Genomic DNA, 223292 nt, shown 5'->3' on the forward strand with positions numbered 1-223292 from the left:
GCGTGACGGATACGGCAGCGTGGACGACGCGAGCGGGCGGACGCGAAGGGTGTGGCCGCTCCCCGCGATGCGGACGAGCGCCGCATCGACTCCGTCGGCCGACGTGCCGGACATCAGGCCGACGACGATCTTGGCCGGCATGCGCCTGCGGGGTCGGTGTAGGGTCGGCATACGGGGCGTTACGCTAGCCGAACTCCGTACGGCGGTCAAGGACGGATCAGGCCGGCGTCCGGTCCAAAGTTGCAGCGGCGTGCGTGCCCGTGCTCACGCCCTCGCGTTGACTTTCCTGCAACCAGTTTGTTACGGTCCCGCCCCATGCCCGGTCGCCCCTCGATGACGGCTGCAGCCGCTCTGTGCCTGTTCCTGCTCCTGGTGGCGGCGATCGGGAGCCGTGAGCGCGCCGAGGCGGCGGTCGAGGTGGTCGCGACCATTCCCGTGCTCAAGGATTTCGCCCAGCAGGTGGGCGGGGCGCACGTTCACGTCACCTCCTTGCTCACCGGGCTCGAAAGTGAGCACACCTATTCGCCCAAGCCGAGCGATGTCGTGGCCGTCCGGCACGCGCATCTCCTGCTCCAAGTCGGGCTGGGGCTCGAAGTGTGGGTCGATGCCCTGGTCAAGAATGCCGGGAACCGCACCCTCACGGTGGTGACGACGTCCAAGGGCATCGCGCTCATCCGGGATCACGAGCGCGAGGAGACGGCCGGTGTCCACGGCGATGAGGACCATCGGGCGGGGAATCCGCATGTCTGGCTGGATCCGGAAAACGCCAAGACGATGCTCCGCCATATCACCGAGGCGTTGAGCAAGGTCGATCCGGGCCATGCCGCCGAGTATCGAGACAACCAGGCCGCCTACCTGCGCGAGCTCGATCAGGTGCAGACCGACTTGATCGAGCGGGTGAAGCGGTTGCCCGATCGGCGGCTGATCGCCTACCATCCCGCCTGGCCGTATTTCGCACGGCGATTCGGCTTCACGATCGTCGAGCACATCGTCACCCAGGCCGGAGCGGAGCCGTCCGCGCACCATTTGCAACGGCTGGTCAAACGCATCCGCGCCGGCCGGCTCAAGGCCATCGTCTCGGAGCCGCAAATGAATCAGAAGGTGCCGGAGATGCTGGCGCGTGAAACGGGGATTCGGATCGTGGTGCTGAGCGCGCTCCCGGGCGGCCTTCCGGGAACCGAACGCTATCTCGATTTCCTTCGCTATAATGTGACGCAACTGATCGCCGCGCTCGACAGGCCCTAGCCGTGCCCGGACGGCCTCCGGCCCCGGCCGTCGAGGACACGATGGTTGCCTCAGACGCGATGTCTCATCCGATCATCAGATTTCAGCATGCGACGTTTGGCTTTTCCGGCGTGATCGCCCTCGAAGACATCACGTTGGATATCGCGGAAGGCGAATTCATCGGCGTGATCGGCCCGAACGGCTCCGGCAAGACCACCCTTTGCAAGGCCGTCCTCGGGCTCCTGCCCCCGCAGGAAGGCAGCCTCCGGATTTTCGACTGCGCATGCGAGAAGCTCCAGTGCCATCATCGGGCTCGGATCGGGTATCTCCCCCAGAAGGGCGTGCTCGACAAGAACTTCCCCATCACCGTGCTCGAGACCGTGATGATGGGGCGCTACGGTGTCCTGGGTCTATTCAAACGGCCGACCAAGGCGGACGAGGAGATCGCACGGGAAGCGCTGGCGCACGTCGGGATGAGCGAGCATCAGCACACGGCCCTCGGCCGTTTGTCGGGCGGACAGCAGCAACGGGTCTTCATCGCACGGGCCTTGGCCCAGCAGCCGCAAGTCCTCCTCCTGGACGAGCCGACGACCGGGATCGACATCGTCACGCAGCACAGCGTGCTCGACCTCATCCGGCGCCTGCATCATGATCTGGGTCTGACCGTCGTCCTCATCACGCACGACATCAACATGATCCGCGCCCATGTCGACCGCCTCGTGCTGTTGAAGACGAGATTGTGGGCCGCCGGTCCCCCCGAAGAGGTCCTGAAGCCGGAGATCTTGCGCCAGGTCTACGGGAAAGACCTCGTCATCACCGAGAAGGACCTGGTCATCGTCGAGGATTATCACCACCATCAGCATTAGTAGAGATAAGGGGTAGAGGGGTAAAGGGGTAGAGAGTGGGAAGTAAGAGACCCGGATGGTCATCGCCCCACTTATCCCTATACCCCTTCTATCCCTTATCGCTATTTGCCATGCTCGAGCTGCTCTCCTATGACTTCATGCAGCGCTCGCTGGTCGCGGCGGCGCTGGTCGGGGCGCTGTGCTCGGTCATCGGCGTATTCGTGGTGCTTCGCGGGCTCGCGTTTGCCGGTGCGGGTACGGCTCATGCGGCGTTTGCCGGGGTGTCGCTCGCCTATCTCGTGGGCTTGGCACCCTTGCCGTTGGCGATCCTGTTCGCCCTGGTCACGATCTGGGTGACCGGGATCATGGAGGAGCAGGGACGCATGAAGCTCGACGTCTCCATCGGGATTCTGTACACGGCCACGATGGCGTTGGCGATCCTGTTCATCGGGCTGATGAAAACCTACAACGCCGAAGTGTACGGCTATCTGTTCGGGAGCGTCCTGTCGGTCACGCCCGAGGAGTTGAACGGGATCCTCGGGCTGAGCTTGGCGGTGCTGGCCGTGATCTTCGTCTTCTCGAAGGAGCTGTATTTCATCGCCTTCGATCAGGAGATGGCCGAAGCGAGCGGCGTGCCGGCCCGCAAGGTCTACTACCTGCTCCTGACCTTGGTCGCGCTCACCATGGTGGTCTCGCTCAAAACCGTCGGCGCCATCCTCGTCTTTGCGATGGTCCTCATCCCCGCCTCCACGGCCTACCAATTGACCCACAGCCTCAAGCACATGACCCTGTACGCCGTCGTCATCGGCACGAGCTGCGCGGTCCTCGGCGTCTTGATCAGCTACGCCTGGGATGTGCCCACGGGCCCGGCGATCGTCCTGCTGGCGACCGTGGTGTTCTTCGTCTCCGTGCTCGTCTCGCCGAAGCGGATGGGGCGGGTCTCAGTCTAAGTTAGAAACTGCTTGGAAAGGAATTGCCTTTGTCCTGAAGTCTCGCACATCCAACGCCGCATTCTTCATAAACGCTAGGTCGAGGACTTGGACGAGACGAGAACGCAGCTCGGGAAGGGGTGCGTCTTGGCGCGCCGGGGCGGGCGGGTGAAAGGGGAGCATTTCAGCAGCCGCTACCGCTACTCTAGTCGAGCCTGCTGGGTGCGCGCCCACACCATCCCCGTCTGCTCCTTGGCGCTGAATCCCAGCTTTTCGTAAAAGGCCGGTGAGCGGGTGCAGAGCCAGAACAGCTCGACCCTTTGCAGGTCGGGGTGGGCCAGGATGCGTTGCATGATGTGGGTGCCGATATCCTGTCCCTGATACTCCTTGTCCACGATCACGTCCCAGATCGACGCACGATAGACGTAGTCGGTGAGCACCCGGCCGAAGCCGACGAGTTTCTGGCCGTCCCAGGCCGTGATCACGATGTCGGTGTGCTGGAGCATGTCACGCGCGCCCTGGATCGTCCGGCTTTGCGCCCAGGGCGCTTGTGCGTAGAGGCGCATCAGCGCGGCGGGATCGAGGTCTTTCCCGTCCGAAAAGGTAATCATGGTCTTGAGCGCGCCGCCTCCCTTGTATTATGTATAGCGAGCTTCGTCTCAGCCTGTGGGGAATGAAAAGGAATGCAGATGACCAAGGTGAAGAGCTGTCCCCGGTGTTTCAAGTTGATGTGGTTGAAAGACGACGACCTCGAATACGTGGATGAGAATACCGTCCGCACCAAGTGTCCGCACTGCCACGCGCTGGTTCGGCTCAAGCTCGTGATCCAAGGAGACCGAGCGACCGGCCCCAAGATGGGGCACTGAGAGCCGTCAGCATTCCGCGATCAGCGTCCGCCGCCCTTTGCACGGCCGAGAGCTGAGCTTCCCTTCACAGGCCCTTTCCCGCCCCTTCGAGCTCCGGCTGATTGCCGGGCATGATCTTGTGCAGCGTGGCCCGGTACTCGACCAACCGTTTCGATTCCGCGGGTGTGACCGTGATCGTCTTGTCCCGCTGCATCGCTTCCAGCAAGTCGAGGATCGCCAGGAGCGGCTGCACCGCCGCCAGCAGCTTGCCGGCTTCGAAGGCTTCGAGGGACTCGACGAAATGGTCCGTCAGCCGGCGGTAGGCCGACTTGGCGCTCTGCTCGCGAAACCGTGACACGGCTTTTTCATACCCCTCCACGGCTTCCACCGTCGGCTTGAAGCCGCTGGGGACCGTCGCAAGATGGACGACGGCGGGCAGCTTCGCCCCGTAGACCTTCAGAGCGGAGATGAGGCTCCCCAGGATGTCCAAGACCTCGCTGATCATCATGGTAGGCGAGTGAGATACCGCGTGTACACCCATCTGTCAAGCGGGAGCGGTCGCCGCCCGGAGCGCCTCGATGATCGCCTGGAAGTCCGACGGCGGTGCTACGGTGAACTCGAGAGGCCGGCCCGTACCGGGATGCTGAAACCCAAGCGTCCGCGCATGGAGCATGACGCGCGGGATCGCGAGGCCGTCGAGCTCTTTGACCTTTCGGCCCCCGTAGGTGGAATCGCCCAGAAGCGGGTGCCCGAGTGCGGTGAGGTGCACGCGAATTTGATGGGTGCGGCCGGTCAGCGGCAGGAGAAGGAGATGGGCGGCGAGCTTCCCGAACCGCTCCTTGACGAGATAGGCCGTGGCTGAGGCCTTCGGCTTCGCGGTGCGTGCGGAAAACTTTTTTCGTTCCTTGGTGTCCCGTCCGATCGCTAGGTCGATGCGCCCTTCGGGTTTCTTTGGTACCCCCCAGGTCAAGGCTTCATAGGCCCGGCCGATCGTGTGCTGCTTGAATTGAGCGGCCAGCGCACGGTGGGCCTGGTCGGTCTTGGCGATGACCATGACGCCGGAGGTCTCCTTGTCGAGGCGGTGGACCAATCCCGGCCGTTCTTTGCCGCCGATCGAAGACAGGGCGCCGGTGTCGCGAAAATGATGGAGCAGGGCGTTGACGAGGGTGCCGCTCCAGTGGCCGGGGGCCGGATGGACCACGAGGCCGGCCGGTTTGTTGAGCACGAGCACGGCGGCGTCCTCGTACAGCACCTCGAGCGGGATCGGCTCCGGACGTAAGTCGAGCGGCTCGGGCCGCGGAACGTCCATCGCAATCTGGTCCCCGGGGCGGATCTTATAACTGGGTTTGACGGGCGCCCCGTTGATCGTGATGCGTCCTTGCTCGATCAACCGCTGGAGAGCGGATCGGGACAGCGTTGGGTCCCGATTGGCGAGAAAGAGATCCAACCGCTTGGGCGCTTCACCGGGGGTGACGATCAGCTCGGTCGGCATGGTCGTCGTCAAAAAAGATACTCGTCGCTTGGTGCATCTGAGCCTGGGCCTGGTGCATCCGCACCACCACCTCGCGGGTCTCGATGCACCCGGCTTTCACGCTACCGCATAAGTAGGCACCCGTTCAATGGATTTTCCGTGAGTGGTCCGGTGGTCCTCGCCTTGCAGACGTACCTGCGCTGAGGGCAACGAACGCCAACGAAGGAGGGGACTATGGCTTGGCTGGTCAGTGAACGGGCGGTGGAGGGGCGTGTGTTGATCGTCGACGATGAGGAGCAAATCCGAAAGGTCGTCGGGACGACGCTGCGCAAAGCCGGCTACGACGTCGAGGAGGCGGAAGATGGCGCCCGTGCGATCGAGGTGCTCAACAGCGGGGCCAACCCGATGATGGTCGATTGCATCATCTGCGACATCCGCATGCCGCGAATCAACGGCACGGAAGCGATCAAGTATTTCCGAACGCAGTACCCGTCCGTTCCGATCCTCGTCTTGACCGCCTACCCGGATTTTCAGTTGGCGACGTCGCTGCTGAAAGAAGGGATTCTGGACTATCTCGTCAAGCCGGTCGAGCGCGACCGATTGCTTGCCGCCGTGAAGAACGCCATGGACAAACGCACCCTGTTCACGACATGACGCCGGGCGTTGGGGACGGCGGCTGTGCACGGCCGCCGTCCGGTCTCGCCATGGACACCAGTGGACCGATCAAGGTGTTGATTCTCGGCGGGGGCCGCGGAGGCCGGGCCCTGATCGATCTCTTCACCCGAAGCTCGGGCGTCGAGGTCGTCGGCGTGGCCGACGCCAACCCCAATGCCGTGGGCGTGCAGTTGGCGCGGCGCCTCAATATTCCGACGGCGAGCAGCGTGGCCGAATTGATCGCGCGGGACGGGGCGAACCTGATCGTCGATGTGACGGGCGACCCCGCCGTCGGCGAGCACGTGGCGGCCCGAGCACGTCCCGACGTCGAGTTGTTGGGTGGGACCGCGGCCCGTTTGCTGTGGACGCTCCTGCAGGATGAGCAGGAGCTGCGAGCCCAGCTTCAGCAGGCGGACAAGCTCGCCACGCTCGGGACCTTCGCCGCTCAGGTCGCGCACGATCTGAAGAATCCGCTGTACTGCATCCGCGAGTTCGCCCGGTTCATCGAAGAAGAAAAGGATCTGGCCCGCATCAAAGAATACTCGGCCGAGATTCTCAAAGCGGACGCGTACCTGACCTCGATCGTCGACCACTTGGCCGGGTACGCGCGCATGAACGAGACCGGCGAGGTGGAGCCGGTCGGGGTGTCGGACGCACTGGATCAAGCCGTGAAGATGTGCCGCTACGCGTCGGTCGGCGACGACGTCGAGGTGGTCCGACACTATGAGCCGGTGCCGCCCCTGACCGCGGACCCCAACGAGCTCTTGCAGATCTTCGTCAACCTCGTCACCAACGCCATGCAAGCGATGAACGGCACGGGCCGGCTGACGCTGACGGTGCAACGCGAGGAGCGCGAGATCCTGATCCGGGTACAGGACACCGGTCCGGGGATCTCCTCCGAGCATCTGCCCAGACTGTTCACGGCGTTCTTCACGACGAAACCCCGCGGCGTCGGCACGGGCTTGGGGCTGACCATCGTCCAGGCCCTGACGCACAAATACGGGGGACGCGTGTCGGTGGAGAGCGAGGCGGGCAAGGGCGCCTCGTTCCTCCTTTGGTTTCCGCTGCCGCCGGCATAGGCGAGGCATGAGCACCGGGCGAACGCGATCGCGGTGGGGACTGCGCGGGAAGCTCATCACCGCCATGCTCATGGTCGGGGCCGTGCCGCTCGTGGCCGGCATGAGCCTGGCGCTGATCCAGGGGACCCGCGAGCTGCACGAGATGGCGGGGGTCAACTTTGCGAGCTTGGCGGGGGAAGCCGCCCGCACCGTCGACCTCGTCTTCGCCGATGAGTTGACCCGGACCGCCCGCATCGCCCGGGCGCCGCTGGTGGCGACCGCGTTGGAAGGTGTGCGTGCGCGGCAGCGCGCTCGGGCCGAGCCGGACCAGGCGGCGATCGAGGCGGAACAACGATGGGCGGCGGGCGATCGCGCCGTAATCAGCGCCGTCACCGAGGGGGCTGTGGCCGAGTTCCTTCGGCAGCAAATTGCACAGCCGGAGGGGGCCAACGGCCAGATCGTGCCCGCGGCCAGCCGGGCGGCCACGAAGGCGTTGTTCATCACGGATGCTCATGGGGTCGTGCGGGCGAGCACCACCGAGCAGGTGGCCTATCGGCACGATCATGAACCGTGGTGGGAGGCCGCCTTTGACGGGGGCGTCGGCCGGCCCTACCTCAGCAGCGTCGTTTTTGATCGGCAACTGAACCTCTACACCTTCCACCTGTCGATGCCGGTCATGGACTCGATCGGGTATCGCGCGATCGGCGTCCTGCACCGAGTGTTCGAGGCGCGCGAATACCTCGGTCCATCCGTCTTCCCGATTCGATTCGGGAAGACCGGCCACGTCATGCTCCTCGACAGCGACGGCACGATCATCGCCTGTCCCATTCTGGCGACGGGCACACGGCTGGCGGACCCGGATCTCGTGATGCACGTGACGGGCCGGCAGGCCGGATGGGTCAAGGCCGACAGTGATGGACACGGCGGCCTAGGCGTGGCGATCATCGGGTTTTCCCCGCTGCCGGGGACCAACGCCGTCACCCGTGGGCCGATGGGGAAGACATGGCACACGTTCGTGTGGCAGGCCTCCGAGGAGTTGTCGGCGCCGACCCACCATTTCGTCGCATGGCTGGCCGGGTTCGGGACCGTCGCAGCCGGCTTGTTGGCGGTGCTCGGCTACCTGGCCTCCGGCCGGATCGTCGGTCCGATCCGGCAGCTCCAGCGCGCGGCCGCCTTGATCGGGAAGGGAGAGCTGACGCAGCCGATCGTGGTGCGGACCGGAGACGAGCTGGAGGTACTGGCCGACGAGATGAATCGGATGAAGGCCCAACTCGAGCGGGCGTTCTCGGGCTTGACGGACACCGTCGAACAAAAGAGCCAGGAAGTCCGCTCCCTGCAAGCGATGAATCAGCAGATCGTCGAGAGCGTCCCGACCCCGATCGTGCTGGTCGAGCCGGACGGGCGGATACGGCATGCCAATCGAGCGGCGCGGATCGCCTTCGCGGAGGGCGGGGAAATCGCGGGGAGCCGGCTGGACGAGGGCCTGGGGGTGGATAGACAGACGGCGGCCCGGCTGCGCGCGGACACCGGGCCGCGGGAGCCCGCGGCCGGCGGCTGCCGGCCCGGCGCGCGCGATCCCTTGTCGCCGCCCGAGGTGCGGATGCTGGACGAGGGTCGAGGCGAGGTGCGCATCCGCCGGCGGGTGTATCGCTACGAGTCCTTTCGCCTCGGTGCGAGTCAGGACGAGGGGCCGTCGATCGGCCTGGTCTTTCGCGACGTGACGGAGGAGCGACGTCTGGAGGAGCAGGTGGTCCAGGCGGAGAAATTCTCCGGCCTTGCCCGGATGACCGCCGGGTTGGGGCATGAGCTGAACAACCCGCTGTACGGGATCATCGGGCTGGCCGAAGCGATTGCCGAAGAGTCGAATACGGCACGGGTGAAAGCCTATGCGCAGGACGTCGCGCTGAAGGCCAACCGCATCGCGCAGGTGCTCAAGGAGGTCACGGGGCAGGCGCTGCACACGGAAGATTGTGCAGGGCCCCTCGATTGTAACGTGCTGATCGAGGAGCTGGTCGCCGCCTACCGCAGCGGCGGATCCGGTTCCGGCGTCGACGTGCATCTCGACCTCGGCCCGATCCCTCCCATCGAGGGAAGGCCGGGGCAGCTCCGGCAAGCGCTGAAGAATGTTCTGACGAACGCCGTGCAGGCGATGAATGGGCGCGGGGTGCTCCGGGTCGCCACGAGTAACGGCCAGGGTCGGATTGCAATCTCCGTGGCGGATTCGGGCTGCGGTATTCCGCAGCCGTACATGGCGCACGTGTTCGACCCGTTTTTTACGACCAAGCGCCAGGGCGAAGGGCGAGGGCTTGGGTTGACGGTGGCGAGACGTCTCGTCGAAGCGCTCGGCGGCTCCATTGAGATCGAGTCGGAAGAGGGGCGAGGGACGACCGTGACGATCAGTCTTCCCATCGGGGAGGCGGCGGCAGGGGACCTACGATGAGAGAGGGACGGCTTGCCGGCATGGGCCTGCTCGGTCTGCTCGGCGTCGCGATGCTGGTTGCCGCCGGCCGGCCGGTTGGGCCACCCGGCATCCCGGCGGAGACGGTCGCGGAGTATGTGCATGCCGTGATAGAGGCCGACCGGGCCATCTACACCAAGCATGTGGTCGACCGGTTGCAGGACAAGGGGATCGTTGTGGCCACCGAAAATTGGGAAGCGCAAAACGGGCTGCCGCTTCCGGCGCAATTCTTGATCGATGCGGCTCGGCTCGTCGCCAAGAAGGAGAACGGGGTTCGGTACCGGCTCATCAGTCTGTGGCCGATCTATGAGCGGAATGGGCCGGTGACGGAGTTCGAGCGGGCCGGACTCAATGCCGTCGCGAAGCAGCCGGCCGCCCCCTATACCGGGTACGTGGAGACCGGCGGCGGCCGGTTCTTTCAAGCCGTCTACGCTGATGTGGCGGTCGCCCCATCCTGTGTGGGCTGCCACAATGGGCACCCGAACAGCCCGCGCCGGGACTTCAAGGTCAACGATGTGATGGGCGGGATCGTGATCACGGTGCCGCTGCGGCGGTGAGCCGACGGCGGGGGACGGCATGGCAGGGTTCGCTCGGGACACTCGGCAGGTTCCGTCGCTGGACGTCACCTCGTGGTGTTCTGTGTTATCGGATTACCGTCGAGGTAGAACGGAGGCCGCCGCGGGAAGCAAGCGCATGCAGCCGGCGGGGCGCGCGCGCAGAATGCGAGGGAAGGTCAGGCGGAGGAGCCCGGACGCCGAGCCCGTTCCGCGAGCTTGCGCCGGAGCCGGGCCTTTTCGAGACTGACGCGAGCCGCTTCGACCTCCGACGGGAGACCGCCCATTTCCAACCGACGCTCGGCGGCCTCCACGGCGGCTTGGGCGCGCTCGACGTCGATATCTTCGGCCTTCTCGGCGATCTCCGCGAGGATCGTGACCTTGGTCGGTGTGACTTCGGCGAATCCCCAGAGGACCGACATGTACGAGGTCGTCTCGCCGGCCCGGTAGCGCAGCTCACCCACCTTCAACGTCGAGAGGAAGTGCGCGTGTCCGGGAAGAACGCCGAACTCCCCCTCCACGCCGGGCGCGATGACCTCATCGACCTGCTGGCTCAGGAGGAGCTTTTCGGGGGTGACGACTTCTAGAAGGATTCGACCAGCCATGGAGTATTCGTTACTCGTTATTGGTTCATCGTGGTAAGCGCAATTAACGATTCACGATTAACATTTCACATCATCCTCTCTTATATCCCAGCTTCTCCGCCTTGGCGACGACTTCCTCGATGGTCCCGACCATGTAGAAGGCCTGCTCGGGAAGATCGTCGTACTTGCCTTCCAGGATTTCGCGGAAACCCCGGACGGTGTCCTTGAGCTTGACGTACTTCCCCGGTGTGCCGGTGAAGGCCTCGGCCACGTGGAACGGCTGGGAGAGGAACCGCTGGATCTTGCGAGCGCGCGCCACGACCAGCTTGTCGTCTTCAGACAGCTCGTCCATCCCCAGAATTGCGATGATGTCCTGGAGGTCCTTGTATCGCTGGAGGATGGATTGGACGCCGCGTGCGACCGTGTAGTGCTCGTCGCCGACGATCTGTGGGTCGAGAATCCGTGAGGTCGAGTCCAAGGGGTCGACCGCGGGATAGATGCCGAGCTCGGCCAGTGAGCGGGACAACACCGTCGTCGCGTCCAAGTGGGCAAAGGCCGTCGCGGGCGCCGGATCGGTCAAGTCATCGGCGGGGACGTAGATGGCCTGCACGGACGTGATCGATCCTCGTTTCGTGGAAGTGATCCGCTCCTGCAGCGCACCCATCTCGGTGCCCAGGGTCGGCTGATACCCGACCGCCGACGGCATACGACCCAACAGCGCGGACACCTCCGAGCCGGCCTGGGTGAATCGGAAGATGTTGTCCACGAACAGCAAGACGTCTTGGTTTTCTTCGTCGCGGAAATACTCGGCGACCGTCAGCCCGGTCAGCCCCACCCGGAGGCGCGCGCCGGGCGGCTCGTTCATCTGGCCGTAGACGAGCGCGGCCTTCGACTTAGTGAAGTCCGTCGGATCGATGACCTTGGATTCCTGCATCTCGTGCCAGAGGTCGTTGCCCTCACGCGTTCGTTCACCGACGCCCGCAAACACCGAGAAGCCGCCGTGGTGCAGGGCGATGTTGTTGATCAGCTCCATGATGATGACGGTCTTGCCGACCCCCGCCCCGCCGAACAGCCCGACCTTGCCCCCCTTGGAGTAGGGCTCCAGGAGATCGACGACCTTGATTCCGGTTTCGAGGACCTCGGTCTTGGTTTCCTGCTCGTCCAGCGCGGGCGCCGGACGGTGGATCGGGTAGGTCTTCTTGGCCTTGATCGGGCCTTTCTCGTCCACCGGCTCGCCGAGCACGTTCATCAAGCGACCGAGCGTTTCGCGGCCGACGGGAACGGCGATCGGCTGCCCCGTGTCGCGTACGTCCATTCCCCGGACCAACCCGTCGGTGGAGGACATGGCGACCCCGCGCACGCGGTTTTCCCCGAGGTGCTGCGCGACCTCGAGCGTCAAACGAATCTCGGGTCTGCCCGCCTGCTTGTCTTCGGGCACCTCGATGCGGAGGGCGTTATAGATGTTCGGGAGTTGGCCGGGAGGGAACTCGGCGTCGACCACCGGACCGATGACTTGAATGACTTTGCCTGTGCTCACTTCTCGCTCCTTCTCTAAGTGCTGAGTCCTGAGGGCTGAGTGTTGAGTCTTAGCGAGATGGGGCAAACTCGGCACTCAGCACTCGTGGCTCAGCACTGGGTCTATTTCAGCGCTTCCGCTCCGCCCACGATGTCCATCAGCTCCTTGGTGATGGCCGCCTGGCGGGTCTTGTTGTAATAGAGCGTGATCTTCTTGATGAGTTCGCCGGCGTTGCGGGTGGCGCCGTCCATGGCGGCCATCCGGGCGCCGTGTTCCGCCGCGGCCGATTCGAGGAGCACCCGGAACGCCTGCGTCTGGAAATGCTTCGGCAACAGAGCGGCCAAGAGCTCGTCTTCATCCGGCTCATAGAGATAGCTGCCGCCGAGGCGCTCGGATTCGCCGCCCTCATCGATCGCCTCGATGGGGAAAAACTTCTCGACGATCACCCGCTGCTGGATGGCGGATTTGAATTCGTTGTAGATGACGTAGAGCTCGTCGAACGTCCCCTTGGTGTACTGCTCGATCAGGTCTTGTCCGATGTCGAGCCCATGCTCGTACGTCAAGCGATCGAACACACCGACCCATTGTTGCCGGATCGGCCACGGCCGCCGGCGGAAAAAATCGCGCCCTTTGCGCCCGACGAGACTGATCGTGACCTTCGCCCCGCGCGCCTCGCTGTGGCGGATGAATTCCATCGCCTTCCGGACGATGTTCGCGTTGAACGCCCCGCACAGCCCGCGGTCGCTCGTGACCACCAAGACTTCGATGTTGCGGCCCGTCCGTTTCTGCAGCAGCGGGTGCGCCGCGCGGTTGACGCGGCGGCTGAGGTTGGCGATGACGTCGCGGACGCGGTGCCCATACGGGCGCGCGGCCAGGATGCGGTCCTGGGCGCGTTTGAGCTTCGCCGCGGCCACCATCTTCATGGCCTTGGTGATCTTCTGCGTGTTCTTGACGGCGGCGATCTTGCGCCGCAGGCTTTGCAGGCTCGGCATCGGTCGATCGGAGCGGCGATCAGGCGGTCGCGCCGTACCCCATCTTTTGTTTGAACGTGGTGATGATCTGCTTGAGCTCGGCCGCGAACGCGTCGTCGATCTTCGATTTGGCGACGAGGTCCTTCTTGACCTGCGGGTGGTGCTGGGCCACGTAGTGGAGCAGGTCGTCTTCGAACTGCCGGATCTTGTCCACCGGGACGTCGTCGAGGAAGCCGTTCGTGCCCGCGAAGATCGACAACACCTGATCGGCGACGGCCATCGGCTTGTACTGGCCCTGCTTGAGCAGCTCCACCATCCGGACCCCGCGGCTGAGCTGCGCCTGGGTGGCTTTGTCGAGCTCGCTGCCGAACTGGGCGAAGGCCGCCATTTCCCGGTACTGCGCGAGGTCCAGGCGAAGGGTCCCGGCGACCTGCTTCATCGTTTTGATCTGAGCGGAGCCACCGACCCGGGACACCGAGAGGCCGACGTTGATGGCGGGCCGGATGCCCGAATAGAAGAGGTCGCCGGCAAGGTAGATCTGCCCGTCGGTGATCGAGATGACGTTGGTCGGAATGTAGGCGGAGACGTCGCCCGCCTGGGTCTCGATGATGGGCAGCGCCGTGAGGCTGCCGCCGCCGAGCGCCGCGCTGAGCTTCGCGGCGCGCTCGAGCAGGCGGGAATGGAGATAGAAGACGTCGCCTGGATAGGCTTCACGGCCGGGCGGGCGGCGCAACAGCAACGAGAGCTGACGATAGGCGGTCGCGTGTTTCGAGAGGTCGTCGTAGATGATCAGGGCGTGCTTCCCGCCGTCTCGGAAGTACTCGCCCATCGCGACGCCGGCATACGGCGCCAGGTATTGCAAGGAGGCGGCGTCGCTCGCGGTGGCGGACACCACGATGCTGTATTCCATGGCGTGGTGCTCTTCGAGCGTCTTGATGACGCGGGCCACCGTCGACCGCTTCTGTCCGATCGCCACGTAGATGCAGAAGACGTTCTGGCCGCGCTGGTTGATGATCGTATCGACCGCGATCGCGGTCTTCCCGGTCTGTCGGTCGCCGATGATGAGCTCTCGCTGGCCGCGGCCGATGGGGATCATCGCGTCGATCGCCTTGATGCCGGTCTGCAGCGGCTCGCGAACCGATTGGCGCTCCACGACGCCGGGCGCCTTCACCTCCAAGCGACGGGTCTGAGCCGCCTTGATCGGACCCTTGCCGTCCAGCGGCTGGCCGATCGCGTTGACCACGCGCCCCACGAGCGCCTCGCCCACCGGGACTTCCGCGATTCGGCCGGTGCGCTTGACGGGGTCGCCCTCCTTGATCCCCGTTTCTTCGCCCATCAGCACGGCGCCGACGCTGTCTTCCTCGAGGTTCAGCGCGATGCCGTACAGGCCGCCGGGAAACTCGAGCATCTCTCCGGCCATCGCGCCCTCGAGGCCGTAGATCTTCGCGATGCCGTCGCCGACCTGGATCACGGACCCGGTCTGATTCACATCGACCCGCTGATCGAAGCCTTTGATCTTTTCCCTGATGATCGCGCTGATTTCTTCGGACTTGATCTGCATCGGCTACTCCTTGGTCACGGCCGTCCGCATTGCGGCCAATCTCGTGCGGACGCTGCTGTCGAAAACGGTGCTCCCGATCCGGATGCGGAGGCCCGCGAGAAGCGACGGGTCGGTCTGAACGGACAGATCGACCTCTTGTCGGAGCACCTCGCGGAGGCGGGCGCGCAGGTGGTCCTGGTCGCTTGCGCTCAGCGCCTTGGCGGACGCCACGTGCACGCGTTTCGTATGCTTCCGTTCATCGGCCAGCTGCGCGAACGCGTGAGCGATGTCGGGGAGGAACCCGACTCGATTCTTCTTGATGAGCTGAGTGAGGAAGCGATCGACGACGGAAGGGCAGCCGAGCCGATGGCTGAGCGCGGTCAGAACGTCCCGCTTCTCCTCGAAGCCGAATGCGGGCGACGCGAGCACGTGTTTGAGCGATTTGGAGTCCGCCACGGCGTGAGCGAGTTGCGTGAGGCCGGCCCGGGTGGTCTCGATGTCGGCGGCGCCGAGCAATCCAAACAAAGCTTTGGCGTAGCGACGAGCTACTGCAGTCTTGATCACGACCTCTAACCGACCGGGGGTGACTTGACGTGCGGGAGGGCACGACAAAACACGGCACAGTAGCACTCGGCAGCGGACAGTGTCAAGCAGGAAGGGCTGGAAAGACGGTCAGTTCGGCGAGTCGGAGGCGGTCAGAGTGGATGGGGAAGCGGCCTGGGCGCCGCGAAGGATTCCACCGCCGATCACGCGATCCCCCTCGTAGAAGACCGCGGATTGCCCCGGGCTCAGTGCGCGCTGCGGGCGATCAAACCGGATGCGGAGACGCCCCGCGCCGAGCGGCTCGAGGGTCGCCGGTGCCGACGGCGTAGCGTAGCGAATTTTGACGTCGGCCCGCGTCGGAGTGCGAAGGACCTGGTCATCGAAGAGGTTGAGGTCGGCGACGATGGCTTCAGCGGTAAAGAGATCCTCCTCCGGGCCAAGGACGACGGTGCGGGTCTGAGGGTCGACCCGCTGGACGTAGAGGCGCCGGCCGGCGGCGACGCCGAGCCCGCGACGCTGCCCGGGCGTGTAGTAGGCGATGCCCCCATGACGCCCCAGCACCGTACCATGGACATCGGTGAAGACGCCGGGTTGCTTGGCGCTCGGCGCCTCGGCGTCGAGGAACGTCCGGTAGTCCCCATGGGAAACGAAGCAGATCTCCTGGCTTTCCTTCAGCTCGTCGGCCGGCAGGCCGAGGGATTCGGCTCGCTTCCACACTTGGCTCTTCTCGAGGGCGCCGACGGGGAACAGCAACCGGGAGAGCCACGGTGGAGCAATCCGGTAGAGGAAATAGCTTTGATCCTTGCGCAGATCGGCGGCTCGATGCAGCGCGGGCCTTGGCTCGCGGCGCACGATCGCGTAGTGCCCGGTCGCGACGTAGTGCACGCCGCGCTCCTGCGCAAGCTCGTAGAGCGAGCGGAGCTTGACGCGCTCGTTACAGCGAACGCAGGGGTTCGGGGTCGTACCGGACAGGTAGCCGGACAGAAAATCGTCGATGACGCCGTGCCGAAAACGCGCGCGGGTGTCGATCACTTCGTGGGGGATACCGAGCCGCTTGGCCACATACTTCGCGATGCCGACCTTACAGCAGCCGCGTTCCTGCCATCGCTTCGACGCTGCGACGGTCTCGTCCTCGTGCTCCCAGACCTGGAGCGTGACGCCCTGGACGTCGAACCCTTGTTCGACCAGCAGGGCGGCTGCGACGCAGCTGTCCACGCCGCCGCTCATTCCCACGATGACGCGAGGTCTCGGCATCAGCCCTGTGAGGATTCCTGAGCGCGAAGCTTCCCCCGGTGGGCCGCCAGGTTGTGCACGTTGGCCGCTTCCTGGGCCTCGTGCTCGAGTTGCTCGGTGATCTTGTTCGCACCCATCTCGCACATGCCGTGATGGTGCGCCCCTTCTTCCATCGCGAGCGCCGGCGTCCGGATGTCGCCGATCAGGACCGCGGACTTGAGGAGCTGGACCTTTTCGGTGGCCGTCACCGTCGCGTTGATGCGGCCGCCGCAGATCACCGTGCCCGCGACCACCAAGCCCTTGATCACCGCGTGCTCCCCGACGATCAAGGTGCCCGTCGTATGGATTTCCCCTTCGAGGCGGCCGTCTACACGCACCGTCCCATCAAAGCGAATCACCCCTTTGAAGTCAACCCCTCGACCGAGGAACGTGAAGTTCTCGTCCCGCTCGGGAGACGGCTTTTTCCCGTTCATGTCCCACATGATGTCCTCCTGTAAGCGGCCGGTCAGGCTGGTAGCCTCGGCCCATGGTTGATCATGCTGCCCGGTGAGCTGAAAGAGGAACGGACGTGAAGTCGAACGATGACGCGGATGCCAGGGGCAATGGGCACAGGTCGATATTACGCGAGTAGGATTTCAAGTAAGCGGTCGAGCTCCTCGGGGCCAAAGTAGTGTAGCACAATCCTTCCGCCTCTCCGGCCCTTGGCGATCGAGACACGGGTGCCAAGGCGCCGTTGCAGGCGCTCCTCGACGTCGGCATAGGGCGTGGTGCGGGTGCGCGGCCGGTGCGGGCGCGCGTGGGAGGCGGCGAGTTTTTCAGCCTGCCGGACCGAAAGAGCTCCTGCGAGGATCTCGCGCGCCAGCGTCCGCTGCGCCTCCGCGGACGAGAGCCCGAGCAGGACCTTCGCGTGGCCGGTGCTCAACTGACCGTTCTCGATGAGCTGTTGAATGTCGTGGGGCAACTGGATCAGGCGTGCAATGTTGGCGACGGACGAGCGGTCCTTGCCGATCCGCTGCGCGACACTCTCTTGCGTGAAGCCGAACTCAGTCGTCAGCCGATGGTAGGCCCGAGCCGCTTCCATCGGGTTCAGATCTTGCCGCTGAACGTTCTCGACGAGGGCGAGCTCCATGGCCTGCTCGTCGCTGGAGTTTCGGATGATTGCACGGATACGCGCCAGTCCGGCCAACTTTGCCGCACGAAGTCGGCGCTCGCCGGCAATCAGCTCGAAGATTCCGTCGCCTCTCCGGCGGACCAAGACGGGTTGAATGAGGCCATTTTGTTTAATAGATTCAGCAAGTTCTGAGATATCATCCTCGGAGAACCTGGTCCTGGGTTGATACCGATTCGGGATGATGTGCTCGACCGGGATTTCCTGGATGTCCTGCACCTGAGGAGGCGAACCGTCCTTGGTGCCCCCTCCCGGCAACAGCGCTTCCAATCCCCTACCCAGCGCCTTTTTCTCCACGATCCAACACCTCCTTGGCGAGCTCCAGGTACGCCTGGGCTCCGCTCGAGCTCGCATTGTAGAGCGCAACCGGGCGGCCGTAACTCGGCGCCTCTGCAAGCGTAACATTGCGTGGGATAACGGTTTTATAGACCTTGTCTTTGAAGTGGCTGCGAATCTCTTCTGCGACCTGGCGGGCCAGGCTGTTGCGGGAATCGAACATGGTTAAGAGAACGCCCTCAATGGTCAACGCTGGGTTCAGCCCGGCTTGGACCCGGTGAACGTTGGCCATCAGGCGGCCCAGCCCTTCCATCGCGTAGTACTCGCACTGAACTGGGACGAGGACGGACCCCGCGGCGACGAGCGCATTGATCGTCAAGAAGCCAAGGGCCGGGGGGCAATCGATCAGGATGAAATCGTACCGATCGCGGATATCCTGAAGCGCTCCTTTGAGGACGAGTTCACGATCGGGCACAGAGACCAGCTCGACTTCGGCCCCGACGAGATCCGTGTTGGCGGGGGCCAGCCACAGCTTGGACACCGACGATTGAACAAGCGTTTCAGAGAGTTTTTCACCGCGAAGCAGGCAATCGTACAGGGATTTTGGTAATTGGCGGGGATCGAGTCCAAGCCCGCTGGTAGCGTTGGCTTGCGGGTCGAGGTCGATCAACAAAACCGATTGCTCGGTGATTGCAAGCGACGCAGCCAGGTTGATCGACGTCGTCGTTTTTCCAACCCCTCCTTTTTGGTTGGCGACGGCGATGACGCGTGTCACAACGGCCGCTCGCCGGAGTGTTCCACGTGGAACATCTCGTTGGGTATGGGACTCAGCACTACCAATACGCGCTTCCCGTAATCGGCCGGCAGATCATATAGGATTTCCCGGTCGACCTTGAACCCGTCGGTAGGATCCGATGGAGAGAGTGAGCGAGAACGGCAGAGAATCAGCTTGCCTCCCCTCTCGAGCAACGGGACGACATTCGCCAGTTGTGAGAAGAGATTCAAAGCTCGGGTGACCACAAACCGATAAGACCCGGTGAACCTGCCAGCTCGGCTCACGTCTTCGAGGGGCTTGGCAATGATCGTGACGTGCTCGAGCCTCAACGTCCCGACAAGGTGTTGGAGAAAGGCAACCTTTTTTCGGCTTGGTTCGAGCAAGGTCAGCGACAGGCGTGGATGGGCGATCTTGAGCGGGAGTCCCGGGAATCCCGCGCCGGTGCCAACATCAAGGAGCGATGCACCCTCATGAAGCGGAGTAAGGGCCTTGAAACACGCCAGCGAATCTACAAAGTGCTTGATCAGAATCTCCTCGGGGTCCGTGATCGCCGTCAGATTGATCCGTTTGTTCCAAAGAAGGAGGTACTGCCGATACAACAAGAACTGCTCGATCGCTCTATCGTCAAGCGAAACCCCGAGGTTCGCCGCGAACCGGCGGAGAGCTTCTCCATGTTCCACGTGGAACAAGTAACGAAAGCCAATCGGCGGGTCAAGAGCTTTCTATCTGGGGAGCGTACGATCGGCTCTTGTCCAAGCCCCGATGCGTCCGGCGCTCTCGTTCAAGGGCGACGAGCAGAAGGGAGATTGCGGCCGGAGTGACACCGGAAATTCGGGACGCCTGCCCGATCGACGCCGGCCTCACGCGCTTGAGCTTCTCCAGCACTTCGCGGGAGAAGCCTGCGACCGCGTCATATTGAAAGGAGTGAGGAATTTGGCGCTCTTCCAGTTTCTTGAACTTGGCGACCTGTTGGGCTTGCCGAGTGATATATCCCTCGTATTTGACCGCAATCTCGATGGCGTCCAACACGTCCTCCTCATCATACGGCGGCAGCTCGTTAGCGAAGAGCGTCATGAGCAGTCGATAGTCAACGTCCTGCCTCTTCAAGAGCTGCGCGAATGTCAGCTCTGCTGGCGGCGGGTCCAACTGCTTTTCTGAAAACACCTGCCGACGTGCCTCCGTCCATCGCGGGCGACGGGCCTTCAACCACTCGACGGTCGTCTCCACCTGATTTCTCTTCTCGAGAAACCGCCGGTAGAGGACATCGGGAATCAGCCCGAGCCGACGGCCGATCTCCGTGAGCCGAAGATCGGCGTTGTCGTGCCTCAGCAGGAGCCGGTACTCGGCCCGCGATGTGAACATCCGGTACGGCTCTCTGGCGTCCTTCGTGATCAGATCGTCGATCAAGACACCGATGTACGCTTGCGAGCGATCCAAGATGAGCGGCGGTTCTCCCCGCAACGCCAGCACGGCATTGATGCCGGCCAGGATGCCCTGCGCACCGGCCTCTTCATAGCCGGATGTCCCGTTGATCTGCCCGGCATGGTACAGCCCGCGCACCAGCTTGGTCTCAAGCGTCGGGTGGAGTTGATGAGGAGGAAAATAGTCGTACTCGACCGCGTACCCGGGTTTGAGGACCCGGGCCTGCTCGAGCCCCCGTATACTACGTAGTATTTCGTATTGAACGTCCACCGGGAGGCTCGTCGAGATCCCGTTGGGATAGTATTCGCTCGTCTCGAGGCCTTCCGGCTCGACGAAGACCTGATGACGGTCCTTGTCGGCAAACCGGACGACCTTGTCTTCGATCGAGGGGCAGTACCGCGGTCCCGTGGATTCGATCACACCGCTGTACATGGGCGACCGGTCGAGATTCGCACGGATGACATCGTGGGTCCGCGGCGTCGTATAGGTCAAGTGACAGAGCCTCTGCGGGTTCGTGATGCGCACCGTCCGATAGGAGAACGGCTTGGGCGGGTCGTCTCCGGGTTGGGGTGTCATGGCCGTGAAGTCGATCGTGTCGCGATCCAGACGCGGCGGTGTTCCCGTCTTCAAGCGCCCGACCTCGAATCCGAAATCACGCATGCAATCCGAGAGATGCTCCGCAGAAGCTTCCCCCGCGCGCCCGGCGGGAAAGTGGCTGAGTCCGATGTGGATGAGCCCTTTGAGGAACGTGCCGGACGTCAGGATCACGGCCCGAGCGCCGATCGTGGCACCCTGATCCGTCACAATGCCGGTGACTGCGCCGCCAGCCGTCAGAATCCGGTCCACGGTCCCGCGACCGACCGTCAAGCCCGGCTGCGCGCGCAACGTTTCCTGCATCCGCTCGCGGTAGAGCCGTTTGTCACACTGTACGCGGAGCGCGCGGACGGCGGGGCCTTTGCTGGTATTGAGCATGCGGAATTGAATGCCCGCGCGGTCGGTATTGTGCCCCATCTCTCCGCCGAGGGCGTCGATCTCCTTCACGAGATGCCCTTTGGCGATCCCGCCGACGGCCGGGTTGCACGACATCTGGGCGATCTTGTCCGTGTCCATCGTCAGGAGCAGGGTTCGGGCGCCCATCCGAGCCGCGGCCAAGGCCGCCTCACAGCCGGCATGGCCGCCTCCGACGACGATCACGTCATAGTCCATAACGGCGCCCCACGGCACACGGCCCATCGATCGCGACTCTGCTCGGGATGCTGATCATTTGCCGATGCAAAAGTCCCGGAAGATGCGGTCAAGGACATCGTCGTTCGTCACCGATCCGGTAATCTCCCCCAGCGCCTCGATGCCGCCGCGAAGGTCCATGGCCACAAATTCACCGGACAAGCCGCTCCGGACCGATTCCACGGCCTTGGCCAGCGCGTCGCGGGCTTTGATCAAGCTCGCTCGATGGCGGAGATTGGTGACGATCGGGCACTCTCCGGGCTCCCAATCCGGGCGCATGACCAAGGTGCAAACGGCGTCGCGCAAACTCTCTAGGCCGGCCCCCGTCTTCGCGGAGATGCGCACGGTTGCCGTTCCCGGCCGCACGCCCTCCCGCTCGAGGTCCTCGTCGTGAAGCGCCTGAAGCAGGTCGGATTTGTTGACGGCGATGACGGTTTTTTTGTCGGGCGCGGCGCGAAGCACCTCCCGGTCTCCGTCCGTCAGCCCCGAAGATCCATCGAGAACTATGAGGAGGACGTCCGCATCGTCGATGGCGGCTCGCGTGCGCCGGATGCCTTCGTGTTCCACGGGGTCCGCCGTATCGCGGAGACCCGCCGTGTCCAAGAGGCGGACCGGAAGACCGCGGATATTGACCGTTTCTTCCAGCACGTCCCGGGTGGTTCCCGGCACTGCGGTCACGATGGCCCGGTCGTGCTGCAGGAGCGCATTCAACAAGCTCGATTTGCCGACGTTCGGCCGTCCGACGATGGCGAGCGCGAGGCCGTCCCGCAACACGCGTCCCTCGTCCGCGCTCGCGATGAGCCGTTGGACCGCCTCCCCGGCTTCCCCCAGCTCTCGAACCAACGGCTCGTCTTGGATGAAACGAATGTCCTCTTCGGTGAAGTCGATCGAGGCCTCAACCTGCGCGAGCAGGCCGATGAGACGCTGTTGGATGCGCTCGAGCTCGATGGAGAGGGTGCCGCGGAGCTGTGCTTGGGCGACCCGCAGGCTCCCCGCGGTCTTCGCACGGATCGTATCGAGCACGGCTTCGGCCTGGGGCAGATCAATCCGGCCGTTGAGGAAGGCGCGCTTGGTGAACTCACCGGGCTGGGCCGCCCGGGCGCCTGAAGCCAGGAGCGCCTGCATGAGCGTGTGGAGGACCAGCGAGCCGCCGTGACAATGGATCTCGACGACGTCCTCGCCGGTATAGGAGCGAGGCGCGCGCATGGCCACCACGAGCGCCTCGTCGATCGCGTCGAGCGGCAAGCTGCGGCGCCTGCGGGGCCGGGACGGATCGACCACATCAGCATGGTGGAGGGTGTGGCTCGCCATCTCGGAGAGCGGCCGACCGGACGTCAACCGAACCACCGCCTCGGCTACGGCGAGCGCCCGTTCGCCGCTGATCCGAACGATCCCGATGCCGCCCTCCCCGATCGGGGTGGCGATCGCGCAGATCGTGTCCTCCATTGCCGGCTCCATGGCGCACTCCTGTTACGGCTCGGACTGTTCGGTGCGTGGAGACACCGGCTCCTTCGCGGCCGTCTCCGTCTTCTCCTTTTTCTTCTTCGTCGTCGTCTTGGTGCTATCGTCATGGCCGCCGGCGGCCGCCTCCTCGACGGGGGCCGGAGCGGGTTTCTTGAAGATGTACCGATCGGTCACGAACTGCTGGGTGATGGTGATCACGTTGTTGGTCAGCCAGTAGAGGACCAGCCCCGCCGGGAACGTCAGGAACAGCAACGTCATGAAAGCCGGCAGCAGCAGCATGATCTTGGCCTGGGTCGGATCCATCGTCGTCGGCATGATCTTCTGTTGCACGACCATCGTGATGCCCATGATGATCGGGAGGACGTAATACGGATCCTGCGCCGAGAGGTCCGTGATCCACAGGACGAAGGGCGCCTGCCGAAGGTCGATGGTCATGTATAGGATATTGAACAGGGCGACGAAGACGGGCATTTGCAGCAACATCGGGAGGCAGCCGCCGACCGGGTTGACCTTGTGGTCGCGGTACAGCTTGATCAACTCCCGGTTCAGCCGTTCGCGGTCGTCCTTGTACTTCGCTTGCAGAGCGACCACCTTCGGCTGGATGAGCTGCATGTCCTTCATGGACTTGTAGCTCTTGTACTGGAGGGGCACGAACAAGAGCTTGATCGCGACGGTGAGGAGGATGATCGCCACGCCGTAGTTGTGGGTGTAGTCGTGGATGAAGCGGAGGACGGCGAAGAGCGGCTTGGCGACCGCTTTGACGATCCCCCAGCTTCCATAGATAAACCAGCCGAAATCGATCGTATCCTCCAACCCGATGTTGAAGGACTTGAGCGTGTCGAACTCCTTGGGGCCCGCATAGAGCGTCATCGCCATCGGGCTCGAGGCCGCGGCATAGCGAAGGCCGGCACTGATGAGCTTGTCGGCCTCTTTCTTGATGACGGCCGCCGAGGCGTCGACCGGGATCAGGACGCTCAAGAAGTACTTGTCCTGAAGCGCCACCCAGCCGATCCTGCCCTTCCGTTCGACTTCCGTGTCCGGGACGTCCTTTTGGACGACCCCGTCGATCATCGTGGCGGGACCGATCAGCCCGATGAATCCTTCGCCCCACTCCACGATCCCGAAGTTGGTGCCCAGCGCGACGTCGACCGGCCCGCTGATCCCCTCGGTGGTGATCGTGATCTCGACGCGATAGCTGTCGTAGTGGAACGACAGGTCTTTGACGACCCGAACCCCGGCCGCGGGGTCTGCGTAGGTGAAAGTCAGGTGCCCGGTCGGGTGGCTCTCATCGAGGGTCGTGAAGTCACGGTGAACGGTGTAGGGCGCCTCGTTGAGCCGAGCCGTAACGGCCGGATCGGGGGTCTGCAAGGACAGCGGTTTTCGAAACTTGCCGCCGGCGTAGACCATTTGCACGGGCTTGGCCTCGCTCCCGGTGGTGGTCGTGTAGCGCTTGAGCTCCCAGCTCTCGACCGTCCCGCCGCGGCGGGTCAACACCGCCCGATAGAGCGGCGTGACGACCTCCTGAGCCTGTTCTTCACTGGGACCACCTGCGAGCGCCACACCGGCGTCGGCCTGGGTCTCACGGGGTGGGGTGCCCGCCGGCGAGTCGTGAGGCGGCGGCGTCGGGGGTTCCGGTGTGCCGGGTGCGGTCGGTGCCGGTGCCTCCGGCTCCGGCATCAGGCCCATCTGCTTCAGCAGGTAGTCGTACCCGATGATGATCAGCAGCGAGAGGACGAGGAAAACGACGACCCGCTTCTCCATGGATGCGTTGCTCCTGTTCAGGGCTGGCTCGGCACCCGAGACGAGGACGGCTCATCTCCAGGGACCTTATCGGACAGGATCATATCCGCCGGGATGAAAGGGATGACACTTGAGTAGCCGCAGCATGGTCCATACGATCCCACGCAGGGCGCCATGGCGGGCGATTGCTTCCGCCGCGTAGTGAGAACAGCTCGGCTCGAAACGACACACCGGCCGGTGACACGGCGAGATCCAACGTTGGTAGAACCTGATCAGCCCGATGCAGATGGTTCGCATGGTTCCTTGTCCGACGTCGTGAACAAGCCTTCTCGAGCAAGCGTGGCCATCCAAGATTCCTTCAGCACGGCATGCCGGACGGTCAAGGCCTCGCGGCGAGGAAACACGAGCAGATCCTGGCCCGCCACCAGCCGGGCGCCGGATTGACGCGCCAATTCTCGGAAGATTCGCTTGGCCCGATTCCGCGCCACGGCGGGGCCGAACCGCTTCCCAACAATGATCCCGACCCGGGCGACGGGCATCCCCGACCGGTACGCCAAGACGGTAAACAGCGAGGTTTGGCGTCGCCGGCCCTGCTTCTTCACGCGATCGATGTCGGCGCTCTGTCGGAGAAAATGGAGACGAGGTGTTGCGGGGCCGGTCATCTCCGAGGATCAGGGGCAGGCGGTCGCTTAGACGGTCAAGCGCGCCCGTCCCTTGGCTCGCCGGCGAGCCAAGACCTTCCGTCCGTTCTTCGTGCTCATACGCTTGCGGAAGCCGTGATCCCGCTTCCGCTTCAACTTCGATGGTTGCCGATACGTAAAGGACATCCCAACCTCCCATTTCGCTGAAGAAGCCAGTCATTATATGGACCGGTGCCGGACCTGTCAACGAAACGGAGGGCCGGGCTGCGTGTGATGACAAGAGAGTAGAGGGGGCTTACTTCAGCCGATGCGTTGGTGATGGCAGGGCTTGCCGGGCGGTGCCTATGTGGCGCTTTAGCACGAGCCGCGGCCATCCGGCCTCAATCATCGAGCGTCGCCGGCATCTTTGCCGATCCATGCGGAAAGGAATGGTGGAATCTCAACGTCTTAGAGTGAGAGCCGGACGGGTATTGTCATTGCACCATCCCGGCGTGCTGGTGGCGCCGCCCGTGGCAAGGGCGAGCTTGACGAGGAAAGGGGGTGACATCATGAGCAAAACACTGATGGCGGTCATGGCGTTGGTGCTCGGGCTGACTTTCGGGTCGGCGACGTTCGTCCAGGCCGATGAGAAGGCTCCGGCTCCGGCGACGGAGAAGAAGGCCGACAAGGCGGAAAAGAAGACCGAGAAGAAACCCGAAAAGAAGTAACCATCACCATCGGGACCGGTGCTCCTTGTCAGGGTGGCGAGGTGCGCCGGTCGCCATTTATTTTTCTCCCCTAGTCTGCTATTCACAACCGTGGAGGATGAGTTGATGAGACCAGTTGCGTTCTTGCTCGCCGTTCCTGCTCTGCTGCTGATCATCGGGTGTGCCAAGGCTCCGACGGAAAAAGTCGCCGCCGCCGAAAAGGCGGTCAACGACGCCCGTGCGGCCGGGGCCGCCAAGTACCTGCCGGATGAGTTTGCCAAGCTCGAAGGGACGTTGACGAGCGCCAAGAACGAGCTCGCCGAGCAGGATGCGAAGTTTGGGCTCTTGCGGGACTACGAGAAGGCCGAGCAATCGCTCGCCGCAGTGCAGACCGATGCGGCGCGAGTGGCCTCCGAGACGACCAAGAAGAAGGAGGAGGCGAAGGCCGCGGCCGTCCAAGCGCAACAAGGGGCCCAGGAGGCGGTGAAGAACGCGCAGGATCTGGTCGCGAGGGCGCCCGTCGGAAAGGACCGGGCGGCGGTCGAGGCGATCAAGGCGGACGTGGAGGGGCTCGTCACTTCCTTGCCTGAGATTCAGAAGGCCATCGACGCCGAAGATTACCAGGCTGCCGAGGCCAAGGCCAAGGCCGTTCAAGAGAAGAGCCAAGCCGTGGCCACTGAGATCGAAACGGCGCTCGCCAAAGTTCAGAAGGCCCAACCGAAGCCGGCCTCGAAGAAGACGCGATAGAAGAGATTCGATCAGTTCGGACCAAGAAGAAGCGCTCACTATGCGTTCCCGGTACCTTCGAACGAGGCCGCTCATCTCCCTCTTCGGCTGGCTCCTGCTCTCGATAGCGGGATGTGCCGAGGAGGTGCCGCCGGAGCGCGTGAGGGCGTTGGAGACGTTGGAAGCCGAGCTGCGGGCGGTCCAAGGGGCCGAATATGCCCCCGAGCGCTACGTACGCTTCGTGACCGACTGGGTGGCGCTCAGGGGCCGGATCGAGGCCGAGGAGGACACGATCAGGTGGCCATGGGAGAACCATCCCTTGCTGGCCGAGGTCGAGCGGGTGCAGGCGGAAGGCCAGAGGGCCTTGGAGGAATCGCAGGCTCGCCGTGAGGCCGTCAGGTTGCAGACGCAGGCTCAATTGGCCTCGTTAGAAGGAAGATTCCGAGCCTTCAACAGCCGCATCGACCAGTTGGGCACGCGCATTGTGCTTGGGCGAAAACCCGTTGAAACCTCCCTGCTGCTCCACCAGGCGCGGTCCTTCTATGAGCAGGGCCAGTACACACGATCCGCGCAGCTCGCACGCCAGGCGGCGGGGCTGATGAGCTCCCAAGCGACGGTGCTGACGGCCGAGCTCGGCCACTACGGTGACGAACGGCGGGTGGGCCTGTGGCGGCGCATGGTGCAGCGCACGATCGAGTGGTCAAGGAGTCACCGCGCCGCCGCGATCGTGATCAGCAAAGCCGACCATCGGCTGATCCTGTATCGGAACGGGCGGCCTGTCGTCTCCTACCCCGTGACCTTGGGCTACAACGGGATGCTCGAGAAGCGCTACCAAGGCGACGGCGCCACGCCCGAAGGGCAGTACCACATCATCAGGAAGCGAGACCGGGGCCAAACACAGTTCTTTAAGGCGCTGCTGCTCGATTATCCGAATGACGAAGATCGGCGGCGCTTCGAGCAGGCCCGCCGGAACGGCCGGCTTCCGCGCCACGCCTACATCGGCGGTCTGATCGAGATCCATGGCGGCGACGACGTGGCGTTGAGTCAAACGCTGGGGTGTGTCATGCTGGAGAACGCCGACATCGATCGGCTGTTCAAGGATGTCGAGGTCGGCACACCGGTGACGATCGTGGGGGCGCTTGAGGTGAGCAACACGGTGTCTCTCGCGCTGGCGGGGCTGGACCGATCCGAAGAGGGATGATGGGCACGCGGCGGGGGTGGCTGAGGAACGCCGGCCTGGTCGTGGTCCTGCTGACGAGTCTGTCGCTCGCCTCCGAAGAGCCGCAGGCCCCCGACAGAGATCGGCTCGCGGCCGACCGAGTCACGCCGGCGACCAGCGACGTGCGAGCCTTGCTGACCCGCCAGGCGCAACTCAAGCACAAGCTGGCTCAGTTGGCCCCGCCGGGGCTGTACCTGGTCGTCGATACCGCCCACAACCGCCTGTACGTCAAGCGCGGTCGGGAAACGTTGCTCACCGCACTGGCCTCGACCGGCAGTGGGACGATCCTCGACAAACCCGATCAACCCGGTTCTCAGTGGGTGTTCGACACCCCGCGGGGGGAGTTCACCATCCAGTCGAAACTCACGAATCCGGTCTGGGTGAAGCCCGATTGGGCCTTTTTGGAAGAAGGGCTGAGCGTGCCGCGGAGCCGCGCGGATCGGGTGGAACCCGGTATTCTGGGGGACTATGCCCTGGGATTCGGGAAGGGCTTCTTCATCCACGGCACGCTCTACCCGCGCCTGCTCGGAAAGAACGTCACGCACGGCTGCATTCGCTTGAGCGACGAAGACCTCCGGGCCGTCTACCGGCTCGCAAAAATCGGGACCCCGCTCCTGATCTTCTGACGCGCGATCCCGCCCGCCTCGGATCGTGTATACTCCCTCAACCTCCGGCTGGTCATGGCTTCCCGATTCTGTTGCTGCATCGTCGTTGCCGCCCTGCTCGGCCCATCCTGGGCCGCCGACCCGCGTGCCGACCCGGCCGCGATCGCGCAATCCAACCGGCTCCTCGAAGAAGAGCTGAAGCTGGCGGCCCGCCCGCATCTGTACCTCGTGCTCGATCTCACGAGCGCGGCCGTGTTGATCAAAGGCCGAGGCCTCGAGCTCCAACGGATCCCCATCGAGGAGTGGACGATCATCGAGGGTGCTCCAGTCGCGGGTGTCTACCGGCTCCGCTCACGGCCGGCCGTCACGCGCCCGAAGGCGGCCGCGGCCGACGATGCCGCGTTCAGCGCGATCGAGCTCACTGATATGCCCGACAGCTATGAGTTGTACTTCGAGCCCGGCCTGCTCATCGCCGTGAGCGCTCCATGGCGCGAGCGTCCCTGGCCATGGATCAAGCACCGGCTCGGGGGATGGTGGACGCGCCTTCGTGCGGCGGCGGGGTTCGCTCCCGGCGATGCGCCTCCGATCGGCGTCCGAATCCATCTGTCTCTGAGACAAGAAGCGGCGCAATCCTTGGCATGGTCCGTGGTCGACGGCATGCCGCTCATCACCGATTCTCCACCGAGCACCCCGTAAGCCCTCGGTTTGCGTTTTCCGGCCGCCCGAGCCTAAGATACAAAAAATCTTCGGCTCACCCACCGATGCCCACATCCGACTTCAAGACCACGCTGGGCCGTTACGGTCCGGAGGTGCAGCGGTCGCTTCAGCGCCTGGCGGACGACCGGCTGGTCCCGCGCGTCTGGGCGCGCGATCACCGCATTTGGCGGCCGGACCCCAAGGAGATCGACGACCGATTGGGCTGGCTGACCGTCCCTCGGGACATGCAGGGACGCCGGGCGGAGCTGCGGGCCTTCGCCGACTCTCTTCGAGCCGACAGGGTTCGCCATGTGGTGCTGCTGGGAATGGGAGGGAGCAGCCTTGGCCCGGAGGTGCTCCGGCTCACGTTCGGCTCCGCTCGCGGCTACCCGCGGCTGCTCGTGCTGGATTCCACGGTTCCCGGGGCCGTCCGCGCCGTGACCGAGGCCATCGATCCGGCGAAGACGCTGTTCATCGTCGCGAGCAAGTCGGGCGGAACCATCGAGGTCATGTCCTTGTTCGCCCACTTCTGGGCGCTCGTCTCTCGCACGCAGGGCCGCTCAGCGGGGCGCCAGTTCATCGCGATCACGGATCCCGACACGAGCCTGGGAGCCTTGGCCAGCCGGCACGATTTCCGGTCGACCTTCATCAATCCGCCGGACATCGGCGGCCGCTACTCGGTCCTCTCCTACTTCGGGCTCGTTCCGGCGGCGCTCACGGGGATCACCGTCGACACGCTCCTTACACGAGCGGTCGAGATGGCGCATCGCTGCGGCCCCGATCGAGCCGTCGAGGAGAACCCGGGGGCTCAACTGGGCACCGTCATGGGCGTCCTGTGCCGGGCAGGTCGGGACAAGGTCACCGTCCTCACGTCCCCGGCGCTCGACTCCTTCGGGCTGTGGGTCGAACAGCTCCTCGCGGAGAGCACGGGGAAGGAAGGGACCGGGCTCATTCCGGTCGTGCAAGAACCTCCTCTGCCGGCGGACGCGTATGGAGACGATCGGCTGTTCGTCTCGGTGCGGCTGGATGGGGACGCGAATGAAAAGCTGGATCGTCAGATCGCCGATCTGAAAAAAGCGCGTCATCCCGTCGTGCAGCTTCGCGTGCGAGACCGCTATGATCTCGGGGGGGAATTTTTCCGCTGGGAGTTCGCCACCGCGATCGCCGGACACTATCTGGGCATCCATCCGTTTGACCAGCCGAACGTTCAGGAGAGCAAGGACAACACCAAGCGCTTGCTCGACGCCTTTCAGCGGGAGGGGCGCCTTCCGGCCGTGGAGGGCGATGAGACCCTCCAGGAACTGCTCGACGAGGCCAAGCCGGGGGATTATGCCGCGATCCTCGCCTACGTGACGCCGTCCCGGCAGGTGGAGGCCGCGTTGAGGGCCCTGCGTCGAGCGATTGCCGCACGGTACCGGCTCGCCACGACGGCGGGGTATGGTCCCCGGTATCTGCATTCCACCGGGCAGCTGCACAAGGGCGGGCCCAACCGGGGACTGTTCGTCGAGCTGATCGAGCGCATGACTCCGGATCTCAAGATCCCGGACGCCGGCTACACGTTCGGCACGCTGGCGACGGCGCAGGCCGTCGGGGACGTCCAGTCGCTGCGCGCGCACGGGCGACCGGTCGTGGCGGTGTCGCTCGGCCGGGATGCCAGCCGGGACATCACGGCCCTGTTGGACGGGCGGAAGCGGCGGCACCGTCCGAGCCGCGTGTCCGGCTCGCGGAAGTGATTCGATGCCGGCCGCCGAGCTTCGGGTATTCGACGACGAGGACGAGGTTGCGCGGGAGGCCGCCGAGCTCTTCGTGTGGCTCGCTGGAGAGTCGGGCCGGGAGCGCGACCTGTTCCGCGTGGCGCTCTCCGGAGGGAAGACGCCGCGGACCCTCTATCAGCGGCTCGCTCAGGAGTATCGGCGTGGTCTCGATTGGTCACGGGTCGAATTTTATTTCAGTGACGAGCGTTGCGTGCCTCCCGATCATCCGGAGAGTAACTTCAGGTCGGCGGAGGAGACGCTGCTCCGGCCGTTGGGCATCGATCCTCGCCGGACGGTCCGGATGGAAGGCGAAGCGGTTCCGGACGAGGCCGCCGACCGGTACGAGAAGGTCATGCGGGACCGGTTCCAGGTCGCGCCCCCCGCGTGGCCGCGTTTCGATCTCATCCTGCTCGGCCTTGGAGAAGACGCGCACATCGCCTCGCTCTTCCCCCATTCGGCTGCCCTCAAGGAAGGGGCTCGGGCCGTGGTCGCGACGAAGGCTCCTCACGGCGTACCGGACCGCCTCTCGTTCACGGTGCCGCTGATCAACCAGGCCCGTCAGGTGCTCCTACTGGTGACCGGGGAAGCCAAAGCGGGGGCGGTCCGGGCCGTTTTCGACGACGAGTCCCTCGATCCGTTCGAATACCCGGCCAAGCTGCTCCGCGGGGCGGAGGGGCGGGTGAGCTGGTTCCTCGATCGGGCGGCTGCCTCGCAGTTGGCGCTCAGCAAACAACAGCTCGAAGGTGATGAGGCCTAGATGATCCTAGCCGGTGACATTGGCGGTACAAAGACGCGGCTCGCCTTGTTCGATTGGACGACCGAGCGGGTGGAGCCGGTCCGTGAAGCGGTGTTCCTGAGCGGGGAGTACAAATCGTTCGAACAGATTCTCGACGAATTCCTCCATCCGCCGAAGGCCGTCGAGGGGCCGGACGACGCCGAGGCCGCGGCGGAGCGGGAGCCTCCGGTTGAACCGGCGCCGCCGGAGGAACCCGTCACGGTCAGTGCCGCGTGCATCGGGGTGGCCGGCCCCGTGATCGACAACCGGTGCCGAACGACCAATCTTCCCTGGTTCGTCGACGGTCACGAGTTGGCCCAGCGTTTCGAGATCCCGCGGTTACGGCTGCTGAACGACCTGGAAGCCACCGCCCACGGTCTGCTCCAACTCCGCCCCGATGAGACCGTCACGCTCAACCACGGCAGCCCGCCGTCTGAGAAGCGGGCAATGGCGTTGATTGCGGCCGGAACGGGGCTCGGAGAGGCGATTCTGTTTTGGGACGGGAGCCGCTACCAGCCCATGGCATCGGAAGGCGGCCATTCGGATTTCGGGCCGAACAATGACCAGGAGATCGAGTTGTTGCGGCATCTCCGCCTCAGCTATCTCCATGTCAGCTATGAACGCGTCCTGTCGGGTCCCGGCCTCCACGCCATCTATGAGTTCTTGCGCGACACGAGACGGAACGAGCCCACCTGGGTGGCCGAGCGCATCAAGGTCGGCGATCCGGCCGCGGTCATCGCCGACATCGGCCTGAAGAAACAGGCGGAGATCTGCGTACAGGCGCTCGATCTGTTCACGTCGATCTACGGGGCCGAGGCCGGGAACCTGGCGTTGAAGGCGATGGCGCTCGGCGGCGTCTACATCGGCGGTGGGATCGCGCCCAAGCTGCTCGCCAAGCTGCAGGACGGCACGTTCATCCGGGCGTTCGCCGCCAAAGGACGGTACAAGAAGCTCCTGAGCCAGATCCCCGTCCACGTCATCGTGAACGATCAGTGCGGCCTGCTGGGGGCGGCCGCCGAGGCGGCGAAGATGGCGAACGGCTGAGAGGGCCTGCCTGGCGGCCTCGGCCTGGCGCTTCAAATAATGAAGGGGGAGCCGTGACGGACAAGGACGCGTGGAAGCGGGCGGCCGCCGAGGCCGCCGTGCAGTACGTGCAGGACGGCATGGTCGTGGGCCTGGGGACGGGGTCGACGGCGAAGTACGTCGTGCTCGGCCTCGCCCAGCGGATCCAGCGCGGGCTGAAGGTCCGCGGAGTCCCGACATCGCGGGAGACCGCGGAGCTGGCGCGGGCGCATGGGGTGCCGCTGATCGACACCGAAGACGACTGGGTGATCGACGTCGCGATCGACGGGGCCGACCAGGTCGATCCGCGGTTGAATCTGGTCAAAGGCGGCGGCGGCGCCCTGTTGAAAGAAAAAATCGTCATCGCGGCGGCGCGGCACGTCATCATCGTGGTGGACGAGACGAAGCGTGTGCCGGTCTTGGGGCTGCCCTTTCCCCTCCCGGTCGAAGTCGTGCCGTTCGGCTGGGGAAGCACGGGTCGGCTCATCGAGTCCTTTGGAGTCAAAGCGGTCATCCGCCGGCGGGCCGGCGCCTACTTCAAGACCGAGGCGGGGCACTATATTCTCGACGTCCACGTCCCGCGGATCGATCAGCCGGCCGAATTGGAAACCCGGCTGAACGAGATTCCCGGCGTGGTCGAAACGGGGCTCTTCGTCAACCGCACGGATCTCCTCATCGTCGGCACCGCGCATGGTGTCGAGGTGCAGAAGGCGGTGAGGACATGACGTGCCCGGGGAGCGCCACCGGGATGCGCCTCGGACGTTTCCTGCGGGTGTGACGCGGCGCCGTGTCCTTGAAGCGGGAGTACGGGCCGCCGGCGCCCTGCTGGGCTTCCAGGCGCTGAGTATATTCGGAGCACCCTTGCGCGCCGCGGCCCGCCTGTCGTCCGGGCGACCGCCCGGCGTCGAAAGAGAAGAGATCGATGGAGCGCGACGAGCCATGAATCCCTATCGATTACCGCAGCATGTCGTTCCAATCCGGTATGATCTCCGGCTGGAGCCGAGTCTGGCCGATTTCACGTTTCAGGGCGAAGAGACGGTCACGCTCACCGTCCACCGGGCGACCTCGGAGATCGTGCTCAACGCCGTGGAGTTGCACATCGAGCGGGCGACGATCGAGCAGGGCACGGTGCACCATCACGGGACGATCGAGATGGAGGACGCGACCGAGCGCTGCCGGATCCGCTTCCCGGTCCAACTCGAGCCCGGCACCTGGCGCCTCCAGCTCGCCTTCCGTGGGTTCCTCAACGACAAGCTCCGCGGCTTCTATCGGAGCACCTACACCGACGAGCAGGGCCGGCGGCACGTCCTCGCGGCGACGCAGTTCGAAGCGACCGATGCACGCCGGGCCTTTCCCTGTTGGGACGAGCCGGCCTTCAAGGCCGTGTTCGCCGCCACGCTCGTCGTCGATGCCCATCTTGCCGCGGTCTCGAATACACCGGTGCTCTCCGAGCGCCGCGAGGGCGGGAAGAAGATCGTGCAGTTCGCGGACACGATCCGCATGTCCAGCTATCTGGTCGCGTTCGTCGTGGGCGAGCTCGAAGCGACGGAAGCCGTCATGGTCGGGTCGACGCCGTTACGGATCTGGTCGGTTCCCGGAAAGCGCCGACTGACGCCGTTCGGGCTGGCGATCGGGGCCTTTTCCCTCCGGTTCTTCGAGGAGTACTACGGCGTCCCCTACCCGGGTCACAAGCTCGACCTGCTGGCGATTCCCGACTTCGCCTCCGGGGCGATGGAGAATCTGGGCGCGATCACCTTTCGGGAAACCGCGCTCCTCGTCGATGAGGGGACGGCGACTCACGCCGAGCTGGAGCGCGTCGCCGACGTCGTCGCGCACGAGAACGCGCACATGTGGTTCGGCGACCTGGTCACGATGAGCTGGTGGAACGGACTGTGGCTGAACGAGGCATTCGCGACGTTCATGGAGATGCTCGCCGTCGACGCCTGGAAGCCGGCTTGGCGCCGGTGGACGACCTTCGGCGTCTCCCGGGCGGCCGCCATGTCGGTCGATGGGCTGCACAGCACCCGCCCCATCGAATACCCCGTCGTCGCGCCCAAGGATGCGGATGCGATGTTCGACGTGCTGACCTACGAAAAGGGAGCGTCGGTGCTTCGTATGATGGAGCAGTACCTGGGACCCGACGTGTTCCGTGACGGGGTACGCGAATACTTGCGGGTACATGCCTACGGGAATGCGGATACCGGCGACCTGTGGACGGCGCTTGGGCATGCCGCCGGACAGCCGGTTCCGGAGGTCATGAACGGGTGGATCTTCAAGCCCGGGTACCCGCTGCTCACCGCGACGGTGGCGCGCGGCCGGCTGGTGATCAGCCAGCAGCGCTTCACCTATCTCCCGCAGCCGCCGGCCGGTTCCCCCTCGGATCCCGATCAGCGCTGGCAGATCCCGGTTCAGCTCAAGTGGATGGCAGCGGGCACGAGCGAGTCTCGGCGTGTCTTGCTGACCGCGCCGGAGACCGAGCTGGATGTCCCGGCCGGCTATGATGCCGTCGTGCTAAACGAAGGAGGGCACGGCTTCTATCGGGTTCGCTACAGTGCGGAGCTGTTGGAGGGGCTCGTACGCCTGCTTCCGGACGGGCTGGCCGCCATCGAGCGCTTCAATCTGATCAGCGATGCCTGGGCGGCGGCGGTGGCCGGCGTGATGCCCGTGTCCGACTACCTGGATCTGACCGCGGTCTTCGAGAAGGACCGTGACAAGAATGTCTGGGAAATCCTCCTCGGCTCGTTTCACGGCCTGAACCGGATCATCGCGCCGGAGGATCGTCCCAACCTCGAAGCGCTCGTGCGGACCCGCCTCGGCTCGCTCTTCCGCGAGCTGGGCTGGTCCCCCCAGGCCGGCGAGGATGAGCTGACCAAGCAGTTGCGGGCGGAAGTGATCCGGGCACTGGGCACGATCGGCAACGACTCCGGCGTCCAGCAACAGGCGGCCGAGCGATATCGTGAGGCGGACCGCCTCGACCCCAATCTGCTGCCCGCGATCATTGCGATCCTGGCGCACGTGGGCGACGCATCCCGCTACGAGGAGTACGTGCGCCGTTTCAAGAGCGCGGCCACTCCCCAAGAGGAGCGCCGCTATCTGTACTCGCTGGCGCTGTTCACGTCGCCCGCGCTGCTGGAGCAGACGCTGGTCAAGACGGTGAACGGCGACATTCGGACGCAGGATGCGCCGTTCATCGTCCGCATGGTCCTGACGAGCGTCTACGGCCGGGAATTGGCCTGGCAGTTCGTCAAGCGCGAGTGGGAGACCATGGACCGTCTCTTTCCAAAGAACGGTCTGCGGCGGATGTGCGAAGGGATCACCGCGCTGGCCACGCCTGAGTTGGAGCGCGACGTGCGGCGGTTTTTCGAGGAGCGAAAGATCGACCTCGGCGGCAAGACGCTGGAGCAATACCTCGAACAGTTGCGGATTGCGGTGACCCTGCGTGAACGGGAAGCTTCACCTCTTCACGCCTACCTCGATCGCGTCTTGGCTCGCTGACCTCATCCCTTGGGTCGTACCGGCCGATCCCCGCGGCGCCGCGGCCGTTCTCCATCCTGCGGCGCCTATTCATGCCGAAGGATGGACAACGGACGCTCGCCCAGGATGCGATAGGTGGCCAGAAACCCGACGGCGACGGTCAACACGATGGTCAAGGCGAGGCCGACCAGGAGCACATGGACCGGCCAGATCCAGGGCAGATCGAACACGGAGTCGAGGATGGCCCATGACAGCCCGGCGGCAAGTCCCGTTCCGATGAGGCCCGCCACGGACCCGAGGACCGCGTACTCGGCGGCGAAGGCGCCGGCGATCAAGTTCCGGGTGGCGCCCAGGGCTTTGAAGATTACCGACTCGTACAACCGCCGGTAGCGGGTCGTCGCCAGCGCCGCGGCCATGACCACGGCTCCCGCCAGAATACAGAAGCCGGCGATCGCGCGGATGGCGAAGGACAGGTGTTCGAGTACCCGTGAGAACGTCCCCATGACCTCACCGATGTTGATCGCCGTGACGTTCGGGAACGCATCCACGACCGCCTGCTGAACCGCCATCTGTTCTCCGGGCGATACTCGCGCGGTGGCGACGTACGTAAACGGGGCCCCCTCCAACGCACCGGGCGAGAGAATCATGTAAAAGTTGGTGGAGAAGTTGTTCCATTCCACCTTGCGGATGCTGCTCACCGTCCCAGACACGAGGGCGCCCTGGATGTCGAACGCCAGCGTGGAGCCGACGGTGACCCCCAGATGGCGCGCCGCGTCCTCCTCGACGGAGATCAAGGGTTGGTCCGGCCGGGCGCCGGAACCCCACCACTGACCGGCGAGGATCGCGTTGTCCTTGGGCAACTGCTCCAGGAACGTCAGCACGTATTCCCGGGTCAGATACCACGACACGCCGTGTTCTTCACGATCTCCTCCCTTGTCGGGCTCGCGGTCGACGCCTCCATTCAAGGGCACCGGTCGGCCGTTCACGGCATGCAGTCGGGCGCGCACGAGCGGCGTGAGGTCGATTCGGGTGCCGGGCAGCCGCTCGACGAGGAGGCGCTCCACGCCATCGCGCTGGTCGGGCTGGATGTCGATGAAGAAGAACGTGGGGGCGTCGATCGGTCGGCTGTCCCCGATGTGACGGACCAGCGATCGCTCGATGATCGAGATCGTCATGATGATCATGACCCCGATCCCGATCGCGACCGTGATCGAGATGGCTTGACTCCCCGGGCGCCACAGGTTCGCGAACGCGTGCCGAAGCACGAGGGAGCCGGGAGGCGGAGCGAGCTTGAGCGCCGTGACCAGGAACCGGGCCGCGAACACGAGGAGGAAGGCCCCCGCGACCAGCCCGCCGAGGAACAGGGCCCCGATCACGACCGACTCGGCCTGCCACATCGCCACGCCGGCGAGACCGAGCGCAATCGCGCCCGCGGTCACCACCCGCACGGCATCGCGCGGCCGCCGTGGCCGCCGGCGCGGTCCGTCGGCACCCGGGTGTCGCGCTTCCAACGCCAGAACGTCCGCCCGGAAGATGAGCGCGGGACACACGTCCCGGACCCCGAGCAGAGGCCAGATGGTGAACAGCAGCGTGGTGGCGATCCCGAGCAGGAGTCCTCTGACGAGGGGGGCGGGCGGCAGCGAGTAGCCGCCTTGGGACAGCTCGAGAAGCTGTTGCGGGAACAGCCCGGCCAGAAGGGTCGGCATCGCGTGTTGCACCGTGGTTCCGATCAGCAGGCCCGCCACGCTGCCGATCGAGCCGAGGGTGACGGCCTGGAAGAGGTACGTGCGGATGATCGTCTTCGAGTCCGCGCCGAGCGTTTTCAGCACGGCGATCGTGTGCAGCTTCTCTTTGAGAAACGCGTGGATCGTAGTCGCGACGCCGATGCCGCCGACGAACAACGCGGTGAGCCCGATTAGGCCCAGGTACCGATCCAGTTGTTGGAGGAAACGTCGGAGCTGCGGCTGGGCGTCCCGAAACGCCGTGATGCGAGCGGAATCAGGCGCGAGCCGGTCGCGCAGCTCCTCGAGGACCTGCCCCGCGTCCAGGGAGGCCGGGACCCGGATCAGGTGCCGTTCGCGTACGCGGCTGCCGGGTTTGACGAGGTCGGCCGCCCCCAATGCGTCTTGTGACACGAGCACGCGGGGACCGAGGCTGAACGCGCTGGCAATGCGATCCGGCTCGTGCGCAATCGTGCCGCGAATGCGAAACCAGGCGCGGCCGATGCTGAACTGATCGCCGACGGAGAGGCCCATTTTGATCAGCAGGGCCTCTTGCACCACCGCGCCATAGCACCGGTGCTCCTCGCCGGCGACCCGACAGGGGGCCGGGTCCGGCGCCAGGAGGTCCGCGAGGGGGCGCGTCGGGGTGGTCTGCACGGTCCCATAGAGCGGGTACGCGGGCTCGACCGCTTTGAGCTCGATGATCTGGGACGAAACCGGGCCGGCCGCGGTCGGGGATCCGGAATTCGACCTCGACGCCATCGCGACCAGCTCGCTCACGTGGGTGACGCTCGCTCCTCTTTCCCCCAGTCCTTCGAGGACAGCCCGCCCCTGCTCGCTCAACGGATGCGAGAGCCGCACTTCCAAGTCGCCCCCCATGAGGCTCCGGGCTTCGCGCGCGACGGTCTGCTCCAGATTGTCGGCAAACAGCCCGACCCCGACGAGCGCGGCGACGCCGAGCGCGATGCAGACGAAGAAGTAGAGGAAGTGACGCCAGGCCGTCCGTGTCTCACGCCACGCCATGTTCACGGAAAACGGCATCGAAGAACCTGTCTCCTATGGTCCGCCCTTCGGGCGGGAGGGTGACGCGGCGCTCCGGAAACAGCCGGTGCCCGGGTCATGGCCGAGGGACCGAGGACACGTCCGAGGCGATCCGACCGTCGCGGAGCGTGAGGATGCGTTCGGCGAATGCCGCCAGGCTGGCGTCGTGGGTGACGAGCACCAAGGTGCTCCCGTAATCCCGGTTCAAGCCGAGGAGGAGGTCGATCACCTGCTGCCCGGTGGTCGAATCCAAGTTGCCCGTCGGCTCATCGGCGAGCAAGATCGGCGGATGCACCGCAAAGGCCCGGGCGACGGCGACGCGCTGCTGCTCCCCGCCGGACAGTTGCATCGGATAATGGCTCTGCCGGTCGGCAAGACCGACGGAGGCGAGCAGGTCGGCGGCCCGCGTCGCGGCCCCGCCATCGCCGTTCAACTCGAGCGGGAGGGCGACATTCTCGAGCGCCGTCAAGGTGGGGATCAGGTGAAAGGATTGGAAGACGTACCCGATGTGCCGGCGCCGAAATCGGGCCATCTCCGTTTCCGAGAGACCGGTGATGTCGACGCCGTCCACCCGAATGGATCCGGTCGTCGGCCGATCGAGCCCGGCGATCAAGCCCAACAGGGTGGACTTGCCGCTTCCCGATGGCCCGACGATCGCGACCCGCTGCTTGGCCGGGATGTCGAACGACACGTCGTTCAGCACGGTCACGTCATGGCCGCCGCCGCTGAGTCGCATGCTGACGTCGACGAGGCTGATCATCGGCTGGTCCCTCCGTTGGCCGTTGAGGGTATATTATACTGTCGCCCTTCGAGTGTTCGAATGAGAGGCGTTCTGGAGGATCTGCCGGTGAGGCAGGGGTGGCCATTCGTCATGATCCCGGCCTCGATGCTGCTGATCGCGAGCATCTGGGTGCTCGGCTGTGACCGAGCCCCGGGCGACGGCATGTCAGAAGCCACGTCGGTCGTCAGCTCCGAGGAGCATGCCGGCCGCGCGACGGAGCCAACGGCGGACCCGGGCGGGCCGAGAGGCCTGCGAGATCAGCAGGACGAGAGGCCGACGATCGTGGCGCTCGGGGACAGCCTGACGGCCGGCCCGGGAGTCCCGAGGGACCAATCGTATCCTGCGCATCTCCAACGGCGGCTGAACGAGGCCGGGTATCGCTATCGCGTCGTGAATGCCGGCGTGAGCGGCGACACGAGCGCCGGTGGGCTTCGACGACTCGAGTGGGTGCTGAAAAGCCGGCCCGAGCTCGTCATCCTGGAGTTCGGGGCGAACGACGGGCTCCGCGGCCTGCCCCTGGAGCAGTTGCGCGCGAATCTCGACGAGATGATCCGTCGGCTGCGCGCAGCGGGAGCCACCGTCGTCCTGACCGGGATGAAGTTACCGCTGAACTATGGCGAGGAGTATCGGACGCGCTTCGAAGCGGTCTACCATGAGCTCGCCCGTCGGCACGACCTGCCGTTCGTCCCGTTTTTCCTCGAAGGCGTCGGCGGGCAGACGCGCTTGAACCTGGACGACGGCATCCACCCGACCGGAGAAGGTTACCGGCTCATCGCCGACCATCTGTGGCCGGTTCTCAAGCCCTTGCTCAAACACGAGGGGCGAGCCGGACCACGTGACGGCCATCGGGTCTCGCGCTCGGCGGACCGCCGAGCCCGGGCGCCGCACGCGAGTGCAGGGCGTCAGGACTTCTTGAAGAACGTGTCGTAGACGCCGTAACCGAGAATGATGGCGATCAGCGTGTAATACATGCCGCTGATGCCGCTGTAATCCGGCGCGCCGCCTTTCGGCTCGTTGGCCAGTGCGGCCGCGCTCGTCAAGAACACACTCACGACTCCACCCGCGAGACCCGAAACAATCCTGCCCATGATCGCTCCTCCTCATCGGTCGCCTCTGGCTGACCGCTTGGTTGAAATGGGCGCGATTCTACAGAATCCCCTTCTCGGTCTGCAAGAGCCCAAGAGCACCCTAGTTCTCCTGGCCTAGTCTTTGGAACCGCGTCCAGGTAGAATCGCGCCGCTTGGTGGAGGCGATGCAGCACTGGATCGGGCTCTGGTTTCAGATGGTGAACGAGTGGGGCTACGCCGGGATCATCGTGCTGATGGCGCTCGAAAGCTCGATTTTCCCGATCCCGAGCGAGATCGTCATTCCCCCGGCCGCTTACTGGGCGTCGCAAGGTCGCTACAGCTTCGCCGGCGTGGTCATCGCCGGCACCGTGGGGAGCTATGCGGGAGCCGCCGCGACCTATTGGGCGGCCCGGTGGTTGGGACGGCCGCTTCTGGTTCGTTACGGGCCGTATCTCTTCTGTCCCGAAGAGAAGCTGCTGCGAGCGGAGCGCTGGCTGGCGCGGTATGAAGCGGGCGGGGTGTTCTTTGCGCGCCTGGTTCCCGTCGTGCGCCATCTCATCGGGATTCCGGCCGGTCTCGTGCGCATGCCGTTCGGCCTCTACAGCGCCATGACGATCGTCGGGGCCGGGCTCTGGTGCCTGGTGTTGGCATGGTTCGGAACCACAGTGCTCGGTGACCAGCCGGAGCTCGTCGAGGACCCGGGCCGGCTCGTGCAGGTGCTTCAGCAGCAATCCTACCTGGTCGGCGGGTTCGCTCTGCTCCTGTGCGTGCTGTACGTGTTCGTGATGCGCGCGACGGGGAAGCCGGTGCGGGAAGCGTGACGTCAGGGTTTCTTGGTGAGGCTTTGGACGGCGGCAGCCGTCTCTTTGAAGGCGCCGGCGAGGCCGTCGAGCTGTGAGACGCTCTTGGTGACGTCGCCGACGATCCGCTTCATCTGACCATCGAATCCGTCAAAGCTCTTGGCGATCTCCACGAACTTGGCTTGCATCGCGCTGTAGGCCGCCACCTCCCGCCTGAGGGTTTCGCAGGCCACCTGGGCGGCTTTCGTGTCCTCCATACAGGACTGGAGCTGCTGGGTGACCCGGCCAAGATGCGCTTCGTGCGCCCGGACGTCGGCCTCCATCGCGGCGCACCGCTCCTCGCTCGCGCGGCGACGCTCGTCGAGACTTTGCAAGACCCGCACCCAGGTCAACGCCTCTTCCCCCAGAGGAGGTGGGCTGGGGAAGGGGTGTCCCTGCTCCACCAGCGGGACGGCCGCCTGCAGCCACTCGACGAATCGCGTGATCTCGCTGAGCTTGATGTCCAGCGCGGAGGACGTCCGGCCGTTCGACGCGGGTGGAGCCTGCACCGGGACGGGCTTGGCGGCGGGCTGCTGCGCGCTCTTCGCTTGCGCCCAGCGATGATACTCGAGCAGGACGGCAATCGAATGGCGGCACAGCGGCTGCTCGTTGTTCAACGGACAGGTGCACTTGGTCGACAGGGCCCCATCCTTGAGCTGGACCGTGACTTGATAGACGCCGGAATTGCCGATGACGACCGAAGAGATCTGGCGTTCGTCGGCATCGGTGATCCGAACCCGGTTTTCAGAGCGGTATTGGTGAGCGACCTGGTAGGCTTGGGCCTCGACGACCGACTGGACCATAGCCGGGTCGAGCAGGCTGAGACGTTGCGCTGAGCAGGCGATCTTGCCTCGCATGACGGCCCGTGATCCCTCGCAGGAAGACGTACGTACATGTGTACCCGCCGACGAAAGTCGTGTCAAGTCAGCATTCGGGAAGGTGGTGGCGACTCGGTCAGTATTGATTCAGTCTCGATTGGTGTGGCGGGACGAAGCGGACGCCCGGCCTCCGCGGGCGATTCCTTGAATATGCATGGCGCGGAACGAGTTGGAGACCCTGTTCATCCCCCACACCGCTTGGGCGGGCCTTGTTGCCCGACCGGTGTGAGCCAAACGTAGTCGGCGATCGTCTCGCGAAGCAGGGCCTCGATCTCCTCCGCACGATCCGCCGTCACGGAGGCCAGATACACCGTGGTCTGACGCACGTCCGGGACGCGCCTCCGAACCCGACTCGGCACGGGGAGGCCGTGCTGGATGTGGCCGCCGCCGGTATAGCTCACGACGGGGTGGTGCCGCTCGCCCGATGATGTCTCGTGACGCACGTAGTCGGCGATCACTTTCGCCATGCCTTCGTCCCGGAAGACCGACGCCTCGTACATCCGTCCATAGCCCTCCTCGGACAGGCCACCGTGGCACAGCGTGAGCTGGCGCATGATCACGGCGCGATAGTCAGGGTCTTCGACGAAGGTCTCACGATCCATGTGCCAGGCGGCCATGCCGCTGTCTGCCATCGCGGCGGCCAACCCCTGTCGTGCAACCGCCCGCACCAGTGACCGTGGCGGATTGAGCGCGAGCAGCGGCAGGCGTTGTGTCCGCGCGAACGAGACGAGCGGCTCGTAGTCTTCGAACGCGCCTCCCCAACCCGCGGCCCACTTCGATGCCGTCAAGAACTCTTCCCGAGAGGCATCCGGATCAGTCACATAGCGGTTCAGCGCGCTCTGGCCGTCCCACGTGAACATCTCCATTGCAAGCGCCGGGCGATGGTGGCGTTCCACGAGGCTGCGAAGGACCCGGAGCGCCGCTTCGATGTGCCACTGGTTCTGGTGTTCTTCGCCGAGGTAAATCACATCCTGCTCGGCCAGCAACGCAGCCCACTGCTCGAAGGCAACCGGCTCCCGGCGGTGGGTGTCCCAGATCTGCCAGGGGGCGAGCGCCTCGGCTGGTCGATCAGCGAAGCCGGCCGGAGACGAGAGGAGCAGGCCGGCCAAGGCTAGACAGGCGGAGAGCAGGATGGACCACATGGCTGGTTCCTAACACAGCCGAGGGAAACCGGCAAGCGCGCTTGACTCGGTCCCGACCGGCCTCTATGCTGTCCACCGGTTAGTCAAACTCGACTGCTCCTTCCTCGATGCCGTTCGATCATGCCCTCGCCGCTCACTTGAAATCCCGGCTTCGAGCGGTCAAACAGGCCGAGCCGCGCGCTTGGCAACGTTCCCGAAAGTTGGTCGGCCAGGACGCGATCGAGGCGACGCGGGCGGCCTTGCGAGCGGCCGTCGCCTCGTCCGACCTGCCCGCCGGCTTGAAGGAGGCCTTGAGCCAGACGTTGGGAGGGGCGGATTCCGACACCTCTCGAGGCGACGCGCTCAAGGAGTTGACCGGGCTGCCGCCGACCAAAGCGCTCCGCGCCCTCTGCGTCTTGTTCGGGATCGGCTCGGAATCCAGCCACGGCGAGCCGCCCGGATTGACGCCCGTTCAGGTCGAGCAATTCGTGCGGGAGCGCCCCAACCCCTATGACCTCTTGCTCGCAGCCCCCACCAGTTCGCTGCTGGACCTCGGGTCCGGAGACCTGTCGTTTGCGGTGGAGTTGGTCGACCGGTACTCCGGCGAGCTCCAGTCCGGGGGCCGCCATCTCACGCTCCATTGCCTCGACCGCCTCGATCCACGGTCGCGACTCGGCGGCCGGCTCCATGCCGACCCTCGTCACCTGGAGCGTCTCCATCGCGCGTCGCGGTCGCCGTCCTCCGCCCTGACGTTTCGTCTGTGGGGCAACGTCGATATGCTCGAGCTCGACGGCGTCCAAGGTCTCCTGTCCTCCTACACGATCGTCACGTGCCACGCACCCGCAACACCGACTTTTGCCTATGAACCCACCCGCGTGGCCGCGCGGCTGATCGAAGAGGACTTGAAGCGGACCAAGGGAGACTTTCGCCGCGTTCGCGTGGATGGTGAGGAAGCGTTGGAAGTACTGCATGGCGGGCGGGCGCTGCTGTTCCCGCCATGGAAGTTCGACGTGAAGGGTCCCCTCGCGCTGCTGTGCGTGATGGCCCGGCGAGGACGACTGTGCGTCTTGACGTCGATCGACTCGCACGTGTTTTGGGAACTGCTTTCGCAATTGCTGGAGGGCGAACGGGTCCGGCCCAAGGACGTCATCTTCACGCCGGCGATCCGACGGGAGGTCTTCGGCCCGGTCTACGAGGAGCTGAACGCGCTGCCCATTGGAGGACGCCTCGTCTTGAACGACGTGGCCCCCTTGCGCTCGGTCCTACCGGTGCCCGGCGCCTCCGAGCCTGCAATTGGCTTTCGTTATGCGGAGGTCCGTCGCGGCGCCGTCTTCGAAGGATTGCCCGCAAGCCAGACGGCCCGTCTGTTCGGCTCCATGCGGGAGGAAGAGCCGCCGTGGTTCCTCACGCTGGTCCCTGCCTCCCTCGACCGCTACATTGACGGTCCTAGGGCCCTTTGCTAGACTCTGGGTCACCGTCTGGCCCGTCACGAACTCTTCGAAGTCTTGAACTCTTCACAGAAAATACGCCTCCTCCAGACCAACATCGAGCGGGTCGTCAAGGGCAAGTCCCAGGTGGTCGAATGGACGGTCGTGTGTCTGCTGGCCCGCGGTCATCTCCTGGTCGAAGACGTCCCGGGGGTCGGGAAGACGACGCTCGCCCATGCCCTTGCCCGTTCCCTGGCCTGCTCCTTTCGGCGGATTCAGTTCACCAGCGACCTGCTCCCGTCCGATATCCTGGGCATTTCCATCTTCAACCGTCAGAAGCAGGCCTTCGAGTTCATGCCGGGCCCGATCTTTGCCCACATCGTCCTTGCCGATGAGATCAATCGGACGACGCCGAAGACACAAAGCAGCCTGCTGGAAGCCATGAACGAAGCCCAGGTCTCGATGGACAACGAGACCCGCGACCTGCCGCAGCCGTTCATGGTCATCGCGACGCAAAATCCAGCCGAGCATCATGGAACGTTTCCACTTCCCGAGTCCCAGCTCGACCGATTCTTGATGCGCATCCGTATCGGGTATCCCGACCTCGCGGCCGAAAAGGAGGTGTTGGATCGGCCCGCCTCTCTGCATCCCGCGGATGAGCTGGAGCCGGTGTTGACCGCGGACGAGGTCCTGGAGCTTCAGCACCACGCCGAACAGGTCCGGATGGACGACAGCTTGCTCGACTACCTGCTGGCGATCGTCGGTGAGACTCGGAAAAGCGAGCAACTCGCCTTGGGCGTCAGCACGCGCGGCGCGGTCGCCTTGTCGCGGGCGGCAAAGGCCTTGGCACTCGTGCGCGATCGGACCTATTGCCTGCCCGACGATATCAAAGAGCTCGCTCCCATCGTGCTCCCGCATCGCCTGATGCTGAAAACCCGGTCCGGGCCTCGCGGCCATCAGGTGGAAGAGGTGGAAGAGCTGGTCCGTCAGATCCTGGAGTCCGTTCCCGTCCCGCTGTGAGCAGCATGTCATCGCCGGCGGCCCCATCCTCCGAGCCTTCACGTCCACCGACGACCTGATCCCGAGGAGCCATGCCCTCGATCATGCGCCTCCGCCGACTGGCCCGACGGCTTTCCAAGAACCGTTCCTTGCGCGTGACCCCCGACGGGGTCCGGTTCGTGCTCCTCACGATTGGGATCGGCGTCGCCGCGATCAATACCGGGACGAACCTCCTTTATCTCCTCTTCGCGCTCATGCTGAGCCTCATCATCATGTCCGGCGTGCTGTCGGAGCAGTGCTTCAACCGCGTGACCGTCGACCGGAGGCTGCCGCCGTGCCTCTACGCCCAGCAGCCGGCCTCCGCTTCCTTCGTCATCAGAAACCGCCAGAGTCGCTTCCCGGTCTTTTCTTTGCGCGTCGCGGACGTTGCCGGCGAGACGTTCATCGACCGCGGCGTCCACATCCGGCATCTCGCGCCGGGCGGGACGGCGGTTCACTACTATCCTTTGCTGGTCAACCGGCGAGGCCGCTTTCACCTGGAAGCGGTGGCGCTGATGACGCGCTTCCCTTTCGGCCTCTTCGACAAGACCGCGATCCTGCCCGTGCGAGCCGATCTGCTCGTCTATCCCCGGCTCAAGCCGCTGCCTCCGCTCCTGCTCGACGATCTCGAGACGTTGGGGCAAGAGGAAGCGTTGCCGCGGCGCGGCAAGGGGACCACCCTGTATAACCTCCGGCTCTACCAGCCGGGGGACGACTCGCGGAGCATTCATTGGAAGACCACGGCTCGCAAGGCGCAACTGATCCTGCGAGAGACGGAAGCCGAGGACCAGCGTCGCGTGACCCTCGCGCTCCCCACGCGGCTCTCTCGATCAGAGCCCGGCTCGACGGATCGTTTCGAGGACGCCGTCTCGCTCACCGCCTCGTTGTGCGTCTTCTTCATCGAACGGCTCTATGAGGTGCGCTTGCTATTGGGCGCCGAGGAGGTGCCGTATGGCATGGGAGAGGTCCAGTTGCATCGATTGCTCCTGGGCCTTGCCGACTGTCGGCCCGACCCGGCCGACCGGCCCCTCTCCACGGCGCTGCGTACCTTTACCGAACAGGCCGGGGCCAGCGAGATCACGGTGATGGTCCTCTCATGGCCCGACCCGGAGGCGATGGAGATCGGTCAAGGTGTCACGCGAATGCTCGTCGCCTCGGACTACCCGGAGCCGGCGTGATGGTGCCGCGCGCGCTCCGCTTCAGCGGCATCGGGCTGGCGACGATCTCTTTCCTCACACTATGGGGCGCGGGGCATTTGCATCCGGCCCTGATCGGCGTCGGGCTGGCGGCCTTGCTTGCGAGCCTGGGACAGGCGCTCTCGCCGGCGGGCGCGCGATGGCTGCGCCTGCCACTCCCGCTCTGGAACCTGACGCTGACGGCGGGCGTGCTGTTCGGCGCGATCGAGATGGTCTGGGGCTCTCAGGATCTCCTGCAAGCCAGCTCGTTCGTGTTGGTCGTGTTGATGGCGATCAAGCTGCTCACGCTCGATCGACCGGTCGATCATCTGCACCTGTGCGCGGTCAGCTTCCTCCAATTCTTGTCGGCGGCGGTCCTGACGACGGATCTCTGGTACGCGGTCGCCTTCGTTGCATACCTGGTCGCCGCCGTCTGGGCGCTCCTGCTCCATCACCTCGCGGTGGAGGGCACGGTGTCGAAGAGCCGAGGCCGCGCAGCGGCGGATCCGCCGCAGGTGCCGATCACACGAAGGTTCTTCTGGGCGACGACGGCGATCGCCGTCCTGACGCTGGCGGTCACCTGCGGCATCTTTTTTCTCATCCCACGGACGGGCTTCGGGTTTTTCCAGCGCACGAGCGGCACGGCCATCAGGACGTCGGGGTTTTCCGAGCGGGTCGACCTGGGCACGATCGGGTCTGTGAAGCAGGATGCCGCGTTGGTCATGCGCGTGCAGTTTCCCGGTCTCGAGGAGCCTCCGACCGGGCCGTTCTATTTTCGGGGGGCGGCCTTCGATCGCTATACCGGCCGGTCGTGGACCAATACCTTCAGCCGCCGCCGGGTGGTCCTTCGAAGCGATGACGGGCTCTTCGACCTCCTGCCGGGTGGTCGCGCGCGACCCGGCGCCTCCCCGATTCGGCAAGACATCCTGATGGAGGCGCTGGACACGAACATCCTCTTCGGGATGCCGGTCGTTCAACAGATTCGTGGCGGGATGACGGCCATTCAAAACGACGCCATGGGGCAAATTTCGTCGCTGTACGGGCGGGCCGGCCGTTTTCAATACACGGTCTTGTCGCTGCCTGCACCGCTTGCCGAGGAGGACCGGCGGGCGGCTGCGTTCGCCTACCCTCCCGAGATCCAGCGTCACTTCCTGCAGCTTCCCGAGCTGAGCCCGCGGATTGCGGAGTTGGCCCATGCGATTGCCGACCAGGCAACGAGCCCCTTCGCGAAGACGCTCGCCGTCAGGGATCACCTCCTCCGAGCCTATCGCTACACGCTCGATCTACCACCCGAGGTGAGCCAGACGCCCCTCGAGGACTTCCTCTTCACGCGCAAGAGCGGCTACTGCGAGCACTACGCGACCGCCATGGTCGTGCTCCTTCGGACGCTGGGCATTCCTGCCCGGTTGGTGACGGGATTCCTGCCGGGAGAATGGAATGACTTCGGGCACTACTATGCGGTTCGCCAGCAAGACGCCCATGCCTGGGTGGAGGTCTATTTCCCGCACTCCGGCTGGCTGACCTTCGATCCGACCCCAAGCCTCCCCTTCGATCTCTCCAATCGCGTGTGGAGGCAACTGACCGGCTTTGTCGACACGATGCGGCTCAAATGGGATCGGCTGGTGGTCCAGTATAGTTTTCGCGATCAAGTCAGCGCGGTGCAGGGCCTTCAGCAGCAGAGCGATCGACTCCGCGGGTGGATGTCCGAGGTAAGCGACGCGGTCGGTGTCTGGCGAGGGCGATGGTCCCAGCCGATGAGGCCCGGGGCGACCCTGGTGATGGGAGGGATCGTGACGGCAGCCCTCCTCATCGCATGGTTGGTTCACCGGGTCCACAAGGCGATCCGTGTGGACAGCCCGGCAGACGTACAGATCATCCGCCTCTATCAGCGCATGCTGGACGAGCTGGCCTCACACGGCCTCCGGAAACGAGCGGGATGGACTCCTTGGGAGTTTGCGCGTTATGTCTGCCAGCAACGGGCCGAAGCCGAGCCGCTCGTTGCTGCTCTGACCGACCTCTATTGTCGTGCCCGGTTTGGCCGAGAGCCAGTCTCCGACAAAGACCTGGAGCAGGCTGCGTCGCTTGTGCGGAGGCTCGGCTCAGCGGGAAGGGGTCTCCGATAGGAGCGAAGGTAAGGTCGGAGCGAGAATCAGGCGACGGCCTCAGTTCAAGTCAAAGAAAATGAATTCCAAGTCAAAGAAAATGAACCATCGAGCAATGCCTGCTTCAAAGCTGAAGGAGCGCTGTGGATGCGAGGTCTGCCGGAAGGAGCGCAGCAGCGCCGGGTCAGGTGCTAAGGGGTGGTGGTCACTGATCTGATGTGTGGAAAAAATGGAGCGGGAAACGGGATTTGAACCCGCGACCCTCGCCTTGGCAAGGCGATGCTCTACCACTGAGCTATTCCCGCTCTGGGCGTATCAAAGCGTGCGGATTGTACTGGGCGGGGTAGGGCAAGTCAAGCGCGCGACATCTCTGATGTCTTTCTTCCTCCAACCTTCTTTCTGGTCGCCATCCCGTTACCTCACTGTTTTCTGTCACCGAACGGTAACGTGGATAATGATCGTCTAAGCCGCTGTTAAAAAGGCTGTTTTCGTGTTATAGCGTTTTCTCTCGCCCTCCTCGCTACGGCGACTACACACCTCGTAAGGCGGCGCGCCGCCATTCTCCTCCCGATCGGATTGTTTTTACTCGTCTTTCCTCGGCTGTCACGCCTGGTTCTTTCCTTGCTTTCTCTCCAAGCCATCGGTGTGAAGTTTTGACTGCTGCTTGATTGAAGGAGGTGATAGGCGAAAGAGCCGGGCCACGAGGATTCTTGGACGATGGATCGATCAACTGTAGGAGGTGTGTGGATGTTTTTATCAAGGCGACAATTTTTGAAGGTCTCAGCCGGGACCGTGGCGGCGGCCGCCATCGCCGACAAGGCGCTGGCGCTGACGGCCTTGCAGCCGGTCATCGAGGTGGGCAATCCCCTCGGCGACTACCCGGACCGCTCCTGGGAGCGGGTCTATCACGATCAGTATCGGTACGACTCCTCGTTCACCTGGTGCTGCTCCCCGAACGACACGCACGGCTGTCGCGTCCGCGCGTTCGTGCGCAACGGCGTCGTCATGCGCGTGGAGCAGAACTACGATCACCAGACGTACGAGGACCTGTACGGGAACCGCGGGACGTTCGGGCACAACCCGCGGATGTGCTTGAAGGGCTACACGTTCCATCGCCGGGTGTACGGGCCGTATCGGTTGAAGGGCCCGTTGATGCGCCGGGGGTGGAAGCAGTGGATGGATGACGGCTCCCCCGAGCTGACGCCCGACACGAAGCGGAAGTACAAATTCGACAGCCGGTACCTGGACGACATGATCCGGGTGTCGTGGGACACGGCGTTCACCTACGTCGCGAAGGCGGTCGTGTTGATTGCGACCAAGTACAGCGGCGAGGCGGGCGCGCGGCGGTTGCGCGAGCAGGGGTATCCGCCGGAGATGATCGAGATGATGAAGGGCGCGGGGACGCGCTGCTTCAAGCATCGCGCGGGCATGCCGGTGCTCGGCATCGTCGGCAAGATGATGAACACGCGGTTCAACGGCGGGGTACTGCCGCTCTTGGACAGCTGGATCCGGAAAGTGGGGCCGGAGCAGGCGCAGGGCGGCCGGTACTGGACGAACTACACCTGGCACGGCGACCAGGACCCGTCGCAGCCGTGGTGGAACGGCACCCAGAACTGCGACATGGACCTGGTGGACATGCGCTTCAGCAAGTTGAACACGAGCTGGGGCAAGAACTTCGTCGAGAACAAAATGCCGGAGGCCCACTGGAAGCTCGAGGCGATCGAGCGGGGCGCCCGGATCGTCGTGATCACGCCGGAGTACAACCCGACCGCCACCCGGGCCGACTACTGGATTCCCCTTCGGCCGGAGACGGACGCAGCGATTTTCCTCGGCTCCTGCAAGATCATCCTCGATGAAAACATGCAGGATATCGAGTTCATCAAGGGCTACACGGACATGCCGATCCTGGTCCGCACGGACACGCTGCAGTACCTGGATCCGCGGGACGTCGTGAAGGACTACCAGTTCCCGGATTTCTCCAAGAGCTATTCCGGGCAGGTGCAGTCCTTGAAGCCCGAGCAGATCCAGCGGCTGGGCGGCATGATGGTGTGGGACTTGGCTAAGAACCAGGCCGTGCCGCTGCACCGCGAGCAGGTGGGCTGGCACTACTTCAACAGCGGGATCGACGCGGCGTTGACCGGCACGTACCGGGTCAAGCTGCTGAACGGCCGCGAAGTGGACGTGATGCCGATCTACAAGATGTACCTGGTGCACCTGCAGGACTACGACCTCGATACGACCCATCAGATCAGCCGGGCCCCGAAGGACCTGATCGTCCGCTGGGCGCGGGACAGCGGCACGATCAAGCCGGCGCAGATGAACAACGGCGAAGGCGTCTGCCACTATTTCCACATGACGGAAATGGGGCGCGCCGCGGCGTTGGTGCTCATGCTGACCGGCAACATCGGGAAGTTCGGGTCGGGCTGCCACACCTGGTCGGGAAACTACAAGGCGGGCGGCTGGACGGCCACGCCGTGGTCGGGCGCGGGTTTGGCGGTGCACACCGGCGAGGATCCGTTCAACCTGACCCTGGACCCCAACGCCCACGGCAAGGAGATCAAGACCAAGTCGTACTACTACGGCGAGGACGTGGGCTTCTGGAACCACGGCGACACGGCCTTGATCGTGAACACGCCCAAGTACGGGCGCAAGGTGTTCACGGGCAAGACGCACATGCCGACCCCGAGCAAGTTCCGCTGGGTGACCAACGTGAACGTGCTCAACAACTCCAAGCACCACTACGACATGGTGAAGAACGTCGATCCCAATATCGAGTGCATCGTCACGCAGGATATTGAGATGACGTCCGACGTGAACCATGCGGACGTGGCGTTTGCGTGCAACAGCTGGATGGAGTTCACCTATCCGGAAATGACCATGACGGTGTCGAACCCATGGGTGCAGATCTGGAAGGGGGGTATCCGGCCGCTGTACGACACGCGGAACGATGCGGACACGTTCGCCGGCGTCGCGGCCAAGCTGACCGAGATGACCGGGGATCAGCGGATGAAGGGGGTCTTCCACTTCGTCTACCTCAATCGCGTGGACGTGTACCCCCAGCGGATGCTGGACGCCTCCAGCACCTATTATGGATACAACGTCGATACGATGCTGAAGTCGGAGAAGGGCTGGATGGTCATGACCCGGACCTATCCGCGCGAGCCGCTCTGGGAAGAGATCAACGAGAGCAAGCCGCAGTGGACGCGGTCGGGCCGGCTGGAGAGCTATCGGATCGAGCCGGAGGCCATCGAGTACGGCGAGAACTTCGTGGTCCATCGCGAAGGGCCGGAAGCCACGCCATACCTGCCGAACGCGATCTTCACGACGAACCCGTACGTCCGGCCGGACGACTACGGGATTCCGATCACGGCGCAGCACCACGACGACAAGCACGTGCGGAACCTGAAGCTGCCATGGCAGGAGATCAAGCGGCAGAGCAACCCGTTGTGGGAGAAGGGGTATCAGTTCTACTGCGTGACCCCGAAGACCCGGCACCGGGTGCACAGCCAGTGGTCGGTGAACGACTGGGTGCAGATCTACGAGAGCAACTTCGGCGATCCGTACCGGATGGACAAGCGGACGCCGGGGGTGGGCGAGCACCAGTTGCACATCAACCCGCAGGCGGCGAAGGACCGGGGCATCAACGACGGCGACTACGTGTTCGTGGACGGCAACCCGGTGGACCGGCCGTACCGCGGCTGGAAGCCGAGTGACCCGTACTACAAGGTGGCGCGGTTGATGATCCGGGCGAAGTACAACCCGGCGTATCCGTACCACGTGACGATGGCGAAGCACGCGCCGTACGTGGCGACGGCGAAGTCGGTGAAGGGGCACGAGACGCGGCCGGATGGGCGCGCGATCGCGGTCGATACCGGATATCAGTCGAACTTCCGGTACGGCGCGCAGCAGTCGTTCACGCGCTCCTGGCTGATGCCGATGCACCAGACCGACAGCTTGCCGGGCAAGCACGCGGTGGCGTGGAAGTTCAAGTGGGGCTTCCAGATCGACCACCACGGGGTCAACACGGTGCCGAAGGAGTGTCTGATCCGCATCACGAAGGCGGAGGACGGCGGCATCGGCGCCCGCGGCCCCTGGGAGCCGGTCCGGACCGGATTCACCCCCGGCCAGGAGAACGAGTTCATGCTCAAGTGGCTCAAGGGGGAACACATCAAGATCAAGGTGTAGGACGTGTAGGACGTTAATCGTGAAACGTGACTCGTTATTCGTGAGTCGTTATTGGTGAACCGGGGAGGAGGGCCGCTCTTGCGGCCTCCTCCATGGGGATCCGCCGAATAACGAACAACGAAGAACGAATAACGACTTCGCGACTGAAAGGAGCGAACGATGCCGGAAGTCTATAACTGGCAACTGGGGCGGAAGATGCTCTATCCCTACGAGGAGCGGCATCCGAAGTGGCAGTTTGCCTTCGTGTTCAACATCAATCGGTGTCTGGCGTGCCAGACCTGCTCGATGGCGGACAAGTCGACGTGGCTGTTCAGCAAAGGGCAGGAGTACATGTGGTGGAACAACGTGGAGACCAAGCCGTACGGCGGGTACCCGCAGTTCTACGACGTGAAGATCACGCAGCTGATCGAGCAGGTGAACCCCGGGGGGCAGGTGTGGAACGTGCGCGTCGGGCGTAAGCACCATGCGCCGTACGGGGTGTTCGAAGGGATGACGATCTTCGACGCGGGGGCCAAGATCGGCCAGGCGGCGATCGGCTACATCCCGACGGACCAAGAGTGGCGGTTCGTGAACATCTACGAGGACACGGCGACGTCGATGCGCGCGATCGTCGAAGGCATCGACAAGACCGGGTTCTCGCGAGACGAACCCTGGAAGCTCCAAGGCAGCAGCCTGCCGGAGCATGAGACGTTCTTCTTCTACCTGCAGCGGATCTGCAACCACTGCACGTACCCGGGGTGTCTGGCGGCCTGTCCGCGCAAGGCCATCTACAAGCGGCCGGAGGACGGGATCGTGCTGATCGACCAGAACCGGTGCCGGGGGTACAAGAAGTGCGTGGAGCAGTGCCCGTACAAGAAGCCGATGTACCGGGGCACGACGCGGGTGAGCGAGAAGTGCATCGCGTGCTATCCGCGGATCGAGGGGAAGGACCCGCTGACGGGCGGCGAGCCGATGGAGACGCGCTGTATGGCGGCGTGCGTGGGGAAGATCCGCATGCAGAGCCTGGTGCGCATCGGCGAGGACGGCCTGTGGGCGGAGGACCGGTGGCACCCGCTCTACTTCGCGATCCGGGTGGAGCAGGTGGCGCTGCCCCTGTACCCGCAGTGGGGGACGGAGCCCAACGGCTACTACATCCCGCCGCGGTGGAGCCCGCGGGGCTACGCCCGGCAGATGTTCGGGCCGGGGGTGGACAACGCGATCGAGAAGTACCTGGTGCCGAGCCGGGAGCTGTTGGCGGTGCTGCAGCTGTGGCGCGCGAGCCAGCAGATCGTCTTCCGGTACGACGTCATTCCGGGCCCGAAGGTGTTTGAGACCCAGATCCACGGGAAGCGCTTTGAGATGTACAACGACACCGTGCTGGGGTTCAACAAGTCGGGCAAGGAGGTGGCGCGCATCCAGGTGGAGGAGCCGATCTACATTCGGCCCGCCGAACGCGTGAACTGGCTGTAATCTAGGACGGAGGCCGGTTCAGAACATGGGCAGGAGTCCATCAGGGCTCCTGCCCTCTTCTTTTCTCTTCTCCCTTCCCGCGTATCGCCATGCCTTGACGCCCGCCGGGGCGTTCGGTAGAGTGAACCCCGACGCCTGTGACAGACGACCGAATGCCCAGTTCGCCCTCGACGGTGCCCTTCGCGGCGCAAGCCGTTCCCTTCGACGAATATCTTTCGACCGGCCACCTTCCAGAAGGCGTGATCACCAGCGACTATGTTGCCCAGCAGTTTGTCGAGCGGCTGGTGCACTACGTCCTGAGCGTGCCGTCGGGCAGTTTTACGATGGCGAAGCTCGGTCAATTGCTGGAACAGCTCGATCCCCGGCATCAAGTCTTTTTCTTCAAGCGATTGAAGGAAACCAGCCCCGACAGCTTGAAAGATTTCGCCCCGCTCTACTACGGCTTCATGTCGGAATTCCACGACCTTCTCTTCACATAAGGGAAAAAATCGTTTGTCGTCAGGTCCTTCTCATGTATAATGAGGAGGATTTCAACGAAGAGGAGACGTATGAATCCGACCTTGCAACGGGCAGTGACGAGCTTTTACAACCTGGTGTACGAGGCGCAGACCTTCGCCACGACGATGGCGCGGCTCGACTCCGCGGACCAGGAGCACTACGCCGGCCGCATCGAAGGGCTGAACTGGGTATTGGACCGGTGTCAGGAGTTGGAAGACATGGACACGAACCTGACGCCGTCTTCACTGCAACGCGTCTTGACCGACGTCAAATCGGATCTCGACCACGAACTGTCGGTGCAGCGCCGGGAGAAAGGGAGGCGCGCCGACGGTCGTGAAGAAGCCTTGTTGTTCGTCTCCGATTACCTCACCAGCCTGATTACGGCCACCGAAATCGAGTCTTCCAAGAGTTCAGTCTAGATCCCCATTCCATCCGGCGCTCTATGACTCACCGCCCAGTGAGAGGAGCGGATCGCATGGACAATCTCCGGAAGACTTCGATCGGACGGGAATGCGCGATCTTCGCGCTCTCCGTCGGTATCGGGGGCCATATCGTGTTGGGGGTGGTCTTGCATGCCCCCGATCTCTGGCCGATTCAGCGCGCGGGACTCTACGGGTTGCTGATCGGGGCGTCAGTCTACGTGACGGTTCAGCTCGGGCGATCGATGTGGTGGGTGCTCCAGGCTCGCCGTCGGACACCCGGGGATGACGACGAGGAGTAACGGGGACATGGCCGGATTTTCTTCGAAAAGGCCGGGCGCTCAACCGGGGGCGCGGCGAGCCAGACAAGAATCAGGAGACTTTCGCGCTTTTCGGGCCTCGCTCTTGTACTGCCCGACGTGCCGTCAGGCGACCCCGACCCGCGAGCGACTGCTCCTCGTCCTGCCGACCGGCAATCTCTACGAGTATTTGTGCGCGCAATGCGGGACGTCGACCGGGTCGAAAACCGATAAGGAAGCCGGCGAAGTCCGCTTGGTGCTCCCGTAAGCGGCGCCACTCACCTGCCGGCCATCAAGCAAGTCCCTCGAGCGGAATCCCTTCTTCGATCAGCATCACCGGAATATCTTCCCGAATCGGATAGAGAATCTTCTTGTCCGCCCGCATCAGGCCGCCGTCCAGCTTTTCCCCCACGGCCTGTCCGACCTTGTTTCTGAGCTCACCTTTTGCGATCTTCTCATTGAGGCGATCGATCAATGCTTGGGGCGCCAGCGTGACATCCTGCTTGGTTTCCGGGCAACAGAGGATCGCCAACAGATCTTTGTCGATGTTCACTCTGCCGGACTCTCTTGTCTGTTCCATCGCATCCTCCCTGGCTGACGCTACCCTAATGAATTCAGGGGGCAAGATCAAGCCCGCGACGCCGCCTCTGACCGTGTGAAGGGAGGGACGAATCTGGTAGACTGACGCGCGAGTGGTACGTCATGGTGACACGGTGGATGAAAAGCGGCAGGCGCTACTTTCTCACGGGTCTCTTCGTCCTGCTTCCGGCATGGGGCACGTTTCTGATCTTGCAGGCCCTCTTCACCACGCTCGACGGGCTGCTGAGCGACGTGCTGGGACCGGCGCTGCGGTCCGACATCCCGGGACTCGGCCTGCTCTCGCTCGTGGCCCTTATCCTGCTCGCAGGGATGGTGGCCACCCACGTCGCCGGCCAAGGGGTGCTCAATTTGACGGAGGAAGGGTTTCGCCGGATTCCACTGGTGCGGAGCATTTACCTGACGCTCAAGGGCATGACCGATCTCTTCAAGTTCCGCGAGCGCTTCGGTCGAAGCGCCGTCGTGGTGTTCCCCTTCCCGCGTCAGGGCTTATGGGCGCTGGGCTTCATCATGGGGGCCGCCCCGCCGCCGCTTCAAGTCGATCCGAGGGGTCCCCTGGCGATGATCTTCGTGCCGACCGCGATACACCCGTTCACCGGATACCTGGCCTTCGTTCCGGAAGCGCAACTGTATCGGGTCAATCTGTTGGCGGAAGACGCGATGAAGATGGAGTTCTCGGCGGGCCTGTACCGGCCGCAGCCCGGCTGGCTGGCTCGATCGCCCGGTGCACGGGAGCGACCGTGACCCGCCTGCTGGATCGTCTCGCCGTACGACGGGCTCAAGAAGCGGACGTGGCCACACTCGTTCGCTTCAGCGCCGCGATGGCTCAGGAGACCGAAGGCCGCTCGCTCGATCAGGACCGCCTGGAACAAGGCACCCGGGCGGTGATCCGGACTCCGGCCCATGGGTTCTATTTGGTCGCCGAGCACCGGGATGGTCCGCGCTCGGCGGTCGTGGGCCAGCTTCTCGTCACCTACGAATGGAGCGACTGGCGCAACGGCGTGTTTTGGTGGATTCAAAGCGTGTACGTCGACCGTGCATGGCGGCGGCGCGGCGTGTACCGGCGCTTATACGACTCGGTGCTGTCCGAGGCCAGGGGCCGGAAAGACGTGTGCGGTCTCCGCCTCTACGTCGAGCAGGACAACGCGGTGGCGCAGCAGGTTTACCGGACACTCGGGCTGACGCCCACCACCTACCGCGTGTGGGAGGTCGACTTTGTCCTGTGAATGGGCCGCCCCCCGGCCGGGGCGCTCCGGCCGACTCGCTCTGTTCGCCCTCATGTTCCTCATGTTCCTCGTCCTGCCCGGATGTGCGTTTCTCCGGGGCAACTACGGGGACGACTTCAATCCTGCCGACATCGAATCGCTCAAAGTCGGCGTCTCGACGCGTCAAGACGTCGCCTCTCAGCTCGGCGCGCCCGAGCGCATCATCGAGGTCAACGACCGTGAGATTTTCCACTATTACAATTATGCGCTCAAGTCGGGGACCGTGTTGTTCTTCTCACGGACCAACATCAAGGGGAACGATCTCTACGTCTTCTTTGACCGCGACGGGATCCTGCAACACGTGGTCTTTGGACGTCAAAAGCCGCCGCCCAAGCTGCAATTCTGGCCGTTCGGGGACTGAGCGGGCCCTCGTCACCCGCTGGGCCTCGGCCTCGCTGGTGTGCCTCTTGGCCCTGCTGCTGCAAGCCTGTCCCTTGTCCTGGCGGCGAGTCAGCGTCAACGACATCATCCACCCGGACGATGTCGCGTTCATCGTTCCCGGGAAGACGGCGTTGGGGGAGATCGTCGAGCGTCTCGGCGCGCCGGATCACCTCGAGGCGATTGATACGGGTGCGTTGATCCGCTATCAATTCTTGGACGCGAAATATTTTCAGGTCAATTTCACACGGCCGCTTCCGTTTTTGGTTCCCGCATTGAGCGCCGTGCCGAGCGACCTGTACGAGTTGACCGTCGCGGGCGGCGGCATCGGAACCGACGAGCTTCAAGTGGGATTCGACAGAGAGTGGGTCGTCGTCTATTACGCCTTTGCCCATCACTCGAAGGCCAGCCATTATCTGCCATGACTGGACCTCTCCGACGGACGCGGGCCCTCGCCTTGGCCGCCATCGTGCTCGGTCTTCTCGGCTTCGACTCCGTGTCGGGTCTCATGGGAGAGTCCGGGGCGCGGCCAGCAGCCGGAGCCGTGCTCGAGGAGTCCCGTGCGCGGGTCCGCGAGCTGGGGATCACCATCGGGCGGTACCAGCCGGGCTCGTTCAACGCCATCACCGATGTCGCGGGGGTCAAGGTCGGTCATGCGACCCTGATCCGGGGCAGCGGTCGCCTGATGCCGGGAGTGGGGCCCGTGCGCACGGGGGTGACGGTCGTGATTCCGCGCGACGACGTGTGGCGGAACAAGGCGCCGGCGGCCGCGTTCGTGCTCAACGGAACCGGGGAAATGACGGGGCTCGCGTGGGTGAGCGAAGCCGGTTTTCTGGAATATCCCATCGCCTTGACCAATACGCTGAACGTCCCGCGGGTGGCGAACGGGGTCATGACCTGGATGATCCGACGTTATCCCGGAATCGGCATTTCAGACGACACGCTCACCCCGGTCGTCGCGGAATGCGACGACAGCCGCTTGAACGACATCCAGGGCCGACACGTGACCGAAGAGGACGTGGTCCGGGCGCTCGACACCGCAAGCGGCGGTCCGGTGGCCGAAGGAAGCGTGGGGGCGGGGACCGGCATGGTCTCCTATGGATTCAAAGGGGGCATCGGCACCGCTTCTCGCCGGCTCCCGGACGGAGAGGGCGGCTACACCGTCGGTGTGCTCGTCAACGCAAACCATGGTCGGCGGGAGGAATTGATCGTCAACGGTGTGCCGGTCGGCCGGCGCTACGGTCAGGCGGCCGAGGGCGGCGGGCGAGGAGCGGAAGGGTCGATCATCATCGTCATTGCGACCGATGCGCCGATCGACGCCCGACAACTCGGCCGGGTTGCCAAGCGGGCGGTCGTCGGCCTTGCCCGAACGGGCTCGACCGTTCGCCATGGGAGCGGGGACTTCATCCTCGCGTTCTCGACGGCGAACGTCATCCCTCACGATCCGGAGAGGCCGACGTTTACGATGACGCACCTCGCGGACACACACCTGAATCCGCTCTTTACCGCGACTGCGGAGGCCGCCGAAGAGGCGATTCTCAACGCGCTCACCACCGCGGTGACCATGGTGGGGCGCGACGATCGCCGCATCGAGGCCATTTCATTGTCGAAGCTGAAAGCGTTGCTGGAGGCCCCGCTCCCCGCTCGGTAGACCCATTGCATTTCACCGGGGTGGCCTTTATCCTGCGCCTACCCCGTCCGGGGTAGCAGAGAGGGACCATGGCAGAGTATCAAATGGGCGGCGGGTTACGGCTCCTGACCGCCATCGAAAAGACGCAGGCCTTTTCGGCGTTCCTCCAGAACCGGATGCTTCGAGCCCTGGAGACGGAGGATCCGACCGAGCTGCACTACCTGCTCGCGCAGCTCGATGACTATCATTCCTTCATTTGGCGCTACTACAAAAAGTTGCAGCAAGACCGCGGCGATCGTCTTCCCCTTGACGAGTAACGAATCTCCGCGAATAACGGATGCCTCCGATGGACAAGAGCGAGAGGCGGTTGTTAGACTGACCCCGTTGGAGGTCGACGATGCAATTTGCGTCCGCCGTCTCGCGTGAGCTCGATCCCATCGCCGCCGGCCGATCATTGGTCGATTCGGTTCGGGCCTGTCTCGGAGGCGGCACGGTCGATCTTGCCTGCCTGTTTCTCTCCGCTCATCACGCGGATCGCGCCGGCGATGTGGCGGGCTTCATCGGGGACACCCTTCGTCCGCGCCTGCTCCTCGGTTGTACGGGTGAAGGCGTCATCAGCGGCGACCAGGAAATCGAGCGCGCGGCCGCCGTCACGCTGTGGGCCGGCCGGCTTCCCGGGGCGGACCTCACGCCGCTGCGCCTGTCCTTCGAAGAAGAGCGGTTCACGGTCGCGGGGTGGCCGGAAAGGCTGACGACGGCCGCCGACAATCCCACCTTTTTACTGTTCGCCGATCCATTCTCGACGCCCATGGACGACGTCCTCTCCATGGTGGAGGACGAATGCCCCGGAGCGCTTGCGGTCGGAGGCATGGCCGGAGGCGGGAGCGATCTGGGTGAGAATCGCCTGATCTTGAACGACGCGGTGTACGAATCGGGCCTCGTGGGGGCTGCGATCGTAGGGCCGGTCGAGGTCAGGACGATCGTCTCCCAGGGCTGTCGGCCGATCGGCGAACGGTATGTCGTGACCAAAGCCGAGCGGAACGTGATCCATGAGCTGGGCGGCGTCCCGGCCCTCGAACGACTCCAGTCGATGTTCGAATCGCTTTCCAACGAGGAGCGCAACCTGGTGCAGAACGCGCTGCACGTCGGCATCGTCATGGACGAGCAGCGAAACCGGTTCGAGCGGGGCGATTTCCTCGTTCGGAATCTGATCGGCGCGGACCGCACCTCGGGGAGCGTGGCCATCGGCGATATGATCAAGGAAGGCCAGACGGTTCAATTTCATGTGCGGGATGCACACTCGGCCAGCGAAGATCTGCACCTGCTGCTGGCCGCCGATCGCGCCCGACACAAGAAGCCGGCTTTAGGCGGTCTCCTGTTCAGTTGCTGCGGCCGCGGCCGCGGGCTCTTCGGTCGCCCGCATCACGACGTGTCAGTGGTGCGTGAGCGGATCGGGGAGATCCCGCTGGCCGGTTTCTTCGCTCAAGGCGAAATCGGCCCCGTGGGCCGCACCAATTTCCTCCACGGCTATACGGCCAGCCTTGCCTTGTTTTCGGAACCCGGCACATGACGACCCGACCGATGCGGTCTTCGGCCAGTCCCGCTTCACAATGGAGACGGTGGATGAAGGGCAGGGAGAAGCGGCCGCCCGCCTTCACGGTCCTCGGTCTGTTCCTGGCGCTCACCTCCGTGATCCACGCCGCGGAAGCGGTCCAGGGCGCGGGCGGAACCACCGCGATGACCCGGACGGAGTCGGGGCTTCAGTACGCCGACATCCAGCCGGGGACCGGGCGCGAGGCGGATCTGGGAGATACCGCGACCGTGCACTATACCGGTTGGCTGGCCGACGGCACGAAGTTCGACAGCTCCGTGGACCGCAACAAACCGTTTTCCTTTCGAGTGGGAGCCGGACAGGTCATCAAAGGATGGGACGAGGGTGTGCTGGGCATGAAGATCGGCGGGAAGCGAAAGCTGATCATCCCCCCCGAGTTGGCCTATGGATCCCGAGGGGCGGGCGGCGTGATTCCATCCGATGCGACATTGACGTTCGAGATCGAGTTGCTGGACTTGAGATAGACGTTAGAGCGGAAACGGATCAGAAATGAAGCGGACCCCGTTGTTCGAAGCGCATCGTACCGCCGGCGGCCGCCTGGTCGATTTCGCCGGCTGGGAGATGCCCATCCAGTACAGCGGCGTCGTCGACGAGTATCGAGCGGTGCGGCAAGCGGCCGGCTTGTTCGATGTCAGCCACATGGGACGGATCGAGGTGCGCGGTTCGGGCGGCGTGCCGTTTCTCCAGCGTGTGACGACCAACGACGTCGCGACGCTCGCCGTTCTCGCATCCCACTACTCCATGGTCTGCAACGCCGAGGGCGGCATCAAGGACGACATCTTTGTCTACCGTCTCGACAGCGACACCTTCCTCCTCTGCGTGAATGCCTCCAATCGCGAGAAGATCCTGCGTTGGCTGGACGAGCAGCGCCGCGGCGCGGCGCAGGTCGAGCTCATCGATCGGTCGGCCGTCTGGGCTCAGATGGCCCTGCAGGGGCCGGCCTCACGGGACATCCTTCTCCGCCTGGGCGTCGGCGAAGTGGCCGCCCTCAAGCCCAGACACTGCGCCAGTGTCTCGATGCTCGGAGAGAGGGTCTGGATCACGAGGACCGGGTACACCGGTGAGTTGGGATACGAGCTCTACTGCCCGGCGGCGATCAGCTTGGATCTGTGGCAGGCCGTGTTGGATGCCGGAAAGCCGTCGGGGGTGAAACCGGCGGGGTTGGGGGCGCGTGATCTGCTGCGCTTGGACATGGGGTATCTGTTGTACGGGAACGACATTACCGAGGAGACCACGCCATTGGAGGCCGGCGCCGACTGGATCGTGAGCCTGACAAAGGGACCGTTCATCGGCCGCGAGGCCCTCCTCCGGCAACGCCAGCACGGTCTACAGCGACGGCTGGTGGCCTTCGAGTTGGTCGAAAAAGGCGTCCCCCGGCACGGCTGTCGAATTCTGGCGAGCCAGGGTGGACCGGTGATCGGAGAGGTGACGAGCGGGAACCTGTCGCCGCATCTCCAGAAGGGGATCGGCCTCGGCTATGTTCCTCCTGAGCAGGCCTCCGTGGGCGCCTCGCTGGTCATCGATCTCCGCGGGAAACCGCTCCCCGCCGTCGTCGTGAAGCCGCCCTTCTATCGTCGCCCGAGCGCCTGAGGCCCGAAGGTCTGCGATGGTCAAGACGATCTACACGGGTCGCGTCGTGACCCTGAACCTCGAGACGGTGATGCTCCCGAATGGCGTCGCGGTCGAGCTGGAGGTGGTGCGTCATCCCGGGGCGGCCGCCATCGTCCCGATGAAGGATGCGCGCACGGTGGTTTTGATCCGGCAGTTCCGGTTGGCGGCGGGCGGGTTCATTTACGAGATCCCGGCCGGAAAGCTCCATCCGGGTGAAGCGCCGGATCTCTGCGCCGCGCGCGAGCTGGAGGAGGAAATCGGCTTCCGGGCGGCGCAGCTCGACAAGCTGGCCACGTTTTTCACGGCCCCGGGCTTTACCGACGAGGTCATGCATCTGTTCGTCGCGCGCGGTCTGCTTCCCGGCACCCAACAGCTCGATCGTGACGAAGTGCTCGAGATCGTCGAGATGCCGCTGGACAAGGCGCTGAAGTCGATCGAGGACGGCACCATTCGCGACGCCAAAACGATCATCGGATTGCAAGCGGTCCAACTTCGGGCCGACCGCACCTAGGCCGTTCCCTGCCCGGTGGACCTACACCGTTTTCACTTCTTGAAATGCAGGAGCGGCGTCCACTAGGGTGGCATCATGCGCGTGATGCCCGCCGCTGCTCATCCACGCTCGAGCCAAGCCGTCCCCCTCGGGATCGTCGCCGGCTTGCTGCTGTTCCTTCTCTCCTCCACGGCCTGTGCGCAGTTTGCCGTGGACGTCTGGAAAGAGCACATGCAGGTCTACGGCCAGAAGTTTTGCCGCTCCGGCGACAACTACTATGATGCCGCCCGCGTGTACTACCAAATCGGCGACTACACGGGGCAATCGGATTGGAACGCCTGCGCGGAGGCGGCCCTCAAGGCGTATCGCGACGGCTACTTGAAGCCGAACCAGTACAAGGCGGCGGGATGGATGATCTTCCCTCACGGACTGCTCATGCACTATGAGCGGACCAAGGACGAAGACTCGAAGCAGGCGCTGATCGAGATGGCCGGCCGCGCCGCGTTCGCGCGCCATGAACCCACGGAGTGGCTGAAGAAGATCGACCGGAGCCGTGAGGTGGCCTACAACATCCAGTCGAAGCTGCTGGCCGAGCGCGTCGGCTACAACGACCGGCAGGAGGTGGAACGTCTCGTCGGCCTGGCCTTGGGCCATTACGAGCAGTGGTTCGTGAGCCGGACGGCTGAATATGTCCGGCCCTTTATGGCCGCATTGACGGCGGAGGCCTTGATCCTGTGGTACGACAAGACGCAAGACCCGAAAGTGCTGCCGGCGCTCAAGACGGGGGCGGACTGGATGTGGGAGCACCTTTGGGTGGAGGGGGCCAAGGCGTTCAAATACACGGACCGGAGCTTTTCACACGGCGGGGAACATCCCGCTCCCGACCTCAACCTCTTGATCGCGCCCTTGTACGGATGGGTCTACAAGATGACCGGGGATCCGGTCTACCGCGAGCGGGGCGACAAGATCTTCGCCGGCGGGGTGCAGGGCGCCTACCTTCGTGAGCCCAAGCACTTCAACCAGAACTACCGTTGGAGCATCGACTACGTACGCTGGCGGAACGCCCACCGGAACGACGAACCGAAGTAAACGGCGGACCGTGGGTCACGGCTCCGGCTGTCCTTTTTCGATCTTGGCCCACGAGTCGCGGAGCGCCACGGTGCGGTTGAAGATCAAGCGCCCGGGAGCCGACTCGGGATCGACACAAAAGTACCCCTGCCGCTCGAACTGATAGCGAGTCCCCGGCAGGGCATGCGCGAGGCTCGGCTCCACGAGGCACGAGGTCAGCCGCGTGAGCGACGTGGGATTGAGGTCCGACAACCAATCCGCGCCTTCGTCCCGCTCACCGGCTTCCGGCTTGAGCAACGTCTCGTACAGCCGGACTTCCGCGGGCAGCGCCTGCTCGGCCGAGACCCAGTGCACGGTCCCCTTGACCTTGCGCGCGGCCTGAGGCGCTCCGCTCCGTGTCTCCGGGTCATACGTGCAGCGCACCTCGGTCACCTCCCCGGTTCGCGGATCCTTGACGACGCCCGTGCACTTGACGATGTACGCATACCGCAACCGGACCTCCTGTCCGGGAGAGAGCCGGAAGAACTTCTTGGGCGGGTGTTCGCGGAAGTCGTCCTGTTCGATGTAGAGGACACGTGAGAACGGGACCGTGCGCGCGCCCATGTTCGGGTCCTCGGGATTGTTGATCGCCGTCAGCTCCTCGACTCGGTCCTCGGGATAGTTCTCGATGACGACACGAAGCGGTTTCAGCACCGCCATGACGCGCGCGGCGTGCCGGTTCAGGTCTTCTCGGATGATGTGCTCCAGCAGCGCCATGTCCACGACGGCGTCCCGCTTCGCCACGCCGATCTGCCCGCAGAACGCCCGGATGGCCTCGGGGGTGTACCCGCGCCGCCGCAATCCCTTCAGCGTCGGCAGCCGGGGATCGTCCCACCCGCACACGTGCTTCTGTTCGACGAGCTCGAGCAGCCGGCGCTTGCTCATCACGGCGTGCGACAGATTCAGCCGTGCGAATTCGATCTGCATGGGGCGGCACGGCACCTCCGTGTGCTCGACCACCCAATCGTACAGCGGGCGATGATCTTCGAATTCCAGCGTGCAGATCGAGTGCGTGATCCCTTCGATCGCGTCCGAGATCGGGTGGGCGTAATCGTAGGTCGGATAGAGGCACCAGGTGGTGCCCGTTCGGTAATGCGCCACGTGCCGGATTCGATAGAGGGTGGGGTCGCGGAGGTTCATATTCGGCGAGGTCATGTCGATCTTGGCACGCAGCACGTGCGCCCCGTCGGGAAACTTCCCCGCCCGCATCCGGTGGAACAGGTCGAGGTTCTCTTCGATGGACCGGTCGCGGTAGGGACTGTCTTTCCCCGGCTCGGTCAGCGTGCCGCGGTAGGCTCGAATCTCGTCGGCCGTCAAGCTGTCGACGTACGCCTCCCCCTTCTCGATCAGGTGTACGGCATAGGCGTAGAGCCGTTCGAAATAATCCGAGGCGTAGAACAGCCGGTCTCCCCAATCGAACCCCAGCCACCGGACGTCCTCTTGAATGGCTTGGACGTATTCCATGCTTTCTTTGGTCGGATTCGTATCGTCGAACCGGAGATGGCAGACCCCGCCGTATTCCAAGGCGATCCCGAAGTTCAAACAGATGGATTTGGCGTGCCCGATATGGAGATAGCCGTTCGGTTCCGGCGGGAAGCGCGTCACCACGCGGGTGTGCTTCCCGCTCTTCAGGTCGTGTTCTACGATGGCACGAATGAAATCCGACGGCGTGGGCGCTTCAGGCATCGTGACCTTCTCCTTCGCATCGGTGCTGCTGGGTTCGCTACTACTACCACATCGCCGGAGGTGAGCCAAATCGAGCAGTCGGTGCGGCGCGCCCCGGCCGCCGTCAGCGCGAGCCGACGGCCTGATTGAGGATGTCGGCAAGGCGCAGGCCCGCCCGTGCCAGTTGCTCCTTCACGATCGTCCAGTTCTCCTCCACATACTCCGCGTCGATCGCCCGATCCGCCCGCAAGCGGTAGGCGTGAGCGAGGGCCAGTCGCTTCGACTCGCCCGCCCAGGTTGCCGGGCCTCCGGCAACGAGCGCCGGGATCGATTGATGGTTCAACCACTCGATGAGCTCGGCCGCCAGGTGCGCATCGGTGACGGCCGCCCGTCCGATCAGCCCGGCGTCCCACACGGCATGAAGCGTCCACGGCCGGAGCGTGTAGGGATTGAGCGCGTCCCCGAGGAACGTCACGGTCAAGTCGGTCCCGCCGCGGTCGTCCGCCAGGCAGTGGAGCGGCTGGTGCAGATCTGCGACCAAATGCGTGAGGAACTTCACCGCCTCGGCCTTCTCCTCGGACGGCGGGCCGTCGGTGCGGAGTCGGGCGGTGAACCTCGCGATGGCCGCGACGACGCAATCCCCTTGGACCGACGGCGCACAATCGCGGTCGGCATCATAGCGCTCGCGCTCGCGAGGGATGTCGACGTAATGCCACCGGACCGTTTCGGGTCTGTCCGGTCGAACCTCGTCGGCCCAGTTCGAGATCTCCGCAAGGCTCGCCCCGCCGAGGAGGCTCTCGAGCTGCGCGCGAGCGTCCGGCGTTACGTACGCCTCAGCCACGATCCCCACGATGCGATGACCCTGCTGCCCCCATGCCCACCCCGGGGACGCCGGTAGCCAGATGGCGAGCATGGCGACAAGGGGCAGGACCAGGGCGCCCGGCAGGGATCGAGACGGCTTCCCGGCCAGCAAAAACAGAATACGTACAATGTGCAAGGTAGTCACACTAGATTTTTGAAATCCATGGAATCGTGTAAGATAGTATCCGACTCACTCATTCCGTCTTCACTGATGACCATGAGGGCAAGATGCCGACATCCAATCGTGAGGAGGCCGAGCCCAAGGCCCAGGCACTACGCGATCAGGTCCACGAAGGCGCGTGCTCGGCCGTCATGCAGGGCGGAGGGGAAAGTTATCTCTCGGCGTTCGCACTGCTGCTGCACGCGACCCCGTTTCAGATCGGACTCCTGTCAGCTCTCCCTCCCATCATCGGCACCTGGTCCCAACTGCTGTCGGTTAAGGTACTCGACCGCATCCACGCCCGCAAGCCCTTGATCGTGGTGGGTGCGGCGGCCCAAGCGGTGGCGTGGGCCCCGCTCTTCTTCCTCCCCCTCCTGTTTCCTTCCTTTGGGCCGTGGCTGCTCTTGGCGACGGCGATGATCTACTTTTCCATGGGTCATTTGACCGTGCCGGCCTGGAACAGTCTCATCTCCGAGTTGGTGAATGCCGACGGCCGGGGAATGTATTTTGCGCGCCGGGCGAAAGTGATCGCGCTCAGCAGCTTCGCCGCGTTGGGCCTGTCCGCGCTGCTGCTGCATACGTCGGAAACCTGGACCCATCCGGCCATGGGGTTCGGGCTGATTTTCCTGGCCGCGGCGATCGCGCGCGGCGTTTCCGCACGCTACCTCGCGCGGCTGCCCGAGTCCTCCCCACCGCCGGTCCGGGAGCATGAGCGAGGGGTCGTTGAATTCCTCAAGTCCCGCCGCAGCGCGATGTTCCGGCGGTTCCTGCTGTTCTCGGGAAGCTTCCATCTGGCCGTGATGATCGCCGGCCCCTTCTTCGTCGTGTACCTGCTGAAAGATCTGCACTTGACCTATCTGCAATACGGCCTGTGGCTGGCCGCTCCGATCGTCGGGCAGTTGATCAGTCTGCAGGAATGGGGGCGGATCGCGGACTCCTTCGGCAATACCAAGGTTCTGGCCGTGACCGGTCTGTTGATCCCGATACTTCCGGCCCTGTACCTCTTCAGCTCCCACTGGCTTGCGCTGGTGGCGATCAACTTCGTCTCCGGCATGATCTGGCCGGGGTTTTCGTTGAGCCTCGGCAACTACGTCTTCGATGTCGTGCAGCCGGCCGATCGGCCGAGGGGTATCGCCGTCTATCACGCGGTGAACGCGGGCGGCGCGGCCGTGGGGGCCACGTTGGGGGGCTGGCTTGCGACCGTGGCGCCGTCCGAGTTGCTCTTCTTCGGGCGGACGGTCGCGCTGGTTTCGAACCTGCCCGTCGTGTTTCTCGCCTCGGGGGTCCTGCGGCTGCTGGTCACGCTGACCTTGCTGAAGACCTTCCGTGAGCGGCGGCGAGTCACCCCGATCACCCGCTTGGCGCTCGTCGCCGAGCTACCGATCATCAGGCCCGTGTGGGCGGTCATTCGGACCCACACCGGCGGCCCTCGCCGGCGCCGCTGATCGGTCAACCCTGCGGGCCCGTCTTGCCCCAGAGCTCTTCGAGCCGCTGCGCTCGGCCGCAATTGAACTTGTAGAACTTGTAGCGAAACGGATTTTTTTTGTAGAAGTCCTGATGGTAGTCCTCGGCCGCAAAGAAGGCCGACGCGGGGACGATCTGGGTGACGATGGGATCCTTGAAGGGCTTGCGCTGTTCGAGGACCTGCTTCGAAGCCTCCGCTAAACGCCGCTGTTCCTCGTTGTGGTAGAAGATCGCGGATCGGTATTGGTTTCCCCGGTCACAAAATTGCCGATCGGGGGTCGTCGGATCGATATTCCGCCAGAACACGTCGAGCAGGTGCGCATAGCTGACCTGAGCCGGGTCGAACAGGACTTCCACCGCTTCCGCATGGCCCGTTCCACCTGCCGACACGTCCTCATACGTGGGACGAGGCCGACTGCCGCCCGTGTAGCCGGACGTGGTGGCGACCACGCCGGTGACCTTGTCGAACGCTTCCTCGACGCACCAAAAACATCCGCCCGCGAAGGTGGCCTTCTCCAGCGGCCGGCTGGGGACGGAATCAGCGGCGGAGAGGGCGGCGGTCCAGAGCCCGACGGTTGTCACCATCGCGAGCCACAGGGTCCGAGTCATGTCCTATCGTCGCCGATACGAGGCAAACGTTACAAGCCCCGGTTGGAAAGGCCGGCCCAGCCCGGCGACCGGTTCGGGCCATCCACCTGGGCTTGGGTCTCCTGGTAAGATGGAGTCCCACCGGCGCATGAGAGGAGGGAGCGATGGCCGTCCAGGTTTACGGGTGCAACCACGTCGCCATCGAGGTCGACGACGTCGAGGAGGCGGTCGCGTTCTACCAGGACGTGTTCGGTCTGGAGATGCTGCGGGGCGGCGAAGGGGCAGCCTGGTGCAAGCTCGGCGAGCATCAGTTCTTGGCGATCTTCGAAGTGGACGTGTTGCAGCCGGATCGCATGAAGCACTTCGGGATCATGGTCCGCGACGACGTCCAAGTCCGGGAGGTGCGGGAGAAGGTCACGCAGAAATATGGGCTCGCGGTCGAGGAGGGATTCCGGTGCGACTTTCGAGACCCCTGGGGCAACCGGATCCAGGTGGTCGATCTGCACGACGAGTCCCTGGTATGGCTGCTCCCGTATGCGGAGGTGCAACAGCTCGGCCTGACCTTCCGGCCGTGATCGGAATCTTCTCCGTCCGTCAGGTTCACCCGCTCATTGAGGGCCGTTTCTCTAACTCGCGGACGGCGGCGAGACACCGGTCGACTTCCTCGGGTGAGGTGACCAGACTCGGGGCCAGCCGGATATAGCGTGTCGCGTAGGGCGTGACGCTCGCCATGATACCCTGCCGGCGCAGGGCTTCGACCGCGTCTTCCGGCTTCCATCCCGCAAGTTCGAAGCAAGTAATGCCCGCCGAGAGCGTGCGGCTGCGTGGCGTCCGCAAGGTGACGCCGGGTAGCCGCTGCAATCCTTCCTTGAGCTGCTCGTTCAACGCGTGAATCCGCTCGGTCACGCGCGTCTTTCCGATCGCGAGATGGAAGCGAAAGGCTTCCGACAGGGCCCAGCGGTGCTCGAACGAATGAAACCCGCCCGGTGTCATGATCGCACCGATCGGCACGGGCTGCGGAGGAAGGTCTTCCATCCAGATCCGGTAGGCCGTCTCGTTGAAGGTGGGGATGATGGGGTTGGCGACCGGCCAGGCCTCGGGGCGTCCCCAGACCAGCCCGGTTCCTCTCGGTCCAAAGAGCCATTTGTGCGTGCCGGCCACGAAAAAGTCGCATCCGAGGTCCGGCAAGCGCACGTCTTCGACGCCGAGCCCGTGGACGCCGTCCACGCACAACACGATACGGTCGGCCTCGGCCCGCTTGGCATTCTCCCTTGCGAGGGCGTCGGCGATGTCCCGAATGGGAAGCTTCAGCCCGGTGCTGGAGTGGACCCAGGTCAGCGCCACCACACGGGTTTCGGGCCGCACCGCGTTCAGCAGCGTGTCCACGATCTCTTCTCGGGTCACCGCCATCAGGTCGCGATACAGCGCAATGCGCCGAAAGCGCGTGCCCGTCCGCTGCGCCCGGAGCCGAAGCGAGGTCTCGGTCGAGTAGTGATCGTGCACGGTGCTGAGGAGGTCCTGCCCGGCGCGCAGGGTCAGTCCCCCGTAGAGCAGGCCCAATCCCATCGTGGTACTGTCGGTCAGCGCGATATCACGTGGATCCACGCCCAGGTAGTCTCCGGCCGCGGTCAGCACCTCGGCTTCGAGGTGTTCGCTGTGGTCGAGCCAGTAGCCGATCGGATTCTCATCCAGCCCTCGTCGATGGCGGTCGATGGCCGCTCGAACGGAAGCGGGATGTGACGCCAGGAAGAAACAGGCCATGTGGATCAGCGTGGGGGAGAGCGGAAATGCGCTGCGGACCGCACCCCAGGAGTCCAGGCGACCGGGGTCTGCGGGGGATGCTGTGGCGCCGGCCCGGGGGGTGTGTGCTGCAAGGAGGCCAGAGGCCAAGCCCAGGCCTGTCCGAACGAGAAAGTCCCGCCGGGTCATGTCTTGGCTTCTTTGTCTCGGTCCTCGGAGCCGGAAGACAGGAAGTGAGTCGAGGCGGCCAGCTCATCGAGGAGCCCTTCGTAGGCCGCCAGCTCCGGCTTCGGCCCGGTGAACAAGAACAAGATCCCCTTGTCGTCGGGCCCGAAGAGCGCCAAGGCCACCCCGGTGTTCTCTCCGCTGTGATATCGCGCGGTCACGCGGGCCTCCGATCGCTTGGCCGATCCCACCGGATGCAGGACGTACCCCTCGTCGATCACCTGCGGCTCGTTCAGGTGCTCTTCCATGTCCTCGGGGCTGACGCCGTGCAGCAGCGCGATCAAACCAATCCCCGGCTGCTGTGGCGACTCCAAGTAAAGCGTCCGCGAACCGGGCGGCATCAGGCCGTACCAAGACGGCGGGAGCCTGAAGGTCACGCCCGACTCCTTGGCGAGGAGCTGGGTGCCGCCGCGGTAGTGCAAGCCCGGTTCGAGCTCCATCGTGCCGAGCACATCGGAGGAATCGTTCGTTCTCATGGCCCCCCAGCCCCCGGTCGGGGCGATGACGCCGAGTAGGAGGAGCGCCATCGCGAAGAGATGATGGATGCATCCCGCTAATGAGGGACGTGGCTGCGTCATGTTTTCATCGCGGTGGTCGTCGCCGGGCGCGTGGTCTCGTCCAACTCTGTCAGACTATACTGCGTTCCGGGTGACGATCCAAGAGGCGTCGGGTGTGGGTGGCGGGCGTTGACGGATGTCGGGACGGCTGGGTGGTGGCGCTGGCGGACGCCTCGACCCGGGTGCGGCTTCAGACAGTGATGTGTGCCCACTTCGAGGAGGTCTTGGCGCTTCCACAGACGCCGGCGGTCATCGTCGTCGATATCCCGATCGGCCTCTTGGAAAGTCCCGAGGCGGGCGGACGCCTATGCGACCGAGCGGCACGGCGCCTCCTGGGGCCGAGGCGCAACTCCGTGTTCACGCCGCCCCTCAGGCGCCAGCTCGCGGCTGCATGCTATGAAGACGTCCGCCGAGATGGAGTCAGTTGCCAAGCCTTTGGGCTGTTTCGAAAGATCCAAGAAGTCGACGCGGTGATGACAGCGGCGCTCCAGGGGCGGGTCTACGAGGGACATCCGGAGTTGGCGTTCCAGGCACTGGCCGGACGCCCGCTCGCCCACGCCAAGCGTCGACGGCCGGGTACTCTCGAACGGCTCGTTGCGCTGGCGCACGCACGCGACGTACAAGGACCAGGCAGCCTTGAAGAGCTGATGCAGATGCGTCGAGCCTTCACCGGACGGCGCCTCCAACCGGATGACCTGCTCGATGCCTCGGTGCTGGCGTGGACGGCCTTGCAGATCCTCCGTGGCCAGGCGTACTGCATCCCCTCGGACCCGCCCCGTGATGCGAAAGGGCTGACCATGGCGATCTGGTATTGAAAGAGAGGCCTGGCCGGCGGTGAGAACATCTCGAAGCGGGTCTCACGGCGACCCGGCTACTTCCCATAGTCGTCGACCGGAGGACAGGCGCACACGAGGTTCCGGTCGCCGTACGCGTTGTCGATGCGGGCGACGGCCGGCCAAAACTTCGTGGCTCGGACGTACGGCGCCGGAAACGCCGCGCGCTCGCGAGTGTATGGATGCAGCCACTCGGTCGCCGTCACTTCGTGGGCGGTGTGGGGAGCGTTCTTCAACGGGTTGTCCTCCCTCGGCAGCCGCCCATCCACGATGTCCTGAATCTCCTCACGGATCGCGATCATGGCGTCGCAGAATCGGTCCAACTCCGCTTTCGATTCGCTCTCGGTGGGCTCGATCATCAGCGTGCCGGCGACGGGAAACGACATGGTCGGCGCATGATAGCCGAAGTCCATGAGACGCTTGGCGATGTCATTGGCCTCGATCCCGGCGCTCTCTTTGAAGGGGCGGATGTCCACAATGAACTCGTGGGCGACGGTCCCGTGCTTGCCGGTGTAGAGCACGGGATAGTGCTTCTCCAGCCGCTTGGCCATGTAATTGGCGTTGAGGATGGCGACCTTGGTCGCTTTGGTGAGGCCGTCGCCGCCCATCAAGGCGATATAGACCCACGGGATCGCCAGGATGCTGGCGCTCCCATAAGGCGCGGCGGAAATCGGGCCGATCGAATGCTTGCCGCCGAGCTTCGTCACCGGATGACCGGGCAGGAACGGCGCGAGGTGTGGGGCGACCCCGATGGGACCCATGCCCGGTCCGCCTCCACCGTGCGGGATGCAGAAGGTCTTGTGCAGATTGAGGTGACACACGTCGGCCCCGATGTCGCCCGGCCGACAGAGGCCCACTTGCGCGTTCATGTTCGCGCCGTCCATGTAGACTTGGCCGCCGCTGGCGTGGACGAGGTCGCAGATCCGCCGCACCCCTTCCTCGAACACGCCGTGGGTCGAGGGGTAGGTGATCATCAAGGCCGCCAGCCGCTCGCGGTGCGTCCGGGCCTTCGCCTCCAGATCCGTGAGGTCGATGTTGCCGTGGTCGTCGCACGCCACCGGGATCACCGTGAGGCCGGCGATGACCGCACTGGCCGGATTCGTGCCGTGTGCGGAGGTCGGGATCAAGCAGATGTTCCGCTGCGCTTGCCCGCGGGATTCGTGGTACGCGCGAATGACCATCAGCCCCGCGTACTCCCCTTGCGAGCCGGCGTTGGGCTGCAGGGACACCGCGGCGAATCCCGTGATCTCCTGGAGCCACCCCTCGAGCTGCGAGCACAGATCCTGATAGCCCATGGTTTGCTCGTCGGGTGCAAACGGATGAATGCGGCTGAAGCCCTTCCAGGTGACGGGGATCATCTCGACCGTGGCGTTCAGCTTCATCGTGCAGGACCCGAGTGGGATCATCGAATGGACGAGCGACAGGTCGCGGGCCTGCAGCCGGTGGAGGTAGCGGAGCATCTCGTGCTCCGAGTGATATCGGTTGAACACCTCGTGGGTCAGGTATCGGCTGCTCCGCCTGAAATCGGCGGGAAAGTCCAGGGTGACCTGCTCCGCCAAGCGCTCGACGGTGAACGGGACCGGCTGCCCTCCGGCGAAGACCTCCCAGAGCGCCTGGACCTCGGCGGCCGTCGTGAGCTCATCGAGCGCGATGCCGATCGAGCCGTCGTCGAACCGCCGTAAGTTCATCCGGCGCTCGTTCGCCCGGGCAAGGATCCGATCCGTGGATTGATTGGCGGTCTGCGCCCCGGGCCAGACATGGATGGTGTCGAAGAACGTTTCCGACCCGAGCGTGTGTCCGATCCGGCGCAGGCCCTCGCCCAAGAGGACGGCCAGGGCGTGGATGCGCTCGGCGATTCGTCTCAGTCCCTCCGGCCCGTGATAGACGGCATACATGCTGGCCATGACGGCGAGCAGCACCTGCGCCGTACAAATGTTGCTGGTCGCCTTCTCGCGCCGGATGTGTTGCTCGCGCGTCTGGAGCGTCAGACGGTAGGCCGGCCGGCCGGCCGCATCCTTGGACAGCCCGACGAGGCGCCCCGGGAGTTGGCGCACGTACTCCTGTTTGGTGGACATGAAGGCCGCGTGAGGCCCGCCGAAACCCAGCGGGACGCCGAAACGTTGGCTCGACCCCACCGCGATGTCGGCGCCCACCTCGCCCGGAGGGCGGAGCAGCGTCAGGGCCAGGAGGTCGGTGGCGACCACGGCGAGCGCCCCCGCTTCATGCGCCCGGTCGATGACCGTCCGGTAATCTTCGATGCGGCCATCGGTGGCGGGGTACTGCAGCAGGAGACCGAACAAGTTCTGGCCGCCGAAGTCCGCACTGTCCGGCCGGCCGAAGAGGAGGGTGATGCCGAGTGGCTTGGCGCGTGTCTCCAACACGGCGATGGTTTGCGGGTGACAATTGTCGGCGACAAAAAATCCGTTCCGCTCGGCGGAGGCCTCTCGATTGGCGATCCGGTGCGCCATCGCCATCGCCTCCGCGGCGGCCGTCGCTTCATCGAGAAGGGAGGCGTTGGCGAGAGGGAGGCCGGTGAGATCGGCGACCATGGTCTGAAAGTTGAGCAGCGCTTCCAGCCGGCCCTGCGAAATTTCCGGCTGGTAGGGGGTGTACTGGGTATACCACCCGGGATTCTCGAGGATGTTGCGTTGGATGACCGGCGGGGTCGGGCAGTCGTAGTAGCCCATGCCGATGAAGGAGCGAAAGATCTTGTTCCGGTCGTGCAGCGCCCGGAGTTGTGCGAGCACGTCGTGCTCGCCGCGATGAGGGCCGAGATTCAGCGGGCGGCGGAGTCGGATGTCCTCGGGAACGGTGGCGTCGATGAGGGCGTCCAGCGAGTGGAATCCGAGCGTCGCCAGCATCTCTTGAATGTCGGCGTCGGTCGGCCCCACATGGCGGCCGACGAACGTGTCCGAGGGGCTCAGGATCTCGTGTGGGTTCATGCCGTCTCCTGTAGCGTGCGGTCCAGCGATCGTTCCCATTGTGCCTGCCCGGCCGAGGTGAAGCAAGGCCCTTGCGAGGCTGGGCCGCGATGCGCGATGATGCGCTCACCACACGGTCCAGTTGCGAGATCGCCATGGCTCTTGCTGCATGAAATTGCACGATCTGCTCATCGTCGGCGCCGGGCTCGCCGGTATGCGAGCGGCGCTCGCGGCCCCTCCGTCCCTGGACATCGCGGTCCTCTCGAAGGTTCATCCGGTTCGCAGCCATTCCGTCGCCGCCCAAGGCGGCATCAACGCGGCCTTGGGGGAGAACGATTCGTGGGAAGCGCACGCCCTCGATACCGCCAAAGGCGGGCTGTATCTGGGCGATCAGGATGCGATCGAGGCCATGTGCCGGGAGGCCCCCGGGGACATCCTCGATCTGGAGCGAATGGGCGTGATCTTCAGCCGAGACGAGCACGGCCGGATCGCGCAACGTCCCTTCGGCGGCGCCGGCTTTCCACGAACCTGCTACGCGGCCGACCGCACCGGCCATGCGATCCTGCATGCCATGTACGAACAGCTCATGAAGCGCGGGATCGCAGTGTACGAAGAATGGTACGCGACCTCCTTGATCGTCGAGGACGGCGTCTGTCGCGGAGTGGTCGCCTGGGATCTGCTTCACGGCGGCGTGCACGTCCTTCCGGCCAAAGCCGTCCTGCTCGCGACGGGGGGGAGCGGCCGGGTGTTCCTCACGAGCACGAACGCGGTCATCAACACCGGGGACGGCATGGCGTTGGCGTACCGAGCGGGGGCCCCGCTCGAGGACATGGAATTCGTCCAGTTCCACCCCACGACGCTCAAGGACACCGGCATTCTGATCACCGAAGGGGCGCGCGGCGAAGGCGGCTATCTGCTGAACACGCTCGGCGAGCGCTTCATGAAGGACTATGCGCCCGAGCAGATGGAGCTGGCCACGCGTTCCACGGTGTCGCTCGCCATCGGCAAGGAGATCCTCGAGGGGCGCGGGGTGGACGGCTGCGTGCTGCTCGATCTTCGGCATCTCGGGCGGCAACGGATCCTCGAGCGGCTGCCGCAGATCCGTGAGCTGGCGATCGAGTTTGCCGGCGTGGATCCGATTGAAAGCCCGATCCCGGTTCGGCCCGGCGCCCACTATCAGATGGGCGGGGTGCGGACAAACCAATGGGGCGAGACCGAGATTCCCGGTCTCTATGCGGCCGGGGAGGTGGCCTGCGTGAGCGTGCACGGGGCGAATCGATTGGGCGGCAATTCCCTGCTCGAAACGATCGTGTTCGGCCGTCGCGCCGGCATGCGGGCGGGCGAGTATGCCTCCGGCGTGTCTCCGTGCGTGCCGTCGTGCGCGAGCCTGGAGCGCGACGAAGCGCGGATCAAGAGGTTATTGGGCAATGCCGGCCCGGAACGGGCGTGGCAGCTACGGGAGGAGCTGGGCAAGACGTTGAGCCAGAACCTCGGGATTTTTCGCACGAAGGCCTCGATGACCGCCGCACTGGAGAAGGTTCAGGAGCTCAAGGTCAGGGCCAAGCGGGTGCTGCTCCAGGATCACGGTCGGGTCTTCAACTCGGATCTCATCCAAGCCCTCGAGCTGGACTCTTTGCTCGATGTCGCTGAAACCATCGTCGCGGGCGCGCTGGCCCGTCAGGAAAGCCGTGGCGCCCACTATCGCTCGGATTTTCCCGCGAGAGACGACGCCAACTGGCTCAAACACACGCTGGCTCGCTACACCCCCGACGGGCCCCGCCTGTCGGAGGCCCCGGTCACGATCACCCGATTTCCACCCAAGTAGGCTCGCAACCAAATCCGCGATGCCGTGTCCGGCCGACTGCCCCGGCGACGGAGCCGGCTCACAAAGAGGAGCCGAGAAGCAGTCATGTCCGGCGAGGCCAGGGGCAGGCACGCGTGGGCTGTGAGGGGCGTAACGATCGCAGCGCCCCTCCCCGGTTTGACCGGGGAGGGGCGCCGTGTGAGAGGAAGGCCGCCTGCTTATCCGCGCTTGCGCAAACGCCAGGCTGCCACACCGGCCAGACCGGAGCCCAACAAGAGGACGGTCGCAGGCTCCGGCACGTTGCCACCGGGTGGCGGAGGACAGGGGGGCTGACCAGGCAGGCCGCATTGAATCAGGCCGCCCCTGCCGGTCCCGATAATCATGTTCAAGCCGTCGCCATCGAGCGCCAGGACGGAAAGCCCGCCCAGGTTGCCGGTGAAGTTGCTGTGACAGGGACCGGCATTGGCATCGATGTCGGAATTGCTGAGACCGGGGAACGCCGCGATACCGGCGGCGGTCAAGGTTGCGCCCGATGAGTTGCAGCCATCCACGTTGGCGACGCCGGGCAACAGCGCGCTGAGCCAGCCGTAGGCGGTCTCACCCGAGCCGTGGGCCATCAACCCGCCGCCGGAGGCCACGAAGTCGTTGATGGCGGCGGCATTGTTGGTGAGCGCCACACCCTCATCGAAGTCCAGGTCGTTTGGAGCGTCGGTCCCGGCGATCCACAAGATGCTGGGGTTGACCGTACCGGCCGCCAGATCGGTGAAGAACTGGTTGATGGCGGTGTCCCCATCGTAATAATTGACCGTCAGGCCGAGGTTCAGCGCCGCCGAGCCGATGGCTGCTCCGGCGCCGCCGCCTTCGAAATTGGGACTTTCATCCGCCGACCCGAGCGCGGCGATATTGACCGTGATCGGCCCCGGCCTGGTTTGGTTGGTGTTCAGGTTGGCGATGGCCTTTTCAATGTACAACCATCCCTCAACGTTCAGGCCGCCGACGCGATTTCCATGATCGGTCAGATCATCGCCGCCGAGAATCACGGGCCCGGCAAAGACTGGACCGGAAGCACAGACGGCCAGCGTCAACAGACCCGCGCCGAAGAGTCTTTTGAGTATGGTCAGATGCATATCGACCTCCGTTGGAGAAGAAGACAAGAGGAACGGTGATGGATGAATGCTAAGCAACTCCGAGTCCACCTGCTTGATCCTCCTAACTATGTGGAATTGCTAGCCGACTAGGTGCATGCCCATCGCATGGCGTCTTACGTTCTGTAAAAGGTTTCGACACGTGGGCTGGAGCTCATACGACCTCGGTCGGATACGGTCTAGGAATCAATCTCTTGAAGGAGCTCGACCGGTGTCGAAATATTTAACAGGCTACGTGGTTGACCATAGCACAAAGCATGACAGGCCCATCATACTCTCGCGGGACCGCCGTGAGCCGGGTGCGGCAGGTCACTCTCAGGAAGTCGCTCTGTTATAATCCCGCGAAAGTCCAAGACGATGCGGATCCTCGTTGTCGAAGACGAAGTCAAGGTCGCCTCATTCATTAGGAAGGCGCTTGAGGAGGAAAGCTATGCGGTGGATGTCGCCCACGACGGTGAGCAGGGCCTGGATCTCGCCTTGGAAGGCGTCTATGACCTCGTGATTCTCGACGTGATGCTTCCCAAGGTGTCCGGCCTGGAGATCCTGGAGCGACTGCGGCGCGCGAAGATCAAGAGCCCCGTGCTGATTCTCACGGCGCGAGCCCGATTGGATCAAAAAGTCAAAGGCTTGGATGCGGGGGCGGATGACTATCTCACCAAACCGTTCGCCATCGAAGAGCTGTTGGCCAGGGTGCGGGCCTTGCTGCGGCGAGGCGGTGGCGAGGCTGCGGGAATCCTCCAGATCGAGGATCTGGTTTTGAACCCCGCAACCCGTGAGGTGACGCGAGGAGGACAACGGATCGACTTGACCGCGAAGGAATACGCGCTCCTGGAGTACCTGATGCGCAACACCGGCCGTGTCCTGAGTCGACCCATGATCGCCGAGCACGTGTGGAATCTCGATTTCGATACCTTCACGAACGTCATCGACGTCTACGTCAGTTACTTGCGCAACAAGATCGATCGCGGGCGCGAGCGCAAGCTGATCCACACCGTCCGCGGCAGCGGGTATGTGCTGAAGGCGGAAGGTTGAGGTTGAGGCTAAGGTTAAGTTTTTATCCTGCTTTCGCTCAACCTGAACCCCAACCTTAACCTGTTTTTCCTATGTCCCTTCGCGTTCGACTCACCTTGTGGTATGGAACGGCGCTGGCCGGCATCCTGATCCTGTTGGGCACCGCGCTCTACGGAGCCCTGGCCACGGCGCTCAAGGAGCAGGTCGATCGCTCGTTGGAAGAAGCGGCCTCGGTCGCCATCCGCTCCCTCGAAGAGCGGCGGTTTGGTCCCTTCTTGCTCTTCGACGACCTGTCGGCCGACTTCCCCGAGCTGGCCGTCCTGGACAAGTTCTTTCAGATCTTCGGGCCGAGCGGCAGGATCACGATTCAATCCCCCAACATCGGCAGCCGCGATATTCCGCTGAGCGAAACGGCGCTGCGCGCCGCGTTCGAGGGCAAGACGACGTTCGAGTCCGCCCGGTTCCCCGGTGAGCCGCCGCTGCGATTGATCTCGGTGCCCATTCAGCACGGCGGCACGCTCGTCAACATCGTGCAGGTCGGCACCTCGCTGCGGCCCGAGGAGGAGATGCTGCACCACTTGCTCGTGATCCTCATGATCGCCATGCCCGTGGCAGTGCTGCTGTCGCTCGGCGGCGGCTGGTTCCTCGCCGGCCGCGCCCTCCGACCCGTCGGCGCGATCACCGCTGCGGCCCAACGCATCGCGGCCGGTGATTTGACCCAGCGGTTGACTCTGCCGCCCGTGCAGGACGAAATCGGCCGCCTTGCCGCAACGTTCAACGAGATGATCGCGCGGTTGGAAGCCTCGTTCAAACAGGTGCGGCAGTTCACGACGGACGCTTCCCATGAGCTGCGAACGCCCCTGACGGTCCTCAAGGGAGAAGCGGAGCTGGCGCTCCGCCGTCCACGCTCAGCCGAGGACTATCGAGTCGTGCTGGAAAGCGGTCTGGAGGAGATCGATCGTATGAGCCGGATCGTCGAGGAGCTCCTGTTCCTGTCCCGCGCCGACCTCGGGGAAATCACGCTGGAGTCCCGGCCGGTCCGTGTGGACACGCTCCTGGACGACTTGCGGCGTCAGGCGGACGTGTTAGGGCAGGAACGGGACGTTCGCATCGTGATGTCCGCGCTGGAACCGGTCACGGTGCTCGGTGACGAGATGCGTTTGCATGAGTTGTTCTTGAATCTGCTCGACAATGCCGTCAAGTACTCGTATCCCGGCGGTCGGGTGGAGCTGGGGCTGTCCTCGACGAGAGATACCGTCCGCGTCACGGTCGAAGACCATGGCATCGGGATCGCTCCCGGTGAGCAGCGGCACATCTTCGATCGCTTCTACCGAACCGATGCCGCCCGTGCGCACGCGAAGAAAGGCACGGGCCTCGGTCTGGCCATCTGCAAATGGATCGTGGAGGCGCATGGCGGCTGCGTCACGGTCCAGAGCGAACCCGGCAAAGGCTCGGTCTTCACGGTGACGCTCCCCCGTGCCCCCCGGCATGATTAGCCGCTTTTAATCCACCGCTAATGCTCTTCTTAGCTTCCGTTGCTACGGTACGGGTAGCAACACGGCCGTGTGCCGAGCGTGAAGGAGGGAGCTATGAGAACGGTGTTTCAGGATCGATGGACAAAGATTGCGACATGGGCGGCGGCGCTCGTCCTGCTCGCATCGGGAGGGATGCTGGCCGCCAATCTGCCCGGTCTGCCGGCGGGAGCAGTCGCGGCACCCGTCGCGCAGACCAGCCCCACGGGGACCGAGATCGCCCCGGGGTTTCCGGAGGTCGCCAAAGCGGTGCGTCCGGCGGTGGTCAATATCACCCCGGCCAAGACGCTCGTGCGCGAGGAGAAGAGCCGCGAGGGCCGCGACTCGCGCGACCCACGCGATCGCACGGAGGAGTTTTTCGGCTTCGAGTTGCCGAAGCCGTTCTTCGGCCCCAAGCCCGGTCCGTTCGAGCGCTTTCCGTTCGGAGAGCGTGGGCCGCACCGCGGCGGCATGGGCTCGGGCGTCATCATCACCCCGGACGGCTACATCATCACCAACAACCACGTGGTGGAGGGGGCCAAGGAGGTCCACGTGACGCTGCCGGACAAGCGAGAGTTCACCGGCAAGGTGGTGGGCACGGATCCGAAGACGGATCTCGCCGTGGTGAAGATCGAGGGCCGCGATCTGCCGTTCGTCCCCTGGGGGGACTCCTCGAAACTGCAGGTCGGTGAGTACGTCCTGGCCGTCGGCAATCCGTTCGGGTTGAATTCGACGGTGACCCTCGGGATCGTCAGCGCGTTGGGACGCGGCCGGATGGGCATCACCCAGTACGAGGACTTCATTCAGACGGATGCGGCCATCAACCCGGGTAACTCCGGCGGAGCGCTGGTCAACACGAAGGGGGAGCTGATCGGCATCAACACGGCGATCTTCTCCCAAACCGGCGGCTACCAAGGCGTGGGCTTCGCGGTCCCCACCAGCATGGCGAAGCCGGTCTTCGAAAGCCTCGTGAAAACGGGGCGGGTCGTCCGCGGGTATCTCGGTGTGGCCATCCAGGACATCAACCAGGACCTGGCGCAGTCCTTCGGCTTGAAGGAGACCAAGGGGGCGTTGGTCAGCGATGTGACGGCCGACAGTCCGGCGGAGAAAGGCGGGTTGAAGCAGGGTGACGTGATCATCGAGTACCAGGGGACGCCCATCGAGGAGCCGGCGACCCTACAGCGCGCGGTGACCCGCACCCCGGTGGGCACGACGGCCACGCTCAAGGTCCTCCGCGACGGCCGTGCGAAAGAGATCACGGTGACGGTCGCCGAACAGCCGGATACGGTGAAGATGGCCAAGGCGGAGTCGGAGGGCGACGACGGAACGGCGTTGGCCGGCCTCGAGGTTCAACCGCTCGATCGCAAGACCGCCCGCGAATTGGGGCTCAGCGACAAGATCACCGGGGTGGTCGTCACCGGGGTGGAGCCGGGCAGCCCCGCCCAGGAGGCGGGATTGCGCGAAGGCGACGTCATCCAAGAGATCAATCGGGAGCCGATCAAGTCCGTGAAGGACTATGAGAAGAAGGCCTCGTCGCTGAAGAAGGATGAGCCGGCGCTGTTTCTCATCAATCGCCGCGGCATGTCGCTGTTCGTGACCGTGAGGGTCTAGTGGAGCCGCGACGACCGACGGATCGGCGGTATTACTGCCGGAAGTCGAAGGCCTGGGCCCGGGCGGCGCGGCGCCTCGTCATCCTTCGATGTGCCCCACGAGGTCGTCGGCCCAGGCGTCGGTGATCCTTGCTTTGGCCAGCTCGCCGGGACGCAGCTCCGCTGCGCCCCGGCGAGGCTTTTTGAGGTGGATGAGCGGGGACGGCGCCTCCACGACATCGTTGATGTACACCACTCCGTCGATCGCGGGCGCCTGGCCTTCATGCCGGGCGGCCAGCAGGAGATCGGACTCCTCGGAGGGGCCTTCGATCATGACTTCGAGCGTGCTGCCGATCCGGGCTCGATTTTTCTTGAGCGCGATGGATTCCTGAAGCGCGACCAGCTCCTCCCGCCTGGCTTCCATGACGCCTCGGTCGACCTTCCTGGTCAGGTCGGCCGCTCCGGTCCCTTCTTCGTCCGAATAAAGAAAGATCGCCACCCGATCAAAGGCCATCTCGGCGAGGTACGCACGCAGCTCGGCGAAGTCCCGTTCGGTTTCGCCCGGAAACCCGACGATGAACGCCGTCCGGAAGGTCAGCCCCGGAATGCGGGTCCGGAGGCGCTCGACCAGGCCGGTGATGAAGCGTTTGTCGCCGAGCCGGCGCATCCGCTTGAGCACCGCAGCGCTGATGTGCTGGAGCGGCATGTCGACGTATTTTGCGATCTTCTCGTGGCCGGCGTACAGGTCGATCAGGCCCTCGTCGACCTGCTGCGGGTAGAGGTAGAAGGGGCGGATCCAGCGAAGGCCCTTAATCGTGACCAATTCCTCGAGGAGCTTCGTCAACGCGTGTCGTATGCCGAGATCCGCGCCGTAGTTGATCGTGTCTTGGGAAATGAGGTTCAGCTCACGGACGCCTTCCTCCGCCAAGCGCCGCGCTTCTTCGACGATCGAGGCGATCGGCCGGCTCCGCTGCTTTCCGCGCATCAGCGGAATCGCGCAGAAGGCGCACTGACGGTTACAGCCCTCGGCGATCTTGACGTACGCCGAGTGCGCCGCGCCGATTCGCATGCGGGGCGTGCGCGCATCGTACAGATAGGGCGGTGGCCCTGCCCAGACGCGTTCGGTGGTCTGCGGCCGGTGCAACAGCCGCCGGGTAATCTCGGCGATGCGCCCGATCTCACCGGTTCCCACCACCCCGTCGAGCTCGGGCAATTCCTTTAGCAGCTCGCCTTGATACCGTTGGGCCAGACATCCGGCCGCGATGAGCACCTTGCATGCACCGGATTTCTTGAGCTCGCCGTACTCGATGATCGCATTGATCGATTCTCGTTTGGCTTCTTCGATGAACCCGCACGTGTTCACGATGACGACCTGGGCGCGTTCGGCGTCGCTCGTCAGTTCGAACCCGTCCTGGGCCAGCCCCCCCAGCATGACCTCGGCATCGACCTGATTCTTGGTGCACCCGAGATTGACGAAGCCGACCGTGGTCTTCCCTTCCAAGGGCAGCACGTGGAGCGTCTTGCGCGGCATGGCGATCAGCCTACAGGACGGAGAAAACGCGTGTCAATGCAGGCCCATCAGGAAGTCGCCGGTGCTTGATTGCGATCCGTCTTTCTCTTAGAGTGGCGACATGATCCGAACGTTCCAAGGGATCGCGCCCACGATCGCCCAGACCGCGTTCGTCGATGACACGGCGGTGATCATCGGAGACGTCGTGATCGGCGAGGAGTCGAGTATCTGGTTCAACTCCGTGATCCGAGGCGACGTCCACTTCATCCGAATCGGGAGCCGGACGAACGTCCAGGATCTCTGTGTGGTCCACGTGACGCATGAGACGCATCCGACCGTGATCGGCGATGACGTGACGATCGGCCATCGGGTCGTGCTCCACGGGTGTACGGTCAAGGACCGGGTCCTCGTCGGCATGGGCGCGATCATCATGGACGGGGCCGTCATCGGGGAGGACTCGATCGTCGGCGCGGGCGCGCTGGTGACCGAAGGGACGATCGTACCGCCGAAGAGCGTGATTGTCGGGACGCCGGCGAAGGTCAAGCGCGCCGCCACGGAGGCTGAGTTGGTCTGGCTCCGGGAATCGGCCGGCAATTACGTCCGCTATGCCAAGCAGTACCTGGCGGGGCCGCCCCGCGCTCGCGTCGGTTTCTAGACGGCTCGCCGCGTTCTCGTGCCGGCCGGCGGCCGTCCGATTCTGATCAGGCACACCGGATCCTCGACGAGCGCGGTCGGATACCGTTCCCGTCCCACGTCATAGGGGACTCCGGCCAGACCGCACCACTCGGCGATCCAGCAGAGTTCCTCGACCGACGTCGAGACCAGGGCGGGCGGCGAGAGCTTTCGCAGGCAGGCATTGACCAACGTTCTGACCGCCGTGCGCTCTCGCTCGAATCGACGGGCGTCGAACAGAGCCGGATGAGCGCGGCCGTAGGAGAGCGCTGAGAGCTCGGGAAAACGTTCGGGATCGTTCAGCACGCTGACGATCCAGAGGTGATCGAACGAGCCCCGCGCCGACGCGGCATCCCCGGGGACGACGCGGAAGGGCAGCCCCGCGCAGGCCTCATTCAGCACGTCGACCTCGGCGGCCCGCAGGTTGAAGGGGTGGACGGTCCGCTTCAACTGAAGCGTCTCCATCACGAGCAGCGGGAGCTCCGCGACACCGGCGCCGACGTACAGGCTTCGGCCCCGGGGCTGGAGCCGCCCCAGCAGTACGTTCGCGAGATCGACGCCGGCTTGCTCACATGGGCCGCGTCGATCCCTCCAGAACGCCTCCCCGCCTTCGTCACAATAGATCGGTGCGAGCTCGTGGTAGTCCAGCCGGTCGAAGACCCTGCGGACCGCCGCGCGGACTCGTCGGGTGAGGCGCCTGTCCATGTCGAGCTCCTGTGCGGCGAGCACGATGTCTCAGAGCGGACAGGCTGTCAAGTGAGGCCGCACCGCGATCCCGGTCGATGGCCTGAGCATTTCTTTTGCTGACGCATCGAGCCGACGGGGCTCAGCGGCCAACAACATGTGGACCTGACCCCGCTGTTGAACGCATCGCGTCACGTTGGATCGCATCGTGGACGGGTACCGCCTCTTGGGTGAGCGACGTGACGGCGTGATGAAGGTCGCGGTCGTGGCCTGATCCGCGCGCCCACGTGAGCGCCATAGGGGGAACCACCGATTTACAGTCCCGGAGCAGTAGAGTAGGGTCCAACCAGTGACCGCGACATGACGATGTTGCGCCTTCAACGTATCCTGCTGGCCACGGATTTCTCCGCCTGTGCGCGGCGCGCGCTCGATCAGGCCGTGTTCTTCGCCCGGGCGTATGGGGCGTCCCTGACGCTCCTCCATGTGCTCGAGCTGCTTCCCGAGAGCGGGCTGACTCGGGAGGGTGACGAGTACCTCGAACGCCGCCGGGTCAACGGGCGCGACCGACTCGAGGAGACCGTCCGGACCGTCATGGCCCCGGAGATCGCCATCGACCGCCGGCTGGAAGAAGGCATTCCAAGCGAGCGGATCACGGCGGCCGCGGACGACATACAGGCGGACCTCGTCGTCGTGGGCACCCATGGCCGGACCGGCTTGGACCATATTCTTCTTGGCAGTACGGCCGAGCGTGTCGTGAAACGGGCGTCGTGCCCGGTCCTCACGATCCGTTGCCCGGGTGGCCGAGGTCGCGATCGAGAGAGCCCCGCCTCGCTCTCCCGTCTCCTGGTCCCCGTCGATTTTTCCACCTGCTCGCTGGCGGCGCTCGAGTACGGAGCGCAGCTCGCCATGCATTTTCGCGCCATGCTCATCCTGGTCCATGCCTTGGAGCCACGATACTACGATCTCGATCTGGGTCTCGGTTCGAGTGCCGATGAGCCGAAGGCGAGGCTTCAGTGGGAAGCGAGGCTCGCGGAGTTGGCCGGACGGCTGCGCGGCCATGCCCTCTCCGTCCAGACGGCGATTCGTGGGGGCATTCCCGGCGAATCCATTATGGCGGCGGCCAAAGAACAGGAGGCGGACTTGATCGTCATGGGGACCCACGGCCGTCGGGGGCTGCCCTCATGGATCAGCGGCAGTGTGGCGGAGGCCGTGCTCCGCCAGGCGCCATGCCCGGTCTTGACCGTGCGCACACCCAAATTTCCCGCGGGGATGGTCCGGCTGACCGGAGAGTCGGCGGCGGCGTAGAGCCCGGCTAGGACAGAATCTCCGTGCCGATCCCCTTGTCGGTGAAAACTTCGAGCAGGATCGCATGCGGCATGCGACCGTCGATGATGTGCGCCTTACGGACCCCGCCGTCCAGCGCCATCAGGCAGGCGTGCACTTTCGGGAGCATGCCGGCGCTGATCGTGCCTTTCTTCACCATCCGCTGCATGTCCTTGCGGGTCAGCGTCGAGACGTGATGGCCGTTTGCATTGCGGATTCCCTTCACGTCGGTCAGCACGAGCAGCTTTTCGGCCTTCAGGGCGGCGGCGACGGCCCCGGCGACGAGATCGGCATTGATGTTGTACGTGCGCCCGGCCTTATCGGTGCCGATCGGCGCGATCACGGGAATGAAGTGGTCCTGCTGGAGTTTCACGAGCAGATGCGGGTTCACGGCCTGAACTTCACCGACCAGCCCGAAGTCTTCGTCCGGTGAGCCGTCCGGCTCGGTGTACAGGCTCTCGGCCCAGGCTTTCGCCGTCAGCGCCTTCGCGTAGATCAAGTTCCCGTCCTTGCCGGTCAACCCCACCGCCTTGGCGCCGTGCTGGTTCAGCAAGGTGACGATCTCCTTGTTGATCTTTCCCCCCAGCACCATTTCCACGATTTCCATGGTGGCCCGGTCGGTAATCCGCACCCCTTGGCGAAACTTCGCCTCGAGCCCCAGGCGATCAAGCATCTGGTCGATCTGCGGGCCGCCTCCGTGGACGATGACCGGGTTCAGCCCCACGTACTTGAGCAGGACCACGTCGGCCGCAAACTTGTCCTTCAGTGCGTCCTCGGTCATCGCTTTTCCGCCGTATTTCACGACCACGGTCTTGCCGGTGAACGTGCGGATATAAGGCAGGGCTTCGACGAGGACATCGGCCTTCTTGATCAGTCGGTTCATGGCTGAGCTCCTTGAGCGGTCAGCATCCGGCAACAGCTTCGACCTTCCGTCAGCGGGCTGACTGCTGATCGCTGACGGCTGTCACAAAATAAATCGGCTGAGGTCCTCGTCCTTGACGATCGTCGTGAGGCGCGTCCTCACATAGTCCGCGTCCACGACGATCGTTTTGGACGCGACGTCGGGGGCGTCGAACAGAACCTGCTCGAGGAGGCGTTCCATGACCGTGAACAAGCGGCGAGCCCCGATGTTCTCGGTCCGGTCGTTCACCTGCTCGGCCGTGGCGGCGATTTCCTCCAGCCCCTCGGGGGTGAACTCGAGCGTGATGCCTTCGGTCTTGAGCAGCGCCCGATACTGGGTCACCAGCGCCCCTTTGGGTTCCGTCAAAATGCGGATGAAATCCGCCTTCGACAGCGCTTCCAACTCCACCCGAATGGGAAAGCGCCCCTGGAGCTCCGGGATGAGGTCCGACGGCTTGGCGACGTGAAACGCCCCGGCGGCGATGAAGAGGATGTGGTCGGTGCGGACCGCCCCGTGCTTCGTGTTCACGGTCGACCCCTCCACGATCGGCAAGAGATCGCGCTGAACGCCCTCCCGGGAAACGTCGGGACCGGCGCTCTTTTCGCGGCCGGCGATCTTGTCGATCTCATCGAGAAAGACGATGCCCGTCTGCTCGACCTTCGCAATGGCTTCCCGGACGACCTCATCCATGTCGATGAGCTTCTGCGCCTCCTCCTGCGTGAGATGCTTCATCGCTTCGGGCACCTTCATGAGCCGCTTTTTCTTCTTTCCGGGGAAGAGCCCGCCGAGCATGTCCCGAAGCCCGCTCTCCAATTCCTCCATACCCGCCGCATTCGAGATCACCCCGATCGGAAGGCCGCGTTCCTTGACTTCCAGCTCGACCGTGCGGTGATCCAGCTTTCCCTCTCGGAGTTGGAGGCGCAGCTTGGAGCGGGTGGTGTCGGCGGAGTCGCCCGGGGCGGCGATCGTCTCCCCGTCGCCGAAGCCGACGGGCTTCGAGAGGGCCGGGGGCAGCAGCAGATCCAGCAAGCGCTCTTCCGCCTGTTCCTCCGCCTTGTGCTGCACCTGCTCCATGTGCGCGGCCTTCACGAGGCTCACCGCCAGCTCGGTGAGGTCGCGGATGATGGATTCCACGTCGCGGCCGACGTAGCCGACCTCGGTAAATTTCGAGGCCTCGACCTTGATGAAGGGGGCATGGGCGAGCTTCGCGAGACGCCGGGCGATTTCGGTCTTGCCCACCCCGGTCGGGCCGATCATGATGATGTTCTTCGGGATGACTTCTTCGCGGAGATCGGGCGGCAATTGCTGTCGCCGCCACCGGTTTCGGAGGGCGATGGCCACCATGCGTTTGGCGTCTCGCTGCCCGATCACGTAGCGGTCCAGTTCCTCGACGATTTGCCGCGGCGTGAGTGTTTCCAGGCTTCTCGTGTCTCGATGGTCGGTCGGAATCGGTTCCATGGCCGGATCTCGGGTGCTCACGGTTTGAGTTCTTCGATCAGAAGCTGCTGGTTCGTGTAAATGTCGATCGCGCCGGCGATCGTCATGGAGGCTTCGACGATGGCGCGGGCGTCGAGGGCCGAGTGAGCGAGGAGCGCTCTGGCCGCCGCCAAGGCATACGGACCACCCGAGCCGATCGCCACGATGTTGTCTTCCGGCTCGACCACGTCCCCGGTACCGGAGATTACGAAGGCGTGGTCTCGGTCCGCCACCGCCAGCAGAGCTTCCAGACGCCGGAGGATCCGATCCGTCCGCCAGTCCTTGGCCAGCTCGACCGACGCCCGGGTCAGGTTGCCGCGATACTCTTCCAGTTTCGCTTCAAACTTCTCGAACAGCGTGAAGGCGTCCGCGGTCGCCCCCGCAAAGCCCGCCAACACCCGGTCATGATGCAGCCGGCGCAGTTTCTTCGCGTTGCTTTTCATGACCGTGGTCCCGACGGTGACTTGGCCGTCGGATCCCATCGCGACGCGCCCTTCTTTCCGGACGCAGAGAATCGTCGTCGATCGAATCGTGATCATCGGGAGGGCTCGTCGTGATTCGAATCGGTCTCGAACTTGGCGCGCGGATGTGCGTCGTCGTAGACCTTCAGCAACCGGTCCATGGCCAGATGCGTGTACTTTTGCGTCGTATCCAGCGACGCGTGGCCGAGCATTTCCTGAATGGCCCGCAGGTCGGCTCCTTCGTCGAGCAGATGGGTCGCAAAGGAGTGACGGAGGGCGTGCGGCGTGATGCGCCCGCCGGCCAGTCCGCTCGAATACCTCTCGACGATCCGCTCGACACTGCGCACCGTGAGGCGACCGCCACGGCGGTTCAAGAAGACGGGCGCCAGGCAGGCTTCACGAGCCCGCGGGGGGGCCGCCGAGGGCGTCTCGCTGCGCCATTGTCGGAGACGGGCTGCTTCGTACTCCCGAAGCGCGTGCAACGCGACGTGCCCGATCGGCACCAATCGCTCCTTCCGTCCTTTGCCCCGCAACCGGACGGTTCCTTCAGCGACGTCCACGTCGTCCCAATTCATCCCCACCAGCTCGCTCACGCGAGCACCGGTTGAATACAAGGTCTCCAGGACCGCCCGGTCGCGGAGCGACCCGACATCCTCCGCTGCGGGCAGCTCCATGAGAGCGTTGGCCTCGTCTTTCGTCAGCACGGTGGGGAGGTGGCGGGGCGGTTTGGGACTCCGGACGTCGGCCGCCGGGTTCGTCGGGGTTCGGCCCTCTCTGACCAGAAAACGGTAAAAGCTGCGCAGCACGCTGAGCTTTCTGGCGACTGACGATTTCTTTTCTCGTCGCTGGTCAAGCCATGCCAGATAGCTCCGAACGACGTACGGATCGACGTCCGACGGGTCGATGGAGAGAGTGGAATCCGGTCGGCGTGAATTGAGAAAGGACTGGAACTGCCGAAGATCGCCTTCGTACGCGCGAATGGTCTGCGGCGATGCTCCCCGCTCCACCTCGAGGAAGGTCACGAAAGCCCGGATCGCATGATCCATGCGTCGAGGTCCTTGAGCGCACGCTCGCCGATCTGTCGTCGCTTCTCCTCCTTGTCCTTGACCCGCCCGGGCAACGGGGGAAAGAGGCCATAGTTCGTGTTGATGGGCTGGAAGTGCTGCGGGTCGCAGGTCGTGATGTAATTGATGAGACTGCCGTGCGCCGTCGTCGGCGGTGGCGTGAGGAGCGGCAGTCCTGCGAGGCCCCGCGCCGCATTGATGCCTGCGAGACCGCCGATGGCCGCGGACTCCGTATATCCCTCGACCCCGACCAATTGCCCGGCCAGGAACGTTGTTCCCCGAACCTTCAACTGCAACGTGTCGTGGAGGAGCCGAGGCGCGTTGACGAAGGTGTTGCGATGGAGGCTCCCATATCGGAGGAATTCGGCGCGCTCGAGACCGGGAATCATTCGAAAGACCCGCCGCTGCTCCGGGTAGGTCAACTTCGTCTGGAAGCCGACCATGTTATAGCAGGAGCCATGAGCGTTCTCCGCGCGAAGCTGGACCACGGCATACGGCCGCGTCTTGGTCTTTGGGTCTTCGAGGCCGACCGGCTTCAGCGGACCGAAGAGCATGGTCTGTGGGCCGCGTTCGGCCATCACTTCGATCGGAATGCAGGCCTCGAAGTAGGGCGTCTTCTCGAAGTCCTTGGGCTGGACCTTTTCCGCCTTCATCAAGGCGTCGTAAAACACTTCGTACGTCGCCCGATCCATCGGGCAGTTCAGGTAGTCCGCCGTCCCCTTGTCGTAACGGGATGCGCGAAAGACGCGGTCCATGTCGATGGAATCGGCATCGATGATCGGTGAGATCGCATCGTAGAAGTACAGGCTCTTCTCGTGTGTGCAGGCGCGAATCGCCGCGGCGAGCCCGTCGCTGGTGAGCGGGCCGGTGGCAATGATCGACACGCAATCCCGTGGAATCTCCGTGACTTCCTCGTGCAGGATGCGGATGTTCGGATGGCCGGCCAAGGTCTGGGTGACGTGCTGTGAGAAGCGCTCCCGATCCACCGCGACGGCGGCGCCTGCCGGAACGCGGGCGGCATCGGCGGCACGCATGATCAACGAGTTCAAACGCCGCATCTCGGCTTTCAGAAGGCCCGGCGCGCTCGCGGGATCGCCGGATCCCAATGAGTTCGAGCAGACGAGTTCAGCCAACAGGCCGGTCTTGTGGGCCGGGGTCGGCTCCTTGGGACGCATTTCATAGAGGGTGACTTTGGCCCCGCGGGTCGCCGCTTGCCAGGCGGCCTCCGACCCTGCCAATCCTCCACCGACCACAACCACATCGTCGCGCATAAGTGCTGGCATTCTAAGGATCGCGGAAAATGGATGTCAAGCTGAGGACGCTACGCAGTTCGCGCGTTGACGCATAGAAAAACAATGTGTTAGACTCCGGCGCTGTGGGCGATTAGCTCAGTGGGAGAGCGCTTCCTTCACACGGAAGAGGCCACTGGTTCGATACCAGTATCGCCCACCATGCCCGCTTTCTCTGCTCATGAGGAATTGGACAAATCCAGGGGCCACGGCTAGACTTTTCCCAGCGTGAGGAGAAGAGAGGTGAGGCATGGCTGACCGACGACTCTTGCTGGGAACCATGGTGATGGTCGCGCTGCTGGCCGGCGGATGTGCAAGTACTCAATCCGAGGGGCAATATCAACAGGGCCAATATCAGCAGGCCACCGCGTGGCCGCTCGACAGCCTGGCCTACATTTATACAGACCCGGTTGCCATGTCCCCCGTGGACGATAGCCCGTTCCGGTGGCTGGGTTTTCTGCTGAATCCCATCGGAGTGGTCTTGGACTATGGGGTGAACCGTCCTCTCTATTCGCTTGCATCCAGCTCGCCGGCTCTCTTCGGTTATACGCCGGAAGACGCGACGCTGCATGCACAACGCCCTAACCGGTCGTACGGCACGCAGTAGCTTCTCCACCCTTCGTTCCCGGCCTGATCAGTCCTCGTGCCCTGGTCGCGTCGACCAGGGCACGAATGACCCTCTCTCGCGTAACCTCGGTCACTGTTCGGCCTGATGATTCTTCGCTTGGCGCCAGCCCTGCTCATGGTTGCCGCGCTTGCGGCGTGTGCTGAGGCACCGCGGTCCCGCCTGCCGCCATCGGCGAGCGATCTCCCGCTGCTCACTTCTGCCCGACCCTGTGAATCCAAGGGACAATTTCTCGAGCGCCATCAGTCCAAGCACGTCCACACGGTACCGTGGGGAAACGGTGAGGAGATCCGCATCCCGGCGGCCGCGAGTCCCGTTTCGGCACAAGAGGCCCATTTCTTCGATAGCCGGGGGCTGCTCGTCGGATCCCTCTTCATCTTCCCCGATCCCCTTCCTCTCCGACCGTATCCGGTGCTCCGGAAGACTCTGTCCGAATTGAAGCCGGCGATGGAGTTCTACCTGCCTGGTGCGAGTATCGCCGACGGGGACCAAGGCCACAGTGGAACGTTGTACGTCACCGGCGACGAGAAAAGCACCACGCAATACGTGACGACTGGGGAACGTCGAAAGCCCAGCCTGGTGATGGCCTCCATCGCCATCGATCCGTATGTCAATTTACTTGCGCCGTACCGGCCGGAGTTCCTCACGCGACTTCGACGATCCTCGACCGGCGACGCCACGACGCCCTCCCTGAAGAATCGAGAGGCTCAAGAACCGTTCGCGGCGCTCCAGGAGTTTGCCGCTGGCCAGACCGCCCAACTGGGCTATTGCGGTGAGCGCGATTATGCCCTGGCGGCCGAGGCCTACCGCAAAGCCCTCGCCGTAGGCTTCACGGACAAAGTATGGGCGGCTGAAGCGCATCACCGGTTGGGGCTCGCGCTGGAAGGCCAAGGCCGGTTCGAAGAGGCGCGGTTGGAAATGGAACAGTCGTTGGCCCTACGGCCGAACGCCGCGGACGTCCTGAACAACTTGGGGACCGTCTATGGGAAACTGGGGGACGTCGACAAGGCCATCAAGACGTTGGAGAAGGCGGTCTCGTTGCGCCCAAACTACCCCCTCGCGCGCTACAACCTGGCGGAAGCGTACGAGACGACGAACGTGAAACGTGCGATCGCCGAATATGAGACGTACATCGCGTTGACGGAAGGGATACCGGAAGAGGCGGAGCGTGTCGCCCGCGCGCGGGCGCGTGTCAAGGCCTTGCGGCGCTGAGAGATCAGCCGCGGATTTTCTCTTCTTCTTCCTGCTGAGTCTTGCACTCGATGCACAAGGTCGTCACGGGCCGGGCTTTCAGGCGCTTGTAAGGAATCTCCTGGCCGCAACGTTCGCAGATCCCGTAGGTGTTCGTCGCCAGACGCTCGAGCGCTTCGTCGATCTTCTTCAACAGCTTCTGTTCCCGCTCCTTCAACCGTAGCTCAAAATTGGAATCGACCTCGGCGGATGCTTGGTCGGTCAAGTCGGGGAAGCTTGCGAACTCCGGGCGGTTCGTCAGCGCTTCCCCAGCTCCATGGAGGAGCTCATCACGCTGGCGCTGCAGTTCCTTTCGAATGTCTTCGTATTTGCCGGCTGGCTTGGCGGGCCTTCGGGTCGGCCGCTTGGCCTTCGTGCTCTTCGCAGCGCTTTTCGGCATAGACCACCCTCATGGGAAAAAAGTGGCCCACTATAGCACAGGGCGGGTGAGGATCGTCAATGGAATGGAATGGGGCTCAGAGATCCCGGCGTCCCTCGATGGACTTCACGAGGGTGACCTCATCGGCGTACTCGATGTCCATCCCGACCGGGATGCCGTAAGCAATGCGAGAGACCCGCACGCCGTGAGGCTTGATGAGCTTGGTGAGATAAATCGCGGTTGCTTCACCTTCGATCGTGGCACTGGTCGCCAGAATGACTTCCTGCACGGTCCCCGATGCGAGCCGGTCGACTAGATCCTGAGCGCGAATGTCGGCCGGTCCCACACCGTCCAAGGGTGACAAGGATCCCAGCAAGACATGGTACAGCCCTTTGTATCCGCCCGCCCGCTCCACGGCATAGAGGGTGCTCGGCTCTTCGATGACCAGGATCTTCGTCTGATCCCGTTTCGGGTCCAGGCAGAACTCGCAGAGCTCGCCTTCCGCGATGTTCCGGCACTGCCGGCAAAACGCAAGACCCTCCTTGACGGCCTGGATCGCCTGGGCCAGCCGCAGCGCCTCGTCCTTGTCCGCTTTGAGAATATGGAAGGCCAACCGCTGCGCGCTCTTCTGGCCGATGCCCGGCAGCCGCACGAGCTCGCGGATCAGCCGATTGAGAAGTCCTTGGTTATCGAGCCCCATGCCAACAGTACCGAATGATGGGCCGGCAAGACGGCCGCGCCTCACGAGCACCTAGAACATACCGGGGATCTTCAGCCCTCCGGTGACCGATTTCATCTCAGTGGCCATCATCTCCTTGGCCTTGCGCAGAGCCTCCCCGGCCGCGGCGAGGATCAAGTCCTGTAGCATCTCGACATCCCCGGACTTCACGACTTCCGGATCGATCTTGACCGCCACCAGATCCATGGCGCCGTTCGCGGTGACGGTCACCATCCCGCCTCCCGCCGTTCCGTCCACGGTTTTGGCCGCAGCCTGCTCTTGGATCTTCGCGAGCTGCTCCTGCATGGCCTGGGCTTGCTTCATGATATTGCCGATGTTGCCAAACGGGTTCTTGGTCATCACCCTGTCTCCTCTCGTACGGTGGTTCGCCGGACCTCTATGACGTCGCCGCCAAACAGAGCCAGGGCTTGCTTGACGAGCGGGTGAGCCCGGGTCTCGACGAGAAGCGATTGCTTCTGAATCCGTTCCTTGTTCGCCCGAGACTCGGATACGCTGGGCCCGCTCGACTGGCCTTCACCAAGCTCAACCACGCGGACCCGAACGGGGAGCCCGATGCATTCGGTGCAAATCTCGGAGATCGCTCGTAACGAGTCGTCCTTTTGAACTCTGGCCAGCGCGATCGAAGCCGTGTGTGGATATCCGATCGTCAGGTCGCGCCCTTCGAACCCGATGAGGCACGCCATGGCCAGGAAGGGACCGATGCTGGGATGCCGCTGCTCGACCCGTTCCACCACCTGTTCCCAGTTCAGGGATATCTGCGCAGTGGTGCGGCCTTCAGGCACGGAGACCGCCACGGCGGTCGCGCTTGGCGTCGCACCCTCTGCCCGCTGTTCCAAGGTGCTCGATCCGTTCGTGCGTGGCCCGGCTGCTCCTTGTGGTGCCTCCGGTGGACGAACGGGTCGACCTGGGGCGGTCGTTGAGCGTGACGGTACTGGCGGTCGTCCGGTCGGCACCGGTGTCGGAGCCGTACTGCTCGGTAAGATCGACTGTGGCGTGGCAGTGCCTCGGGACGCCCCTCGCTGCGGCACGGGCGCGGTGGCCGGCCGCGCTGCGGGGAGGGCTGAGGCAGTCGCCGGCGCCCCGAGACGAGCCGCCCGTACCGCGGCCACCTCTAGGACGAACCGGGGGCGGGCACTCGACCGGAGGGCGTCTTCAGCCTCGGAAAAGATGCGAAACAGATCCTGGACACGATCGGGAGAGACGCTCCTTGCATCATCCACCAGCTCGCGCAGCTCTTCGTCGGACAGATCCACCAGACCTTTCAGTCCTTCGTGGGTGTCTCCGTCGGGCAGGACGGAGGCCACCAGGAGGTTCCTTGCGTGCTCGACGAGCTCGCCGCAGAAGGCGCGCACGTCATGTCCCCGGTCCAACAACTGTCCAATGAGCCGGATGGCCGTACGACTGTCGTGGCCGAGGACGGCCGCCGTCATCGTGCGCACGAGCTCGTGGGGGACGCTCCCCAACAAACGCTCCACGTCCTCGTGCCGGATGCGGTCTCCTGCAAAGGAAATGGCCTGATCCAGCAGGCTCAGCGCATCGCGCATGCTTCCTTCGCTTGCGCGTGCGATCGCGGTGAGCGTGCGGTCCTCGATCTGGATGCCGTCCTGGTCGGCCACATAGCGCAAACGCTGCATGATTTCGAGGCTCGGGATCCGGCGGAAGTTGTAGTGCTGACACCGGGACAGGATCGTCGCGGGGATCTTATGAATTTCCGTCGTGGCAAAGACGAACACCACATGCGCGGGCGGCTCCTCCAGCGTCTTGAGGAGCGCGTTGAACGCGGAGTTCGACAGCATGTGCACTTCATCGATGATATAGACGCGGTAATGGCCGCGGAAGGGGGTAAACTTGACGTTCTCACGAATTTCACGGACGTCGTCCACGCTCGTATTGGAAGCGCCGTCGATTTCGATCACATCGACGGAGGTGCCCTGCGTGATCTCCGCACAGTTCAGACACGTGCCGCACGGGGTGCTGGTCGGACCCTGTTCGCAATTGAGAGCCTTGGCCAAAATGCGCGCGACGGTCGTCTTTCCTACGCCCCGACTGCCGGAAAAGAGGAACGCATGGGCAATCCGCTCGGAAGCGATCCCGTTCATGAGTGTTTGAACGACGTGCGGCTGGCCGATGACGTCCTGGAACGTGGCCGGCCGGTATTTTCTGGCTGAGACTTGGTAGTCCATCGGAATGATCTTGCTCGAAGTCACTCTCGCGACTGCCCGAACCGGGATTGTCTTTTGACCGGTGGGCGGGACATCAAGTCAACCGTGTGGTGGTAAAAGACGGGGCCAGGTGATCCTGCGGCACACTGAATGATCCCCTTACCGTTGCTTCCTTCCGGACCTGGCGGGGTTCGAGGGATTCAGTTGCACAGGGCCCAGCCCCTTACCCTTATCTTGGCGCGATAGAAACGCTCCGACGAGGAACCAGCCGGCAGTGGCGTGCCAGGTACCGACCGGCCGATGCAACTGCCCACCGGAAGCGGTGTCGCTTCGCGACTCTATTTTTGACGTCGCCCTGGCGACACCTTGTTACGGCACTCGACGGCATTGCCGGTCGGTAACTCTGGCGCGCCACTGTCTGCAGGTTGATAGCCTGACGGTTCCTGTCGCGCCACGCACTGGCGGAGAGGGTGGGATTTGAACCCACGGTGCCGTTGCCGGCACACGTGCTCTCCAGGCACGCCGATTCGGCCGCTCTCGCACCTCTCCGTTCAAAAAATTTTAGCTATACTTACTCGGAAGCGGCATCTTAACACGCACCTGAAGGTGCGGCAAGCCGATGGACCCCGGAGGTCCCAGTGCCGTCCATCCGCGCGGGGAGCGCAGGCGCCGAGACTTTTTACGTAAAAGCTGATACATTTTGATGCTACAGAGAGAAGGACCATCGCCGTGTGCCGTCCCTATGGTAGCTGATCAGCCGGCTGGACCAATCAAACTCCTGGCGGCCAGTGCCGTCCCTGCTCGACGAGCTCAATGGATTGAAGCGCTGCAGCGGACCGCGGTGGTCCATGAAGCTCCGGATTACGGCGTCCTAGAGCAGAAGATGGCGGTGCTCAAGCCGGCGGTCCTGTTGCTGGATTTTGGATTGCCGGACCTCCGCGGCCGCGCCAGCGTCGGGCCGCTGCAGCAGCTCAGCCCTTCCACGAAGATCATCGTGTTCACGAAAAATCCGACCGAAACGGAAGGCACGAGCTTGTTGGAAGCGGGGGTGAAAGGATACTGCAGCACCGACATCGACGCGGCCCTTCTCAGTAAAGCGATCAAGATGGTTCAAAAGGGAGAGGTCTGGGTCGGGCGCAAAGTGATCTCGCATCTGCTCGATACGTTGGTTTCTTTGACCGAACAGCAGCGCAACCGTGCCCTCCCGAGAACCGATCCGTCGCTCGAGGTCTTGACCCGCCGGGAAAAGGAGATCGTCGAGCAGATCGGCAACGGGGCCAGCAATAAGGAAATCGCGCACGCCTTGCACGTGTCGGAGAAGACGGTCAAGGCGCACCTCACGTCCATCTTTAGAAAGCTTGGGGTGTCCGACCGGCTGCATTTGGCCTTGTACGTCAACGGACATCGCCAGCCGTTTCGATGACGCCTGGCTAGCCGCCGGCGGGACATCCCTGCAGGAGGTCAATGCGGTCCATCACCGTCGTGGTCGCGGATTGTGAAAAACGGCGGCGGATGTCATGCCTTCGCAGATTACGGCGGGCGCAAGGCGTGCGGGTCGTCGGTCAAGCCGAGACCGTCAGCGAAGCGGTGGCGGCGGCGAAGCACAAGCCGGATATCCTGCTGCTGGACCTGACGATGACGCGCGGTCACGATAATGCGGCCATCCCTCTCATCCGCACGAAGAGCCCCCGAACTCGGATCATTCTCCTGACCGGCGCGGCCCGCGACGCGCAGATCTTAAATGCCGTCGCGCAGGGTGCACGCGGCTACCTCGGGACGCTGCTGTTCCGACGCTTCCTGATCAAGGCTGTTCGCGTGGTGGCCGCCGGGGAATCATGGGTCCCCCGCGCCATGGTCGCCAAGCTCATCGATCGCCTGGCCCGCCTCAGTACGGGAGGCTGACTCGGATGTCGCTTCCGTGCATCGTGACATCCTCCTGCTGCTCACCGCGACTCTCTGCGCGACTCTCTGATGGCGTGGAGCGGTTCGGCTGGACCTAAGTCCAATTGATCGAAAACGGATAAAGTGTTTACTGTCCCGCGAGCAGCGAGGACAGTGTGGAGACGATCAGCGTCGTCATCGCCGATCAGAAAAAGACCAATCGCACCTCGTACGTGAAGCGCCTGCGACCCGAGCGCGGGATTCACGTCGTCGGGGAAGCCGGCAGCACGTACGAGGTGGTGAAGGCCCTCCGTCTGAAGCCGCAGGTGCTGCTGCTCGACTGGAAGATCGCCGTCCTGCATGGTCTCTCGCTGCTCCCGCTGGTTCGCCGTCAAAGCCCCGCCACCCGCGTCATTCTCATCACCGAGCGCTTGACGCGTGCACATATGCTTGATGGGCTGGCCCTTGGCGTCCGTGGCTACCTTCGCCGGGCGGGCGCCCGTGTGCTGCTGCCCCGCGCCGTGCGGGTGGTCGACCAGGGAGAAGCCTGGGTGCCGAGAACGATCGTCCCGCCCGTCGTCGATGCCGTGAGTCGCCTCACGCTGAGCTAGGAGGTCGTCATGACCTGTTCATCGTGCCGCCGCACGGACCGTGCCATGTTCACCCGACTCATGCCGGAGCGGAAGTATAGCGTGCTGTGCGGCGTCTGTTTGATGCAGGCCAACGAAAGGATTCGACTCCGGCTTCGGGTGGACGACCCGGACGGCCGCCGCAGAAAGGACGTCGTACCCCATCCGGTGATGGAGCCCCTGTCCATCTGGGACCGTCTCGTTCTGTCGTTCAGCCCTTGGTCTCGAGACGCCGCCCGCCTGTCGACGTAGGGAACGGAGGGCGCGATCAAGGTCGGGCGATGGAGGTGCGGAGTTCAGATCGTGATGGGCCCGCGGCTGCTCTCGGTGACGGTTCTGAACGGGCAGGCTTGAGCGTGAGGCAAGATCTTTCGGCTTCCAACCCCCCGCGGGTGGTCCCTGGCCTTGGCAGCCGTCGCCGACCAGAGACCCCGGCCGCGGTCGCACGCTGCTCACCCCGCTTCTTGTCGTGACCCCTTTCTCAGAGGACGCACGCGGTCTGGTGGCGTTCGCCGGCCACCGCATCACCCGCGACGGTGGCCAGGATTTGGTAGTGTCCCAGACCTAATTCCTTGCCGTAGGCCTGACCCACGAGCACGTCCTGGACGTGTTGATGATCCCACGATCTGAAAAACGAGCGTCCTTCTTTGAGCCCGTCGAACTCGTGCCCTTCCAAGGCCTTGACCACAGCACCCGTATCCGTCGTGCCCGCACGACGGACGGCCTCGAGGATCTGTGTGAGGGCGGCGTAGCCGAGGTAACATCGGGAAGTGGGTGTGTGATTGTATTTGTCGATGACGCCCTGGATGAATCGCCTCGAGCTTTCGGTGTTGATCTTCGGATCCCAGATGAGACCCCAGATGCCGGCGTTGTTGGCGTAACCGAGCGGTCGGCCGATCTGCTCCCCGCCGATCATCCCGCCTACCCCGATCTTCTCTTTGGCCAGCTCCAGCTTCGTGTAGGCTTTCAGGGCATTCACCAGGTCCCACCCGTACAGGTTGAGCACCAGCAGGGTTGGTTTGGCGGCTTTCGCCTCGCTCAAGGCGGCTGAGAAGTCCGTCGCGCCGAACGGCGTGACGGTCTCCCCGATGACCTCGGCGCTGTGCGCCGAGAGCGCTTCGGTCATCGCCTGCTTGGCGGACCTCCCGTCCATCGTGTCGGCCGTAATCATGAACACTTTGGTGCCATAGGCTTTGACGAGGTGCGGCGCCACTGTTCGAGACAGCATCCTCGCGTTCGGCATGAACACGAACGTGTGCGAGTTACAACGTGCCCCGCTCAATTCCGGAACATGGGCGCCCGTCACCATGAGCAACTTGTTTTCCTGGCGTGCCAACTCGGATACGGCCAGTGCCACCTCTCCGTTGAAAGTGCCCATGAGGAAATCGACATGGTCGTCCTTGATGAGCTTCGTGGCGGCCTTGACCCCGGTCTGCGGATTCGAAGCGTCGTCGGCTTCCAGCAGCGTTACGGGACGCCCGAGGACGCCACCGCGCTTATTGAACAGGTCCATCGCGACCGTCGCGCCGTGTACGTCGTGGACGGAAGAGGTCTTGTAAGGGCTCGAAAGCGGATCAATGATTCCGATCTTAATCGGATCGCCCTTGGGGGCCTCGGCGGCCGTGGCGAACCCGGATGTGGTGACAAACCGGCCGAGAGGCCACTGCCCGAGTGCCAGTGCGCCACTCGCAAGTGCGGACAGACCGAGAAACTGCCGTCGCGACAAAGCCCCCATACGTGCCTCCCTGTAAGCCTGGTTCGGCTAAGTATAACATCGCTACATGACTTTGCGCGGCGTTTCTTCGGCGGCGGGGGGAATGGCAGCCAGAGGGCGGGGCCGTGCGAGCCGTACGGCCCCGCGCCTCCGGTCGATCACCGGCGGGAACTCAGGGATTCTCGGATGACAGCTCCGTGTCGGTCATCTTCAGAGACCAGAACGCGGCCTCCCGCAGTTTCTTATAGGAGGGGTCTTCGGACCGTTTGCTCTGCAATTCACGGTCGAGCCGGTGCAGCGGCTCGATCGCACGCTTGTCGGGCACCTTGCCGATCGCCCAGACGACTTCGGTCCGGACCCCAATATCCAGGTCCGGCTTGAACAGCATGTCCAAGAGGGGCGGGATCACGCTCGCGTCGCCGTGCAAACCGCCCAGTTGCCCGAGGCCCTTGGCAGCCGCGGCCTGCAGTTCAGGATCCTTCGAGTTCTTCATCATCTCGACCAGGATGGGAATGGCCTCCCGGCCGGTGCTCCCGAGCGCCACCGCGGCTTGCTTGGCCAATTCCTTGTCCTTGAGCGCTTCCTTGAGCTTGGGGAAGGCTTCGTCGGCCTGCATCTCGCCCAGGAGCGAGATCACTTTCAGCTTGCGCATCTGGTTGGTGCCGGGGGCATCGAGCACTTTCAAGAGACGGTCGGCCTGTCCCCATTCGGCCGCCAACAGGAGCGGGAAATCATACTGCTGCAAGCGCTCATTCAATTTCTCGAGGGCAAAGGCGCCGGGGTCACCGGCGTGCGCTGCCTGTGCCGCTTCGACGGCGTCGGCAAACTCCGTCCGGACCTCTTTCTGCCATTTGATCTTCGTGCCACCCACGAAATAGTTCAGTTGGCAGGCCGGACCCTTCCAGATCCGCGATGGAGAGTCCGGCAAATCGGCGTCCCCTCCCATCGGGGTCGTTCCCTCCCACGTTTTGCGCTGCTCACACTTGACGCGCACCAGAACGTCATGCGGTTGGGCGGGGTCGGCTACGACCGTGTACCCGACTTCCTCCAGCCGACGCCGCATGGTCTCGGCGATCGCCGTCGCCGGCACCGACCCTTTATCGGTGATGGCGATGGCCTCGACCAGCACGGTCTGCGCCTTTGCCAGCTGTTCCTTCTGCTCGGGGGTAAAATATTCTCGATAGGCCCAACTCGTTCCGGTCCCGAGCCATACCCACAGCGCGAGCAGGGCCATCAGCACCACGTGCGTCATAGCCACCTCCTCTTCGGAATCATCCGCTCCACGGGTGTCCGACGACTCATACGAGTCAGTATACGACGGGCCTGGGTGATGTGCTACTGGAATCCCGTCCTCCTGTCTTGACAGCACCGGGGCGCACAGACTACAACCGTACGGGCACCACGCCTATCCGAACTGTTCCGATCCTACTCCAGAACCGGTGCGCGAGAGTGGCGGAACTGGCAGACGCGCGAGACTTAGGATCTCGTGGGAAACCGTGGGGGTTCAAGTCCCCCCTCTCGCACCAACCACTAGGTCGCCCGACGCGCCATCCCCATTGTTCGAGCTGTTCGAAGCTCAGTGACGACTTCCAGTTGATAGGATCATGACCATGAAACTCGAAGTGACCGAATTGGGACCCAGCAAACGCGCACTCAAGATCGAAGTGCCGCAGGATGAAGTGAATCGTGAGTTCGATCGCGCCTACTCGGAGCTCAATCGTCAGGTGCACATTCCCGGGTTCCGGCCCGGAAAGGCGCCGCTGGCGCTCCTCGAAAAGCGCTACGCGAAGGCCGTCGAAGAAGACCTGGTTCGGAAGCTCATTCCGGACTACTACGATCGTGCCGTCCGCGAGGCGGGCATCGTTCCCGTCATCGTGGAAGTGCCGCCCTTGGAGCGGATGAAGATCAAAAAAAACGCCCCCTTTTCCTTTACGGCCACGGTCGAGATCAAGCCGAAGATCGAGCTGCGGGACTACAAGGCTCCGAACCCCATCTCGCTGAAGCCCGACAAGCGCACCGTCACCGAGGAGCAGATCACGCGCGCGCTGGAGGCATTGCGCGAACAGCACGCTCCGTTGACCGCGGCTCCGACCGGCACGGCCCTGGCGGATGGGGACTACGCGGTGCTGGATGTCGAAGGGACGGTCAACGGCGAGCCGCTGGAGGGCGCGAAGAAGGAAGGCCATCTGCACAAGGTTGGAACCAAGGCACTCGTGTTGGGGGTGGAAGTCGATGGCGCGATCCTCGGCAAGGCGGAGGGGGAGACCGTCGAGATTCCCCAGCCCTACCCCGCCTCGCACCCCGATGCCCGGCTGGCCGGGCAGACCGTCGTGTTTCGGGTGTCCATCAAGGGCGTCAAGCAGAAAAAGCTGCCGGCGTTGGACGACGAGTTTGCCAAGGACTGCGGACCATACGCTTCACTCGAGGAGCTGAAGGCGAAGCTTCGGACCGAAATGGAAGCGGCCCTCAAGAGGGATATCGAAGAGTCCTACAAGGACCAGGTGCTGAAGCGCCTGGTCGACATGCATCACTTCGATCTTCCCGAGAGCCTGGTTGAGCGAGAGCTGGCCGGGATGGTCCGCCAACAGATCGAGACGCGCGCTCGACGTACCGGACTGGACGACCCGATGAAGCGCCAGGAGGAGGTCAAGCGTCTGCGCGAGGAGCTCCTCCCGGAAGCCAAACGGCGCGTCAAGGTCGGGCTCATCCTTGAAGCCATCGCGGAGAAAGAGGGCATCCGAGTCGAGGAAGCCGACGTCGTCGCCGAGCTCGAGCGCCTCGCCGCTCGGCTCCGGCTCTCGCCCGAGGACGTCAAGCGGATGGTGGAGGCAGGCGGACCCGACATGCGGGACGAGATCATCGGACGTATCCTGGCCGACAAGTCGCTGGACTACGTGTACCGCCATGCGGTGATCCAAGGGTGAGTCACCCGGCACGCGGAAACACAGCGTGGTGGACCGGCGTCGCCGCGCGTGCCGATCCTGAATATGGTAAGATTAGCGACGGTTTCGCCGACTTTTGATTACCACAGAAAGGATCGCGTCCATGTTAGTGCCCATTGTCATTGAGCAGACCAATCGGGGCGAAAGGGCCTACGATATCTATTCCCGTCTGCTCAAGGATCGCATCATCTTCTTGGGAGCACCGATCGACGACGTCTTCGCTAACCTCATCATCGCCCAGCTTCTTTTCCTCGAGGCCGAGGATCCGGAGAAGGATATCAATCTCTACATCAATTCTCCCGGTGGGAGCGTCACCGCGGGTCTGGGTATCTACGACACGATGCAGTACATCAAGCCGGCGATCAATACGATTTGCTTGGGCCAGGCGGCCAGCATGGGGGCGCTGCTGCTTGCGGCCGGTACGAAGGGGAAGCGTTATGCGCTGCCGAACGCGCGTGTGATGATCCACCAGCCCATGGGGGGCTTCCAGGGGCAGGCGACCGAGATCGATATCCACGCCCGCGAGATCCTGAAGATCCGTGAGCGGTTGAATGACATTCTCGCGAAGCATACGGGGCAGCCGCTGGAGAAAATCGCACAGGACACCGAGCGCGATTACTTCATGTCCGGCGAGGAAGCCAAGAAGTACGGCCTCATCGACGAGGTCATCACGCGGCCGCCGAAGGCGGCCAAAGAGCTGGCGAAGGAAGGCTCCAAGGACGGCAAGGAGAAGTAGGAGGCGGCATGCCCAAACAGGAAAAGGTCGACCGGCATCTGCGGTGTTCGTTCTGCGGGAAGAGCCGGGATGAGGTGAGGAAACTGATCGCCGGGCCGACGGTCTACATCTGCGATGAGTGCGTCAATTTGTGCAACGACATCATCGCCGAAGATTGGGAGGAGACGAAAGAAGAAATTTCCTCTAAGCTCCGGAAGCCATCCGAGATCAAACATCACCTCGATCAGTACGTCATCGGGCAGGACCGCGCGAAGAAAATCCTCTCCGTCGCCGTGCACAATCACTACAAACGGATCTCGGCCAGCGAGGTGGACGACGTCGAGCTGCAGAAGGGCAATATCCTGGTGATCGGGCCGACCGGCACCGGGAAAACCCTGCTGGCGCAAACGCTCGCTCGGTATCTCGACGTGCCGTTCACGCTCGCCGACGCCACGACGCTGACCGAGGCGGGCTACGTCGGCGAGGATGTCGAGAACATCATTCTGAAGCTGCTCCAGGCATCCGACTATGATGTCGAACGCGCCGAGCGGGGCATCGTCTACATCGATGAGATCGACAAGATCAGCCGAAAGAGCGACAGCCCGTCGATCACACGCGATGTCTCCGGAGAGGGGGTGCAGCAGGCGCTCCTGAAGCTCATCGAGGGCACCGTCGCCAACGTCCCGCCTCAGGGCGGTCGTAAGCATCCGCATCAGGAATTCATCCAGGTCGACACCAGCAACATCCTCTTCATCTGCGGCGGCGCCTTCGTCGGCCTCGACTCGATCGTCGAGCAGCGGCTCAATCAGAAGTCAATCGGCTTCGGAGCCGATGTCCGGGGCAGGAACGACCGCCGCCTGGGCGAGCTGCTCGCGCAGGTTCAGCCCGAGGATCTCCTCAAGTACGGCCTGATCCCCGAGTTCGTCGGACGGCTCCCGGTCATCGCCACGCTCGAGGAGCTCGATGAGAAGGCGCTGATCCGGATCCTCACCGAACCTCGGAATGCCTTGATCAAGCAGTACGAAAAGCTCATGTCGTTCGAGAAGGTGAAGCTGAAATTCACGGACGGGGCCTTGGGCGCAATCGCGCGCAAGGCCTACACGCAGAAGACCGGGGCGCGAGGGCTTCGCGCGATTCTTGAAGAAGTCATGCTGGACGTGATGTACGAAGTGCCCTCTCAGAAGCAGATCAAGGAAGTGATCGTGACGGAAGAGGTCATCCACGGCAAGAGCCAACCGATTCGGCTCTACGAGCAGGACAAGGAAATGAAGAGCGCGTAGCCGTCCCGCCGGCGCTCCGATCCGTCGCCATCGTCCCGGGGACTTGACGCAAGTCCCCGAAACGGCCCATTCCCCCTCGACATTCCGTATCGCTCGGCTATACTTCACAAGACGCGTGAGGAGCGGATGCGGCTGCCTGTCATCACCACATCAGGGCACAAAGGAAAGGCCTTGGAGCTGGACTGCGAACGTGAGCTGATCACCGTGCGCGGCCCGAAAGGAGAAAAACTCGGCTCCGTCACCTGGGGATTCATCATTGAGCAGGCCCGTACCGTGGCCGACCCCGAACGCCCCCCCGATCTGCGGGACCAGCCCCGTCTCAACCTCGTGCTCAAGGTGCGGTATACGACGGCCGGCGGGAAGACCGTGGAAAGCCGGGCCGGCGGCATCGGTGGCGGCGGTCTCTTCATCGAAAGTACGGCCCCCCTGGCCGTCGGCACCAGCATCGAGCTCGCGTTCACATTGCCCGATCGCCCTACCGAGTGGCTGGAGGCCAAAGGCACGGTGGCGTGGGTCTGTCCGAAGCCTGACCACTACACGTTTTCTCCGGGTATGGGGGTCCGGTTCACCGAGATCAGCTCGGAGGCCCGAGGCCGCATCGTCCAGCTCGTTCATTCTTTGAAGCGGGCCTGACAAGGGGCTAGGAGACGGCTTACATGAGCCGTGCGACGTACACCCGGCGTGATGCAGAGGCGGAGGAGCGCGTATGAGACTGCCGGTCACAGCGTCCGAAGTTCACCAGGGAAAGACCTTGGAACTGGATTGCGAGCAGGAGACCATGACCGTGCTCGATCAGGAGGGGCAGGCGCTCGGGACGGTGAGCTGGGATTCGCTGATCGAGTGGATCCGATCGTCGAGTCATGAGGACGGGTGCCGGCATGTGCGCGCGCATCCCCGCGCCCCGCTCGCGGTCAAGGTCCATTATACGACTCCCGAGGGTAAGCAGTTCGACGGCCTAACGGGGGGCATCGGCGGCGGCGGCCTCTTCATCGAGAGCAGCATGCCCTTACCGGTCGGCTCGGATTTGACCGTCGAATTCGCGCTGCCGGATCGCCCGCTCGAGCACATCAAGGCCAAGGGGAAGGTCTGCTGGGTTCGAAGCAAACCGGACCGGTTTACGCTCTACCCCGGGATGGGCATCCAATTTACCGACATCGACCCGCGGGCCAGGCAGCACGTCATGGACCTGGTCAAGTCCCTGATCCAGGTGCGCCAGGCGGCGCCAGCTGCGCGATAGCCCAGGAAGCCCACAGACGGACGATCGGCTGCGGATCGGCGGTCGCCCGTTCCAGGACGTGACGGACCCGCACCTCGCCGAATTTTCCCAGCCGAAACGCCGCCTCGCTCCGCACCCCCGCATCCTGATCGGAAGAGAGCCGCTCGGCAATCGGAGCGACGGCTCGCGGATCTCCGAGCTCCCCCAGCGCCGCGACCGCGGTCTGGCGAACCGGGGCTGCCTCATCCTCCAAGGCCCGTACCAGGGCGCCGTACGCCTCCGGCGTTTCCAACCAGACAAGCGCCTTGACAGCCGCCAGCCGGGACTGGGGCGGACCTTCCTCGAGAATCTTGACCACGGCCGCCGCGGCCGTGCCGGCCGAGGCGACTTGCCCAAGAGCCTGGGAGGCCGCTTCTCCGACCGCTGGATCCCGATCTGAGAGGAGCATGGTCAGGTGAGGGACTGCCGGTGCGGCGTCATCCGGTGGAAGCTGCCCGAGCGCCCAAGCGCTGAACCGTCGGACAAGCGGGTCCGAGTCGTGCAGCCGCTCGACCAGTGCCCCTGCTGCACGGCCGTCGCCGATCTTGCCGAGCGAGAGCGCCGCCGTTCGGCGATCCTCCGGCTCCGAATGGTTCAACATCGCGATGAGGCGTGGGACCTGCTCCGCTGGAGCAGGGGGTGGGCTCGCATAACATCCTGTGAGCCCGAGCAAGCCGCTCAGCAGAAGACGGAGACCATGAAGGGGAATGAGCGAGCGCGCCTCACCCTTGTTTTGGCGGCTCATCCGTGACGGCGGGGAGTTCTTTGGCGGCTTCGATCGACTGCTCGAGTTCCTTTTGGGCGGCATCCATTTCTGCCCGGATCGTTCGCATCTCGGGGTCGATCGCCTGGCGCACGTCGGCGGCGGCCTGGCGAAACGTGCGCAGCGTATCTCCGAGACTTTCCCCCAGGCTCTGCATGTCCTTGGGGGAGAGCCCTGTTTCGGTCTGCTGCTTTTTCTGCTGGGCGGCGCGCATCGCCGCCTGTTGCGCTTGGACCCGTGCGACCGCGTCCTTGTTCACGATCGCGGACGCACGCTTGGTGGCCGGCTTGGGCTGAGCACCGGGCGGTAAGGGAGGATAGACGCCGCGCGGTGACGGCGGCGGTGACGCCATCCGCTCCTCCATCGTGGGGGGAGCGGCTTGACCGGGCGCCCCCGGCTGGCGTGGAGCCGACGGTTCGGCTCCCGTCTCCTGCCTCGGTCCCGGTGCGGCTGCGGCCTGAACAGGTGTAGGTCGAGGCGGGTAGGTCTGAGGGGCGGCCGCGGCCATCAAGGCCGCTGTCGTGCCCGGCGTCAGCTCAGGCCCCGGCTGATAGGGTGCGGTCGGCTGCGGTTGAGATGCCGTGGCCGCCCCGCTCGACGCCGGAGGGCTTGCCGGGGACGCCGCGCTCGGCGTCGAGGCTACGGCCTCTCCCGCCGATGCCGCACCCGCCTCGGTTTCTACAGGAGGCGGGGCTTCGTGGACTTCTTTCTTGAAGCCCTTCAGGGCCTTCCCCAGACCCTCCCCGATTTGCGGCAGCCGGCCGGCGCCGAAAATGATCAGGATAATGGCCAGAATGAGGATGAGCTCTGAGAATCCGAGCGTTCCGAACATGTCGCCCTCGGTTGTCTGACTCTATCCGCTGCTTTCGAACCGTGTCAAGCCGGCAGCGAGCGCCCTGCCTGGATGGAGATCGAGCCGATAGCCGCTAGGCGAGAATCGGTACGATCTCCGTTTGCAGCGGCTGGCCGAAAATCTCCAAGCTCCGCTCGGTGACGTACACGTCCAGCTCGCTGCGGATACCGAATTCGCCCGGCAGGTAGATGCCGGGCTCGATCGAGAAGCAGGTGCGGGGAAGCAGGCGCCGGGCGTCCCGGGTTTCAAGGTTGTCGATATTGGCGCCGTTGCCGTGCACGTCTTCGCCGATCGAGTGGCCGGTACGGTGGAGGAAGCGGTCACCGAAACCGGCCCGTTCAATGACCCCGCGGCAGACGTCGTCCACCTCCCAGCCGCAGGGCAAGTCCTCCGAGGCCACGCGGGTACGGACGAACGACACCGCGGTGTCCCGCGCCGCGCGAACGATCTCGAACACGTCGCGATACCGGCCGGGAACCGTCTCCGCGACATAGCCCGTCCAGGTCATGTCGGCGTAGACGCTGCCCGCCTCCGGCCGCTTGGCCCAAAGATCGACCAGCACCAGCGAGCCCGCGCGGATCACCGACGAACCCTCCCGCGGAGGGCTGTAGTGCGGATCGGCGCTGTGGTCGTCGATCGCGGCGATCGGGGGGTGCGAGGTGATGAGCCCGTACGCATGGATCCGTGAAAGAATGAACTGCTGGAGATCGTACTCGGTCAACTCGGTTCGGTGGGCCTGCGCGTTCCGGACGTGCCTGAACGCCTCGTCGACGATGCGACGAAGCGCTTCCGCCGCGTCCCGGTGTGACGCCAACTGCCGCTCATCCCACACCGCTTCGAAGCGCTGCACGAGATCGGCCGAGCTCGCGACGTCCACGTGGAAGCTGCGGATCAATTCGATCGTGCCGGCGTCCACGCGGGCGATGTACGGAATCGCGTTCATCGGAGAATATTGCATCGCCACCCGCTTGGCGCCGCTCAGCATCCCCTGCAGCCGGTCGTGCTGCTCGCTCCACGAGACGTAACAGCGGCATTCGCCGGGAAGCAGGGCGAGCGTGTGGGGCTCGATCCGATGGAGCAGCTTCACGGGGGGGCCGAAGGCGGGGAGCCAATAGTACCAGCGCCGCGTACTGTGAAGGTCGGCGGGGAGGCACAGGACGCGATAGGCGAGCGGGTCGCTCCGCCGAAAATCGTAGAACAGCCACCCGTCCAGGTCGGTCGTCTCGCGAAGAATCCGCTGGATCTCGGTCACGCGCTGGTGGTGGGCGAGCGACATGTCGCATCTTAAGCTCCGGGCCGAACGCGCGTCAATTTCACGACGGTGGCGTCGGGGACCTCGGTCCCTGCGGCGGGTGCGTGCTACAATGCGCCGTCCATGCTCACCTCGCCTCCGCTCTATCGAGTGACGCTCTTCTATGGGCCCGACCCCGTGGAAGAGGATCCGTCTCGGGTGCTGTGCGTCTTCAACGTGAAGAAGCGAAGCTGGAAGGGAGGCGTGCAGGTCGCCGTAGAAGTGCACGAAGGCCAACTGAGCCGACTCCGGGTACGGCTGGGCTTCGATCCCTGGCTTCACGCTCTGCTCGCGAGCGTTCCCGAGGCGGAACGCGATCACTACGCGACACGAGCGCAGGAGAGCTTCGTGCAGGAAGTGAGCGCGGTCAAGCTCTCCCTCGCGTTGGAGTCCGACTTCCCACAGGAGAGCACGCGGCTCGATGCCGACCTCCTCGGCGACGAGCTGGAGCGGGCGGTGATGGAGGGAGAGGGCCGCATCAAAACCAAGGTCCGGGCTGACTTGGATCTCGGCGACGGTTGACTCGCATGGCGCGCGCCCGACCGCCCGGGCTCCTCTTCTCGACGTGACCAGATTGTCCTCCGGCCGTGCCGCCGCAATAAGGTTGCAAGGAACGTGAATTTGTTGTAATGACAAGCGCGCAGATTCGGTGCACCAACGCCAGACAATTGCGAAGGAGGACAGGGTGGGAACGTGTGGACGACAGGAGGGGAGGCACAGGATGGGGGCTCAGGCACGGTTGTTCCAGCTCGTGGCAGGAGTGGTCGTCGTTGCGTTCGTTCATCTGACCGTCGTAGGGCCGAGCTTGGCACAGCCGGCGGGAGGCGGCTCGAACGAACAGAGTGAGAATACCGGCGTTCAGTATGGTTTCGGCACGGCCAGCGTCTTTCTCAGCATTCCCTATGGACTGGGCAAATTTCTCTTCGCGACGCTCGGCGGGATCTTCGGCGGCTTCACCTATGCCTTCAGCGGCGGCAACGAAAAGGCGGCGAAATCCGTCTGGGATACGAGCATGCGCGGCACCTACGTCATCACGCCCGAGCACTTGAAGGGCGAGAAGAGCGTGCGCTTTTTCGGCGTGCCGGCGGAGTCGGAGGGCGCGACGCTGGAGCCGACGGCCGAGCCTGCGCCCCCACTGGAGCCGATGAAGTAACGATGGAATGAGGCCGATCATCGGGGTCACCCCCGATTTCAATGCCGGCGATCGGGAGGATATGGGCGGCCGCGAGCCGACCTATTTCCTCCGCGCGCGGTACGTTCGGGCGATTCAGGATGCCGGCGGCATCCCTCTGATCCTGCCCCTGACCGCCGACCGCCAGACGCGGCGGTCCCTGCTCGAGGACCTGCACGGGGTCCTGCTCACCGGAAGTGGGCCCGATCTTCCCCCCCGCCTCTATGGAGAGCGGCAGCGCTACCCGTTTCGAGTCGTCAGTCGGGACCGGTATGACTTCGAGTTGGAGATGGCGAGGCGGGCGGCCGAGGAGGAGGTCCCACTGCTCGGCATTTGCGGGGGTATGCAAGCGATGAACGTCGCCTTGGGGGGGACGCTCATTCAGGACATCGATTCGGAAACGGGGACGCCGCTGTCCCACCGCTCGCCGTCGCCCGCCACCCGCCTGTGCCACCGCGTCGAGGTCACGGCCGGCACCCTGCTCCACCGCATCAGCGGGCGGCGCGTGATCCGCGTGAACAGCTCTCACCATCAATCGGTGAAGCGAACGGCTCCGTCCCTGCTCGTGAGCGGTGTCGCCCCGGACGGGATCATCGAGGCCATCGAGCTTCGCGGTCACCCGTTCTTCCTCGGCGTTCAATGGCACCCTGAATTCCTGTATGAGCGCCATGAGCTGCACCGCCGGCTGTTTCACGCCTTTCTGAAGGCGGCCAAAACCCGAGCGGCCCGGGCCGACTCATGAGAGAGCACGAATCCGGCGGCTCGCCCACCGGCCTGGATGCCAGGGCTCCGAGCGTCGGGGTGGGGGAATGCGAGCGTGCTAGACTTCAGGCGGAAGGAGCGCGTGTGCCGGCTCAACACCATCCCTTGTTCCGGCTGAAGTCGATCCCGCAGATCCTGGCCGATTCCGATCATCCCGACCATCGGCTGAAGAAGACGTTGACCGTCTGGGACCTGACGGCCCTGGGCATCGGGGCGATCATTGGGACCGGCATCTTCGTGCTGATCGGCACGGCCGTGGTCGGAGACGCCCATCGCCCGGGTGCGGGCCCCGGTATCGTCTTGTCGTTCATCCTCTCCGGCATCACGTGCGCGCTGGCCGCCCTGTGCTATGCCGAATTTGCTGCGATGATTCCGGTGGCGGGGAGCGCCTACACGTATTCCTATGCCACGCTCGGGGAGTTCCTCGCCTGGATCACCGGCTGGAACCTGATTCTGGAATACGGTGTGGCGTGCGTGGCGGTCGCGATCGGCTGGTCCGGCTATTTCAACAACATCCTGGGAACGCTCGGCATCGTGCTCCCGGCGTGGGCCACGCATTCGCCCGGCTCAGGAGGTCTGATCAACCTGCCGGCGGCGATGATCGTGCTGCTCGTGACCGCCGTCCTCGTCAGAGGGGTGAAGGAGAGCGCGCGGACGACGGGCTTCATCGTCCTGATCAAGATCGCGGTCATCATTTTCTTCATCGCAGTCGGCGCCCGTTCCGTCGAGCCGGCCAACTGGTCCCCGTTCATGCCGTATGGCTTTCAGGGTGTGGGTGCGGCCGCGGCCATCATCTTCTTTGCCTATGTGGGGTTCGACGCGGTGTCGACGACCGCCGAGGAGGCGAGGCACCCGCAGCGGGACATCCCCATCGGGATCATCGCCTCTCTCTTCATCTGTACGATCCTCTACGTGCTCGTCGCCGCGGTTCTGACCGGCCTGGTGCCGTACGACCAGATCGATGTGCACGCGCCGGTCGCCGAAGCGCTGCGGATCGCCGGGTTCCACTGGGGAGCCGCCGTGGTGGCCACCGGGGCGGTTGCCGGCATCACCAGCGTGCTGTTCGTGATGATGATCGGTCAGATCCGGATTTTCTTCGCCATGTCTCGAGACGGCCTCCTGGGTCCCTGGCTCTCGAAGGTCCACCCGCGGTTTGGGACCCCGCACCATGCCACGATCCTCACCGGTGTCGCCGTCTCCCTCCTCGCCGCCTTCATTCCCATCGGCGAAGCCGCGGACATGACGAACATCGGGACACTCTTCGCCTTCGTGCTGGTCTGCACCGGTGTGTTGATCCTTCGCAAGACCAACCCTCATCATCCGCGCCCCTTTCGGATTCCCTTGATGCCGTGGATTCCTCTGCTGGGCATTGCCGCCTGCCTCGGCCTCATGGCGTTCTTGCCGACGCTGACCTGGATCCGGTTCATCATCTGGACCGTGATCGGAACCCTCGTCTACTTCGGGTACGGCATGCGCCATTCACGCCTCTCGCAAGAGGCGCCTGGCGATGCCCCGGCGGTCGCGGGGCGTTAGTCGCGGGGCGTTAAGAGTGATCGGAGCTCGGTGTGGGGTCGGGGCGAGCGGCGACGGCCGCCTCCGCCTTCGGCGCGGAGGTTGCCGGCTTGGGCTCAGGCGGAGTGGGCGAAGGGGCGGAGCCGGCGCTTGAGGTCGCGCCGCCGCCGGCCGCGGGGGCGGGCTTCGGCGCGGCGGCCGGTTTGGGAGGCGCGGGTTTTTCGGGCTTGACGCCATCCCACGTCGGTCCCGTGTACATCTCCGGCGACAGACCATTGGCCTTCCACTTTTCCTCGAAGTCGGCTGCCGCGCGATTCGGCGTCTCGCCCTTTCCAATGATCTCATTCCAGGGATAGACGCGCGGTGAGATTTCGCACCCGGTTGGTCCCTTTCTCAGGTAGAGCGCGATGGGATTGCCTCGGTAAGGGCCCAAGAAAATATGGACGTTACCCACGTATTCGAGGAGGTTCGCCATAGGGGTGAGCATGATGCCATAGCTCCGCGGGTGCATTCAAGTCGGGAGCGCCCTACAGGCGGTGCGCAGAGCCGCCGCTCATGGGCTCACGTGAGGCCGAGCCAGGGACAGGCGACGCGCAAGACGATCCAGACGAGGACGGCACCCATGAGGTCGAACACCAGCCCGGCGCGGATCATGCGGCTCATCGGCACGAGCGAGGTCCCGTAGACGATCGCGTTCGGCGGCGTCGACACGGGGAGGGCAAAGCCCAGACTCGCACCCAGGCACGCCCCGAGCGCCGGCGGGACCGGCGGCAGGCCGGCGGCCTGGGCGATTGCGATCACGAGGGGGATCAAGAGAGTTGCAGAGGCCGTATTCGATGCCAGCTCGCTGATCAGCACACCGGCTCCGATCGAGACCGCCGTGAGCCCCCAGAGACTCGTGGTCCCGAAGAGCTCCACGAAGCCCTCGCCGACCGAATCGGACAAGCCCGTCTTGATCATCAAGTCGCCGAAGGCAAGCCCTCCGCCGAACAAGACGATGATCCCCCAGTTGATGTGGCTCGCCTGTTTCCAGGTCAGGGTTGGGGTCCCGCGCGGATCGGCCGGCAGGATGAACAGCAGTCCGGCGGCGAGCAAGGCGACGAGCTCCGTTGGCAGCCGGCTGTCCAACCAGAGGACCGCCGGGTGGCGCGGTCCCGCGACGAGGGACAGGAGACCGGAGCCCACCCAGAGCGTGACCGCGAGCATGAAGGCGAAACACGCCGACACTTGGCCGCGCGACCAGTGCCGGTCGACGACGCCGAATGGGAGGGGCCGCACCCTGGTATGGCGAGCAGGCGGATGGAGCCTGATCAGTACGAGCCAGGCGGTCAGCAGCATGAGCAGCCCCAGCGGCAGGCCGAACCCCAGCCAGGTGACGAAGGAGATCGGCACGCCGGTTTGCTGTCCGATGAGGCCGATGCCGATGAGGTTCGGCGGGGTGCCGAGCATGGTGGCCATGCCGCCCGCCGTCGAGGCATAGGAGAGCATCAGCATGAGCCCTGTCTGGAAGCCGCCGTGCGCCGCGCCCGCGCCGCTTTCCAGTGCCGACAGGAGGCCCAACCCGATCGGGAGCATGAGCGCCGTCGCCGCCGTGTTGCTGATCCACATGGAGATCAGCGCGGTCGCGGCGCCGAGTGCGAGCAGGAGACGAGAGGGCCGTTCCGCCACCCATGGGAGCGACAGGGCCCATCCCGCCACCTTCCGGTCGACCCCATGCACCGCCATGGCTTCGGCCAAGAGGAAGCTGCCGATGAAGAGGAAGATAATCGGGTGCCCATAGGCGGCGAATGCGGTCTTGGCGGAGGCAAGGCCGGTGAGCACGCACGCGGCGGTGCCCAGGAGCGCGGTCATCGGCAGCGGGATGGGTTCGGCGATCCAATAGACGACCACGCAGAGGAGGATGGCCGCCAGCGCGTGGGCCTCCGGGGCGAGGGGAACGGGCAACAGGGAGAAGACGACGGAGGCGGTCGGTCCCGCGACGAGCGCCACCCAGCCCCAGCGCGTTCTGGATTCGACCTCTTCTGGGCCGGCCACGACGGTCAATGGTGAGGGCTACGTGGCCGGGGGGCGGTCGAGTTGCGCACTGATCGGCGCCAGCTGTTTTTCCGGTCGCTGCCGAACGAGGAACACGGCGACCACGAGTACCATAATGACCCCGACGTTGACGCCGACGTCCATCAGGTAACGGTTGAACTGGTTGTCGGTCACCTCGGGGAGATGAGCCAATTCCGCGCTGGCCGTCAGGATCCGCCGGGTGCAGGCGATGATGCCGACCGCCAGGTACGGCTCCAAGGCGAGGATTTCGGTCTGGAGGAACCGCACCACCGTTCGAAACAGCTCGAGCAGGATGATCACGAGCAGCAGATCGTTGAGGAGCTTGAGCCCGGCCCCCAGCAAGGTCGTCTTCCCCGCCGTCGAGAGGACGAACACGTACCAGCTGTGGGCGAAGATCAGCATGCCGAGCACGAGGAGGCTCAGTCCGGCGGTGATGTAACCCCAGCGGTCGAGCCACTCCATCCAGCTCAGCCATTGCTTCATCGAGACGGTCCTATCGCGCATGCTCCTCCTTCAGCGAGGGTCGAGCGTTCGCGGTGAAATGCGACGGACGAACGTCGGGGCGCCCACGAGCCGCCCATGGAGCCCCCATGCTGCACGCCTCCGAATCCCGACAACCGAGAAGGCCCGTCGGCCGGCCTCTCGACGAGGGAATGCGCGAGCCGCCCGCGTGCATGGTGCATGAACGGCTCACGCGGTGCCGTGTGAGCCGAGTTCGGTCGGGTTCGCCGGGCCTCGGCGGGTCTGGTCGAAGTTCAGCTCTTTCAGCGAAGTCGCGGTCAGCGAATGCCCGCAACAGATGATTTCGCGAAAACCGGCGCCGCCATCCAGAATCATGACCCGAAGCCCGCAGGAATCAGGATGCAGTTTCTTCTCGTCCAAGATCATCCCGATGGGCAGGGTGCCACGGGCCCGGCCTTTCGTAGACCCAACCTGGGCCACGACGTCGTCTTCCGTCAGGATATGGTCGCAGCAGACGACCTTTTCGAACCCCTCGCCGCCGGCCATGACCTTGATGACGAGCCCGCAACTCCCCGGGTATCGCTTGTGTTCGTCCAGGATGTCGCCTTTCTTCAACGGCATGAATCCCCCGTGCCGAGCCGTGACGTCGCGCGCAGTGCCGCGCCGGCTCGTGTGTGTCCTTGGTGCCGTGAACGGTGAACGGGCCGGACCGATCGAGTCCACCCCGAGCCCGGCGGGCTCGGTCACTTCTCCGCCGCGATCATGCCGCGCCGCTCATCGACGAACTGAAAGATCAGGAGCCCGAGGGCAAAGAACACGGCCATGGAGAGCACCGCCCATCGTTGGCTGCCCGTCCACGCCGTCACTTCCCCGTAGACCACCGGACCGATGATCGCCGCGAACTTCCCGGTCACCGAGAAGAACCCGAAGAACTCACCTTGCCGCCCGACCGGGGTGAATTGCGCGAGCAACATGCGGCTGGACGATTGATTCGCGCCGAGCGCCGCGCCGGCAACGAGACCGATGACGTAAAATTGCGCGTGGGTCTGGACGACGGTAGCCACCACAGACACCGCGATCCAGAGGGCGAGGGTGATCGTGATCGTGTGTTTCGCACCGATGCGATCGGCGAGCACCCCGAAACCCACCGCCCCGGCCCCAGCCGTCACCTGCGTAATGAGAAAATAGATAATCAGATCGCCCGGGGAAAAGTCCAGGACTTTGTTCGCGAAAATGCCGGACGCCACGATGACGGTGTTGATGGCGTCCGTATAGATCAGGTACGCCGCAAAGTAGACGACCAAGTCTCGATAGCGGCCCACGTGCCGGGCCGTGGACGCCAGGCGCTCGAACGCCTCCCGCCACACGGATGCGCCGGCTGCACCCGGCTGCGGCCGCGCACGTTCCTTCAGCCACAGGAAAGTGGGCAGCGCCGCGACGAGGAAGAATCCGGCCGTCATGGTGAAGCTCAATCGGTAGAGCGTCAGATTCTCCTCGGCGAAGCCGCCTTTGATGAACGGATAGGCGAGCGCGAGCGACAAGAGCCCGCCGAGATAGCCGAGGCCCCAGCCGTAGCCCGAGATTCGACCCACGTTCGCCGGCGTCGCCAGCTCCACGAGAAACGCGCTACAGAAGAGGAAGCCGAGATCGAAGGCGACGTTCGCGATCCCGAAGAACACCAGCCCGGCGAGCACGTCTCCCTCTTTCACCAGGGCGAGGAGAGCTGTGCACAGGATGCAGATCAGGGTCGACGCGATCAGGAATCGGCGCTTCAGGGCCCGGGCGTCCGCGATCGCGCCGAGCACCGGCGAGAGCACGGCCACGACCAGCATGGAAGCGGCGTAGCCCCAAAACCACAGGCGCTCGGGCGTGCCCCCCTCGGCTCCTTCGGAGAACGGCCGGGCGACGACTTGAACGAAATAGACGCTGTACGCGACCGTGACGATGAGGGTGGTGAAGGAGGAATTGGCGAAGTCGTACAGGCACCAGGCCCAAATTTCCCTGCTGCCGACCGGCTTGGTCACACCGTCGCTTTCGAGGCCCGTTCGGTGGTGTGCTGCAATGCCGCAAGGACGGCTTGGTGAGCCTGGCAGCCGACGATGTGCGCGGCCCTGCGCGGATCAAGCGGGGCATACGGCAGGAGGAAGCGTTCTTTGAGGTGAGCCAGGCGCCGCAGCGACGCGTCCAGCCGGCCCTCGGCGATCGTGCCGTCCTTGACCGCGCGGTACACCGCTTCCATCGCGGCCACAGCCCGATCCCGGCCCTTGCAGATCAGCAGCACATCGGCCCCGGCTTGGAACGCCGTCACCGCGGCTTCTTCGATCCCGTAGTGGTCGACGATCGCGTGCATCTCGAGATCGTCGGTCACGATCACGCCTTTGAAACGAAGGTGATCGCGCAGCAGGTCGGTCAGCGCGATGTACGACAGCGTGGCGGGAAATTGCGGGTCGAGGCTCGGATAGGACACGTGCGCGGTCATGATCGTCGCCACGCCGTTGGCGATGGCATGGCGAAACGGCCGCAGCTCCACCTCATGAAGTCGTTCGAGCGTGGCCGAGACCACGGGCAGCTCGAGATGCGAATCGACGCTGGTCTCGCCGTGCCCGGGGAAGTGTTTCCCGCACGCCACGACCCGATTGTCCTGGAGCCCGGCGATCGTCGCCAGGCCCAGTTCGGCCACGTCGCCGGCTTTTGCGCTGAAGGCCCGGTCGCCGATGACCGGATTGTCGGCGTTCGTGTTGATGTCCAGCACCGGGGCCATGTTCATGTTGATCCCGACCGCCCGCAGCTCCGCCGCGGTGACGGCGGCGACCTCGTAGGCGAGCTTCGTGGACCCGCATCGACCGACGACCGCACAGGCCGGAAAGATCGTGAAGCCGGCCGGCAGGCGCGAGACGCGGCCGCCTTCCTGGTCGATCGCGATCAGAAACGGCGTGTGTCCGGCGTGGGCTTGAAGCGCGTTGGTGAGCGCGACCGCCTGCTCGGGCGACTGCAGGTTGCGGGCGAAGAGGATGAAGCCGCCCGGGTGATAGGTCTTGACCAGATCGACGAGGTCGGGCGTGACGGCGGTGCCCGAGAAGCCGAGCATGAACAGCTCGCCCACCTTCTCCCGCAGGGTCGTCGCGCTCATCGGGCGCGGCTCCCCCGGCTCTCGAGGCTTTCATCGATCAGATATTGGAGCAGCAAGCGGGTGCCGATCCCCGTGGGTCCCTTGGAAACGTACGGGCGCTCCCGTTCGCTCCAATCGGTGCTGGCAATGTCCAGATGCACCCAAGGACAGTCGCCGACGAACTTGCTCAAGAAGAGCGCGGCCGTGATCATCCCGCCGGCCCGCCCGCCGATGTTGCGCATGTCCGCCACGTCGCTCTTGAGCTGTTCGAAGTACTCCTCCCACAGCGGCATCTCCCAGACGCGCTCGCCGGTCTTCAACCCGGCGCGCTGGATGCGCGCCTTCAGGCCGTCGTGGTTGCCGAACATGCCGATGGCGAACTGACCGAGAGCCACCATGCAGGCGCCGGTCAGGGTCGCGACATCGATCACCGCTGAAGGCTTGAAACGGGTGGCGTAGTTGAGGCCGTCGGCGAGGATCAGACGGCCTTCGGCGTCGGTGTTCTGGACTTCGACGGTCAAGCCCGACAAGGTGGTGAGGATGTCGCCGGGCTTGATGGCTCGGCCGCCCGGCATGTTCTCGGTCGCGGGGAGGATGCCGACGACATGGAGCGGCAGGCGCAGGCGCGAGGCGGCGCGAATGGTCGCGAGCACCTCGGCGCCACCGGTCATGTCCGCTTTCATCTGCTCCATGTTCTCGGCCGGTTTGAGCGAAATGCCGCCGGTGTCGAATGTGATCGTCTTCCCGACCAGGACGATCGGTCGGGCTCCGCGACCGTTCCGTGCACCGGCTTCTTGCCCGCGGTATTCCAAGATGATGAACTTCGGGGGCTCGTGGCTGCCGCGTGCCACGCCCAGGAACGCGCCCATGCCCAGTTTTTCCGCGTCCCGCTGTTCAAGAATCTTCACGCGGACGTGATGTTCCTTGGCGAGCTTCTTCGCCTCCAACGCGATCCGGGAAGGCGTCATCACGTTGGCGGGATGGTTGCACAGATCTCGGACGTACATGGCCGCTTCCGCCGAGGCGCGGCCCCGTCGCAGCCCTTCGGTCACGCTCGTCCGGGCGTCGCCGTCGGGCGCGATGACCGTCATCCGTTGCAGCGGCTTGAGGTCGTCGCCGTTCGTGCGGTACGCGGTGAATTGATAGCCGCCCAGCATCGCCCCTTCGGCCATGGCCTGGGTCAGGTCCACCTTCGAGGCGTCGACGAATGCCGCTCGACCGGGGACGGGCGCGACGAAGGTGGTGGCGCCGGCCTGCCGGATGCGCTTCACCGCCGTGCCGAACGCCTGCCGCACCGCGTCGAGCTTCGCCTCTTTCCGCTTGCCGAGCCCGACCAGCAATACCCGCTTGGCGGGGAGCTTGCCCTGCGTGTGCAACAGGACGGTTTGGTTCGCCGTGCCTTGAAACTCCCGGCTCTTCAGCAAGTCTCGGACCGCGCCGTTGAGCCGCCGGTCGACCACGGCGGCCTCGTCGTCAAGGGCGGGCTCGCCCTCGAAATGGGTGAGGACGAGCACGTCGGCTGGCTCCTGCTCCACGGGGCCCGGCTTCACGCGTAGATCCATGCATGCTCCCTACTTGAGTGTGATTGCCTGCTATTGTGAGGATGAAGGCCGACGAGCCTTCCGCGTGAGCGTGGTCGCCGGCCGTCTACACCCCCCGCATCGAGGGGTCCCAGATCAGCTTATGCAGTTGGAGCTGAAACCGGACCGGCAGCCGATCGGCCAAGATCCATTCCGCCAATCGCCGGGGCTCCACCTCGCCAAAGACCGGGCTGAAGAGCACCGGGCAGCGGCTGCCGAGATCGTACCGGCGCACGATCGCGCTGGCCCAGTCGTAATCCGCCCGGTCCTTGATCACGAACTTCACTTCATCCTTCGAGCTGATACGATCCAGGTTCTTCCAATCCATGCGGTCCATCATCCCGCTGCCCGGGCATTTGACGTCCAAAATAATGTGAGTACGGGGATCGACCGGTGAGATATCGATGGCTCCACTGGTTTCGAGCAGCGTGGTATAGCGATGGTCGCATAAGCTCGTCAGCAGCTCGACGGTCTCCCGTTGGTGCAACGGCTCCCCCCCGGTGACCTCCACCAACGAGCAGTCGTACGCGTGCACCCGCTCGAGCACCTGCTCGCGCGTCATCTCGGCGCCGCCGTAGAAGGCGTACTCGGTGTCACACCAGGTGCACCGCAGCGGGCAGCCGGTCAGACGAATGAAGGTGCAGGGACGACCGGCATAGGTCGACTCGCCCTGGATGCTATGGAAAATTTCGGTGACGCGCATCGCAGTCTCCGAGCCTCGGGCCCCGTTGGATTGCGCAAATTTTCTACGATGACCGCGCTCCTGTCAAAGGCACGGGCGGAGGGGGAGGGTATCACAACCACTGCGCGACAGGCCAGCCGCGCCGCCGGGCGAGGCGCGCCATCCCGCGAATCGGGTTGATCACGTGCGGGTGGCCGACGGAGCTGAGCACGGCGACATCGCCGGGGCTGTCCCCATAGGCGAAGCAATCCTGCAGATCCAGGCGTTGTTGCCGAGCGAACGCCTCGATCAAGCGCCGCTTGCCCTCGCCGTAGGGAAAGGGGGGCAGGAGATGGCCCGTGTAGCCGTCGGGTGTGCGCTCGGGACGGGCGGCCAGGACGGTGGAGACGTTCAGAGCGGCGGCGAGCGGGGCGATGAGGAAATCCAAGGAGCCGGTGATGAGGACGAGGTGGTGTCCCGCCCGCCTGTGCGCCTCCAGCACGGCCAGCCCCTCCCGCGACACCCGGCTGCAGATATCGCTCTTCACGAATTCGTGCGCCAACGGCTCGATGGCGTGCGGCTGCTTTCCGGCGAGGTAGAGTTTGCGCACGCGCAGCGGGTGGAGCGAGACCGGCGGCATGTGACGCACGAGGTGCCAGAGGCTATGGCGCACCTCCCGGAGACCGATGAGGCCGCGTTGAAACAGGTAGTGGAAGAAGCGGACTTCGATCGCAGGGCCGGGAATCAGGGTGTTGTCGACATCGAAGAACGCCCCGCGGGGTCTAGCGGGTTCGGACAGAGCCGTGGCCTCATGGAGCTGGACGGGCATGCTGGCGCCGGGAATTGCGTCGAGAACCGCGTTCTTGAAGTGAGACGTTCGCGCATTCTAAACGGAGAGGGGATTGATTGACAAGCATTTTGGCCGACTTCTATAATGCGCGCACGCCGAAGTGGTGGAATTGGTAGACACGTACGTTTGAGGGGCGTATGGGGCAACCCGTGGGGGTTCGAGTCCCCCCTTCGGCACCATCTTCTGTATCGTGCTGCGCCGCTCACGTCTTTGGCGCCAACCCCTGACCGTCTTCCTCCGTCGGGCTGGAGCGCGACCGGTCCTCATTGAGGGATCTCTTCAAGCGAGCGGAAGAGCCAGGACTTCCGCGTCCCGGGCATCACCCTACGAGCGGGCGCTCCAGCCGTCAGTGCTCTTCATTAGTGAGAGTGACCGTCTTGACGGGGCAAGTAGGAATGGTAGGATATTGAGCATAGGACGGAGGAGGACATGCCGCTCACAGCGATCGAGCCGGTTCCGTCACGCCAGGCGCGTCCACCGTCCCCCATGCCGGCCACCGAGCAGCCCGCCGAGGATGTCTTGGCGGGTGCGACGGGGATCATCAACGGCCTCTTCTTGGGCCTTCTCCTTTGGCTGGCCTTGCTGATCCCTGTTCTGCTGTATTGGCTGTGGTAGCCGCCGCCCGCCTTGGATCTTAGGATCTTACGCACCGGTTCCCGTCCGTGTGATCTCGACGAAGTGCTCCGTCGAGTCATCAATGTGCCGACCGTGTCGTCCACGGGCTTCGTGAATGTACAGCAGGCCGAGGTCGGCTTTTCGCCCTGGTGCCGACGGTAGCGTCATTTCATAGCGGACCGGCGCCTGGTGATCAGCCAACTGCAGGTTCGGGTTATAGACGCGGTTGAACTTCCACAGCATCTTGACGAAGTTGGTCTGCCCTCGCATCAAATGCCCGGCGGCGATCCGGGCCGTCGACTTCAACGCCGTCCAGCCGAGATGCTTCTTGTTCAAGATCTGCTGAGTCTTGACCAGTTCTTCGTAGAACTCCGCGAGCGGCAATCGTGTGGGGAGGACGGCGTGCTGGATGTCGAAGAGCCGGTAATCGCGGGTCATGATTCGCCGTGATTCGGTCTGCCACGTCTCGGTGCCCGGGTACGGCGTATTCACGCTGATGTTCACGATCTCCGGAATCTCCAGACACCATTGTCGGACCACCTCGAAGCGCGGTGTGTCCCAGTCCGGATCGGCGATGATGTTGATGGCCACATTGATGCCCAGGGAGCGGGCGTACTCGAGCGCTTCGAAATTTCGGCCCAAGGAGATCCGCTTGCGATGCTGGCGCAGGCCTTCCTCGTCGATGGCTTCGACCCCGATGAACATGTACCGCAGGCCGAGGCGCGTCCAGAATTCGAAGACCTCCTTGTTCCTGAGGAGGACGTCCCCCCGGGTTTCCAGGTAGTATTGCTTCTTGATGCCCTTCCGCGCGATCGCCTCGCCGATCGCCATCCCGTGTTTCGGCTGAATGAACGCGACATCGTCGACGATGAAGACGCCGGGCTCGCCGATCCGTCCGAGGTCTTCCGCAGCCTTCTCGGGGCTGATCACGCGATAGCTGCGCCCGTAGAAGGTCCACGCGCTGCAGAACGAGCAGTCCCACGGGCAGCCGCGGGCGAATTCGATGGAAGCGCACGGGTCCAAGACCCCGATGAAGTACTTGCGTCGATGCCGCACGAGATCGCGTGCGGGAGACCGGACATCGAGGCTCTCGACGAACCGCGGGGCCGGGCCCGCCCCATGGAGCGTGACCACACCGGGGACCTGGGTCAGTGCCGTCCGGTCATGGGCCGCCGCGTCCAAGAGGTCTTGAACCGCGCTCTCGCCCTCGCCTTTGAGCACGCAATCGATCGCCCCTCCACCGTGCCGGAGCAGGTCAGGCGCAATGAAAGAGGCGCTGTGGCCGCCGACGAAGAAGAAGCACGACGGTAGCCGCTGCTTGGTCAGCTTCGCGAGATCGATGACTTCCGGCACGTTCGCCAAGTAATTGCACGAGACCCCGACGGCGTCGGGCCGCCATTCATGCAGCATGCGCAGGTAGTCCTGTTGGCGTTCGACCTGGAGATCCAGCACCCGGACGTCATGGCCCGCCTCGCGTGCGGCTTGGGCGATCAATTCGAGCCCCAGGGGTTCCAATCGCAGATAGATCTTCGTGTACATCAGCGGGCTTGGATGAACGGCGAGGAATTTCATGTCTCTCCTCAGACGCGCAGTCAGCGCGTACCTCGGCCTTCGTGCCGGGTGTTCAGGGTTCGCTAGGAACCGGGAGCCAATCCTTCGGCCGCCAGCCGGCGGCAAATGTCGGGGACGAGGGCGTCGAGCGGCTGCGAGGCGTCGACGACGATCGCGTCGGTGGGTTCTTCGAGGAGGGCGAACTGGCTGTCGAGCAGCTCTGTGGGCATGAAGTGATGACGGCGCCGGGCCAAGCGGTCATAGATGATCTGGTACGTGGCTTTCAAATAGACGAGCCTGACCCGCTTCGGGTCCGGAGTGAGCGTGTGCCGAGCCTGGGCGGTCAGGGCGGAGCAGGCCAAGACCACGTGGCGGCCTTCGATCAGCCAGTCCTCGATCGCCCGGCGTAGCGCGGCCAGCCACGGCCGTCGGTCTTGATCGGTGAGCGGGACGCCGCCGGCCATCTTCTCGATGTTGGCCATCGGGTGGAAGCAGTCGGCGTCTTGAAATTCCCAGTGCAGGCAGGCCGCCACCCGGCGGCCCACGGTCGTCTTGCCTGAGCCGGCGACGCCCATGACGATCAGCACCATCTCGGTACGGCGGGCTGGGCCGGGAGAAGCCCGATGAGCCGAGCTCGACTGCCGGCCCGCGCGGGACGGGTCCCCCTCATGGCGCATCCCGGTGAGTCTGCGCGCCGTTCGATCACGGCGTGCGATCCTCGTGAGGCTCCGCCTCGAGCTTCAGTCGATCGGACACCTTGTCCGTAGACACCCCCGCGCCGCCGATCGACAGGCTCGCATCGGTGCCTTTGAGCCCTTCGCGCTGCTTCTGCAGCTCCAACAGCAGGGCGTCTCGCTCCTGCCGCACCCGCGCCGCTTCCTCGCTGCGGGCGGCCAGCTCGTCGGTCAACGAGGTGACTCGCTGCTTGGTTCGCTCCAGCTTGTCCGTCAACGTGGTGACCTTGTTCGCCAGCGTCTCTCGATCGGCGACCGCCTTGCGCAGCCGCTCGATCTCCTGATCGCGTTCGGCCAGTCGCTTGGCCAGATTGTCGGCCCGGGCGGCCTCGGTCTCCAACTCGCTTGCGCGCTTCTGCAGACGGGCGATCTCTTCCTTCGCCGTCGTGGCCCCGCTCATCAACCGTTGCTTGTCTTCTCGGAGGGTGGCCGCCTTGACTTGCTCGGCGGCGAGCTTCGCCGCCAAGTCCTTGGCTTGATCGCGCGCTTCGGTCAGCGCGGCGGCGATGTGGTTTTTTTCCTTTTCGAGCGTCGCCAATCGAGCCGCCATGTCGGAGAGCTCCTTCTTGCCGCTCGCCAACTCTTGTTGTGCCGTTTCGAGTTGGCGCTGCAGGTCTTGCGCGCGCGCCTCGAGTCGGTCGTAGTCGGCTCGCAGCTCGTTCCATTTCTGGAGCGCGGGATCGACGTCCACCGGCGGACGGGGGGACTCCGCCTCCGAGGAGCGTGGCATGGTCGCCTCGCCTTGAGCGACGAGCACGGCGGGCTCCGAAGGGGAGCCGAGGGCGACGGCGGAGGCGAGCAGGATGGTGAGCATAGGAGTCGGGACAAATTGTCCCGGATGCACCATCATAAAGTACCACGGCCGCGTGTATGCCGGAAAGCTCGCTTCGGTATTGTCAGCCGGGCGAGATTTTTGGATTGCGATTTTATGGAAGTGCCGTTACAATCCGCGAACCGATGCTTCACTGGGTGCTGGCAGCGCTTCTCTCCTGCCTCCTCGTCGGTCCAGTCCACGCAGGCGCACGTTCCGAGTTGCTCCAGCACGCAAAGGCGGCCACCGCCCTCATCGTCGCTCTCAACGACTCCAATCACAGCGTCTCGATGGGCAGCGGCTTCTTCCTCACGGACGACGGCCTGTTGGTCACGAATGCCCATGTTCTCGAAGGCGGGAGCCGCTTTCTCGTCTACGTCCATGACGACGTGATCATCACCGCGCTGGATGTCTTGGCGATCGACTCCGACGCCGACCTTGCGGCGTTGCACGTGAGCGTCTCCCCCGTCGAGACGCTTGCTCTTGCGGCGGAGAACCCGGAGGACGGCACCGAGGTCTTCGCCGTCGGCTACCCGCGGATCACCGATATTCTTCAAATGGGGTTTGCCTTGCACCCGACGGTGGGCCCGGGGACGGTCAGCGGCGTCGCTCAAGGCCGATCCCGCACCAACGGGTCTCCGACGTCCTTCGTTCAGACGACGGGTATTTTGAATTTCGGCAACAGCGGCGGCCCTCTGGTGGACAAGGAGTCCGGTGACGTGGTCGGGATGGTCGTGACCACGGTGCCGTATTTGGAGCGAGCCAAGGATCGCAACGGCGCCTCGATCGGAAGCGTCTCGATGAAGTCCGGAATCGGGTATTCGATTCCGGCCCCCGTCATTCGCCGTTGGCTGGACGCGCATCAGCTCAAGCCCCCGACCGCTGCCGCCAGGAGGGCGGCCGGCCCCCCGGTTCATCACGGCGGAGAGCCCGAAGCCGGCCGTTCCTTTGCGACCGGGCACCTCCTCCACACGATCGCGTCCATCCTGCATCAGGACACCGATCTCTTGCACTTGGCGATCTTCCACTATGAGACCGCGGCGACGCTCAACCCGAACGCTCCCTGGATCGCGCACCACCTCGGATTGGCCTACGCCGACAACGGCCAATGGCCGCAGGCATTGCGCGCCTACTTGAAAGGGCTCGATCGCAGCCCCAAGGATCCGGCCTTGTTGACCGATGCCGGTCTGGCCTGGGAGCGGACCGGTGAAGCGGACCGCGCGCTCTTGTCGTACCGCGCCGCGCTGGAGATCGACGGGTCGAATGCCAAGGCGCACAACCACCTGGGCCAATTGCTGTGGAAGATGGGGAAAGGAGAGGAGGCCATCGCTGAATTGCGCGCGGCCCTCGAGGCGGACCCGACGCTCGCTTCGGCGTCCTATAGCCTCGGCCTCGCCCTGGAGGCCAAGGGGCTTCATGCTGAAGCCGTCCGGACGTGGGAGTCGTTCTTGCAGACCGCCGTCGCACAACCGAGCGTCGATGAGTGGACGGCCAAGATTCGCGACGGATTGACGCGCCTCAAGACCGCGCATCGGGCGGCCTCTTCGGACGAGCGCGTGGCCGCCCACTGATCACGAGGAGTCAGGCCGGCGTAAAGCCGGCCTGACCGAACTGGTCAATGCCCGCCGGCCGGCGCCTGGCCCGGCTTGGCGCCTTCTCCTTCGAATTGCGGCGCCGACCCGGGCGGCAGTCCTTTCGTCCCGCTCTGACCTGCTCCGCCTTTGCTTTCTTCGCCCATCGGCCCCGCTCCAAGGTCTCGGCGTTCACCTGTGGGCGCCGTCTCTTCGCGGCTCTTGCCGAGGCCCAGTTCACCTTCCCGGTGCATGCCCGACTGTCCTTGCCCCGAGCCTTTCATCTGGCTCTGTCCTTGACCGCCGTGCCCCGTCGGGTCGGCGGCCATGGCGACGGTGCCGAGTCCGAGCACGGCTGCGGCCGCGATCGCCAACATTCCCTGAGATTTCCTCATCGCATCCCTCGCTTGATGGTTGGTCACGCTGGCCCGATCCGGCGCTACTTCTCGATCTTCATCATCTGGCCGGTCTGCGCATCGACGTAGACGGTGCGCTCCTTCTTGCTGGCGTCGATGATGTCGATCTCATACACCGTCCGGCCGTCTTCCTTTCCCAACTGCGCCTCGACGACCTTCCCCGGAACTTCGGCCGTGGCGATCTTGATCGCCTGCTCCATTGGAACTTTTGCGGATTCGGCCAACTCTTTGTTCGTCTCGAACAGAGCCCATGCGGGGCTCACTGCCCACACCGCGATCAGCAGCATGGCAAACAGGTAACGCATTGCATACCTCCTGGTGAACTGTGAACAGTGACAACCGACGCCGGAGGATCCGGCATCTTCGGACTTCTACTCAAGCAAACAGCAGGCCGCTTCACCGGGAAGGGCACACCCAAGGAATCAGGGGGTTGGAAGAGTCCGGTCGCCGGTGCTCGCTTGTAGAGGGGCTTCTGGAAGAACAGCTTGTCTGGTTACGGACAGTCGGTCCTGCGCGTCTCCGCCGTACGCCGCCGTGTGAAGCGGAGGGTGAAGGCCGCCGTCAGAATCAGCACGACGCCGATGCCGACCACGCTCGTCCGCTCGCCGAATTCCTGCGTCACCCAGCCGAACGCCGTCATCCCCGCGATCGCGGCAGCCATCGCGCCGGTCCCGTAAATCGTCAAGACGCGGCCGACCAGTCGTTGCGGTGAAACCTGCTGCAGCACCCCCCAGGCGATGGGCGTGAACGCGCCGATCCCGCTCCCGATGATCACCATGAACAGCGCCGCGGACGCGCTTCCCGGTGCGCCCGCCAATGCGAACAAGGCCGCGCCGCTGATCCCGCTGGAGGCGGCGATGACCCAGAGACGGCGGGGCAGCGGCCATTCCGTGAGACGGACGAGGCCGAGCGACATCACGAAGAGCCCGATTCCCAAGGCCGACCAGAGATAGCCCACCTCGACGGGACCGAGGTCCAGCATCTTGCGGCCGAAGACCGGGAACAGGGTCGAGAAGGCGGCGGTCCCGAACGAATGGAGGGCCGCGATCGCGATGAGCAGCAGGATCAGGCGCTGTTTGATGAACCGAAGCCCTTCGACGAGATCGTAGACCGGGGAGCTGAAGAGCGGCCCGGCCGGCCGGCCGTCGCCTCGCTCCGCGAAGCGAATCGGGACGAGGCACGCCGCGGAGGCCACGTAGGTCAGCGCGTTCAAGCAGAGGACGGCCTGTGAATCCATCGCGGCGATGCCGATGCCGCTCAGGGCCGGGCCGAGGATCACCCCGAGACTCGTCGTCGCCTGCAACCAGGCGTTCGCGGCGGTGAACTGAACTGGCTTGACGAGCGCGGGGATCGATGCGGTCAAGGCCGGGCCGAAGACCGCCGTCGCGACGGCATGAAGAAAGACCAGGAGATAAAGGTACTCCACCGTGAACGCGGTGGGGCTGATCCAGCAGGGAATCACGCCGATCAGCACCGCGCGAAGCAGGTCGGTCACGATCAGAACCGGCTTCTTCGGGAGACGGTCGAGATAGACGCCGATCAGGGGACCGAAGAGGATCGGCGGAATGGTCTGCAGCATCCCGATCACGGTCGTCTTCAAGGGCGATCCGGTGATCGAGTAGACGAACCAGAGGAGGGCGAGTTTCGTCACGCCGTCGCCGATCTGCGAGATCAGTTGTCCCCACCACAGGAGACCGAAGTTTCGGGTGCGGAGCAAGGCAGGATCTGTCACGAGGCCCCGTCCTTCGCCGTCAGCCCCGCCACTCGTGTGCCGGAGAAGGCCGGAAGAGGGCTCACGCGCATGGCCGGCAGCGCCGGGGCCCTTTGATTCGGTCTCGCATTACTCCGCCGTCTCCAGGCGGACCCCGTCGGATCGGACGGCTTTGACGCCCGGAACTTGGCGCGCGGCCTCGGCGGCTTCCAGCGCGATGACCAGGAATTTCGTCTTTCCGCTCAACGAGACGACGCCCTCTTCCGTCTTGACCTCGAAATGGGCCGACTCGAGCGTCTTGCTTCTCGCGAACCGTTCTTTGACGTACTGCGTGATCGTCTCGTCCCGCTTTCGCGCAAGCGACTGGGGCAAGTCCTTGGTAATCTCGAGATTGTTGGTGACCGTCTTGACTCCCTCCACCGTCTGGGCGATTTCGGCCGCAAGGGCTTTCTCCGCCTCGCTGCCGACCTTCCCCGACAGCTCTGCCGTGTCCCCGTGCATATCGACGTTCAGCTCGTAGGGAAAGAGCCTGGAGTCGGCCATAAAGGCGAGCTTGATCGCCACCGCGGGTGGCCCGGTCGGTTTGGCGGGTTCCGGCTTCGATTCCTGTGCCTTGGGCGCGGGCGCCGTGGCTGCCTTGCCCTCGGCGGGCTTGCCGTCGGGCGCTTTCTCCGCCGGCTTGGGGGGCTCGGCGGGCTTCGGGGCCTCGGGCTTCGCGTCCCCTGCTTTCGGATGCGTCGGCGTCGCGGCCTTCGGCTCCGAGGGCTTCGTCTCCGGCTTGGCCTCCGGTTGCTTTGGCGCTTCTTGAAGTTTGGGCGGCGTGGGCTTGGGCTCCGCCGGCTTGAGGGGCTCGTCACCCTCGACGGGCAGGGCACCGAGCAACACGGCGGAGAGCACGATCGTTGCGACGTTCCGGGGAGTCCCCGTGAAACCTCTTGTCATAGGCGCTCCTTGAGTAGGGCGGTTCGGTGCGAAGTGTGCTGGGAGGGGTCGTACGTCACGCCGCCGGAAGAGGGGCCGCGATCGCCTCGTCGTCCGCGGTACACCGCCGTTTGAATCGGGCGGCGAGCAGCGCGGTCGCCATCATCACCGTAGCGATGCCGAACAGGCACGCGGTGGCACCCACCGTATCGGCGGCCCATCCGAAGGCCATCATGCCGATCATCGCCGCGAACATGCCGCCCGTGCTGAACGTCGTCATGACGCGCGCGAGCAGGTGGCCAGGGGTGATCTCCTGCAAGACCGCCCAGACGACCGGCGTGAACAGAGCCGTGCTGGCCCCGATGACGATCATCAGGACGCCGGCGGTGAGCGGGCGGTCGAGCACGCTCAAGGCGCTGATGGCCCCGCTTCCGACCGCCATCGCCACGGCGATTACATGGAACCGGTCGGCGAGAGCCGCGTGATTCGAAAGAGCCAGCCATGCCGAGGCGAGCAGCATACCCACGCCGAGGGCGGACCACAGATAGCCCAGTTCCGCGGGCCCCAGATGCAGTAGCTGCTTGGCGAAGACCGGCAACATGTACACGAACGCGCTGGAGGCGAGGGCATAGAGCGTCGCGATCACCATCAACGTCAGGACGAGGCGGTGGCGGACAAAGATGAACCGGAACCCTTCTTCCATCTCCTGAAGGACCCGACCGGGCGCCGCCGTCCACGCGTCCTGCCGGATCAGTCGCCGGATGCGAACAGGGACCAAGCAGAGCGCCGACAGGAAGAAGGTCGCCGCGTTGACGTAGAGGACGTTCTGCGCGCCGATCAGGGCGATGCCCAAGCCGCTGATGGCCGGTCCGACCAGGACCCCGATGTTCGTCGTACTCTGGAGCAAGGCGTTGGCGGCCGTCAAGTGGGGTCGCCCGACGATGAGCGGCACGGAGGAGACCAGCGCCGGGCCGAACACGGTGGAGAAGACCGCGATCAGGAAGACGAGGCCGTAGAGGCGGTTCAAAGTCAGCAGGCCGAGCGCGTGGAGGATCGGAATCGCCAGCACCAGGCCGGCGCGGAGCAGGTCCACCCACATCATCACCGCTTTCTTCGGCAGACGATCGAGGTAGACTCCGATCACGGGGCCGAGAACGAGCGGCGGGACGGTCTGGAGCAGACCGATCAGCGTCATCTTGAGCGCCGAGCCGGTCAGGTCGTACACGAACCAGAGCAGCGCCACCTTGTTGAGGCCGTCCCCGATTTGCGACACGACCTGCCCGGCCCACAGCAAGCCGAAATCGCGCGTCCGGAGCAGGCGCCAGCCGGGGGCGGACACAGCGGACGCCCCCGGCTGAGCCGATGACGGGGATCTCACGGCAACCTCCGCGTCACCACCGATCCAAGGCGATCTGCGAGCTGGCCCATCCGCTGTCCCGGCTCTCGTCGGGGCGGTTGTCCCGGTGGAGCTGTCGATAGAGGGCGACGTAGTCCTGGGCCATCCGCTCGGCTGTGAACCGCGCCTCGAATGCCTGGCGACAATCGGCACGGTTGAGCGAGCCGATTCGTTCAACGGCGGAGACCATCTCGTTGAGGGTGTCGCAGATGAAGCCCGTCTTCCCGTCCTCGATGATCTCCGGGATCGAGCCGCGGCGGTAACAGACGACCGGCGTGCCGCAGGCCAAGGCCTCGATCAGCACGAGACCGAAGGGCTCCGGCCAATCGTACGGCGCCACCATCGCGAGCGCCTCGCCGAGAAAGTCGTCCTTCTCGGCGTCCGTGATCTCCCCCACGTATTCGATCAACGGGTGGGACATCAAGGGCTCGATTTCGGCTTCGAAGTAGTTCCGGTCGGCCGGGTCCACTTTGGCCGCGATCCGAAGCGGGACGCCCACCCGCTTGGCGATCTCGATCGCATGGTCCGGGCGCTTTTCAGGCGAGATGCGCCCCAGGAACGCAAGATACTTACCGGGGTGCGGATGGTAGGAGTAGAGGTCCGGCGGGAGCCCGTGATAGACGGTGCCCTGCCAATTGGCCCAGGGGATCGGTTTCCGCTGCGAGTTGGAGATCGAAACCACCGGCAGCTCTGAAAACTCACGGAAGATCGGGATGAGTTCGGGCAGATCAAGCCGGCCGTGCAGGGTCGTGATGACCGGAGTCAGGCAGCGCCGCGACAAGGGAAAGCCGATGAAGTCCAAATGGGAATGAATGATGTCGAAGTCGTGGGCCGAGGCCCCGAACGCCTGTTCCAGCAAGGTCACGAGCGGGGCATCGCGGTTGAAGATGCCGGTGGACAGACGAAGGGCCTCCGGGCAGGCCGGCCGCAGCTTTGCGGTCGTGATCGAGTCGCCGCTGGCGAAGAGCGTGACGTCGTGGCCGAGCCGGACCAGCTCTTCGGTCAGATACGAGACGATCCGCTCGGTCCCACCGTACAGCTTCGGCGGCACGCTTTCCCACAGAGGCGACACCTGCGCGATTCTCATGTGATGCTCCTTTCTCGAGTTCGGTATGACGGACGGGAAGGAATCTCGATGCGGACGCACGAACGTCCGGGCCTTCCACTGCAAGCGACGGGCCGCCGCGGGCCCGCCGGTCCGACGGCGTGCTCCGGTTGATTCTCAACGGGATCGGCGCGGGGGACGCCCCGTCGGCGTCCCTACTCCGCCGTTGTTCGGGGCGACTTGTCGGAGGGAAGACGACGATCGGGTCGGGTTCGAGCCAGCAGCGCAGCGTTCTGCGCCGTACAACTTGTCCTCGTCAAAGACAAGCCGTCCGTTGGGAGTCTGTCCGATCTCCGTCGCCTCGCCGCGAAGGACCGAAGGGTGGCTCGAACCGCTCCTACGCCGACATGCCGTAGCGCCGGAGCTTCCGCAACAGGGTCTTTCGGTGGATGCCAAGGATGTCGGCGGCGCGTCCGATGTCCCGCTGATGGGCGTCGAGCACCCGAAGGATGTAGTCCTTCTCCAGCGCGTCGATCGTCATCCAGCCGCTCTGGACCGGGGATTGGGTGGCCGCCGTCCGGATCGACTCGGGTAGGTCATGGGGCAGGATCGCCGGATGAGGGGTGAGGACGATCGCCCGTTCAATCACGTGCTCCAGCTCGCGGACGTTCCCGGGCCAGGGATACTTCAGCAGCAGGTCCATGGCTTCGGGCGTGATGCCCGTCACCGGTTTTTCCTTGTTCGCTCCATACTTTTGCACGAAATATTGGGCCAGGACGGGCACATCTTCGGGGCGTTCCCGCAACGGCGGGATCGTGATCGTCACCACGTTCAGGCGATAATAGAGGTCTTCCCGGAACGTTCCCGCCTCCACCAACGGCTTGAGATCCTTGTTCGTGGCCGCGATCATGCGGACATCCACGGTCATGGTCCCGCTGCCCCCGACCCGTCGCACCTCTCGCTCCTGGAGCACGCGCAGCAGCTTGCTTTGCAGGGTGGGAGAGATGTTGGCCATCTCATCGAAGAAGCAGGTCCCCATGTGCGCCTTTTCGAGCAGCCCCTTCTTGGTCGCGATGGCGCCGGTGAAGGCCCCGCGTTCGTGCCCGAACAGCTCCGATTCCAGCAGGCTTTCGGTGAGCGCCCCACTGTCGACCGTGACGAAGGGCCCCGTGCGACGGGGGCTGTTGGCATGGATGGCGCGGGCGACCAGTTCCTTCCCGGTTCCGCTTTCGCCTTGGATCAAGACGGTGCTGTCGGTCTGGGCCACCCGGGCGATCATCTTGTAGACGGAGACCATCCCCGGGCTGCTCCCCACGATGTTGTCGAAGCGGTACCGGTCGCGCAGTTGCTCGCGCAGCGACTGGTTCTCCGCCAGCACCCGCTTGTGCTCGAGCGCCCGGCGGACGACCAGGCGGATCTCGTCCACGATGAACGGCTTGCTCATGTAGTCGAATGCCCCGGCTTTGATCGCATCGACGGTCGTCTTGAGCGACCCGTAGGCCGTGAGCAGGATGACCAGGGTGTCGGGCGCGCGTGCCTTGAGCTCGCTGAGCAACGCCAACCCGTCCATGCCGGGCATATGGATATCGGTGATGACGACGTCCGGCCGCTCCTCCTCGAGTTTGCCCAGGGCGGCCTGCGCATGCTCGGCCGTCGCGACCCGGTAGCCCTCCTTCGTCACGATTTCGCGCAGCAGCTCCAGGGTTTCCGGATCGTCGTCCACGATCAGCACACGTGATTCTTCAACCGGCAACATAGGCATATCCTTCCGCAGCAGGCAGCATGACCGTGAAGCGCGATCCCTTGCCGGGCTCGCTCTCGACGGTGATCGTCCCACGGTGCGCCCGGATCGTCTCGATGGCGATCGCCAGGCCCAGTCCGGTTCCCCGGCCGGCCCGCTTCGTGGTGAAAAACGGCTGAAAGATCTGTTCCTTCAGCTCGGGTGCAATTCCCTGGCCGCTGTCGGTGACGTCGACGGCGAACCGAGGGGGACCGTCGTCCCCCGGCTCGGCGACCCGATATGTCCGGATTGTCAACGTCCCTCCGCCGGGCATCGCATCCAAGGCGTTGTCGATAAGGTTGCAAAACACTTCCTGCAGTTGCTGGGCGTCCCCGTCGATCTTCATGGTACCCGGCGCAAATTCCGTCATCAGCGTCACGTTCCGGCGGGAGATCTCCGGACGCAGGAGCGCTACGCAGTCGTCGAGGCACGCGGTGAGCTCGAGCCGGGTCAGGACCGGTTCGGGCTTACGCCCATAGATGAGCAGGTCCTGGATGATCCGGCTGGTCTGTTCGATCTGGGCTTCGATGGTCTGGAGGCGGCGGCGCGCGTCGGGTGTGAGCTGGGTGTCCTCCTGAAGCAACTGCACGTGCCCCGACAGCGCGGTCAGCGGGGTGCCGATCTTATGCGCGACCGTGGCCGCCAGTTGCCCGATCGCCGAGAGCCGTTGTGCCCGCGCGGCTTCCCGTTGGGCGCTGGACAGCAACTCGTTGGTCCTGGCCAATTGTCGGTTCTTGTGGCGAATCTCGGCCGTGGCCTCCTCGACCCGGCGCTGCAGGTCTTGGTGGGCCTGTTGCAGGGCTTGGAACAGCCGGGCATTTTCTTCGGTCGTGCTTCGGATCCGGTCCACCATGACGTTGAATCGGCTGGCAAGGGTCCCGAGCTCATCCTCCCCGCGGACGGGCACGGCCGTGGTCATCGTGCCCTCCGTCACGGCTTTCACGGCCGCCAGTAAGGCGCCGACGGGGCGGTGCACGTACCAGTACAGCACGACATTGAGCGCCAGCACGATCGCGGCGCCGGTGATCAGCCGCCGGGTGAGCGACAGCCGGTGCTGGTAGTCCAAGACTTCGTCGAATTGGGCGGTGGAGAACTCCGCGTAAGCGGCCCCCACCAGCCGGCCCTCCACTGAAATGGGGGAGGCAATCTTCAAACGATGGTCGGTGCTGCTCTGCGGGTCGCTGATCGCGGTGCCCGTCGCAATGGCCCGCATCACGAGCGGGGGCGGCAGCTCGAGCGCCGGCAGGACGGTGTTGCCCGCACTGACCAGCAGCCGCGGCTGTCTGCCCCCCTCCGGGGTCACCGCGTACAGCGCCACATCGATCAGGTCAGGGCGGTTGGCCCGCAGGCGGTGCAGCTCCATTTCCCGTGCGCGCTGATCCTGAAAGTCGGCGAAGGTCGTGACGGCGGCGTCCACTTGGCGCACGACCGCCATCAACTCCTCTTGATAGTTCTCTCTGGCGAGTTGAGAGACATAGCGCCGGTCGAGGTACTCGTCGCTGATCGCCGACAGGCCCACGATCAACAGGATGATGATGGAAACCTTGGCCTGCAGGCTGGTCCGGGTCCACGGGGTGGGTCGACGGATCTTCATGCCGACCGCCTCCCGCATGTCATGGCCCGCGACCCCCTGTCATGATCGGTACGTTGTCGCGGGGTGGGACACAATGCGCCCCTGCGGACAAGCTGTCCTTGTGCACCGGCGTCTTCAGCAGCGACCGAGATCCCACGAACGACCGTTTTCAGTGGCCGAACGATCCTGGTCTCGGCTATGCTACCGTGTCGAGGGTAGTACCCGGACGTTGCAGGGGCAAAAAACGAGCCAATGAACAAGGCACGACTCTCTCTTTGGAGTTCAATGCGTGGACCGGTCCTGATTGTGCCTGACTGTTGCCGGAATATCTGTCATTGATTGGCCTACATGAGGTACCTTGTCAACCGACATCCCCGTGGCAGCTCCCTGCGTATACTGCAACTCACCTTACGGGGGGTCGGTGTGCTCGGCGGCAGTGGCGCGGGATCGCGGCCGACCAGAGGGGCCGAGCCTATTCCGCGATGACGGCGGCGTCCACTCTACTCACCACCGAAACCGAGGACCGGATTCGCGAGATCGGCGAAGCGGAAATCCTCATCGGTATCCCCAGCTTCAACAATGCACGGACCATCGGCCACGTCGTCAGAGCCGTCATGGCCGGCCTCGCCAAGTACTTCTCCGGCCGGCGCTCGGTCTTGGTGAATTCCGACGGGGGATCCACCGATGGAACACCCGAAGTCGTCGCCCGGTCCGTCGTGGACTACGGGGCCATGCTGATCAGCGATCGGCAGGGCTTGCTTCAGAAGATCATCACCCCATACCACGGCATTCCGGGGAAGGGCAGCGCGTTCCGCACGATCTTCGAGATCGCTCGCCGCTTGAAAGCGAAAGCCTGCGCCGTCGTGGACTCGGACCTTCGGAGCATTACGCCCGAGTGGATCGAACTGCTGATCGGCCCGGTCTTGGAGCAGGGCTACGACTACGTCGCGCCGTATTATTTGCGGCACAAGTACGACGGCACGATCACCAACAGCATCGTCTATCCCATGACCCGCGCCCTCTACGGCCATCGGATTCGGCAGCCGATCGGGGGGGATTTCGGCTTTTCAGGCGCCTTGGCCGAACATTATGCCGCCAAGCACGTGTGGGAATCGGACGTCGCCCGGTTCGGGATCGATATTTGGATGACCACCGAAGCGATCGCGAGCGGGGCCCGCGTCTGCCAGAGCTTCCTCGGAGCGAAGATTCACGACCCCAAGGACCCTGCGGCGGACCTGTCCGCGATGTTGGTGCAGGTCGTGGGTGCCGTCTTCGCCCTCATGGAAGAGCACCAGAACGTCTGGCTGAATCTCGAAGGCTCGAATCAGGTGACGCTCTTCGGATTTCAGTACGGGGTCGGCGTGGAGCCCGTCCATGTCAATGTGGATCGCATGGTGGCCAACTTCCGTCAAGGCCTCGCCGACCTGGAGGCGATTTGGCGCCAGATGCTGGCCCCAGAGACCCTCGCGGGGCTTCTGCCCTTGCAGGAGTGTCCGCTCCAGGCGTTTCGCATCCCGGATGAGCTGTGGGCTCGGGTCGTCTACGATGCGGCCGTCGCCCACCGCCGGCGGGTCTTGCCGACCGAGCACTTGCTGCGCGCCATGACCTCGCTCTATCTGGGCCGGACCGCGTCGTTCGTGCTCGAGACGCAAGCGCTCACCACCGTGGAGGCCGAAGAGCGGATTGAAGCCTTGTGTCTGAAGTTCGAACAGGAAAAGGGTTACCTGGTGCGGCGGTGGACCGAGGCGGACTGAAGCGACGAATGACGAGTGATGGGAGAGGACCGATCCGGATGGACGGGCCGCAGGGACGGGTGTCCGGCGCGTTCCGCGCTTCTGGTGAGCCATGACCGACTTCTGGACGACTGCGCTGCTCGATCCGTTGGCGAATCTCGGCGCCCGGCTCCTGGCTTTGCTGCCGAACCTGGTCGCCATGATCATCATCCTGACGCTCGGCTGGGCGCTCGCGTGGGTGAGCGGGGTGATCGTGGAGCGGGGATTGCGCATCGTCGGGCTGGACCGGTTGAGCGAACGGTTGGGGGCGACCGCCGCCTTGCTCCGCGGAGGGGTGAAGGCCGAGCCCTCGCACGTGCTCGGGCGCGCCGTCTACTGGTTCGTCCTGGCGTTCACGGTCATCGCGGCCCTCGCCGCGTTGAACGTCGAGCCGATCAACCGCTTCGCCCAATCATTCCTGGCGTACATTCCACACCTGTTCACGGCCGCGATCATCCTGGTGGCCGGCTACCTCCTGTCGAACTTCGTCGGGCAGGCGGTGCTCATCACCGCCGTGAACGCCGGCTTTCCGCCCGCCAGGGCGGTGGCCGCGTTCTCGCGGTGGGGTGTGCAACTGCTCGCCGTCGCGATGGCCCTCGAGCAGTTGGGGATCGCCCAGAACATCGTCGTCGTCGGGTTCGGGATCACCTTCGGCGGCGTGGTCCTCGCGGCGGCGATCGCCTTCGGCTTGGGCGCGAAGGACGCGGCCAAGAACTTTCTCGAGCGCCGGCTGTCCGGACGAGAGTGGAACCAAGGACCGGACGATCTGCGGCACCTGTAGCCGATCGGGTATGGAGACGGGGCTGGCCCATGATGAAGATCGGACTCGCGTTGAGTCTGGCGTTGGCCGCCGCGGGGATGGGCTGTGCGCGGGAGTCCGCCACCGAGTCGAACGTGCTCGTGTTCAACCATGGGAAACTCGCGGGGGAGCCGCACGTCATGCGTGGCATGCTGGATGAGTTCGAGCGCCAGCACCCGGGCGTGCGGGTCCAAGAAGAAGTCCTGCCGTCCTCGACGGATCAGCAACACCAGTACTATGCCATCACCCTGGAGAGCCACGATATCCCCTTCGACCTGTTCGCGATCGACGTGATCTGGGCGCAGGAATTCGCACGGGCCGGATGGATCACCGAGGTCGACGACGTGGTCGGGCTCGAGGAGCGCGAGGTCTACTTCCAGTCCGCGCTGGAGGCGGCCACGTTCGACGGCAAGCTCTATGCCATCCCCTGGTACGTCGATGTCGGGTTGCTCTATTACCGCCGCGATCTCCTCGCCCGCTACGGGGCTCGGGTGCCGCGTACCTGGCCGGAATTGGCCCACGTCGCCGCGACCATCGTCCGGGAAGAAGGCGACCCCGCGCTGAAGGGCTTCCTGTGGTCGGGGAAGCAGTATGAAGGGCTGATGTGTATCGCGCTCGAGTTCATCTGGGGGCGCGGCGGAAGCTTACTGGACGAGGACAGCCGTGCGGCGGAAGAGGCGGTGGCCTATATGCGGCAGCTCATCGAGGCGGGCGTCTCCCCGCCGCTCGTCTCGGTCGCCGATGAAGAAAGCGTTCGCCTCCTGTTCGCCGATGGCCGGGCCGTGTTCATGCGCAACTGGCCGTACGCGTGGTCGCTGCTCCAGCAGGACCGCTCGCGGGTGCGCGGCAAGGTCGGGATGGCGCCGATTCCGGCGTTCGAAGGCCGTGAAGGGGCCTCGGTCTTGGGCGGCTGGATGCTCGCGGTGCCCAGCCGGGCCAAGCATCGGGGCCTCGCCGTCGAGCTCCTCCACTTTTTGGCCTCCCGTCATGCGCAGCAGCGCATGGCGACAGAGGCCGGCTATCACCCCGCCCGGCGCGACCTCTATGCGGACCCGGAGCTGATCGAGGCGCAGCCTTGGCTGCCGGAGCTGTACCCGGTTTTTCTCGGCGCGCGGCCCCGGCCGCCGAGCCCCTATTACTTGATCCTGTCGCAGATCTGGCAGCCCGAATTAAGCGCCGTGATCGTCGGCCGGAAATCGCCGCACGCGGCGTTCGCGTCGGGGAAGCGCCGGACGGCTCAAGCACTGGCGACAGAAGAGCCTTATGTCACCAAGAGCGACATCGGGAACACCGCGCTGGTCGCCGGTCGATAGCCCGGCGGACACGCGGCCGAACAGGATCTGGTCCGAGGCGCGCTGGGGCTACGCCATGATGGTCCCCGCGCTGGCGTTGCTCACGCTCTTTGCCGCGATCCCCATCCTCCATGCACTCTGGCTGAGCCTGCACCGCCGCCTCCCGATCTTCGGCATCGAGCAGTTCATCGGCCTCCGCAACTACACGGCCTTGCTCTCCGACGACCGGTTCTGGGCGGCCTTCGCCACCACCGCTTACTTCACCGTCGTGTCCGTGGCGCTCGAAGTGGGGCTCGGGCTCGGCATCGCCCTGCTCGTGCAGGGACCCGTGCGCCCCGGCGAGATGCGGCGATTCCCGGCCTGGCCCCGCGTGGTGATGTTGATCCCCTGGGCCATCCCGACCGTCGTTTCGGCCCGGATCTGGGAATGGCTCTACCATTCCGAGTACGGACTCTTGAGCTACCTTGCGAGGTCCAGCGGATTGGCGTCGGGGCCGGTCTCCTGGCTCGGTTCTCCGGGCTCCGCGTTGCACGCGGCGATCCTCATGGACGTCTGGAAGACGACGCCGTTTGCGGCGCTGGTGCTCCTTGCCGGGCTGCAGACCATTCCGCGCGAGCTCTACCAGGCCGCCTTCGTGGACGGCGCGGGTCGCTGGGCCGTCTTCCGGCACGTGACCCTGCCGCTGCTCTGGCCGGCCGTGCTGATCGTGGTCGCCTTTCGGACGATGGACGCCTTCCGCGTCTTCGATGCGGTGTTCGTGCTGACCGGCGGGGGGCCGGGCAACAGCACGGAGACGTTGTCGATCTATGCGTACAAGACGCTCTTCCAGACGCTCCAGTTCGGGTACGGCTCCGCCGTCACGACCGTGATGTTTGTGCTCGTCCTGCTCATGACCGGGACCAGCGCCCTGCTCATGCGCCGGAGCCTGAGGGTGACGTAATGGGGCTTGCGCTGCGCTGGCTCGGGATCGCCGCCGTCGTGACCTTTTGTCTGGGACCGATCGCCTGGCAAGTCGTCACCTCGGTCAAGCCGGAGGCGGAGTTGGTCCGTTTGCCGCCGCTGCTCCCCGATTCCCCGACCGGGGCCCACTACGTCCGGGTGCTGACGGCGTCTTCGCTGGGCCGAGACCTGATGAACAGCGCCATCGTGGCCACGGGGACGACCGCGCTGTCGATCGGCCTGGCGAGCCTGGCGGCATTCGGACTGGCTCGATTACCCATCGGCGGCAAGCCCCTCATCCTCGGCCTCATCTTGGCCCTGTCGATGTTCCCGCCGATCGCGACGATCAGCCCGCTCTATCTGCTGGCGCGGGCGTTCGGGGTGCGCGACACCCTGCTGGCCGTTCTGCTGGTGCATACGACCTACGCGCTTCCGTTCGCGATCTGGGTGCTGACGAATTTCTTCCGCCAGGTTCCCGTGGAGCTCTACTGGGCCGCGCGCGTGGACGGCTGCAGCCCGCTCAGGGCGCTCTGGTCGGTTATCCTGCCTCCGGCGCTCCCCGGTGTGGCGGTGGCCGCCCTCCTCGTCTTCATCTTTTCATGGAACGAGTTTCTCTACGCGCTGACCTTGACGGCGACGGACCGGTCCCGGACCGCGCCGGTGGCCATCGCGCTTTTCCCCGGGCTGCACGAAGTGCCGTGGGGCGATCTCGCCGCGGCCAGCCTGGTGGTCACGGCGCCGATCATCGTGTTGGCGGTGATCTTTCAGCGGCACATCGTGGCGGGGCTGACCGCCGGGAGCGTCAAAGGATAGCGTGGAACCCCGGGCGAGGAGGAGCGGACGCGATCGAGGCCCTACGACGGCATAGCCGTGCCGTGCCGGGCGGCGTTCGCCGCCCGGGTCGCGAAGTCGGGATAGCCATGGCCGAAGTTCATTTGGAACAGATCGTGAAGCGAATAGGGGCGGCGGAGATCATCCCCGATCTGACGCTGACGGTCCGCAAGGGTGAGTTGTTCACGCTGCTCGGACCCTCGGGATGCGGCAAATCGACGCTGCTGCAGATGATCGCAGGGTTGGACCGGCCGACGACCGGGCGGATCTTGTTCGACGGCGAAGACATGACGACCCGGGAGCCGCGCGAGCGCGATGTGGCCATGGTTTTCCAGGCCTATGCCCTCTATCCACACATGACCGTGGCGGAGAATCTTGCGTTTCCGCTTCGCGTCGGCCGGCGCACCGCCCCGCTCGAAGGCCGCACCATCGACGAGGAGGTCCGGCGGGTGGCCGGGTTCCTGAACATCGAGGGGCTGTTGGCCCGGCGGCCGCGTGAACTGTCGGGCGGCCAGCGCCAGCGGGTGGCGCTCGGGCGGGCGCTCATCCGTCGCCCACGCGTCTTCTTGCTCGACGAGCCCCTGTCGAATCTCGATGCGCAGTTGCGCACTGACATGCGAGCCGAGCTGCGGCGGCTGCACGACGAGCTCGGGGTGACGATGATCTACGTGACCCATGACCAAGTGGAAGCCATGACGCTGGCCGATCGCGTCGCGGTTCTCGACCGCGGCCGCGTCCAGCAGATCGGTCGGCCGCATGAGCTCTACGAGGCGCCGCGCAATCTGTTCGTCGCCGGCTTCATCGGCCATCCCTCGATGAACACCTTCGAGGCGTCGATCCAGCGCGACCATGCCGCCGCCGGGCCGCTTCGCGTCCCGGTTCCCGCAGAGATCAACCGACGCTATGGCGGCCGCCGTGTGTGCATCGGTCTTCGGCCCGAGGACGTCCGCATTACCGCCGCGGCGATGCCGGACCCAAGCGGGCAGATCCGTGCGGTCGTGCGCTTGATCGAGCCGACGGGCGGGCAGACCTGGGTGACGTGCGAGCTTGCCGGCGTCCCGGCCGCGGGAGACCATCCACGACCGCTGACGATCGTCGGACTCGCGGACCGGCGGTTCGAGGCGAAGCCGGGAGAGAGGGTGGCTGTGGCGGTCCAGAAGGATGCCGTCCATATTTTCGATCCCGATACGGGCATGCGGATCATGCCCTCCTCGGTGGCGGCATGAACCAGAGACGGGTGCCATGAAGGCGATCGAGCATGTCGAACGAGGGGTCGAGGTGGAACGGAGCGAGGCCCGCTCGCGCCTGATCATCGTCTCCAATCGCGAGCCGTACGAGCATCGGCTGCGCCAGGGCCATCGCGTGTGCGAACGAACCGACGGGGGCTTGGCCTCGGCGCTTGATCCCGTCTTGAAGCGGGTCGGCGGGGTCTGGGTGGCCTGGGGCAGCGGCCAGGCGGATCGCGAGGCGACCGGCGCGGACGACCGGCTGGCGGTGCCGCCCGAGGCGCCGGCCTATTACCTGCGTCGCGTCTGGCTCACGGAAGACGAAACACAAGGCGGCTACCAAGGGTATGCCAACGAAGTGCTGTGGCCTCTGTGCCACGTCACGTTGGATCGAGTCGCCTATCGCAAGCGGTATTGGGACGCCTATGTCGCGCTGAACCGGCGGTTCGGCGCCGCGGTCGCCCAGGAGCTGCAGGCGGGCTCGGGACTCGTCTGGGTGCACGATTTTCATCTGGCCTTGTTGCCCGCCTTCATCAAGGAGCGGAACCCCAACGCGGTCGTGGCGTTCTTCTGGCATGTGCCATGGCCCGGCCCGGACGTCTTTCGGATCCTCCCGGAGCGACAGGCCGTCGTCGGCGCCCTCCTGCAGGCGGACAGCCTCGTCTTTCAGACTCCGGGGTACGCCCGGGCGTTCCAAGAAAGCGCGCGGCAGTTCCTGGACGCCGGCATGGAGGCTGGGAGCGGCACGGTCGTGTACAAGGGCCACCGGACTCGGATCACGGCGCGGGGAATCAGTATCGACTTCGACGCCTTTTCAACCCGCGCTCGGCGGCCGCAGATCGAGCAGACGATGGCAAGTCTCAGGCGGCAGATCGGCCTGCGGCCTGGGGTGAAGGTCGGAGTCGGGGTGGACCGGCTCGATTACACGAAGGGGCTGCTGAAGCGGCTGTGGGCCTTGGACCATTTCTTCCAGCGGCATCCCGGCTATCGCGGTCGTTTCACGTTCATCCAACTCGCGGTCCCAACACGCCGGGAAATGGAGACGTACCGCCGGTATCGCAAGCACATCTGGCAAACGGTCTTCGAGATCAACGACCGCTACCGGCTGGCGGAGGGACCGGCCGTCCAGCGGTGGCAGCCGATCGTGTACTTGGAAGACCGCTTCAACGCGGACGTCCTGGCCGCCTACTACCGTCTCGCCGATCTGGCCTTGGTCAGCTCGGTCAATGACGGGATGAACTTGGTCGCCAAGGAGTACGTCGCGTCCCAGGTCGACGAGCGGGGGGTGCTGTTGATCAGCCAGATGGCCGGCGCGGCCGAAGAGCTTCGGGAGGCGCTCATCATCAACCCCTACGACTCGGAAGGGCTCGCCGACAGCATCAAAGAAGCGCTGGAAATGCCCGAGGACGAGCGGCGACGGCGGATGCGGGTGATGCGCGAGTACTTGCGGGATCACGATGTCCACGCCTGGGTGGACGACTGCTTGAACGACGCCGCGGCGGCGGTCGCGGGCGGAGGGTCGGTCGTGGATGGGGCGGCGACGGCGTCGGCTGTCGCGCCCCCGGCCGAGCGGGCTTAGGACTCCGTCGAAGGATGGCTCGGACAGACGCCTCACTGGATATCTTGCCGGGCCGTGAAGCGGTTTTGTTCATTGAGACGGCGGGCACGGTTTGATATCACAGCGGATCGGCCGGCGTGGCCCATGGCCGTTGCCCCATCTTTTACCTTGGGGAGGAACCATGAAGGGACTTCTGATTCTCATCGTCTCGGCGTTCATGCTGCTGGGGAGCACGGGCGGGAAATGGAACGCGCATGCGGAGGTCCACTCCTTCGATCTCCAGACGGTCGTGGATCTCGCGCTCGAACGGAATCCGTTGGTCGCCGGTGCGCTGGGGGCCATCGACCAGAGCGTGGGCCAGCGGATCGCGGCCGGTGCCTATCCCAACCCCACGATCTCGGCCTTCACCGGCAACGGAATCCTGCGGGACGGGGGCAGCGTGGCTGCCGAGATCGTGCGCGCGCCGGCGAGGGAGCAACTCTTCGAATACAACGGAACGATCGGGCAGCCGCTCGAATGGCCGGCCAAACGTGCGGCCCGGCAGCGCGCCGCCGAAGCCGGGGTCGCGGGCGCCACGATGGGGCTGTCCGAGACCAAGCTCAATCTTGCCACCGACGTCAAGATCGCGTTCTATGAGCTGCTGCTCGCGCAACGCGATCTCGAGCTGGCGAAACAGAACCTCGAGATCGTCGAAGACGTGCGGCGCATCGTCGCCACCCGCGTGCGGCTCGGAGAGGCGCCGCAATTCGAAGCGATCAAGGCCGAAGTGGAGGTGCTCAAGGCGAACCAGGCCGTGACGCGGGCCGAAAACACGGTCCGGATCAATCGCGTGATCCTCGATACGTTGACCGCCGGCGCCCTGGGCACGAGCTACGCGGTGCAGGGCGACTTCACGCGGTTTCCGGCCGGGCTCAGCGTCGACTCGTTGATGGCCCACTCGCTCGAGCACCACCCGACGATCACCCGGCTGGTCCGGTCCATCGAGCAGGCGGGGTTCAACATCCAGTTCGAGCGCCAGAACCGGGTGCCGAACGTCACCGTGAACGGCTCCTATGTCCGCGAAATCGGCCGCGAGGCGGTCCTGGCCGGCGTCACCGTCCCGACGCCGATTTGGTATCAACGGCAGGGGGAAATCGCCGGCGCGCTCGGCGCCAAGCGGCGGGAGGAGGCCGAGCTCGTGCGGGCGCGGAACGAGCTGCTCCGGGCGATCAATCAGCACTATCAAGATGCGAAGACGACGGCGGAGCTGATCGACGTGTTCGAAAAGGGGCTTCTCAAGCAGGCGCAGGAGGCGCTCAGGATCGCCCAGTTCAGCTTCAAACAAGGTGCCGCCAGCCTGCTCGAGGTGCTCGATGCGCAGCGGGTCCTCCGTTCGATTCTCTTCGACTACGTCCAGGCGCGCTCTGATCTCTCGATCTCGCTCGCGCGGCTCGAACGGGCGGTGGGCGGCCCCTTGGCCGGCGTGTTCTAACGGCTCGCTCGCGGGCGGACGGAAGCCGTGGGCGTCGACGGGGAGCGGGCTTGCTCCAAGAGGGCCCGGCTTTTTCTGCAAGCGCGGGCTACGGATGTGTATACTGGGGGCGGACCTGAACGGTCGTGCAGGATCGACACGGAAAACGGGGACGCCGGTATCATTGGGCTTGCAGTGACATGATGGGCAGGAACTCATCGATGAGCATGCGTCTGTCTCGGCTTGCGGACGTCGGCCTCGGCTTGACCCTCGGCCTGCTGCTGTTCTCCGGCTGTGACGCTCCCCCCGAAGCCTCGTCGCAAGCCAAGACGACCGAGAAGGAGCTCTCCACCGGTCTGGTCCGGCTGACCGCCGAAGAGGCCAAGGCGGCCGGGGTGGTCGTCGAACCCGTCATCCGGGGCGAGTTCCGGAGCTATCGCGATTTCCCCGGCACCGTCGAGCCCGACCAGCACGCGCTCGCGGAGATCACCACGCTCGTGCGCGGACGCGTCGTCGACGTCTACGCCGATCTGGGGCAGGAGGTCAAAGGCGGGCAGCTCCTCGCGATGTTGTACAGCAGCGAGCTCGGCATGGCCCAGTCCGCCTATCTCAAAGCCAACGCCAAACTCTACGTGGCCGAGCGGTCGTATGAGCGTGCGAAGTCGCTCTTGCAGGAGAAAGTCATCGGTCTCGCGGAGGCGCAGCGGCGCGAGGGCGAGATGATCAGCCTGCGCGCGGAGAAGCGCGAGGCCAGCGACCGCCTGCGGCTGTTGGGCATGTCGGAGGAGGAATTGCAGCGCCTGGACCGTGAGCAGACGATCCGGTCGCACGTCCCCATTGTCGCCCCCTTCGACGGTCGGGTGATCGCGCGGAACCTCACCAAAGGGGAGGTCGTCGAGACGACGGAGAAGCTCTTTGTCGTCGCCGATCTGTCCGAGGTCTGGGTGACCGCCAATATCCCGGAAAAGGACATCCCGTTCATCTACAACGAGCAGCCGGAGCGTCAGTCGGTCGAGGTCCGGGTGTCGGCCTATCCCAACGAGGTGTTCCATGGAAAGATCACCTACGTGGGCGACGTCTTGGACCGCGCGACGCGGACCATGCGCCTGCGGCTCGAGCTGCCGAATCCGCACCGCCGGTTGAAGCCCGAGATGTTCGCGACGATCCGGATCTATTCCGAGCCGGAAAACGGGGTCCTGATGATCCCGGAGGCCGCGGTCCAGCGCGATCGCGATCGGCGGTTCGTCTTTATCGAGCGCGAGCCGTTCGTCTACGAAGCGCGGAACGTCTCGCTCGGTGAGTCGAACGGCCGCATGATCAAGGTGCTCGACGGGCTCGCCGAGGGCGAAACCGTCGTCACCAAGGCCGCCTTCGTGCTGAAATCCGAGCTCCTCGGGGACCAGATCTAGCCGATGGCCATCCGCGTGTCGGGATTTGCCGCCGCCTCATCGATGGGCTCCCCGTCCCGCCGGCCGCGCCGGGTCCTGCGCCCCGGCCGAGCGGTGGTCTTCTAACCCGTGCTCGCGGCTCTGCTCGAACTCGCGCTGCGGCAGCGCGTGCTGATCGTCATCCTCGCGCTGGTCCTGGTCTCGGCCGGCGTCTATGCCTTCCAGACGATTCCGATCGACGCGTTTCCCGACGTCACGACCGTTCTCGTCCAAGTCGTGACGAAGGTCCCCGGCCTCTCCCCCGCCGAGATCGAGCGGTTCGTGACCTTTCCGCTCGAGCTGCAGTTGACCGGAGCGCCGGGGCTCGTCGAGATCCGCTCCATGTCCAAGGTCGGGCTGTCCCTGATCGACGTCATTTTCAAGGATGACGTCGACATCTACCTGGCGCGACAAGTCGTCTTGGAGCGCGTGCTCGAGGTGCAGGAGCAGTTGCCGCCCGGGGCGGTGTCGCAACTGGTCCCCAACAGCACGGGGTTGGGCGAGGTCTACCAGTACTACCTGGAAGGCCCACGGGACAACGATTCCGCCCATGTGACGACCGAGGCGGAGCTGATGGAGCGCCGGACCGTCCAGGACTGGGTCATTCGGCCGCTGCTGAAAGGGCTGCCCGACGTCGTCGACGTGAACTCGATTGGGGGCTTCGTCAAGCAGTATCAAGTCATGGTCGAGCCCGGCTTGCTCCGCAAGTACAACCTCTCGCTCCACGAAGTCTTCGAGTCGGTGGCGCGGAACAATGCCAACGCGGGCGGCAACATCCTCGAGAAGCACTCCGAAAAGTACATCGTTCGCGGCGTCGGCTTGATCCGGACCATCGGCGACATCGAGAACATCGTCGTGAAAGAGGTCGGCGGCACGCCGGTCTACGTCCGCGACGTGGCGGAGGTCAGGATCGGGCATGCGGTCCGCCACGGGGCGGCGGTCCTCAACGGAGACCGCGAGGTCGTGACCGGGATCGTCCTGATGCTGCGGGGCGGCAACGCCCGCGACGTGGTGCAGGCGGTCAAGGACAAGATCGGCGAGATCCACGCGAAGCACCTGCTGCCGGAAGGGCTGAAGATCGTCCCGTTCTACGATCGCATCGAGCTGATCACGCAGGCCCTCGACACCGTGTACAAGGCGATGCTCGAAGGGATCGTGCTCGTCGTCGTGATCCTGTTCTTGTTCCTGGGCAACGTGCGGAGCGCGCTCATCGTGACGGTGACGTTGGTCGTGACCCCCCTGGCCACGTTCATCGTCATGGACGGCGTCGGGCTCACGGCCAACCTCATGTCGCTCGGCGGGCTGGTGATCGCCATCGGCATGATGGTGGACGGCTCCGTCGTCGTCGTCGAAAACGTCTACCGTCATCTCTCCGAGCATGGCGGCGAGACGATCGATCGAAAGGCGCTCGTGATCCAGGCGGTCAAGGAGGTCGGGCAACCCGTCGTGTTCGGCATTTTGATCATCATCATCGTGTTCCTGCCGATCCTCTCCCTGCACGGCATGGAAGGGAAGATGTTCCATCCGCTCGCGTACACGATCATGATCGCCCTGCTGATCTCGCTGGTCCTGTCGCTGACGCTGTCGCCGGTCCTCTGCGCCCTGCTGCTCAAACAAGGCCGCGAGGAAGACACGTTCATCCTCCGTTGGGCCAAGCGCGCGTACCTGCCGGTCCTTCGCTGGGCCCTGGCCCATCGTACGGCCGTGCTGGGCATCGCCCTGCTGCTGCTCGCGGGCAGCCTCGCCCTCTTTCCCTTCCTGGGCGGGGAATTCATTCCGATTCTCAACGAGGCGGCGCTGACGCCGCAGACGATCCGGTTGCCGAGCATCTCGCTCGACAAATCCATCGAGATCGAAAAGGAGATGCAGCGGGCGGTGCTCGAGTTCCCGGAGGTCCGCATGGTGGTGTCGAAGATCGGCCGCTCAGAGCTCGGCAACGACCCTCAGGAGCCGAACGCGAGCGATCCGGTCGTGTCGCTCTATCCCATGGACCAATGGCGGACGGCCGACACCAAGCCCGAGCTCGATAATGCGATCCGCCAGCGGTTGGAGAAGGTGCCCGGGGCGAGCTTCCTGCTGAGCCAGCCGATCCAACAGCGGGTCGACGAGCTCTTGTCCGGGGTCCGCTCGGAAGCGACCGTCAAGGTGCTCGGCGAGGATCTGGACGTTCTACGGACGACCGCCGACAAGATTCAGGCGATCATGACCTCCGTGCGGGGAGTCAAGGACGTGCGGGTGGAGCAACTGTTCGGCCAAGCGTACCTGACGATCGATGTCGATCGCAGCAAGATCGCGCGGTATGGGATCAACGTCGCGCACATCCGGGAGATCATCACGACGGCCATCGGCGCGGAGGCCGCGACGCGGGTCTACGAGGGCCAGCGGCGGTTCGATCTGATCCTCCGCTATCCGGAGCAATATCGAAACAGCGTCGAGACGATCAGCAATATTCTGTTGACCAGCGCCAGCGGCGCGTTGATCCCGCTGGGTGATCTCGCCAAAGTCGAGCTGAAGGAAGGCCCGGCGCTCATCAGCCGCGAGGGGCTCCAGCGGCGGATCTACATCGGATTCAACACCTACGGGCGGGACATCGACAGCATCGTCAGGGAGGCGCAGCACAAGATCCAGAAGCAGATCCAGTTGCCGCCCGGCTACCACATCGTGTGGGGCGGGTCCTTCGAGAACATGCAACGGGCCATGGCGCGGCTGCAAGTCATCGTGCCGATCACGATTGCGCTGATCTTCCTCCTCCTGTTCTCGTCGTTCAATTCGGTCCGCTATGCCGGGCTCATCATCTTGAATTTGCCGCTGGCGCTGATCGGCGGCATCGTCGCGCTGTGGCTCACGGGGGAATACCTGAGCGTTCCCGCCTCGGTGGGGTTCATCAATCTCTTCGGCGTCGCGGTGCTGAACGGGATCGTGCTGGTGTCCTACATCAACAAGCTGCGGGAAGACGGGATGGGCGACGAGGAGGCGATCGTGAAGGGGTGCCTGCTGCGCCTGCGGCCCGTGCTGATGACGGCCCTGGTGGCCTTGCTCGGGCTGATTCCCCTCGCCTTGGCCCACGGCATCGGCTCGGAGGTGCAGCGGCCGCTCGCGGTGGTGGTGATCGGCGGCCTCATCACCTCCACGCTGCTGACGCTCATCGTGCTGCCGGCCTTGTACGGCTGGTTCAAAGAGCGGGCGGTTCGATCGCGTGCATGACCGGGGCGGGGCGGCGGGGAGCGTGAGGAGCGCCCAACGCAAAGGCCGACGGGCGTCGGGCGCCCGCCGGCCCCTGGCGTGATTCGCGGGGAGGTGGGCTCCCCCCGACAGGGACGGCGTCGATCAGTGCCCGCCGTCCTTCTTCTCGTCCTTCTTGTCCTCGTCGGCGACATGCCCGCCCGACTTCTTGTCCTTGGCCTTCTCCTCCGATGGAGCTCCGGAGTCGCTCGCGAAGCTGGCGACCGGATGAGAGCCGAGGGCGAGAACCGCACCCAACACGAACAACGCGACCCACTGTTTCATCGATCAACCTCCATGAATGGATAAGTGAGGACCTCGCACGCCACCGTGCGCCGGGCGAGACAGATACCAAACGGCCCCTTGCCCCCACAATGGACAAAACCGGACGGTCCCCGCGGGAAATATCTAAGGGCTCTTCTCGCGGATGGCCCGTCGTGTGTGGCATACTCCGCGGCCGTTGGGGGGACTATGTCCGATCGACGTGAGGCCGCCGGCAAGCTGACTCAGCTCGTGTCGACGGTCGAGGAGTATGACGCCTTGATGACGGCGGTGCTGCCGCACCTGCTCGACCATGCGGCGGGCCAGATGAGGCGCTTCCTTCGTGAAACCGGCCAGTGGGCCGACGACGTGTCCCACGAGAAGTTGGCGCTGCGCTGGGGATACGAGCTGGTCGAGCGCTTTCTGGTCCATGGACGCACCGAGGTGCCCTGCCGGCCGTTGTTCCTCCTGGACAGCCTGATCGCCCGGTATTTCAGCCGGCCGGAGGCCTTCTGTTACGGGAAAGACCTGCTCTCCCCGCTCGGGCGCTTCATCGAAGGGCTGACGGCTCGCGCGGTGATCAGCCGGGATGCGCTGATGGCGCTCTTCTACCACCTGTACGGGTTCGGCCAGAGCCAGGTCGCGAGGGTCTTGGGCCTCGGCGCCGCCGAGTCGCAACGGGTCTACAAGAACTTCGATCGATGGCGGCGTGGGGGCTGGCAGCGCGCGGTGGACGAGCTCGGCCTGACGGAACACGACCTTCAAGCGATCGAATGGCAGCAGCGCCGCGAGCCGGAACAGTTCAACGCGGACGCCGATCGCCTATGCCGGCTCGTCCAGGCGCACTATCGAAAGAGCGAGCCCGAGCATTTTCCGTGTCTGTCCAGACAGCAGTGGGCGCATCTCTTCGACGAAGGCTATGGGTATGACTATCGCGTATGGCATCTGGCGCTGTGCCTGGACTGTCTGGTCACCGTGTGCCAGGCGCGGCGTGAGACGATCCACGACGCCAGGCCGCGGCTCGATGTGAGAATCCGTCCGCTCTTGAGCGGCCGGCTGGTGGAATCGTGCCAGACCGGTTGAGTGGGGACAGTATGATGCCAGATGAGGCGCTGAACGCGTACCGGGAACATCTGCTGTCGGCCCTGCGACGGCCGGATGGGTTGCACCCAGACGCCGTCGAATCCCTGCAGGTCATCGTCAACCACGAATCCCTGGGCAGGATGGACTGCCACGGCACCGCCGGGTCGGTCGCATCCATCGTCCTGGCGCACTCGATCCAGACGGTGGAGCTCCGCACCGATGCCGGTCTGCTCCTCGGCAGCCTTTGGGTCGGCGAGGTCCCCTTCAAGGCCGGACGCTTCGTCGTCGGGGAGTCGGTCCTCGAGGTGACCGTGCAGAACCAACCCGGCCAAGGGCGGCTGCGCGTCTCCTATTCGGCGAGCGAAGGGTTCCGCCCGGCCGAACCGGCGGTGCAGCGGCGTGAGAGCCGCCGCGCCTCCGGAGCCGTTGGAAAGAATCGGACCTGGGCGGCGGCGATGTCCGTCGTGCCGGCAGCCGCCGTGGCCGCGCTGGTCGTACTCGCCGTCGACGCCAGCCTCGTGCGATGGGACTGGGGCTCCGTCGTGCGGTCGGCGGCGGACACCGAGCCGGCCCGGCAGGTGTCCTCGCTCGAGGCGGCGCTCGAGCGACAGGCGCGGTTGCTCGACGGGCTCGGACGCGGGCAGGCATCGATTGCCAAGGCGCTCGAGGCGGAGCAGGCCGATTCGGTCCGCCTCCACGCGCTGGTCCGGCGCCTCGAGCGCTCGCAGGCCACCGTGTCCGAGACCGTTCGCCAGGTGTCGGAGCGAGTCGCCCGGCTTGGCGAAGAGGTCCACATTGAGGCCGACGCCTCGGCACGGACGCAGGAACGAGGCGGCGCCTCCTTTGTCGCAATGACCGCCGCCGCCCGACCGGAGCCGAAGCCTACCGGACCGAACGGCGCCGCGACGGCCCCCCCGACCCCGGCCGATGCGCGGTCGATCCCGCTTGCTCCGTTCGCGTTTTGGGTGGCGTTCGAGGACGACACGCCCGAACGGAGCATCGAAGCGTTGATCCGAGAGATCCATGGCCGGACCGGTCAATTCAACTCGGGTTGGTACAACGTCGAGGTCAGTCTTGCCGAGCCCGAGACCCCGGACGGCTTTGTCGCCTCGTTGAAAAAAGTGAAGATCGTCAAGGCCGTGAGGACGAGCCTCGCTTCGACCCGTTAGACCGGCTCCGACCCGGCCGGCCGCCCCTTCCGCCGACCCGCCCCGTCCCTTGCGCGGTTGTCCTCTTCGGGATTTTCCTATAGTCTAAAGACCCAGGAGCGCTGCGTGCGACCATGGAACAGTTGACCGTTCAAGCGGTGCTCGGGTTGATCGGGGTCATCATCCTGATCGGCCTGGGGGGAGAGTTCCTCTTCAAGAAGACCGGCATGCCCAGCGTGCTGTTCTTGATCGCGCTCGGCGTCCTGCTGGGACCCATCGCGGGACTGATCCACGCCCAAGACGCCATCGACCTTGCCCCGTACTTCGGGACGCTGGCCCTCCTCATCATCCTGTTCGACGGCGGGTTGAACCTCTCGTTGATGAAGGTGCTCAACGAAGCGCCGATGGCCCTTCTCTTCACGCTCGCCGTGTTCGCCGCCACGGTCGTCGGGGTCGGCGCCTTCTATGCGTCCGTCCTGGGCGGTCCGTGGCTCCACGGACTTCTGCTGGGCGCCATCCTCGCCGGCACGACCGGCGCGATCGTCATTCCCGTCGTCTCGCGCCTTCCCTCGGTGGGGGAACCCGTCAAGGTCCTCCTGAGTCTGGAATCCGCCTTCACGGATGTCTTCGTCGTCGTCATCTCGCTCGCCGTCATGGGGATGCTCTCCCAGCCCGGAGGAGGCGGCAAGATGATCAGCACGGTCTTCCACGCCTTCCTGGACGCGCTCCTGCTGGCCGCGCTGGCGGGCGTGCTCTGGTCGCGGCTGCTCGCCTGGCTCCAGGGTCAGACCTTGTCGTACATGCTCACCTTCGCGGCCATTCTCGTCCTCTACGACATCGCCGAGCTGGTCGGCGCCAACGGGGCCATCACGATCCTCATGTTCGGGATCGTGCTCGGGAACATGGAGATGCTGGTCGGCCGCGTCGCCGCCCCGATCCGCCGCCTCATCGGGTACCAGCTCAACGAAGCCGAATTCGCGCTCGACACGTTCCTGAAACGGCTGAACGAAGAGCTCGCCTTCCTCGTCCGCACGTTCTTTTACGTGCTGCTGGGGCTCATTTTCGACGTGTCGGCGTTGACGTGGATGGTCGCGGGCTCCGCCGCGGCGATCTTCGGCGTCGTGCTGGCGGTGCGCTGGATCGCCGTCCAGGTGTTCGCGCAGACACTCTGCCGATGGAGTGCGACCGAGCGCCGTGTGATCCTGGCCATGTTGCCCCGCGGCGTGGCCGCCGCCGTGATGGCATTCCTCCCGGCCGCCTCCGGCGTGCCCGGAACCGAGGAGTTTCCGCTGTACGCCTTGATGGTGATCGCGCTGTCCGTCCTTTACATGACCGCCGTGCTGGCGCTGGAGCGGCGGCTGGCGTCCGACGTCGTCATGCCGCTTCCCGCGACCGAAGCCTCCAAGCCGTAGCCCAAAGACTCCCGCCCCGTCCTCGCGGGATCCTCGAGCCGCTCGCCTCATCCACGACCGCGCGCGAACAGCCACTTCAGCACGATGGGCGACAGGAACGTCGTGAGCACCACGACGATGAGGATGGCGCCGTACTCGCCCTCGCCGATGACCTTCGCCGACAGCCCCAAGCCGGCGAAGATCAAGCCGACCTCACCGCGCGGCAGCATGCCCACGCCGATGACCCAGCGATCCGCCTTCTGTCCGAACACGCCGAGGCCCGAGAGCAGCTTGCCGAGCACGGCGGCCCCCGTGAGCGCCGCCGCGAGCAGGAGGATCACGTGGTTCTGCGGATTGAACGGGTTCAAGTGATGGAGGTCGGCGGCGACGCCGACCAGGACGAAGAAGATCGGGACGAAGACGTCGGCAACGGGTTTGAAACGCTCTTCGAGGTGCGTCTGATGCTCCGAACGGGCGAGGACGAGGCCCGCCGCGAACGCGCCGACGATCGGCGCGAGCCCCAGCCATTCCGCGGTCGCGCTCAGGAGCAACACGAACGTCAAGGCGACCATCACGAGGGCGCCCCGGGTGTTCATCCGGTTCACGAGCTTGCTGAACCACCCGGCATAACGCACGCCCAGCATGATCGCCGTGACCAGGAACCCTAGGGCCAGGCCGGTCGTCCAGACGATGTCCAACCAGGAGACGGTGCCGGACCGTGCGAGTCCGGCCACGACCGAGAGGATGACGAGCCCGAGCACATCGTCGATGACGGCGGCGCCGAGGATGATGTTCCCCTCGGCGCTCCGGAGCCTCCCGAGGTCGGACAGCACCCGGGCCGAGATCGCCACGCTCGTCGCGGTGAGGGTGGCGCCCACGAAAATCGCCTGCAGCTCGCTCAGCCCGAGGAGCACGGCGGCCAGGTACCCGAGCGCGAACGGCATCAGAACGCCGATGACCGCCACGAACGCGGCCGAGCGTCCGACCCGAAGGAAGGACTGAAGGTCGGATTCCAGGCCGACCTCGAACAGCAGGAGCACCACCCCGATCTCCCCGAATAGCTTGAGCGTTTCGGTGCCGTGGACGAGCCCCAGCACGCTGGGGCCGACGAGGACGCCTGCGAGGAGCTCGCCGAGGACCGACGACTGGCCGATCCGAGCCGCCAATTCTCCCATGATCCGGGCGGCGAGGTAGATGACGATCAAGCTGATGAGGAGCTCTCGAAGTTCCATGATCAGGGTCTGGGAGCGTCCCCGCCGCCCGCTCTGGTCCTGGGCGGGCGCGCCGCGTGATGGGGAGCGCCGGTCATGCCGTCGCGAGGAGCGACAAGAGGGCGCTATTCCAGCCGGCAGGACCGATGCCGCCCGCTCGGTGGAGCCGTGGAACGTGAACGGCGGGATCGTATGAGCCGTCCGGTCGTTGGACGAGGATCGGATAGTCCACCACGGAGAGCAGCGGAAGATCGTTCAGGCTGTCCCCGACGCCGACGGTGACGATCGGCGGGCCTCCGGCACGCGCCTCGCGGCGATACGCGTCGATCAGCCGCCGTGCGGCCACGCCCTTGTCCGTGCCGGCGAGCAGGTGATGGAACCGCCCGCCGGCGATGCACTGGAACCCGCGTGCGCCCGCCGCCTCTTTCAACCGGTCCAGCGAAAGGTGGGGGTCGGAGGAGAAAAAGGGCTCGTCGTATTCCCGTTGCTTCGCGCGGGCGGCCTCATCGAAGGGGAGCCCCGTGAGCCGGCCGATCTCGGCCACGGAGAGATCCCCGAAGCCGATGAGCGAGACGCCCAATGCCGACCCCAGCTCCTTGAGCGTCTGTCGAACGACGGGGTAGGGCCGCCCCAATACGAGCACGTGATAGCCGTCTTGGTCGATCGCGCCGGGAATGGGTGTGGCCAAGGTTCCACGCGGGACCAACACGGCGCCGCCGTTCTCGACGATGAATGGGCCGTGATGCTTCAGGCCGACCCGAATCGCTTCGATCTCGGCCCGGGTCTTGCTCGACACCGGAACCACGAGGCCGCCCTGCCGCTGCAACGCGGTCAGCGCGTCCGCCGCGCCTTCCCACGAATAGGTCGCGGCATCGAGCAGGGTCCCGTCGAGGTCGGTCAGCACGAGCAGGCGACGCGGCGGCATGAGACTACGATACTGAATGCCGGGCGACAAGGCAATCGGAGCCGTTGACTTCAGCGCAGGCTGCCTGCACACTGCCGCCATGTGGTGGTTGCGGCTCAACGCGGTCTTGGGCAGCCTGGTGGTCACGCTCGGATTCTGGATGCTCTGGGGTGAGCTGCCGCTCGGCGTCACGGTCTTGGTCGGACTGGCGGTTGCCGCCTTGCTCCTCCGGCTGTGCTCGTCGGTCGGCGCCGTGTGGGCGTGGACGACCGCCATCCTCGGCCTCGAAAGCCTGGCCTGGCCGATCGCGACGATGATCGAGATCCGCATGGCGACGGCCGAGCCGACCGAACAGGAGATGGGACTCATCCTCACGGCGGTCCTGTTCGGCCTCTTCTCGTCGATCTTCTGGCTGACCTTTTCCTATGGGATCTTCAAGAAGCTGAAGGGCGGCGAGGGCGAGACATCTCGACGGGGCGTCCCCTCTTAGACGATCGAGAGCGGATCCACGTCGACCTCGAGCTTGAGGCCGCTTCGTCCCGTTCGTCCTTCCCATTCCCGCAGGATCCGTCCCAGCGCCTGCCGGCCGGCGTCCGCGTCGGGCGTCTTCACGAGAAGCTGCCAGCGAGACTTCCCGCGCAGTTGCGGGTGCGGGGGCGGCGTCGGTCCCCACACCGTGAGGCCCGTCCCTTCCGTCGATGTCGAGAGCCGACGCGCACACCACTCGGCCGCCTCTTGTGCCCGACCGGACGACGCACCGGAGACCCTTACGCTGAACAGATGTCCAAACGGCGGATACGCGAGCGCACGCCGGAACGCCAGCTCTTGGTCGTAAAAGATGGCCGGCTTGTTCTGTGAAACGGCCGCGATGACGTGATGCGCCGGCAGGCGGGTTTGCATGACGACGTGCCCCGCCCCGTCGCCGGCCGAGACCAGCCCGACGGCTTCGGCGAGCGCATGGTACGTCTGCTCGCTCGCACGAAAGTCGGGCATGTGCAGTCCGGCGTCCGCGTACACCACGCCGACGAAGCTCGTGTTCGGCAATGAGGCTTGGAACAGCAGCTGGGTCCCGATCACGATGTCGACCGGCCGGGACGGCACGATCAGCCCCGGCCGTCCCCGACGCGGCGACACATCACGATCCAGCCGTGCGATCACGGCGTCCGGGAACAGGCGGCGAACCCGCTCTTCGATCGCTTCCGTGCCGATCCCTGAAGGCTCCAACCGAGGGGCCGAACAGGTCGGGCACGTGTCCGGCAGCGGCTGCCGGAGATGGCACGAGTGGCACACGAGGCGCCCGGCCTGTTTGTAAAAGGTCAGGGCCACCCGGCATTGCGGGCATTGCGGGGTATTGCCGCAGTCGCGACACACGAGCGCCGGCGCGAACCCTTTCCGGTTCAAGTACAAGACCGCCGTGGAACCGGACGCGCGCGCGCGGCGGATGCCTTCGACCATCTCGTCGGACAGGAGGGTGCCGTACGGACGGCGGCGGAGGTCCACGGTCTCGATGTGCGGAGCGGAGGCGGCCGCCGACACCAGTGCCTGGGGCTGCTCGTGGACGGCATGCCAGGTTTCGACGGTCGGGTGGCCGGAGCCAAGCAGGAGGACGGCGCCCTCGGCTTGGGCCCGCATGCTCGCAACCGTCCGGGCATGGTAGCGGGGCTCGCTCTCTTCCTTGAGCGAGGCATCCTCTTCGTCGTCGAGCACGATCAGGGCCGGTGCCGGGAGCGGGGCAAATACGGCCGAGCGGGTGCCGATGACGAGATTGGCCGCTCCGGAGCGGATACGCTCCCAGCTCGTCCGGCGTTCGTGGGTCGAGAGCCCGCTATGGAGCCATTCGACCCGGTCGCCCCATTGGGCTTTTGCCGAAACGGCGAACGTCTCGGCTCGGGCGATCTCCGGGGCGATGATCAGCACCGCGCGATCGCGCTTGATGAGGGATTCGGCGAGTCGTTGGATGGAGGCCCGACGCAAGGAGCGGGGTGCCCATAAGAGAAAGCGGGCGAACCGTCCCGTTTCCAGCGCGCGCTCGATGTTGTCCAACCGGGTCTCGGTGATCGCGGGAGGCGCTTCCGCGGGAAGTGCCGCGGCGGTGACTGACGTGGGCTTGGAGGCGGCGCGCGTCCGCCGGCTCGGAGCGTCGCAGGTCGATTCGATCAACCCATGGCGTTCCAGCCGATGCAGATGCCGGACGGTCATGGACCCTCCTGCCCGGCGTAACGTGGCCGTCGTCAGCCCGCCGGCACGGCGTCCAAGGCGGGTCAGCAGGATTCTGGCCGCCTCGGGCAGCGCACCCATCCGACCAGGCTGATCAGGCTTCTGGATCAGCGCGCGGCCGGCCTCGGTCAGGCGATACCGCTGGACCGGTCGTTCGGCGACGGGGGGAAGGACCAAACGGATGCACTGGCCCCAAGGGGCGAGATAGTACTCCGCGACGGCACGGGTCAAGGCCAGGAGCGAGCCCGAAAGCCGGTCGTCGCCGCCTGCCGGATCCACGGCCGCGATGTCACGGAAGCGGATCGCGTGCCGAGGTCCCTCTGGGAGAGGCGGGGTGTCCTCGGTCGCCACCACGGTGCCACGCAGGGTCGTCCGCCCAAAGGGCACGACCACGACGGACCCTATCGCGATGTGCGGGCGAAGCGGCTCGGGTATGCGATAGGTGAAGACGCGATAGAGATGACGGGGGAGGACCACGTCGGCATAGCGTGGGGAGGGACGGGAGGACTGATCCGAGGGACCAGGGGGAGCGCACGACGTCGAGCGGCCGGTCTCATCGGGCATCGAGGCATTCTAACAAGCGGGCCTCGACGTGACAACGCGCCGTCGCGTCGAGAGGGTCAGTTGTTCGTGACCGGGACCTCGGCTCCGCCGGCCGCCGCCTCATGCTGCGGGCCTTCGCCGTGCTCTTCCGGCTGCTTCTCCTCGGGCGCGACATGGCTCGGCCCAGAGTCATCGGAGGCAGGGCCCGGCACGTTGACCTGCAACGGGGCGAGGTCGGGCGCTTCGGCCTGTGGCGGGATGGCGGGCTTCGGATTCAGCACGATCTCGATGCGGCGGTTCTTGCGACGACCTTCTTCGGTGGCGTTGCTGGCCACGGGTCGAGTCTCGGCATGGCCGATCGCCGAGAGCGAGCCGGGGTCCAAGCCGGCTTCGATGAAGTACCGCACGATCAGGTTGGCGCGTGCCTCGGACAGCTCGCGGTTGGAGGGGTACCGGGCGAGGAGGCTGCGGCCGATCCGCATGTTGTCCGTATGGCCTTCCACCAAGATCTCCTGGTCGTTCTGCTGCTTGAGGTAGTCGCTGATCTGCTTGAGGATCTTCAACCCCGTCGGCTTGATGTGCGCGTCCCCCGGATCGTACTCGAGCTGATCGACGAGATCGTTCAGACTGATCGTCACGCGGTCGCCGGACTGGGTGATGCTGACATCACCCTTCGCAATCTCCGTCGCCAAGGATTTGCTGAGCTCCTCGCGTGATCGGGACGCCGAACGAGCGGGAGGTGCGGGGGCGACGGGCAGCGCGACCGGCGAGGCGACGGCGGCTTGTCCGGACGGCACGGCCGGCGTGAGTTGGTCGCCGACTCCCACGGGTCTCAACGCGCGAAGGACGAGGGCGCTCGCCGTGGTCTCTTCCAAGGCGACGACCTTGATCGTGGCGATCGTCTCGTTCGGGTAGCCCGGTTGGCTCCGCAGGACGTCCAAGCGATCTCCGATCCGAAGCCCGTCCTCTCGGCCCCAATCGATATAGACGAAGTGGTTTTGCGCGATCAATGTCCGCGGCGTCTGCACGTCGATGATCCGTCCGTACCCCTCCGCCTGGAGCTGATCGGCTTCGGCGGAGCTGTCCGGAGGAGGCGGCGGAACGAACGGCATCAACCGGTCGCCGGGATGCACCGCCGAGTAGCCACGCTCGATCTTCGCGGTGGCGAGCTGGTCGTCGATCTTGACGATCCGGATGACGGCCAGCACCGAGAAGAGATCACCCATGGCGCGATGCGTCACAGGATGAAACACGGGATGAATGCGGCGATAGACGGTATAGAGGGAACCGGGCGCGACCTCACTGGGATCTTCCATTCGGGCGTAGACGGTATCGGTTTGTCCGACGATCATCCGGCTGTAGGGGGTTTTCGTGACCACGCCGTGAACCGGGACGCTCTCCCGGATGAAGCCGGAGGAGAACGCCAACGCCTGCTCGCCCAGCCGGACGGACAGGTGAGAGGGAGCCTCGGCATGGACGACCATCCCGTCGATCAGAGCGAAGCCGATTATCAGTGCCCACACGCGCATCACAGGCCTCATAGTGCGTCCCCCCAGCTCAGTGGCATTCTGGGCAAACCATATCAAACGACGTCCGGTTGTCAAGGAAAAGACCTTGTATTGGAGCGGGTTTGACAGCCCGTGGAGGCCGATGCTAAGGTGCGAGCCCTTCCTCGCCACGACGTGAGGTCGAGTGATGCCTCCGCGAGAGGGTGAAACGCGACGGTCGCCCCAGGGTGATGAGGCGAAGCGTCGGATCGAAACGCAGATCCATCGGCGAAAGAAGGCCAAGGCGGTCCCGCCGCTGGAAGCCGAGTGGCAGGCGGGGTCCGATGAGCCGCCGAACCTCCGTACGCCGTCAGACCGCATGCAAAAGACCCCGAAGCGTCCCTCGTGAGCGTCCGAGGATGAGGCCGATCGACGCGCCCCGCTGCGCGATCACCGCTAGGGCTTTCGGGAGACGCGCCTTAGGTCCTTTGTGCGCTTGAATTTGTTGCAAACCCCTCGATACACTGTCCAAATCTGTTTGAGAACTCAACAACTTCGTGAAGAGGTCGCGTGAGCGGCACCGAGTTGCTCCTCGAGTATTTGACGCGGTACTTCCCGATCCTTCTGTTCATCGTCATTGCGGCCGCGTTCGGGATCGTGACGCTGGTGCTCAGTTACCTCGTTCAGCCCAAATACCCGGAAGCCGAAAAGCTCAGCGCGTACGAATGCGGCAGCGAACCGTTCTCCGATGCGCGGATGCCGTTCCCGGTTCGCTACTACATCTTCGCGATGCTGTTCGTGATCTTCGACATCGAAGTGATCTTCCTGTATCCGTGGGCCGTGGTATTCGACAAGATCGGATTGATCGGGCTCGTGGAGATGCTGATCTTCATCGCCTTGTTCATCGTGGCGTACGTCTATGCCTGGAAGAAGGGCGCGTTGGAGTGGGACTGAAGACGAATGCAGAGTGCGGAATGATGAGTGATGAATGCGAATGAGGAAGTCGATGCCACAATCTGACGTTCATCACTCATCATTCCGCACTCATCACTGGGGCCTTACATGGGTCTGATCCAGCTCGGGAGGCACGAGAAGGACGGGCAGCCGGACGTGATCGTGACGACGGTCGAGAAGGCCGTCAATTGGGCGCGGAAAGGCTCGCTCTGGCCGATGACGTTCGGGCTGGCGTGCTGCGCGATCGAGATGATCGCGGCGGTGTCTTCCCGGTACGACATGGACCGCTACGGGGCCGGGGTGTTTCGCGCGTCGCCGCGGCAATCCGACCTGATGATCGTCGCCGGCACGGTATGCCGCCGCATGGCGCCCGTCATCAGGAAGATCTACGACCAGATGCCGGAGCCGAAATACGTCATCGCCATGGGATCGTGCGCGACCTCCGGCAACATCTATGACAGCTACAGCGTGGTGCAGGGCGTGGATCGCTTCGTGCCGGTCGATATCTATGTGCCGGGCTGTCCTCCGACGCCCGAGGCCTTGTTCGACGGCATCCTGAAGCTGCAAGAGCGCATCATGCAGAAGCGCGTCTTCACCAAACAGCCCGAGCAGGTGAAAGCGTGACCCCATGCAGCATCCCTTAGCCGAGCGCGTTCAGCAGGAATATCCGAAGGCCTTCGTGAAAGCGGTCGAGTGGCGGGGGGGCGTCGCCGTGACCGTGAAGCGGGATTTTCTACACGACGTCGCGAAATTTTTGCACGACGACCCGGGCATGGATTTCGATTACATCGTCCATGTGAGCTCGGTCGACTGGCCGGATGATGACGAGCGGTTCGAGGTCGTCTACGAGTTCTATTCCATCAGAAAGCGGCATCGCATCCGCTTGAAGACCCGTGTCCCCGAGTCGGACTGCATCGTCGATTCGCTGACCGATATCTGGAAGGGCGCCGACTTCATGGAGCGCGAGGTCTACGACATGATGGGGATTCGGTTTCGGAACCACCCCGACCTCCGCCGGATTCTCATGCCCGACGACTACACGGAGGGCTACCCCTTGAGGAAGGACTTCCCGATTCAAGGGAAGGGATGGCGTGACACGTTCGAGTTTCTCGATGAAAGAGTCTAAGAACGGCAAAGACGCCCAAGGCCGGCAGGCGCTCGAGGACCAGCGGACGACCGTCTACAAGGTCGATCCGTCGCATCCCGAGAGCGAGACGCTGCCCACGCTCCGGACCGAAGAGCTGCTGCTCAACATGGGGCCGCAGCATCCCAGTACGCACGGCGTGCTCAAGGTGATTCTCGAGCTCGAGGGCGAGCGCATCGTCAAGTCGACGCCGGTCATGGGGTACTTGCACCGCGGCGTCGAGAAGCTCGCGGAAGAGGGGACGTACCATCAGTTCATTCCGCACACCGACCGGCTCGACTACGTCTGCGCCATGTACAACAACTTTGCGTACTGCCGAGCGGTGGAGAAGCTGCTGAACATCACCGTGCCGGAGCGCGCGGAGTATCTGCGCACGATCGTCGCCGAGGTGCAGCGTATCATCGGCCATCAATTTTGGCTGGGGACGCAGGCGCTCGACATCGGGGCGATGACGGTGTTCTTCTATACCTTTCGGGATCGGGAGATCCTGCTCGATTGGTTCGACGAACTGTGCGGAGCCCGGCTGACCACGAGTTGGTATCGCATCGGAGGGGTCGAGCGGGATTTCACCCCGTCCCTGATCGAGAAGCTGCGAAAGTTCATCGATTATTTTCCACCCAAGATCGACGAATACGTCGTGTTCCTCGAAAAGAACCGCATTTGGTTGGCCCGCACCAAAGGGGTGGCGGTGATCTCGGCGGAGGACGCGGTGAACTTCGGGCTCAGCGGTCCGACCCTCCGGGGCTCCGGCGTGGACTACGATCTCCGGAAGTATGAGCCGTACAGCGCGTACCCGAGATGCGAGTTCAGCGTCCCAGTCGGAAAGAACGGCGACACGTACGATCGGTACTGGATCCGGGTCATGGAACTGTACGAGAGCGTGAAGATCATCCGCCAGTGCCTGGACCAGATGACGGAAGGCCCCATCATGGCGGACGTGCCGAGCGTCACGTTGCCGCCCAAGAACCGGGTCTTCACGAATCTCGAGTCGATGATTCAGCAGTTCAAGCTGTTCTCCCAGGGCTTCGATGCGCCCCCGGGGGAGATCTACTGCGGGACCGAAGCGCACAAGGGGGAGCTGGGGTTCTATATCGTCAGCACCGGGGGCGGCAAGCCGTACCGACTCAAGATCCGCGCCCCCTCGTTCATCCACATGGGGGCGTTCGACTACATGTCCCGCGGCTACATGATCGCCGACGCCGTCACGATCTTCGGCACGTACGATATCGTCATGGGGGAATGCGATCGGTAGGGTTAGATGTTATTTGTGAAACGTTAATCGTGAACCTGAATCGTGAACCTGAGGAGCGCTGCGGAGTGAAAAGGGCCGATGGTTACGGTCAACGATGAACGGTGAATGAATTGATGAACGGTGAATGAATTATGGCACTGAAGCCTGTGACCACTCCCGATACTGAAGCGGCATCGATCGACTTGACGATCGACGGGCAGACCGTCAGCGCCCGGGACGGCGTCTCGCTCTACGACGTGATCGCGAGCACCGGCAAGATCGTCCCGGCCATGTGTTACCACTACACCTTCGATCCGTTCGGCTCCTGCGGCATGTGCTTGGTCATGGTCGAAGGGAAGAAGGCCCCCGTCCGCTCATGCACGGCGAAGGCGACCGCCGGCATGGTGGTCCGTACGGAAGGGGACGATCTGTTCCAGGCCCGGAAGAAGGCGGTCGAGAAGCACCTCTCCGTCCATCCGCTCGATTGTCCGGTCTGCGACGCCGACGGCCACTGCGAGCTGCAGGACATGGCGTTCCAGCACCAGGTCACCAACCTGGCCAACGCGAAGCAAAAATTCATCCCGGAGGACACCCGCAGCCTGGTCCTCGATTTCAACATGAACCGCTGCATCGCGTGCGGGGAGTGCATCAACATCTGCAAAGACGTGCTGATGATCGACGCGCTGCAGTTCATGAAGAAGGGCGGCTTCACGCAGGTCGTGGCGAAGGGCGACACGCCGCTGTCCTGCGAGTTCTGCGGCGACTGCTTGGCCGTCTGCCCGGTCGGCGCCATCACCAACAAGTTTTCGAAATACCGCTACAAGCCCTGGCAGCTCAAGAAGACCACGACGACGTGCAACTATTGCGGCGACGGCTGCCAGATGCACATCGAGACCAAGGACAACGAGGTGGTCCGGGTCACGTCGCCCCTGTCGTGGAAGAACAAGTGGGGCGACCGGTCCGAGACCGCAAAAGGTCACGGCGGGCTCTGCGTCAGAGGGCGCTTCGGCTTTCAATACATCGACAGCAAGGCGCGCCTGCAGCAGCCGTTGATGCGGCGGGACGATCAGCTCGTCGTCACTCCGTGGCTCGAGGCCGTGCACACGGTGGTGGACCGCCTGACCGAGATCAAGGCCAAGCATGGAGCGAATGCCATCGCCGGCCTCATCACCGCCCGCTGTACCAATGAAGAGCTGTACCTGTTCCAGAAGCTCATGCGCGCGGCGATCGGCACGAACCAACTCGACAGCAGCGCGCGCTACGGGCACGTCAACTTCGTCCGCGCGGCGCGGCACGCGGCGGGCGTCGGCCGCATGATGAATAGCTGGGAGGACATCACCAAGGCCAAGGCCGTCCTCTTGGTCGGGAGCAACCTCACCGACACGAATCCGCTGACCTCGGTCCGGGTCAAGGAAGCGATCCGGGTCTACAAGTCCCAAGTGATCGTCGTTGATTCCGGGAACACCAATATGGCGAAGCTCGCCTCCCACCCGATGCTGGTCAGGCCGGGGACGGAATGGCGGTTCGTCCAGGGCCTGATGAAGTCGGTCATCGAGCGGGATCTCACGGACAGCGAGGCAGTGGGACGCCACCCCGAGGCGTTCAAGGCGTTGCAAGAAGCCGTCGGCCGGCTTTCTTGGGACACGATCACGGCCGAGACGGGCATCGACGTCGAGGCCATCCATGAGGCCGCGGCGGTGTTTGCGGAAGCCCCCCGGGCCGTGATCCTGTGCGGCGAGGGCGTCGTGCGACGACCGGGCGGCTACCGCAACGTGCTGACGCTCATGGATCTGGCGTGGGTGACCGGTAAACTGGGCCGGCCGGGATGCGGCGTCAATACGGTGACCGAAGAAGTCAATGAACAAGGCGCCCTCGACATGGGCGTCGCGCCGGAGTTCCTCCCGGGACAGGCCGCCTTCGACGACCCATCGGCTCGTGAGCGATTTGCGAAAGCATGGGGCGCCGATCTTCCCCGCGCCGGGACCGGCGCGACCCTGATGGAGATACTGAAACGCTGCCGGACCGGCCAGATCAAAGCGCTCTACGTGATCGGCGAGAATCCGCTCGGCACCCTGCCGGCCTCAGCCGAGGTCCGTGAGGCCTTGAGCCGTCTCGAGTTGCTCGTGTGCCAGGATCCGTTCCTGACCGAGACGGCGCAGGTCGCGCACGTCGTGCTGCCGGCCTGCACGTATGCCGAGAAGGAGGGGACCTTCACCAACCTCGAGGGCCGGGTGCTTCGCGTGCGCCAAGCCCTGGACCCCGTCGGCGAGAGCCTGCCGGATTGGCACATCATGACGGCCATTGCGTCCGGCTTGGGTTACCCATTAGACTACGAGTCCCCGTACGACATTCAACGGGAGATCATGAAGCTTCTGCCCGGCTACTACAACCTCGGTCAACCACGCAAAGTCGAGCCGAACCCCGATGGCTACCTGTCGAACGGCTTCTCGCGCGAGGTGGGGGCGAGGTATGCCGAGGCGGCCGCGCACCGATCGGGCGCGGTCACCCTGACGCTCGGTCAGTTGCTCTACCATTCGGGGAAACTCTCCACTCAGGCGTCCGGGCTCCTCACCGTCGCCCCGAACACGGGGCGTCTTCGGATGAACGTCAAGGACATGGAGCGGATGGGACTGAACGAAGGGGACGTCGTCCGGGTGACCACGCCCAAGGGCACGATCCAGATGGGGGTGCAAATCGACCAGGCACTGATGCCCGGCTCCTGCTTCTTCCCGGAGCACTTCAACGAGCCGCCGGTCAAAGACCTCATGCCTCTGGAGCTCGATCCGGTGACCGGCGCCCCATACTTCAAGTCCACCGAGGCGACGCTCGAGAGGGTCGTGAAGGGGGCTGCACAATGAGCGTCGCCGCGCTGACCAGGAGGGTCCTGCAAGCCGCCCTCTTCTATGAAATCTGGGACGCGATGAAGGTCACCTTCAAACACATGTTCCACCGTCCCATCACCTTTCAGTACCCCAGAGAGCAGCGGACGATTCCGGATACCCATCGCGGGGCGCTCGGGCTGCTCCGCTACGACGACGGACGGGAACGGTGCGTCGGGTGCGACCTGTGCGAAGCCGCGTGCCCCTCGCATTGCATCAAGGTGATCAGCGCGGAAGACAAGTCGCTCCCGCTCCAGCGGTACGCCACCGAATTCTACATCGACATCACGAAGTGCGTGTTTTGCGGCTACTGCGTCGAAGCCTGCCCCGTGAACGCGCTCGCGATGACGAAGATGTACGAGTACTCGACGCACGACAAGCGGACGCTCCTGTTCGACAAGAAGCGGCTCTACGAAATCGGCGAGCGCCATCTGGAGGACGCGAAGAAGTATCTCTATGCGCACAACCAGGAACAAGACGGCCCGGACAGCCGCGAGTACCGGTATTTTTTCCCGCAGTCGGTCGTCAAGCCGACGCAGCCACCACCCAAACACCTGACCTAGCATGGTCCCTGTTTTCTTCGTCTACTTCTCACTGGTCAGCATTGTCGCGGGCATCTTCACGGTCGCACTGAAGAATCCGGTGCACTGCGGGCTCGCCTTGCTGACGCTCCTGCTCCACGTCGCCGGTCTCTTTGTGCTCCTCAACGCCGAGTTCCTGTTCGCCGTCCAGATCATCGTCTATGCCGGTGCGATTCTCGTGCTGTATCTCTTCGTGCTGATGCTGCTCAACTTGAAATCCGATGAGCGCTATCTCCACTCCAAGTACGCGGTGATCCTGTTTGCCGCGGTGGCGATCTTTGGGGAGCTGCTCCTCCTCATGCTGCGTTCCCCCTTCGGGGGCTCCAAAGGGGACGCGCCCGCGGAGGTGGTCCTGAGGGAGGGCGCCAGCCACGCGGTGGGCATCAAGATGTTCGGGGAATATCTCCTGCCGTTCGAGATCGTCGGGATCTTTCTCCTCGGCGCCATCATCGGCGCCATCGTCCTCGCAAAGACGCCCGCGTCCACCGAAGGCGAGGAAGCCCGATAATCCGGTCACAGATGCACGACGAGAGAGGAGCCAAGGACGGGAGCGGCATGCGGCCGCCGACGAACGGATAACGAGTACCGATGATCCCCTTGTCCGCATACGTGACCGTGAGCGCCGTCCTCTTCATGACGGGCCTGATCGGCGTCTTGATCCGGCGGAACTTCATCATCGTCCTGATGGCCGTCGAGATCATGCTGAACGCCGCTAACATCAACCTCGTGGCCTTCTCCCACTATCTGGAGTCCATGGCCGGTCAGATCGTCGCCTTGTTCGTCATCGCCATCGCAGCCGGCGAAGCCGCGGTCGGCTTGGCGATCATCATCGTGGTGTTCCGCGGCAAGATCTCGACCAACGTCGATGAGATGAACCTGTTGAAATGGTAGTCTTCGACCTCCTCGTGCTCCTGATCCCCCTGTTTCCCCTCGCCGCCGTCCTGCTGAACGGCCTGCTGGGGCACCGCTACTCGCACGACACCGCGCATCGGCTCGCCTGGGGCTCCGTCGGGCTGTCTTTTCTCTGCGCCGTCGCCGTTTTCGTCGACACCCTGCAGACCGGCACCGCCCGCGAGGTCGTGGCCTACCGCTGGATCTTCGGCGGCGATCTCACGATCAACCTGGCGTTCCTGATCGATCCGTTGACCTGCATCATGCTGCTCGTCGTCACCGGCGTGGGCTTCCTCATTCACCTGTACTCGGTCGGGTACATGCACGGGGAAGAAGGCTTCACCCGCTTCTTCACCTACATGAACCTGTTCATGGTCTCGATGCTCCTGCTCGTGATGGGGAACAATTACGTGGTCCTCTTCATCGGATGGGAAGGCGTCGGCCTCTGCTCGTATCTGTTGATCGGCTACTATTTCGACCGCGTCTCGGCGGCCAAGGCGGCGACCAAGGCCTTCGTGGTGAACCGCATCGGGGACGCCGGCTTTCTCATCGCGATCTTCCTCGTTTTCGCCAACTTCAAGACGCTCGACTACACGCAGGTCTTCGCGCAAGCCGGTCAACTGTCTCCGGAGACGGCCACCGCCATCGCGCTCTGTCTGCTGATCGGCGCGGTCGGGAAGTCCGCGCAGATTCCGCTCTACACCTGGCTTCCGGACGCGATGGAAGGCCCGACCCCGGTGAGCGCGCTGATCCACGCGGCGACGATGGTGACGGCCGGCGTCTACATGATCGTCCGAAACCACGTCATCTACGATATGTCGCCGGTCGCCATGACGACCGTGGCGTGGGTCGGCGGGCTGACCGCGCTCTTCGCCGCCACCATCGGCCTCGTCCAAACGGACATCAAGCGGGTCCTCGCCTATTCCACCGTCAGCCAATTGGGGTACATGTTCCTGGCCTGCGGCATCGGGGCCTACGCCGCGGCCATCTTCCACCTCATGACCCATGCCTTCTTCAAGGCCCTCCTCTTCCTGTCCGCGGGGTCCGTGATCCATGCGCTGAGCGGCGAGCAGGACATCCGCAAGATGGGCGGGCTCAAGAACAAGATCCCCTGGACCCACGCGCTCTTTCTGATCGGCACGTTGGCGATCGCGGGCATCTTTCCGCTGTCGGGCTTCTGGAGCAAAGACGAAATCCTGGCCCACGCGTTCGTCCATCACCAGTATGCGCTCTATGGGCTCGCGGCCTGTGGAGCCTTCCTCACCGCCTTTTACATGTTTCGGCTCACCTATCTGACGTTCTACGGCCATCCCCGGATGGATCACCACACCGCGGAGCACGTCCACGAGTCCCCCATGATCATGATCGGGCCGCTGGTCGTCCTCGGCGCGCTCTCCGTGATCGGCGGGTTCCCCGGCGTGCCGCCCGAGAACGGCTGGTTCCATTCCTTCCTGCGCCCCGTGATCGGCGGGGGGGAGAGCGGGGAGCATGTGGGGGCCGGGACGATCGTGATGTTGATGGGCGTCGCCACGGTGATCGCCTTGCTCGGCTGGGGGGTGGCCCATTACCTGTACGCGGTCCGGGCCGAGGCGGCGCCGGAATTGGCCAGTCGGTTCCCTGTCGTGTATCGCACGCTGTTGAACAAATACTACGTGGACGAGCTGTATGACCTGCTGTTCGTCGAGCCCACCAAGCAGGTGGGCCGGCTCTGGGATTGGTTCGATCGCCGCGTGATCGACGGGATCGTGGTCGCGGCCGGACGCCTGGCGGAGTCGGGCGCGGCGGGCAGCACCTGGGTCGAAAAACACGTGATCTACGGGTTTCTCAACGTCGTCGGCTATGCCAACCACCTGGCGGCCCGCTCCTGGCGGAAGCTGCAAAGCGGGATGGTGCACCACTATGCCGCCATCATCATCGCGGGCCTGTTCATCCTCGTGCACCTGATCCTGGTCTGGTGGACGGGGTCCTCGACGCTGGGAGTGGCGCTGAAGTGAGACACGAGATCGAGGGAGCGGCGAACGCGATCACCGGCGAGACCGCGGCCTCGGGCTCACGCATCCGGTTGACCCATGCTTGAAGAGTTCACATTCGGCTTTCCGATCCTGTCGCTCGTGCTGTTCTTCCCACTCGTCGGCGCCATGCTGCTGTGGCTGCTCGAGGACGAGGATCTGATCAAGAATGCGGCCCTCGGCATCTCCGTCCTCGAGCTCGTCCTAACCTGTCTCGTCCTCTTTCACTTCCAGCCCGGTATCGCGGCCATGCAGTTCACCGAGCGTGTCCCCTGGATCCCCCCGCTCGGCATCAGCTACCACTTGGCGGTCGACGGCATCAGCGTTCTCTTCGTCGGCCTCACCGCGCTGCTGACGACCCTGATCATTCTCTATTCGTGGGAGACCGTCCGCCATCAGGCCAAGGCCTACTACATGGCGCTCCTCGCGTTCGAGGCGACGACGCTGGGGATTTTTCTCTCGATCGACTTGATCCTGTTCTTCGTGTTCTGGGAGTTGATGCTGATCCCCAGCTACTTCCTGATCAAGCTCTGGGGCGTCGGGGTGGACCGGCACTATGCCGCCCTCAAGTATGTCCTGTACACCCTGCTCGGCAGCGTGTTCATGCTGGTTGGCATCATTCTCCTGGACTTGAACTACCATCAGTGGGCGGTGACGCATCATCTCGATCCGGCGTACACGTTCGATCTGCTGGATCTGCTGACGGTGCCGGTTCCGCTCGGGCAGCAGATGCTCATTTTCTGGCTCCTGTTCTTAGGCTTTGCCTTCAAGGCGCCCATGTTCCCGTTCCATACCTGGCTGCCGGACGCGCTGCTGGAGGGGCCCATCGGGGTCGCGGTCATGCTTGCGGGGGTCAAGCTCGGGACGTACGGCTTTCTCCGGTTCAGCCTCCCCCTGGTGCCCGATGCGGCGAAGACCGAGACCGTCGTCACCATCATGATGGTCTTGGCCGTGGCCGCCATCGTCTACGGCGCCATCATCGCGCTCGTGCAGCCGGACCTCCGTCGCCTCTTGGCCTACAGCAGCATCAGTCACTTGGGGTTCGTCGTGCTCGGCCTCTTCGCGTTGAACTTCCAGGGCGTGCAGGGCAGCCTCCTGACCATGATCAACCTCGGCTTCAGCACGGCGGGCCTCTTCTTCCTCGCCGGATTCCTCTACTCCCGCCGTTACACCACCGAGTTGAGCGCCTACGGCGGCTTGGCCAAGCCGGCCCCGCTCCTCGCGACGTTCCTGCTCATCATCGGCCTGGCGTCGATCGGGCTCCCGGGGACCAACGGATTCGTGGGTGAGTTCTTGATCCTGCTGGGCGCGTTCAAGGCGAACTGGGTCTTTGCGGCGATCGCGGTGACCGGCGTCATCTTCGGGGCCGCGTATTTCCTGTGGTATTACGAGCGCGGGGTGTTCGGGCCGCTGGCGGAAGGCGCGCGGGGGTTGAGCGACCTGACCGGCAGAGAAAAAGCCATCTGCCTCTCGCTCGCCGCCATGATCTTTTGGATCGGCATCTATCCGGCGCCGTTCTTGAACATGATGAATGGGTCGGTCCAGGCCGTGGTGGATCGGGTGCAGCGCGGCGCCACGGTGGCCGCCTATGAGAAGCGCGATGCCCCCGCCCGATCGGGGTCGGTGCTGGCCCGGGGCGCGCCGTAGCGGGCCCCCCGCTCAGATCGGGAAGACGGTGAGTAAGGAACGCGATGTCTGACTACTTGCTGCTGTACATCTTGTTTGCGCCGTTCGTCGGGTCGGCGATCCTGCTGTTCATCCCGAACAGCCGCGCGCTCGAGGTGCGGCTCACGGCCGCCGCCTCGGCCTTCGTCTCGCTGATCGGCTCCTTGTACTTGTTCTATGCCTATGACCCGGCCAAGGGCGGGTTCCAGTTCATTCAGCGCTATGAATGGTCGAAGGAGCTGGGGATCGCGTTCTACCTCGCTGTCGACGGCATCGGCACCCCGCTCGTGTTGGCGTCCTCGATCCTGCTGTTCGCGGGCATCTTCATTTCCTGGCACATCAAGGACCGCATCAAAGAGTTCTACATCACGCTGCTGATCCTGGCCGCCGCCACCATCGGCGTCTTCATGTGCCTCGATCTGTTCTTCCTCTACTTCTTCTACGAGATGTCCGTGATCCCCATGTATCTGCTGCTCGGGATCTGGGGGAGCCACACGAAGGGCTATCTGGAGATGACGACTCCCGAAGGCCGGGAGAAGCGGGACTCGGTCGGCTTCATCTTCAATTTCGGCGCGAACAGCAAAGAGTACGCGGCAATGAAGCTCGTGCTGTTCCTGTCCGCCGGCGCCGTCGTCGCCTTGATGGGCATCCTCCTGATCTACAAGTTTTCCGGTCTCAACACGTTCGACATCCTCGTGCTGCGCGAGCAGGCGAAGTTCTCGGACGCCCTCGCCCGGACCATTTGGCTGTTGATCTTCTTCGGGTTCGCCTCGATCGCGCCGATCTGGCCGTTGCACTCCTGGTCGCCGGTCGGCCACGCGGCCGCGCCCGCCGCGACCAGCATGTTGCACGCGGGCGTGCTGATGAAGCTCGGTCACTTCTCGATCATCCGGGTCGCCTACGAGATCCTGCCCCAAACCACGCGCGAGTTGATGCCGATCGCGGCCGTCCTCTGCGTCTTCAGCATCATCTACGGCGGGCTCGTCGCCTTCTACGCCAAGGACACCAAGTACGTCATCGGCTATTCCAGCTCGAGCCACATGGGGTACGTGTTCCTCGGGATGGCGGCGCTCGACTACATCAGCCTGAGCGGCGCGGTCCTCTACATGTTCGCGCACGCCCTCGCCACCGGGATGTTGTTCGCCATGGCCGGCTGGGTCTATGACCAGACCCACACCCGCGACATCCCCTCGCTCGGCGGCCTCGTCAACCGCATGCCGTTCGTCGCGTCCTGCTTCATCGTCGCCTGCATGGCGTCGATCGGGATGCCCGGGACCGTCAACTTCATCGCCGAAGTCATGATCATCGTGGGGAGTTGGCACAAGTACCCGCTGCAAGTGATCGTCGCCGTGATCGGCATCGTCTTGACCATGGCGTACCTGTTCCGGATGATGCGCGGGCTCTTCTACGGCCCCACCGTCGAGGCCCACAGTCATGCGCGCGACGCGGTCGCGTTCGTGGACCGGATGCCGCTGCTGTTGATGATCGCGACCAGCATTTATTTCGGGATCTTTCCGGGGCATTTCTATCAGGTGATCCGCTCCGGCGTGGACCCCTTGATCGCACGGATCACCGAGGTGGTTCCGTTGAAGGCGGAATTGCCGAGCCACAACCAAGTCTCAGCCGTCAGCCATCAGCTTCCCGGCCGGGCCTCCGACGGGGCCGGGCCGATCGACGACCGCTGAGCGACGACCGCGAGTGCGACGCCCATGAATTTCGCCCTGTCCCTGTCCGGATCCGACCTCCTCCTGATGCTGCCGGAGATGTTCCTGACCCTCTGGCTCTGCGTCGTCTTGATCGTCGATTTCGCCGCGCCGAAGCTCCCGAAACAGCATCTGGCCCACCTGAGCGTCCTCGGGCTGGGGCTCGTGCTGGCCGGGCTCCTGTGGTTCGACGTGAATCAGGTCGGCGGCACCCTTTTCAGGAACATGTTCGTCGTCGACCGTCTGGCGCTGTTTTTCAAGATCTTCGTCGTCGGCGCGAGCATCCTCGTCATCCTGGCCTCGATCGACTACGTCGATCGGTTCCGGTTCTTCAAGGGCGAGTACTATTTCCTGGTCTTGATGTCCGCGCTCGGCATGATGTTCATGGCGTCGGCGAACGATCTGCTGTCCATGTTCATCACGCTGGAGTTCTCGACGTTCGGCTTCTACGTCCTGGTGGCCTACTTGCGGGAGGACCTGGCTTCCAACGAGGCGGGCCTCAAGTTCTTTATCCTCGGGGTGTTCGCCGCCGCCATCCTCGCGTACGGCATCAGCCTGGTCTACGGCGAAACCGGGAAGCTGGTCTTTTCCGAGATCGCCGCCACGTCCTGGACGCCCGGCCTGGTCATCGGATTCCTGCTGGTCTTCGCCGCGCTGGGCTTCAAGGTCGGGGCCGCGCCCTTCCATAGCTGGATCCCGGACACGTACCACGGCGCGCCGACACCCGTCACCGCCTTCCTCTCGATCGCGCCGAAGGGGGCGGCGTTCGCCATCCTCCTGCGGCTCTTCTTCGTGTCCCTGGCGTCGTTGAAACCGGCCTGGGTCCTGTTGTTGGTCGGGGTCTCGATCCTCTCGATGACCTACGGCAACATCGTCGCCATCGCTCAGAAGAACATCAAACGCCTGCTGGCCTATTCCGGGATCGCGCAGATCGGCAACGTGATGATCGGGCTCGCGGCCGGGACGAAAATGGGCGGGGACGCGATTCTCTTCTACCTCCTGACGTATCTGTTCGCCAATCTCGGCGCCTTCGCCGTCGTCATCGCGGTGAGCAATCTGATCCGGAGCGACGAGATCGAGGATTATAACGGCCTCAATCGCCGATCCCCGTTCCTCGCCTTTGCGATGCTGGTCTTCCTCCTGTCGTTGGCCGGGGTGCCGCCGCTGGCCGGATTCATCGGCAAGCTCTACATTTTCCTCGCGGCGATCAAGGAAGAGCTCTACACGTTGATCGTCGTCGGCCTCGCGAACGTCGTCATCTCGATGTACTACTACCTGGTCATCGTGAAGAAGATGTACATCAACGAGCCGATCGACAAGTCGCCGTTGAAGATCTCTCCCGCCATGCGGACGGTCATCTACGTCGGCCTCGCGGGCACCTTGATTCTCGGGATCTACCCCAAGCCGTTCATCGAATGGGCGGTCGCGGCCACCATGATGTTCTCGAACATCGGAGGGGCCTCGGCCGGCGTGTCGCCGCCGCTCCCGTTCGGCGGCTGATCGCCCCGCCCAAGGCGCCCCGCGTCCTGGGACGGCTCGGGAGGGCATGGGGCTGCCGGGGATGGAGCCGAGGATGGTCGAATGAAGCGCGTGCTCGGTATTTCTTGGTCGCTGGCGCGGCTCAACGCCGCCTTTCTGCTCAACGTCTCGGATCTTCAGACCAGCCCTTCCACGGACGCCCACGTGATGCCGGGCCTGACCGTCGGGGTGCGGTGCTAGGTCGCCGGCGTTCCTACCCGATCAAGACGGCGTCGCGTCCCCCGGTCCTGCAAGCCGGCGGTGCGCCGGGAGGCCCCTCGGGAGATGATTAAGACGAAATGGAAGCGAGCATGAGTGCCCTTCAGGACGAGCGGGAGAGGGAGTCTCAATGGGAAAAGGCCATACCGGCCGGCCGGGGATCGCGGAGTCCGCGACGGAGCGGGGGCGGGTTCATGGGGCCGCCTGGCGAGCGGGGAGGCCGCCCTCGGCCTGCGAGCTGAACCGAGGCGGGACGGACGACCACGGCGGGGTGCGAGCGTGGCGGTGGCTCATCCGCTACGGGACGGCGTTGCTGCTGGCGTTCTGCTTCGCGACGATCCTCGGCAATGTGGCCCTCTTCAAGAGCACGCCGCTCGCGGACACCCGGCTCCGCGCCTCCCATCTCGTTGAGTTCGCCGGGTACGGCGGGGCGCTCCTGTTTCTCTGGCTCATGGGATGCCGCATGCGGAATCAGATCGCGCGCGATCCCGACGGCATTTCGTCGCTGCACCACGTCGTCCTGCCGGTGATCACGCTCGTGATTCTAGCCGCGGGCTATGAGGTCGTCCTGCTGCTGGCGGAGCCGTTCCTCTCGAGAACCGGCAAGCTCGTCTACAACTGGGTGTTCATCGCCGGGATCACGGCCGCTGCGCTCTGGATGACCCTGGCGTGGTTCCTGAAGTCGGGCCCGTCCCTGGAATCGTGGGACCGTCATCGACGGGACCGTGGCAGAGAGTAACCGGGCGGCCTAGTTGCCGGGGTGCGGCGGGACCTTCGTGCGCGGTCGTGTCCGGGCGCTCTTTTCGTTCATCTCCTGGTCGATCCGCTTCAGCAGCTCGATCTGGGTGGCGAGCTCCTCGAGCTTCTTCTCCCGGGCGCCCAGTTCCACCCGCATCATCTGCTCCCGGTGCAGGAGCTCTTGTTCCTGCTGGAGTAACTCCAGGATCAAGGACCGGGTGGCTTTCGCGAACCGGCTTTCCCGCTCCTCGTCCCTCGGCCGCTGTTCCAGCACCTTGAGCCAGGCTTCGCTCACCGTGGCCAACCGGCTCTTGGGCGCCGCCGTGATCACCTCCTGAAAATGCTTGGCCGCGGCCTCCTGGTCTTCGTACAGGGCCAGCAAGGCCCTCGTGAAGTGCTGTTGCTCGCAGGTGCGGTCATGCGAACAGCGGGTCAACCGGGAGTCCTGCTCGCGCGCCAGCGTCTGAAAGGCCTTCGCGTCGCTCCCCTCCACGGCGAAGAACGGAGCCGGCGACGGACCCTGCCCATCCGAAGGGATCGAAGACGGCAAGGGCGTGCACGCCGAGAGCAGCGCGACGGCGAGCACACAGGGGATTGTCTGGCGGACCGGGACGCTCATCCCAGCGGCAGCACGAACGTCATCGTCGTCCCTTTACCCAGTTCGCTCTCGGCCCAGATCCGGCCGCCGTGAGCTTCCACCACCTTCTTCACCAGCGCGAGCCCGATGCCCGTCCCGGCGGCGGTGGCCCGCGCACGCATCCCGCCTTGATAGAACCGCTCGAAGATATGGGGCAGCGATTCGGGGGCGATGCCGCGTCCGGTATCGGACACCGAGATGCGCAACGCCCGCTCCTTGGGGTCCGCCTCCACCTTGATGTGGATCGAGCCCCCCTCTCGGCTGAACTTGACGGCGTTGGATAGCAGGTTGTCCAGCACCTGCTGGATGCGGGCGTCGTCGGCCGGCACGAAGACCGGTCCCCGCGGGGCCTCTACGACGATCCGGATCCGCTCCCGGTCGGCGAGGAGGCGGATCTTGTTCACGGCCGTATCGATGATCCGCTTCATGTCCGTGGAGACGATGCGGTACTCCATCATCCCCGCTTCGATCTTCGAGAGGTCGAGCAGGCTCGAGATCATGTCGATGAGTTGCCGGCTGCTTTCGACCATGAGCTGCAGGGTTTCACGCTGGGCTTGGGTGACCGGCCCGGGAATCTCCTCCAGCAGCAGCTGCGTGCCCGCATGAATGGCCGTGAGCGGCGAACGGAGCTCATGGGTGATGTGGGACACGAACTCTGCTTTCAGGTCGTCCAGCTCCTGCAGCCGCTTGGCCATCGAGCCCACCGAATCCACGAGGTCCTGGAGGTCCGTGGGAGCCGGGACATCGATCGCCGTCTTGAAGTTCCCCTGTCCGATCTGGCGGATGTGCTCCTGCAACCGTCGCAGGGGGGAGAGGATGCTGTAGGTCGCGAGCCCGGCCAAGACAAGACCGAGGAACAAGGCCACGATCATGAGCTGCTTCGTGACGACGCCGGCCTGCTCCGAACGGCGGCGAGCATCGTTGAGCACGGTCGTGACCATCGCGTCGTGCTGGGTGATGAAGGATTCGAGCGTGTGAACGATCGTGTTGATGAGCTCGTCCCGCGTCGCCTCGTACTCCTTGCTCATCTTCGGCGTGCGGACGGGCTGCAGGCGGGCTTCGCTATGGAACAGGATGCGGTAGTCGTCGTGCCGGTTCTCCACCTCCTTGAGCATCTTCTGCGCGTCGCCCGGCGGCTCCTGCTCGAGCAAGAGCGCGAGAGTCCGGCGAAACTCCCGGGCATCTTCATCGAAGTGAGAGAGGAAGACCTCGTCGTGGACCGCGAGGTACTTCTTCTCGTTTCGGACTTGGCCGTACAGGCTGTCGATCAGCCATTTTGCGCTTTCAATGGCCGGGTAGTGCCGGGCGACCAAGGCCGTGGTGAGGTCCGTGATCTGGCGGATCTGGTGAAGCGCAAACAGGTTGACCGCCAACACGAGGGCGATAATGGCCAGGAAGCCGATCGTCAGTCGCCAGAAGATGGAGAGGCGCATCGACAAATCCTTGAAATAAGAGCCAGTCTAGCAGCGTGGGCAAGGAAGTCAATAACTCTCCTGACCGGGTCAATGCGGCGTGCGCGCATTGACGCCCCGCACGGCCCGCCCGTATACTCAGGCCCGCCGTCAATCCCGGTCGCGATGCTCTCACCCCCCGTCCTTCCGATGAGCCAGACGACGTCCGTCGGTCCACCCCCTTCGACTCGACCGCGCCGCTCGCACGCGTCCCTTCGAGTCCTTGCGCTGGTACTGGTGTTCGTCGTGCCCATCAGTGGGGGGGCCGGCGAGCCGGAACCGGTCTCATGGGGACGGTGGGTCGAAGGGATCGACGTGGCGCTGTGGGAGCCGGGGATCGAGTGCGACGACGACGTCCCCCCCCTGGTGGCGGTGAGAGTGGACCCCGAGCGCTATCGGTTCGCCACGTATCACTACCTGGATGAAAACCTCCCCGCCCCGTTGACGCTGAAGGAGTGGCAGCGCCGCACGGGGGCTCGCCTTCTGTTCAACGCCGGCCTCTTCCGCGACGATTACTCGTACATGGGGCTCTTGTACAAAGACGGCCGCCCGCTCGGCTCCCGGCGCCATCCCCAATGGCAGGGACTCTTTGTGGCCGAGCCGAAGGTTCCCGGCCTCCGAAAAGCCCGTGTCGTCGACTTGGCGTTGGAGCCCTTCTCCGCCGACACCATGGCCTATCGAGAAGCCGCGCAGTCCCTGATGCTGCTCGATGGGAAAGGGAAGCCCCGGGTCCGACAAACGGGGAAGCGGGCGCACCAAACCGTCGTGGCCGAGGATCGCGACGGAAGGATCGTCCTGCTCAAGACGACCGATGCCGTGACGCTCTGGGACCTGGCCGTCTGCCTAAAGGCCGCGTTTCACAACCTTCATCAGGCCATGGTCATGGATGGGGGAGCTTCCTCCGATCTCCTCATCGACGGGGAGTCGATGGGGCCTCAGGAAGGCCTCGCTCTGCTCGAGCCCTTTCAAAGCCTCATCGATGGACGGGGGATGGGACACATTCCTTTACCGGCGGTCATCGGGGTGCTGCCGCGGCGATAGGTCGGGAGCTTGGAACGTGAGGTTCACGAGCAGGGGTTCACGGGGCATCACGGGGCAGAGTGAGTCGATCACCGCGTCTTCTCTCACTCTACCCCTTGCCCTGCCCCGACTCGCAGGTCACCGTTTCACCGGCTGAACCGGGTAGCCGGCCTCGACCCAGGCATTCATGCTGCCGGCGACGTTGTACACATGCTTATAACCGAGGTCGGCCAACGTCTCGGCCGCAATGTTGCTCCGATGCCCGGACTGGCAGTAGACCACGATATGGTCGTCCGGTTTGGCGCCGATCTCCCGATGCCGAGCCTTGATCTCACGGAAATCGATGTTCATGTCGGTTCCCGGAATGACCCCGGCGGCGTGCTCCTCCGGGCTGCGGACGTCGATCAGGAAGAAGCCTTTCTGGCTGGGAGACGAGCTCTTGTCCAGCCCCATCCGAAGTTGGGCAACCGACAGGACATACGAATGATACGCGCCTGCCGTACCCGCGATGCCGAGGCCGACGGCAAGGACGACGAAAGCGGTGAAGCGATACCAACGTCTAGTCATGGCCAGCCTCCTCGATAGATGTTGCATGTATCTTAGGAGCCTGACGTCGCGGGGGTCAAGGTGGCTCCTGCTCGTGTCGTTCGCCCTGGTCGGGTGTGCGCAGAACGCGGTCCTCGAGCGTCGCTACGACCACGGCGGGGTCGTCGTGTATCCCTTCAAAGAGACCGGGGCCGTCTTATCGCCGTTTCGCCGGGATGCGCTTCGCCTCATGGAGGAGCATTGTCGCGGCGGCTATCGGATCGTGCGAGAGGGTGAGACGAGGGGACGCAGCCGCGTCAGCGAACACGTCGGCGGGGCGGACGTGATCGAAGAGCGGCGGTGGGGGATCGAGTTCGAATGCAAGGGACCATGAGCGGGTGGGCGACCGGCGGAGACCGCCGGCTCTGGCGCGCTCCTTCCCTGGTTGGGTCGCGAACACCGGCGCCGCTATCCCCCGAGAGCGGCTCGGAGGTCGTCGATCGTGAGGAGGCTCAGCAGGTGAACCCCCAAGGCTTCGACCTTGGCGCGTCCCTCCTGCTCCTTGCGATCGACGATGACCAGGACGTGGCTCACCGTCATGCCGGCCTCTCGTGCCGCCGTCACGGCTTTCATGATCGAGCCCCCGCTGGTCAGGACGTCGTCGACGATCAGCGCGCGGTCCCCCGGTCGGATAGCCCCGTCGATCAGTCGGCCTGTCCCGTGGTCCTTGGCCTGCTTGCGGACGACGAACGTCCGCCATTCGCGTTGCGGGCTCCCTCGGTACCCTTGATCGGCGATGGCCGTCGCGATGGCGATCGCCCCGATCTCCAGCCCTCCGATACAATCGATGCCGAGGTGCTGCACCGTCGCGACCGCGAGCTGGGCCACCAGTTGCCGAGGGCCCGGATAGGCCATGAGGACCCGGCAGTCGACGTAATAGGGGCTGACGGCGCCCGAGGCCAGCGTGAAGCCGGACGCGCTCGTCTTGAAGGACTGGGTCGTGATGAAGGCGCGGGCCAGATCCTGCTTCAGCATGGCGCACCATCCGAGCATGAGGGCGGCGCGCATCATACCCAGAACACCGCGGGGACGCAAGGCGCCATTCCTTGACGGTGATCCGACGCGCGGCTACCTTTGACTCAACCTCGCACAAAGGAGCCGCTATGCTCGGACGAATCGCCGTCGCCGCCGTGCTGATCATGACCATCGCCGCCCCGGTATTTGCCGATCCCCAGACTCCTCGCGTGGACCGCCGCGAGCATCGGCAAAAGCAGCGGATCCGTGAAGGCGTCAAGAGCGGAGCCTTGACCCGGGACGAAGCGAAACAGCTCCGCCAAGAACAGCGGGAGATCCGCGCCAAAGAGCGGGAGATGAAAGCAGACGGCATGGTGACCCGTGAAGAGCGGAAGGAGCTCCATCGGGACCTCAACGAGAGCAGCCGCCAGATTTTCCAAGAGAAGCACGACGGCGAGACGCGCTGAGCGCGAGCAGTGGAGCAGGCGCCGGCCCGTTTCGTTCGGCCCGTTTCGTGTGGTTACTTGAGCACGAGCCGGAACAGGGAGGGGAGGAGATCGGGGTGCAGGGGGCCGCGCAGTGGTTGCGCCAATCGACCACCCCATCCGCACCAGAGACAGTGTGCCATGCCGCTTTCGAGGTCCCAAGACAGCGAGTCCATGCTGGAGTCGGGATGCTCGGTCTGGAGATGCCAGGGGCACGGCGCTACGTAGAGCAGGCTTTTTCCCGACCGGCTGAACAGGGTCATGCGTGTCCGCTGGCCCATCGGGTCTTGGTGCTGGCTCACGCGCGGGGTGTGCGTAGAGGAACGCTGGAGGAGCAGGCAAGAAGAGAGGATCAGTCCACACGCCGCCAACAATCGCAGTAGGCCCATGAGGGTCCTTTCACTACAGGCAATCGGGATGGCCTGATGCCTGCCGGTTTGTAGGACAAAGACGGGCGCGAAGGATACCGAGAAGCCGACAGGCGGGTCAATTAGGAGGAGACTCTAAGTGGAGCTTGCTACGTGAAGCGGCCTCACGAAAGCCCTCCCGGAACAATGACTTCTCGCATTTGCCGGCTCCGGTAGGCCGGCTATACTCACTGCATCACCTCAAGCGACGAGGAACCATGGCAAATTGGCTGGCCTATGCCGGAGCGGTGCTCACCGGACTCACGCCCCCGCTGATCATGTATTTGATCGGCTCCCAAAAGAAGGTCCTGGGGTATGCGATCGTCAAGAACGATCCCGTCGTGACCCTCCGTCATCCGGACATCGACAAGCGCCTCGCCGTCACACTCGACGGCAAGCCGCTCAGTGACGGCCGGGTCATGGAGGTGGTGCTTCAAAATCTCGGGATGAAGGACATCGAGGGCCAGTCGGTACACCTCACGTTCCCGCCGGGTGCTGCGATCCAACACACCCATTGCGCGTCGTCGACCTTGGCCGTGGGGCCCAAGATCGAGATGCTGGAGCAGGACTGCTATAGCGTCAGCATCCCGTTGATGAACCCCGGCGACAAGCTCGTCGTTCGGTTGCTCATGAGCCACAACGATCGGGGGAAGGTGCTCGTGTCGGCGAAAGGACCGAGCCTGCGATTCCGAGCGTTCGATCCGGCCATGTTCATCTCCCCGGCCGTCAATCGAGGCCTCCTGGTGATCAGCGCCTTGGTCTTTGCGTGGATCTTCTGGGCCTGTACCGGCACCGACCGATTCATGGCGAAGCCGTTCTGGGAGAAGACGATCACCGCGATCCTCGTGGCGGCCTTTCTCGCCGTGCCGGCAGCCGTCCTCACCTACCAGGGCACGCTCCCCCTCCTCAAGCGCGTCCTGAAGTGGAAAGCCAAGCGGGAGTTCGAGCGCACGACCCCGCACGCCCCGCCGGAAGTCCTGTACTGATCCTCTGCTGATTCCTGCCGTCGGTTGGATCGCGCCTGAGCACGCGCCTGCGTCCGCCACTCTCGCAGGAGCGAACGACACCAGCCCGAGCGGGTTGGATGCGTTTTCAAGCTGTTAGCATCAGAAGGCAAGGCTGAGACGAGGCGGACGGGCCATGGCCGAAGGGTCTGGCGGGCGAAGCGGAGGGGTGAAACTATGTGAACTGCCTGGCACAGGTCAATGAAATAGCACCTGGCCTCTATTTCCTCTTGATGAATCTTTTCATGATCCCTCCCACTCCGCCAATAGGGCGACATGGCCCTTACGTCTTGCTCTCTTGGCATAAACTGCATCCGCCGTCACGTAGAGCCCTTTGGTTCGCAAGGCCAGTACATGATAGGCGGAATCGTAGAACGTTACGCCTTTCAGTTCATGCATGTGATCAAGTACTGCGAGGCAATACTCAGTCCCGAGTGGCATCTCTTCAAACTCATATGCGAGCAAGGCGCTCATCAACTCTCCGGCCATTGCCGGCTTTTTGAGCCCCAAGATGTTTCCGATTTCGTATCGCCAGAGCGTTGGAAGCCTAATCTCGACTGTTTCCCCTAGCACGGCTTCTTGAAGGGCGACGGCCTGAGGATGATCAGGCGCATCTTCTTTTTCCAACACCCACTTCAAGATGACTGATGCATCGGGCACGATGATCATTGGGCTGATCGCGCTCGCTCCTTCCGCACGGCCCCCAGAATCTCTTCTCCGCTGAAGGTCGCGCTTCGTTTCCTGAGACGGCGGACCACTTCGGTGGCCTGCTGACGTTTGCGCCGGAGCAGTTCGTTGCGTAGCGCTTCGTTGACAACCTGGCTGCGTCGTCGAGGCGGAACGAGTTTGAAGAGTTCCTCTCTGAGCCGATCATCGATCGACACGTTCAATTTAGCCATGGCCTGAATGCCCTCCCCTTGTGGCAACGAATGCAAAAAGTATGCGCCTTAACTAGACGCCTAGTCAAGGCGCCAAGGACCCAACGGGCAACCGCTCTATTGGTGGCGAAGGGGCACGGACATCGCGGTGACGGGAGTCTTGGACCAAGAGGTCCGGGAACTGGTGGAGAGGTGTGATATTGAAAGGCGGTAAGAGGAGAGATTTGGTGCCGAAGCCGGGATTTGAACCCGGACACCCTTGCGGGCGCCAGACCCTGAATCTGGTGCGTCTGCCAGTTCCGCCACTTCGGCACGGAGGCTGCGGCTGATGCCTGGTGGACCGGGATCTCACCGCAGCGTGGTGGAGTCGCATTATGCTGAATGAGCGGCGAGCCCGTCAAGGCCGGCTCGGGTCCTCGCCGCCCGCGCCCGCCTTTTTAGGAGCCGACTGAAGCGGTCTTCCTGACCAGCTTCCATGGGGAGGCCCAGTCCTGCGGCGTCGGCAGCTCTCGGGTATCTCCGCTCAGGACGATCTTCTCGCGCGCGAGCGCGGCGGCGGCCACTAGCGCCGAGGCGGGGATGTGCGGAGCGTCCTCGACGAGGAGCGCATCGAATCGCACACGGCCGAAGAGGGGATCGGTGAGCACCCGAGCGGCCGTCGTCACCACGATCCGCTTGTTCTGGATGAAGGCCTGGCGGTTCGTGCCCTCTTCGGCCGCGAGCATCTCCCGAATCTTTTTCGTGCCCCCCAGCCGGGTGATCTCTTCTTTGAGCTCGTCGTACTCCGGTCGCATCTCCTTCGGGATCGCCGCCTCCGGCTTGAGCTCGGCGATCCGTGCCTGCGCCACCTCCAGTTCCCGCATGAGCTGGTCAATGTGCTGCTCGTGGATCCTGCGGTATTCGGGCAGCGACTCGACGTTCTTGCCCACGGTCTGCAGAGCCAGCCGCTTCCAAATGGGGAGCGACTCGTATTCGGTCAGCGTCGCGTCGATCTCCTTGATCTTGCCTTGCGCGTCGCTGATCTGGGTCAGCAGCCGCCATTCCAGGTTCTTGACCTCGTCCAAATCCCGCTGCTTCTCCGCCTTGTAGGCCAAGATCGGCGTCAGCTCCCGAAAGCGCTCGTACTTGCACCGCAGCGCCGCCTTGTCCGCGCGCGACTTGGCGTAGAACTGGTGCATCTGCGCCTCGAAGCCCAGCTCGGTCAACGTCATCCCGGCTGCCTGCGACTCGAGGGCCATCTCATACCGGCAGAGCAGGCTCTTGAACGGCAGGTTCCCCGCCCGTAACGTCTTCGCCAACAGACCGGTGAGGTGATCGGCCCCGGCATGGTCCGGACAGATGATGAGCAGGCGTTTGTTGAGGCGCGCCTGCTCGGCGGCGGTCGTCGCCAAGCGGGCGTGCCGGGCTGTCGGGTCCTCACTCCAGATCGTCGTGAGCACCGACGTCGAGGAACCGGCTCGTGCGTGGAGCTCCGAGGGAGAAAGGTCGGGATCGAGCCACGGTAGGAGCCGCTCGGCGGGGCCGAGGCTGTAGGTCTCGGCCTTGCTCGCGATGGTGGAGAGGCGGCCCGCCGCCGTCTCCAGGAACCCGGCGGCATCGGGAACCAGCGTCGGGAGTGCCGTCTCGGTCACCGGCTCGAAGGTCTGCACCAGCAAGGTGATCCCATGGCGTCCGACGACATAGCCTTCGATCGGGTCCTGGTCGGCGGCCGTGACGATCGAGATCGGCAGGTCTTCGAAGGGCCACCGCTCTTCAGGCAGGTCTGAGGCGAGCTCGAATCCATACAGATGAAGCGTGCCGACGGTCGAGAGGGCTTGGACCCGCGAAACCGCGAGCGGCGTATCGACCTGCTCGAGGATCGGATCGTGACGAAGGCCGCTCAGCGCGTGGGCGAGATGCTGGAACAGATCGACGAGCTTCATAGATGGTGCGAGCGTCGTATCTTAGTCGCCGTCCGCCGGCCTGTCCAGTCGCCCGACGCGTCGCGCATCACGGGTCGTCAATTGACTTTTCGCCGCCCGGTCAGTATTCTTTCCCCTTTCTCACGAAGGAGTTAGGCTATGAAGGTCATTCTGCAAGAGAACATCGAAGGCGTGGGGCACCTCGGCGACCTCCTCGACGTCGCCGACGGCTTTGCCAGGAACTATCTCCTGCCTCGGAAGAAGGCGCTGGAAGCGAACACCCGGAACGTCAAGGCGCTCGAGCATGCCAAGCGGATGATGGCCGAGAAGGCCCGCAAGGAGAAGATGGCCGTGGAGTCCGTGGCCAAGCAGATGTCCGCGGTCGCGCTGACGATGTCGGTCCAGGTGGGGAAGGACGACAAGCTGTTCGGATCGGTCACCGCCAAGGATATCGCCGAAGGCCTGGCCGAAAAGGGCTTTACGGTGGATCGTCGCAAGATCCAATTGGCGCAGCCCATCAAGGAGCTGGGGACCTTCACGGTGCCGATCAAGCTGCACCATCAGGTGACCGCGACCGTGTCCGTGACGGTGGTGAAGAAGGAGACCGAACCGCCGGCCGAAGCGGAGCAAGCCAAGCAGCCGGCCGCCGCCGCGGGGGAGTGAGCTTGCGACGCGGTCGACGGGAGACCCGGCCGCGCATGATCGTCGGAGCCTGACGGTTCACAAAGGAACAGAATCACATGAGCGATGCGGTCGGATCATTGAAAGCCCTGAAGTCCACGGACCCCGCCGTCTACGACGCCATTCGGGCCGAAGCGAAGCGCCAGCGGGAAAAGCTCCTGCTGATCGCCTCCGAGAATTTCGCCAGCCCCGCCGTCTTGGCCGCGCAAGGCTGCTTGATGACCAACAAGTATGCGGAAGGCTACCCGGGACGCCGGTATTATGGTGGCTGTCAATTCGTCGATACCGTGGAGGACTTGGCGATCCAGCGCGCGAAACAGATCTTCGGGGCCGAGCACGTCAACGTCCAGCCGCACTCCGGCTCGCAGGCCAACATGGCGGCGTACCTCTCGGTGTTGAAGCCCGGCGACGTCATCCTTGGTATGGACCTCGCGCAGGGCGGCCATTTGACTCACGGGAGCAAGGTCAATTTCTCGGGGATCCTCTTCCAGTCGTATTCCTATGGGGTCGATCGCGAGACCGAGGTGATCGATTACGAGGCGGTGCAGCGACGCGCGGAGGAATGCCGGCCGCGCATGATCGTCGTGGGCGCCAGTGCGTACGCGCGCACGCTCGACTTCCCGCGCTTTCAGGCGATCGCGAAATCCGTCGGCGCATATCTGATGGTGGATATCGCCCATATCGCCGGGCTGATCGCGGCCGGCCTGCATCCCAACCCCGTCCCGTACGCAGACTTCGTCACGACGACGACGCACAAGACGCTCCGCGGGCCGCGGGGCGGCATCGTCATGTGCAAGGCCGAGCATGCAAAGGCGGTGGACAAGATCATCTTCCCGGGGCTGCAAGGCGGCCCGCTCATGCACGTCATCGCCGCCAAGGCGGTCGCCCTGAATGAAGCGTTGTCGCCGGCGTTCCAGGCCTATCAACGTCAAGTGCTGGCGAACGCGCGCGCCTTGGCATCCGGCTTGATCGAGCGGGGCTTCAAGGTGGTGTCGGGCGGGACGGATACCCACCTGATGCTGCTCAACCTGACGACCAAGAACGTCACCGGCAAAGAGGCCGAGACCGCGCTCGATGCCGCCGGGATCACCGTGAACAAGAATGCGATTCCCTTCGATGAGAAGCCGCCGGCGGTGGCGAGCGGGATTCGTCTCGGGACGCCGATCGTCTCCACCCGCGGTATGCGCGAGAAGGAAATGGGCGAGATCGTCGCCTTGATCGCGCGGGTGCTGGAGCGGCCTCAGGATAAGCGGGTGCAACGAGAGGTCAAGCAGCACGCCAAGGCGCTGTGCAAACGCTTCCCGATCTTTTACCAATACGATGCCTCACCGGCCTGAGGTAGCCCCAGTGTGAAGTGCCCCTTTTGTGACGACCTGGAAGACAAAGTCGTCGATTCACGGATGGCCAAGGAAGGGCAGGTCATCCGCCGCCGCCGCGAATGCCTCTCCTGCAAGCGACGCTATACCACCTATGAACGGGTCGAGGAGATCCTGCCGATGGTCGTCAAGAAGGACGGCCGGCGCGAGCCCTTCGATCGGCAAAAGGTCCTGGCCGGGATCAAGAAGGCCTGCGAGAAGCGTCCCATCAGCGTCTCCACGATGGAAGCGGTCACCGACCGGATCGAAAAGCGGATCCAGGAGATGGGGGAAACGGAAATCCCGAGCAGCGCCGTCGGGGAAGAAGTGATGAAGGAGCTGCACAACCTCGACCAGGTCGCCTACGTGCGCTTTGCGTCCGTCTACCGCGAGTTCAAGGACATCGACCAGTTCATGGAAGAGCTGAAGTCGCTCGCCAAGGAACGACGCGAAAAGTAGCCTGCTGCCCGCTTCCTCCGCCGTCCCCGCTGTTTCTGAGCCCCGACCGTATGGTATCCTCTAGCCCGGATTACTCATGATCGACCGGATCATCCCCACGCTGTCCGTGTAACAAGGAGTCCCCCGGCTCGATGCGCACCGCCTCGCTGCCAACCGGAAAACGCCGGACCATGAAACGCGCAGCGGCGGCTCCCTCCACCGTCACCCCGACCAAAGTGGCGATCATCGGCGCGGGCCGCGGCGGGACCGCCTTGATGGAGATCTTCGCCAAGGACCCCCTCGTCCAGATCATCGGGATCGCCGAGGTCAATCGGAGGGCCGCCGGTCTCAAGCTGGCCCGTCGCCTCAAGATCCCCATCTCCAAGGACTACCGGGACTTGTTGTCGATCGAGGACGTCGATCTCATCATCGACGTCACCGGCAACGCCGAGGTCGAACGCGTGCTGCAGGACTTCCACCGCATGGGCGTCACGGTCATCGGCGGCGCGAGCGCGAAATTCATGTGGCAATTGATCGAAGCGCGCATCCGCGCGACCGCGGAGATCGAGAAGGCGCTCAACCGGTACCAGTCGCTCTATCGGCTGTACGTCAAGGAAGCGGGAGCCGCGGTGACCGAGGAGCGGACGCGGATCGCCTGCGAGATCCACGACGGGCTGGTGCAGAGCTTGGCGGGGGTCAACTTCAAGCTCGATCTCTGCGAGGAGCTGATCGAGAAAGACACGGAGGCGTGCCGAGAGACTCTGCGGGTGTCCCGGTCACAGTTGAAGATCGCGATTCAAGAGGCGCGTCAGGTCATCTTCAACCTGCGCCCGCTGCACTACGATCAGCTCGAGCTGATCCCCGCGCTCACGAACTATCTGAAATCGTACGAAACGCAATACCACATGAAGACCGAGTTCTCCGTCGACGGCGATGAAACGACGATGCCGCCGCGCACCAAGATCTTCCTGTTCCGCATCTTGCAGGAAGCCTTGAGCAATGTGGAGAAGCACGCGAAGGCGGACCAGGTGAGGGTCCACGTCGCCATCGGCCGCGACACCCTGACGGCGACGGTGAGCGACAACGGCGTCGGCTTCGACGTCGAGGCGGTGTCGCGCAATCCCGAGAAATGGGATCACTTCGGGCTGCGCGGGATCGTCGAGCGGGCCCGTCTCGTCGGCGGCCAAGCTCGGATCGAGTCGAAAAAGGGGCGAGGCACGAGGATCGTCATCCAAGTGCCGCTCAAGAAGGAGGCGGCCCGGAATGGAACGTATTAAGGTGCTGATCGTCGATGACCACCGAGTCGTGCGCGAGGGGCTGTCGGCGATCCTCAAGAGCAAGGAAAATCTCGAGGTCCTCGGCGAAGCGCAGGACGGGCAGGAAGCGGTGGAGAAAGCCCGCACCCTGCTGCCCGACGTCATCCTCATGGACGTGAGCATGCCGAAGATGAGCGGCGTGGAGGCCACGCGCATCATCAAGCGGGAGTTTCCGCACATCGGCATCATCGCCCTCACCATGTACGAGGAGCAGCAGTACATCTTCGACCTGGTGCGCGCCGGGGCGACCGGGTACCTGCTCAAGGACTCGGATTCCGCGCAGATCGTCAAGGCCATCCAGTCGGTCTATCGCGGGGAATCGCTGATCCACCCTTCGGTGGCGAGCAAGATCTTGGCGGAGTTCTCGCTGCTCGCGCAGAAAAAAGGAAAGAAGTCGTCCTGGGTCGAGCACGATCTCACCGAGCGCGAGATCACGGTGTTGCGGCTGGTGGCCGACGGGAAGACCAACAAGGAGATCGCGAACACCCTCGACTTGAGCGAGAAGACGGTCAAGAACCACGTGCGGAACATCTTCCACAAGCTGCAAGTCTACGACCGGACGCAGGCCGCGATCCTCGCCATCCGCAAAGGCTTGATCGAGCTGGAGCCGAGACCGTAGAGGAAGGGATAGAGGGGTAGGGGGCAGAGGGATAGAGGGGTAGTGTGATGAGGGATAGAGGGTATTGGGAAAGGCGTGATCAGCACATCCCTAGTACTCTACCCCCTATCCCTATACCACTCTACCCCTACTCAGCCTACCCATACCGGTCTTCCTCCCACGGCAGGGCGGTGTTCGAGTAGCCGCGCACTTCCCAGTAGCCTTTTCGATCCTGATCGAGAAACAGGATCTCTTTGACCCACTTCGCGCCTTTCCAGGCATACCGTTTCGGTACGATGACCCGAAGGGGGCCGCCGTGTTCCTTGGCGAGCGGCTGGCCATTCCACGTTCGTGCGAGCAGGACGTCGTCCTCGTCGCAGGCGTCGAGCGGGAGGTTGGTCGAGTAGTTATCGTACGAGGTGAAGTAGACGAAGCGGGCTTCGGGAAGCGGCCGTACGACGTGGATCAGGCGCCGGAACGCCACGCCTTCCCACGTATTGTCGAACGTGCTCCAGGTCGTGACACAATGGAAATCCGAGACGCTCGTGATCTGGGGCTGGGCCAGAAACTCCTCCCAGGTCCACGTCACCGGTCGTTCCACGAGCCCCCCGATCGAGAGCCGCCATTCCTCGAGTGGGATGGTCGGATGGATGCCGAGATCGAGCACCGGCCAGCCCTTCGTCAGATGCTGCCCGGGCGGCAGGCGCTGCACGCGGGGCCGTTCGTCATGCACCGCGCCCTCCTCCAGCGACAGGCCTCGCCGCATCTTGGCCCATTCCTGCTTCTTCGCGATCAGCTTTTCGTTCGGTTCATCCATAGGGGGAAAGGTTAAGGTTAAGGCTCAGGTTAAGGGTGAATGGCGTAGGAATGGTCTCCCCGAAGTCTTCGTTGCACCTCTCTGTTTACTTCTGACTCATCCTTCTGTCTACAGTCAAGCGCATCTGTTACTTTCCAACCCCTCAACCTTACCCTCAACCTCGACCTTCTTATCATTTCACGACCAGCACCGAGCAGGGCGAGAGCTTCGTGAGATTCTGTGAAGTGCTGCCCCAGATGCGGCCGAAGATTTTCGAGTGCCCCATGAAGCCGATGACGAGGAGGTCGAAGCCGTGCTCTTTGACGAAGGTCACGATCGTCTCGACCTCGTGCCCCGGCAGGACGTGGGGCGTCAGGCGAACGCCTTCGGCGCGGGCGGCATCGTTCGCTTCTGCGATCACGCGGCGGAAATAATCGGCGGCCTCCTGCCTGGCCTCGACCACCTCGCCTACCGTCGCCGCGTAGTGGGGCAGGCGTTCCTCTACCGAGAGCTGATGCAGGTCGGCCCCATAGCGCTTGGCGAGGTCGATCGCCGCGTGAAGGGCTTTGATGCCGCCCTCGGATCCGTCGTTGGCCACCAAGATCTTACCGAACATGGCTTCCGCCTCCTTCCTCCGTGCCGGCGATCACCGCGGAGTCACGGCCGACGTCAACATGAGCGGGGCCACGCCGATCCAGGACTTCCTCGGCCGGTACGCCACCCGGATCGAACCACCGCTCGGCGATCACCGTCGGCACGACCGCGCTCAAAATGACGACGGCGACCAGCACCGTGTACTGCTCCTGGCTGATGATGCGGTGCGTGTAGCCATAGAGGGCGGAAATCGACCCGAAGGTCAGACCGGTGGACATGAGCAGCGTCGTATACATGGACTCGCGGCGGCCGAATCGAAATCCATGGGCCAACGGCCAGACGCCCAGGAATTTGGTGGCCAGTTTGACGCCGAGCAAGATCGCGATCAAGGCCGCATTGGCCACCACGGCGTTGAGGCCGACGAGGATGCCGGCTTTGAGGAAATAAAACGGGGTCAGGACCGAGAACGCAATCACCCGCAAGCGGTGCGCCAGCGTCCGGTTCGCCAGGAACGTAGGGGCCAGGACCATGCCGACGAGGTACGCCGGCAGGACGGCTTCACTGTGCGCGACGGCGGCGGCGGCACCGAGCGAAAAGAGAATCACCAGCAGGTACTTCGTTTCCGGCTCGCTGATGCGGGTTCCGACTCGCGCGAAGAACCACGCGGTCGCGGCGGGCAGCGTCCAGAGGGCAACGCCCATGAGGACGACGAAGCCCAGCAGCCACCAGTCGTACCGGGCGAAGAGCAGCCCCAGCGCCAGCACCGTCCCAAGGTCCGTGATGAAGCAGGCCGCCAGGATCACCCGCCCGAGCTCGGTCGCTGCATAGCCTCGTTCGATCATCACCGCATAAACGACGGCGACCGACGTCGTCGACAGCGCGATGCCCGCGATCTGGGCGGCGGGCCCGGACCATCCGGCGACCCAATACGCGTAGGCCATCGCGCCCAGGAAGGGGGCGAGGAACGAGAGGACACCGATCGACACCGTTTCCTTCCAGCGCCGGCGGACGACCTCCAGATCGATTTCGGCCCCGGCCAGGAACGTCAGCATGACGCTCCCGACCGCCGCCAGAAAGTCGACCCAGGCCGTGCTCTCCAACGCCAGCAGGTTCCCGCCCGCGACGCCCACCATGATCTCGACGAGGGCGACGGACACCCCGACCCGGATGGAGATCAGCGTGGCGACGAGCGCCATTCCGATCCACACCGCCGCCTGTTGCCACATCAACTCCATGATCACCTTCTTCCCTTCTGAGATCGGTGCTAGGTCACGATCAGGCGGCGATCGACGGGCGCCATGAGCGTCGGGTCGTTCGAGACGAAGATCACCGACCAGGGTTCTTCCTTCGAGCAGAGCCGTTTGAGGATGGCCGCGCGCATGGTCGGCTCGAGGGGATGAGGCTCAGGTAGCGCAGGTCGACATCGTTGTAGCGCACCACCCCCTGCGTCGGGCTGTAGACGCCGGCCAGGATCCGGGCGAGCGCAGTTTTCCCGGTGCTGGTGTTCGTGAAGATCGCGACCTTCTCTCCGGCCTCTACGTCCACGTCGACCTTCTGGAACAGGGGCGGCCCGTCGTTCTCGGCAAAAGCCACGTTCCGGCAGGCGACGTGGAGCCCGGCCCGTTCGCCGACGTCCGGAAGGGAGAGGCGCAGCGAGTCGGCGGCGGGCTCTTTGGGCAAGGAGAAGAGCCGGGACAGTTGTCGCAACGACGTGAACCCATAGTAGAGCGCATACATCCGTCGCGCGACGGTGTCCATGTGGCTCAACAGGGCGCCGACGACGACTTCGGCGGCGACGAACTGGCCCAGGGTGATCTCGCCGATGGCGAGCAGCCACCCGCCCAGACCGATCAGCATGGCATGTCCCAACGCTTGCCAAATGCCGGCTCCCCGGTATTGGGTGCGCGTCAGGATGTCCGAACGGGTCCGGCGCGCGAAGACGTAGTCACGGGTCATCCGATCGGTGCGTTTGAGCAACAGGGCCCGGCTGTTGGTGGCATGGAAATGGGGAAGGTTCAGCGCGATATCCTGAAACCACTTCAGCAGGTCGTAGTTCAGATCGGACACCGCGATCGTGATCTGGAACCCCCCTCGTCCCAGGACCGTGATCAAGAAGAGGAACCCGCCGAGGAGCACGAGGTCGTAGAGGAGGAAATAGGGGTGGTACAGGACGAGGAGCGCCATGCCGATCCCGCCCGAGACCGCCGCGTTCATGAGGTCCGCCAGCATCGCGACCAGGGCCCGCGGGAGGAATTCGGCTTCCAAGAAATAGTTCGTGCAGCCGGTGGGAACGGTTTCAGGCTTCAGCCGGGGCAACAGCTCGACGGTGGCGACGGCAAGCCGGGTGTAGAGCCGCTGGATGACGTTCTCGACCATCAGGGCTTGATGGACTTTGAGCGTGGCGATGATCAGCAACGCGGCGGCCACGATCGCGGTGAGGGTGAGAATCGTTACCGGCTGAATGGCGATGGCGAAGGTGTTGACGAGCTCTTGGACCGCCAACGGGACGATCAGCGAGAACAGGCCGATGCCGAGGCTGTACGAGGCGACGATCCGCAGGGCCTCCCGCTCCAAGCGTATGAACTGTCTGACCCGGTGAACGGTGTCCCACAGGAGGTCCTCCGGCGGATGTTGCAGGGGAGCGGTCTGGTTCATGGCACAAAAAAACTCCTACCGGCGGTCGGCCGGTAGGAGTTATCAGCCCGTCCGGGTGGACGGGCGGTTCAGGCGAACTCCATCGCCTCCAAGCTCTTCACTACGGTCTGTGCACGCACTCCTCGGTCAGCGGGTCGCCGCCGACTGGTCCCCCGTCACGGCCGCATGCGGGGCGCCCTGATCCTCCGGCACGGTAAACCGCATGACGCCGAGCAGCGTGATGTCGTTGATCTTCCACCCCACGTGGATGTTCACCTTGTAGCGCCCCGGCTTCCACCCGCCGGGGGGCGCGTCCAGTTTCACGTACCCGCTTTCGTCTTCCAGCGCCAACAACATGGCGTCCTGGGCCAGTTCCTTTCCCGAGTCCAGACCCGGGACGTCTTCCGGGTAGCAGACCCCGAAGACCTGATACGGCTCGTAGTGCTGGTGTACCTTGAAGACGACGAAGACGGGCGCGTTCGAAGTGAACACGGTCGTGGGTGTGACGGGAATGATCTCATGGCTGCGCCGAAAGCCCAACTCCTCCTCGAAGCCTTCGGCGAGCTGGATCTCCCGGAACAACCCTTCGGGGGGCGCGTCGAAGTTGTACGGTTTGACGTCTTCCTGCCGGTTCTGGAAGTCTTGGATGGGCGCGTTGGGCGTGATTTGGAGGTCCTCGGCGACGGCGACCCCGACCGAGAAGAGGACGGCGGACCCCGTGATCAGCCATGTGCGCATACTTATAGTTACATGGTCGCCGGCGGCGCTGTCAAACGGGGTGGCCCGGTTGCCTCGGCTCTTCGGCATTTGTTAGACTTCCCACACCATGGTGCCTCCCGTGACCAATCCCGACGCGCTCCCGCAGCTCATCGGCGACTTTCGCCCGGTCGACGAGTGGCAGGCTCACCTCAACGACATCTTTTACGGCTTGCGCGGCGGCCGGCTGCGTGACTTCTACCAGACCTTTGCGGCCGCCGATTATCGCCTGGCCCATGCCCTGGCCGCGGACTACTACGAACGCGTCCTGGCGCGCGAGAAAGCGAGGGGGAGTTCCGTTAATCGTGAAGCGTTGATTGTGAATCGTGGGACAAATGACGAATCACGTTTCACGATCCTCGAGCTCGGCTGCGGCAACGGCAACCTGGCCGCGTGCTTCTTGACCCATCTCAAAGCCATCGACAAGGAGGGTCGGGTCTACCCGCGCGTCCGCTACGTCATGGTGGAGCGGCAGCAGGCGGCCCTGGACGCGGCGCTGGCGCACCCCGACCTCACCGACCACCGTGAGCGGGTGGAGGGCCTCTGCGCCGACGTCGAGCGGTTGGCGCAACTCCAAGACGGCACCGTCGATCGGATCTTCTGTAATGAATTGTGGAACGACCTGCCGACCAAGCTCATGGTCCGGAAAGGCGGGGACATCGAAGAAGAGTACATGCGCCCCAATTTGAGCGAGACCCGCTATGCCGAGATCGCCGATTGGGCCGGCTTCGTCAAGGCCTTCGAGACGAAGGACATGGCGGCGCTCGCGACCTTTCCGCCGTTTCTGGAAGACCTGATCTGGGAGAAAGAGTACCGGAAATGCGACTGGAAGGCCGTGCCCTACCGGAAGACGATCACCGAGTTCTTGAAGAAGATCGACGAGCACGTCCTGGTGCCGGTGAACCTCGGCGCCTGCGCCACGGTCAAGGAAGCGAAGCGCCTGCTCGCGCCGGATGCCGTCGGCTTCAGCAGCTTGGACGCGGGCACGAGCGATCTCACCGTGCTCAACGATTCCGAGAAGCCATGCTATGGGCAGTTCGGGGGGCAGTACAGCTTCATGGTGAACTTTGCGCTCATCGAGGCCGTCGCCCGGCACGTCGGCATCAAGACGACCGAGGTGGAGCTGCAGAAGGAGTTCGTGGGGCGGAGCCTCGGCACGAACGTCATGAGTCTCATGGATCTGCTCGCCACCCATCCGCGGACCGCCTCATTGAAAGGCTGGGAGCAGGACCGGTTGATCCTGCAGACCATCCGGGCGCTCAACGAGACCTATACCAGCCCCTACGAACGAAAGATCGACTTTCCGCTCTCGAAGGACACGCCGGCCGAGGAACGGCAAGCGCTGGAGGAGATCTTGGCCTCGCTGAAGCCAAACGGGGTGCCGGACACGATCGCCTATCTGACCGAAGAAGAGTTGAAGGACGCGGAAAAGGACCTCGAGGCGCTCGGCTATGATCCGGATCTGATCAAGACGGCGCTGTTCGCCCCAGCTCAGGGCGTCGATTATTACCACCATTTTCTCCGGCCCTGACCCTCCCGCTCGGTCCCTCCCAGAACCGTGGATTTTTTCAGATAATTCTTGACTCATCCGGGTCTTTTTAGTACCGTGCAGGAGACTTGTCAGACCTTACACCTTTCGAAGTACGTCGAAAGGCCAAGGTCGGAGGCCGGCCAGCCAGACAGGCGGCGCCAGCCTCACGGTCAGCAGAACGTCACGGCAACACAAACGATCATGATGCCAATCCTAGGCTGCTACGAAGGCCGCCCAGTCCATTCAAGCCGTGAGTGGAGCGAGAGGCACGCCGCCGGCCGTTGTAACCGTCTGGGCCAAGGCGCATAGAGGGACCCATGTTTGGCTCGTTTGGATGGATGGAACTGCTGCTGATCCTGATCATCGTGCTGATCATCTTCGGCGCGGGGAAGATCCCGCAGCTCGGCGAGGGCTTGGGGAAGGCGATCAAAGGCTTCAAGAAATCGGTCAACGAACCGGATGCGATGGATGTCACGCCGGCTCAGGAGCAGACGGCGCAGTCGCAGCAGATCCCGCAGGCGGGGCAGCCACAGCCCGCCGGGCAACCGCAGGGACAGCCGCAACCCCACGTCGCACCGATGGAACAGCCGAAGCAAGGGTGATGGCCGAACTATGTTTGGATTGGGCGCCGGCGAGATTCTCATCATCCTGGTCATCGCCTTTTTGCTGTTCGGTCCCAAGCAGCTCCCCGAGGTGGGGCGGCAGGTCGGCAAGGCCGTGAAGGGGCTGAAGGAAACCGCCGACGATCTGCGCAAGTCGGTGGAGCCCGAGATCAACCTGATCCAGCAGGAAGTGAAGATGGTCGAGCAGGATTTCCAAGCGTCGGTCAAGGAAGCGGAGCAGGAGATCGAGAACATCTCCAAGGCGCCGGAGCAGGGCGCTCCCAAGGCGTGAATTTTTTTTGGCGCTATACTGAGTATATTTACACGGCTTAATCGTCTCTCTGAAAGGGGGTGACGCCGGTAGGCACAGTCACACCGGGGGCGGAAGGCACACCGGGTCCCGGTTCCACGACACAACAAGAACCGTAGCTTGTTCATAGTGGTTGCGGTTGGAGTGACACGTCCGGCGGCGAGGTACGAACGCGGCCGGGTCTCTTTATCCAATCAACAGGAGGAACGCTATGAAGGCAGCTCTTCTGCGAATCACGTGGTTCGCGGTGCTCGCGACGTTGGTCGCGATGCCGACGATGCCCGCCTTTGCCGACCCGCCGGTGGCGGCAAAAGTCATCGACAAACCGACCAACATCCCCCCCATCCCCCGCGGGATGCCCGACCTGACCCCCTATCACGAATTCGATCCACCCAAGAGCCCGCTGTTCGATATCCGGAGGCTGACGATCTCCGGCGATATGCGGGTGCGGCCGGAGTTGCGCACGAACTCGAACTTCGGGGTGTCTCAAACCGGTACCGGCCGCGTCGCTGGCGCGAATGATTTCTATGTCCAGCAGTGGTTCCGACTGGGAATTGACTATGCCATCTCGCCCGATGTGGATTTCTTCGTTCAGCCGCAGTGGGCGAAAAACTGGGGAGCCGCCAACAATACTATTACGGCAGGGGCTGGATGTTCCGCCGGTGGCAGTATCTGCGCGAACGACGCGTTCCAGAACGGTCAGGCAGACAGTCTATTCCTTCGACAGGCCTTCATCATGATCCGGAACCTCGGCGTCCAAAACCTGAGCTTGAAGGCCGGCCGTCAAATGATCGTGATGGGCAACCACCGCCTGTTCGGTCACTTCGACTGGGCCAATACGGGCTTCACCCATGACGGTGTGACCCTGCAGTACACCCAGCCGACCTGGGAGTTCTGGGGCGGATGGCTGCGCCCGATGGAGACCGACTTCAACGTCTTTGGCACTCAAAGCACGTCATTCGGCGTCATGCCGCAGGGCGCGCCGACGAGCAGTTTCGCGAAGGCGGGTGCTGATGCCGATATCTTTTTCACGCGGTTCGTATTCAAGCCCATGGCTGGGCTGTCGTTTGAGCCCCTATGGGTCTACTTTAAGAACAGCGCTACGCAGGGGGCTGGCCTATCAGCGGCTAATAGCGTCCTTGCTGCACATGCCAACGATCAGGCCCGCCACAACGTGGGTGCCCGCCTAGCATTGCGGCAAGGGATCTTCGATGGAACAGTTGAAGGCTACTGGCAGTTCGGCTCGATGGGCGTTGGCGCCTCGGGCCAGCGGGTTCATATCAACGCCTATGCTCTAGCGGCTGAAGCTGGTGTGACGCTGGCGGCTATCCCGTGGTCACCGCGCCTGGGCATCGAATTCAACTATGCATCCGGTGACGGTGATGCGGCTCGGTGTCAACAGGGGCAGGTAGCGGCGTGTAACGGCAACGCCAACACCTTCGAGAACTTCTATCCGACCAACCACATCGTCATGGGCTATGCCGACGTGATGGCCTGGCGGAACATGGTGGCGTACAGCGGCAGCCTCCAGATGAAGCCGTCGGATGCGCAACACGTGGAATTCCGGGTGTGGCAGTTCAGGAAGGCGGTCTCGGGTGACTGCTGGTACCGCGCCGCTCAGAACTGCTACTTCACGCAAAACAACGGCTCCAGCTCGCTGGCGACCGAGCTCGACGGCATCTACACCTTGTTCTTCAAAGACAACAAGGTGGCCTGGCAGATCGGCGGCAGCTACATCATCGCCGGAGACTTCCTGGACAAGGTGGCCGGTCCCGGTCAGAATCCCGTCAACCAAGTCTGGGCCTACACCCAGCTACACATCAACTTCTAGCCTCGAGACTGCCCCGCCGAGGATGCCTCGGCGGGGCCCCTCCCTCCCCCGGAGCAGCGCTTCTCGAGAAGCTAGCCGACCTAGGCTCACCTTTCCCTCTCTGTTCCAGGACGAAATCACAACTTTTCTCTTGGTGAACTGTTCGAGATCGGCGGGGACCGCCTACCAGGCTCGGGCGAGTCCTTCTCACCGTCTTGACATTCGGTTCTCCTGCTTTACCTCTAGGGCGCAGCCGGGGTTTACCGTGCCTCGTGTCGGGTGCTTCCGGCTCTTTCATCCGAGGCATCGGGGCCGGAGAGGGAGTAGACCCAAGCCACCACAGAGCGAAAGGAGAACAACATGCCGATGGGTGTCCTCCGTGCCGTCGCTGTATCGATGGCACTCCTCAGCGCGTTCATGGTCGCGAACCTCCCGTTGGGCCAACCAGCCGTTGCCGCCGACTCGTTGAAGGTCGACGGTCTGCCGAATGACCCCCGCCAGTTCCGTACGTCCGTCGAGGCCTTGATCGGGCAGGTGGACAAGCTGGTCGCCAAGCTCAAGGCATCACCCGAAGCTCAAGCGCTCGTCCTGGATCTCATCCAGACGCGTGACAATGTGCTTCGCGAGATCGCGAAACTGGAAGGTACGCCGGGCGATGCGAAATGGAATCCCAAGGAGATGCGGGAGAGCGTCGAGGCCATGCTGAAGCTGATGAAGGCTCAGTATGAGAAGGCCGCGACGATGGTCGGCTGAGCGAACCTGGTACGACCGCTTCCGCCCCAGAGAGTTGAAAGACTACTGAGCGGGGCTACTCACGATCGGAAGGGTCAATTCTGAGGCGGTCTGAGGGAGCGCCGGGAAGACGGTTGCCGACTTTGGCAGGGCACGGAGGAATTCGGCGACCGTGGTCGTTCCATCCTGGTCCGGATCCAGGCGGCCCTGGAACACACGCAGCAACGGGGAGCTGTTATCGGCCACGTGGCCCGTGTTTACGACTTGGAGGACACGGGCTCGGCTTTCGCGCGCCTTCCCACGGCTCTTCGATCCCAGCTCGCCCTGCCAGTTGGGAGCCTTGGCTTTCGCCTGCGGCAGCACGCTTCCATCGAGGGCGCGAACATCGGTCGGCTCGATGAGCAGGAGGCTCAGTCGGGCCGGAAGCTTCCCCAGTTTCTGCTGAAGGTCGGTAAGCGCGACCATCCGTCGGGCCGACGAAGACCGGCCGGCATCATAGGGGACCAGGTAGACGCCCCCTGACTTCGCGTCCACCGCCGCCTGGCCGGTGAAGTAGAAGATCACGATCGAGTCCTCGGCGACCTTCTCGGGTAGCCAGGTCTCGACCGCCTCCTCCATGTCGATCCGGGTGGCGTGGTCGTCCACGAGCGTCAACGTATTCGCCTGAGGGATCCCGCCCTCTTCCAGCGCGGACACCAGCGAATCCCAGTCGTTCATCTTGGTTGCCGGAGCAGCAGTATCTCGATACCGGCCAATGGCCGTGACGATCACATAGTGGCTACCGACCATCGAACCGGTCGCTGCTTTATTATGAGGGGACGCGGGCGTCGCCACGCCGGGCGTCGCGATCGACCTCGGCCGGATAGCGGCCACCAATGTTTGGGTCGGGAGGTTCGCCATATTGCTCGCCGCCAAAGAGAGCATGAGCTCCCCGCGCTGCGCCTCTACGTTGGCCGGCATTCGTCCCCACAGGATCAAGGACTTGGCTTCACCAGGTTGCAGGGGCCCGACCTGCAGCGGCGTACTCATGCTTCCGGCAAAAGCGTCGACTAATGCCGGCGTTCCCGAGAGAACCACGGAGGCGGCGGGAAACGGCGTGCTGCCTTGATTCGTCGCATCGATCCGAACGCCGACCTTCTCACCGGCTTCGAGGATTTGGTTGTCGTTTTCATCGAGCAGGGTCGCGCGTACGGACAAGGCACTTCCTCCGCCCTCCCGTGGAGAAGCCTGCGATACCGGGACCTGCGCCGCAGCGGTCTGGGCCGGGGCAGAGGGCTGACTGATTCGATGGGCGCTTTCCGCCATCTTGGTCGCAAGGTACTCGGCCGCCTTCCGCAGTGCGGCGTCCAATTGTCCGGCCGAGCACTGCGCACCTCCCGATCCGAGAAGAGGGGTCCATAAGTTCATTTGATCGGAGTATCGCAATGGAATTTCTGCGAGCGTCCGGCCCGTCGCATCTTGGAAGGAGGTGATCATTTCAATGTCAAGATGGGCCATGAAGTGATCCAACTCGCCGGTCCTCGTCGTCGGGACAAATGAATGCCGAATCAGCCGAGAGGCGATCACGAGGTTCGGGACGGTCCCGCCAGCCGGAGTTGGGGCGCCGTTGGCGGCTGCCAGCTCGGCCTGTGCGAACTGCCTCCGTCCCCGCTCCATGAACGCTTTGATGATGGCGTCACCGAGCGGCCCTCGCCAGAGCTGGTCGGCACAGATCGTTTGCTCGAACACAGCGTCCCTCACGGAATCCTCGAAGACGAACTTCGCGGTGAGGGGACTTGGCGGCGCTTGCTCGGTTTCATAGGTCAGTCGGGGTAGGCGTAACTGGTCGCAACCTGAAAGCGGGAGGACAGCGAGGCTGAAGAGCAGCAGCGAGGCGCCGGGGGGAAATCGCATGGCGCGTACCCTACCGGATTGAGGGGACGGAAGCAACAGGACCGGTCATCTGCAGGAGTCACTGGCTCAGGCGCCGTGCCTTGACACCGTCGAATCAAGGGGACGATGATAACGGTGCAGCCGCCATGCCTCCCGCCAGGAGGGACGACCATGATCCCGCTTCGATCTCTGATCTCGGTTGTCTTGTTGATCGTGCTCGCCGCCTGTTCCGCGTCGCCACCGGCTCGGATCGATGCCTACCTCGGCGCCGACGCTCAGCGGGACAGGATGGAACTCGCCGCCATCTCTCCCGATCAGCTGATCGATGCCGGCCTCCTGGTCCTCAACGATGTGACGTGGCCAAGATCCGCCCCGGCCCTGTCCGAGGAGTCGCTCCATTTCCTCACGGACCGGACGCAACAACAGGTCCAGGAGATGCTTCCGATCCGGATCGTGAAAGTGCTGCAAGACCCGGGCGTCCTTCCGACCGGCAATGCCGATCAATTCGTCCAGTTGGCGAAAGAGCAGGGATTGGACTATCTGCTGATCGCAATCTTCTCGAGTGAGGAATCCGAGATCCCGCTCTACCTCCCCTTGGACGGCGCGCCCGAGCAGGGCGGAACTCGACCGAAGGTGCCGGGCTTCGAGGCGGTGAATTATGCGCTGTCCGAGTTGGTCCTGCTCGATGCCAAGACCGGCCGGCCGATCGCCCAAGCCGACGGGCGGGCATGGGCCAGCCTCAACCGGCTCTATGTCCCGATCAAATCCAACGCCTACCCGGTAATCCACAAGTCCCTGCGCATCGCACCCATCTACCCCAAGGAAGAGAATGCCAAGGACGTGTTGAGGAGTGTCGCCGGTGATGAGGCACTCGAGCAGGCGGTGATGCATCTGAACCACGCGCTCAAGAAGGCCTGACTGCCTGAGTCGGCCTCCGGTCCTCGGGATCCTCCGGCATCGCCCATCTCTCTTGACGGCTGCTCCGACTCCGTTTAGACTCCTGCCGCCATTCACCTCCACACCTGCTCGAGAGGGTTGCATGCACCACTATCGTCTCGTCCTGCTCGGGTTGATCTCCTGCCTCCTGGTCGTTGCCGGCTGCAGCTCCACCGAATGGGTCCACGCCACCAAGAAGAAAGAGCAGTTCGTCTATGACTACAACAAGTGCGATCGCCAGGTCGTGAACTCGATGTCCCAAGGTAACACCGTCGTCTATACCCCGTACGTCCAGAAGAGTATGGTCGACAAGTGCTTGATGAAAGAAGGGTGGGTGCAGCGCGAGAAGCGTGACTAGCGGCACGGTCCCGCCGATGCTGCATATCGTCAACGACTCTCCTCCACTCGATCTCATCCAACAGCTTCGTCGCCGGTTCGGTTTCGAGGAGTTCCGGCACGGCCAGCGTGAGGTCATCGAGGGCGTGCTCGCCCGTCGCGACGTCCTGGCCGTCATGCCGACGGGACAAGGCAAGTCCCTCTGCTTCCAACTGCCCGCCACGTTGACTCCGGGCCTCACGGTCGTCATCTCCCCGTTGATCGCGCTCATGAAGGATCAAGTGGATGCCCTCCGGGCGCGGGGGATCGCCGCGGGGACCTATCATTCCGGGCTCTCGCAGACCGAGCGCGACCGCACGATTCAGGACATGAAGCTCGGCCGCTTGCGGCTGCTCTATCTCGCCCCTGAGCGGATGCAGCACGTCTGGTTCATCCGCCAGCTCCGGCAGGCCGGTGCGTCCCTGCTCGTCGTGGACGAAGCGCACTGCATCTCCCATTGGGGGCATGATTTTCGGCCCGATTACCTGAAGCTGGGGGAGCTCCGGGCTCAGCTCGACGATCCGCCGTGCCTGGCGCTCACGGCGACGGCGACGCCCCGCGTTCAAGGCGACATCGTCGAGAAGTTGGCGTTCCGCACGCCCCTCACCGTCGTCACCGGCTTTCGCCGCCCCAATCTCGCGTTTTCCGTCGAGCTGTGCGCATCGAGGCATGACAAACTCAAGGCGCTCGAGCGGCTGTTGGACGAGGTGACCGACGGGAGCGTCTTGGTCTATTGCGCGACCCGACGCCGGGTGGAGGAATTGGCCCGGCACTTCGCGGATCGGCCGGAAGGGGTGGGGTACTACCACGCCGGGCTCGGCGACGACGCGCGGGCGGCCATTCACGACCGGTTCCTCTCGGGCCGCGTCAAGGTGCTGGTCGCCACGAATGCCTTCGGCATGGGCATCGACAAACCCGACGTCCGGCTCGTCGCCCATTATGACGTCCCAGGCAGTCTCGAAGCCTATTATCAGGAGGCCGGGCGTGCGGGACGGGACGGGTTGCCGGCCCGTTGCGTCCTGCTGTTCCAGCAGAGCGACATCAGCACCCAGGAATTCCTGATCCAGAAATCCGGCGAGGCGTTGGCCCTGAGCGGCATGGACCCGCGTCCGCGCCAGGAGGCCTGCCGCGACCTGCTTCGGCGGATCGTGGCCTATGCCTATGCCACGCGCTGCCGGCAACTCGTCGTCCTGGACTATTTCGGCGACGTCGATGAGACGGCGCTCGGCCCGTGCGGACGGTGCGACCGATGCCGATCGGCTCCGACGGTCCAAGAGGCAGACCCCGATGTGCTCGACCAGGCCAAAGCCGTGCTCTCGACCGTGGCCCGGTTTCATGGGCGGTTCGGTGCCACGCGCCTGACCGATCTGCTCTATGGCAGCACGTCCAAGGGTGTGACGGGTTCGGGGCTGCATCTGAGCGAGGCCTACGGACGCTTGCGGGCGCTCGGACGGGCGAGCATCGGACGGCTGGTGCGCCGGCTTCTCACCGCGGGTTACCTGCGCACGGAAGGTTTGGACTATCCCGTCTTGGAGCTGACGGCGAAAGGTGCCGGCGTGCTCAAGGGGACGGAGGCGTTGGAGTGGGAAGAGCCGGCCCCTGCGCCGACGCCGGGCACCCTTGAGAAGACGAAGGGCGCGGGACGAGGCGCTGTGACTCAGGAGGCCGATCTGGAGCTGTTCGAGCGCTTGCGTGCCTGGCGAGCCGCTGTCGCGCGGGAGGAGGAGATGGCGGCCTTCATGGTGCTCCACGACAAGACGCTCCGGCACATCGCCGCGATGCGCCCGGCGTCCCTCGACGCGCTGGAAGCCATCCCCGGGATCGGCCCCGCCAAGCTCGAGCGCTGGGGACGAAAGCTGTTGGAGGTGGTGAAAGGGAATGAGAACTGATGCTTCCTTCGGCAGTTGAAGTCACGAATGTTTCAAAGCATGGCTTCTGGCTGCTTCTTCAGCAGCGAGAGCTCTTCATGCCCTTTGATCAGTTCCCTTGGTTTGAAGACGTTCCTGTTCGCAAACTGATGAACGTCACGCTTCCTCATCCCCACCATCTCTATTGGCCTGATTTGGACATCGACCTTGCGGTGGAGTCTATTGAACACCCTGCCGATTTCCCCCTGGTCAGCAAAGCACCTGTCCGATCCGCGAGTGCGCCGAAACCCCGTAAGGAAGCTCGCGGCCGAGCCAAGCCTTCTTAGCTAAGCCGTCAGCCTCTCATCTGTCTGCTGACAGCTCCGAAGCTCCCCGCTCCTATCTCTCCAACGGCCCCGCTTTCGCCAAGAGCGCTTGCAGGTCGGGATAGGTCTGCGCGACCGGGAACTGAGGGAATTGCCGGGCGATGCTGTCGGGGGGGCGGAAGAGCACCCCGGCGTCCGCCTCGGCCAGCATCGCGGTGTCGTTATAGGAGTCGCCGGCGGCAAGAATGCGGAACTTGAGGCTCTTGAGCGCGATCACCGATTGTCGCTTTTGATCCGGCTGGCGAAGGTGATAGTTGACGATCCGGCCGGCGGCGTCGACTTCCAGCCGATTACAGAAAATCGTCGGATACCCGAGCTGCCGCATCAAGGGGAGCGCGAACTCCGAGAACGTGTCGGAGAGGATGATGACTTGGCAGCGCTCCCGAAGCCAGCCGAGAAATTCCGTCGCCCCGTCCAATGGCGCCATCGTCGCAATGACCGACTGGATGTCAGCCAGCTTCAGCCGGTGCTGGTCCAAGATCCCGAGGCGCCGCTTCATCAGCACATCGTAGTCGGGGATGTCACGGGTCGTCAGCCGCAGGTCGGCAATGCCGGTGCGCTCGGCCACGTTGATCCAAATCTCCGGCACCAGGACGCCTTCCAGGTCCAAGCACGTGATGATCGGGGCTACCATGAGGGCCTCGCAGCGAATGAAAGGCGGCCATCATAGCGCAAAGCTGGCCATCGGACAATCGAGATCCCGCACGGGGTGATGTAACGTTGTGTGTGTAAAAGAAGAAGGGTGTAAGCTGGGTCGCTGTCCAGGCAAACCCATTCTCCAACAACGGAGGGCTTACACCCATGAGCACGCTAGCACCGTGGACCGAGCAGTTTCAACATTTCATGAGCGACGTCCGCGAGCAGTTCTGGGGCGATCTGCATCGCCACACCCGGGAGGTGTGGCAACGCAGCCTGGAGCGACTCTCGGTCGAGGCGCGGGATCGGTATCTGGGGGTGCGGGAGTATGAGCGGGACGCGAGCCGGCCGGATTATCGCAACGGCTTCTATGAACGAGAGGTCGTGACGGTGTTCGGGACGCTCCGCGTCCGCGTGGCCCGGACGCGGCGACAGGCGTTCCTGCCGCGGGGGCTCCAGCGCCTGCAGCGGCGTGCGCCGGAGGTGACCCTGCTCATCCGCGAAGCGTTCTTACGCGGGATCAGCACGCGGCCCGCGGGGCGCCTCATCGCGTTGCTCACGGAGGAGCCGGTCAGTGCCCAAACGGTCTCGCGCCTCAGTCGGGCGTTGGACCACGCCGTGGCCCAGTTTCATCAGGCGCCCCTGACCGACGACTGGCGCTATCTGTTTCTGGACGGGGTGAGCCTGCGCGTCCGACGCCCCAGCGGCCGCAAGCGCGTCCAGCTGTTAGTCGCCTACGGCATCCGGGCCGATGGGACCCGGCAGTTGCTGGCGTTTACCCGGAGCCGGGGCGAGAGCCAAGCAGCGTGGGAGGGCTTATTGCAGGATCTCTACCGGCGCGGCCTGGAGGGCCGGCACCTGCAACTCGTCGTGACGGATGGCTGTCCGGGGTTAGCGGCCGCCGTGCAGACCGTCTACCCCAGGGTCCCGCATCAGCGGTGTTGGGTGCATAAGCTGCGCAACGTACTCGGGCGTGTCCGGCGCCGGGATCATGCGGCCGTCAAGGCCGCCGTGCAGGCGATCTATCAGGCCCCCAATCGGCGGGAGGCGGAGGCCGCCGCCCGCACGTTCGCTCGGCACTGGCAGGCCGCGTATCCGACCGTGGTCGCGCGGGTGCTGGCGGATCTGCCCGAGTTGTTGGCGTTCTTCAGTTGTCCTCCGCGACTGCGGCGCAAGCTGCGCACCACCAATGCCATCGAACGCTGCTTCGTGGAAGTGCGTCGGCGGACGCGCCCGATGGTCTGCTTTGTCAATGTCCAGAGTGTGGAGCGGATTATTTACTCGATCTTCAACCGGTTTAATTTGCAGTGGCGTCAGCACACCCTTCAGGAATTTACACAAGCGGCTTGACATCACCCCCGCACGGAGGTGGTTGGCCGTCGGCCTCCGCACAGCGCGTCGCGGAGACGCCGTCATCGTCGGCTGGCCTCCGGCCACTCCTTCCTGGTGATCGTGTGGCAGCCGAGAAAAAGCGTTTGACTTGGCCTCCCATTCCCAGTATGTAGTCCTCGTACCTACACTCCCTTCGGTCACCTCATGGTTCCTTCGACGACCGGCAAGCGCAGGACGCCCGTTCTCGGCGTCATTCTCATTCCATCCACATCATCATCTACAGGAGGGGCGGATGAACGATCAGGTTTGTGAGTTGGACACCAATGCCTCGAAGATCACGTTGGGGGATCTGCTCATCTTCATCGATTGGATGCAGCGGGTCGATGCGGCGCTGGAACGGGGCGACGCGCTGCCTGCGCACCCGGACATCGAGTCCGAGAAGGTGAAGAGTTGGATCGGCATGATCCAGCGCATCGAGGAGCGGTATCGCCGCATCGAGGAAAAGCGCGTCGCGCTGGAAGCGAACCTGATGGCGCAAGAGGCCCAGTTGAGCCAGCTCCTGGCCCAACTCCATCAAAACATCGCGTCGCTCTACGACACGCTGGGCTTGGAGGATAAGGCCTTCCAGGTCCGGAAGAAGGCGGAGACGGTTCACGCAGCCTAACGGATACTCGCTTCGCGCGACGGCGCTTGCTCACCCCCTGTGGACGGCCGGAATGGGGTCGGCCGAAATGCAGGAGGAGGCCGCGGGGCGGCAGGTCGAAAACAGGACGGCTCCTAGCGCGTGCTGGGAGTCGTCTTGTTTTTTCCCCGCGCGGCGAATTCGTAATCGAGCAGGCGCGACAGCGTCTCCAGCGCCTGATCCAGCAGCGCCAGGCCCTTCCACTCGCGTGCCATGTCCGCGCGCTGCGCCTCGGCCCATTCGAGCGCGAGCGGCAGCGGAATCAGGCGGGGCGCGGTCTTCGTCAACTCCGACCAGAGCAGGCCCAGGACGCTGCCGACCCGGGTGGGGACGGGAACCGGGCGGATCGGCTGGTTGATCAGGTCTTGGCAGAGCTCGGCCGGGGAGGTGACCAGCAGTTCCCGGCACGCGGCCGGGCGCTCTTCATAGACGGCGCAGGTCTCGTCCTCGAGAAACGGACACGGCATTCGAAGCGCGTAGTAGGCGCGGTTCAACGGTTCCAACTCCTCATCGGTCAGGCCCCGCTCGGTGTGCGCGACGTCGCGAAGCGCCTCAAGCAGTCCCGCCTCCGTCAGGCGAGCCTGAGCGGCCGCCACGTTCTCCAGCAAGCGCGTCCGGCGGGGCTCGGGCAACCCGTCGATCCAGGCGTGCAGCCGAAAGGCTTCCGGGGGAGACACGGGGACCAGCATGCGGCAGCAGGCGGCACATCCGCGACGGCAGGAGACGTGCTCGCCCGTCTCCGCGAGGTGCTGCGTTTCGAGCGCCTGCGCGTCTTCTCCCACCCGCCGCAGGAACGGAACGATGCTGCTGATCGGCACGAATCCGGCCGGCACGTCGAGCGTGGCGTTCACCGGACCGGCCGGCGTCGTGATTTCGAGCGTGATCCGTTCGGGGAGGCCTGGGTCGGACATGTCGTGGTCCTGTTTCGGTGGGCGCGTCATCTTAAAAGACCGCTCGTAGACCGGTCAAGCCGAGGTTGCCCTCGGCGGCGCCGTCCCCCATAATGAAGCATGGCGACATCGGACCCGAAGCTCAGCGGCCACGTCATCGGCCTGCTCAAGGAATACATGCACGATCTCGTCGAGCAGGCGGCGCAGGAGGCCAGGACGCAGCAGTCCTTCGGATTTACCCCGGCTCCCTACCGCCCGGACCAGGCCATCTCCGACCTGCTCGCGATCCTCGATGATCGCATCGAGTCGGAAGGGGTCCAGGTCGGCCTGCCCGACGGCTTCCTGCATCACATGTGGACGCTCTGTAACGAGGCTCAGACGCACATCGGCGAGCGCGTGTGGCTGGAAGCCAACGTCCGGGAGGCTCACTCCAAGGCCGTCACCCGCGAGCTGACCTACCGCGCCTTGCTCGAATATCTGGAGGGGCGGACGTGAGGCCGCGACCGAGTCGAGCATGGTAACGACGCCGGCCTGCAGCCAAGGCCGGCGTACGAGCGGCATCGCTCTCTTGCTCCTCATCGGCGCTCTCGCCATGTGGCCGGCGGCGACCTGCGCCGTCACCGCCTCCGGCCTCAGGCTCCAGCCGGTCGTCCCTCAGCGGTTCGATCGTCCGCTCTATGTGGCCGAGCCGCCGGGGTCGAGCGGCCGCCTGTTCGTGGTCGAGCAACCGGGCCGGATCCGGGTGATTCACAACGGCGTGCTCGTCGGGCGGCCGTTCCTCGATATCACCGGACGCGTCTTGTCCACCGGGTGGGAGCAGGGCTTGTTGGGGCTGGCGTTCCATCCCGCCTATCCGCAGAACGGCCGGTATATCGTGAATTACACGCGACGGCCCGATGGCGCCACGGTGATCGCCGAGTACCGGGCGACATCCGATCGGACGGTCTCGACGGGGGAGGAGCGCGTGCTCCTGGTCATCCCCCAGCCCTATACCAATCACAACGGCGGCATGGTGGAGTTCGGACCGGACGGCTTCCTGTACATCGGCATGGGAGACGGCGGATCCCGCGGCGACCCGGAGAATCGCGGGCAGGACACGCACGAGCTGCTGGGCAAGATGCTTCGGATCGACGTGGATGGGGGGAAGCCCTATGCCATCCCGCCGGACAACCCGTTTGCCGCCGGGGGCGGCCGGCCGGAAATTTTTGCGCTCGGGCTCCGCAATCCGTGGCGCTTCGCCTTCGATCGGAAGACCGGAGCCCTCTGGGTGGCGGACGTCGGCCAGAACGACTGGGAAGAGATCGATCTCGTCCAGCGCGGCGGGAACTATGGGTGGCGGATCATGGAAGGGCGCCATTGCTTTGCCCCGAGGGTCGGCTGCTCGGCCGACGGTCTCATCCCGCCGGTCGCGGAGTATCCAACGCGCGAGCCCCGCTGCTCGATCATCGGGGGATACGTGTACCGAGGGCGCGAGCTCGCAGGTCTGGACGGCACCTACGTCTATGCCGATTACTGTAGCGGCGAGGTGCTGGGCCTCCAGGGCGGGCGGGAAGTCCTCCTGCTCGCGACCGGGTTTCGCATCTCCTCACTGGGCCAGGATCAGGCCGGCGAGCTGTACGTGATCGACCACGGCGGGACCGTCTATCGGCTCATGAAGGGGAAGTAGGAGGGGAGCGTTGAGTCTGTTTGGTCAGTTAGGTCGGTTGAGTCGGTTAGGTCCGTTGGGAAAGAGCGTTCAGTCGGTTGAGTCCGTTGGAAAAGCCGGGCCAAACTGAGTGAACGGACCAAACGGACGAAACGGACTCAACGGACCTAACGTCTTCACTTCATATTTCCCAAGACTGCCCCAACTGACCTAACGGACCAAACGGACTCAACCGACCTAACGTCCTCACCTCATATTTTCCCCAAGATCCGATAGACCCAGGTGCCGATCCGCTCCGTGAGCCCCATCGTGCTCTTTCGCAAGGCCTCGACTTGCGGGATCAGGTCGAAGGGATTGTTGCGCCAGAGCCGATCGGGGTGCTCCTTCGACGAGTAGCCGCAGGGCACGGGGGTGGCGTCGAAGCCCTGTTTCCGAAACAGACCGAGCGCGCGCGGCATATGGCTGGCCGACGTCACGAGCAGGATCGATGTGTCACCCAGCAGCCGCTTGGTCTCGACGGCATTCTCATAGGTCGTTCGGGACTGAGTCTCGATCGTGATCGCGTCGGCCGGCACGCCGAGCCGCATCGCCAAATGTTTCATCTCGACGGATTCCTCGGGCCCATCTTCGAACACCAACGCGTCGCCCGCGGAGAAGACCAGCCGCGACGACAGCCCACGGGTGAAGAGCTCGACGCCGCAGAAGGTGCGCTCGATGGAGGCGAGCGTCAGTTCATTGCTCGGCCGGAGGGTGCCCTTGGGGAACACGCCGCCGCCCAACACGACGATGGCATCGTACCGTTGCGAGGAGGCGCCGGTGAACGGCGGATGCTCGGCTTCCAGCGGGGCGACCATGTGACCGGCGACGATCGGATTGCCCAAGACGACGACGAGCATGAAGGCGAGAAACGCAAGCAAGCGGATCGATCCAAGGCGTTTGGCGGCGTTCGGCCAGACCAGCGCCGCGAGCAGCAGGCCGAGCAGGATGACCAGCCAGGAATACGGATAGACCAGATACTTGGCCGACTTGTAGACGCCATACGCAAACGGCGTAAGTTCCATTGCCTCTCCCTGGTTGAGCGTTGAGGAACACCCGGCGATCACGTAGGATTGGGCGCAGAACGGCCCGGGGGGCAGAGGGAGAATACACGGGGATCACGCGAGAGACAAGAGGAGTCGAACGAGGCATGCGCTACTGGCTGATGAAAAGCGAGCCCTCCACCTTTTCCATCCACGATCTCGAACGCGCGCCCGGGCGGACGACGTGTTGGGACGGGGTGCGGAACTATCAGGCGCGGAACTTCATGCGGGCGATGCGGCGCGGCGACCGGGTGCTGTTCTATCACAGCAATGCGGATCCGCCGGCGGTGGTCGGGATCGCGGAAGTCGTCCGCGAAGCGTATCCCGATCACACGGCCTTCGATCCGAAGGACGGCCACTACGACCCCAAGAGCACGCCGTCTCGCCCCATCTGGGACATGGTCGATATCCGACTCGTCGAGATCTTCCCCACCTCCGTGTCGCTCGAGCGGTTGCGGCAAGAGCCGCGACTCAAGGGCATGGAGCTGCTGCGAAAGGGGTCACGCCTGTCGGTTCAGCCGGTCCGCCCCGAAGAATGGCGGGTGATCCTGTCCCTCGCGAAAGAGTAAGGTCTACTCCTCATCGTAGAATTCCTGATTTTATTTTTCAGGATCTTAACGTAAGCTTGATGCCTACTTCGTTATGGCTAGGTGCGGCTGCCCAAGACCGCCCGCGTGTGCCTTGGCCCTCGTCGCGGCGCTGCTGCTCATCGCGGGCTGCACGTCCACGCCACCCGCCTACTACGAACGGTACGAGCTCCGGAATCTCACCGTGGTGCTGCTCGACCCGCCGGCGCTGCGTGAACGCTACGAAGCCATGTATGGGAAGCCGGCCTTGATGCTGGAGCACCAAGACGGCGGGATGGGCCTCAAGACCGTACGCGGCTTCTTCGATTACCGCACCAAGACCATCTACTGCTCAAAACTGGATTTCGCCGTCTGCGGCCACGAGCTCCACCACGCGCTGATGGGGCGCTTCCACGGCGAATAGGGGTATAGGGGTATGGGGTAGGTGGTAAAGGGGGGAATGGGATAAACCGGTTGTGCTCTCCTACCACTCTACCTCTTTACCCCCTATCCCCCTACCCCCTTACCCCCATATCCCTACCTACCGCGTCACCGTCCAATGTCCCGGAGCGGCTGTTCCGTGATGGTCAGTGGGCCGCGTGGGTTGCCTTCGAGGTCGTTGGTCGCCACGAGCTGATCCACCGGGGGGGAGGTGACCGCATCAGGCGTCATCACGAGGCCCCAGTGCCAGTTGTTCCGGCAGGTATTGCTCGCGAGCAGGGCTTCGGCGTGGTAGAAGAGCAGGATGCCGCTCAGCATGTTGTCGAAGCAGTGATTGCGGACGAGATCCGGGCGGCTCCCGGGGTCGCGGACCGCCAACCCGAAGTGGTGGTTGGCAGAACAACGATTCTGCGCGACGTAGGGTCGTGCCCCGCCGAACACGAAGATCCCCGACTCTCGGTTGTGACAGACGTCGTTCTCGATCAGGGAAGGCCGGCAATCGGGGCCATAGACGACGACTCCGGACAGAATCCCGTCCCGCGCGCGGCACTGGGTGATCGTGCACGCGGAGTCGAGAATGTTCATGGCCGAGTGCTGATCGCTGCCGACGTACCGGAACGTGACGCCGCTGATCCGCCCGCCCGCGACGCGCTGGAGATAGAGCGGCCCGCTGCGGCGGGAAAAGATTTCGACGTGGTCCCGCCCGGCGCCGACGACCACAATGGATCGGTCGGAGACGAAGAGCTTGTCCTCATACCGACCGGGCCGGATGAAAATCTGGTCCTGCGGTCCCGCTGAGCGCAGCGCGGCGCTGGGGCACTCGAACGCGGCGGGGTCTCCGGCGTCGACGATGAGGGTCCGGCCGCCCATTGGATTCACGGGCGGCTCGATCAGGGGTGAGGCAAGCGGGGCGCCGCCCGCCTCTGGCGGAGGCGCATCGGATCGGGGCTCGGGCACTGGGCACCAGGAGGAGCTAGGAGGACGATATTATTCGGGGCGGGTCTCGTTGAAGTCAAGCCATGCCGCCCTCCGCCCCCTTTTCTCACGCGATGAGCCGAGGTGCGCGAGGCGACGAATACATCGCCTCAACATTTGCGCACGGGCGCGAGATGGTGAGCGCCCAGTGTCTTGAAAGCTGGGAGCCTTTTTCAACATCCCGCTACGGACCGAGAGGATGGTCGGTCAACGCTTGATACGCCTGGCTGATCGAGCGCACGGGAGAGACCTGCATCAGGAAGGGTGTTCGCCAATCGGCATCGGCGACGTCCATTTCCTCGGGGATCACCACGCGCCGAAGATGGGCTTCGTTGGCGGCGGCGACCTTCAGCGGTACTGAGCCCACCGGGGCGATGCGCCCGTCCGGGCTCACGGCCCCGGTGATGACGCGATCGGGTGGAATGGGCTCGCCTCGCGCCAAGGCGAGAACCGTGACGCTCACCATGGCCGAGAGGCTGTCCCCGTAGATCGTCACGCCGGGATGAGGGACGCCGAGGACGATGGTCCACGAATCCGTCGCCATGTTGGCCGCGCGTGCGGCCCGGTAGATGGCTTGCTGGATGGCCGTTTGGGCCATCTTGGAAAACCGCCCGGGACCCGACTTGAAGTGGACCGACAAGCCGCCGTGGTCGTCGCGCTCCTCGAACGCCACAATGAGATTCGCCACGGTCCCCACCGGTTTCTTCTCCATGGTCACGCCGAGGATCGGGATGAGCTGCTCGCGCCGGCCGGTCTTGGCCTCAGCATCGACGAGCCCGAGCGCGACGCTCAACACGGCGCAGGTGATCAGGACGAACACGCGGAGGCCTGCCTCCATCAGCACGACTCCTTTCCTTGTCTCTTCTATCGGTCAGCGGGCCGACGACTTGATCCTGAGGCTGCACGGCGCACAGCAAGATGCGGGCCTGGTCCCCCCCTGAGCTTCAGGTGCATCGTCGCGCGACGGCTCAACGACATAGAGAAGCCGTGGAGAGGACGCTGGATCGAGGACCGGGACAACTCAGACGGTCCGTCGCGCTCATGCTTAGGATGCCGGTCAGAATTCCCCGCGAGGTCCACGGGATCGGTCGGCTGACCGCTTGTCCGAGCGGTGGACACGTAGTCCCTCTTGACCATTCCGGAGAAATCTTTTAAGAATCGGAGCCCTGTGATCCTACGATGAAGCACACCCGGCTCCGCACCAGCCCGATCCCGATCGTTCTCGCCTTTCTTCTGATCGGCGCCATCTTTGCTCTGGATCTTTCGATGCCCCCGTGGCTCCCGCTCGGCGTCCTCTATGTGGCGCCCGTCGCCTTGATCGCGTTGTGGTCGCCGCCGACGCACTATTCACTGCTCATCGTGGTCGCGTTGGCCTGTAGCGTGCTGACCCTCGGGCGCCTCGTCTATTTCACCACCGACGCGCCGGCGTGGCCGGCGATCACCAATCAGTTGCTGGCGGTCGGTGCGTTCTGGGCGATCGTCATCCTGTCCTTGCTCAGGAAACGCATGGAACAAAAAACGCAGTGGATCGATCTCTTACCCCGGCTGTGACCGAGCCCACCGGAGAGGACGAGCTGTCTCAAGTGGCGGACAAAGCGCGCCGGACGCTAAGAGGCCGAGGCTGTTGCACCTTTTGCTTCCCATGGGCTTCTCGATGGGACAACGTGTCGCCGGGCGGCGGCTATGCTGGCGGCAGTCGTATTCGGGAAGCGGGGATGGCTACAATGAAATCAGCGCGTTGCGGTTGCCGCTCGCTTCCCGCACCCCGACCGGGCACCCGGCCGACGCCTTGCCTGTTCATCCCTGTTCATCGTGGAATGGACAAGGAGGTGCCCTATGCGTTATGTGACGTTGCTCCTGCTGTCGCTCGCTCTGTTCGTGCCCGGTCTGTCTTCGGCGGGCGAGTCGGCATCCGAGCCGACGATGACGACGTACACGAACAGTACGATCGAGCAGATCGATCAAGACGCGAAGACCGTGACCTTTCGTACCGTCCAGGGTGAGTCGTGGTCGTTACAGGTGACGGATGCCGATGTGTTGCACGGGGTGCAGCAAGGGGACCGTGTAAGTCTCGAGTTGGACGCGAACGACCGCGTCAAGAACATCATCAAAGCGGACGAGGGTCGAACGGGCCCGAGTCAGGGCACGCCACATCAATGAGGGACGCCTATGAAGAGACATAACTGGTCGCGGATCGGTCTCGTCGCACTGCTGGGGTGGTGGCTCTCGGTCCTGCCGGCGGGCGCGCAGGCCCCGATGGTCGGGCAGAACAGCACTGCCGCACAGGTCGTCCGCGGCGATGTGCTGAACATCGAGGGCGAGACGTACATCATCAAGGACATGTCCGGCCATGAAGTCCAACTGCGGGTGACGAGTCAGACGAAGCAGGAGGATCGGATCAAGGTGGGCGACAAGATCGAGGCCCAGGTTGGCTCGGATGGACACGCGCAATCGATCCGCGTTCAGATCCCTCAATGAGCCTTGATGGGTTGGCGGCGCCGCTCCCGTCCGTCCGGCTCGGCCGTGCGCTCGGAGAAAGGCTGATCCTCTGTCCGGCTTTTCCTCGTTGGGATCGTTCGATCGCGTCTGCGGTCACGTCCCCCCACCGGCCCTCTGGACCACGGTCAGATGCCATCCGCCCATCCCCACGACCTTCAGGTAGTAGGTGCCGCCTTCTTCCATCCGGTGCCGCCCGCTCCCGGGACCGTGGTGCGTGAACCCGTCGACCGGGAGGTTCGGGACGCTCCCACTCACCTTGTTGACGAAGACCTGAAAGAGCGAACGCTCGAACTCCCCGCGAAATTCCCACCGTAGCTCCCATCCGTTCGTGACCGTGAAAGGCTCCAGCGTACGGTTTCCGGACCCGACGACATCGAGCACGACCGCCTCGGACGGCTCGCCCGCACGAGATGAAGAAGGTGTGAGACCGAAGAGAACGATCAGGACGAGGAGCGCCGAGGCGGCCGTCGTGCGTCGCATCTCTTCGCTTCCTCGTGTGAGGGCCCGCACATGGCGGATCGTCTGGCGCAAAGATCCCACGGCCCGCTCCCACAGACGGTTGACACCTGCCTCGTATGCCTCTACACAAGCAGATGCGCGGGACGTTGGCAAGAGGGGTCACCGACGGCGGCATGACGGAATGAGCGGCAGGAGGTGAAGGATGGGGAAGGGCGCAGTCTTCCTACTCGTGCTCGTCTGTTGCGGGTCCCTGTGCCCGCCGACCGGCGATGCCGCGCAGCTCCGCATTCGAAAGGACCTCGTCGTGCAGCAGGCCGATCGAAGTCTCGTCAACGCGACGGGGCGGGTCGAACGGATCAGCGAGATCGCCGAGAAAGGGGACTGCGAGCTGGTCGCCACGCTGCGCGTCAACGAGATCAAGCTGCCGGTCGTGGGTGAGTTCATCAATGCCTGTTCCACTCGGCTGGATCCACACGCCATCCAGGCGCAGAGCGAACACGGGGACGTGCCGATCGACGGGGTCTTTCGGATCTGGTTCGAGTTCCCGGGGGGACGAGACGACGTCTTCTCCGAAGAGCATCAGATGGTCGAGACGACCGATGCGCAGGGGAGGCACGCGGTGGAAATTCATCCCGTCGTCCGGCTGGGCGCGCAAGCGTTTCACGACACGATCCGTGCGATGGAATGGGTGGACTTCAAAGCCCATGGGGTTCCGGCGTTCCAACGGCTCATCAAGCGCAAGGTCACGATCGAAGAGTACACGGCCGAGGATGGGACGGAGTATGTGGCCATCGAGAGCAAGGGCGCGCTGCCCAATTATTTTCACCTGAAAGCGGTCTTGCGCGGGCAGGCGAAGCGGACGCCGGACGGCCTCTGGGCCGTCGTGGACATCATGGACAAGCACAAGCCGCTGGCCTCCGGTGTCCGGCTCTTCAGCATCGCGGGCACCAAGGCCGATGAGATGCTCAAGTCGATGAAGAAGAACGCCGAGTTCTCCTTTTGGGGCATCACCCGCTTCGACGGGAGGAAAATCCTGAAGATCGTCGACGAGGACAGCGGGTACCACATCCCCATTCCCCTCGAGTTCGTGCTGCTGGACATTCACCGGTGAACGTCCACTCGGTTCAATCATCGAGCCACGGCTCCCGCGTATCGAGCCGGATACGCGGCGCGCCCGATCAGATACACCGCACGGCTCCTCCGAAGACCTCGCCCGAGCGTCCGCAGACTTTCCTCAATGGAGTCAACGTCGTGCGTGCGCATGGCCGGGTGAAGTGAAGATCGGCCATGGCACGCGGCTTGTGTGTCCATGGCCGAGAATCCGACCACAGACGACCCAGCAACAAGGAGGGGCCTATGCCGTCATCATTGCACAGCGATCACGTGCGCGCCGCGTTGGCCGCCGCCGGCCGGCCGGGGGTCATCGACGTTCCCCTGCCCGATGGAGCCGTACGCCTCCCCAAGCCGTTTCCGTCGCCGCTCGATTGGCGGGACCATTGGATCTATTTCCTGATGATCGATCGCTTCCACAATCCCGATGCGCCGCCCAAGCACGACTGGGATCGTGAAACCGGGGAGCGCCAGGGCGGGACTTTCGAAGGCGTCCGGCACGCGTTGCCGTATCTGAAGAGGCTGGGAGCGGGCGCACTCTGGTTGACGCCGGTCCTCAAGAACCGGCTCTCGCACGCCAGCCACCACGGGTACGGCATCCAGGACTTCCTGGAAGTGGACCCACGGTTCGGCACACGGCCGGAGCTGGCGGAAGCCGAGCTGATCCGTCTCATCGACGAGGCGCATGCCCGCGGCATCTACGTGATCCTCGACGTGGTGATCAACCATGCGGGGGACGTCTTTGCCTACGACGTCGACGGCGTCGTACGGGATGAGGCCGACTGGCGGGAGCATCCCTACACCATCTATTGGCGGGACGATCAAGGCGTGCCCCGCCGGGACTGGACGGATCCGCCGGCTGCGTTGAATCGCGATGCGGCCGTCTGGCCCGAAGAGCTGCGCCGTAACGAGCATTTCAGGCGCCAGGGAAAAGGGGGGCCGCTCCAAGGGGATTTTGCGAGCCTGAAGGAATTCCGGACGGAGCTTCCGGATGAGTATGCAGACAGACCGGTCTGGAACCTCCTCATCAAGGCGCACCAGTACATCCTCGCCCGATTCGACGTGGACGGCTTCCGGATCGACACGCTGAAGCACGTGGAACGCGAGTTCGCCTTGACGTTCTGCAACGCCGTGCGGGAGTACGCCTATGCCATCGGCAAGAAGAACTTCTTCATCTTCGGTGAGACCAAGGATGATGAGCAGGTGCTGGCGAAGTACACGGGACGCTACACCTCCGAGGAAGACGGGCGATTCGGCGCGGATGCGTCGCTGGATTTCCCCTTGCAATGGAAATTGGCCCCGGCCGCAAAAGGCTTTCTCCCGCCCACGGTCGTCGAAGATGTCTTTCAGCTCCGCAAGAAAATTCAGCAGGAGCATCACCTCCTGAGCACGCATGGGGATGCCTCGCGCTTCTTCGTCACGTTCCTCGACAACCATGACGACCCGAACCGTTTTCTGTACCCGCGTGACGGGGGCGACTATTCCCACCAGCTCACGATGGCGCTCGGGTGCCTGTTCGGGCTCCAAGGGATCCCCTGCCTTTACTACGGGACCGAGCAGGGCCTGAAAGGCACTCAGGAGCTCTATGCCGAGTCGATCGAGCACAAGCCGGAACACGTTCGGGAGGCGCTGTGGGGAAAGCCGCGCGCGTTCGATGAGACGAATGCCGTCTTTGCCGAGATCCGTCGACTGGCACGAATCCGGGCCGACGAGCCCGCCCTGCGCTACGGCCGGCAGTATTTCCGGCCGGTGTCCGGCAACAACCACGACTTCGGGGCCTCGCAAGAGCTGGGCGGGATCCTGACCTGGTCGCGCATTCTCAATGATCGGGAGGTCGTCCTCGTCGCCAATACGAGCGTCTCGACTCCGTTTGCCGGGTGGGTACTCATCGACGCGCGCATCAACGACGACAAGAAGACGTTCGGGATCGGATACAGCAATCGGGGAACCCGGAGGGACGCGGAACCCGTCAGCGGCGCCGTCACCTTCTACGGGCGCGACGGAGCGCCGTCCGCCGGCTGGGCGCGTCGCCTGCCCGTGGAATTGGCGCCTCTGGAGATCCAGGTGCTCGTGCCGATCTAACGACCGCGCCTGCTCTTCCTCACCTTCTTAGGTATACTTGTGCCGGAGGAGGCGAGGATGCTCGAGGTCCGAGCGAGGCTGTTGATCGTACCCCTGCTCATCGTGGTCCTGGGCGGCTGTGCGTCCGAGCCGCTCGCGTCCCGACACACGATTCGGACGCGAGCATGCTGCTCGGCGGGCCCCGCCGCGCCCCACCCGGAGGCCATCGTCCGGACGGCCGCCGGCCTGGTCGGCGCCCGGACGATCGCAGTCGATGGCCGGCGCGTCACCTATGATTGTGCGGGGGTCACGCGCGCGATCTATCTCGCCCACGGGATCGACCTGTACGAGGGCGAGGCCCACGACCCGGGGGCGAACGGGGTCCGCTTGATCTACGATCACGTACGAGCGCATGGCCGGCTCCACCGTGGGCCGGCCGTCCGGCGCGGGGACCTCGTGTTCTTCGACGACACGTGGGATTTCAACGGCGATGGGCTCGTGAACGATCCCCTCACGCACGTCGGAGTGGTCGAGCGGGTTGAGAGCGACGGCACCATTGTGTTCATCAGCCGCGTCTCGGGCGCCGTCGAGCGCTATCGCATGAATCTGGCTTCCCCCCACGTCCATCGATCCCAAGACGGCCGGGTTCTCAATGACTATATGCGGCGGAAACGAAGGAACGATCCGGAAGGGACAAGGTATCTGACCGGCCAGCTCTTCGCCACGTTCGGCACCCGCCTGCTTCCGTAAAGCCTTTCCCTCTCGCTCCGAGGATCACGGCTAGTTCGTTCTCATTAAGTGCGCGGCCTACGGAACGCTACCCGGCGCTCGACGCGACGTCCCCTTACGCGGCGCGTATGATTGACTTAGGTATGAGAGAGTAGAGCCGGCCGCGAGCGGAAGGACGAGCACGATGGAGCAATGGCGAGAGCATCCCGGACGATGGGTGATCGGGCTCGGATGGATGGTCCTGGTGCTGACCACCGGGTGTATGCCGGCCGCGCCCTTGTGGATGAAGCTCGAGGAGGCGACCGAGCCCGTCGCCGTCAAGGCCATCGTGACGCCGAACGGGAACGTCCTGGACCGGCAGAAGTCGCTGACGTATGGGCCCTGGCAGGTGTCCTTTGGAGCGGAGCCCCCTATCGCGATCGCCCGCTGCTCCTCGGGTGGCAACTGTGAGGCCCGCGTGGAGCCTCTGACATGTACGATCCCCGAGCACGGTGACACCCGGTGTTCGCTGTCCCTCGACAACTTCGACGAGGCGTGCGCGCTGCATCGCGAGGATGGTCGTGAGAGCCTCGAGATCGTGTGTCCCGTGGACCTCGTTCTGGACCCGCCGCCCCGACAGGGGCCGACCAATGCGGTCACCCGCGCAGCCGGCCGTGCCGTGAAGTGAGCTCAGGCCCGCACCCTCGACTCCGATCAATCCCGTAAGCCCGCCCCCGAAAAGTACCTCGCCATGAAGACGGCGCAGGTTCAGAAGAAGAGCCGACAGACGGCTGCCCGCTCCGGTAGTACGTTTTAGGGGAGGCGACGTGCCGGTTCTCTACCAAAGGAGGGGCGCATGAAGAAACCAATCAGTGGAATATGTGCGGTGTCGATCGTGTTGTTGAGCGCAACCGCCTGGGCGGGCGGCGGACAGGCATCCGGACAAATGCCGGGCGGACAGCCGAGCGGGAGCCATCAACCGGGATCGCTCGACATGACGGGGACGAAGGATCCTACGCCCAGCGACTTCGCCGTGCTGCCGCTTGCGCGAGGCGAGAAAAAGGAGGTGCGGAACCATGAGCTGGTCGGCGACGAGATCAAGGGGAAGGACGGCCAGCCGATCGGGCATCTCGAAAAGCTGATCATGGACACGAAGACCGGCAAGATCGAGTACGGAGTGGTCCAGTTCAAGGAGACCAAAGAACTGTGGCCGTTCCCATGGAACAGCTTCAAGATCAGCCGAGAGGGGGAGGTGTCCCTCAACCTGACGAAGGATCAGTGGCAGCAGAAGACCAGCCTCGATGACGCGAAGGATCTCTCTCCCGATGTGAAGAAGCTGGTGAAAGAGATGCAGAAGGGGATGGGCGAGCCGGTCGTGAATCCGGAGGGTCTCGGCGTAACGAAGCAGCCGGCCTCCGCGGGCGGTCAGGGTGAAGAGCAGGTCGGCGGCGCCGGGCCGAGCGGCACTCGCGGCCTCCCGCCTTCAGGCGCACCCCAGTATGAAGGAGAAGACAAGAAGTCGGGGCACTGATCGGTGCGTGCGACCATCCAGTTCCGACGCACAGCCGTCCGCCCAGCCGGGCTGGGCGGACGGCTGGCTCTTGCCGGCGTGGCTCGCTCAATGCGGCGAACGCCGTCGCTCACCGTTGCCTGAGAATTTCCCGTTCTGCCTGGAGCCAGTCCTCGAGCGCGTGGCCGTCCCCATGGCCGCGCTGCTCATAGAGCTCATAGGCCCGCTGCGCGATCTCATGTTCGCGGTGCCGATGACCGTTTCCTGCCATGCCGTCGCCGTTGGCGAGCGGTTCGTTGGACGGCCGTTCCTCCTGAGACGGAGAGGTCCCGTCCAGTGCTTTGGCGACCGAGGCCGTGCGTGGCTTGCGTTTGGTCGTTGCCATCAAGATCTCCTTGCTGAACTGCCCGCCTTTCCGGGTCTCCAGTGAGCCGGCCAATGCTCGGGCTGCCTTG

The 223292-nt window shown here is 64.4% G+C and carries 222 protein-coding genes, 6 tRNA genes, 1 other RNA gene and 1 riboswitch (1 of these 230 running past the window's edge); of the genes, 131 read left to right on the forward strand and 98 right to left on the reverse strand.

Translation table 11 applies throughout. The annotated features are described in order from the left end of the window. Positions 1-141: the 5' end (the start) of an anhydro-N-acetylmuramic acid kinase gene (locus tag ACWHYV_RS00880; RefSeq protein ID WP_447978780.1), read on the reverse strand. Its footprint begins 1026 nt before the window's first position; only the first 141 of its 1167 coding nucleotides appear in the window; its start codon is at positions 139-141; the stop codon falls past the left edge of the window. Positions 142-333: 192 nt separating this feature from the next. On the opposite strand from ACWHYV_RS00880, the gene ACWHYV_RS00885 reads away from it, so the two are divergent. The 3 genes from ACWHYV_RS00885 to ACWHYV_RS00895 all read left to right on the forward strand — a co-directional run bounded on the left by ACWHYV_RS00885 (position 334) and on the right by ACWHYV_RS00895 (position 3019). Further along, positions 334-1245: a metal ABC transporter substrate-binding protein gene (locus ACWHYV_RS00885; protein ID WP_447978781.1), complete on the forward strand. Its 912-nt coding sequence runs from the start codon at positions 334-336 to the stop codon at positions 1243-1245. A gap of 41 nt (positions 1246-1286) precedes the next feature. Next, positions 1287-2090: a metal ABC transporter ATP-binding protein gene (locus ACWHYV_RS00890; protein ID WP_447978782.1), complete on the forward strand. Its 804-nt coding sequence runs from the start codon at positions 1287-1289 to the stop codon at positions 2088-2090. Positions 2091-2200: 110 nt separating this feature from the next. Then, positions 2201-3019: a metal ABC transporter permease gene (locus ACWHYV_RS00895; RefSeq protein WP_447978783.1), complete on the forward strand. Its 819-nt coding sequence runs from the start codon at positions 2201-2203 to the stop codon at positions 3017-3019. A 179-nt stretch (positions 3020-3198) separates the two neighbouring features. Here the strand turns inward: ACWHYV_RS00895 and ACWHYV_RS00900 are convergent, their stop codons facing one another. After that, entirely contained in the window at positions 3199-3609 is a 411-nt protein-coding gene (locus tag ACWHYV_RS00900) for a GNAT family N-acetyltransferase (protein WP_447978784.1), read from the reverse strand. A gap of 78 nt (positions 3610-3687) precedes the next feature. On the opposite strand from ACWHYV_RS00900, the gene ACWHYV_RS00905 reads away from it, so the two are divergent. Then, complete coding sequence (locus tag ACWHYV_RS00905) at positions 3688-3864, forward strand: hypothetical protein (protein ID WP_447978785.1); 177 nt, start codon at positions 3688-3690, stop codon at positions 3862-3864. A 64-nt stretch (positions 3865-3928) separates the two neighbouring features. Here ACWHYV_RS00905 and ACWHYV_RS00910 read toward each other — a convergent pair whose 3' ends face one another. Continuing rightward, on the reverse strand, positions 3929-4351 hold the full coding sequence (locus ACWHYV_RS00910; protein WP_447978786.1) for a hypothetical protein: 423 nt from the start codon (positions 4349-4351) through the stop codon (positions 3929-3931). A gap of 36 nt (positions 4352-4387) precedes the next feature. Then, a complete protein-coding gene (locus tag ACWHYV_RS00915; RefSeq protein WP_447978787.1) occupies positions 4388-5335 on the reverse strand; it encodes an RluA family pseudouridine synthase in 948 nt (315 codons plus the stop codon). Between the two features lie 213 nt (positions 5336-5548). On the opposite strand from ACWHYV_RS00915, the gene ACWHYV_RS00920 reads away from it, so the two are divergent. Genes ACWHYV_RS00920 through ACWHYV_RS00935 form a run of 4 tightly spaced genes read left to right on the forward strand, consistent with a single transcriptional unit; the run spans position 5549 to position 10041 of the window. Next, positions 5549-5968: a response regulator gene (locus ACWHYV_RS00920; RefSeq protein WP_447978788.1), complete on the forward strand. Its 420-nt coding sequence runs from the start codon at positions 5549-5551 to the stop codon at positions 5966-5968. After that, on the forward strand, positions 5965-7047 hold the full coding sequence (locus ACWHYV_RS00925; protein ID WP_447978789.1) for a sensor histidine kinase: 1083 nt from the start codon (positions 5965-5967) through the stop codon (positions 7045-7047). The genes ACWHYV_RS00920 and ACWHYV_RS00925 overlap by 4 nt, the downstream gene beginning before the upstream one ends. Positions 7048-7054: 7 nt before the next feature. Further along, a complete protein-coding gene (locus tag ACWHYV_RS00930) occupies positions 7055-9466 on the forward strand; it encodes an ATP-binding protein (RefSeq protein WP_447978790.1) in 2412 nt (803 codons plus the stop codon). Then, positions 9463-10041, forward strand: coding sequence for a Tll0287-like domain-containing protein (locus ACWHYV_RS00935; RefSeq protein WP_447978791.1), 579 nt, complete (start codon positions 9463-9465; stop codon positions 10039-10041). Before ACWHYV_RS00930 ends, ACWHYV_RS00935 begins: the two co-directional genes overlap by 4 nt. A gap of 176 nt (positions 10042-10217) precedes the next feature. On the opposite strand, the gene ACWHYV_RS00940 is transcribed toward ACWHYV_RS00935, so the two are convergent. The 16 genes from ACWHYV_RS00940 to rpmH all read right to left on the reverse strand — a co-directional run bounded on the left by ACWHYV_RS00940 (position 10218) and on the right by rpmH (position 25321). Continuing rightward, entirely contained in the window at positions 10218-10643 is a 426-nt protein-coding gene (locus ACWHYV_RS00940) for a F0F1 ATP synthase subunit epsilon (RefSeq protein WP_447978792.1), read from the reverse strand. Positions 10644-10713: 70 nt separating this feature from the next. Beyond that, complete coding sequence (atpD, locus tag ACWHYV_RS00945; protein WP_447978793.1) at positions 10714-12159, reverse strand: F0F1 ATP synthase subunit beta; 1446 nt, start codon at positions 12157-12159, stop codon at positions 10714-10716. Positions 12160-12260: 101 nt separating this feature from the next. Then, the gene (atpG, locus tag ACWHYV_RS00950; RefSeq protein WP_447978794.1) at positions 12261-13130 is read right to left on the reverse strand and encodes an ATP synthase F1 subunit gamma; all 870 of its coding nucleotides are present in this window, start codon (positions 13128-13130) and stop codon (positions 12261-12263) included. Between the two features lie 19 nt (positions 13131-13149). Next, complete coding sequence (gene atpA, locus ACWHYV_RS00955; RefSeq protein WP_447978795.1) at positions 13150-14670, reverse strand: F0F1 ATP synthase subunit alpha; 1521 nt, start codon at positions 14668-14670, stop codon at positions 13150-13152. Between the two features lie 3 nt (positions 14671-14673). Further along, complete coding sequence (gene atpH, locus ACWHYV_RS00960) at positions 14674-15213, reverse strand: ATP synthase F1 subunit delta (protein ID WP_447978796.1); 540 nt, start codon at positions 15211-15213, stop codon at positions 14674-14676. Between the two features lie 108 nt (positions 15214-15321). Beyond that, entirely contained in the window at positions 15322-16446 is a 1125-nt protein-coding gene (gene mnmA, locus ACWHYV_RS00965; protein WP_447978797.1) for a tRNA 2-thiouridine(34) synthase MnmA, read from the reverse strand. Continuing rightward, positions 16446-16907 carry a bactofilin family protein gene (locus ACWHYV_RS00970; RefSeq protein WP_447978798.1) on the reverse strand — a complete coding sequence of 154 codons (462 nt, stop codon included), beginning with the start codon at positions 16905-16907 and terminating at the stop codon, positions 16446-16448. Before ACWHYV_RS00970 ends, mnmA begins: the two co-directional genes overlap by 1 nt. A gap of 137 nt (positions 16908-17044) precedes the next feature. After that, positions 17045-17890: a ParB/RepB/Spo0J family partition protein gene (locus tag ACWHYV_RS00975; protein WP_447978799.1), complete on the reverse strand. Its 846-nt coding sequence runs from the start codon at positions 17888-17890 to the stop codon at positions 17045-17047. Next, positions 17868-18644 (reverse strand): ParA family protein, encoded by a 777-nt coding sequence (locus tag ACWHYV_RS00980; protein WP_447978800.1) that lies wholly within the window; start codon positions 18642-18644, stop codon positions 17868-17870. The genes ACWHYV_RS00975 and ACWHYV_RS00980 overlap by 23 nt, the downstream gene beginning before the upstream one ends. Next, a complete protein-coding gene (gene rsmG, locus ACWHYV_RS00985) occupies positions 18641-19324 on the reverse strand; it encodes a 16S rRNA (guanine(527)-N(7))-methyltransferase RsmG (protein WP_447978801.1) in 684 nt (227 codons plus the stop codon). Before rsmG ends, ACWHYV_RS00980 begins: the two co-directional genes overlap by 4 nt. 31 nt (positions 19325-19355) lie before the next feature. Continuing rightward, complete coding sequence (mnmG, locus tag ACWHYV_RS00990) at positions 19356-21272, reverse strand: tRNA uridine-5-carboxymethylaminomethyl(34) synthesis enzyme MnmG (protein WP_447978802.1); 1917 nt, start codon at positions 21270-21272, stop codon at positions 19356-19358. 54 nt (positions 21273-21326) lie between these two features. Continuing rightward, positions 21327-22748: a tRNA uridine-5-carboxymethylaminomethyl(34) synthesis GTPase MnmE gene (gene mnmE / locus ACWHYV_RS00995; protein ID WP_447978803.1), complete on the reverse strand. Its 1422-nt coding sequence runs from the start codon at positions 22746-22748 to the stop codon at positions 21327-21329. A gap of 12 nt (positions 22749-22760) precedes the next feature. Then, positions 22761-24515 carry a membrane protein insertase YidC gene (gene yidC, locus ACWHYV_RS01000; RefSeq protein WP_447978804.1) on the reverse strand — a complete coding sequence of 585 codons (1755 nt, stop codon included), beginning with the start codon at positions 24513-24515 and terminating at the stop codon, positions 22761-22763. A 66-nt stretch (positions 24516-24581) separates the two neighbouring features. Then, positions 24582-24791, reverse strand: coding sequence for a membrane protein insertion efficiency factor YidD (gene yidD, locus ACWHYV_RS01005; protein WP_447978805.1), 210 nt, complete (start codon positions 24789-24791; stop codon positions 24582-24584). Continuing rightward, on the reverse strand, positions 24767-25156 hold the full coding sequence (gene rnpA, locus ACWHYV_RS01010) for a ribonuclease P protein component (RefSeq protein WP_447978806.1): 390 nt from the start codon (positions 25154-25156) through the stop codon (positions 24767-24769). Before rnpA ends, yidD begins: the two co-directional genes overlap by 25 nt. Positions 25157-25183: 27 nt before the next feature. Next, a complete protein-coding gene (gene rpmH, locus ACWHYV_RS01015) occupies positions 25184-25321 on the reverse strand; it encodes a 50S ribosomal protein L34 (RefSeq protein ID WP_447978807.1) in 138 nt (45 codons plus the stop codon). Positions 25322-25683: 362 nt separating this feature from the next. On the opposite strand from rpmH, the gene ACWHYV_RS01020 reads away from it, so the two are divergent. From ACWHYV_RS01020 to ACWHYV_RS01065, 10 genes are all read left to right on the forward strand, one after another. After that, complete coding sequence (locus tag ACWHYV_RS01020) at positions 25684-25842, forward strand: hypothetical protein (RefSeq protein ID WP_447978808.1); 159 nt, start codon at positions 25684-25686, stop codon at positions 25840-25842. Between the two features lie 105 nt (positions 25843-25947). Beyond that, positions 25948-26568: a hypothetical protein gene (locus tag ACWHYV_RS01025; RefSeq protein WP_447978809.1), complete on the forward strand. Its 621-nt coding sequence runs from the start codon at positions 25948-25950 to the stop codon at positions 26566-26568. A 40-nt stretch (positions 26569-26608) separates the two neighbouring features. Further along, positions 26609-27748: a L,D-transpeptidase family protein gene (locus tag ACWHYV_RS01030; protein WP_447978810.1), complete on the forward strand. Its 1140-nt coding sequence runs from the start codon at positions 26609-26611 to the stop codon at positions 27746-27748. Then, entirely contained in the window at positions 27745-28392 is a 648-nt protein-coding gene (locus ACWHYV_RS01035; RefSeq protein WP_447978811.1) for a L,D-transpeptidase, read from the forward strand. The genes ACWHYV_RS01030 and ACWHYV_RS01035 overlap by 4 nt, the downstream gene beginning before the upstream one ends. A gap of 54 nt (positions 28393-28446) precedes the next feature. After that, the gene (locus tag ACWHYV_RS01040; RefSeq protein ID WP_447978812.1) at positions 28447-29067 is read left to right on the forward strand and encodes a hypothetical protein; all 621 of its coding nucleotides are present in this window, start codon (positions 28447-28449) and stop codon (positions 29065-29067) included. 65 nt (positions 29068-29132) lie between these two features. Continuing rightward, entirely contained in the window at positions 29133-30800 is a 1668-nt protein-coding gene (locus ACWHYV_RS01045; protein WP_447978813.1) for a glucose-6-phosphate isomerase, read from the forward strand. 4 nt (positions 30801-30804) lie between these two features. Then, positions 30805-31578, forward strand: a complete 774-nt coding sequence (gene pgl, locus ACWHYV_RS01050; RefSeq protein WP_447978814.1) for a 6-phosphogluconolactonase — start codon at positions 30805-30807, stop codon at positions 31576-31578. Continuing rightward, positions 31579-32640, forward strand: coding sequence for a glucokinase (gene glk, locus ACWHYV_RS01055; RefSeq protein ID WP_447978815.1), 1062 nt, complete (start codon positions 31579-31581; stop codon positions 32638-32640). A 53-nt stretch (positions 32641-32693) separates the two neighbouring features. After that, positions 32694-33383 carry a ribose-5-phosphate isomerase RpiA gene (gene rpiA, locus ACWHYV_RS01060; protein ID WP_447978816.1) on the forward strand — a complete coding sequence of 230 codons (690 nt, stop codon included), beginning with the start codon at positions 32694-32696 and terminating at the stop codon, positions 33381-33383. A 1-nt stretch (position 33384) separates the two neighbouring features. Next, positions 33385-36153 carry a M1 family metallopeptidase gene (locus tag ACWHYV_RS01065; protein WP_447978817.1) on the forward strand — a complete coding sequence of 923 codons (2769 nt, stop codon included), beginning with the start codon at positions 33385-33387 and terminating at the stop codon, positions 36151-36153. A 65-nt stretch (positions 36154-36218) separates the two neighbouring features. Here ACWHYV_RS01065 and ACWHYV_RS01070 read toward each other — a convergent pair whose 3' ends face one another. Together ACWHYV_RS01070 and ACWHYV_RS01075 are read right to left on the reverse strand one after the other, a co-directional pair. Further along, the gene (locus ACWHYV_RS01070; protein WP_447978818.1) at positions 36219-38894 is read right to left on the reverse strand and encodes an ABC transporter permease; all 2676 of its coding nucleotides are present in this window, start codon (positions 38892-38894) and stop codon (positions 36219-36221) included. 76 nt (positions 38895-38970) lie between these two features. Continuing rightward, positions 38971-39654, reverse strand: coding sequence for an ABC transporter ATP-binding protein (locus ACWHYV_RS01075; protein ID WP_447978819.1), 684 nt, complete (start codon positions 39652-39654; stop codon positions 38971-38973). Between the two features lie 60 nt (positions 39655-39714). Here ACWHYV_RS01075 and ACWHYV_RS01080 point away from each other — a divergent pair, with 60 nt between their 5' ends. Continuing rightward, positions 39715-40605, forward strand: a complete 891-nt coding sequence (locus tag ACWHYV_RS01080; RefSeq protein WP_447978820.1) for an arylesterase — start codon at positions 39715-39717, stop codon at positions 40603-40605. On the opposite strand, the gene ACWHYV_RS01085 is transcribed toward ACWHYV_RS01080, so the two are convergent. Beyond that, a complete protein-coding gene (locus tag ACWHYV_RS01085) occupies positions 40578-40763 on the reverse strand; it encodes a hypothetical protein (protein WP_447978821.1) in 186 nt (61 codons plus the stop codon). The genes ACWHYV_RS01080 and ACWHYV_RS01085 overlap by 28 nt on opposite strands. A 164-nt stretch (positions 40764-40927) precedes the next feature. On the opposite strand from ACWHYV_RS01085, the gene ACWHYV_RS01090 reads away from it, so the two are divergent. Then, positions 40928-41563 (forward strand): DedA family protein, encoded by a 636-nt coding sequence (locus ACWHYV_RS01090; protein WP_447978822.1) that lies wholly within the window; start codon positions 40928-40930, stop codon positions 41561-41563. Positions 41564-41565: 2 nt separating this feature from the next. On the opposite strand, the gene ACWHYV_RS01095 is transcribed toward ACWHYV_RS01090, so the two are convergent. Next, the gene (locus ACWHYV_RS01095) at positions 41566-42438 is read right to left on the reverse strand and encodes an SWIM zinc finger family protein (RefSeq protein WP_447978823.1); all 873 of its coding nucleotides are present in this window, start codon (positions 42436-42438) and stop codon (positions 41566-41568) included. 203 nt (positions 42439-42641) lie between these two features. Then, positions 42642-43601 (reverse strand): ChaN family lipoprotein, encoded by a 960-nt coding sequence (locus tag ACWHYV_RS01100; protein WP_447978824.1) that lies wholly within the window; start codon positions 43599-43601, stop codon positions 42642-42644. A gap of 107 nt (positions 43602-43708) precedes the next feature. Between ACWHYV_RS01100 and ACWHYV_RS01105 the strand changes: the two genes are divergently transcribed. From ACWHYV_RS01105 to ACWHYV_RS01120, 4 genes are all read left to right on the forward strand, one after another. After that, the gene (locus tag ACWHYV_RS01105; protein WP_447978825.1) at positions 43709-45043 is read left to right on the forward strand and encodes a hypothetical protein; all 1335 of its coding nucleotides are present in this window, start codon (positions 43709-43711) and stop codon (positions 45041-45043) included. A 42-nt stretch (positions 45044-45085) separates the two neighbouring features. Beyond that, entirely contained in the window at positions 45086-46027 is a 942-nt protein-coding gene (locus ACWHYV_RS01110) for an AAA family ATPase (RefSeq protein ID WP_447978826.1), read from the forward strand. Between the two features lie 71 nt (positions 46028-46098). Beyond that, positions 46099-47223 (forward strand): DUF58 domain-containing protein, encoded by a 1125-nt coding sequence (locus ACWHYV_RS01115; RefSeq protein ID WP_447978827.1) that lies wholly within the window; start codon positions 46099-46101, stop codon positions 47221-47223. Beyond that, positions 47223-49343 (forward strand): transglutaminase TgpA family protein, encoded by a 2121-nt coding sequence (locus ACWHYV_RS01120; protein WP_447978828.1) that lies wholly within the window; start codon positions 47223-47225, stop codon positions 49341-49343. The genes ACWHYV_RS01115 and ACWHYV_RS01120 overlap by 1 nt, the downstream gene beginning before the upstream one ends. A 209-nt stretch (positions 49344-49552) precedes the next feature. Here ACWHYV_RS01120 and ACWHYV_RS01125 read toward each other — a convergent pair. Beyond that, a tRNA-Gly gene (locus ACWHYV_RS01125) sits at positions 49553-49627 on the reverse strand. A 442-nt stretch (positions 49628-50069) separates the two neighbouring features. Here ACWHYV_RS01125 and ACWHYV_RS01130 point away from each other — a divergent pair. The 6 genes from ACWHYV_RS01130 (at position 50070) to ACWHYV_RS01155 (ending at position 56440) form a co-directional block, all read left to right on the forward strand. Next, entirely contained in the window at positions 50070-53507 is a 3438-nt protein-coding gene (locus ACWHYV_RS01130) for a molybdopterin-dependent oxidoreductase (protein WP_447978829.1), read from the forward strand. 159 nt (positions 53508-53666) lie between these two features. Further along, positions 53667-54956 (forward strand): 4Fe-4S dicluster domain-containing protein, encoded by a 1290-nt coding sequence (locus tag ACWHYV_RS01135; RefSeq protein WP_447978830.1) that lies wholly within the window; start codon positions 53667-53669, stop codon positions 54954-54956. Between the two features lie 152 nt (positions 54957-55108). Further along, complete coding sequence (locus ACWHYV_RS01140) at positions 55109-55435, forward strand: hypothetical protein (RefSeq protein ID WP_447978831.1); 327 nt, start codon at positions 55109-55111, stop codon at positions 55433-55435. A gap of 69 nt (positions 55436-55504) precedes the next feature. Continuing rightward, entirely contained in the window at positions 55505-55873 is a 369-nt protein-coding gene (locus ACWHYV_RS01145; protein ID WP_447978832.1) for a hypothetical protein, read from the forward strand. Positions 55874-55929: 56 nt separating this feature from the next. Beyond that, positions 55930-56175, forward strand: coding sequence for a hypothetical protein (locus ACWHYV_RS01150; RefSeq protein WP_447978833.1), 246 nt, complete (start codon positions 55930-55932; stop codon positions 56173-56175). Positions 56176-56182: 7 nt separating this feature from the next. After that, the gene (locus ACWHYV_RS01155) at positions 56183-56440 is read left to right on the forward strand and encodes a cytoplasmic protein (RefSeq protein WP_447978834.1); all 258 of its coding nucleotides are present in this window, start codon (positions 56183-56185) and stop codon (positions 56438-56440) included. Between the two features lie 24 nt (positions 56441-56464). On the opposite strand, the gene ACWHYV_RS01160 is transcribed toward ACWHYV_RS01155, so the two are convergent. Further along, a complete protein-coding gene (locus ACWHYV_RS01160; RefSeq protein ID WP_447978835.1) occupies positions 56465-56752 on the reverse strand; it encodes a Trm112 family protein in 288 nt (95 codons plus the stop codon). A 122-nt stretch (positions 56753-56874) separates the two neighbouring features. Here ACWHYV_RS01160 and ACWHYV_RS01165 point away from each other — a divergent pair, with 122 nt between their 5' ends. The 11 genes from ACWHYV_RS01165 (at position 56875) to ACWHYV_RS01215 (ending at position 64844) form a co-directional block, all read left to right on the forward strand. Then, positions 56875-57513: a DUF502 domain-containing protein gene (locus tag ACWHYV_RS01165; RefSeq protein WP_447978836.1), complete on the forward strand. Its 639-nt coding sequence runs from the start codon at positions 56875-56877 to the stop codon at positions 57511-57513. Next, positions 57510-57995, forward strand: a complete 486-nt coding sequence (locus tag ACWHYV_RS01170; protein ID WP_447978837.1) for a GNAT family N-acetyltransferase — start codon at positions 57510-57512, stop codon at positions 57993-57995. Before ACWHYV_RS01165 ends, ACWHYV_RS01170 begins: the two co-directional genes overlap by 4 nt. Further along, the gene (bamE, locus tag ACWHYV_RS01175; RefSeq protein WP_447978838.1) at positions 57985-58395 is read left to right on the forward strand and encodes an outer membrane protein assembly factor BamE domain-containing protein; all 411 of its coding nucleotides are present in this window, start codon (positions 57985-57987) and stop codon (positions 58393-58395) included. Before ACWHYV_RS01170 ends, bamE begins: the two co-directional genes overlap by 11 nt. A gap of 46 nt (positions 58396-58441) precedes the next feature. Continuing rightward, entirely contained in the window at positions 58442-58837 is a 396-nt protein-coding gene (locus ACWHYV_RS01180; protein WP_447978839.1) for a hypothetical protein, read from the forward strand. Further along, complete coding sequence (locus ACWHYV_RS01185; protein ID WP_447978840.1) at positions 58834-60063, forward strand: DmpA family aminopeptidase; 1230 nt, start codon at positions 58834-58836, stop codon at positions 60061-60063. The genes ACWHYV_RS01180 and ACWHYV_RS01185 overlap by 4 nt, the downstream gene beginning before the upstream one ends. A gap of 68 nt (positions 60064-60131) precedes the next feature. After that, positions 60132-60359 (forward strand): hypothetical protein, encoded by a 228-nt coding sequence (locus ACWHYV_RS01190; protein WP_447978841.1) that lies wholly within the window; start codon positions 60132-60134, stop codon positions 60357-60359. Between the two features lie 80 nt (positions 60360-60439). Continuing rightward, positions 60440-61612: an FIST signal transduction protein gene (locus tag ACWHYV_RS01195; RefSeq protein ID WP_447978842.1), complete on the forward strand. Its 1173-nt coding sequence runs from the start codon at positions 60440-60442 to the stop codon at positions 61610-61612. 167 nt (positions 61613-61779) lie between these two features. After that, a complete protein-coding gene (locus tag ACWHYV_RS01200) occupies positions 61780-62118 on the forward strand; it encodes an FKBP-type peptidyl-prolyl cis-trans isomerase (protein ID WP_447980672.1) in 339 nt (112 codons plus the stop codon). Between the two features lie 25 nt (positions 62119-62143). Further along, positions 62144-63244 carry a glycine cleavage system aminomethyltransferase GcvT gene (gcvT, locus tag ACWHYV_RS01205; RefSeq protein WP_447978843.1) on the forward strand — a complete coding sequence of 367 codons (1101 nt, stop codon included), beginning with the start codon at positions 62144-62146 and terminating at the stop codon, positions 63242-63244. A 16-nt stretch (positions 63245-63260) separates the two neighbouring features. After that, a complete protein-coding gene (locus ACWHYV_RS01210) occupies positions 63261-63776 on the forward strand; it encodes an NUDIX hydrolase (RefSeq protein ID WP_447978844.1) in 516 nt (171 codons plus the stop codon). A gap of 75 nt (positions 63777-63851) precedes the next feature. Then, positions 63852-64844, forward strand: a complete 993-nt coding sequence (locus ACWHYV_RS01215; protein WP_447978845.1) for a hypothetical protein — start codon at positions 63852-63854, stop codon at positions 64842-64844. Between the two features lie 15 nt (positions 64845-64859). Here the strand turns inward: ACWHYV_RS01215 and ACWHYV_RS01220 are convergent, their stop codons facing one another. Together ACWHYV_RS01220 and ACWHYV_RS01225 are read right to left on the reverse strand one after the other, a co-directional pair. Continuing rightward, the gene (locus tag ACWHYV_RS01220) at positions 64860-66548 is read right to left on the reverse strand and encodes a glutamine--tRNA ligase/YqeY domain fusion protein (RefSeq protein ID WP_447978846.1); all 1689 of its coding nucleotides are present in this window, start codon (positions 66546-66548) and stop codon (positions 64860-64862) included. Between the two features lie 103 nt (positions 66549-66651). Further along, a complete protein-coding gene (locus ACWHYV_RS01225) occupies positions 66652-67524 on the reverse strand; it encodes a S1/P1 nuclease (protein ID WP_447978847.1) in 873 nt (290 codons plus the stop codon). Between the two features lie 92 nt (positions 67525-67616). Between ACWHYV_RS01225 and ACWHYV_RS01230 the strand changes: the two genes are divergently transcribed. After that, on the forward strand, positions 67617-68993 hold the full coding sequence (locus ACWHYV_RS01230; RefSeq protein WP_447978848.1) for an MFS transporter: 1377 nt from the start codon (positions 67617-67619) through the stop codon (positions 68991-68993). A 4-nt stretch (positions 68994-68997) separates the two neighbouring features. On the opposite strand, the gene msrA is transcribed toward ACWHYV_RS01230, so the two are convergent. Next, positions 68998-69621 carry a peptide-methionine (S)-S-oxide reductase MsrA gene (msrA, locus tag ACWHYV_RS01235; RefSeq protein ID WP_447978849.1) on the reverse strand — a complete coding sequence of 208 codons (624 nt, stop codon included), beginning with the start codon at positions 69619-69621 and terminating at the stop codon, positions 68998-69000. Between the two features lie 143 nt (positions 69622-69764). On the opposite strand from msrA, the gene ACWHYV_RS01240 reads away from it, so the two are divergent. Next, a complete protein-coding gene (locus ACWHYV_RS01240; RefSeq protein ID WP_447978850.1) occupies positions 69765-70175 on the forward strand; it encodes a VOC family protein in 411 nt (136 codons plus the stop codon). 25 nt (positions 70176-70200) lie between these two features. On the opposite strand, the gene ACWHYV_RS01245 is transcribed toward ACWHYV_RS01240, so the two are convergent. Both ACWHYV_RS01245 and ACWHYV_RS01250 read right to left on the reverse strand, forming a co-directional pair. Further along, positions 70201-71361, reverse strand: a complete 1161-nt coding sequence (locus ACWHYV_RS01245) for an aminotransferase class V-fold PLP-dependent enzyme (RefSeq protein WP_447978851.1) — start codon at positions 71359-71361, stop codon at positions 70201-70203. Between the two features lie 164 nt (positions 71362-71525). Next, entirely contained in the window at positions 71526-72143 is a 618-nt protein-coding gene (locus ACWHYV_RS01250) for a hypothetical protein (RefSeq protein WP_447978852.1), read from the reverse strand. Between the two features lie 98 nt (positions 72144-72241). Between ACWHYV_RS01250 and ACWHYV_RS01255 the strand changes: the two genes are divergently transcribed. Next, positions 72242-72937: a DUF429 domain-containing protein gene (locus tag ACWHYV_RS01255; RefSeq protein ID WP_447978853.1), complete on the forward strand. Its 696-nt coding sequence runs from the start codon at positions 72242-72244 to the stop codon at positions 72935-72937. A gap of 56 nt (positions 72938-72993) precedes the next feature. Here ACWHYV_RS01255 and gcvP read toward each other — a convergent pair whose 3' ends face one another. Further along, complete coding sequence (gene gcvP / locus ACWHYV_RS01260; protein ID WP_447978854.1) at positions 72994-75897, reverse strand: aminomethyl-transferring glycine dehydrogenase; 2904 nt, start codon at positions 75895-75897, stop codon at positions 72994-72996. 148 nt (positions 75898-76045) lie between these two features. Here gcvP and ACWHYV_RS01265 point away from each other — a divergent pair, with 148 nt between their 5' ends. After that, positions 76046-77701, forward strand: a complete 1656-nt coding sequence (locus ACWHYV_RS01265) for an FAD-binding protein (RefSeq protein ID WP_447978855.1) — start codon at positions 76046-76048, stop codon at positions 77699-77701. Positions 77702-77898: 197 nt separating this feature from the next. On the opposite strand, the gene ACWHYV_RS01270 is transcribed toward ACWHYV_RS01265, so the two are convergent. Next, positions 77899-78876 carry a PEP-CTERM sorting domain-containing protein gene (locus ACWHYV_RS01270; RefSeq protein WP_447978856.1) on the reverse strand — a complete coding sequence of 326 codons (978 nt, stop codon included), beginning with the start codon at positions 78874-78876 and terminating at the stop codon, positions 77899-77901. A gap of 306 nt (positions 78877-79182) precedes the next feature. Here ACWHYV_RS01270 and ACWHYV_RS01275 point away from each other — a divergent pair, with 306 nt between their 5' ends. The 3 genes from ACWHYV_RS01275 to ACWHYV_RS01285 all read left to right on the forward strand — a co-directional run bounded on the left by ACWHYV_RS01275 (position 79183) and on the right by ACWHYV_RS01285 (position 82958). After that, positions 79183-79857, forward strand: coding sequence for a response regulator (locus tag ACWHYV_RS01275; protein WP_447978857.1), 675 nt, complete (start codon positions 79183-79185; stop codon positions 79855-79857). A gap of 71 nt (positions 79858-79928) precedes the next feature. Next, positions 79929-81332, forward strand: a complete 1404-nt coding sequence (locus ACWHYV_RS01280) for a heavy metal sensor histidine kinase (protein ID WP_447978858.1) — start codon at positions 79929-79931, stop codon at positions 81330-81332. A gap of 93 nt (positions 81333-81425) precedes the next feature. Further along, entirely contained in the window at positions 81426-82958 is a 1533-nt protein-coding gene (locus ACWHYV_RS01285) for a DegQ family serine endoprotease (RefSeq protein WP_447978859.1), read from the forward strand. A 78-nt stretch (positions 82959-83036) separates the two neighbouring features. Here ACWHYV_RS01285 and rimO read toward each other — a convergent pair whose 3' ends face one another. Continuing rightward, positions 83037-84467, reverse strand: coding sequence for a 30S ribosomal protein S12 methylthiotransferase RimO (gene rimO / locus ACWHYV_RS01290; RefSeq protein WP_447978860.1), 1431 nt, complete (start codon positions 84465-84467; stop codon positions 83037-83039). Between the two features lie 100 nt (positions 84468-84567). Here rimO and ACWHYV_RS01295 point away from each other — a divergent pair, with 100 nt between their 5' ends. Then, a complete protein-coding gene (locus ACWHYV_RS01295; RefSeq protein ID WP_447978861.1) occupies positions 84568-85101 on the forward strand; it encodes a gamma carbonic anhydrase family protein in 534 nt (177 codons plus the stop codon). On the opposite strand, the gene ACWHYV_RS01300 is transcribed toward ACWHYV_RS01295, so the two are convergent. Beyond that, entirely contained in the window at positions 85098-85823 is a 726-nt protein-coding gene (locus ACWHYV_RS01300; protein ID WP_447978862.1) for a hypothetical protein, read from the reverse strand. The genes ACWHYV_RS01295 and ACWHYV_RS01300 overlap by 4 nt on opposite strands. A 339-nt stretch (positions 85824-86162) precedes the next feature. On the opposite strand from ACWHYV_RS01300, the gene ACWHYV_RS01305 reads away from it, so the two are divergent. Further along, a complete protein-coding gene (locus ACWHYV_RS01305) occupies positions 86163-87107 on the forward strand; it encodes a universal stress protein (RefSeq protein ID WP_447978863.1) in 945 nt (314 codons plus the stop codon). Between the two features lie 7 nt (positions 87108-87114). Here ACWHYV_RS01305 and argB read toward each other — a convergent pair whose 3' ends face one another. From argB to trmFO, 5 genes are all read right to left on the reverse strand, one after another. Next, positions 87115-88008: an acetylglutamate kinase gene (gene argB, locus ACWHYV_RS01310; RefSeq protein ID WP_447978864.1), complete on the reverse strand. Its 894-nt coding sequence runs from the start codon at positions 88006-88008 to the stop codon at positions 87115-87117. 81 nt (positions 88009-88089) lie between these two features. Next, the gene (gene hslU, locus ACWHYV_RS01315; RefSeq protein WP_447978865.1) at positions 88090-89484 is read right to left on the reverse strand and encodes an ATP-dependent protease ATPase subunit HslU; all 1395 of its coding nucleotides are present in this window, start codon (positions 89482-89484) and stop codon (positions 88090-88092) included. 17 nt (positions 89485-89501) lie between these two features. Beyond that, positions 89502-90041, reverse strand: a complete 540-nt coding sequence (gene hslV, locus ACWHYV_RS01320; RefSeq protein WP_447978866.1) for an ATP-dependent protease subunit HslV — start codon at positions 90039-90041, stop codon at positions 89502-89504. Continuing rightward, positions 90038-91009 (reverse strand): tyrosine recombinase XerC, encoded by a 972-nt coding sequence (gene xerC, locus ACWHYV_RS01325; protein WP_447978867.1) that lies wholly within the window; start codon positions 91007-91009, stop codon positions 90038-90040. Before xerC ends, hslV begins: the two co-directional genes overlap by 4 nt. Beyond that, positions 90982-92298 carry a methylenetetrahydrofolate--tRNA-(uracil(54)-C(5))-methyltransferase (FADH(2)-oxidizing) TrmFO gene (trmFO, locus tag ACWHYV_RS01330; RefSeq protein ID WP_447978868.1) on the reverse strand — a complete coding sequence of 439 codons (1317 nt, stop codon included), beginning with the start codon at positions 92296-92298 and terminating at the stop codon, positions 90982-90984. Before trmFO ends, xerC begins: the two co-directional genes overlap by 28 nt. A 106-nt stretch (positions 92299-92404) precedes the next feature. On the opposite strand from trmFO, the gene ACWHYV_RS01335 reads away from it, so the two are divergent. The 3 genes from ACWHYV_RS01335 to ACWHYV_RS01345 all read left to right on the forward strand — a co-directional run bounded on the left by ACWHYV_RS01335 (position 92405) and on the right by ACWHYV_RS01345 (position 94153). Next, positions 92405-92479: transfer RNA gene (locus ACWHYV_RS01335), tRNA-Val, on the forward strand. Between the two features lie 87 nt (positions 92480-92566). Beyond that, positions 92567-92923, forward strand: a complete 357-nt coding sequence (locus ACWHYV_RS01340) for a hypothetical protein (RefSeq protein ID WP_447978869.1) — start codon at positions 92567-92569, stop codon at positions 92921-92923. Positions 92924-93040: 117 nt separating this feature from the next. Continuing rightward, positions 93041-94153, forward strand: coding sequence for a tetratricopeptide repeat protein (locus ACWHYV_RS01345; RefSeq protein WP_447978870.1), 1113 nt, complete (start codon positions 93041-93043; stop codon positions 94151-94153). A 4-nt stretch (positions 94154-94157) separates the two neighbouring features. On the opposite strand, the gene dksA is transcribed toward ACWHYV_RS01345, so the two are convergent. From dksA to ACWHYV_RS01375, 6 genes are all read right to left on the reverse strand, one after another. Beyond that, positions 94158-94571, reverse strand: a complete 414-nt coding sequence (dksA, locus tag ACWHYV_RS01350; protein ID WP_447978871.1) for an RNA polymerase-binding protein DksA — start codon at positions 94569-94571, stop codon at positions 94158-94160. Positions 94572-94647: 76 nt separating this feature from the next. Next, positions 94648-95250 carry a recombination mediator RecR gene (recR, locus tag ACWHYV_RS01355; RefSeq protein WP_447978872.1) on the reverse strand — a complete coding sequence of 201 codons (603 nt, stop codon included), beginning with the start codon at positions 95248-95250 and terminating at the stop codon, positions 94648-94650. A gap of 51 nt (positions 95251-95301) precedes the next feature. Continuing rightward, positions 95302-95628 carry a YbaB/EbfC family nucleoid-associated protein gene (locus tag ACWHYV_RS01360; RefSeq protein ID WP_447978873.1) on the reverse strand — a complete coding sequence of 109 codons (327 nt, stop codon included), beginning with the start codon at positions 95626-95628 and terminating at the stop codon, positions 95302-95304. After that, positions 95628-97472 carry a DNA polymerase III subunit gamma/tau gene (dnaX, locus tag ACWHYV_RS01365; protein ID WP_447978874.1) on the reverse strand — a complete coding sequence of 615 codons (1845 nt, stop codon included), beginning with the start codon at positions 97470-97472 and terminating at the stop codon, positions 95628-95630. The genes ACWHYV_RS01360 and dnaX overlap by 1 nt, the downstream gene beginning before the upstream one ends. 100 nt (positions 97473-97572) lie before the next feature. Continuing rightward, an RNA gene (gene ffs / locus ACWHYV_RS01370) (signal recognition particle sRNA small type) lies at positions 97573-97672 on the reverse strand. A gap of 238 nt (positions 97673-97910) precedes the next feature. Then, positions 97911-98000, reverse strand: a tRNA-Ser gene (locus tag ACWHYV_RS01375). A 193-nt stretch (positions 98001-98193) separates the two neighbouring features. Here ACWHYV_RS01375 and ACWHYV_RS01380 point away from each other — a divergent pair. The 4 genes from ACWHYV_RS01380 to ACWHYV_RS01395 all read left to right on the forward strand — a co-directional run bounded on the left by ACWHYV_RS01380 (position 98194) and on the right by ACWHYV_RS01395 (position 100213). After that, a complete protein-coding gene (locus ACWHYV_RS01380; RefSeq protein ID WP_447978875.1) occupies positions 98194-98874 on the forward strand; it encodes a LuxR C-terminal-related transcriptional regulator in 681 nt (226 codons plus the stop codon). Between the two features lie 41 nt (positions 98875-98915). Next, positions 98916-99353, forward strand: a complete 438-nt coding sequence (locus ACWHYV_RS01385) for a response regulator (protein ID WP_447978876.1) — start codon at positions 98916-98918, stop codon at positions 99351-99353. 155 nt (positions 99354-99508) lie between these two features. Continuing rightward, positions 99509-99943 (forward strand): response regulator, encoded by a 435-nt coding sequence (locus ACWHYV_RS01390; RefSeq protein WP_447978877.1) that lies wholly within the window; start codon positions 99509-99511, stop codon positions 99941-99943. A gap of 9 nt (positions 99944-99952) precedes the next feature. Then, positions 99953-100213: a hypothetical protein gene (locus tag ACWHYV_RS01395; RefSeq protein WP_447978878.1), complete on the forward strand. Its 261-nt coding sequence runs from the start codon at positions 99953-99955 to the stop codon at positions 100211-100213. A gap of 229 nt (positions 100214-100442) precedes the next feature. Here the strand turns inward: ACWHYV_RS01395 and ACWHYV_RS01400 are convergent, their stop codons facing one another. Next, positions 100443-101696 (reverse strand): ABC transporter substrate-binding protein, encoded by a 1254-nt coding sequence (locus ACWHYV_RS01400; RefSeq protein ID WP_447978879.1) that lies wholly within the window; start codon positions 101694-101696, stop codon positions 100443-100445. Between the two features lie 151 nt (positions 101697-101847). Further along, entirely contained in the window at positions 101848-102927 is a 1080-nt protein-coding gene (locus tag ACWHYV_RS01405; RefSeq protein ID WP_447978880.1) for a HEAT repeat domain-containing protein, read from the reverse strand. A gap of 191 nt (positions 102928-103118) precedes the next feature. Here ACWHYV_RS01405 and ACWHYV_RS01410 point away from each other — a divergent pair. The 6 genes from ACWHYV_RS01410 to ACWHYV_RS01435 all read left to right on the forward strand — a co-directional run bounded on the left by ACWHYV_RS01410 (position 103119) and on the right by ACWHYV_RS01435 (position 107849). Beyond that, positions 103119-103201: transfer RNA gene (locus tag ACWHYV_RS01410), tRNA-Leu, on the forward strand. 84 nt (positions 103202-103285) lie between these two features. Then, positions 103286-104599, forward strand: coding sequence for a trigger factor (gene tig / locus ACWHYV_RS01415; protein WP_447978881.1), 1314 nt, complete (start codon positions 103286-103288; stop codon positions 104597-104599). A 121-nt stretch (positions 104600-104720) separates the two neighbouring features. Continuing rightward, the gene (gene clpP / locus ACWHYV_RS01420) at positions 104721-105353 is read left to right on the forward strand and encodes an ATP-dependent Clp endopeptidase proteolytic subunit ClpP (RefSeq protein ID WP_447978882.1); all 633 of its coding nucleotides are present in this window, start codon (positions 104721-104723) and stop codon (positions 105351-105353) included. Positions 105354-105361: 8 nt separating this feature from the next. Then, complete coding sequence (gene clpX, locus ACWHYV_RS01425; protein WP_447978883.1) at positions 105362-106612, forward strand: ATP-dependent Clp protease ATP-binding subunit ClpX; 1251 nt, start codon at positions 105362-105364, stop codon at positions 106610-106612. Positions 106613-106738: 126 nt separating this feature from the next. Next, positions 106739-107245 (forward strand): TIGR02266 family protein, encoded by a 507-nt coding sequence (locus tag ACWHYV_RS01430; RefSeq protein ID WP_447978884.1) that lies wholly within the window; start codon positions 106739-106741, stop codon positions 107243-107245. A 73-nt stretch (positions 107246-107318) separates the two neighbouring features. After that, entirely contained in the window at positions 107319-107849 is a 531-nt protein-coding gene (locus tag ACWHYV_RS01435; RefSeq protein WP_447978885.1) for a PilZ domain-containing protein, read from the forward strand. Here ACWHYV_RS01435 and ACWHYV_RS01440 read toward each other — a convergent pair. From ACWHYV_RS01440 to ACWHYV_RS01450, 3 genes are all read right to left on the reverse strand, one after another. Beyond that, positions 107803-108612 (reverse strand): HEAT repeat domain-containing protein, encoded by an 810-nt coding sequence (locus ACWHYV_RS01440; RefSeq protein ID WP_447978886.1) that lies wholly within the window; start codon positions 108610-108612, stop codon positions 107803-107805. The two genes, ACWHYV_RS01435 and ACWHYV_RS01440, sit on opposite strands and share 47 nt — an antisense overlap. Further along, the gene (gene tatA / locus ACWHYV_RS01445) at positions 108590-109462 is read right to left on the reverse strand and encodes a twin-arginine translocase TatA/TatE family subunit (RefSeq protein ID WP_447978887.1); all 873 of its coding nucleotides are present in this window, start codon (positions 109460-109462) and stop codon (positions 108590-108592) included. The genes ACWHYV_RS01440 and tatA (ACWHYV_RS01445) overlap by 23 nt, the downstream gene beginning before the upstream one ends. A gap of 94 nt (positions 109463-109556) precedes the next feature. Next, positions 109557-110759 (reverse strand): M24 family metallopeptidase, encoded by a 1203-nt coding sequence (locus ACWHYV_RS01450; protein WP_447978888.1) that lies wholly within the window; start codon positions 110757-110759, stop codon positions 109557-109559. 99 nt (positions 110760-110858) lie between these two features. Here ACWHYV_RS01450 and ACWHYV_RS01455 point away from each other — a divergent pair, with 99 nt between their 5' ends. From ACWHYV_RS01455 to ACWHYV_RS01470, 4 genes are all read left to right on the forward strand, one after another. Then, the gene (locus tag ACWHYV_RS01455) at positions 110859-111296 is read left to right on the forward strand and encodes a hypothetical protein (protein ID WP_447978889.1); all 438 of its coding nucleotides are present in this window, start codon (positions 110859-110861) and stop codon (positions 111294-111296) included. Positions 111297-111495: 199 nt separating this feature from the next. Beyond that, complete coding sequence (locus ACWHYV_RS01460; RefSeq protein WP_447978890.1) at positions 111496-111927, forward strand: hypothetical protein; 432 nt, start codon at positions 111496-111498, stop codon at positions 111925-111927. Positions 111928-111934: 7 nt separating this feature from the next. After that, positions 111935-112687 carry a gamma-glutamyl-gamma-aminobutyrate hydrolase family protein gene (locus ACWHYV_RS01465; protein WP_447978891.1) on the forward strand — a complete coding sequence of 251 codons (753 nt, stop codon included), beginning with the start codon at positions 111935-111937 and terminating at the stop codon, positions 112685-112687. Positions 112688-112791: 104 nt separating this feature from the next. After that, entirely contained in the window at positions 112792-114240 is a 1449-nt protein-coding gene (locus tag ACWHYV_RS01470) for an amino acid permease (protein WP_447978892.1), read from the forward strand. 10 nt (positions 114241-114250) lie between these two features. Here ACWHYV_RS01470 and ACWHYV_RS01475 read toward each other — a convergent pair whose 3' ends face one another. From ACWHYV_RS01475 to ACWHYV_RS01515, 9 genes are all read right to left on the reverse strand, one after another. Next, positions 114251-114706: a hypothetical protein gene (locus tag ACWHYV_RS01475; RefSeq protein WP_447978893.1), complete on the reverse strand. Its 456-nt coding sequence runs from the start codon at positions 114704-114706 to the stop codon at positions 114251-114253. 74 nt (positions 114707-114780) lie between these two features. Beyond that, positions 114781-116253: an SLC13 family permease gene (locus ACWHYV_RS01480; protein ID WP_447978894.1), complete on the reverse strand. Its 1473-nt coding sequence runs from the start codon at positions 116251-116253 to the stop codon at positions 114781-114783. Positions 116254-116271: 18 nt separating this feature from the next. Then, entirely contained in the window at positions 116272-116778 is a 507-nt protein-coding gene (locus tag ACWHYV_RS01485) for a phosphate-starvation-inducible PsiE family protein (RefSeq protein ID WP_447978895.1), read from the reverse strand. Between the two features lie 186 nt (positions 116779-116964). After that, positions 116965-117357, reverse strand: a complete 393-nt coding sequence (locus ACWHYV_RS01490; RefSeq protein ID WP_447978896.1) for a hypothetical protein — start codon at positions 117355-117357, stop codon at positions 116965-116967. A 122-nt stretch (positions 117358-117479) separates the two neighbouring features. Further along, the gene (locus tag ACWHYV_RS01495) at positions 117480-118760 is read right to left on the reverse strand and encodes an MFS transporter (protein ID WP_447978897.1); all 1281 of its coding nucleotides are present in this window, start codon (positions 118758-118760) and stop codon (positions 117480-117482) included. Beyond that, positions 118757-119866: a beta-N-acetylhexosaminidase gene (nagZ, locus tag ACWHYV_RS01500; protein WP_447978898.1), complete on the reverse strand. Its 1110-nt coding sequence runs from the start codon at positions 119864-119866 to the stop codon at positions 118757-118759. Before nagZ ends, ACWHYV_RS01495 begins: the two co-directional genes overlap by 4 nt. Next, positions 119863-121407: a leucyl aminopeptidase gene (locus tag ACWHYV_RS01505; RefSeq protein ID WP_447978899.1), complete on the reverse strand. Its 1545-nt coding sequence runs from the start codon at positions 121405-121407 to the stop codon at positions 119863-119865. The genes nagZ and ACWHYV_RS01505 overlap by 4 nt, the downstream gene beginning before the upstream one ends. Before the next feature lie 85 nt (positions 121408-121492). Continuing rightward, a complete protein-coding gene (gene queE, locus ACWHYV_RS01510) occupies positions 121493-122128 on the reverse strand; it encodes a 7-carboxy-7-deazaguanine synthase QueE (protein WP_447978900.1) in 636 nt (211 codons plus the stop codon). A 91-nt stretch (positions 122129-122219) separates the two neighbouring features. After that, positions 122220-122915, reverse strand: coding sequence for an HAD family hydrolase (locus ACWHYV_RS01515; protein WP_447978901.1), 696 nt, complete (start codon positions 122913-122915; stop codon positions 122220-122222). Positions 122916-123030: 115 nt separating this feature from the next. Here ACWHYV_RS01515 and ACWHYV_RS01520 point away from each other — a divergent pair. Next, positions 123031-123115: transfer RNA gene (locus ACWHYV_RS01520), tRNA-Leu, on the forward strand. Positions 123116-123365: 250 nt separating this feature from the next. Beyond that, on the forward strand, positions 123366-123551 hold the full coding sequence (locus ACWHYV_RS01525) for a hypothetical protein (RefSeq protein WP_447978902.1): 186 nt from the start codon (positions 123366-123368) through the stop codon (positions 123549-123551). Between the two features lie 27 nt (positions 123552-123578). On the opposite strand, the gene hpnR is transcribed toward ACWHYV_RS01525, so the two are convergent. From hpnR to ACWHYV_RS01540, 3 genes are all read right to left on the reverse strand, one after another. Further along, positions 123579-125123, reverse strand: coding sequence for a hopanoid C-3 methylase HpnR (gene hpnR / locus ACWHYV_RS01530; RefSeq protein ID WP_447978903.1), 1545 nt, complete (start codon positions 125121-125123; stop codon positions 123579-123581). Between the two features lie 62 nt (positions 125124-125185). After that, positions 125186-125692 carry a gluconokinase gene (locus ACWHYV_RS01535; RefSeq protein WP_447978904.1) on the reverse strand — a complete coding sequence of 169 codons (507 nt, stop codon included), beginning with the start codon at positions 125690-125692 and terminating at the stop codon, positions 125186-125188. 112 nt (positions 125693-125804) lie between these two features. Further along, positions 125805-126686 carry a hypothetical protein gene (locus ACWHYV_RS01540; protein WP_447978905.1) on the reverse strand — a complete coding sequence of 294 codons (882 nt, stop codon included), beginning with the start codon at positions 126684-126686 and terminating at the stop codon, positions 125805-125807. Positions 126687-126868: 182 nt separating this feature from the next. Here ACWHYV_RS01540 and ACWHYV_RS01545 point away from each other — a divergent pair, with 182 nt between their 5' ends. Then, positions 126869-128218 carry a trypsin-like peptidase domain-containing protein gene (locus ACWHYV_RS01545; RefSeq protein ID WP_447978906.1) on the forward strand — a complete coding sequence of 450 codons (1350 nt, stop codon included), beginning with the start codon at positions 126869-126871 and terminating at the stop codon, positions 128216-128218. 44 nt (positions 128219-128262) lie between these two features. Here ACWHYV_RS01545 and ACWHYV_RS01550 read toward each other — a convergent pair whose 3' ends face one another. The 8 genes from ACWHYV_RS01550 to ACWHYV_RS01585 form a co-directional block, all read right to left on the reverse strand. Next, positions 128263-128613, reverse strand: a complete 351-nt coding sequence (locus ACWHYV_RS01550; RefSeq protein WP_447978907.1) for a hypothetical protein — start codon at positions 128611-128613, stop codon at positions 128263-128265. Between the two features lie 44 nt (positions 128614-128657). Next, a complete protein-coding gene (locus tag ACWHYV_RS01555; protein WP_447978908.1) occupies positions 128658-128939 on the reverse strand; it encodes a PepSY domain-containing protein in 282 nt (93 codons plus the stop codon). Positions 128940-129127: 188 nt separating this feature from the next. Next, positions 129128-130366, reverse strand: coding sequence for an MFS transporter (locus ACWHYV_RS01560; RefSeq protein WP_447978909.1), 1239 nt, complete (start codon positions 130364-130366; stop codon positions 129128-129130). Positions 130367-130474: 108 nt separating this feature from the next. Then, positions 130475-131287, reverse strand: a complete 813-nt coding sequence (locus ACWHYV_RS01565; RefSeq protein WP_447978910.1) for a BON domain-containing protein — start codon at positions 131285-131287, stop codon at positions 130475-130477. 55 nt (positions 131288-131342) lie between these two features. Continuing rightward, positions 131343-132644, reverse strand: a complete 1302-nt coding sequence (locus ACWHYV_RS01570) for an MFS transporter (protein WP_447978911.1) — start codon at positions 132642-132644, stop codon at positions 131343-131345. Positions 132645-132657: 13 nt separating this feature from the next. Beyond that, on the reverse strand, positions 132658-133749 hold the full coding sequence (locus ACWHYV_RS01575) for a glycosyltransferase family 4 protein (RefSeq protein ID WP_447978912.1): 1092 nt from the start codon (positions 133747-133749) through the stop codon (positions 132658-132660). 355 nt (positions 133750-134104) lie between these two features. Then, the gene (locus ACWHYV_RS01580; RefSeq protein WP_447978913.1) at positions 134105-135463 is read right to left on the reverse strand and encodes a sigma-54-dependent transcriptional regulator; all 1359 of its coding nucleotides are present in this window, start codon (positions 135461-135463) and stop codon (positions 134105-134107) included. Next, entirely contained in the window at positions 135450-137081 is a 1632-nt protein-coding gene (locus ACWHYV_RS01585; RefSeq protein ID WP_447978914.1) for a sensor histidine kinase, read from the reverse strand. Before ACWHYV_RS01585 ends, ACWHYV_RS01580 begins: the two co-directional genes overlap by 14 nt. Before the next feature lie 461 nt (positions 137082-137542). Between ACWHYV_RS01585 and ACWHYV_RS01590 the strand changes: the two genes are divergently transcribed. The 10 genes from ACWHYV_RS01590 (at position 137543) to ACWHYV_RS01635 (ending at position 151558) form a co-directional block, all read left to right on the forward strand. Further along, positions 137543-138814, forward strand: a complete 1272-nt coding sequence (locus ACWHYV_RS01590) for a glycosyltransferase (RefSeq protein ID WP_447978915.1) — start codon at positions 137543-137545, stop codon at positions 138812-138814. 91 nt (positions 138815-138905) lie between these two features. Next, complete coding sequence (locus tag ACWHYV_RS01595; RefSeq protein WP_447978916.1) at positions 138906-139613, forward strand: mechanosensitive ion channel family protein; 708 nt, start codon at positions 138906-138908, stop codon at positions 139611-139613. Between the two features lie 29 nt (positions 139614-139642). Next, a complete protein-coding gene (locus tag ACWHYV_RS01600) occupies positions 139643-140944 on the forward strand; it encodes an ABC transporter substrate-binding protein (RefSeq protein ID WP_447978917.1) in 1302 nt (433 codons plus the stop codon). Further along, entirely contained in the window at positions 140895-141863 is a 969-nt protein-coding gene (locus tag ACWHYV_RS01605; protein WP_447978918.1) for a carbohydrate ABC transporter permease, read from the forward strand. The genes ACWHYV_RS01600 and ACWHYV_RS01605 overlap by 50 nt, the downstream gene beginning before the upstream one ends. Continuing rightward, positions 141863-142675: a carbohydrate ABC transporter permease gene (locus ACWHYV_RS01610; protein WP_447978919.1), complete on the forward strand. Its 813-nt coding sequence runs from the start codon at positions 141863-141865 to the stop codon at positions 142673-142675. Before ACWHYV_RS01605 ends, ACWHYV_RS01610 begins: the two co-directional genes overlap by 1 nt. Before the next feature lie 107 nt (positions 142676-142782). Beyond that, on the forward strand, positions 142783-143919 hold the full coding sequence (locus tag ACWHYV_RS01615) for an ABC transporter ATP-binding protein (RefSeq protein ID WP_447978920.1): 1137 nt from the start codon (positions 142783-142785) through the stop codon (positions 143917-143919). Between the two features lie 16 nt (positions 143920-143935). Next, positions 143936-145498 (forward strand): alpha,alpha-trehalose-phosphate synthase (UDP-forming), encoded by a 1563-nt coding sequence (locus tag ACWHYV_RS01620; RefSeq protein ID WP_447978921.1) that lies wholly within the window; start codon positions 143936-143938, stop codon positions 145496-145498. Positions 145499-145658: 160 nt separating this feature from the next. Continuing rightward, positions 145659-146948 carry a TolC family protein gene (locus ACWHYV_RS01625; protein WP_447978922.1) on the forward strand — a complete coding sequence of 430 codons (1290 nt, stop codon included), beginning with the start codon at positions 145659-145661 and terminating at the stop codon, positions 146946-146948. A gap of 200 nt (positions 146949-147148) precedes the next feature. Then, positions 147149-148336, forward strand: a complete 1188-nt coding sequence (locus ACWHYV_RS01630; RefSeq protein ID WP_447978923.1) for an efflux RND transporter periplasmic adaptor subunit — start codon at positions 147149-147151, stop codon at positions 148334-148336. A gap of 108 nt (positions 148337-148444) precedes the next feature. Next, on the forward strand, positions 148445-151558 hold the full coding sequence (locus ACWHYV_RS01635; protein WP_447978924.1) for an efflux RND transporter permease subunit: 3114 nt from the start codon (positions 148445-148447) through the stop codon (positions 151556-151558). 123 nt (positions 151559-151681) lie between these two features. Here the strand turns inward: ACWHYV_RS01635 and ACWHYV_RS01640 are convergent, their stop codons facing one another. Further along, positions 151682-151861: a hypothetical protein gene (locus ACWHYV_RS01640; protein ID WP_447978925.1), complete on the reverse strand. Its 180-nt coding sequence runs from the start codon at positions 151859-151861 to the stop codon at positions 151682-151684. A gap of 186 nt (positions 151862-152047) precedes the next feature. Between ACWHYV_RS01640 and ACWHYV_RS01645 the strand changes: the two genes are divergently transcribed. From ACWHYV_RS01645 to ACWHYV_RS01655, 3 genes are all read left to right on the forward strand, one after another. Next, the gene (locus tag ACWHYV_RS01645) at positions 152048-152920 is read left to right on the forward strand and encodes a hypothetical protein (protein ID WP_447978926.1); all 873 of its coding nucleotides are present in this window, start codon (positions 152048-152050) and stop codon (positions 152918-152920) included. A gap of 11 nt (positions 152921-152931) precedes the next feature. Further along, positions 152932-154089: a hypothetical protein gene (locus ACWHYV_RS01650; RefSeq protein ID WP_447978927.1), complete on the forward strand. Its 1158-nt coding sequence runs from the start codon at positions 152932-152934 to the stop codon at positions 154087-154089. Between the two features lie 113 nt (positions 154090-154202). Continuing rightward, the gene (locus ACWHYV_RS01655; RefSeq protein ID WP_447978928.1) at positions 154203-155480 is read left to right on the forward strand and encodes a cation:proton antiporter domain-containing protein; all 1278 of its coding nucleotides are present in this window, start codon (positions 154203-154205) and stop codon (positions 155478-155480) included. Positions 155481-155527: 47 nt separating this feature from the next. Here ACWHYV_RS01655 and ACWHYV_RS01660 read toward each other — a convergent pair whose 3' ends face one another. Together ACWHYV_RS01660 and ACWHYV_RS01665 are read right to left on the reverse strand one after the other, a co-directional pair. Beyond that, positions 155528-156691, reverse strand: coding sequence for a cation:proton antiporter (locus ACWHYV_RS01660; RefSeq protein WP_447978929.1), 1164 nt, complete (start codon positions 156689-156691; stop codon positions 155528-155530). A 73-nt stretch (positions 156692-156764) separates the two neighbouring features. Continuing rightward, positions 156765-157595, reverse strand: a complete 831-nt coding sequence (locus ACWHYV_RS01665; RefSeq protein WP_447978930.1) for an HAD-IIB family hydrolase — start codon at positions 157593-157595, stop codon at positions 156765-156767. 16 nt (positions 157596-157611) lie between these two features. Here ACWHYV_RS01665 and ACWHYV_RS01670 point away from each other — a divergent pair, with 16 nt between their 5' ends. Continuing rightward, positions 157612-158064, forward strand: coding sequence for a hypothetical protein (locus ACWHYV_RS01670; protein WP_447978931.1), 453 nt, complete (start codon positions 157612-157614; stop codon positions 158062-158064). On the opposite strand, the gene priA is transcribed toward ACWHYV_RS01670, so the two are convergent. Both priA and ACWHYV_RS01680 read right to left on the reverse strand, forming a co-directional pair. Further along, positions 158061-160355: a replication restart helicase PriA gene (gene priA / locus ACWHYV_RS01675; protein ID WP_447978932.1), complete on the reverse strand. Its 2295-nt coding sequence runs from the start codon at positions 160353-160355 to the stop codon at positions 158061-158063. The genes ACWHYV_RS01670 and priA overlap by 4 nt on opposite strands. A 56-nt stretch (positions 160356-160411) precedes the next feature. After that, positions 160412-161863: an OmpA/MotB family protein gene (locus ACWHYV_RS01680; protein ID WP_447978933.1), complete on the reverse strand. Its 1452-nt coding sequence runs from the start codon at positions 161861-161863 to the stop codon at positions 160412-160414. Positions 161864-162029: 166 nt separating this feature from the next. Between ACWHYV_RS01680 and ACWHYV_RS01685 the strand changes: the two genes are divergently transcribed. The 15 genes from ACWHYV_RS01685 to ACWHYV_RS01755 all read left to right on the forward strand — a co-directional run bounded on the left by ACWHYV_RS01685 (position 162030) and on the right by ACWHYV_RS01755 (position 177354). Continuing rightward, positions 162030-162230: a hypothetical protein gene (locus tag ACWHYV_RS01685; RefSeq protein ID WP_447978934.1), complete on the forward strand. Its 201-nt coding sequence runs from the start codon at positions 162030-162032 to the stop codon at positions 162228-162230. Positions 162231-162391: 161 nt separating this feature from the next. Then, on the forward strand, positions 162392-162775 hold the full coding sequence (locus ACWHYV_RS01690) for an NADH-quinone oxidoreductase subunit A (RefSeq protein ID WP_447978935.1): 384 nt from the start codon (positions 162392-162394) through the stop codon (positions 162773-162775). 108 nt (positions 162776-162883) lie between these two features. Then, positions 162884-163399 (forward strand): NADH-quinone oxidoreductase subunit B, encoded by a 516-nt coding sequence (locus tag ACWHYV_RS01695; RefSeq protein WP_447978936.1) that lies wholly within the window; start codon positions 162884-162886, stop codon positions 163397-163399. Positions 163400-163403: 4 nt separating this feature from the next. After that, the gene (locus ACWHYV_RS01700; protein ID WP_447978937.1) at positions 163404-163901 is read left to right on the forward strand and encodes an NADH-quinone oxidoreductase subunit C; all 498 of its coding nucleotides are present in this window, start codon (positions 163404-163406) and stop codon (positions 163899-163901) included. A gap of 127 nt (positions 163902-164028) precedes the next feature. Further along, positions 164029-165171 carry an NADH dehydrogenase (quinone) subunit D gene (nuoD, locus tag ACWHYV_RS01705; protein WP_447980673.1) on the forward strand — a complete coding sequence of 381 codons (1143 nt, stop codon included), beginning with the start codon at positions 164029-164031 and terminating at the stop codon, positions 165169-165171. A 131-nt stretch (positions 165172-165302) separates the two neighbouring features. Then, on the forward strand, positions 165303-168008 hold the full coding sequence (locus tag ACWHYV_RS01710) for a molybdopterin-dependent oxidoreductase (protein ID WP_447978938.1): 2706 nt from the start codon (positions 165303-165305) through the stop codon (positions 168006-168008). Further along, positions 168005-168592 (forward strand): NADH-quinone oxidoreductase subunit NuoI, encoded by a 588-nt coding sequence (nuoI, locus tag ACWHYV_RS01715; RefSeq protein WP_447978939.1) that lies wholly within the window; start codon positions 168005-168007, stop codon positions 168590-168592. The genes ACWHYV_RS01710 and nuoI overlap by 4 nt, the downstream gene beginning before the upstream one ends. 1 nt (position 168593) lies before the next feature. Further along, positions 168594-169118 carry an NADH-quinone oxidoreductase subunit J gene (locus tag ACWHYV_RS01720; protein ID WP_447978940.1) on the forward strand — a complete coding sequence of 175 codons (525 nt, stop codon included), beginning with the start codon at positions 168594-168596 and terminating at the stop codon, positions 169116-169118. An 80-nt stretch (positions 169119-169198) separates the two neighbouring features. After that, a complete protein-coding gene (nuoK, locus tag ACWHYV_RS01725) occupies positions 169199-169501 on the forward strand; it encodes an NADH-quinone oxidoreductase subunit NuoK (RefSeq protein WP_447978941.1) in 303 nt (100 codons plus the stop codon). Then, positions 169495-171495, forward strand: coding sequence for an NADH-quinone oxidoreductase subunit L (gene nuoL / locus ACWHYV_RS01730; protein ID WP_447978942.1), 2001 nt, complete (start codon positions 169495-169497; stop codon positions 171493-171495). The genes nuoK and nuoL overlap by 7 nt, the downstream gene beginning before the upstream one ends. Before the next feature lie 75 nt (positions 171496-171570). Beyond that, entirely contained in the window at positions 171571-173157 is a 1587-nt protein-coding gene (locus tag ACWHYV_RS01735) for a complex I subunit 4 family protein (RefSeq protein ID WP_447978943.1), read from the forward strand. Positions 173158-173201: 44 nt separating this feature from the next. Further along, positions 173202-174860, forward strand: a complete 1659-nt coding sequence (locus ACWHYV_RS01740; protein WP_447978944.1) for a complex I subunit 4 family protein — start codon at positions 173202-173204, stop codon at positions 174858-174860. 24 nt (positions 174861-174884) lie between these two features. Then, a complete protein-coding gene (locus ACWHYV_RS01745) occupies positions 174885-176378 on the forward strand; it encodes an NADH-quinone oxidoreductase subunit N (protein ID WP_447978945.1) in 1494 nt (497 codons plus the stop codon). Positions 176379-176459: 81 nt separating this feature from the next. Then, positions 176460-176597, forward strand: a complete 138-nt coding sequence (locus ACWHYV_RS01750; RefSeq protein ID WP_447978946.1) for a hypothetical protein — start codon at positions 176460-176462, stop codon at positions 176595-176597. Positions 176598-176745: 148 nt separating this feature from the next. Further along, on the forward strand, positions 176746-177354 hold the full coding sequence (locus tag ACWHYV_RS01755) for a hypothetical protein (protein ID WP_447978947.1): 609 nt from the start codon (positions 176746-176748) through the stop codon (positions 177352-177354). Positions 177355-177363: 9 nt separating this feature from the next. Here the strand turns inward: ACWHYV_RS01755 and ACWHYV_RS01760 are convergent, their stop codons facing one another. Beyond that, complete coding sequence (locus ACWHYV_RS01760) at positions 177364-177972, reverse strand: hypothetical protein (protein ID WP_447978948.1); 609 nt, start codon at positions 177970-177972, stop codon at positions 177364-177366. After that, positions 177969-179423, reverse strand: coding sequence for a HAMP domain-containing sensor histidine kinase (locus ACWHYV_RS01765; protein WP_447978949.1), 1455 nt, complete (start codon positions 179421-179423; stop codon positions 177969-177971). Before ACWHYV_RS01765 ends, ACWHYV_RS01760 begins: the two co-directional genes overlap by 4 nt. A 264-nt stretch (positions 179424-179687) precedes the next feature. Between ACWHYV_RS01765 and ACWHYV_RS01770 the strand changes: the two genes are divergently transcribed. Continuing rightward, a complete protein-coding gene (locus ACWHYV_RS01770) occupies positions 179688-180482 on the forward strand; it encodes a phosphodiester glycosidase family protein (RefSeq protein WP_447978950.1) in 795 nt (264 codons plus the stop codon). 117 nt (positions 180483-180599) lie between these two features. Here ACWHYV_RS01770 and ACWHYV_RS01775 read toward each other — a convergent pair whose 3' ends face one another. After that, positions 180600-181028: a rhodanese-like domain-containing protein gene (locus ACWHYV_RS01775; RefSeq protein WP_447978951.1), complete on the reverse strand. Its 429-nt coding sequence runs from the start codon at positions 181026-181028 to the stop codon at positions 180600-180602. Positions 181029-181101: 73 nt separating this feature from the next. On the opposite strand from ACWHYV_RS01775, the gene ACWHYV_RS01780 reads away from it, so the two are divergent. Next, positions 181102-181380 (forward strand): hypothetical protein, encoded by a 279-nt coding sequence (locus ACWHYV_RS01780; protein ID WP_447978952.1) that lies wholly within the window; start codon positions 181102-181104, stop codon positions 181378-181380. A gap of 74 nt (positions 181381-181454) precedes the next feature. Here ACWHYV_RS01780 and pyrE read toward each other — a convergent pair whose 3' ends face one another. Further along, a complete protein-coding gene (pyrE, locus tag ACWHYV_RS01785) occupies positions 181455-182057 on the reverse strand; it encodes an orotate phosphoribosyltransferase (protein ID WP_447978953.1) in 603 nt (200 codons plus the stop codon). A gap of 92 nt (positions 182058-182149) precedes the next feature. Between pyrE and ACWHYV_RS01790 the strand changes: the two genes are divergently transcribed. Further along, positions 182150-182467, forward strand: a complete 318-nt coding sequence (locus tag ACWHYV_RS01790) for a hypothetical protein (protein ID WP_447978954.1) — start codon at positions 182150-182152, stop codon at positions 182465-182467. Between the two features lie 53 nt (positions 182468-182520). On the opposite strand, the gene ACWHYV_RS01795 is transcribed toward ACWHYV_RS01790, so the two are convergent. Next, positions 182521-182874: a hypothetical protein gene (locus tag ACWHYV_RS01795; protein ID WP_447978955.1), complete on the reverse strand. Its 354-nt coding sequence runs from the start codon at positions 182872-182874 to the stop codon at positions 182521-182523. Positions 182875-183110: 236 nt separating this feature from the next. On the opposite strand from ACWHYV_RS01795, the gene ACWHYV_RS01800 reads away from it, so the two are divergent. Next, positions 183111-183878, forward strand: a complete 768-nt coding sequence (locus ACWHYV_RS01800) for a hypothetical protein (RefSeq protein WP_447978956.1) — start codon at positions 183111-183113, stop codon at positions 183876-183878. Positions 183879-184139: 261 nt separating this feature from the next. On the opposite strand, the gene ACWHYV_RS01805 is transcribed toward ACWHYV_RS01800, so the two are convergent. From ACWHYV_RS01805 to ACWHYV_RS01815, 3 genes are all read right to left on the reverse strand, one after another. Further along, a complete protein-coding gene (locus ACWHYV_RS01805) occupies positions 184140-184565 on the reverse strand; it encodes a type II toxin-antitoxin system VapC family toxin (RefSeq protein ID WP_447978957.1) in 426 nt (141 codons plus the stop codon). Between the two features lie 434 nt (positions 184566-184999). Continuing rightward, positions 185000-185086 (reverse strand) — tRNA-Leu (locus ACWHYV_RS01810). Positions 185087-185211: 125 nt separating this feature from the next. Further along, a complete protein-coding gene (locus tag ACWHYV_RS01815) occupies positions 185212-186696 on the reverse strand; it encodes a hypothetical protein (RefSeq protein ID WP_447978958.1) in 1485 nt (494 codons plus the stop codon). Between the two features lie 138 nt (positions 186697-186834). On the opposite strand from ACWHYV_RS01815, the gene rplI reads away from it, so the two are divergent. The 5 genes from rplI to ACWHYV_RS01840 all read left to right on the forward strand — a co-directional run bounded on the left by rplI (position 186835) and on the right by ACWHYV_RS01840 (position 191084). Beyond that, positions 186835-187338, forward strand: coding sequence for a 50S ribosomal protein L9 (gene rplI / locus ACWHYV_RS01820; RefSeq protein ID WP_447978959.1), 504 nt, complete (start codon positions 186835-186837; stop codon positions 187336-187338). A 98-nt stretch (positions 187339-187436) separates the two neighbouring features. Continuing rightward, positions 187437-188693, forward strand: coding sequence for a serine hydroxymethyltransferase (locus ACWHYV_RS01825; protein ID WP_447980674.1), 1257 nt, complete (start codon positions 187437-187439; stop codon positions 188691-188693). 12 nt (positions 188694-188705) lie between these two features. Next, positions 188706-189170 carry a transcriptional regulator NrdR gene (nrdR, locus tag ACWHYV_RS01830; protein ID WP_447978960.1) on the forward strand — a complete coding sequence of 155 codons (465 nt, stop codon included), beginning with the start codon at positions 188706-188708 and terminating at the stop codon, positions 189168-189170. A 170-nt stretch (positions 189171-189340) separates the two neighbouring features. Next, positions 189341-190426, forward strand: coding sequence for a histidine kinase (locus ACWHYV_RS01835; protein ID WP_447978961.1), 1086 nt, complete (start codon positions 189341-189343; stop codon positions 190424-190426). Continuing rightward, positions 190413-191084, forward strand: a complete 672-nt coding sequence (locus ACWHYV_RS01840; protein ID WP_447978962.1) for a response regulator — start codon at positions 190413-190415, stop codon at positions 191082-191084. Before ACWHYV_RS01835 ends, ACWHYV_RS01840 begins: the two co-directional genes overlap by 14 nt. 136 nt (positions 191085-191220) lie before the next feature. Here the strand turns inward: ACWHYV_RS01840 and ACWHYV_RS01845 are convergent, their stop codons facing one another. The 5 genes from ACWHYV_RS01845 to ACWHYV_RS01865 form a co-directional block, all read right to left on the reverse strand. Then, positions 191221-191880 carry a sulfite oxidase-like oxidoreductase gene (locus tag ACWHYV_RS01845; RefSeq protein ID WP_447978963.1) on the reverse strand — a complete coding sequence of 220 codons (660 nt, stop codon included), beginning with the start codon at positions 191878-191880 and terminating at the stop codon, positions 191221-191223. A 172-nt stretch (positions 191881-192052) separates the two neighbouring features. After that, a complete protein-coding gene (locus tag ACWHYV_RS01850) occupies positions 192053-192475 on the reverse strand; it encodes a universal stress protein (protein ID WP_447978964.1) in 423 nt (140 codons plus the stop codon). Next, positions 192465-193688, reverse strand: coding sequence for a cation:proton antiporter (locus tag ACWHYV_RS01855; RefSeq protein WP_447978965.1), 1224 nt, complete (start codon positions 193686-193688; stop codon positions 192465-192467). The genes ACWHYV_RS01850 and ACWHYV_RS01855 overlap by 11 nt, the downstream gene beginning before the upstream one ends. 91 nt (positions 193689-193779) lie before the next feature. Further along, the gene (locus ACWHYV_RS01860) at positions 193780-195108 is read right to left on the reverse strand and encodes an ATP-binding cassette domain-containing protein (protein ID WP_447978966.1); all 1329 of its coding nucleotides are present in this window, start codon (positions 195106-195108) and stop codon (positions 193780-193782) included. A gap of 26 nt (positions 195109-195134) precedes the next feature. Next, positions 195135-195204: riboswitch (Fluoride riboswitch) on the reverse strand. A gap of 30 nt (positions 195205-195234) precedes the next feature. Continuing rightward, positions 195235-195825, reverse strand: a complete 591-nt coding sequence (locus tag ACWHYV_RS01865; RefSeq protein ID WP_447978967.1) for a hypothetical protein — start codon at positions 195823-195825, stop codon at positions 195235-195237. Positions 195826-195925: 100 nt separating this feature from the next. Here ACWHYV_RS01865 and ACWHYV_RS01870 point away from each other — a divergent pair, with 100 nt between their 5' ends. The 5 genes from ACWHYV_RS01870 to ACWHYV_RS01890 all read left to right on the forward strand — a co-directional run bounded on the left by ACWHYV_RS01870 (position 195926) and on the right by ACWHYV_RS01890 (position 200849). After that, positions 195926-197374, forward strand: a complete 1449-nt coding sequence (locus ACWHYV_RS01870) for an SAM-dependent methyltransferase (protein WP_447978968.1) — start codon at positions 195926-195928, stop codon at positions 197372-197374. 317 nt (positions 197375-197691) lie between these two features. Beyond that, positions 197692-197976, forward strand: a complete 285-nt coding sequence (gene tatA, locus ACWHYV_RS01875) for a twin-arginine translocase TatA/TatE family subunit (RefSeq protein ID WP_447978969.1) — start codon at positions 197692-197694, stop codon at positions 197974-197976. 10 nt (positions 197977-197986) lie between these two features. Further along, on the forward strand, positions 197987-198268 hold the full coding sequence (gene tatA, locus ACWHYV_RS01880) for a twin-arginine translocase TatA/TatE family subunit (protein ID WP_447978970.1): 282 nt from the start codon (positions 197987-197989) through the stop codon (positions 198266-198268). Positions 198269-198497: 229 nt separating this feature from the next. Beyond that, positions 198498-200117, forward strand: a complete 1620-nt coding sequence (locus tag ACWHYV_RS01885) for an alginate export family protein (protein WP_447978971.1) — start codon at positions 198498-198500, stop codon at positions 200115-200117. A gap of 339 nt (positions 200118-200456) precedes the next feature. Next, a complete protein-coding gene (locus tag ACWHYV_RS01890; protein ID WP_447978972.1) occupies positions 200457-200849 on the forward strand; it encodes a hypothetical protein in 393 nt (130 codons plus the stop codon). A gap of 42 nt (positions 200850-200891) precedes the next feature. Here ACWHYV_RS01890 and ACWHYV_RS01895 read toward each other — a convergent pair whose 3' ends face one another. Next, positions 200892-202568, reverse strand: coding sequence for a hypothetical protein (locus ACWHYV_RS01895; protein WP_447978973.1), 1677 nt, complete (start codon positions 202566-202568; stop codon positions 200892-200894). A gap of 303 nt (positions 202569-202871) precedes the next feature. On the opposite strand from ACWHYV_RS01895, the gene ACWHYV_RS01900 reads away from it, so the two are divergent. The 4 genes from ACWHYV_RS01900 (at position 202872) to ACWHYV_RS01915 (ending at position 206205) form a co-directional block, all read left to right on the forward strand. Next, positions 202872-203618, forward strand: coding sequence for a hypothetical protein (locus ACWHYV_RS01900; RefSeq protein WP_447978974.1), 747 nt, complete (start codon positions 202872-202874; stop codon positions 203616-203618). A gap of 121 nt (positions 203619-203739) precedes the next feature. Further along, complete coding sequence (locus tag ACWHYV_RS01905; RefSeq protein WP_447978975.1) at positions 203740-203994, forward strand: hypothetical protein; 255 nt, start codon at positions 203740-203742, stop codon at positions 203992-203994. Beyond that, positions 203987-205900, forward strand: coding sequence for a RecQ family ATP-dependent DNA helicase (locus tag ACWHYV_RS01910; protein WP_447978976.1), 1914 nt, complete (start codon positions 203987-203989; stop codon positions 205898-205900). The genes ACWHYV_RS01905 and ACWHYV_RS01910 overlap by 8 nt, the downstream gene beginning before the upstream one ends. Beyond that, positions 205900-206205, forward strand: a complete 306-nt coding sequence (locus tag ACWHYV_RS01915; protein ID WP_447978977.1) for a DUF2442 domain-containing protein — start codon at positions 205900-205902, stop codon at positions 206203-206205. The genes ACWHYV_RS01910 and ACWHYV_RS01915 overlap by 1 nt, the downstream gene beginning before the upstream one ends. Positions 206206-206257: 52 nt before the next feature. Here ACWHYV_RS01915 and thrH read toward each other — a convergent pair whose 3' ends face one another. Next, on the reverse strand, positions 206258-206878 hold the full coding sequence (gene thrH, locus ACWHYV_RS01920; protein WP_447978978.1) for a bifunctional phosphoserine phosphatase/homoserine phosphotransferase ThrH: 621 nt from the start codon (positions 206876-206878) through the stop codon (positions 206258-206260). A 167-nt stretch (positions 206879-207045) separates the two neighbouring features. Here thrH and ACWHYV_RS01925 point away from each other — a divergent pair, with 167 nt between their 5' ends. Both ACWHYV_RS01925 and ACWHYV_RS01930 read left to right on the forward strand, forming a co-directional pair. Further along, on the forward strand, positions 207046-208230 hold the full coding sequence (locus tag ACWHYV_RS01925) for an IS256 family transposase (protein ID WP_447977236.1): 1185 nt from the start codon (positions 207046-207048) through the stop codon (positions 208228-208230). A 274-nt stretch (positions 208231-208504) separates the two neighbouring features. Further along, positions 208505-208876 (forward strand): hypothetical protein, encoded by a 372-nt coding sequence (locus ACWHYV_RS01930; protein WP_447978979.1) that lies wholly within the window; start codon positions 208505-208507, stop codon positions 208874-208876. A gap of 113 nt (positions 208877-208989) precedes the next feature. Here the strand turns inward: ACWHYV_RS01930 and ACWHYV_RS01935 are convergent, their stop codons facing one another. Continuing rightward, positions 208990-209805, reverse strand: a complete 816-nt coding sequence (locus ACWHYV_RS01935) for a YkgJ family cysteine cluster protein (protein WP_447978980.1) — start codon at positions 209803-209805, stop codon at positions 208990-208992. A 99-nt stretch (positions 209806-209904) separates the two neighbouring features. On the opposite strand from ACWHYV_RS01935, the gene ACWHYV_RS01940 reads away from it, so the two are divergent. Together ACWHYV_RS01940 and ACWHYV_RS01945 are read left to right on the forward strand one after the other, a co-directional pair. Further along, complete coding sequence (locus tag ACWHYV_RS01940; protein WP_447978981.1) at positions 209905-210279, forward strand: hypothetical protein; 375 nt, start codon at positions 209905-209907, stop codon at positions 210277-210279. A 19-nt stretch (positions 210280-210298) separates the two neighbouring features. Next, entirely contained in the window at positions 210299-211450 is a 1152-nt protein-coding gene (locus ACWHYV_RS01945) for a PQQ-dependent sugar dehydrogenase (protein WP_447978982.1), read from the forward strand. A 230-nt stretch (positions 211451-211680) separates the two neighbouring features. On the opposite strand, the gene ACWHYV_RS01950 is transcribed toward ACWHYV_RS01945, so the two are convergent. Continuing rightward, positions 211681-212490, reverse strand: a complete 810-nt coding sequence (locus tag ACWHYV_RS01950) for a YdcF family protein (protein ID WP_447978983.1) — start codon at positions 212488-212490, stop codon at positions 211681-211683. Between the two features lie 125 nt (positions 212491-212615). Between ACWHYV_RS01950 and ACWHYV_RS01955 the strand changes: the two genes are divergently transcribed. Further along, positions 212616-213077, forward strand: coding sequence for an EVE domain-containing protein (locus ACWHYV_RS01955; protein WP_447978984.1), 462 nt, complete (start codon positions 212616-212618; stop codon positions 213075-213077). A gap of 112 nt (positions 213078-213189) precedes the next feature. Beyond that, positions 213190-213498: a hypothetical protein gene (locus tag ACWHYV_RS01960; protein WP_447978985.1), complete on the forward strand. Its 309-nt coding sequence runs from the start codon at positions 213190-213192 to the stop codon at positions 213496-213498. A gap of 125 nt (positions 213499-213623) precedes the next feature. On the opposite strand, the gene ACWHYV_RS01965 is transcribed toward ACWHYV_RS01960, so the two are convergent. After that, positions 213624-214385 (reverse strand): right-handed parallel beta-helix repeat-containing protein, encoded by a 762-nt coding sequence (locus ACWHYV_RS01965; protein ID WP_447980675.1) that lies wholly within the window; start codon positions 214383-214385, stop codon positions 213624-213626. A 289-nt stretch (positions 214386-214674) separates the two neighbouring features. Beyond that, positions 214675-215328 carry a S16 family serine protease gene (locus tag ACWHYV_RS01970; protein ID WP_447978986.1) on the reverse strand — a complete coding sequence of 218 codons (654 nt, stop codon included), beginning with the start codon at positions 215326-215328 and terminating at the stop codon, positions 214675-214677. Positions 215329-215669: 341 nt separating this feature from the next. Here ACWHYV_RS01970 and ACWHYV_RS01975 point away from each other — a divergent pair, with 341 nt between their 5' ends. The 3 genes from ACWHYV_RS01975 (at position 215670) to ACWHYV_RS01985 (ending at position 216968) form a co-directional block, all read left to right on the forward strand. Further along, entirely contained in the window at positions 215670-216041 is a 372-nt protein-coding gene (locus ACWHYV_RS01975) for a hypothetical protein (RefSeq protein WP_447978987.1), read from the forward strand. Positions 216042-216326: 285 nt separating this feature from the next. Beyond that, positions 216327-216650: a hypothetical protein gene (locus ACWHYV_RS01980; protein ID WP_447978988.1), complete on the forward strand. Its 324-nt coding sequence runs from the start codon at positions 216327-216329 to the stop codon at positions 216648-216650. Positions 216651-216659: 9 nt separating this feature from the next. Further along, positions 216660-216968, forward strand: a complete 309-nt coding sequence (locus ACWHYV_RS01985) for a hypothetical protein (protein WP_447978989.1) — start codon at positions 216660-216662, stop codon at positions 216966-216968. Positions 216969-217082: 114 nt separating this feature from the next. Here the strand turns inward: ACWHYV_RS01985 and ACWHYV_RS01990 are convergent, their stop codons facing one another. After that, positions 217083-217469, reverse strand: a complete 387-nt coding sequence (locus ACWHYV_RS01990; protein WP_447978990.1) for a hypothetical protein — start codon at positions 217467-217469, stop codon at positions 217083-217085. Between the two features lie 181 nt (positions 217470-217650). Here ACWHYV_RS01990 and ACWHYV_RS01995 point away from each other — a divergent pair, with 181 nt between their 5' ends. The 5 genes from ACWHYV_RS01995 to ACWHYV_RS02015 all read left to right on the forward strand — a co-directional run bounded on the left by ACWHYV_RS01995 (position 217651) and on the right by ACWHYV_RS02015 (position 222858). Further along, positions 217651-218559, forward strand: coding sequence for a hypothetical protein (locus ACWHYV_RS01995; protein WP_447978991.1), 909 nt, complete (start codon positions 217651-217653; stop codon positions 218557-218559). Positions 218560-218804: 245 nt separating this feature from the next. Next, positions 218805-220640, forward strand: coding sequence for an alpha-amylase family glycosyl hydrolase (locus tag ACWHYV_RS02000; protein ID WP_447978992.1), 1836 nt, complete (start codon positions 218805-218807; stop codon positions 220638-220640). A gap of 57 nt (positions 220641-220697) precedes the next feature. Continuing rightward, positions 220698-221369, forward strand: coding sequence for a CHAP domain-containing protein (locus ACWHYV_RS02005; protein ID WP_447978993.1), 672 nt, complete (start codon positions 220698-220700; stop codon positions 221367-221369). 163 nt (positions 221370-221532) lie between these two features. Continuing rightward, entirely contained in the window at positions 221533-222015 is a 483-nt protein-coding gene (locus ACWHYV_RS02010) for a hypothetical protein (protein ID WP_447978994.1), read from the forward strand. 168 nt (positions 222016-222183) lie between these two features. Beyond that, positions 222184-222858 carry a PRC-barrel domain-containing protein gene (locus tag ACWHYV_RS02015; protein WP_447978995.1) on the forward strand — a complete coding sequence of 225 codons (675 nt, stop codon included), beginning with the start codon at positions 222184-222186 and terminating at the stop codon, positions 222856-222858. Between the two features lie 109 nt (positions 222859-222967). Here the strand turns inward: ACWHYV_RS02015 and ACWHYV_RS02020 are convergent, their stop codons facing one another. Continuing rightward, complete coding sequence (locus tag ACWHYV_RS02020; protein ID WP_447978996.1) at positions 222968-223222, reverse strand: DUF2934 domain-containing protein; 255 nt, start codon at positions 223220-223222, stop codon at positions 222968-222970. Positions 223223-223292 lie beyond the last annotated feature (70 nt).

The sequence above is a fragment of the Candidatus Nitrospira bockiana genome (assembly GCF_965152565.1).

Bases quoted from the DNA above. Each gene is read 5' to 3' on its own strand.
- ACWHYV_RS01940 (WP_447978981.1), top strand. From the start codon at position 209,905: ATGGCGACATCGGACCCGAAGCTCAGCGGCCACGTCATCGGCCTGCTC.
- ACWHYV_RS02020 (WP_447978996.1), bottom strand. From the start codon at position 223,222: ATGGCAACGACCAAACGCAAGCCACGCACGGCCTCGGTCGCCAAAGCA.
- ACWHYV_RS01970 (WP_447978986.1), bottom strand. From the start codon at position 215,328: ATGGAGGCAGGCCTCCGCGTGTTCGTCCTGATCACCTGCGCCGTGTTG.
- ACWHYV_RS01340 (WP_447978869.1), top strand. From the start codon at position 92,567: ATGGCTGACCGACGACTCTTGCTGGGAACCATGGTGATGGTCGCGCTG.
- ACWHYV_RS01105 (WP_447978825.1), top strand. From the start codon at position 43,709: ATGCCGTTCGATCATGCCCTCGCCGCTCACTTGAAATCCCGGCTTCGA.
- hslU (WP_447978865.1), bottom strand. From the start codon at position 89,484: ATGGAACCGATTCCGACCGACCATCGAGACACGAGAAGCCTGGAAACA.
- ACWHYV_RS01465 (WP_447978891.1), top strand. From the start codon at position 111,935: ATGAGGCCGATCATCGGGGTCACCCCCGATTTCAATGCCGGCGATCGG.
- ACWHYV_RS01385 (WP_447978876.1), top strand. From the start codon at position 98,916: ATGCGGTCCATCACCGTCGTGGTCGCGGATTGTGAAAAACGGCGGCGG.
- queE (WP_447978900.1), bottom strand. From the start codon at position 122,128: ATGCGCGTCACCGAAATTTTCCATAGCATCCAGGGCGAGTCGACCTAT.
- ACWHYV_RS01185 (WP_447978840.1), top strand. From the start codon at position 58,834: ATGACTGGACCTCTCCGACGGACGCGGGCCCTCGCCTTGGCCGCCATC.
- ACWHYV_RS01630 (WP_447978923.1), top strand. From the start codon at position 147,149: ATGAGCATGCGTCTGTCTCGGCTTGCGGACGTCGGCCTCGGCTTGACC.
- hpnR (WP_447978903.1), bottom strand. From the start codon at position 125,123: ATGAAATTCCTCGCCGTTCATCCAAGCCCGCTGATGTACACGAAGATC.
- ACWHYV_RS01890 (WP_447978972.1), top strand. From the start codon at position 200,457: ATGCCGATGGGTGTCCTCCGTGCCGTCGCTGTATCGATGGCACTCCTC.
- ACWHYV_RS01985 (WP_447978989.1), top strand. From the start codon at position 216,660: ATGAAGAGACATAACTGGTCGCGGATCGGTCTCGTCGCACTGCTGGGG.
- ACWHYV_RS01640 (WP_447978925.1), bottom strand. From the start codon at position 151,861: ATGAAACAGTGGGTCGCGTTGTTCGTGTTGGGTGCGGTTCTCGCCCTC.
- dksA (WP_447978871.1), bottom strand. From the start codon at position 94,571: ATGCCGAAAAGCGCTGCGAAGAGCACGAAGGCCAAGCGGCCGACCCGA.
- ACWHYV_RS01070 (WP_447978818.1), bottom strand. From the start codon at position 38,894: ATGCCGTTTTCCGTGAACATGGCGTGGCGTGAGACACGGACGGCCTGG.
- ACWHYV_RS01595 (WP_447978916.1), top strand. From the start codon at position 138,906: ATGACCGACTTCTGGACGACTGCGCTGCTCGATCCGTTGGCGAATCTC.
- nuoK (WP_447978941.1), top strand. From the start codon at position 169,199: ATGATCCCCTTGTCCGCATACGTGACCGTGAGCGCCGTCCTCTTCATG.
- ACWHYV_RS01585 (WP_447978914.1), bottom strand. From the start codon at position 137,081: ATGAAGATCCGTCGACCCACCCCGTGGACCCGGACCAGCCTGCAGGCC.
- ACWHYV_RS00940 (WP_447978792.1), bottom strand. From the start codon at position 10,643: ATGGCTGGTCGAATCCTTCTAGAAGTCGTCACCCCCGAAAAGCTCCTC.
- ACWHYV_RS01955 (WP_447978984.1), top strand. From the start codon at position 212,616: ATGCGCTACTGGCTGATGAAAAGCGAGCCCTCCACCTTTTCCATCCAC.
- rplI (WP_447978959.1), top strand. From the start codon at position 186,835: ATGAAGGTCATTCTGCAAGAGAACATCGAAGGCGTGGGGCACCTCGGC.
- ACWHYV_RS01855 (WP_447978965.1), bottom strand. From the start codon at position 193,688: ATGGAGTTGATGTGGCAACAGGCGGCGGTGTGGATCGGAATGGCGCTC.
- ACWHYV_RS01700 (WP_447978937.1), top strand. From the start codon at position 163,404: ATGCAGCATCCCTTAGCCGAGCGCGTTCAGCAGGAATATCCGAAGGCC.
- ACWHYV_RS01405 (WP_447978880.1), bottom strand. From the start codon at position 102,927: ATGACGCACGTGGTGCTGATGGCCCTGCTCGCGCTGTGGGTATGGCTC.
- ACWHYV_RS01160 (WP_447978835.1), bottom strand. From the start codon at position 56,752: ATGGAACAGACAAGAGAGTCCGGCAGAGTGAACATCGACAAAGATCTG.
- ACWHYV_RS01115 (WP_447978827.1), top strand. From the start codon at position 46,099: ATGCCCTCGATCATGCGCCTCCGCCGACTGGCCCGACGGCTTTCCAAG.
- ACWHYV_RS01450 (WP_447978888.1), bottom strand. From the start codon at position 110,759: ATGTCGCTCGCCCACCACCAGCGCGTGACCGAGATCCAGCGGATTCTT.
- ACWHYV_RS01460 (WP_447978890.1), top strand. From the start codon at position 111,496: ATGGGGGCTCAGGCACGGTTGTTCCAGCTCGTGGCAGGAGTGGTCGTC.
- ACWHYV_RS01665 (WP_447978930.1), bottom strand. From the start codon at position 157,595: ATGCCGCCGCGTCGCCTGCTCGTGCTGACCGACCTCGACGGGACCCTG.
- ACWHYV_RS01980 (WP_447978988.1), top strand. From the start codon at position 216,327: ATGCGTTATGTGACGTTGCTCCTGCTGTCGCTCGCTCTGTTCGTGCCC.
- nuoL (WP_447978942.1), top strand. From the start codon at position 169,495: ATGGTAGTCTTCGACCTCCTCGTGCTCCTGATCCCCCTGTTTCCCCTC.
- ACWHYV_RS01540 (WP_447978905.1), bottom strand. From the start codon at position 126,686: ATGATGGTGCATCCGGGACAATTTGTCCCGACTCCTATGCTCACCATC.
- ACWHYV_RS01610 (WP_447978919.1), top strand. From the start codon at position 141,863: ATGGGGCTTGCGCTGCGCTGGCTCGGGATCGCCGCCGTCGTGACCTTT.
- ACWHYV_RS01740 (WP_447978944.1), top strand. From the start codon at position 173,202: ATGTCTGACTACTTGCTGCTGTACATCTTGTTTGCGCCGTTCGTCGGG.
- ACWHYV_RS01245 (WP_447978851.1), bottom strand. From the start codon at position 71,361: ATGGCCTGTTTCTTCCTGGCGTCACATCCCGCTTCCGTTCGAGCGGCC.
- ACWHYV_RS01305 (WP_447978863.1), top strand. From the start codon at position 86,163: ATGACGATGTTGCGCCTTCAACGTATCCTGCTGGCCACGGATTTCTCC.
- ACWHYV_RS01025 (WP_447978809.1), top strand. From the start codon at position 25,948: ATGAGACCAGTTGCGTTCTTGCTCGCCGTTCCTGCTCTGCTGCTGATC.
- ACWHYV_RS00935 (WP_447978791.1), top strand. From the start codon at position 9,463: ATGAGAGAGGGACGGCTTGCCGGCATGGGCCTGCTCGGTCTGCTCGGC.
- ACWHYV_RS01440 (WP_447978886.1), bottom strand. From the start codon at position 108,612: ATGAGCCGCCAAAACAAGGGTGAGGCGCGCTCGCTCATTCCCCTTCAT.
- priA (WP_447978932.1), bottom strand. From the start codon at position 160,355: ATGCCCGATGAGACCGGCCGCTCGACGTCGTGCGCTCCCCCTGGTCCC.
- ACWHYV_RS00920 (WP_447978788.1), top strand. From the start codon at position 5,549: ATGGCTTGGCTGGTCAGTGAACGGGCGGTGGAGGGGCGTGTGTTGATC.
- ACWHYV_RS01150 (WP_447978833.1), top strand. From the start codon at position 55,930: ATGGACAATCTCCGGAAGACTTCGATCGGACGGGAATGCGCGATCTTC.
- ACWHYV_RS01625 (WP_447978922.1), top strand. From the start codon at position 145,659: ATGAAGGGACTTCTGATTCTCATCGTCTCGGCGTTCATGCTGCTGGGG.
- ACWHYV_RS01760 (WP_447978948.1), bottom strand. From the start codon at position 177,972: ATGAGCGTCCCGGTCCGCCAGACAATCCCCTGTGTGCTCGCCGTCGCG.
- nuoD (WP_447980673.1), top strand. From the start codon at position 164,029: ATGGGGCCGCAGCATCCCAGTACGCACGGCGTGCTCAAGGTGATTCTC.
- ACWHYV_RS01280 (WP_447978858.1), top strand. From the start codon at position 79,929: ATGTCCCTTCGCGTTCGACTCACCTTGTGGTATGGAACGGCGCTGGCC.
- glk (WP_447978815.1), top strand. From the start codon at position 31,579: ATGATCCTAGCCGGTGACATTGGCGGTACAAAGACGCGGCTCGCCTTG.
- tatA (WP_447978969.1), top strand. From the start codon at position 197,692: ATGTTTGGCTCGTTTGGATGGATGGAACTGCTGCTGATCCTGATCATC.
- ACWHYV_RS01120 (WP_447978828.1), top strand. From the start codon at position 47,223: ATGGTGCCGCGCGCGCTCCGCTTCAGCGGCATCGGGCTGGCGACGATC.
- ACWHYV_RS01210 (WP_447978844.1), top strand. From the start codon at position 63,261: ATGGTCAAGACGATCTACACGGGTCGCGTCGTGACCCTGAACCTCGAG.
- ACWHYV_RS01535 (WP_447978904.1), bottom strand. From the start codon at position 125,692: ATGGTGCTGATCGTCATGGGCGTCGCCGGCTCAGGCAAGACGACCGTG.
- ACWHYV_RS01195 (WP_447978842.1), top strand. From the start codon at position 60,440: ATGCAATTTGCGTCCGCCGTCTCGCGTGAGCTCGATCCCATCGCCGCC.
- atpA (WP_447978795.1), bottom strand. From the start codon at position 14,670: ATGCAGATCAAGTCCGAAGAAATCAGCGCGATCATCAGGGAAAAGATC.
- ACWHYV_RS01360 (WP_447978873.1), bottom strand. From the start codon at position 95,628: ATGACCAAGAACCCGTTTGGCAACATCGGCAATATCATGAAGCAAGCC.
- ACWHYV_RS01680 (WP_447978933.1), bottom strand. From the start codon at position 161,863: ATGCGCGTGTGGGCACTGATAATCGGCTTCGCTCTGATCGACGGGATG.
- atpG (WP_447978794.1), bottom strand. From the start codon at position 13,130: ATGCCGAGCCTGCAAAGCCTGCGGCGCAAGATCGCCGCCGTCAAGAAC.
- ACWHYV_RS01650 (WP_447978927.1), top strand. From the start codon at position 152,932: ATGATGCCAGATGAGGCGCTGAACGCGTACCGGGAACATCTGCTGTCG.
- pgl (WP_447978814.1), top strand. From the start codon at position 30,805: ATGCCGGCCGCCGAGCTTCGGGTATTCGACGACGAGGACGAGGTTGCG.
- mnmA (WP_447978797.1), bottom strand. From the start codon at position 16,446: ATGCCGAGACCTCGCGTCATCGTGGGAATGAGCGGCGGCGTGGACAGC.
- ACWHYV_RS01565 (WP_447978910.1), bottom strand. From the start codon at position 131,287: ATGACAAGAGGTTTCACGGGGACTCCCCGGAACGTCGCAACGATCGTG.
- tig (WP_447978881.1), top strand. From the start codon at position 103,286: ATGAAACTCGAAGTGACCGAATTGGGACCCAGCAAACGCGCACTCAAG.
- ACWHYV_RS01815 (WP_447978958.1), bottom strand. From the start codon at position 186,696: ATGAAGCTCGTCGATCTGTTCCAGCATCTCGCCCACGCGCTGAGCGGC.
- ACWHYV_RS01145 (WP_447978832.1), top strand. From the start codon at position 55,505: ATGAATCCGACCTTGCAACGGGCAGTGACGAGCTTTTACAACCTGGTG.
- pyrE (WP_447978953.1), bottom strand. From the start codon at position 182,057: ATGATGCGCGCCGCCCTCATGCTCGGATGGTGCGCCATGCTGAAGCAG.
- ACWHYV_RS01590 (WP_447978915.1), top strand. From the start codon at position 137,543: ATGACGGCGGCGTCCACTCTACTCACCACCGAAACCGAGGACCGGATT.
- ACWHYV_RS01645 (WP_447978926.1), top strand. From the start codon at position 152,048: ATGTCCGATCGACGTGAGGCCGCCGGCAAGCTGACTCAGCTCGTGTCG.
- ACWHYV_RS01190 (WP_447978841.1), top strand. From the start codon at position 60,132: ATGGCAGAGTATCAAATGGGCGGCGGGTTACGGCTCCTGACCGCCATC.
- ACWHYV_RS01080 (WP_447978820.1), top strand. From the start codon at position 39,715: ATGAGAGGCGTTCTGGAGGATCTGCCGGTGAGGCAGGGGTGGCCATTC.
- rnpA (WP_447978806.1), bottom strand. From the start codon at position 25,156: ATGACCGGCCCCGCAACACCTCGTCTCCATTTTCTCCGACAGAGCGCC.
- ACWHYV_RS01655 (WP_447978928.1), top strand. From the start codon at position 154,203: ATGGAACAGTTGACCGTTCAAGCGGTGCTCGGGTTGATCGGGGTCATC.
- rimO (WP_447978860.1), bottom strand. From the start codon at position 84,467: ATGCCGCGCAAGACGCTCCACGTGCTGCCCTTGGAAGGGAAGACCACG.
- clpX (WP_447978883.1), top strand. From the start codon at position 105,362: ATGCCCAAACAGGAAAAGGTCGACCGGCATCTGCGGTGTTCGTTCTGC.
- ACWHYV_RS01765 (WP_447978949.1), bottom strand. From the start codon at position 179,423: ATGCGCCTCTCCATCTTCTGGCGACTGACGATCGGCTTCCTGGCCATT.
- ACWHYV_RS01860 (WP_447978966.1), bottom strand. From the start codon at position 195,108: ATGAACCAGACCGCTCCCCTGCAACATCCGCCGGAGGACCTCCTGTGG.
- ACWHYV_RS01040 (WP_447978812.1), top strand. From the start codon at position 28,447: ATGGCTTCCCGATTCTGTTGCTGCATCGTCGTTGCCGCCCTGCTCGGC.
- yidD (WP_447978805.1), bottom strand. From the start codon at position 24,791: ATGCGAACCATCTGCATCGGGCTGATCAGGTTCTACCAACGTTGGATC.
- ACWHYV_RS01240 (WP_447978850.1), top strand. From the start codon at position 69,765: ATGGCCGTCCAGGTTTACGGGTGCAACCACGTCGCCATCGAGGTCGAC.
- ACWHYV_RS01140 (WP_447978831.1), top strand. From the start codon at position 55,109: ATGCCCAGTTCGCCCTCGACGGTGCCCTTCGCGGCGCAAGCCGTTCCC.
- dnaX (WP_447978874.1), bottom strand. From the start codon at position 97,472: ATGGACTACCAAGTCTCAGCCAGAAAATACCGGCCGGCCACGTTCCAG.
- ACWHYV_RS01505 (WP_447978899.1), bottom strand. From the start codon at position 121,407: ATGGATCTACGCGTGAAGCCGGGCCCCGTGGAGCAGGAGCCAGCCGAC.
- ACWHYV_RS01085 (WP_447978821.1), bottom strand. From the start codon at position 40,763: ATGGGCAGGATTGTTTCGGGTCTCGCGGGTGGAGTCGTGAGTGTGTTC.
- ACWHYV_RS01380 (WP_447978875.1), top strand. From the start codon at position 98,194: ATGGTAGCTGATCAGCCGGCTGGACCAATCAAACTCCTGGCGGCCAGT.
- ACWHYV_RS01925 (WP_447977236.1), top strand. From the start codon at position 207,046: ATGAGCACGCTAGCACCGTGGACCGAGCAGTTTCAACATTTCATGAGC.
- ACWHYV_RS00885 (WP_447978781.1), top strand. From the start codon at position 334: ATGACGGCTGCAGCCGCTCTGTGCCTGTTCCTGCTCCTGGTGGCGGCG.
- hslV (WP_447978866.1), bottom strand. From the start codon at position 90,041: ATGATCACGATTCGATCGACGACGATTCTCTGCGTCCGGAAAGAAGGG.
- ACWHYV_RS01845 (WP_447978963.1), bottom strand. From the start codon at position 191,880: ATGGATGAACCGAACGAAAAGCTGATCGCGAAGAAGCAGGAATGGGCC.
- ACWHYV_RS01215 (WP_447978845.1), top strand. From the start codon at position 63,852: ATGCGCGTGATGCCCGCCGCTGCTCATCCACGCTCGAGCCAAGCCGTC.
- trmFO (WP_447978868.1), bottom strand. From the start codon at position 92,298: ATGCGCGACGATGTGGTTGTGGTCGGTGGAGGATTGGCAGGGTCGGAG.
- ACWHYV_RS01885 (WP_447978971.1), top strand. From the start codon at position 198,498: ATGAAGGCAGCTCTTCTGCGAATCACGTGGTTCGCGGTGCTCGCGACG.
- ACWHYV_RS01840 (WP_447978962.1), top strand. From the start codon at position 190,413: ATGGAACGTATTAAGGTGCTGATCGTCGATGACCACCGAGTCGTGCGC.
- ACWHYV_RS01550 (WP_447978907.1), bottom strand. From the start codon at position 128,613: ATGAGGAAATCTCAGGGAATGTTGGCGATCGCGGCCGCAGCCGTGCTC.
- ACWHYV_RS01915 (WP_447978977.1), top strand. From the start codon at position 205,900: ATGCTTCCTTCGGCAGTTGAAGTCACGAATGTTTCAAAGCATGGCTTC.
- ACWHYV_RS01660 (WP_447978929.1), bottom strand. From the start codon at position 156,691: ATGGAACTTCGAGAGCTCCTCATCAGCTTGATCGTCATCTACCTCGCC.
- ACWHYV_RS01805 (WP_447978957.1), bottom strand. From the start codon at position 184,565: ATGATCATCGTGCCCGATGCATCAGTCATCTTGAAGTGGGTGTTGGAA.
- msrA (WP_447978849.1), bottom strand. From the start codon at position 69,621: ATGACTCGGACCCTGTGGCTCGCGATGGTGACAACCGTCGGGCTCTGG.
- ACWHYV_RS00905 (WP_447978785.1), top strand. From the start codon at position 3,688: ATGACCAAGGTGAAGAGCTGTCCCCGGTGTTTCAAGTTGATGTGGTTG.
- ACWHYV_RS01095 (WP_447978823.1), bottom strand. From the start codon at position 42,438: ATGCGAGGCAAGATCGCCTGCTCAGCGCAACGTCTCAGCCTGCTCGAC.
- ACWHYV_RS01775 (WP_447978951.1), bottom strand. From the start codon at position 181,028: ATGACTAGACGTTGGTATCGCTTCACCGCTTTCGTCGTCCTTGCCGTC.
- ACWHYV_RS01755 (WP_447978947.1), top strand. From the start codon at position 176,746: ATGGGAAAAGGCCATACCGGCCGGCCGGGGATCGCGGAGTCCGCGACG.
- ACWHYV_RS01100 (WP_447978824.1), bottom strand. From the start codon at position 43,601: ATGTGGTCCATCCTGCTCTCCGCCTGTCTAGCCTTGGCCGGCCTGCTC.
- ACWHYV_RS01090 (WP_447978822.1), top strand. From the start codon at position 40,928: ATGCAGCACTGGATCGGGCTCTGGTTTCAGATGGTGAACGAGTGGGGC.
- ACWHYV_RS01475 (WP_447978893.1), bottom strand. From the start codon at position 114,706: ATGCTCACCCCTATGGCGAACCTCCTCGAATACGTGGGTAACGTCCAT.
- recR (WP_447978872.1), bottom strand. From the start codon at position 95,250: ATGGGGCTCGATAACCAAGGACTTCTCAATCGGCTGATCCGCGAGCTC.
- ACWHYV_RS01130 (WP_447978829.1), top strand. From the start codon at position 50,070: ATGTTTTTATCAAGGCGACAATTTTTGAAGGTCTCAGCCGGGACCGTG.
- ACWHYV_RS02005 (WP_447978993.1), top strand. From the start codon at position 220,698: ATGCTCGAGGTCCGAGCGAGGCTGTTGATCGTACCCCTGCTCATCGTG.
- ACWHYV_RS00900 (WP_447978784.1), bottom strand. From the start codon at position 3,609: ATGATTACCTTTTCGGACGGGAAAGACCTCGATCCCGCCGCGCTGATG.
- ACWHYV_RS01850 (WP_447978964.1), bottom strand. From the start codon at position 192,475: ATGTTCGGTAAGATCTTGGTGGCCAACGACGGATCCGAGGGCGGCATC.
- ACWHYV_RS01430 (WP_447978884.1), top strand. From the start codon at position 106,739: ATGCGGCTGCCTGTCATCACCACATCAGGGCACAAAGGAAAGGCCTTG.
- ACWHYV_RS01265 (WP_447978855.1), top strand. From the start codon at position 76,046: ATGAAATTGCACGATCTGCTCATCGTCGGCGCCGGGCTCGCCGGTATG.
- ACWHYV_RS01035 (WP_447978811.1), top strand. From the start codon at position 27,745: ATGATGGGCACGCGGCGGGGGTGGCTGAGGAACGCCGGCCTGGTCGTG.
- yidC (WP_447978804.1), bottom strand. From the start codon at position 24,515: ATGGAGAAGCGGGTCGTCGTTTTCCTCGTCCTCTCGCTGCTGATCATC.
- ACWHYV_RS01020 (WP_447978808.1), top strand. From the start codon at position 25,684: ATGAGCAAAACACTGATGGCGGTCATGGCGTTGGTGCTCGGGCTGACT.
- ACWHYV_RS01990 (WP_447978990.1), bottom strand. From the start codon at position 217,469: ATGCGACGCACGACGGCCGCCTCGGCGCTCCTCGTCCTGATCGTTCTC.
- ACWHYV_RS00925 (WP_447978789.1), top strand. From the start codon at position 5,965: ATGACGCCGGGCGTTGGGGACGGCGGCTGTGCACGGCCGCCGTCCGGT.
- ACWHYV_RS01795 (WP_447978955.1), bottom strand. From the start codon at position 182,874: ATGGGCCTACTGCGATTGTTGGCGGCGTGTGGACTGATCCTCTCTTCT.
- ACWHYV_RS00895 (WP_447978783.1), top strand. From the start codon at position 2,201: ATGCTCGAGCTGCTCTCCTATGACTTCATGCAGCGCTCGCTGGTCGCG.
- ACWHYV_RS01575 (WP_447978912.1), bottom strand. From the start codon at position 133,749: ATGAGAATCGCGCAGGTGTCGCCTCTGTGGGAAAGCGTGCCGCCGAAG.
- ACWHYV_RS01395 (WP_447978878.1), top strand. From the start codon at position 99,953: ATGACCTGTTCATCGTGCCGCCGCACGGACCGTGCCATGTTCACCCGA.
- gcvP (WP_447978854.1), bottom strand. From the start codon at position 75,897: ATGAACCCACACGAGATCCTGAGCCCCTCGGACACGTTCGTCGGCCGC.
- ACWHYV_RS00970 (WP_447978798.1), bottom strand. From the start codon at position 16,907: ATGTGGGACATGAACGGGAAAAAGCCGTCTCCCGAGCGGGACGAGAAC.
- tatA (WP_447978887.1), bottom strand. From the start codon at position 109,462: ATGTTCGGAACGCTCGGATTCTCAGAGCTCATCCTCATTCTGGCCATT.
- ACWHYV_RS01295 (WP_447978861.1), top strand. From the start codon at position 84,568: ATGATCCGAACGTTCCAAGGGATCGCGCCCACGATCGCCCAGACCGCG.
- ACWHYV_RS01720 (WP_447978940.1), top strand. From the start codon at position 168,594: ATGGTCCCTGTTTTCTTCGTCTACTTCTCACTGGTCAGCATTGTCGCG.
- ACWHYV_RS01490 (WP_447978896.1), bottom strand. From the start codon at position 117,357: ATGCCGTTGAAGAAAGGCGACATCCTGGACGAACACAAGCGATACCCG.
- ACWHYV_RS01800 (WP_447978956.1), top strand. From the start codon at position 183,111: ATGGCAAATTGGCTGGCCTATGCCGGAGCGGTGCTCACCGGACTCACG.
- ACWHYV_RS01605 (WP_447978918.1), top strand. From the start codon at position 140,895: ATGTCACCAAGAGCGACATCGGGAACACCGCGCTGGTCGCCGGTCGAT.
- ACWHYV_RS01750 (WP_447978946.1), top strand. From the start codon at position 176,460: ATGAAGCGCGTGCTCGGTATTTCTTGGTCGCTGGCGCGGCTCAACGCC.
- ACWHYV_RS01525 (WP_447978902.1), top strand. From the start codon at position 123,366: ATGCCGCTCACAGCGATCGAGCCGGTTCCGTCACGCCAGGCGCGTCCA.
- ACWHYV_RS01400 (WP_447978879.1), bottom strand. From the start codon at position 101,696: ATGGGGGCTTTGTCGCGACGGCAGTTTCTCGGTCTGTCCGCACTTGCG.
- ACWHYV_RS01695 (WP_447978936.1), top strand. From the start codon at position 162,884: ATGGGTCTGATCCAGCTCGGGAGGCACGAGAAGGACGGGCAGCCGGAC.
- nuoI (WP_447978939.1), top strand. From the start codon at position 168,005: ATGAGCGTCGCCGCGCTGACCAGGAGGGTCCTGCAAGCCGCCCTCTTC.
- ACWHYV_RS01515 (WP_447978901.1), bottom strand. From the start codon at position 122,915: ATGCCCGTCCAGCTCCATGAGGCCACGGCTCTGTCCGAACCCGCTAGA.
- ACWHYV_RS01250 (WP_447978852.1), bottom strand. From the start codon at position 72,143: ATGACGCAGCCACGTCCCTCATTAGCGGGATGCATCCATCATCTCTTC.
- argB (WP_447978864.1), bottom strand. From the start codon at position 88,008: ATGAACCGACTGATCAAGAAGGCCGATGTCCTCGTCGAAGCCCTGCCT.
- ACWHYV_RS01790 (WP_447978954.1), top strand. From the start codon at position 182,150: ATGCTCGGACGAATCGCCGTCGCCGCCGTGCTGATCATGACCATCGCC.
- ACWHYV_RS01865 (WP_447978967.1), bottom strand. From the start codon at position 195,825: ATGCGCACATGGCTGATCACGGGGTCCGCCGTCCTCTTCTCGGTCGGG.
- ACWHYV_RS02015 (WP_447978995.1), top strand. From the start codon at position 222,184: ATGAAGAAACCAATCAGTGGAATATGTGCGGTGTCGATCGTGTTGTTG.
- mnmE (WP_447978803.1), bottom strand. From the start codon at position 22,748: ATGGAGCCGGCAATGGAGGACACGATCTGCGCGATCGCCACCCCGATC.
- ACWHYV_RS01835 (WP_447978961.1), top strand. From the start codon at position 189,341: ATGAAACGCGCAGCGGCGGCTCCCTCCACCGTCACCCCGACCAAAGTG.
- thrH (WP_447978978.1), bottom strand. From the start codon at position 206,878: ATGGTAGCCCCGATCATCACGTGCTTGGACCTGGAAGGCGTCCTGGTG.
- ACWHYV_RS01615 (WP_447978920.1), top strand. From the start codon at position 142,783: ATGGCCGAAGTTCATTTGGAACAGATCGTGAAGCGAATAGGGGCGGCG.
- ACWHYV_RS01030 (WP_447978810.1), top strand. From the start codon at position 26,609: ATGCGTTCCCGGTACCTTCGAACGAGGCCGCTCATCTCCCTCTTCGGC.
- ACWHYV_RS01555 (WP_447978908.1), bottom strand. From the start codon at position 128,939: ATGCGTTACCTGTTTGCCATGCTGCTGATCGCGGTGTGGGCAGTGAGC.
- ACWHYV_RS01200 (WP_447980672.1), top strand. From the start codon at position 61,780: ATGACCCGGACGGAGTCGGGGCTTCAGTACGCCGACATCCAGCCGGGG.
- ACWHYV_RS01155 (WP_447978834.1), top strand. From the start codon at position 56,183: ATGGCCGGATTTTCTTCGAAAAGGCCGGGCGCTCAACCGGGGGCGCGG.
- ACWHYV_RS01685 (WP_447978934.1), top strand. From the start codon at position 162,030: ATGCCTCCGCGAGAGGGTGAAACGCGACGGTCGCCCCAGGGTGATGAG.
- ACWHYV_RS01620 (WP_447978921.1), top strand. From the start codon at position 143,936: ATGAAGGCGATCGAGCATGTCGAACGAGGGGTCGAGGTGGAACGGAGC.
- ACWHYV_RS01670 (WP_447978931.1), top strand. From the start codon at position 157,612: ATGCCGGGCGACAAGGCAATCGGAGCCGTTGACTTCAGCGCAGGCTGC.
- ACWHYV_RS02010 (WP_447978994.1), top strand. From the start codon at position 221,533: ATGGAGCAATGGCGAGAGCATCCCGGACGATGGGTGATCGGGCTCGGA.
- ACWHYV_RS01275 (WP_447978857.1), top strand. From the start codon at position 79,183: ATGCGGATCCTCGTTGTCGAAGACGAAGTCAAGGTCGCCTCATTCATT.
- ACWHYV_RS01230 (WP_447978848.1), top strand. From the start codon at position 67,617: ATGCCGACATCCAATCGTGAGGAGGCCGAGCCCAAGGCCCAGGCACTA.
- mnmG (WP_447978802.1), bottom strand. From the start codon at position 21,272: ATGGACTATGACGTGATCGTCGTCGGAGGCGGCCATGCCGGCTGTGAG.
- ACWHYV_RS00910 (WP_447978786.1), bottom strand. From the start codon at position 4,351: ATGATGATCAGCGAGGTCTTGGACATCCTGGGGAGCCTCATCTCCGCT.
- ACWHYV_RS01580 (WP_447978913.1), bottom strand. From the start codon at position 135,463: ATGTTGCCGGTTGAAGAATCACGTGTGCTGATCGTGGACGACGATCCG.
- ACWHYV_RS01455 (WP_447978889.1), top strand. From the start codon at position 110,859: ATGCTCACCTCGCCTCCGCTCTATCGAGTGACGCTCTTCTATGGGCCC.
- ACWHYV_RS01965 (WP_447980675.1), bottom strand. From the start codon at position 214,385: ATGGGCGGCCGGACCCTCATCGTCGACGCCGGAGACCCCGCCGCGTTC.
- ACWHYV_RS00915 (WP_447978787.1), bottom strand. From the start codon at position 5,335: ATGCCGACCGAGCTGATCGTCACCCCCGGTGAAGCGCCCAAGCGGTTG.
- clpP (WP_447978882.1), top strand. From the start codon at position 104,721: ATGTTAGTGCCCATTGTCATTGAGCAGACCAATCGGGGCGAAAGGGCC.
- xerC (WP_447978867.1), bottom strand. From the start codon at position 91,009: ATGGATCATGCGATCCGGGCTTTCGTGACCTTCCTCGAGGTGGAGCGG.
- ACWHYV_RS00890 (WP_447978782.1), top strand. From the start codon at position 1,287: ATGGTTGCCTCAGACGCGATGTCTCATCCGATCATCAGATTTCAGCAT.
- ACWHYV_RS01075 (WP_447978819.1), bottom strand. From the start codon at position 39,654: ATGATCAGCCTCGTCGACGTCAGCATGCGACTCAGCGGCGGCGGCCAT.
- ACWHYV_RS01045 (WP_447978813.1), top strand. From the start codon at position 29,133: ATGCCCACATCCGACTTCAAGACCACGCTGGGCCGTTACGGTCCGGAG.
- ACWHYV_RS01950 (WP_447978983.1), bottom strand. From the start codon at position 212,490: ATGGAACTTACGCCGTTTGCGTATGGCGTCTACAAGTCGGCCAAGTAT.
- ACWHYV_RS01905 (WP_447978975.1), top strand. From the start codon at position 203,740: ATGCACCACTATCGTCTCGTCCTGCTCGGGTTGATCTCCTGCCTCCTG.
- ACWHYV_RS01300 (WP_447978862.1), bottom strand. From the start codon at position 85,823: ATGGACAGGCGCCTCACCCGACGAGTCCGCGCGGCGGTCCGCAGGGTC.
- rpmH (WP_447978807.1), bottom strand. From the start codon at position 25,321: ATGTCCTTTACGTATCGGCAACCATCGAAGTTGAAGCGGAAGCGGGAT.
- ACWHYV_RS01745 (WP_447978945.1), top strand. From the start codon at position 174,885: ATGAATTTCGCCCTGTCCCTGTCCGGATCCGACCTCCTCCTGATGCTG.
- ACWHYV_RS01900 (WP_447978974.1), top strand. From the start codon at position 202,872: ATGATCCCGCTTCGATCTCTGATCTCGGTTGTCTTGTTGATCGTGCTC.
- ACWHYV_RS01995 (WP_447978991.1), top strand. From the start codon at position 217,651: ATGGGGAAGGGCGCAGTCTTCCTACTCGTGCTCGTCTGTTGCGGGTCC.
- ACWHYV_RS01135 (WP_447978830.1), top strand. From the start codon at position 53,667: ATGCCGGAAGTCTATAACTGGCAACTGGGGCGGAAGATGCTCTATCCC.
- gcvT (WP_447978843.1), top strand. From the start codon at position 62,144: ATGAAGCGGACCCCGTTGTTCGAAGCGCATCGTACCGCCGGCGGCCGC.
- ACWHYV_RS00930 (WP_447978790.1), top strand. From the start codon at position 7,055: ATGAGCACCGGGCGAACGCGATCGCGGTGGGGACTGCGCGGGAAGCTC.
- ACWHYV_RS01735 (WP_447978943.1), top strand. From the start codon at position 171,571: ATGCTTGAAGAGTTCACATTCGGCTTTCCGATCCTGTCGCTCGTGCTG.
- ACWHYV_RS01975 (WP_447978987.1), top strand. From the start codon at position 215,670: ATGAAGCACACCCGGCTCCGCACCAGCCCGATCCCGATCGTTCTCGCC.
- ACWHYV_RS01220 (WP_447978846.1), bottom strand. From the start codon at position 66,548: ATGCCTGAAGCGCCCACGCCGTCGGATTTCATTCGTGCCATCGTAGAA.
- ACWHYV_RS01935 (WP_447978980.1), bottom strand. From the start codon at position 209,805: ATGTCCGACCCAGGCCTCCCCGAACGGATCACGCTCGAAATCACGACG.
- nagZ (WP_447978898.1), bottom strand. From the start codon at position 119,866: ATGAGCGCGACGACCCTGCGGGAGAAGGTGGGCGAGCTGTTCATGCTC.
- ACWHYV_RS01710 (WP_447978938.1), top strand. From the start codon at position 165,303: ATGGCACTGAAGCCTGTGACCACTCCCGATACTGAAGCGGCATCGATC.
- ACWHYV_RS01600 (WP_447978917.1), top strand. From the start codon at position 139,643: ATGATGAAGATCGGACTCGCGTTGAGTCTGGCGTTGGCCGCCGCGGGG.
- tatA (WP_447978970.1), top strand. From the start codon at position 197,987: ATGTTTGGATTGGGCGCCGGCGAGATTCTCATCATCCTGGTCATCGCC.
- ACWHYV_RS01435 (WP_447978885.1), top strand. From the start codon at position 107,319: ATGAGACTGCCGGTCACAGCGTCCGAAGTTCACCAGGGAAAGACCTTG.
- ACWHYV_RS01945 (WP_447978982.1), top strand. From the start codon at position 210,299: ATGGTAACGACGCCGGCCTGCAGCCAAGGCCGGCGTACGAGCGGCATC.
- ACWHYV_RS01165 (WP_447978836.1), top strand. From the start codon at position 56,875: ATGGTGACACGGTGGATGAAAAGCGGCAGGCGCTACTTTCTCACGGGT.
- ACWHYV_RS01930 (WP_447978979.1), top strand. From the start codon at position 208,505: ATGAACGATCAGGTTTGTGAGTTGGACACCAATGCCTCGAAGATCACG.
- ACWHYV_RS02000 (WP_447978992.1), top strand. From the start codon at position 218,805: ATGCCGTCATCATTGCACAGCGATCACGTGCGCGCCGCGTTGGCCGCC.
- ACWHYV_RS01285 (WP_447978859.1), top strand. From the start codon at position 81,426: ATGAGAACGGTGTTTCAGGATCGATGGACAAAGATTGCGACATGGGCG.
- ACWHYV_RS01485 (WP_447978895.1), bottom strand. From the start codon at position 116,778: ATGCGCGATAGGACCGTCTCGATGAAGCAATGGCTGAGCTGGATGGAG.